Here is a 230,686-nt window from a genome sequence, read left to right as displayed (position 1 = left end):
AGCTCTCGGGGCGCACCATAGAAATGAAAGTCAACTATTCAGATATTCTGAAAGCAGATACCTTTTAATATTAAGACTATGGAAAATTTTACAGTTATGCTGTGTTTTGCACTGGTGATATTACTATTTACCTACCATTCTGTTGCTATAATTATTATTTATAAAAAACGAAAAGAATTTATCATTGCCTATAAAAGGGTGTTAAACCTTAAAGATTGGTGTGATAAAATATCTGAAGAGCCAGGTCACTCATACATTATCGAGAGTGTCGAAAAAAGAGGAAATGAATTAATAAATAAATTGAATCTGTTGAATGCCAAACTTGTTAAAATACAGGAACATCATAAAAATTTGCAGGAACGGCAACAGAAGCTACACGATAGTTTACTGGAAGAACACAAATTACTGAATCAATATTTCGAAAATTATTCTTAATGCAAGAGCAACAACACCAAATAAAGATCTATGGCTTTCTACAAAAAGCGGTGTACGCAGTCGTAGCACTCGATTGTGCTTCGCTTTTCTACCTTAATGCCAATGTTCCGGTAGTATCAAACTTGTTGAAAAATTTTTCAAAGTTGAGTTTTATCTACCCTCCTATCAATGCCAAATTTGCAACATTGATTCTGATTGGATTAGTGGCTGTCGGAACAAAAGCCAAGAAAAAGAAAGACCTTAATATTAGTAAAGAGATTATTGCTCCTATGATTTTGGGATTGCTGATGATTTTTTCTTCACTGGTTTGGCAGAATGAGGCAGGAAATGAAAAACTTCCAAGAGTGTTTCCCGGATTTAATCTCTATCAGGGAATCTATGCAGTTCTTTCTTTTTTAGGGGCAGTTATTCTTCAAATGGGTGCAGATAGTATTTCAAAACTGATGCAGCAGAAAATGGGAAAAGACCGATGGAATGTTGAAGAAGAATCTTTCGACCAAAATCAGGAATTGGTAACATCGGATGTCACAATCAATATTCCATACTTGTTCCGTTACAAAAACAAAAGCAATAAAGGTTGGATGAACATCAATCCTTTTAGAGGAACGATGGTCATTGGAACACCAGGTTCTGGTAAATCTTTTGGTGTGATCAATCCTGCCATAAGACAAATGATTGCAAAAGGTTTCTGTCTCTGCATCTACGATTTTAAATTTCCTGATCTAGCACAGATTGCATACTACCATTATTTGTTGAAAAAAAGTAAGGAAGCAGACTACGATTACAATTTCCACGTCATTAATCTGAAAGAGGTTGAAAAATCAAAACGAGTCAATCCATTTCACAAAAAGTACATCCAAACTTTAGCAGAAGCCCAGGAAATGGCAGAATCAATGGTTTCATCTCTACAGAAGGGAGGTTCGAGTTCCGGAGGTGGTTCTGAAGCTTTCTTTACCCAATCCGCCATCAATTTTCTGTCTTCCTGTATTTATTTTTTTGCAACATTTGAAAATGGAAAATATTCTGATCTGCCTCATATTCTTTCCTTTATGAACCGCAGTTATAAAGAAATTTTTGACACACTTTTTACCAACGAAGAAATTTTCTCTTTGCTTTCGCCTTTCAAAACGGCGTATGACAACAAAGCGTTTGATCAGCTGGAAGGACAAATTGGAACTTTGAAAATATTCCTTTCCCGATTGGCAACTAAAGAAAGCTTTTGGGTGTTTTCGGGAGATGAAGTGGAATTGAAGATTACTGATCGTGAAAATCCATCCATTATCATATTAGCATCAGATCCGGGAACACAGGATATTAACTCAGCCCTTTATTCCTCGGTGTTAAACAGGACTTTAAGATTGATCAATTCCAAGCACAATTTACCGGGAGGAATTATCGCAGACGAATTTCCGACGATTTATATTCATAAAATTGATAACATCGTGGCCACTGCAAGAAGCAATAAAGTTGCTGTAATGCTTGGATTACAAGAAATTCCGCAGCTCAGACAGTTCTACAAAAAAGAAGTTGCAGATACTATTTCTGCGATTGTTGGAAATATTATTTCCGGTTCTGCCAGAGACAAAAATACATTGGATTGGTTGGAAAAACTATTTGGGAAAATTAAACAGAAATCATACTCACAATCAATTTCACAGCAAGGGACGACCACCAGTATTAATGAAAAGATGGACAATATGATTCCTGCCGGAAAAATTGCGGCTCTGAAAACCGGAGAAATGGTTGGAATGATCGCACAGGGAGAAGAAAATGATGCTGAGGAATATAAAACGTCTGCAATTAGTGGTAAAATTAACCTGGATATGAAAGCGATTCAAGAAGAAGAAAAAAACTATGTTAAAATGCCATCTTATTACTCTTTTGTAGATAAAAAAGGGGTTAACCGCAAAGAAGAAGTGCTGATGACCAACTTTAGAAAGATCAACAAAGAAGTGGAACTCATTGTGAATGAAAATATTAAAGCTGCGTAAAATGAAAAAACTAAAATACACATTTACATTGATGGCGCTGTTTTACAGCTGCTTATGCTTTGCCCAATTCAATACGATTACACCAACAATACCGAAAAAATCTGAAAATCCAAAGGTATCCGAAAAATCTAATATTGAAGATCCGGTAAAACAAAAGAAGGCTAAGAAATCTTGGAAGCAAGTTTTAAATATCACCACAAAATCAGATTTAAAAAATGAAACCAAAGGTTCGACGAAGTGGTTAACGAGTCAAATAGATTCACTGAAAACACTGATTAAAGAGTATAGCAGTGTAAAAGAAATACGAAAAAATGAGTTTGAAAAACTGAAAGATTCTTTGATGCTGCAAGCACAAAATAGAGTAGAAGAAACAAAGAAAGCATCAAAAAAACAAAACTTTTTTACAACGTATGATTTTGTAGACGAACCTGCAGCATCTTTTTCAAAAATTGTAATGCCTCTTAAAAACAAGATCACCATTACATCTTCTTATGGGACAAGAACTCATCCTATTTTCGGAACAAAAAAAACGCACAACGGCATCGACCTTAAAGCCAGTTATGAGAATGTCTATTCTGTAATGGATGGAATTGTTACAGCAACCGGTTGGGATTCTAAAGGCGGAGGGAATTTCATAAAGGTAAAACATTTTAACCGTTTCGAAACTTCCTATCTACATCTTTCAGAAATGTATTATCGAGCTGGAGAAATAGTAAAAGCTGGATTTGTCATCGGAAAAAGCGGGAATACCGGAAACTCCACAGGACCACATCTGCATTTTTCGGTGAAAGAATTCGGACAAAACATCAATCCTTCTCATTTTTTAAATGACCTCATAAAAGTAAACAATTTAATAGCAACATACAATGAATAACATAACCTTACCTACCGATGAACTGAAAAAATACGGAATTATTAATGAGGATAATTCTTTCTCTAAAAAGCTAAATATAGAGGATGTTCAGAAATTTCTGCAAGGATATACCATCGTTGCAGACCACGACAAAAACAGGGCGACTTTTCAGCTGACTGATAATAATACTAAACTGAAGGTCATCTTTTTGGAAAGAGATAAAAGTATTTCTGACATCCTCGAAAACAGTAAAAATAATATTCAATATACTGATGTCAAGAATGTTTCTAAATCTGAAAATGAACTGAGTTTCGAAAAAAAAGCTTTCATTTTTGACAAAGAGACCGAAAAAGTAGTTGAATTTGATTTCATTAAAAATGCAAGAGAATTGACCGCAATTATTGCAGATAAAAAAAATACAGAAGAACTTAACCGTTACATAGCAGAACTTCTAAAACTTAAATCTTTTCTGCAAGATAAAATTGTTCAGTTCCCAGAAATGGCAAAAGAAATTACGAATGATTTGAATATTGTATCCAAAGAATTTAATACAGTTGCTGGAATCTCTGAAAAGCAAAATCACTCTCAAAAGCAGGAAAAATCAGATTTACAACTAAATGTGAACGACCCTGATGTCTATCAGGATGCCAATCGAATGAGAGATGAGGAAAGCCAAGAGCAGGACGAGGAAATACCAAAGTCAAGAGGTTTTAGAAGATAGCTTAATAGGTGGAAAAAATGGAAGACAATCTAACCTGGTTTGATAAGAATATAGTTCCCAGAACGAAGGCTTATAAAAATTTTGTGAAGGAAATTGAAAACACTTCACCTGAACAGTTTTTTCGGGACGGAGAGAGGCTGTTTACCGATAGAGAGAAAAAGTTTATGGCAATTCATCAATCTAAGGGAAAAGAATTTATTCAAGGTTCAAATTTTACATTGAAAACATTTTTCAATTCAAATCAGGGTTTCCCTATTGAGGATAAATTTAATACTACCGCTGAATTAGTCAGATTTATTGAAAAGCAGCAACTAGCCAATAAACATTTGATTTTGCAAAATAACAGGGAGTCTACTGAAATTGCTATAAGTAATGAGTCCATAAAACAGAAATTTCTCTCTGATCTCTGGGCTCAGGAATTGGAGAAAAAAACTGATTTAAGTTCCGGATTGACCTATACGCAAATTGATGAAAAGCAAGCTCATCATTATCGAAATTATGAAGTTGAAGCTGTAAAGTTATCATTAGAAGGGGTTCATCAAATTGAAATGACTGATCTGGAAGAAAATGCAGACTTTTTTTCAGATGAAGGCTTTGAAGAAAATTTAACCCCTGCATCTGACCTTCCGGACGGCTGGACCTGGAACGATTACGATGATGGGAGTGGCTCGCTGAAGAGTCCAAGCGGTCATAGGTATTACAGCTATGATCTGCAAACTCAGGAATATACATTACCGTACGGTCGGCGAGAATGGACAGGTATGAGAGATTTTTATGATGCTCCAAAAAGTTTGAACGAATTCAAAAGCTATGTCGAAAACGACTTAAAAGCAAAAGCGGTGCAAAATAATCTTTATCCGAAACTTTCCGAAGAGGAAAAAAATGATATTCTCAAATACAGGATCTTTATGAAAGAAAACGAATTCATACTGGAGAACTTGCAGATCACAGCGAGCCAAAGAAAAGCTTATTCAGAGAAAATGGAATTCGGAACAACAGATGGAGATTATTCTCTTACAAAGGCACAAATGGACACAATCCCAAATGTTATTGATGGTCATACGTTGTCAAAAAATGACAAATACGAATTGGCTTTCGGCCTATTGGAAAAACAGCTATATGGGGAATCCTACGAATTATTGGATAGCGGTGAAATTCTAAAAAATTATCTGGATGAAAATGTTTTTTCAAGAAACAGAATATTAACAATGAATGATATAAAATTTAACAATCAAACCCCAAACATTATGGAAACACAGAACGAATATGAACCATCTCAGTATCCGAAATTTCAATTAAAATATCTTGGTTTCGGAGAAGGAGAACAACTGCACAAAGATTTAGAAAACGGAATTAATGCTCCCGAAAAAGAGTTCGAAATTAAAACCACTTCCGACAAAACGATGCCCGGAAATGAAATGGAATTCACGTTAAAATTCAATAAGATAGAAAATGGAAGTGTCTTTATGAATTTTTATAATGCTAAACTCACTAAAGCAAATGGCGACGTTATCTCCCACAATTTTCCTGTTAACAGGGTGAATACATTTACTGCTAAAGAAGCAGTCAACCTTTTGGAAGGGCGTACGGTAAAAATACAATTTCACAATCCGAAAACAGAAAAAATAGAACCTGCATTTGCCAAACTGAATTTTAACGAACCCAAAACCGAAAAAGGAAATTACAATTTCCAGAATTTTTACAAAAATTATGGAGTTGATACGGCTCAGATCGTAGAAAAATCCAAACTGATCTTCGATAAGCCGGAATGGAAGGAAAGTACCATAAAATCTTTGGAAAAAGGAAATATCGTGAAGGTAAAATTTGAATTGGATGATAAAGTAATAGAAGGCAAAGCGGTGCTGAATCCGCAATACAAAAATCTGAATCTGTATGATTCTGATATGAACAGAATCAATACCAACAAGCCTTTAGAAGGTTTGGAACAAGACAACAAGCACGAAAAAAATAACGTGAAAGAACAAAGTATTAAACGATAGATAACACTTACAACCAATCATTTATTTCCCAGCGGTAAGTCAAATTAATTAGGCTGCCGCTTTTTTAAACCCTATATCTATGAAAAAACTTTTAATACTACCCAGCTTGTTTTTTCTTTTTGTAAGCACTTCCTGCCACAAAGAAATCAAATCCGAAAAAGGAGGAATCGATGTTGTCTCCAATGTATATTTTGATGTTTCCAAAAATCTGAACAATATCCAAAGTTTTCATTTGTCAAGCCTTAATTATTCAGGAGATTCCATAATAGAAAGGATTCCGGATGTTGATGCTCCCGAAATAACCCAACAGATTTATTTCATTAAAGATTCATTGTGCTATACTATTGAAAATGAAAATCCCGGCAAAATTATTCTGTCAGACATCATAAAGAAACAAAAGCCGCTTTCGGTTGAAAAGAAAAAAGGAGGAACATTGTTTTCTCAGGAAAAAATCCCCAATTACAGAAACAGAAAAAATCTGAATGATACGGTTTTGTTTAAGAAAAAATACAAACGATTTGAAATCAACTCACCTTGGATGTACACCCGGTTTTACATTTATCCAACGGATACTATTTTACCGTACTCTATTTACAAACACGCGGAAAAGGACTACCACGGAAGGCTCGAAAGGATTGATTCTTACAATAAAAAGACGGACATATTCGTGACGCTTCAATTAATATCAAGAAAAAACTGGGACAGTGAAGCCAAAGAAATTTTTGAATTTAACCACTTCATAAAAAACAGAAAAAAGTGAAAGATGAAGATTTTTTTAATGAGATAAATGATGACATTTCTGTAGTTGAAGGAAATAAAAAGGAACTTATTGTTTTCACAAACAGTAAGGATATGCTTTCATTCTTGGAGCTTCTTCAATTGAACAAGCAAGTCAATAATAGAACAATTATTACCTTAAATTCCGGTTCCAATAGCAAAAAGTTCCTCAATAGATACCAGAATTATGATGGCAAAATGTTTTTATGTCTGAGCGGGGACAGAACAGGAAATGCAATAACCAGAAAAATTCTTACAGAATTTAATGGCAAAAATATCAAAGACGTTCGTCCGTTGTATGAAATTTCTGAAAATGGGAATCAAGACCTGACCGAATATTTAGAGAATAAACTCAATTTTCAAGATAAAAATACTAATTTAGTTGAACCAAAAATTTCTGAAAATGAAAGCAATGCAATTGAATCCGGAACAACATCCGATCCTCAGCAAGTGGGAAACGGAACACCTGAACAAAACACTGGAGAACTTGGCTCAAAAATCCAATCCGAGCAAAACGGAAGTTACGAAAGCGGACAAGCAGTGGGCAGCAACAATGCTGGAAATGGACTTGCAGGCACAGAACGGAGCGATTTGGGAAACCGAAACCGAGGAAGAGGATCCAATGGAGGAACACAACCGCAAAATGATGAAAAAAATGAGGGAAGAGAATATTCCTTGGGCGGAATCGTATCCGGGAGAGCTATATCCGATAGAAGAAGATCCGATAGAAGACCTTCCGAGGTAAGTGAAAATTCAACAAATAAGGTAGAGCTAGATGTTCTCATTTCAAAATATAAAGGGCGAAAACTTAATAATGAACAAGTTGCGGAAGTAGTTTCTGCAGCTTGTTTTGTTTCTAATGACAACAGAATTCTTCTCAAAGAAAATCTGAAAGTCACGGATGATTTAAAAGAAATCTGCAATCAATTCCAAAGTGGCGGAACCGCAAAAGAAGGCAGAGGGATTTTAGATGAATATTACACACAAGATAAAATTGTCGATGCAGTCCGCAATTTAATCAAAGACCATTTCAAAACTCAAAAAGAAATTTCTGTTTTAGAACCCAGCGTTGGTACAGGAAATTTTATCTATGCCACTCGCGAATTATCTGTAAATTCTAAAATTACAGGCTTTGAAATCAACGAAACCACGGCGAAAATTGCAAAAATTCTACATCCCGAAGTCGAGATCAACCTTCGTTCGTTTGAAACTGAATTTATTGATGACAGAGGTAATAAAAAAGACTCAAAAGATTTTTCAGAAAGATATGATTTGGTCATCGGAAATCCGCCTTATGGCGAACATCGTGGGCTTTACAAAGGATTAGGCGAAGAACCTAAAATTTCAAAATACGAAGATTATTTTGTTAAACGGTCATTAGATTCTTTGAAACCCAACGGCGTTTTGGCGATGGTTCTTCCATCAGGTTGGCTCAACCGACAAAAGAATTTACAGAATGCTAGTGTTTTGGAAGGTTTCCGTTTACCCAATGGCGCTTTTGCAGGAACACAAATCGGAACGGATATTATCATTCTCAAAAAAAACAATCACCAGATTTCTGCGGATATTTCCAAATATTTTGAAAATAATCACACAAGAGTTCTCGGGGAAAACCGTGAGAAAACCAATCGTTTTGGGCGTTTGGAAAATTATATCCACGGAAATTTGGATGAAGCTCTCTTTAAGATTGAACAATTTAAAAATAAAAAAGAAACCGAGAGAATCGGAAATCTTTTTGAAGATTTGTTTTTAGAAAATACTGAGTCCAATTCTGTTACAAAAGTTCCTGTAAAAAAAGAAATTATTGCGGAGAAAATAGATGAGTTGAATTTAACAGAAACTCAAGAAAAAATTGAATTGGTACTTTCTAAACTCAATAACATCAAGTTTAAATCTCCCACCATTACGACTGAAATAAGAAAGTATGAAAAACTGCGCGAAGATTTAATCACAAAACCAGCATCGTTTTCAGAAGAAAAATTAAAAGAATTGATAGAAAAAAGTGATAGAATAATTTCTATTCACAATACGAGAACTGAGAAGGAATATAAAGTCCAAACGGAGCCTTCCATAAAGAAAGGAATTTTAAAATATCAATTCTCCAAACAGGATGAAATTGTAAATACTTCCTTGCAAAATAGTTCAAACATTACGAAAGAACAAATTGAAGCATTCAGAGATACATCTTACGATGGAACGCTCAACAATCACGAAAAACATTCCAAATTTTCAAATTATTCTGATGGAGTTTGGATTCACGATTTTTATTATGCAGAAGGAAATATTTATGCGAAGTTAGAGCAGCTCGAAAAAGATTTTGCAGATAAAAATGCTGTTGGTGGAACGGAAAATCAGTACGAAAAACAAAAAGCATTATTAGAAAATGTTCTACCAAAAGCGAAATCTTTAGATGAAATTTATATCAGTCCGAACCACGAGTTCGTGCACAAATTTGAGTTAGGCCAAATAGAAAAAGACCAATATAATCATATTACAAAACGTACCGAATCAGTCATTGTAGATTACAATCTTGCGGAAAGATTCAAAGACTTTGTAGGCACTTTGTCAAGTGAAGCCTTTGCGGGTTCTTCAGCTTGGGAAGTGCGAAGCTTTGTAGATAATGAAACGGTTACAGGAAGCGATAAAGAGCGAAATGCGTTAGTCAGAGAAAGACGAAAAGCTGCTGCGAATGATTTGTTTTACAAATTTGTACGTGAAGAATTATCAGATGACATTAGAACTCGTTTTGTAAAAGATTTTAACCGCAATTACAATAACATCCACGTTCCGGATTATTCTAAATTCCCATTGTTTTCAAAGATTCATAAGAATTTCAAAGGAAAGGAATTTAGATTAGCAGAGGTTCAGAAGGCGGGAATCGGAAGACAGACCACAAAAGGCGTAGGACTTTTAGCGCACGAAGTGGGTTATGGAAAAACATTGTCCGGAATCCTTTCAATGCACGAAGCAATGGAAAGAGGAAATGCGAAAAGACCAATCATCGTAGTTCCGAATGACAGCATTATGAAACAATGGGTGGAAACGATTTTTGAAACGATTCCCAACGCGAAAGTTAATGTTTTAGGGAATTTGGGGAAAGATTATGACCTTTCAAAATTTGATAATAAAGACGGAGAAATAACCATCGTTACTTATGAAGGTTTTAACAATATTGGATTTTCATCAGAAATAACCGAAGAACTTTCGTCAAAATTCAGTTACATCTCTGCAAGTGAAATGAAGGGCGTTACCAATACCGAAAGAGACCTCCAAATTGAGTTTCAGAAAGAAAAGGAGATTGAGGGAAAAATGAAGCGTGGTAAAATCTATGACTGGGAAGATTTTGGATTCGACCATTTGACTTACGACGAAGTTCACAATGCCAATCATATTGTAGGAAAAGTAAAAATTGAGGACCGAAGATTTGCGTCCGATTTTAGAAGTCAAAACCAACAGACTTCCAAACTGGGAATCAATACCTGGATGGCAGCTCAGTACATTCAAGACAAAAACGACGGAAGAAATGTGACCTTGCTTTCCGCAACGCCTTTTACCAACAAGCCTTTGGAATATTATTCCATTCTTTCTTTAATAGCAAATAAAAGATTAGAAGAATCGGGATATTTCAACGTCAATACTTTCTTCGAGACCTTTATGGAAGCGGATAATGATATGGAAATTGATGCAAAGGGTGATGTGAAATTTAAAGCCAACGTTCGGAGATTTAAAAATAATTCGCTGTTTCAACAATTACTTTCGGAATTCATTGATATAAAAGGAGAAGAAGACAATCCTGAATTAATTCGTCCCAACAAAATTAACAAAGAATATAAAATTGAACAGAATGATCTCACAAGAGAACAGTATGAGCTGCTCAATGAAAATTTCAGTGAGACTGAAAAAGGAGCAATTTTAACACATATTCTCAATGCCAGATTGATTGCTATTTCACCGTATTTATCGCCATTTTATGATGGCGAAGAACCTTCAATAAAAAAATTCATAGAAAATTCTCCGAAGTTAAAAGACACGATGGATTTGATAAGGCAGAACAAAAAAGATCTTCCTGACTCAGGACAAATTGTGTATTCTGAATTAGCAGTTGCTCAGTTTCCAAAAATAAAAGAATATCTCATAACAGAAATTGGTTACAAACCCGAAGAAATCGGAATCATTACCGGGGCGACCAATAAAAACCAAAGAATTTCTATTCAAAATGATTTTAATGAAGGAAAAATAAAAGTAGTTATTGGAAGTGAAGCCATTCAGGAAGGAATGAACCTTCAGGAAAACACAACCGATGTTTATATGCTTACGTTGCCATATAATTTTACGTCACTCCGACAAGTGGAAGGACGAGCCTGGAGGCAAGGAAACAAGAACGAAAATGTGCGGGTTAATTTTATGCTGACCAATGACAGTATTGATGTGTTTATGCTTCAAAAACTGCAATCCAAACAGGCAAGATATTTAGAAGCAATGAAAAAAGGAGCCGATGTTTTGGATATTTCAGACATCAGGACTCAAGAATTAAAAACCTCCATCATTACCAATCCCGAAACCAGAGCCAATATCGAAATCGAACTCATTAAAAAGAAGATTGAAAGTGAAAAAAATAAACATTTGGCCGATAGTGCATTTGTTCTGAGAAAATATGAAGATGTTTTGAAAGTAAAAGAATTGGTAACCCAAGCCGAGCATTCATATAATAGAATTGAAGGCTATTCGAAAAATGGCGATGCAAATGCTGAATATTGGGCAACCCAATTACCATCATATCAAAAAACAATTGAACTTCATAAAGTTCAAGTACAAGAAGTAATTGAAAATTTAGCTCAGAAAGGAATAGATGTTACTCAAATTGAATATCAAACCAAAATGACTGAAGATAAAATTGCGGAACTGGATAAAAAGCTGGAAGAGCTTCCAGCAGTTAGAGAAAATTTAGTAGTTCAATACAGAATAGAAAAAGAGGAACAGCTTAAAGCGAATGAAAATAGAAATTATGTGAGAGAAAGAGCGAGGGAAAATACAGTTTTATATAACAATTTAACAACAGTAGATTTTATAGATAAAGTATTAAACCAAAAAGAGAATATTTACTTAGATAATTTTCAGAATGTTGTCCGAAGAAGGTAGTTATTTATTTGTATATAGCTTAGTAAGATATATTTATATTGATTGTTTAGTACGGATTATTAAAAGAGATTTGTGCTTTGTAAGATACTGTAGTATAAATAATTTTTTTTAAAAGTCTTGTTAGTAATAAATTTTAAAAAAATAGATAAAATTTAATATATATTTATAAATATAAAATAATTAACTTTGTCGCATGAATTTTCTAAGATTGCTTTTTACAGTCTACTTCATGGCATTATCATTAATGCCATGCATGGATGTTGCAAAAGCGCAATCAAAAAATGAAAATGTATCATATTCCTATATAAAATCTGAGCAAAACGATGCTCATTCAAAAACAGATTCTTGTTCTCCTTTTTGTTATTGTAATTGCTGCAGAATCAGCGTTACTTCGCTCAAAATAAATCCTGTTTTAGAATATCGTAAACAGATAAAAGAGTACTATTCTAAAAAAATTCTTTTCATAAAGAATGACTTTGCATATTTGGTGTACGATCAGATATGGCAACCTCCTAAAATATAATTTTTGTTAATCAGACGGAAGAATTGTCTTTCGTCAAAACAGTTATGGAAACATTGCAATAGCATTGCGTTGTATTCTTACTCATTTTTGTCGCTCGATTTTTAGAACAAATAGTTGTTCCAAAAGGTAGTTGTGACATTCAATAAAAATTATATTCTCATGTTAGATAAAATCATAAGATTTAGCATCAAGAACAAGATTGTCATTGGTATAATGACCTTGTTGTTGATTATTTGGGGAGTTTGGAGCGCAACCAAACTTCCGATCGATGCCACACCCGACATCACCAACAATCAGGTTCAAATAATCACGGTATGTCCTACTTTGGCCGGTCAGGAAGTTGAACAGTTGGTGACATTCCCTATAGAACAGAGTATTGCTAATGTTCCTGATATTGAGGAGACCAGAAGTATTTCACGATTCGGTTTGTCTGTAATCACTGTTGTATTTAAAGAAGAGGTTGACGTTTATTTTGCCCGCCAATTGATCAGTGAAAAGCTGAAGCAGGCTGCTGAAGAAATTCCAAAAGGAATTGGCACACCAGAGTTGGCTCCGGTAAGTACAGGACTTGGGGAAGTATATCAATACATCCTTCATCCAAAGAAAGGAAGTGAGAAAAAATACGATTCCAAAGAACTTCGTACAATGCAGGACTGGATCGTTCGAAGACAGCTTAATGGTACTCCCGGAGTTGCAGAGATTAACAGCTTCGGAGGACAGCTAAAACAATATGAGGTCGCTGTTAACCCTGATCGTCTACGAGCGATGGGAGTTAGTATTTCTGATATTTTTGCAGCTCTTGAAAAAAATAATCAGAACACAGGCGGAGCCTACATTGACAAAAAGCCTAATGCTTATTTTATCCGTGGAATTGGACTTGTGACCTCTCTTGAAGATGTTGGGAATGTTGTAGTTAAAAATGAAACAGGGAGTGTGCCTATATTCATTAAAGATGTTGCTGAGGTTCGTTTGGGAAGTGCGGTTCGATATGGTGCCATGACATTTAATGGTGAGGTGGATGCTGTAGGTGGAGTGGTGATGATGCTTAAAGGTGCTAATAGTAATGAGGTAGTGCAATTAATCAAAGAAAAAATACCAACTATTCAAAAATCTTTACCTACTGATGTGATTATTGAGCCTTATTTAGACAGAACTAATCTAGTTGGCAGAGCTATTGATACTGTCGAGAAAAATCTTATCGAAGGAGCGTTGATAGTGATTTTTGTGCTGGTAGTATTTCTCGGTAATTTACGAGCCGGTCTTATTGTGGCATCTGCCATTCCGTTGTCCTTACTCTTTGCTTTGGGAATGATGAACGTTTTCGGAGTAAGTGCCAACTTAATGAGTTTAGGGGCGATTGATTTTGGATTAATTGTCGACGGAGCTGTTATTATTGTTGAAGCGACTCTTCATCACTTAGGATTGCGGAAAACAACACGTCTTCTTACCCAGTCTGAGATGGATGAAGAGGTATTTCTTTCAGCTTCTAAAATCAGAAGCAGCGCAGCATTTGGGGAGATTATTATTTTGATTGTCTACATTCCTATTTTAACGTTAGTAGGTGTTGAGGGTAAGATGTTTACTCCGATGGCTAAAACTGTAGGTTTTGCAATCTTTGGTGCATTGATATTATCATTGACCTATATTCCAATGATGAGTGCACTTTTTTTATCGAAGAAAATCTCGCATAAAGAAAATTTCTCAGATAAAATGATGAACCGACTCCAAAAAATCTATCAACCTCTACTAGAGAAAGCTTTAAAAGTAAAATATTGGTTAGTAAGTGTTACTGTTGCATTATTTGCAGTTTCATTATTTATATTTGGAAGAATGGGGGGCGAGTTTATCCCTCAACTCCAAGAAGGTGATTTTGCTTTTCACTGTATTCTTCCACAGGGAAGTTCATTAAGTCAGAGTATTGAAACCTCTATGCAGGCCTCCAGGCTGATCAAGCAGTTTGACGAAGTTAAAATGGTTGTAGGGAAGACCGGTGCTGCTGAAGTGCCTACTGATCCAATGCCTCCTGAAGCTACTGATATGATGGTGATCTTAAAACCGCAAAGTGAATGGAAAACAAAAAAATCATATGATGAATTAGCAGATGAGATCTCTGAAAAGCTTGAAGCTATTCCCGGGGTATTTTTCGAAAAAAATCAACCGATCCAGATGCGTTTCAATGAGTTGATGACAGGAATCAGACAAGATGTAGCGGTTAAAATTTTCGGTGAAAATTTAGATTCTTTAGCGATATATGCGGATAAAACAGCAAAAATTATTCAGTCTGTTAATGGTGCGAGTGCTCCACAGATCGAACGTGTTAGTGGTCTTCCGCAAATTAATGTTGAATATGACCGCACAAGAATGGCTAATTACGGGCTGAATATTGAAGACGTAAATACTGCTGTAAGTACTGCTTTTGCAGGTCAGGCTGCAGGTCAGGTATTTGAGAATGAAAGAAGGTTTGATCTGGTGGTTCGTTTGGATAGTTTACATAGAACCAGTATTGATGATGTCAACAATCTGATGGTGTCTACGAAGACAGGAATACAGATCCCGCTTTCACAGGTGTCCAATATCAATTATAAACTTGGCCCCGCACAGATTAGTCGTGAGGCAGGTAAAAGGAGAATCGTCATTGGTTTTAACGTAAAAGGCCGAGATGTAGAAAGTGTAGTAGAAGAAATCCAGCAGAAGCTTAATAAAGAAAAATTACCATCAGGATATTATTATACATATGGCGGACAGTTTGAGAACCTTAAAGCTGCCAGTAAACGACTGACCATTGCTGTTCCGGTATCCTTATTCCTGATATTTATGCTGTTGTATTTTACGTTCGGCTCATTAAAGCAGGCTACGCTAATCTTTACTGCAATCCCGATGAGTGCGATTGGCGGCGTATTTGCGTTAATGCTGCGTGGCATGCCTTTCAGTATCAGCGCAGGAATTGGCTTTATTGCCTTATTTGGAGTAGCTGTACTTAATGGAATTGTTTTAATCGGAACTTTCAACCAATTAGAGAAGGAAGGTGAAACCAATATTTTAAAGCGTGTGATGGAAGGAACTAAAACTCGTTTAAGACCTGTTTTAATGACCGCTACAGTTGCTTCATTAGGGTTTTTACCCATGGCAATTTCAACTGGAGCCGGCGCAGAAGTTCAGAAACCTTTGGCTACCGTTGTAATCGGGGGACTGGTAACAGCAACCTTCTTAACTCTGTTTGTTTTACCGATGTTATACATTATCTTTAGTACTAAATTAAAGATCAAAAACATTTCAGGTAATAAACCCCTGACTGCTGTTTTAGTTTTAGGTTTCCTTTTCTTTGGACAAACCTTCAATGCACAACAGGGTAACCCTTTAACAGTTGCGGAAGCAACGAACATCGCATTAAGCAACAATAATTTAATGCGGTCGAGAGATCTGGATATTAAGGTAACAGAAGCACTGAAACCTACTGCTAAAGAACTTCCAAAAATGAGTGTAGATGCTCAGTTAGGGCAATATAACAGTAAAAAATTCGATCAGTCTTTTTCTATATCTCAAAGTATTCCATTTCCAACATTGTTCAAAGCTCGAAGAGAGCTCATTGCGGAACAGATTAAAGGAAAACAAATCAATAAGGAGATTTCAGCCAATGAACTTGCGAGACAGGTGAGGACTTATTACTATCAGATCGAGTATCTGCAATTTAACCAGTCAAAATTAAAAAATCTGGATAGTTTATATCAGGATTTTATAAGAATTGCGACGGTCAGATTTAAATCAGGAGATATAAAAAAGATTGAAATCAATACTGCAGAAACTCAGAAAGGTGAGATCAGTTTACTGTTAAAACAAAATGAAGTTTATTTGAATAATGCATATAAAAACCTAAAAACATTATTAAATACTTCGGGGGATATCTCAGTTCCTTACAACACAAATTATGAACCTTTGAAAGCTAATTATGTACTTGACAGCACTTCGATAGCAAATCATCCAACGGTAAGATCTTACTATCAGGAGATGGCTATAGCAGAAAAAAATAAAAATGTTGAGAGGTCTTTAGGTCTGCCTGATTTCAGTATCGGTTACACCAATCAGTCCTTAATCGGTACTCAGACGATCAATGGTATGGATCAGAATTTTAATGCTGGAAATAGATTTCATGCGGCAACAATTGGCGTTACGATCCCTCTCACTTTCGGTGCTACGAAAGCGAGAATCCAGTCTTGGGAGTTTCAAAAGCAAGTAGCGGAATCTAATGCAAAATTGCAGCAAAAACAGCTGGAAGCACAACTGCAAAATGCTTTGAATCAATATCAGCAGGATGTAGAGCAGTACAACTATTATGTTAATCAGGCAATCCCCAATGCTGAGAAAATAGCTAAAGCCGGACAATTAGGATATAAAACAGGAGAAATTTCCTATGTTGAGCTTCTTTTTGCGCTTCAGACTTCCACGAATATTCAATTAAAATATCTGGAATCCATTCAACAGGTTAATCAATCTGTTATTACCATTAATTCAATCATAAACAAATAAAATGAAAATTAAATATAATTTAATATCTGCGCTGTTAATTTCTTTTTTAGCCTTAAGCTGTGGAAAAAAAGAAGCTTCTGAGGAAACGGAAGTAAAAGCAAAAACCGAACAGGCAGAGGAGGCTCATGAAGAGGCACCGCAAACAATCGCCACATTAACTGAAGAACAAATGAAAGCAGTCGGAATCTCTTTAGGTAAAATTGAGATGAAAGATTTGGCTTCACTTGTTAAAGCCAATGGTGTCTTGAGTGTTCCTAACAATAGAAAAGCCACAGTAACCTCTTTGTATGGTGGGGTGATCAAGACATTAAATGTTCAAATAGGCGACTATGTCAGAAAAGGGCAGGTCATTGCATCCATTAATAATCCTGAGTATATTCAGCTTCAGGAGCAATATCTTACAGTGAACAGCAGGATCGCGTTTGCTGAACAGGAATATAGAAGGCAACGTGAACTATTTGATAATGATGCCGGAGCAAAAAAGAATCTGCAAAGCTCTGATGCTGAATTAAAAAGTTTAAGAACCCAAAGATCATCACTACAGAGACAGCTCCAGCTTATGGGGATCAGCCCGGGTAAAGTAAGCAATGGTAATCTACGATCTGGGTTGGTTATAACTTCACCGATCAGTGGAACCGTAAGCAGTATCAATGCGCAGATTGGAAGTTATGTTGATGTGGCATCACCAGTTCTTGATATTATTGATAATAGTTCTATCCATTTAGATCTTCAGGTTTTTGAAAAGGATCTACCTAAAATGAAAGTTGGACAAACTGTACAGTTTAAGCTGACCAATAATCCGGAAACTTTGTATAACGCTACCGTATTTAGTATCGGGTCGTCATTCGAAAATGAGAGTAAAACGATCTCTGTACATGCGAGTGTTACAGGAAATAAAGTGGGGTTGATCGATGGGATGAATGTTACCGGAATGGTAAGCCTTGGAAACTCAAGCACCGCTGCCGTTCCTGATGAAGCAATCGTGGAAGCTGACGGTAAATTCTATGTTTTCATACAGACTTCTAAAAAGCCTGAAGAACATGCTGAAGAGGAAGAAGGGGGTGAGAAAGAGGAAGGTACAAAAGAGGCAGCGCATACCAAGAATCAAGGAAAAACATTGAATTTTGAGAAAATAGAAATTGTTAAAGGTTCTTCAGATCTAGGTTATACTGCAATCACTCCAGTGACCAAAATTGCACCTGATACAAACATTGTGGTAAAAGGTGCATTCTTCGTCAATGCTAAATTATCTAATTCAGGAGGGCATGAAGATTAGATTTATTATTACGAAAGCCTTTATATAAAAGTTTCAGCTGTAATAAAAAATAACATTATGCTACGAATCGAATTAAATCGTGAACTACGTATCATAATGTTATATCAAATCTATAAACAAAAGTTATGTTACTAAACAAGAAAATTTCAATCTGGTATTTTATTGATCAAATTAAAAGCCAAATATTACTGATTGTTATACTTGCTGTAGGTATAGGTTTGTTGGATCTGCATCCTATTTTCAAAAAAATATCAATTCCATTAAGCATTCCCGCAATTTTAGGAACTGCTGTATCACTGCTACTTGCATTTAGGACGGCGCAGTCATACGAGAGATGGTGGGAAGCAAGAACCGTTTGGGGTGCTATTGTTAATGATTCCAGGTCTCTTATCCGATTAATTATTCAGTTCATTCCTCAGGATAGTGCGGACGTTAAAATATTTGCAGAAAGACAAATCGTATGGGTCTATGCGTTAGGCGAAGCATTAAGAAAACAGCCTTTTTCCGGTAAAGTAGGGGAGTATTTGAATATGCATCAGATTAACGCTGTTAATATACCCAATGCAATTTTGGATGAACATTCTTATCACTTAAGACAAATAGCCGAAAAAGGATTGGTATCAGATTTCAAGGAGGTTCAGCTTAACGAAGTTCTCATGAGGCTGTGTGACAATATGGGAAAATGTGAAAGATTGAAAAATACGGTATTTCCACGTGCCTATAGTATTTTACTGCATACTCTTATATATGTTTTTGCTTTTATACTCCCTTTCGGATTGGAAGATTCCCAGCTCACCTTGGAAATTATTACAACGATCACTATTCCTCTGCTATTTATAGCCATTGAGAAAACAGCAATCATCATGCAGGATCCTTTCGAGAATACTCCTGTGGATACGCCAATGACATCTATTGCACAAACTATAGAAATCAATATTTTACAGATGATCAAAGAAAATGATATTCCTGTTAAAAAAGAAAATAATACTTACTTCGAAATGTAGAGTCAATCTAGTAAATACATAAAATTATGAGCGACACAAATAAACAGACTGGATCTGCATCAAGCAGACATAAGAAAAATTTACTCATCGTCCTAGCACTAAGTGGTACTTATCTTATTGCTGAAGTCATTGGAGGAATTGCAACAAAAAGTCTTGCATTGCTTGCGGATGCTGCTCACATGCTAACAGATGTTGTCGGTTTACTCCTAGCATTTATTGCAATCAAAATTGGTGAGAGAAAGGCTAGTCCTGAAAAAACATTTGGGTACTATCGCACAGAGATTTTGGCTGCTGTGATTAATGCTGTTGTGCTATTGGGTATCTCATTATTTGTTTTATATGAGGCATTTCAAAGATTTAAAAATCCTCCTGAAGTGCAAAGTGGCTCCATGATGATCGTTGCAGGAATTGGTTTTGTGGTCAATATCATCGGTATCCTTATCATAAGAAAGGACTCCAATGAAAGTCTTAATATGAAAGGTGCTTATTTTGAGGTCTTGTCGGATATGCTGACATCCGTAGGAGTAATGATCGCAGGTGTGATAATGCTGACAACACAATGGTATTACGCAGATCCGATCATTTCTGCGGCAATAGGTCTATTAATCATTCCCAGAACCTTAAAGTTGCTTATGGAAGCGGTTAATGTCTTATTGGAAGGTACACCGAAAGATGTAGATATCAGCAAGCTTCGATCTTCACTGGAAGAACTTTCGGGAATCAAGGAAATCCACGATCTACATGTCTGGTCGCTTACATCAGGCGTTAATGCCATGAGCGCACATGTGATTGCAGATGATAACAAAAATCGCAATGAACTCCTGCAAATATTAATAGATAAAGCAACGACAGATTTTAAAATAACCCATACCACTTTTCAAATCGAATATGAAGGTTATGATGAAACTGAAATACACTTGTAGATGAATGATCAGAATAGATTGAAAATGAAATGAAATCTAAATGATTATTTCTATATCAAATAAAATTGATTTCTAAAGAATTAATGATGTAATCACTTATAAAACTTGTTTATGAAACTAATTAAAATTAAGCGAAGCAGTTATAGCCTGCTCATTAATTTTTTCTTATTATATATAATTTTTTCCTTTGTCCTCAGGATAGGATTTTCTATTGCCAGCCTTCAAAAGGCAGAGATTAGTTTTCTTTCATTGCTGAATGTATTTGCTCTGGGATTTTTATTTGATATAGGGGTAGGGGTGTTTTTTGTGCTACCGTACAGTCTGTACCTGCTTTTATTTCCTCAGAAATATAATAATTCGCTTTTCAATAGAGCTATGACTTTTTTTTGCTTTAATGTAGCTGTGCTTATATTGTTGTTTTCATTTTTTGCTGAAGTAACATTCTGGCAGGAATTTGAAAGCCGGTTTAATTTTATTGCAGTTGATTATCTGGTTTATACCTATGAAGTAATCAATAATATTAATGAATCATATCCTTTGCCATTGCTCATTACAGCCATGTTAATAATGACTTCTTTGGTGTTTTTACTTTTCTATAAAAGGCATTACTTCACAGATAATTTTAAGGGCAGTACACCTTTTTTACAAAGATTCTTTATCTTTTTCGGATTGCTTTTCATTTCAGTCATTTATGCATTTTTTATTGACAACAGTTTAGCAGAGAATAGCGAAAACAGGTATCGGAATGAGCTGTCAAAATCAGGAATCTATTCTTTTTTTTCTGCATATAAAAATAACGAGATCAATTATGAACACTTCTATAAACTCATCGATAATAGGGTGGCGTTTAATATTGTGAGAACTGATCTCCAGGAATCTAACTCAGATTACTTATCAAATGATTTCTCAATCTTACGTAACATTAAGGGAGCTGACTCCTATGAGAAGCCCAATGTTATTATGATCACATTGGAAAGTTTCAGTGCAGACTTTATGAAAACATTTGGCAACAATCAGAATCTGACACCTACGTTGGACTCATTGGCGAATCAAAGCATTTTATTTACCAATATGTATGCTACCGGAACAAGAACCGTGCGAGGAATGGAGGCACTTTCACTTGCCGTTCCGCCTACACCGGGGAATAGTATTGTCCGCAGGAAAGAAAATGATAATCTGAGCACTGTAGGATCGATCTTCAGTCAAAAGGGATATGATACTTCTTTCTTATATGGTGGTGATGGTTATTTTGATAATATGAATAATTATTTCGGTAATAATGGATACACAATTGTAGACCGGAAAAGAAATTCTTTTGTAGGGGAAGATTATCAGTCTCCAAGAATACCAATAGAAGACAAGGAGGTCACTTTTGAAAATGCCTGGGGTATTAGTGATGAAAATCTTTATGATCAGGTGATAAAGCAAGCAGATCAAAAATTTGCAGCGGGGAAACCTTTTTACGATTTTGTAATGAACACTTCCAATCATCGTCCTTATACATATCCTGAAGGAAAGATTGATATTCCCTCGGGATCGGGAAGGGAAGGCGCCGTGAAATACACAGATTATGCGATCGGTCAGTTTTTTAAAAAGATAAAGAATAAATCCTGGTACAAAAATACCATTGTTATAATTGTTGCAGATCATTGTGCCAGCAGTGCGGGCAAGAACGATATCGATGTCGCAAAATACCATATCCCTGCAATGATTGTCAACCTGAACGACAACGAACCATTCAGAATTGAAAAAATGTGCTCTCAGATCGATTTGTATCCAACACTTTTCGCACTTTTAGGTTGGACATATCAGAGTAATCTTTATGGTAAAAATGTTTTAGGCGAAAGCTATATTCCAAGAATATTTGTAAGTACCTATCAGAAACTTGGATATATGGAAAACAACAAATTGGTTATTCTAGGTCCACAGCAAAAAACAGAGACGTATTTGTATGACAAGGAGAAAAATAAACAAAATCCAGAGATGCTGTCTGAACAGTATGTAAAAAAAGCGATAGCAAATTATCAGTCGGCCTACTATCTTTTCAAGAATGAAGGATTAAAACAGAAGCGGATTAAAAAGGGAAATATAACCACAACTAGATAAAGTGATATAAAATGGATCTAAAATTTGAACTTTTACTTGCCGGAAAATTATTATTAGCACTGTTTTTTGGCGCGATAATAGGTTTCGAAAGAGAAACTGCCCATAAAGATGCAGGGGTTCGCACTTTTGGCGTTCTCTGTATGGCTTCTTGCTTATTTGTGGCAGTTGCCTCGCATCTTACAGATGATAAATCTGCAATAGCGAGAATGTTGGCGGCGATACCTGCCGGTTTAGGATTTATCGGAGCTGGACTGGCATTTAAAGATAGTTCCAAAAGCATGCAGGGGCTTACAACATCCACTGCTTTATGGGCTGCATCGGCAATAGGATCTGCCCTTGCACTGAACATGTTTTTGTTATCTTTTTTAGCAACTGTTCTTACCTTGTTCATCTTAAGTATTAACAAATTTGGCTGGTATAAAAAAATTCTAAAAACCGGAAGACAATCAGACCAGGATATATATATAAAGTAACCTAAAAATCATAAAAATATTATTATGGAACATAAACACATCTACGACGAAAATGGAAAGCAGCTCTGCTGTACTCCACAGGAAGGCAAAATCTATAAAGATGCTGGAGCCAAAAAATTAGTTGAAGAAGACGGATGCTGCGCTCCAAAGAAGAAAACGGAAGATCATCAACATACAGATGATGATGGACATGATCATGCAGAAACTGATAAAACAGCGTTTCAGATGTTCTTGCCTGCGATTATTTCTTTGGTATTGTTATTAGCAGGCATTGCATTGGACAATTACATTAAGCCTGAATGGTTTAAAGACTGGGTACGTATTGTCTGGTACGGTGTTGCTTATCTACCGGTAGGCCTACCGGTTTTAAAAGAGGCATTTGAAAGTATCAAACAAGGTGATGTGTTTTCAGAATTTTTCCTTATGAGCATTGCAACGATAGGGGCTTTCATTATCGGAGAATTTCCTGAAGGAGTAGCGGTTATGTTGTTCTATGCAGTAGGAGAGGTTTTTCAGACTCTGGCTGTGTCGAGAGCTAAAACCAATATTAAGGCTCTTTTAGATCAACGTCCTGATGAGGTAACGATTATTGAAAATAATCAGCCTAAAAAAATCAAAGCTGCCGAAGCCAAAATCGGGGATACGATTCAGTTAAAATCAGGAGAAAAACTGGCATTGGACGGAGAACTGATCTCCGATTCTGCGTCTTTCAATACCGCAGCGTTAACAGGAGAGAGCAAACCTGATTCTAAAAATAAAGGTGAAACAGTTTTAGCCGGAATGATCAATATGAACAGCGTAGCTTTGATTAAGGTTAATACAGCTTATGAGGATAGCAAACTCAGTAAGATCCTTGAACTGGTACAAAATGCAACAGCTCAAAAAGCTCCGACTGAACTTTTTATCAGAAAATTTGCAAGAATTTACACCCCAATTGTGGTTGCATTAGCTGTTTTGATCTGCTTAGTACCTTATTTCTTTGTTGATGATTATGTTTTCAGAGATTGGTTGTACAGAGCATTGATTTTCTTAGTTATATCTTGTCCGTGTGCATTGGTGATCTCTATCCCGCTTGGCTATTTTGGAGGTATCGGAGCAGCGAGCCGCAATGGTATATTATTTAAAGGAAGCAACTTTTTGGATAAGATCGCTGAGATTCAGAATGTGGTAATGGATAAGACCGGAACTATGACAGAAGGTGTTTTCAAAGTTCAGGACGTTACCATTAAAGAAGGATTTGACAAAGATGAGATTCTCCAATTGGTCAATGTTGTTGAAAGTAAAAGTACCCATCCTGTGGCTACTGCTGTTCACGAGTTTGTAGGAGAGATCAACAATTCGATCAATTTAGAGGATACTGAAGAAATTGCAGGGCATGGGCTTAAAGCGAGAGCTAATGGGAAGGAAATCCTGGTGGGTAATTTTAAACTATTGGATAAATTTAAGATCGGTTATGATGTAGACCCATCCAAAATCGTATATACGGTGATAGCTATCGCATATGATGGAAAATTTGCAGGATTCATTACGATTGCCGACCGAATCAAGGACGATGCAAAGCAAGCAGTTGAAAAACTTCATAGCTTGAATGTAAAAGCGACTATGCTAAGTGGTGACAAGACAACTGTAGTAAAATATGTGGCTGAGCAGATCGGTATTGACAATGCTTTTGGAGACCTGCTTCCGGAAGATAAGGTCAACAAGGTCAAAGAAATCAAAGCAAGAAATGAAAGTGTGGCTTTTGTTGGTGATGGTGTAAATGATGCGCCTGTAGTAGCATTAAGTGATGTTGGAATAGCAATGGGTGGACTTGGCAGCGATGCGACCATCGAAACTGCCGATGTTGTGATCCAGGATGATAAACCATCAAAAATACCTATGGCGATCAATATTGGAAAGAAGACCAAAAGGATCGTCTGGCAGAATATCATTCTTGCCTTTGTTGTAAAAGCCATCGTGCTCGTACTTGGAGCTGGTGGACTGGCTACGATGTGGGAAGCTGTATTTGCTGATGTGGGAGTTGCTTTGATTGCAATACTCAATGCAGTCAGGATTCAAAGAATGAAATTTTAAAAGAGATTATCACAGATAAAAATAGAGCAAATTCTAGTATCCTGTTTCCTTAGGATATTACAATTCTAAGGAAAATTTGCCTCCACTCATATTATTAAGATTGAGTTCCCATAAAAGATGGGAACAGGGAAGTTACATCCAATTTTACGATATAAAATTGAATACTATTAATGTTAGATCCGAACAATAAAAATCAGAAATATAATTTTTATGTGGACTTATGTAAAAAAAAACTCAATACTAATCCTTTTACTGAAATTCTCTCTAAGTATTTATGCTCAGGATAGTTTGTCATTGCAAAAAACTGCTCAACAAGATTCTTTAATAATAAGAGATGATACTTTGGATTATAAAAAACTTATTGTTCCGGTTAGCTTGATATCGGCAGGTGCAATTGGTTTTACAATTCCTGAAATCAAAAAGTTTGATTATGATGTGAGAAGGGAGGTAAACGATCATACATTAAACAATTCAAAATTAGACAACTATACCTTATTTGTACCAGCTGCGCTCGTTTATGGTTTAAACATAGCGGGTGTTCGAGGGAAACATAACTTAAAAGATCGAACGATCATTTTAGCAACATCACAAGCTATCTTATTGGCAATAGTTATTCCTTCAAAATCATTGATCGGCAGGGAGCGGCCTGATCAATCAAATTATATGTCATTTCCCTCAGGTCATGCAGCGATCGCATTTTCAACTGCACAGTTTATGTTCAGAGAATATAGGGACAGCAATTATTGGATCAGTCTGTCAGGATATCCGTTTGCCATTTTTACTAGTGTGTACAGAATCATCAATAATAAGCATTGGGTTACAGATGTCCTGTCTGGTGCTGGTATCGGAATTTTTTCTACTGAGATAGCATATTGGTTATATCCAAAGATCAAAACTTTATTTAAAAGTAAGAATGAAAAAACATTATCTATGATTTCTCCTTATTTCCAGAAGAGTTATCAGCAGAAAAGTTTGGGTTTGAATTACCAGCTATTTTTTTAAATGAGAAATTATGGGATTTAAAAGACGATTTAGGAGACGAATAATCAGGAGGGGAAAGCATCGGCTTGCGTCAGAAGATATATTCTATTTGATAGTTTTTAGTATCCTGATACTATCTCTTATAACATATGGATTTAAGAAATATTTTCATCCTGTCAAAGACCATCATTTTAAATATCATCAAAGTAAAAACTAATCAATCTACTTCCTAAAACGATCAATAGTTAACTATGGACAGATAGAAATAATATTTTTTTAGAGTAATGTTTTAACATATCACGTTTTTAAAGGACATTTAAAATTATTTAGATGTTTGAAGCAATATTGTTTAAAACAATGGAAAGTATTTAAAATCAGTAGATTATAGCTTTGTTTTGGCATCTTATTTGCCTTTCACAAATAACAACATATATAAATTAATATTCACCTTTAAATTAAAATGTTATGAACAGCGAAGATCAAAAAAAAGAGACACACGACCATCCAGAACATCACGAACACAAAGAACATCATCCGCACAAGGAACATCACGAGGGTCCTGAACATGCAGATGAGCCGGAGCATCACGATGAGGCCGAGCATCATCAAGAAAAAGAACATCACGATGAGAAAGAACATCATGATGAGAATAAGAAGTAAATAGCATAGTTCTTATAAATACTGAATTTCAATACTGGAATTCAGTATATTTTTAATAATATAATGTACCGTATTTTAATCTTTCTTCATAAGTGAGCATTTTCAAATATTAATATTTAATTGAGTCGTTATGTATAAAATCTAGATTGAATTCGCTAATTCCAGTAATCCTACGAAACAGTCTTTCTTGCTTTTTGTCCCTTAACAAAAACATAAAGAATATCCACGGAGTATTAACTCAAGAATGACTTTTTGCTCAATCCTAAGATCTGCGGAGGCAAATTATTAGAAATACGTTGAAATACCAAAGCTGAAGCCTACAGTTTTTGCCGCAGGGTTCGCAAAAATGTCTTTCTGTTTCTGAAATCTATAATTAAGTCTAAAAACAGTTTGTGCATTGGGTCTAAAACTGATTGCAGGCATAATACTCCATAAATCTTCTCCAATTTTGCTGTTGTCTTCTCTGAAATGACCTACGTTCCAATCTACATACTCTAAACGGCATGCAAGATTAACGGTTGCTCTTTCCCAATCCAAAATTTTTCTTTTAATTATTGGCTGAACAATGTCTATAAATCCTCCATGCTGCCTGTCTCCATATTGTTGTGTATAAGTTTCCGGGACATCTACTTTAACCCAAGCCCATTCTGCAGTAATTAAAGTTCCAAGGTTTGGAAGTGTATTATTATAATCCAATGCAAATACCCGAACCCTTCTTTTATCGTCAACCTGAAGACCTTCATCCTGAAATTTATTATAGATTCCTCCCATATAAGAGACTCCAAATTCTCCTGCTTTTTCATGTCTTGTGGCAATTTTTGCTGTTAAAAGAGGAACACCGCTGTTAATTTCTTCAAAACGTTCAGGATTACTTTTGGCAGCAGGTAAGTACGTTTTGTTTTGATTATTGTCAATAATTGAATTATCAAAATTTCCTGATAGATATACCTCGTATCCGAACATCCACTCGGCTTTATACATTTTTCCATAAAATCCGAAACCAGCATTACTGAATGTAGCAGGCAACATTTCTGTAGCAGATATAGGACGATCGGTAAACTCCCATTTCGGACCGTCATGATTTTGGTTGAAAGCACCAATTGGATTCATAATAATTCCTCCTCTCAAATTAAGCAAGGGATTAAACTCTACATCAATGGCAGCAAATTCAATATTAATCTCTTTACCTCCTTCTTCTAATTCTATTTCACTCAGAAATTTAATTTTTGAGGAAATTGTAGAAGATACAAAAAGTGTCATCCTACGTAATTGAAATTGATGTCCATCAGATATACCATCAGTGCTGATATGCTGCCAATTGGCTTCCGCATAGCCACCAATAGAGACAGGCACTTTCCCTAATCCTAAGAAGGGACGCTTGTAAACGGCATCCATGTTCAAAGAGCGAGAACTGTCTACAGGTATTCTTTTTAGTAATTCAGAATCTATCTGTGCTGTGGCTTCCTGAAAAATTAAAATTATAATTAGATAGATAATTTTTTTCATACCGGTTTTTTTAAAGAAATTTTCAAAAAATCCGATTCTATGTATACTGGAAATTTTCTTAAGGTCTGATCAGCAGGACCGTTTTGTACTAAACCTTGGTTGGAAAATTCACTACCATGTGCAGGACACTGTAGCTTATCTCCAAATACTTGTAACTGGCTACCCTGATGGGTACATTGCATCCATAATGCTTCATACTCAGTTTCCGAAAAACGAAATACACAAATGGGATATTTGAGAGATTCATTTTGAATAATTACATAGGATAATTTTTTGTCAGGATATTTTGTATCCATAAAATCCTCCAAAGGCAATATGATATAATCGTCTTTAATCGCTCCTGAAATCATTTTATTGCTTATACACCCTGAAAGAATGGGAGGAATTGCAGTAAAGCCTAAACAGACCAAACTGCATTTTTTGAGAAATTCAAGTCTGTCCATAATTATAAGGATTTCAAAAATTTAATAATAGCTTCTTTTTCTTGGACTGGTAATTGAGTGTAATTGGTTCTGCTGGTTGCAGCCTCTCCCCCGTGAAGCTGTATTGCTTCTTCTATACTTTTTGCCCTGCCATCATGCATTAAGAAGTATTGACCGCCTTGTGATTTTGGAGATAAACCTAACCCCCACAGTGCAGGCGTACGCCATTCATAAGTTTTCGCAGTGCCTTCCGTATAGTTGTCATCCAAAGAAGCACCCATATCATGAAGTAATAAGTCTGTGTACGGATAAAACTTTTTATTGGATAATGGTGAAATTGAGGAGGATGAAGTTTTCAGTTCCGGGACATGACATTTATTACAACTTATCTGAGAAAATATAGTCTGACCTTGTTTAATGATACTATTTTCTGCGTCTCGCTGAATAGGTGTTTTCAATGTACGAAGATAAAATACAACATCTGCGATGGTCTTATCAGAAACTTCGGGATCAACATTCATTCCTGAATAAACATCGTGAGGATTAAAAGTTGAAGTAATGCCCATATCTTGATTGTAAGCATTAACGGTTTGTTGTAGTAAACTGTATGTGGATGCCTTTTTACCAAATCTTCCGATATACTTCCCTCCTTTTGTTACAGCAAAGAAGAATGGTGCTTGATATGCCGGAAGATCAATATAATTGGGGACTCCTGAGATGCCATCATTATTTGTATCACAAGGGTCAGCCATTGCCAAAATATCCATATCAGAAACCAATTCAATAAAACCTAATCCGGTATTGGCAGGCGGAGTAAATTTAGAAAATGTTGCTCCGGGAGGAATTGCTTCCGGAGTATAACCTGGTATCGCCCTATTTTGCAATTGAGGACCACCTAAAAGCAAAAATAAATTTCCTGTTTCGTCAGTCTGTCCAAAACGTATAAGAGTAGTAAAGGGAGTCCCTTTTCCATCACCAGCATGACAGCTTCCACAACTTGTTGCCACGAAGGTTGGACCAAGACCTTTCCCGACCGTGAAGGTTTCATCGTTAAAGGCGATATCCCCTCGCAAAAATTGTTGGTTTTCAGCATATGATAACCCCACAATGGAGCCATCAAGTAATTCACTCTCATCTATCGCTTCAGGCTGAAGTTTATCACAAGCTTGTACGATCAGAAAAAGAAGATAGAAAATTATAATAATAGGTATATATCTCTTGCTCACGTTTTTTTTTCAAATATAATAAAAAGTTAGATTAATCTAACTTTTTATTTCGCTATGTCTAATTATTTTTATGACTGCTGTGCATTTATAGCAAACACTATAAATAAAGATTAGATAATTTGAAACGGAATTTAATCTCAGGATATGTGCTGTTAGGATATTTTTCTTGAAAAACAATAACCTTTATCGCATAGTAAATTAATGTGGATATTGAACAGTCCTAGTGTACAAATTTTAATAGCCAGACGAAACAGTTGGTTGCCAAGTGCTAAGGTTGACCGTCTTAATAGTAGTAGGTAATTATTTTTTGTAAATTATACAATTTTACCATCTAAACTTACCAAAGATAAAAAGGATGATAGTTCATTAATGATTTTTGGTTTGGGGATTTATATCAAAAGCGAAAAATGATTAGGGCAGGGTATATTTGTTATTTGAAAATCTGTGGATTATGGAAGAGATAGAAAAAAGATCTACATTTATTTGTGAAAAATAAAAAAAAACATATCTTTGCACCAGTAAAAACGACGCACTCTATTTTTGTTTATTAAAGTGACCTATTCGGTGACCTAAAAATAAGAGAACGACATAAAGCTTATGGATAGGGAGTTTTTCAAATAAGAACAAGTCCCGTCCGGATCGCAAGATCTTTTCAACCCCTTCAATTGTTTGAAGGGTTTTTTTATTTGTGTAATTGCATTGAAAAACAAATTAAGCCATTATTTATATTGTAATAAGCTTGGTGTAAAAAGTTAGAGAAAGAATCATCTGTTTTTAGCGCAAAGCCAAATTCTGACAATAAATACAATCAGGATACTAAGAGGAAAGTTTCTTAGCCCCATTTTTTATTTATTCCGACCAGAACAATTTCTACGAAACAATATACTCCACAATAGCTTCACAGTGTATCTTTGTCGTATCAAAAACAGGAACAGAAATATCATCCTGACTGATTAGTAAAGGAATCTCCGTACAACCCAAAATAATACATTCTGCTCCGCTGTTGACAAGGTCTTCTACAATCGAAATGTAACTGGCTTTTGTTTCCGGATTAATGAGGCCCACTCCCAGTTCATCTTTTACAGTCTGCTGAATATAATCTCTTGTTTCCTGATTTTCCGGAACGAGAACTTCAAGTCCATATTCTTCAAGTTTATTTTTGTAAAATTCCATTTCCATGGTAAACTTTGTTCCGATTAATCCAGCCTTTTTAAAACCTGCTTTTTGTATAGCCCTTGCGGTTTCTGTTCCTAGATGGATAATCGGCAGTTTTAGGGTATTCTGAAGCTCATCAGCAAAGAGATGAGCGGTATTCGCACACAGAACAATGCTATCGGCTCCGCTGTTTTTAAGGTGCTTGCAGGCATTCAGTAATAAATCGAAGGAATGGACCCAGCTTTTAGCCTGGATATCTCCAAAATTCAGAGAGTAGATCATGCATTCGGCGGCATTCAGTCCTCCCAGTCTTGTATTGACTCCTTCATTGATGAACTTATAGTAATCTAATGTAGATACCCAGCTTATTCCGCCTACCAATCCTATTTTTTTCATGAATTTTCCAATTTACCGTTTATGACAAATCTAGACAAAAGTTTCCATTGTATCCCGTACATTTGTTGGTGTATTGATGATTTCAATGATGGATGAGCCGGTTGAAACTTTTAGATCTGTTAATCCATATCCGTACACTGCTCAGGTATCTATGTTGATTGAGTTTGAGTTATCGGCAAATAAAAGTTCGTTCTTTTTCAAACGAGTGTTTGCCAGGAAAAGAGATATGATAGTACCCTATTTATAGTTATTTTTGTTCAGAAGAAGCATCGAACCAAACGATTTATTGTTATAATATTATTGAAAACTATAAACACCAACAATGTCAAGAAGAAAATTTATTCTGCTTTCCATCCTTAAAACCTGGTTTATTGCTACCATTATTTCTACAGTGATTCTGATGGTTTACATGATGATTACGGAAGTTCCGAATAAACAAACCAGAACCTGTGATATGAGCGGCCTTGCGTATAGCCTTCTGATCATGTGGATTTTGTCTTTGGGTATTGTTTCCTTCAGCAGTCTTTTTTCTCTTTTAAAAGTTTTTCATGGAAAGATAAAAAGAGGGCTGTGCTGGTTTTTACTTCCCATACTTACGGCGGGATATTTTTTTATAGCCATTTCTGAGGGAAAAATCGATGGGGAAGGAGTGATCTATTTTTTGATCTCCAATCTTCCGTGGTTTCTTCTGTGGGGATTTTATTACTCCCGATTTAATTTTTTGTTTAAGTCATCATTAACAACACCATACAACCGATAAAAAAATGAAAAAATTGTTTTTGTTCCTCGCAATTATGCTGTATACCTTTGTCCTTAAAGCTCAGCCACTCACCTTAAAATCTGTCGACGCAGATAAAGAATTCAGGTTAAAGCTATATTACGGAAATGCTGGTAAAGGAGCTTTTGTGCAGTATGAAGGAAAGAAAGGCATTATTCCACTGCGGGTTAAAAGTTATGTATTAGATACCCTTCAGGCAAGGAATAACCAGCCGGACCGTCATTATTTTGTATGGGAAGAGATGGTGAATGGAAAAGTACACGGAACATATCAATTGCTGCAAATGAATCATCTGATTGCTGATGCATCTTACATCAGGGAACAAGATCGAAGACATTTCTTACTTGATCTTGCAGAAATTCATAATGAAAAAGAGGATGGTAATGATCAATACCTTTTGCATGGTGCATTAATCTCATTTAATCATTTTTATAATAGTAATTTGCTGATCGAATATCCGGATGGAAAAAAAATGACTGCCGAGCTTCCTTTTCCGGACAATCCTGAGGCAGCCCAACAAAGCATCATTGAGGATTATAACTTCGATGGCTATGATGATCTCGCCTTCACGATTCCCGATGCAGGAATGGGTGTATACCACAGGTTTACGATTTATCTGTACAATCCGAAAAAGAAACGGTTCGAGAAATTAAAGGAACCGGATTACTCACGTTCAGACTGTTCGTGTCTTTGCGATGTTGATGCAAATAAAGAAAAGAAATTATTACAGACCGGTTGCCGTGGTGGTGCTTCATGGCATCAGGACTCATACCGTTTTGACAAAAATGGAATGTTACAATGGATTGGTAAAAGGGATTTGTCCGAGGAGATTGAGTAAATGAGTAGTGATCTTTGGAGAAAAGGATAAGAACCTTAACTCCCTCTGCAGTCAACATCTGAAAAATCTCAAACCGTGAAACGCTTCCAAGTCGGAAGCATACTCCAAAAAAACAACATTCCCAATCAATATCCAAAAAAAAAAATTACTGCCCAAAAAGACAGTAATAGACAAAGATCAGCTGATATGATATTTCACACAGTTTGCGGTTTTTTTTACTACAGAAACTAATTTCGTTATTGAGAAAGCTGATCTCTAAGGGCTGCTTTAATCCGGCCGCTGTTATTGAATATTTTCAGTCTGAACTGACCCTCATGGGCGGAGTTATTTACGATAAAAACTTGATGTTTGAAATCTACCTTAACTTTGACCGAATCGTTTTTTGGCAGCTCCTTTATTTCACGGTTATTGATGACATATTGAAGTGGGTCTTTCTGCGAAGAATTGTATAAAACCACTTCGAGATTCTCCTTTGATGAATTTTTAATGTTTAGATTTTTGTAGGCAGGAATTTTCCATCCATTGCGGTAAAGATGTCTGCCACGGGTAATCTGAAAAGAAGATAGAATAATAACAAAAACTGCTAAGAAGATAAATAGTGAGCAAAAATAGATATTTTTCATTTTTCGGACTATTGATTTGTTTTGGTACAGAACCGACTTTATTTTTGGTAAAATTATATTACGTCATTTTGATAACCGCTACACTTTTGTGTAGATTTGCTTAAATAGGATAAAAACTACACTTTTGGGTAGTGATTGACCGGTTGATTAACAAAGGTATGGAAGAAATCAATAAATTTTTTAATAATAAAAATAATGTACAAAGCGATGCAGCAATTGATCAAAGCCAGGTCGGAGATTATTTGCAGGCCGTAAAGGCATTTTCCAGACTCACTTATCAGAGCCTGTATGTCATCGATTATCAGACCAGAGCTTTTGAATATGTATCTGAAAATCCGCTGTTCTTGTGTGGTAAATCTTCGGAAGAGGTCAAAGAATTGGGCTATGCTTTTTATTTTCAGAATGTAAAAACTGAAGATGTGGAATTGCTGATCAGGATCAATGAGGCTGGATTTGAGTTTTATGAAAATATTCCGGTGGAGGAGAGAAAACTGTATTCTATTTCTTACGATTTTTATCTCATCAACAACAAAAAGAATATGGTTCTGGTGAATCATAAACTCACCCCGATGTTTCTTACTGAGGAAGGGCAGATCTGGAAAGCTTTATGTATTGTTTCTCTTTCAAACAGTACCTCGTCCGGTAATGTTGTCGTCAGCCGGGAAGGTTCGGATGAACTTTGGAAATATGATCCTGTAGCGAAAAGATGGGGGAAAGATGAAAAAATAAAGCTTTCTCAGAGAGAATATGAAATTCTGAGATTATATGCGAGCGGGCTGACGATTAATGAAATTGCAGAAAAACTGTTTATCTCTGCTGATACTGTAAAATTTCACAGAAAAAAACTCTTTGATAAAATTGGAGTTAATAACATTGCTGAGGCGCTTTCTTATGCTAAAACTAATAAGTTGCTGTAACACAATACTCTTCGGTACCGTTTTTTTACGGTATTTTTTATAATGTCTTTTATGATTCAAAATTAGGTCTGATATTTGCAATGGGTAATCAAACTAAATGACCTGTTTTATTTATGAAAAACATATCTGTGAAGAAATCATTTTTATACGCATGTATCTGTGCCACGTTCATGGTCTCATGTAAAAAAGAAATTGAAAAAGTAAGCGATACTTTTAAAGATACCATGTCTTCGTCCGAAACACCATTTGTTGAAAAAGACTCTATTAAGAAAGATTCAGTCATTCAAAAAGAATCTGTACCTCCGGCAATGCAGGAAAACGGTTTTTATAACGCATTTGTACTTCCCAAGGACAAGAAGCTCAGAGACTCTGTTTATGCAGAATTCAGCAAAAAATACAGTGAGAAAGAGCGTTATGCTATTCTGGCCCTGAACAGACTTGATTCTAAAAATAGATTTAACGCTGATACCTTAGTGGTTCCTGCTAAAATAGATACGACGCTGATGTCTTACTCACCTTTCCCGATGCAGTTGGATATTCTGAGCGGAGTAAAAAAGTTTGTGATCTTCTCCTACCCAATTCAGGCTTATGGAGTGTATTCTAACGGAAGCCTTGTCAAATGGGGGCCTACAAGTATGGGGAAAAAAGCGGCCCAGACCACGAGAGGTCTTACTTTTGCCAACTGGAAAAAGAAACTGTCAATCTCAACGGTTAGCAGCGAGTGGAAACTTCCCTATAATTTCAATATTCACAATATCGGTGGTATCGGATGGCACCAGTATGATCTGCCGGGTTATCCTGCATCACACTCATGTTTACGTCTGCTGATGAAAGATGCCCAATGGTTATACTCCTACGCAGACACATGGATTCTAAATCCGGGAGGGGCAACCACCAAAGCTAAAGGAACAGCGGTAATGGTCTTCGGAGATTATAAATGGGGGGGACGAAAACCATGGAAAAAGCTTTTGGATGATCCCAATGCAAATAATATTTCAGTGGAAGAAATGACCAAACTCCTGGAACCTAGTGTTGACAAAATGATCAAAGAACAGGACAACAGAGAAAAAGTATCAGATTCTATCAAAGCCGCCAAAGCTATGGCAATGCCGGCCCAGAGTGAAAAACCTGCAGAAATTCCTGCTAACTGATTTTCTTCTCAAACTGTGAAGTAGATTCTTCAGCAAATCTTCTTAGCTTAAGCATTTCTTCTTTGCCCTTATATTGTCCGAACCGGGCAGCTACATAAGTAAGAAGAATGAAAAACAACATAACAAATGAAGCGCTCAGGGCCCACGGGAACTCAGCGCTTTTTATCTGTTTTTCCACGTAGAACATCGTGAAAAATGTCATCCAGAGAATAGAAAATGAAAAATACAGGAACATAAAGAACGTCCATACTGCAGAGCTGGGACCAAATATTCCCCGTATGGCAATATCATCCTCCTCAACCTCTATTCTTAAAGAAAGACGGGGTTTCCAGTAATTATCATATTTTGTTTCTACCCAGATGGTAGCTACTTCCTTGTTGATGTTTCCCGAAAACTCATCCTTATGTTCCGCAAGGTATTTTTTTAATTGCTCTGCATATTCATCTTTGGTAAGATGGGTAAACATTTTGAATCTCGGGCGGGTTCTAATTTTATCTATTGTGCTTTCTTTAGTTTCCATATTTATTCTTGATAGGGTATAGGATCTTCCAATACAAAATTAAAGGTCATTTCTTTATTCTTTCTCTGAATCACCATGGTGATGTTTTTTCCTTCTTCAGATTTCATCAGGTCCATGATTTTTTCCATCGTCATATCTGCAGTCTTGCTTCCGTTAATAATTAATACACGGTCATCTTTCTTCACTCCTGCTTTAAAGGCTGGGGAGTCCTTTCTGACGCCGGCAACAGAAAAAATAGGTTTTAAGGTGAATTTATACTGGAATTTATTGGTTACCGAAATTTCTGTACCAGCTTCCGATAATTTTTTCGGTTCAATTTTTACACGGTCTTCCTGCCATTCCAGTCCATCCTGTTTAAAATCTAATCCACTCATATTAAAATGAAAAGGATCGTCAAAATTCTTGTTTTTTTTAAGATACAATTTTCCGCCCGTATAATCAAAAATTACTGAAAATCTGCGCATGATTTCTCCACCTAAAGATCCCTTTCTGTCCGCGACCAGATTCACGTGTTGGATAGAATATTCATCAGGCATTGCTGTGAGCGGTTTTTCAAATTTAAAGTCCTGCAGATAAAAATTATGGATTCTGCTTCTTTTACCATAAATGTCTCCATTGAATCCCCGCCCCAGATAATCTTCAATATTAGGTCTGTTGTACACAAAATCTTTGATGAGGGCAGGGAAGAGCCAGATGGCATCACTGTTTCCAAGATCAATCAACAGTTTTGAACTTTTTTTGTCATTGGTCATCTCAATATCTGCATAAAGATAGGGTTTATCTTTCTCTATGCTTAGGGGGAATTCCGTATACTTTCTGATCTTCTTTTTAAGTATATCACCATTTTCATAAACGGTTATTTTTTTTGCCGTATAATCTATTGAAATAGGATGGTTTTTGAAAAAATGGTACCCGATCACTCCATTCACTGGAATTCCTATATGAGAGGAAATATTAAATTCTTCATCGGTGATAATGAACAAAAGCATGGAAGAATTAATAATCTTGTTACCTATTTTCGCAAGGTTACGGTCAGATTTAAAACCGTCTATGCTTACGTTTCCTCCTAATCCCGAAAATTTTATTTTCTCAACATTTTCAAACTTGATTTCTTTATTGTCAAGACTGAAAAGAATGGTTTCTGCCACCCCCGTATCCAACATAAAAGTAAGGTCTGCACCGTTGACATTAATTGGTATGAAAATGAGATTATTAATAAGCTTAAAAGGAATAACCGCTTTTTTTACATTAACCAGCTCAAAATTGTTCTGAGCATCAATAAAAATGCTAAAGAATATGGTCAGTAAAAAAAGCTTAAGTTTCATTTACTGAATTTAGTGAAATAATTCTTACTGTAAATAAAAAAACATTCCAAAAACAGGAATGTTTATATCAACTGCAATGAAACAGCAGTAAGTTTGAATTTTATTTAAAATAGATGCTGGTCTTATTTCGAAAAGAAATCCATCAGGTCCATATAGTTTTTCTGATTTACGCCGTGTCCGCTCATATATTCTCTGAATGTAAAATAGCAGCTCAGGTCATACAGAAGATCTGCCGCTTTTCTTCCCCATTCCATAGGGATCACCGCATCATCTGTTCCGTGGGATACAAAAAAGCGAAGACGTTCCAGTTTCTTTTTGTCCTTTACAATACCGTCCAGCAATTTTTCTTCCGGATAACTGCTCAGACAAGCCACATAACTAAACATATCAGGATGTTTTAATGCCAAAGCATAACACAATATTCCACCCTGACTGAAACCACATAAATGCACTTTACCTTCTGTCAGCCCATAATGATTCACAACTTTCAATATATTTTCCAACACGCCATCCAACGATTCCTTAGCCTGAGCAACATCTATGAAGTTTTCAGGATTATTAAAATCTATGTCAAACCAGGAATACCCTTCAAACTGAGTATCTCTTGGTGCTCTGAAACTTACAATAAGCCAGTCAGCGGGAAGAGTCTCCCTGAAGCTGAAAAGATCCTGTTCGTTACTGCCGTACCCATGAAGCATAAAAAGTACAGTAGTATTAGGAGTGATATGTTCCGGTTCTCTTACTATATAATCTAAATTCATACAGCAAATATAATTAATAAATCACATTGTAAAATTCAAAACATGATGCTGTATTTTAATATTTCATCATTAGTGGTTTGTTAGCTTAAAAAGGGGCTGATCCTGCAATTGTGCTTTTTGCTGATTTGATATTATTTACAAAACATTGTTGGAAATTTTTCATAAAAGTTATTTTTATATTAATAAAAAACTTATATTTGAAACATTAAAAATCTATTTGGAGAAATGAAGCAATTTTACAAATCAAAAAGTTTACTTAGACTTTCTTTTTTATTCGTTCTATTATTTTCTGTAATGACCGTGTTGAATTCTTGTAAAAAGGATAATGATGAAGAAGAGTTTGCAGATCATGTTGTTCAGTTTGAAGTAAAAACAACTACCGGAGGTGTTATCAGAGCTATTGTAACACAAGTAGGAACCGTTAAAACTGATATTTTCGATCCTGTAGGAACTACCTGGGCAAGCGGTGAATTTTTCGTAAATTCCAGCCAGGCACAGTTAAACCTTGATGCTAAGGCAGATCTTCCTAGTGCAGATTCAGAACTGGTGGTTAATCTTTATATAGACGGGGAAATCGTAAGAACCAAAAAAATGGTTGGAGCAGGTCCTTTAGTAGCTTCTATTGATTACAGCTTCTTAGAATTATAAGTATCATTTACTTAATATATATAAAACCGCTTTCAGAGCGGTTTTTTTTATATACCGTTTTCAATCATATTCTGCTGGATGGCCCGGTGAATAAGCTCAGTAGAATTTTTCGCCTGAAATTTCTGCAGCAGATTTTTACGGTGGGTATCTACAGTAAGTGGACTTAAAAAAAGTTCATCTGCAATGATCATGCTGGTTTTTCCTTCTGCTACCATTTGCAGGATCTGCTTTTCTCTCTTTGTCAGCCTGGGTATCGGCAGATCATTTTGAGTAGGCTTGCTGATCATTTGTCTGGTCTCATTGCAGAAGACAATATCTCCGGAATAGGCTCCCTGAATGCATACCACCAGTTCATCTATCGATGTGTTCTTAAGAATATAACCGCTCGCACCGTTTTGTATAGACTGCATGATAATACTTCTTTCAGAACGGTTACTGAACATGATCACCGAAGTTGCGGGTGATATCTTTTTAATTTCTCTGCAAAGTTCTGTACCATTGGCATCAGGAAGGGTAATATCCAGAAGAATAATATCCACTGTATGGTTCCTCATAAATCCAATGATCTCTGAACCTGTGGTGAAACTTGCGGAAACGCTGAAACCGAGCTGAGTGCTTAACATCATTTTTAGCCCTTCTATGACAATAGGGTGATCGTCTACAATGGCAATATTTATTTTTTTATTCTCCATCAATCTTAAGTTCAATATTAATAGTTGTACCCTGCGGGTCAGAGCTGACCTCCATTTTTCCTTTCAGGTAATTGACCCTGTTTTTTAAATTACGCAGTCCCATACTTTTAGTATGTTCAATCCCTGTATCAAATCCCTTTCCGTTGTCTTCAATGGTAATCATAAAACGGTCATCAGATTGTGAGCATTGGAGCAAAATACTGGTAGCTTCGGCATGTTTCAGGGCATTCGCCAGTAATTCCTGAACGATTCTATAGATATTAAGCTGAATAGGTAAAGGTATTTTTTTTTCAATATCAATAGCCTGAAAGTCAATGTCCAGATCTTTTCTCACATAAAATTCACAAAGATCATATAAAGCCGTTTCCAAACCAAAATTCAAAAGTGATTCGGGCATTAAGTTTCTTGCGATATGACGAAGTTCACTTACAGAATGGTCTAGCTGTCCCAGGATCTTATAAAACTCTTTATCTTTTTCAGCCGGTAAATGATGGGAATACCATGTAGAGAAATTAATTTTAACTCCGGCAAGCATTCCGCCTAAACCATCGTGCAGGTCTCTGGCAATACGTTCCCTTTCTCTTTCTTCACCATCAAGAATAGCTCTTGTTAGGGAGAGTTCCTCCTTTTGTTTAATGTCGTTGATTCTTTGTTCGGATATTTTTTTATTTTTTCTAAATAAGATAAAAAGGAAAATCAAAAGGCTTAAAACTAATAATAATATAAGACTAAGTCCCCACAGATACGAATTTTTCTTATTTACTTCCAGATTTTTCTGGTTCCGTTCAGCATCTAAGATGGCTATTTTCTTTTCTTTTTCAGCGGCATTGAATTTTGCCTCAATTTTATTGATCTCAAGCCTTACATTCGCACTGCTCAGGCTATCATTGAGTTTCGAATACTTTTGTTCCCATACCAAAGCTTCCCGGACATTTCCCATTTCTTCATTCAATGCAGAAAGTTGCTTATAGATGGTTTTTCTGTTGTTAAGATCGATGGCAAGAGATTTCTCTGCTAAAATATTTTCCAGTACATTTTTGGCTTCACTGTATCTTTTCAATTTCTTTAAAATATCATATTTGTTGAAATAGAACATTTGTGCCTGGAGATTCTGATTGAATTTTTTGGTATAATAGAGCCCTTTTTCAATAATGGGTAATGCCTCTGAATTTTGCTGTTTCGTAATTAAGTAAAGGGTTTTACCATAATAAAAAAACGAGTTGGCTGAAGACTCAGGATAAGGAATAATCAATTTTTCAGCTTTATCCAGAAACTTTTTGGCTTCATTTCCTTTCGCCTGATAACAGAAATTGCTGGCAGAGTTGAGGTAGGTATAAAATAATTCAGCAGAATCAGGATAATCTTTTTCAAGAATTTTTATAGCCTGTTTGTTGTAGTTTCCAGCCTTTTCAAACTGTGCATTATAAGTAAGGATGATCGCCAGTTGAGTATAGGCAAATCCTAAGTTTTTGCTGTTTCCATATTTTTTTATCAATGGAATACACTTTTCTACCACGGTTTTCACCAAAAAAGGGTAGCCCTCCTTATCTTTTTGGGTAACTCCATAGCCATACCAGGCCAAAGATTGATAGAAGTCAGATTCCCTTGTTTTTAATTTAGATAATACCTTAATGGCCTGTTGATAAGCATGAGCGGCTTTTTCTTTATTTCGGTCCAGATGGTATTGACCTTCGTAGTAATCATATTTTCCGGTAAGAAAAGCATCATGGGTAATGAACGTTTTTCCATGTTCCAGGTATTTTTTGCTTAAAAGAGAATCACTGTTTCTGTAATAATTAGATAAAAGAAAAGATGCTGTTGCTTTTGAAGCATGGGCAGCTGTACTTTTTGTAACATTCTGTAAGCTGTCTAAATATAATTTCTCATTAAGAGAGAAAACTTGCTGGGACTGTAAAGCAAAAGATAATAATATGCTTAGTAGAATCAGTAATCTCTTCATTGGGTATCAGTTCTGTAAATGGATTTGGATGCTCAATTTAATTAAAAATTTCAGTAAATAAAATACCTGATTTTAGGTAGAAAAAAATACACATTTTTCAGGATTGATAAAGTTGGATCACTCTGATAGCTTTGCAGGTACCAAATCGTTGATCATAGAATATTAAATAAATAACTTACATTTTAAACAAAAAGATTATGAAAAGAATGAAATTGAACCAGCTGCTTAGAGGAACATTGGCAGTATTGCTGACAACCCTGTTTTTTGGATTGGTGACCTCTTGTAGTAGTGATGATGACGATGACAACAGCCCGGCAAAGAAAAGTCATAAAGTTGTTTTCAAAGCTATAGCGTCCTCAGGAAGTAATATCGATGTAGCGGTATATGGAATTGATGGTAATCCAACCACGGCTTCAAGCCTTAGCGGAACAACATGGACCAGCCCGGAGGTAACGTCAGAACCAGGAGCATATAATGCGAATGTTGCGGTCAATGCAATCGGGGCAAATGCCTCTTCTACATTGAAGGTTCAGATATGGGTAGATGGCGAATTGAAAAAAGAAGGATCTTCCAGCGGACAGTATTTATCGGCTTCTGCCAGTTATGTATTTTAAAACTAAATAACTTTCATGAATAAAAACCGGCGCTGAGATCAATCTCAGCGCCGGTTCTTTTATTTTTATAAGGTATTGAAATTAAATAACCTTTACAATGAAATAGCTTTTCTTACCTTTTTGAAGCAGTAGAAATTTACCATCAATAAGGTCACTTTCATTGGCAGTATACGTGTCATTTACTTTCTCTTTATTTACAGAAATAGCATTTCCTTTGATCTCTCTCTGAGCTTCACTTTTAGATTTTAAAAATCCTGATTTTTCAGAAAGAAGATCAACAATGTTAATGCCCAAAACATCAGTTTTCGCCACTTCTTTTTGTGGAACACCGTCAAAAACTTCAAGGAAAGTTTCTTCATCCAGACTGACCAGATCTTCAGCAGTAGAACGTCCGAAAAGAATTTCCGAAGCCTTCAGAGCTTTTTCATATTCTTCTCTGCCATGTACCCAAACCGTTACCTCCTCAGCCAGTCTCTTCTGAAGTTTTCTTTCGTGAGGAGCGGTTTTGTGCTCTTCAACTAAGGCTTCAATTTCTTCTTTTGCTATGAAAGTGTAGAATTTAATGAATCTTTCCGCATCTTCATCCGTAGCATTCAGCCAGAACTGGTAGAATTTGTACGGCGATGTCTTCTTTTTGTCCAGCCAGTAATTCTCTCCGCTTTCAGACTTTCCGAATTTAGAACCGTCAGCTTTAGTGATCAGAGGAACCGTTAATGCAAACGCTTCTCCCTGAGCCTTTCTGCGGATCAGTTCAGTACCGGTAGTGATATTTCCCCACTGGTCAGAACCTCCCATCTGAAGCTTTACATTATTATTTTGATACAAATGAAGGAAATCATATCCCTGAATAAGCTGGTACGTGAATTCCGTAAAACTCATTCCGTCTGCTCCGCCATCTCCCGAAAATCTCTTCTTAACAGAGTCTTTCGCCATCATATAATTAACCGTGATGTTTTTCCCTACATTTTTAGCAAAATCAAGGAAAGAAATATTCTTCATCCAGTCGTAATTGTTCATCAATTCTGCTTTATTAGGACCATCACCCTCAAAATCCAAAAATTTTGACAGCTGGTTTTTTAAACAGTCTACATAGTGAAGAAGAGTCGCTTCATCCAACAGGTTTCTTTCTGCAGATTTTCCTGAAGGATCTCCGATCATCCCTGTAGCACCTCCCACCAAAGCAATCGGCTTATGTCCGTGCTGTTGGAAATGGGCTAAAATTTTGATCTGGATAAGACTTCCGATATGCAAAGAATCAGCAGTCGGGTCGAAACCAATATATGCAGTAGTTACCTCTTTATTCAGCTGTTCATCGGTTCCTGGCATCATATCGGCAAAAAGACCACGCCATTTTAGTTCTTCTATAAAGGAATTCATCTATACTTTTCTTTAAAATTTTATGGTGCAAAGATAGTAAATTCAGGAGTATCGGTAATCGATGAAACAAGGCAAAAAAAACAAAGGATAAAAAGGCGGATTTGCCCCTTTGCCCTTTCACTTAAAAAAATTATATTTGTTAGTAATGAACGACGAACAGCTATTTCTGCTTATTCAAAAGGCAAAAGAAAAGGACCAGAAAGCCCAGACCAAACTCATCAATGTTTTTTGGGTGGATGTTTTCTCTTTTGTGATGAAGAAAGTAAAAGATGAAAATGATGCAGATGAGATCACGGTAAATGTTTTTTCAAAAGTGCTGTCCAAACTGGATATGTACGATCCCCATTTTCAGTTTAAAACCTGGATATTAACCATTGCCCAAAATACAGTCATAGATTTCTGGAGAAAAAGAAGTCGTGAAAACCAGGACCCAACCGAAAATCTGGATGAAGTTAAAAATCAATTCGCAAAATCTCCTGAAGAATTGATGATTTCGAATGAAGAGCAGAAAAAGATCATCAAAACCATAGAATCGCTGGATGCCAATTACCAGGATATTATCAAATTAAGATTCTTTGAAGAGAAAAGCATCAAAGAAATTGCAGAAGAGCTCGGGATTTCCGTGGCCAATACAAAAGTAAGGGTCATGCGTGCCAAAAAAGTCCTGGCAGAATTACTGAAAAACAATGAATTTGATGATCACTAGAATATCAGATCGTTAATTTTTTCTATCAATTCAAAGTGAGTTGTTTTAATTATTGTAATGACTTAATAAAAATTTGAACTTTCAAAATGTTAGAAATAAACTTCTTCCTTTGTCTTTGGAAGAACAATTTTTCTTTGATCCTTTTGATGTCTGTTTTGCAGATCGATCTTTAATCCCTTTTTAATATAAGTTTCCTGCTTCGACTTCCCATATTCTTTGGTGTTTTCTACCTCCTTTTTATAGTTAAGCTGACCTGTAGAAAGGTTGAAATCTACTTCTGCCCAGTAATCTCCCGGTCTTCCTGATTCTGAAGAATAGCCTATCAGTTCAAAATGTCCGTTCTGAAACCTGTATTTATCTGTGTAACCCCATTTCCAGCTGCTTCCGCCTGCCTGAGTGATGCTTAAAATTCCTTTTGAAATCGTTGTACTCTGATAAGGGTCGCCCATCATACCTCCGCCGGCACTTTCTAAAATAGCATTTCTTGATTTGCTCAGAATCATCCAGGTACCGCCACTTTTCTTCAGAATCTGAATTTCGCGGATCTTGCCCAGTTCACCCTCATCTGCTGTAGTATAAATAACCACCTTTTCAGGAATTTTATCACCATCCAGATCGCCCTCGACAGTTTCAATGATCTCCGAACCTGCAGGCTGAAGTTCTTTTTGAGCAAAACAAAATGTACTGATCATAACGGATAGAGTAAAAAGAATCTTCTTCATAATTTAAATTTGGTATTTTAAAAGTACAATTATATTTTGAATTATCTGTTTCATCAATTTCTCCGGTAGATGGTTTCCATTAAAAATTCCTTAACTTTGAACTTCAATTTTAGAAATGGAAAATTTAGTTCAAGATACTACCGTTCAAAAACCAAAGTGGATCCGTGTAAAACTTCCTACCGGAAAGAACTACAGGGAGCTTAGGACTTTGGTGGACAAATATAAATTAAATACCATATGCCAGAGTGGAAGCTGTCCGAATATGGGAGAATGCTGGGGAGAAGGAACGGCGACGTTCATGATCTTAGGAAATATCTGTACCAGAAGTTGCGGATTTTGCGGGGTAAAAACAGGAAAACCGCTTGATGTCAATTGGGATGAGCCTGAAAAAGTGGCCCGTTCTATCAAATTGATGAAGATCAAGCATGCTGTACTTACTTCTGTAGACCGTGATGACCTGAAAGATATGGGTTCTATCCTTTGGGGTGAAACGGTGAATGCTGTAAGAAGAATTTCTCCGGGAACAACAATGGAGACTCTTATTCCGGATTTCCAGGGACTTACCAAACATATTGACAGACTTGTGGAAGTCGCTCCTGAAGTGATCTCTCACAATATGGAAACCGTAAAACGTTTGACACGAGAAGTAAGAATCCAGGCTAAATATGAGCGTAGCTTGGAAGTATTGAGATACTTAAAAGAAGCAGGCCAGAGAAGAACAAAAACCGGAATGATGCTTGGTTTGGGTGAAACTAAAGATGAGGTTTTCCAAACAATTGAAGATATCAGAAATGCTAATGTTGATGTGATCACCCTTGGGCAGTATCTTCAGCCAACTAAAAAACATTTGCCGGTGAAAAGATTCATTACACCGGAGGAGTTTGATGAGTTGGGTGACTTTGCAAGAAGCTTAGGTTTCAGACATGTGGAGAGCTCTCCACTAGTCAGAAGTTCTTACCACGCTGAAAAACATATTCACTAAAAATACAGCCGCTTCAGAAACGAAGCGGCTTTTTTGTTTAAGAATTTAAGGCATTAATAGATAGGAGCTTCAGAAGCCTCATTCACCACTGATTTTTTCAACGTTAAAAGTCGCAAAAGTTTTATAACACTTTAGTTATTTTTAAGTTAAATACTTTGCAAATAGGAAGTTCACTTAAGTTTTTTGACAATCGAAGATTTTCGTGATGACAAAAATATGTCGGAGCTGAATTCCCCTCCCTTGGAGGGGTGGCAAAAATTCAAAGAATTTTTGACGGGGTGGTCCAGCACTTATCCATTCTGAAGCGGCTTTTTTATTTAAAAATTTGAAGGATTACTAAATGAAAAGGGATTTGGTAGTTTCAGTCCTCAATGATTTTGTCAACTACAAAAGTCGCGAAAGTTTTTAAACACTTACGATATTTTTAAGTTAAATACTTTGCAAATAGGAAGTGCACTTAAGTTTTTTGACAATCGAAGATTTTCGTAATGACAAAAATATGTCGGAGTTGAATTCCCCTCCCTTGGAGGGGTGGCGAAAATTCTTTGAATTTTTGACGGGGTGGTCCAGCACTCATCCATCATGAACCCAAAAAAACTACTTCCTCACCTCAATATTCCTCAAATACTTTTTCCTAAATTCCGAAGGCGTTTCACCCGTATGCTGCTTGAATAATTTATTAAAATAGGACAAGCTCTCGAAACCCACCTGAAAACAAACTTCCGTTACAGAGTAATCTTTCAGCAGAAATATTTTAGCCTGATTGATTCTGTAATTATTCACAAAATCGGTGAACGTCATATTCGTCTGTTTTTTAAAATAACGACAAAAAGCAGGTGTGCTTAAACTTACAATTTTTGCAATTTCGTTGACGTTGGGCTTTTTATCATAATTTTCATGAATATAATCATAGATGGTTCCCATTCTGATTTTATCGTTCAGAAACCACTTAATCCTTGTATCTTCTTTGTTCAGTTCTTTGACCTCATCGGAGGAAGCGAGAATTTGTAGAATTTCAATCAGTCCGATCAGAGAATCGAACGAACATTTTTCCTTGATTTCATGAAGCTTTTCAACGACTTCTTTTTTGGTTTCTCCTGAGAATGAAAGCCCCAGGTAAGATCTTTCCAGAAGTCTTTTAATATTTTCAAATTCCGGAACGGGCAAAATAATATCCTGGAGAAAATTTTCTCTCATCTGCAGAACCATCTGTCTGCATTCTGTCTGAATGCCGTAATCAAAATTCAGATGAGGAACATTGGAACCAATCAGGACCAAATCACTCTCTGTAAAACCTGAAATATCCCTTCCGACGTGACGAATTCCATTAATGGCTTCTACATACACCAATTCTATTTCAGGATGATGATGCCAGAAAAAGCAGTTCTTTAAAGACGGTGAAAAAAGTTTAAAAGATTTGCCGTTTTCAAATTCTATAACCTCTTTCTGGATTTTCATCTTGTTCTCATTTGATTGTTTCTGATTTTAAAATTACACAAAAAGGTTAATATGGAGCAAATTTTTATCATTTCAAGAGAAGTAAAAACCAATATTTCTAGCGATTTTTGCACTTTCAAATTAATAATGGACAACCTTTTTTAATGTTGGAAAAAATCGTTTAAAATTAAATTCGAAAAAAGAAGTTTACTCACAATGAAGATTGATAAAAGAATTATACCGCTGGCCATAGGCGGACTGGGAATCGGAACTACGGAATTTACCGTTATGGGACTCCTTCCTGATATTGCCAATACCTTAAAGATCACCATTCCTGAAGCAGGACACCTGATTTCGGCTTACGCAATGGGAGTCGTGATCGGAGCTCCCATCCTGATCGGATATTCTGTGAAATTTCCACCTAAAAAAGTCTTGATGGTTTTAATGATCCTCTTCACTGTTTTTAACGGACTTTCTGCGATAGCTCCTGACTATACCAGTATGCTCATCATCAGATTCATGTCCGGACTTCCTCACGGAGCATTTTTCGGAGTAGGAACGGTAGTGGCATCCCGGATGGCAGGAAAAGGGAAGGAAGCATTTTATATATCCTTAATGTTTACTGGACTTACGGTCGCCAATCTGGTCATGGTTCCGCTTGTAACTTACATCGGACACGCTTATCATTGGAAACTCTATTTTGCAATTGTAGCATTGATCGGCCTTTTCGCCATATTGTTTTTGAAATTGTGGCTTCCTGCGATAGAAACAAATCAGGATACCCACTTCCTCGAAGAACTGAAATTTCTAAAAAAGAAGCAGTCGTGGCTGGTTCTGGGAATTACAGCCATTGGATTTGGTGGACTTTTCACATGGTTTAGTTACATCACTCCTTTAATGACAATCGTTGCCGGAATCCAAAGCAACCAGATGGCTTACGTGATGGTGCTGGCGGGTGCGGGAATGGTTGTTGGAAATCTTGCCGGAGGATTTATTTCCGATAGGCTAGGACCCGAAAAGACATGTGCATTATTGATTTTTCTGATGATGATCTCCCTTGGAGGAGTATTTCTGTTTGCAGAACATCAGAATATAGCCCTTATTCTGACATTTGTTTGTGGAGCATTGTCAATGTCTGTGGCGGCACCTATTAATATCATGATGATGAAGGCAGCTCCAAAAAGTGAAATGATGGCTGCGGCATTTATGCAGGCTGCTTTTAATATTGCCAATGCAATGGGAGCATTTTTAGGCGGAATTCCTTTAGAATACGGATATTCATTCAAGTATCCTTCATTAGTGGGCGTTGGAATGACCTTCATTGGTCTGGCAATAAGCTTAAGATACAGATATCTGTATGGAAGAGAGACTCCTTCTGACAATGACACAACTGTGGAATGCGTGCCCTGTGATAAATAAAAAACAGGAAAGCAGTAAGGTGAATCAAATCAATTGACGATTTCTGCTTTGTTTTCTGAGCTAAATTATCTGATGAATTAAAGCATCAATAATATAAATGAGACCCAGAAAAAAGACTTTGTTCAAGTAGATGAACAAAGTCTTTTTTGATGATGAATTACGTTTACACCTCTACTTCATCTCCATTTTTACACCAATACAGTGCGTTGTATAAATTCTCTTTAGGGAAAGATTTAAACTCTCCCGGCATCAGAACACTGAAAATATCGGTAAAGTTCTGTACAGCTTCTTTGTCTGTAACAATGGCCGCGCGATTCCACTTGGAAAGATTTTTTAGTCCTAAAAGAGCATCTTGAAGCCATGCTCCCATTGTAAATTTATCCAGATCCGTGTCCAAGTATAAAAGGTAATTCAACTCTCCGAATTCGTCTACTTTCTCTTTTACATGAGGAATGACAAGGTTTTCAAAATCTTCTCTCGTTATTTCTCCCGTTGCATTAAATGCGGCAACATTTTCCGGAGCTTCTGGAATAATCGTTATCATAGTAAATTATTTTAATGTGGTTGGATTTTAAAACTGGGTACAATAATTGCACCATAAACTGATAATAAATAGTTAAAATACTTATAAGTGTTATTTTTTTAAATATAATATTCAATTATGGATCTAAAATCAAACGAACCTTTCTGGCTCATAAAGAATGGACTTATAGAGTCTTATCCGTCACTGAAATCAAATGAAGAATGTGATGTTTTAATTATCGGCGGAGGTATCACCGGAAGTCTTATCGCCCAGCAAATGATAAAAGACGGTTATAAAACAATCCTGATTGATCGACGTGAAATCTGTAATGGGAGTACTTCAGCTACCACTTCGATGCTGCAATACGAAATTGATGTTCCCCTTTATGAACTGATTGAAAAGATCGGGGAGAAAGGAGCGGTCGAAAGTTATAAAGCCTGCTCTGATGCAATAGATACTCTTGAAATGCTTTCTAAACTGATTAGATCTGACGCAGGGTTTAAACGAAAAAAGTCATTGTATTTCGCGGCAAAAAAGAAAGATGTAAAGTGGCTCAAGGAAGAATATAAGGCAAGGAAAAAGGCTGGATTTAATGTGAAATGGCTGGAAGCAGAACAAATTCTAGATCAGTTTGGGTTTGAAAATACCCATGGCGGTATTCTGTCTAAACAGGGAGCCAGTATCGATGCTTTTAAGTTTGCTCATGAGCTGTTTACCCATAATGAAAAAAAAGGATTAAAAATATTCGATAAAACTGAAATGAAAAAGGTAGAATATCATAAAGGTTTTAATCTGGTGACAGTAGACAGCGGTTATCAGATCAAAACGAAAAAGATCATCTACTGTATCGGTTATGAGAGCAAAAACCTGATCAAAGAAGACTTCGTAGATTTAAAAAGTACCTTCGCCGTTGTATCAGAAATTGATGACGATAAATTTAAAAATATAAGCAGCACACTGGTTTGGAATACCGATGAACCCTACATCTATATGCGGACAACAGATGACGGAAGGCTTCTTATCGGTGGCGGTGATGAAGATTTTAATGATGCTCAAAAACGGGATGCTCTTCTCGATAAAAAAGAGAAAGAGATCCTGAAAAATCTAAAGAAAATAAAATCGGATTATCAGTTTTATACAGATTTTGTATGGGCCGGAACTTTCGGAGAAACTAAAGACGGGTTACCCTACATCGGAGAGCATAAAAAGTTTAAAAATTCCTATTTTGTCCTTGGTTTTGGAGGAAATGGAATTACTTTTTCTGTAACCGGAATGGAAATGGCTTCCCAGTTTATGAAAAATAAAAAACACTTGCTTTCTGAATATTTTAAGTTTGGAAGATAAAAACCTGATGGCTTCTAAGCCACCGGCACAGGAATAAATTAAAGAAAAATGGTGGCTGAAAAGCCACCATTCCTGTTATTTGGAAGTATATCCGCTCATTTTTGCCCGCTCCAAAATTGATTTCTCAATCGCTTTTCCAAGATCGTCGGAATCCGGATTTCCCCGTTTTTTCATTTCGGTATCAATATATTCCTGACGTTTTCTGGAAAGTTCTTCAATCTCCTTCTGAATCTTTCCACGTTCTGCAGATTTTCCGGCCACCGCTTTTATAATGTCTTCCTTACTTTTACCCTTTAGTTCAGCCGGAAGTGCATCATCTTTTACGGTGGCAATAAATCCGGCATCCTTTTCAGCTTTGTCTACCAAATCCCAGTGATCATTTTTATAAGCGTTTTTCTTAGACTTCGCAACCGTTCTTTCTACATAGTTGGAAACCGATTGTACTTCCGCATTTCTGTCCTGTGCAGCCTGTTTTTGTTTATATTCAGAGCCATGACTTCCATAATAGAGGTAAGTATCGTTCAGTTTTGTATTACATTCTGAAATTCTCACATCGTAAGGCGTTTCAATGTAAACGACTTTCCTGTCACTGTCGATATTGAAATATTTTCCGCCACCAACTACAGCTCCGTTTTGCCAGAATGTTTGGGTTCCTTCCTCTCTGCTTCCACAGAAAATGGTATTGGTGTAAATATTTTTGCTTTTCGCTTTGGAGATCACTTCTTTGTAATTCACTCTCCCCTGATCAAATGGTTCATTGCCGGCAATGTAGATTAGTTTCATGCTCTTTTCGTTGCCGTCCCAATTCAGATTCATCGAGGCGTCGCGGATTACAGCACCACAGTATTCACTTCCGCCATTGGTTCTCAGAGCAAATAATTTCTCAGAAACCAGATCCAGATCCTGCGTAAGAGGAGTGACCTGACGAATATAGTTATCATCACGGATGCCGTCATTTCCATATTCATAAAGAGCAATTTCAATCTGTGGAGCCTGTCCGTTGTACTTCAATGTTGTTAAAGTATTCACGATATTCCAAAGCCTTGATTTGGCCTGATCAATCAATCCGTCCATACTGTTGGAGGTATCCAGCAGAAGCGCAACCTGAATTTTGTTGTCCTTTGCTGGTGTGGATCGCTCTGTAACAGAAGCATTCTGTACCACTACAGCGCGGTCTTTTGTATGGCTGCCTGAGCAGCGGATGTCTGAAAAACTGCCTGAGCTCAAAAAAGCGGTAACAGCGGTCAATGCTAAGATTTTTAAAGTTGTCATATTATTTTTTTTATTGGTTATCTGCTGTAATATTGAATCTGCATCTCTTTCGGGTACTTCACTTCATAAGAGAAATTGATTTTATCCGAACCTCCGCTGCTGATGTTTCTGTTCCAAAGGATACTTCCCGTTTTGTCATCAAGACTTCCGTTTCCGATCTCTAATGCTTTTACCAGGATTTTTGAATTTTCACTGATTGGAAGCTGATCAAGAATTTCCAGTTCGATGCTTTCTTTCGTATTATTTCTGATGCTGATCTGGTAAGATTCCGTTTCCCATTTATTGCTGTTGAAGTTTTTCTGAGAAGTTTTATCTTCCAGTTTGATCCTTTTTACTGTGATTCTTTCGTCCACACCCAGAGAAATAGGGAATTCATCTTTCGCGTAATTGCTGGCGATGTTTGTTTTTCCAATATAATTATCATCAAAATAAATATTGGCTTCTCCGGAGATCAGGTTCAGATTCTGCCAGTTTTTAATAAAGGCCATCAGGAATACCTGATTGTTCAGTTTTGGAACGGTGTGGTACTTGTACGATGCATCAATCTGTTTTTTATCAAGGATCACATACTGTTCTTTTTCCTGGCTTAAGATCGTTTGGTTATAATTAAGCTCATACATTACATTCATCTGACTATCCGAAACGGTGGCCACAGGGATTTGGCTTGGCTGAGCGGCAGCTTCATCTCTCATCTGATAGGAATTCACTTCTTTTGCAACAGCTTTAAGCTTGTAGCCCGCAGTTTCAGCCTGAGCATTATAAGCAGTATATTCAGCGACATAAAGTGGAGATAAAATAGGTCGGTCCTGGTTATAAGAAGGTCTGTAGGTAGAAACAAACAGTTTTATATTGTTCCAGTCCTGTCCGGTTTTTTGATAGATCTTTCCTTTATAAACCATTTCAAGAGGTTTCTTAACCGATTCTGCACGAAGATCATAAGAAGGAACCCAGCCTGCATCAGAAACGATATAACTTACTCCTAAATTCAGACTCGTTTCATTGTCTGCAAGAATTTCCAGAAGAAGCTCTTTCCTGTTGGTGTTTTTGTGGGTCTGCTCTTCTGCAAACTGATGATTTATTTTAGCAATACCTTCGTCCAAAACTGTTTTCTGTTCGTTCAAAACAAAAACCTGATTGTCGATTTCCAGCATTCTTTTTCTGTAAAACTCGGTCAGTCTGATCAGTTGTTCCTGCGGAGTGGATTTGTCGTTGGTAGAGACCTTTAAATTGTCATTAATGATATTCTGTTCACCGGTCAGGTTCTTGATCTGGATATTCAGTAAATTAACCTGTCTCTGTAATTTTTTCCTCTCGCTATCCAGTTTTTTCTCTCCATCAGACAAATCCTCATTTTTCAAAAAATGGCTTTGTGGAGTAATGGAAAGAAGCGTTGTATTTTTTTCAAGATTGATCCTGTAGGTATTTTCGTCCAGATTGTTGGGAAGGTTGACGATTCTCACGCTGTTTCTTCCTTTCTGCAGAGTGACGGTAGTGCTTCCAAACACTTTTGCCCCCTGAAGGAATACAGTCGCCTGTTTTACATCGATTTCTTTTTTTATTTCCTGTGCTCTTAAAAATGAAGCAGAGAATACGATGAGTAATATTAAATAGCGTTTCATAGTATATTATTTTAAATTCCTGAAGTAAAATTATCGGTATTTAAGACTGAAAACCGGGAGACTTGGTGAAACATGACTTTCACTTGGTGAGTTTTTAAATCAACTTTAAAAAAAAAAAACAGCCCTTTCGGACTGTCTCTTAAATCTGTTACTTCTAAAGGATTTCGTATCTGGTTTTGATGCTGTATTTCAGTTTGATATTCTCAATATTATCGAAAGAAAAATCTACTGTTGCGTCGGCGGCTTCCAGCTGCATATTTCTGACACTGCTTTTGTAGGCTACAGGAAGAACCATATCGCTGGTGTAGTCTTCAATTTCCACGATCTCAATAGCAGCTCCGGTTTTTTTACCCATACTTTCCAACAGATAATCTGCCTTTTCTTTGGCTGCCTTTAAAGCATTGATTTTAACGGTCTTCTTAAAGTCTGCAATTTTGGTATTCTTCACTTCCGCAACATTCAGATTGCTTACCCATTTCTGGTTAAGGTCTTCAAATATTTTGCTGATATTTGATTTTGTACTCGCCTTGAACTGATAGCTTTTCGTGAATTTTCCATTTTTAGCATAGATATTCTGGTACATGGATTTAAATTTGATGTCTTCGTTCTTCACGCCAGCATTCTTTAGCGTTTCAAACAGTTTCTTTTCATTATCCGCCAGATCGTTTTTGTTATCCGCTTTTATGCCGATACTGAAGATGATCTCATCCGGTTCCACTTCCATTTCTGCAATCCCTGTTACTTCAATAGCATTTTTCTTTACCTCCTGTGCATTCACAAAACTTCCCAGGGTAAAGATTCCGATCAATAAAAAATGTCTTAATTTCATAATTTCTTGTTTTAAATTCTGAAGTAAAATTACTGCGATCTGAAACCCGAAATTGTGAGACTTGGTGAATGGAGGTTTTGACTTGGTGGATGGCCAAAAAAAAGATAATTCCTTTCGGAGTCGTCTTTTAAAAGTTTTTTTGTAGTATGATTTGAATGATGATAAAAATTTTTAAGTTTTAAAGAACACTGTTGGATCATATAATAATGAACCCGATAACAGAGTCTGTTGCTTAATTGTTACCACTGGAAAATTGAATGATCAGCTTATTCATCAGCTAACTTGGTGAAACAGAGTTTTGACTTGGTAAAGAATAGAAAACGATACCTAAAGTTTTACTTACTTTGCAGTAAAGATTTGAAATCCGTGAAATTAGTTTTTAAAATACTGTTGATCTCTGTTCTTGCTGCCGGAAACTTCTGTACAGCACAGGATTCCACGCGGGTTACCCAAGCCTATAAATCTGCGGCTAAGCTTAAAAAAGCAGTAGACAATAATGATAATAAGGGCGTAGCCGACTCTTACGTAGGGATTGCCAGCGGTTATTACAATCAGGGAAATTATGCTAAAAGCGAAGAGTTTTTAGTTAAAGCCAGAAACATTTACAAAAACCTCAACGATAAAAAGAATCTGGAAGCTGTCACCCGGAAAATAGCCCAATCACAAGAGAAGCAGAATAAAATAACACCGGCTATCAGCAATTACAGCATGGCCGCTGAAATGAGCTACACTGAAAAAAGCAGGGCGGTGAATACTAATGATGCTGCGAGGCTTTCTTCTCCTACATCGGAGCAGAAGGTAGAGGCCATTCAGGATAACATCAATATAGGTCTGAAAGAAAAGGATAAAGGGGATCTAGCGGCGAGCTACAGCCAGATGGCCGATGTGAATATTCAGCAGAAAGACATTCCCAAAGCAGAAGAGAATTTGAATAATGCTTATAAAGTTTCCAAAAAAGCAGCCCCTCAGCAGGCTTTGGAAATCAATCAGAAGCTGACCAATTTTTATGTTGAAAACAGAAATTTTGAAAAAGCCATTGAAGCTAAAAAGAAAGTTCTGAAAGAAGATTTTGTCAAAGAGAATTCGCAGGAAAAAGTTAATCAGATTCAGGAGCTGGCAGATATTTATATTAAAAAAAATGATCCAAAAGAAGCGGCTACTTTATTAGAGAATGCCTACAAAATCGCTTTGGAAAAAGGACATACACTGGAAGCGCAGAAAAGTGTAAAAAGACTGGACAGTCTTTATGATAGAGCAGGTAATACAGATGCCTCAGTTTCGCTGTACAGAGATTTTCTGGGGAAACTTCCTGACCTTGTATCTAAAGACAGAAGTCTGGTAGACAATAAGATACTGGAAGATACCGAACAAAGGATTTCTCAGCTTGAAAAGGAAAAAGAACTGAAAGATGCACTTATCCATAAGAAAAATGTATTCAATTACAGTCTTATTGCGGTGCTGATTCTCCTTACCGGTCTGGTTATCTTTATTTTCAGAATGCTGAAAAAAGTTCAGATTAAAAATAAAAAAATCGCACTGCAGTCGCTACGCCGCGAAATGAATCCTCACTTTATCTTTAACAGCTTGAATAGCGTCAATCACTTTATTGCGACGAATAACGAGCTGGAAGCCAATCAGTATCTGACGAAGTTCTCAAAGCTGATGCGTGGTGTTATGGAGAACTCTGCCGAAGATTTCATCCCTTTCCAGCAGGAACTGGATCTGCTTCAGAATTATCTTGCATTAGAAAAAACACGTTTTGCAGATAAATTCGATTACGAAATTGAAGTAGATGAAAATCTCAATATGCATATCCTGAAAATTCCCGGTATGCTTGTTCAGCCTTTCCTTGAAAATGCAGTCTGGCACGGATTGCGTTACAGAAGTGATAAAGGATTTTTGAAGCTGAGTTTTGAAAAAGAAGACCAGCTCTTAAAGATCACGATCGAAGATAACGGAATTGGGATTGAAGAAAGCAAAAAACAGAAAACCCAGCACCAGAAGAGCAGGGAAGGTCGCGGAATGAAAAATACCCTGGAAAGGATTAAGCTGCTGAATGACCTGTATAAAAAAGAGATTCATTGTGTCATTATTGATAAGGAAAACAGTAATGGGGTGCTCGTTAATATTAAAATAAAACTAGGGTAAAGAACAAAAGATGAAGAAACATATATTAATCGGAATACTGATGTGCTCATGGGCAGGAATATTACACGCACAGGAAATCAATCTGACCCGTTTTGAGAATATAGTGAAGAGCTTAAAGCTTGATAAAACAAGGATCAAAGGAGAATTCTGTACCGAAAAGAAAATGCCGAACGCAGAAGATTCCTATATCGCTGTTCTCCCCATTCTTCAGGGAAAAGAAGAAGAAGATTTTTTCGTGGTCCGTAATTATATTGTCATTACAGATGAAAACGGAGCCATCAAAAACCAGTATGTCGATCCTGTGGGAATTACTTCAGATGCTATTATGCTGAGAAGTATAGCAATAGATACCGGATTGTATACCATCAGCAATGGAATTCGCGCCTTTGGTGTAAAAGTGAGCGTTCAAAATGGTAGCCAGCCCAATCCCTATTCCTCAGAAACGATCTCCCTGTATTATCCGGCGGGAAAAACACTAAAAAAAGTGTTGAATGAATTTGAATTAAGCAATTACAGTGCAGAATGGGATACCAGATGCACAGGCGAAGCTGAAGATAACCATTCTTTCATTATGATGGATAAAACAAAAACCAATAACTTCACGGATCTAAAAATCAAAACTATTTCTAATGCTAAAAATAGCAAGGAGGTCAATGGAGATTGTAAGGAAAATGAAACCTCAAAAACTTCCTACCGCATCTTAAAATTTAAAAACGGAAAATACCATTAACTGATTGACTCACCCAACACCTGCTCCTTTTTATCTGCAACCTCTAACCTGAAAAAAAATGAAAATAAAATCCGTAATTGTAGACGATGAGATTATTGCAAGAGAAGTTCTGAGAAACTACCTTACAAAATACTGTCCGCAGGTAGAAATCCTGGGCGAGGCTGAAAATATTAAAGAAGCCGTTCCGCTGATTGCCGAAAAGCAACCTCAGCTGGTTTTTCTGGATGTAGAAATGCCATTTGGAAATGCCTTTGATGTATTAGAAGCTACTAAAGAATTTTCTTACGAAACGATTTTTATCACCGCATTTTCACAATATTCGCTCCAGGCACTCAATAAATCCGCCAGTTATTATATTTTAAAACCAATTGATATTCAGGAGCTTATTTTGGCAGTGAATAAAGTAGCAGAGAGCCTTGAAAGTAAAGAAGAACTCAATAGAAATAAAATTCTCCTTGAAAATTTAAAATTAAAACCTGAAAAACAACAGCTGATCCTTCCCACACTGCAGGGATTCGATGTTGTCAAAACAGAAGATATCCTGAGGCTCCAGGCAGACGGAAACTTTACACAGGTTTGCCTCACCGACGGTTCAAAAAAGATGGTCTGCCGTTTCCTGAAACATTTTGATGACCTTCTGGAAAATCCATTTGTCAGAGTTCATCGTTCCCATATCATCAACATCAGATTTGTAAAATCCTATCATAAAAGTGGGACCATAATGCTTTCTGACAATACGGAAATTGAGGTCTCCGGTAGTTTCAAAGATCAATTCCTAAAGGTTTTTTCTTAGAATTTATTCTTTTTAAAAGCTTAAAGGCACTGTTTTTGAAGTTTTCATGGCAATCATTCAAATATATCCAACTATGAAAACGTTTAAGAAAATTGCTATTCCAGTAGCTTTAGGTGTTTTAGGCCTTATTGTTTACAGTTCATGTTCTACAGGAATTCCAAAAGGAGCAGCAGCTGTTACTAATTTTAACGCTAAGAAATATCTCGGAAAATGGTATGAAATTGCCCGTTTTGATTATAGATTCGAAAAAAATATGGACAATGTCACTGCCGAATATTCGGAGAACCCTGATGGTTCCATTCGTGTAGACAATAAAGGCTATGATTATATAAAAAAAGAGCACAAAGAATCGATCGGAGAAGCCCGATTCGTAAATGACAAAACGGAAGCCCGTCTTAAAGTTTCATTTTTCAAACCCATCTGGGCCGGCTATAATGTTATTGATATCGACGAAGATTATCAGTATGCATTAGTTGCAGGAAGCAGCTTGAAATACTTATGGATCTTGTCAAGAACACCCTCTATTCCGGATAGTATTAAGCAACGTTTTATTGAAAAAGCAAAAAAAATCGGCTATAATACCGATGAGCTGATCTGGGTGAAACATAATTAGGCCTTGATAGAGTCAGGAATCAAGATTCTTGATGAAAGATATCAGATATTAGACGTCAGATATTAGATATCAGATGTCAGACATAACATCAAACATTCAAATAGTATTACTGGTGGCTGAGGTACCCGAAGCCACCAGATATTTTTCTGATTCAATATTTCAATGTCAGGCTTCAGATTATTTAAATGGTATTTTTAGTTACTGCCAACCAGCAACTTTTTTTCACACACTCAAATCCCTGCAAACTCTTTCCACTCTTCAAAACGCTGATCAACAAGCGGTTTTATAAGATCATAGTTTTCATAGGTATCTTCTACATGGTAGAAAGATTCGTATTCAAAATCATTTTCTTCTGCTTTTCTGTCAAAAGTTTCTGAGTAATCATCTGCAAAAGAACTGAGTTTCTTCCCAAATGCTGTATCATCATTATAGTAAGCCTTCGCAAAACCATTGCCCTGAGTATTGAGATCATACTCGCTCAACTTTTCATCGCATACATCAATCAGGAATTCTCCTCCTGTCATTTCCCGTCTTTTCACCCTTTGGATCTCATCTGTAGAATCTTCCGCCAATTCTTCAGAGATCAGATCGTTGTTGATACACCAAGCCAGAAACATTCCGATATGGGTCGCTGCATTTTCATCAGGTAAATTTTCCGGATATTCTCCGCCATAGTGCCAGGAAGCATCATCATATTTTGCCATCGCCGAATAATTATAGTTTTAAACAGTATCAGCCAAAGATAGAAAAAATCATTTTATGTTGTCGCAGCCGTAGATTTTCCCGTCATTTGCAGGAGATTTTCTTTCAAGAATTTATATATGGAAAAAGCAGTTCTGATTACTATCGGTGACGAAATCCTTTCCGGAAACACCGTTGATACCAATTCTAATTTTATTGCCACTGAACTTAAAAATATAGGCATACAGGTTATACAGATTTTCACAATTTCAGATGAAATCGGGACCATTAAAAAAACTTTAAAGGCTGCTTTTGAGATAGGTGACCTGATCATCACCACTGGTGGCTTAGGGCCGACACGCGATGATAAAACCAAAAAAGCACTGGCCGAATATTTCAATGATGAAATTGCGCTTGATGAGGTGACCTTCAACCACCTTAAAAAATACATGGAAAGACGGGGCCGTACTGATATCCTTGAAAGAAACAGAGAGCAGGCCTTCGTTCCTACGAAATCTGTGGTTTTTCAAAATCATTTCGGGACTGCACCGTGCATGATGATGGAGCAGGACGGGAAATTATGTTTCAGCCTTCCCGGTGTTCCTTATGAAGTAAAACCACTGATCAGAGACCAGATTGTTCCGTATTTAAAAGAAAAATTCAACCTTTATTATATCTATACAAGAATTGTTTCTGTAGTGGGAATTCCAGAGAGTATTCTCGCAGATACCATTGAAGACTGGGAACTTGCACTTCCTGAAAACCTTTCATTGTCCTATCTTCCGGTAGGAACACGCGTAAAGCTCAGACTCACTGCCTCCGGAGATGATGAGTCTGCCCTGAAAAAGCAGGCTGAAGAGGAGATTCAAAAACTTCTTCCTTTGGTAAAAGACCATGTCATTGCAGTCACTGAAGATAAAATAGAGAAAATCCTTGCAGAAATTCTTATGGAAAGAAATCTGACCATTTCAACTGCAGAAAGCTGTACAGGCGGTGAGTTGGCAAAAATGATTACCTCCACTGCCGGAAGTTCAAAATATTTTATTGCAGGTATTATACCGTATGCCACAGAAAAGAAAATAGAGATTTTAAAAGTTTCTCAAGAGACCGTAGACGAGTTTACCGTAGTCAGTGAACAGGTGGCCAGCGAAATGGCAAAAGGTTGTCAGAGATTATTTGATACCGATATTTCCATTTCTACAACAGGAGTGGCAGGTCCCGGAAAGGGAGAAGATGGCAATGAGGTAGGAACTGTTTTCTACAGCATACGCATCAAAGATCACGAAGTGACTTCAAAATTGTATATGCCACATTTAGACAGACTTGATTTCATGAATTTTGTTTCACAGAAAATTATTCAGGATTTGGTAGGGCTTCTTATCAATAGATAACAACCAGGTATTTTTTAATTTTATTTTAATTAAAATGAATGCCCTTTTTCACGCTTTTTGAGATGTCTGTAATAAATTTCATAACGTGAAAGACTCAAAACAGATTTTTCAGACTGACAGTAAAAAACGCTGGAGAAGCGTACAGTGGGGAAGTCGTATTTTTATTTTCGTGGCCGTATTGCTCATTCTTGCTTTAGGGGTGATGATGAAACTGGAAAAAAGCCCGAAAATTCCATTTAAAGAAGATTATAAAGCAGTAATTACCGCCAGTAAGCCTTATCTTCAGGAAAATAAAATATCCAAAGAATATAAAGGTTTCAGAAGTTTTATTTCTGAAAAAACAATGCATACCAGTCTGGCTAAAATCCAGCAGGCAAGAGCCGAAAGGCTCAAAAACCAAAACAGAAACTGGTCCCAGTTTCCGGGTGGAATACGCTCGGCATTCTACGTAGCCTGGGACCCACAGTCACTGATGTCTCTGAAAAGAAATATCAGACACATCAACCTCGTTTTTCCCGAATGGTTTTTTCTCGATCCTAAAACAGGAGACTTAAAGACCAACATCGATCCTGAAGGCTACAAAATCATTAAAAGAACCGGAGTCGCAGCAATGCCAATTTTAAGTAATAATTCTGATCGTGAATTCCGTTCTGAAGGTCTTGGGAAAGTCCTGAAAGATCCTCAAAGAAGAACAAACCTTATCCAGAAACTTACCCGGCAATGTCAGAAATTCCATTTTAAAGGAATCAACATTGACTTTGAAGATATGAACCTGGATTCTGATGAATATCTTATCGCCTTCATGAAGGAACTTTCAGAAACTTTCAAACAGAACAAACTGCTGGTTACCATGGATATTATGACGGATAATGATGACTATAATATCCAAAAACTCAATCCTTATGTAGATTACTTCATCCTGATGGCCTATGATGAATATGCCGCAGACAGTGATTCGGGGCCCGTTTCTTCACAAAAATGGGTTGAAGCACAGACTGAAAAAATCCTGAAAAAAACATCTCCTGAAAAAATAATTCTGGGATTGGGTGCCTACGGATATGACTGGAGTACCAATAAAGATGACAATACCTCCGTTACTTATATGCAGGCTATTACAAAAGCCAGCGCGAGTAAAGCAGTTATTAATTTTGATGATAATACATTCAATTTAAATTACTCCTACACAGATTCTAAAAACAATACCCACACGGTATTCTTCAACGATGCGGCTTCCATTTTCAATACCATGCGTTTCTCCTCTGAATATCCTTTGGCAGGAACTGCAGTTTGGAGATTGGGTAGTGAAGACAGCAGAATCTGGAATTTCTATGATAAAGATCTCTCATCCGCCGGTCTTCCTGCGTTTAATTTAAAAACTTTAGAAAACGTAAAAGGGCAGACCATGGTAGACTACATCGGAGACGGAGAAATACTGGATGTTCTGAATACTCCTCATGACGGAAAAATTGCCCTGGAAATAGATCCGAAAGAGAAAATAATCACAGACGAAAACTATATCACCTATCCAAGTTCTTACGAAGTGAAAAAATATGGGGAAGCACCCCAGAAAGAGCTGGTCCTGACCTTTGATGACGGTCCGGATGAAACCTATACTCCGCAAATTCTCGATATTCTGTCAAAATATCATGTGCCTGCCGCATTTTTTCTTGTAGGACTTAATGCCGAAAGAAATCTTCCATTGGTTAAAAGGATATACCGTGAAGGTCATGAGATCGGCAACCATACCTTTACCCACGAAAACGTAGCGAAAGTAAGTCCCGAAAGAGCACTGCTTGAAATGAAACTCACAAGACTGCTTATTGAATGTGTAACAGGTCACAGTACTATTCTGTTCAGAGCACCTTATAACGCAGACTCCGAACCTACCACTTCTGAAGAAATCATACCTGTGGCCCTTGCAAGACAGCAAAATTATCTCGACATCGGAGAAAGCATTGATCCAGAAGACTGGCAGCCAGGAATAAAATCAGATGAAATCATCAAGCGCGTACTGGCAGGGATCAAACAGGAACGGGGAAATATTATTCTTCTGCACGATGCCGGAGGAGATACCAGAGAAGAGACCGTTAAAGCCCTTAAAATTTTAATTCCGATGCTTCAGAAGCAAGGCTATCACTTTACGAACCTTTCCAGCATTCTGCATAAAAACAAAAATGTACTGATGCCGGAAGTTCCTAAAACTAGATCGTATTATGTGATGCAGCTCAATTTGGTTCTGGCTACAGCAATCTACGGATTAAGTCATTTTCTGGTGGCACTTTTTACCCTCTTTATTGGCTTAGGTCTTATTAGATTGATGTTCATGATGTATTGGGCTTTTAAAGAAAGAAAAAGAGAAAAGTTGCTGGGCGATTTTCCTGCTTTTGAAAACTATCCGAAAGTATCCATCATTGTTCCTGCTTATAATGAAGAAGTGAATATTATTTCTTCCCTGAATAATTTATTGAAACAAACTTATCCGAATTACGATATCATTATGGTGGATGATGGAAGTAAAGATTCAACGTATGAAAAAGCAAATGAAGCATTCTCAAACCATCCTAAAATGAAGATTTTCACCAAATCAAATGGTGGAAAAGCAACCGCCCTGAACTTCGGAATTTCCCAAACTGATGCGGAATATGTAGTCTGCATTGATGCGGATACCCAACTTCAACAGGATGCGGTAAAATATCTGATTGCAAGATTTTTAAACTCAGATCCTGAGGAAAAGATAGCCGCCGTTGCAGGTAATGTAAAGGTAGGAAACACGGTAAACTGGCTCACCAGATGGCAATCGATAGAATATACTACCAGTCAGAATTTCGACAGGTTGGCTTATGCTCATATCAATGCTATTACAGTGATTCCGGGGGCAATCGGAGCATTCAAAAAATCAGTGATCACTCAAGCGGGAGGCTATTCTTCCGATACGCTGGCAGAAGACTGTGACATTACAGTAAAGATTTTAAAAGCCGGATATACCGTTGCTAATGAAAACAGAGCTGTTGCAGTAACTGAAGCGCCTGAAAGCGTAAAACAATTTTTAAAACAACGATTCCGCTGGACCTATGGGATTATGCAGATGTTCTGGAAACAACGCCAGACCTTCCTCAATCCGAAATATAAGGGACTTGGTCTTTGGGCGATGCCGAATATTTTACTGTTTCAATACATCATTCCTTTCTTTTCACCTTTGGCGGATGTGATTATGTTCTTTGGAATTTTATCAGGAAATGGCGGAAAAATATTAACGTATTACCTGATCTTCCTTCTGGTAGATGCTTCCCTGGCACTGGCGGCATTTATTATGCAGCGGGAAAAACTAACGGGCTTGCTCTATGTGATTCCGCAACGTTTCGGATACCGATGGTTGATGTATATCGTGTTATTCAGAAGTTTAAGAAAAGCTTTGAAAGGGGAAATGCAGGCATGGGGATTTTTAAAAAGAACCGGAAATGTAAAAGAGATGGCAACTTCCTGATATTTGTTTAAATTTGTTATTTATAAAAAGTAACAAATCATAAAAAAAAGAGACCTATACTATAAATTTGCTATCATAATGAAAAAACTAACGCTTTCTTTGTTTTTATTGGCAGGTGTTTGTTCACTTAATACCGTGAACGGACAGTCTAAAGCCGTGAAAACAGCAGTTAACAGCACCGATAAAGGCTTAGATATGAGCCTTATGGATACTTCTGTACGTCCGCAGGATGATTTTTATAACTACGTAAGTGGAACTTGGATGAAAACAGCCAAAATTCCATCCGATAAGCCAACTTGGGGTAGTTTCAACAAACTGGCTGAAGATACAGACAACAACTCCATGACTATTTTAAACTCTCTTCTGAAAGATAAATTTGCCGACGGAAGTGAAGGGAAAAAAATTCAGGATCTGTATGCTTCTTACATGAATATGGAGAAGAGAAATGCAGATGGGATCAAACCTATTCAGGCTAACCTGAATAAAATTGATGCGATTAAAAATCTTGCCGATCTTCAGAACTATTTGATTTCTGTAACGAAAGACGGAGAAAATACGTTATACGGATGGGGTGTGGATGCAGATCTTAAAGACTCTAAAATGAATGCCGTTTACTTAGGAGATGCTTCTTTAGGTTTAGGAAGAGACTACTATCAGAAGGTCAACGAAAAAAATACAGAAGCTATTGCTGAATATCAGAAATATGTAGCCTCTATGTTGACTGAGTTAGGGTATAAAAATGCTGATGCAGCGGCAAAAGGAATCGTAGATTACGAAAAAAGCATTGCACAGACTTATCTTACCAACGAGCAGAGCCGTGATAACACGCTTCAGTACAACCCACGAACAATGGCTGAGCTTTCAACACTGGTAAAAGGGGTTGATATTCCTGCTTATCTTAAAAAAGTAGGGGTCAATACAGATAAAGTAATCATTGGAGAAATCGGTTATTATAAAAACTTTGATAAATTAGTCAATGCTCAGAATCTTCCTGTCATCAAGGATTATTTAAAATTCCACATGATTCACGGAAGTGCTTCTTACTTAAGTGAGAAACTGGGGAATATGAGATTTGGTTTCTATGGTAAATATTTAAGAGGCCAGCAGGAGCAGAGAGCATTGAACAAAAGAGGCTTTGAGCTTATCAATGGTTCTCTTGGTGAGGCTTTCGGTAAATTATACGTTGAAAAATACTTCCCGGCTGAAGCAAAAGCTCAGATGGTGGAATTGATCGACTATTTAAAGAAAAGTTTCGCTGTTCACATCAACAACTTAGCATGGATGTCTTCTACAACGAAAGAAAAAGCAATGACTAAACTGAACAAGTTTACTGTAAAAGTTGCTTATCCGGACAAGTGGAAAGACTACTCAAAATTAGAGATCATTCCTGAAGCTAAAGGTGGAACTTTATACAAAAACCTTCAGAACATCAGCGAATGGCAGTACAATAAAGATTTAGCAAAAATTGGAAAAGCTGTTGATAAGACAGAATGGGGAATGACGCCACAAACGGTTAATGCTTATTATAACCCGGTAAACAACGAAATAGTGTTCCCGGCTGCCATCCTTCAGCCTCCTTTCTTCAATCCTAAAGCTGATGCTGCCGTGAATTTCGGAGGAATCGGAGCCGTTATCGGTCATGAAATGAGCCACGGATTTGATGATTCAGGTGCTCAGTTTGACGCAGACGGAAACCTGGTAGACTGGTGGACGCCGGAAGATAAAGCCAACTTCGAGAAAGCAACAAAAGCTCTTGCCGCTCAGTATGACAAATACGAGCCGGTAAAAGGAACGTTCGTAAACGGTACTTTTACCAATGGTGAAAATATCGCTGACTTGGGTGGAGTAAACATTGCTTACGATGCCCTTCAGATGTACCTGAAAGATAAAGGAAATCCAGGGAAAATCAGTGGATTCTCTCAGGATCAGAGATTCTTCTTAAGCTGGGCAACCGTTTGGAGAACTTTATCAAGTGAGAAATATATGGTGAATCAGGTTAAAACTGACCCGCATTCTCCGGGATACTTCAGAAGTTTTGGTCCATTGATCAACGTTGACGCATTCTACAAAGCATTCGATGTGAAAAAAGGAGACAAACTATACAAAACGCCGGAAGAAAGAATTAAAATCTGGTAAAAATAAAAGGCCGCTCAGCAATGAGCGGTTTTTGTTTTTTAGGTAGGAGGTGATAGGTGTTGGGAGTTATAGATTAGGATCGGAAGAACGATAATTGTAATAACAACTTCCATCATTTCCCTTTTCCGGAGAGGTGGCGAAAATTCAAAGAATTTTTGCCCGGGTTGTTTCCCCATAAATCTCAACTTCGTTTATATTTCCAAAAGATATCCTATAAACTTTAAATTTTTAATCAAATCATCAATTTCCCACTTCATATATCAATTATCATTAATCATATATTGTTAAAGTTTGTATATTTGGTAAGTTTGTATACAATCAAAATTTTTTTTAATGAAAAAGCTAAATATTGGAATACTTGCCCTTTCCGGCATTGTATTTTTAAACTCATGCGGAACGGCTAAAACTGCTGGTACAGAAACCAAATCTGAAACTACGGCTGTCGTTGCAGAACCTATGAAAGAAGAAGCAAAAGAAGAGGGAATCAATTTATCGTATATGGATAAAAGCGTTCGCCCGCAGGATGACTTTTTTAGCTATGTGAATGGAAATTGGGTGAAAACTACTCAGATCCCTTCAGATAAAGCTAGCTGGGGTTCTTTCAATGCGTTGAGAGAAAATGTGGATGATGCTTCGTTGGATATTTTGAATAAAATTTTATCCGAAAATTATGCTGAAGGCTCAGAAGGGCAGAAGATCCAGAATCTGTACGCATCTTTCATGGATGTAAACAAAAGAAACGCAGAAGGACTGGCTCCGATCAAAGGAGATCTCGCAAAAATTGATGCCATCAAAAACCTTAATGACCTGCAGAAATACCTTCTTGAAGCAACAAAATTAGGCGACAATTCATTCTACGGATGGAGAGTAAGCGCAGATATGAAGAATTCTAAAATGAATGCAGTATATCTTGGTGGTCCTGATCTTGGATTAGGAAGAGATTACTATCAGAAAGTCAATGAAGCCAACACCAAAACTCTAGCAGAATACCAGACTTATGTAGGGAAGCTGTTCGGAGTTTTAGGAAATAAAAATGCAGGACAGGCTGCACAGAATGTAGTGACCTTTGAAAAGCAACTGGCTAATTATCTGTTGACTCTTGAGCAAAACAGAGATGCCAACTTGCGATACAATCCAAAGAATGTAACTGAACTTTCAGGACTCGTTAAAAATGTCAATCTGGCAAAATATCTTAAGGAGGCAGGCGTAAATACAGATAAAGTAATTATCGGCGAACTGAAATATTACCAGAATATGGATCAGTTCATCACTGAAAAGAACCTTCCGCTTCTGAAAGATTACCTGAAATATCATTTAATTAATGGCAACGCCAGCAACCTGAATGACAGTCTGGAGCAGATCAGATTTGATTTCTATTCAAAATACCTTCAGGGCCAGAAAGAGCAGCGTCCTATGGACAAAAGAGGACTAGCTCTTGTAAACGGAGTTCTTGGGGAAGCTTTCGGTAAATTATATGTTGAAAAATATTTCACACCTGAAGCAAAAGCTCAGATGGAGACCTATATTGACTACATCTTAAAATCATTCAAAACCCACATCAATGATATGGACTGGATGTCTCCGGCTACCAAAGTGAAAGCTCAGGAAAAACTGTCTAAATTCACCGTAAAGATCGCTTATCCTGACAAATGGAAAGATTATACCCAATTAAAAGTGGAATCTCCAAAACAGGGGGCAACGTTGTATTCCAATCTTCAGAACGTATCTGCATGGCAGTATCAGAGAAGTCTTGATAAAGTAGGAAAACCGGTAGACAAAACAGAATGGGGAATGTCTCCACAGACTGTGAACGCGTATTACAGCGGATCAAATAATGAGATTGTTTTCCCAGCAGCTATCCTTCAACCTCCTTTCTATAACCCTAAAGCAGATGCAGCGGTCAACTTCGGAGGGATCGGAGCCGTTATCGGTCACGAGATCTCTCACGGATTTGATGACAGTGGTTCCCGTTTTGACGGTGATGGAAACCTTAACAACTGGTGGACAGACGAAGATCGTAAGAACTTCGACGCTAAAGTAGGACAGCTGGCAGCTCAGTACAGCGCTTATGAACCGGTAAAAGGAAGTTTTGTCAACGGTAAATTTACAAGCGGTGAAAACATCGGTGACCTTGGTGGAGTAGCAGTGGCTTATGATGCTCTTCAGATGTACTTAAAAGATAAAGGAAATCCGGGGAAAATCAGTGGATTCACTCAGGATCAGAGATTCTTTATGAGCTGGGCTACGGTATGGAGAACAAAAGCTACCGACCAGTATATGATCAACCAGGTGAAGACAGATCCACACTCTCCGGGAGTGTTCAGGGCATTTGGTCCACTGGTAAATCAGGATGCCTTCAACAAAGCATTCGATATCAAGCCTGGTGACAAAATGTACAAAGCGCCTCAGGACAGAATAAAAATTTGGTAGAACAACCAAAAATTGTTAGAAAAGAAAGAATCCGTCTCCATTCAGTGGAGATGGATTCTCCTTTTAATAGGATTTCTTATAATTCCGGAGAACAAACTTGATCCCGGTTTCTATAATGTCACCCATGGTTTTACAATACTTGAAATTGACATCGTAAGTGAGTTTTTGTAAAGCTGTTTTCAGCTCTGTAACATGGGCTTCCGGGGCAATATTTTCTTTTTTCATAATAGAAATGAGCTCATCGAATCTGTTTTGGCTGCTGGTCACTCTTTTTACAATCTGTGAGCGTACTTCTTTACGATACTGTTCTATAGAATTAGGCTTCAGTTTTTCTAATACCATACTTACCATTGGGCTGTTTTCTTTGAAATACTGGGGAAGATATACTTTCAGATTCCCTTCATAACTCTGCTGATCAAAATCGATGGGACGTATTCTGTAAATAACCTGATCAAAATCGTGTATGGGAATGATAACATAATTGTAGGAGCGCATGTCACCCAGCAGCCCAATGAGACAACGTTCATTGAATTTTACAAATTCCTTGGAAATTTGTGCCTTTTCCGATTCTGTGCAATTCAATAGATGTTTCTTGATAAAAACATCTCCTGGAATTCCCAAGATATGCTCTTCTATCAAAGTGTTTTTGTAAATTAAAAAGTTGATTCGGTTGGGAGAAAGCAGGTCTTCTATTTCCAATCCGTAGATCCGTGAAGCATCGGCCTGTTTAATGTAAAAATTGGTATAATTGTCGTTCAGAATATTTCTCACCCGAATTCGAAAAGGTTTAGAGTTTCCGAACGTACAAAAGTCGATCGTATCCACTTTCAGATAAGGTAAAGTAGCCTCATCTCCGTCAGAATGCAGAAGGGTATAAATCTTATTTAAATTAGCTTCTATTTCTTTAAACTCATATTCAGAATACAATACACCAAGCCACAAAGTATCTTTGCCCTCCTTATCCAGAATATTGACACTGTCACTGAATCTCAGCAGGTCCTCGTACAGAAACTGAATCTTGGTCGTTCGGTTATGTTTTTCCAAATACAACTCTAATGCTTCTGAAACGGGATATATTGGTTTTCTAAAAGCGATCTTTACATCTTTCATGACTCTGTTTATTTTACTTAAAATATAAAATGAGTTCGGGGTAAGATCTGTTTATTTTAATGATGGTCATGAAGTTTTACTTGGATCTGAACACTCATGCTATCCTTGTCAAGGTTCTGAACCTTGACAAGGATAATTAATAACTCCCATTCTCCTTTTTCCAGTTTTACCATCTAAATTTTATTATCCCGGAATCAGGTTAAATATAAAGAATATTTTTTCTTCTCCTCATAGGAATTCTTATTTTAACAGGTGTTTGATGTTTTTTAATCAATGCAAAATGCACCAGGATTTTATTTTATCACGCTATGGTTGATTTTATTTATTTTTTCATAGTTTAGTGATATCGTAAAGTCATGATTTTACGTTATATATATAATGGGTTAAATTAAATAATTCAAGAAAAATCTTGACAAAATTTTGTATGTTACAGTTTTTTTTTAAATTTAAACATTGGATTGGTAATTTATTTGATTCATCGGTAAATTACTCAAAGACAGATCCAAACCAAAATCAACAATCTCAAAATAACAATAATATGGCAATGTTTAATTATGGTGTTGGCGGCAACGAGGTAAAAGTAGACGCTAATGAAGCTATTCAGGAAATACAGGAGAATAAATCGCTGATAGTGAGCCAGCTTACTACCGAAGAATCTTATACCCCTGAAATCATCACAGGATTAAAGTCAGTGGATGATGTCTTCAGACATTTTCAGCCTTCTGTAGCCGTACAGCACGAAACAGAAGATGGAGGTGTAATAGAAGAAGAATTCCGTTTTCAAAATCTTGCAGACTTCACTCCTAAAAATCTTACTCAGAAATCAGACTATTTACAACAGCTTAGTATGGAGCAGGAGCAGTACAATAAAATCGTACGTCAGCTGAAAACCAATAAAATTCTGCGTAATATGCTTGAGAACGATCAGACCAGAGCTGCGTTTATCGAAGTATTGAAAGATGTGGCACAAGAACTTGAAAAATAATCATTTACACTAAATCAAATCATGGATAGCAAATTACAGGCACAAGAAAGCCAACAGCAGGGTCAGCAGCAACACTCAGGGCAGCCGAAAGGCAACCCGCTTGCAGAGCTTAATAAAATGGGAGGTTTTGGCTTTGTTGAATCCGTTGTAGACGGCATCGCCAATATGAACCCTACCAGAAAAGCAAGGAAAGAAATTTTTCTTACTGATAGCAATAAAACAGATGAAAGAAAAGAACTTCTTCAAAAAATAAACCTTTGGGTAAGTCTTTTGGAAGGAAATGAATCTGCAGATAAAATGGCGGATACCTGCAAAACTAAAGCGCAGGCAGCCGATCAGAATTTAAAAACCAATCTAAAAAATACACTTGACGCAGTACGTTTGTTGGAAACCAACTACAGAACCGTAGCCCAATTCTACAAAAATACAGAATTGGATAAAGTGGATAACGTAAGCATCGTTAATGCAAGCCTTGAACAGGTTTCAGATCTTGATAACCCTTTATTCATCGATGCTATTTCCGAAGAATTCAAGAACTATTATGACCGTCTGGATCTTAGAGACAACTATTCTATCCTGGCAATCCCCGGATATTTAGGGTCCAACAAAGTCATTGAAAAATGGGCAAAGATCTGTAACGAGAACAAAGTCATGATGGTTACCGATTTCGCCAACCTTGATAAGCCGGATGACGTAGTAGACTTATTCCACTCGGCTAACCTTACAGGAGGTGAGCTACACAGAAGTAACGTGATTATGACGTGTAACTGGCTTGTAGGAAGAGGAAGAGCCGAAGAAGTAGGAGAAGAAGAAAACGTAGAACTTCCACCTTCCACTTCATTGGCAGGAAAAATCCACAAAACCCTGATGTCTCAGGTAGCAGCAGGTAAAAAACATGGGAATATCAACGAAGTAGATGCCGTAAAATTCGAATTGAAGAAAAGTGAAATTTCTCAGTTGGAAAAAATGGGTCTAGTTCCAATGGTGAACGAGTACGGAAAGATCATGGCATTCTCTGCCAAAACATTGTTTACAGGAGATAATATCGGTCTTCAGACCTATTCAGTAGTACGTGTATTCGACTATGTGACTAAGGTTTTATTGGATTTCCTGAACAGAAGAGCTTTCGAAAACTGGAATGCCAAGAATGAAGATGATCTGAGAAGACAGATCGTAACATTCCTTGATAACATCAAAGGTCCGGATAAATTGATTGAAAAGTTCAAAATCGTTCGTTTCGAGCAGGACAGAGTCAATAAAGACAGAGTATGGCTTGATATCCGTATGACCCCTTATTTCCCTACAAAAAGTTTCGTTATTAAATTAGACGGGCACAAAGGAGATGATGGTAACGAATGGGATGCACAATACACTCAGGAATAATAAGAACCTAATTTTAAATAACAAACCGATGCATTTTTACATCGGTTTTTTACTGCCAATTCATATGAAAATTAATGTGATCAAAAAAAGTCTAAGCTTTTTCCTGCCGGTATTCTTGCTGATTGTATTATCAGGATGTGAAAAAAAATACGAAGCGCCGGATCATTATGCAGTGGATCTCTTTAAAGACGAGCGTACAGAAGGAAAAGCCTACATCATGAACGAAGAAGAATGCTTTGACGGCAGTGAGCTGGTTATCGCAAGTGGAAATGTAAAGCTGACCGACAGTTCAAAAGGAAGAGGAAAAACGTTTTTTCTCTACAAAGTAAAATCTGGAAAGATCATGAAAACAATAAGAGACTCAGTCGTAGACTATCCATTCATGTTCCTTTCTGATCAAAGACTTAAGCTTAAAAATGACTCCATCTATCTTTATCTGAAAAAACTTGAAGGATACCGTTTTATTGCCGCAGAAAGAAACCTTAAATATCAGTGGCTGAAAGCAGCTCCGGTATACTCCGTTAAAAAGGATAAATAATTTTATCTTTGCAGGAGGGAAATTAACATCTGCTACATTTCCGTTGCAAGTCAGTTACTAATATAAACTTCTTATGTTGGACGAAGTCGAAGCATGATAAAAAATAGTGATCGTTAAGAATTCCCTCAAAATCATTTAAACAGACTAAGGTTGTTGGAAAGAGATAATAAAAGTTCGGATTTTCTCCATATTGGATATAAATTGTTGAACTGGTACGGAAAAAATGCAAGAGATCTGCCTTTCAGACAGACAAAAGACCCTTATAAGATATGGATCTGCGAAATTGTTTTTCAGCAGACCAGGATCAGTCAGGGACTGAATCATTATAATAATTTCATTAAAAGATTTCCGGACGTCAGAACTCTGGCTGGTGCTGAAGAAAATGAAGTGCTGCTTTATTGGAAAGGACTTGGATATTATTCACGGGCCATTAATATCCATAAAGCTTCACAACAGATCATGAATGATTACCACGGCGTTTTCCCTGCTGATTATGAAGAAATTTTAAAATTAAAAGGTGTTGGGAAGTATACCGCTGCTGCAGTCTCAAGCATCTGCTTTGGAGGCAGAATGCCGGCGGTTGATGGGAATTTTTACAGAGTTTTAAGCCGTATTTTTGCAGATGATTTTGATATTTCCAGCTCACGCGCATTTTCCTATTTTTCTCAATTGGCCGCATTGATCATGCCGGAAAATGTAGGCGATTTTAATCAGGCCATGATGGATCTTGGCTCAGAAATCTGTAAACCTAAAAATCCACTTTGTGGCGAATGTCCCGTTAATGATGACTGCCTTGCCTTTTCTCTTGATAGAATATCGGATTATCCCGTAAAAACAAAAAAGGTGAAAGCACAGGATCTCGCGTTGAAATACTATTTCGTCCACAGAAACGGAAAGTTTTTGATCCGGCAAAGGAAAGATGACTTCATCTGGAAAAAATTATTCGAGTTTCCGGATACTATTTCAGAAGATCTGGAGCCCTTCATCAGGAATGTAAAAACGGTTACCCACAAACTTACCCACAAGAATCTGACCATTGAAATTTCAAACGTTGAGGTGGATTCAGAAGTCGTTTGGGGCCGTTTCATAGCACAAAATCATTACCTCATTACAGACTTTGAAGACTCTCACGATAAATCTTTTCCCAAGCCTTTGGAAAACTACATTCAAAACGCACTGAAAGACTGAAATTTGTCTCCCAAAATCTAAAATCTAATTTGTACTTTTGCAAAATGATAAAAAACGTCATTTTTATTTTCGTGTCACTGCTTTTAATTTCGTGTGGAAAAGATCATGTTCCAAAACCGTATGGTGAACTCCGTCTGGAATATCCGGAGCCGAAATATCAGAAGTTTGAAAATAACTGTGCCTATACCTTTGAATATTCAGATTTTGCATCCATTAGTGATGCTAAAAGGCCGTGCTGGTACTATATCAACTACCCGAAAATGAAAGCAAAGCTTTTTGTAACGTATTACCCGATACAGAATGATTTTGCAGACCATATCAAAGAAACTGAGAAAATGGTCTATGAACATACCGTAAAAGCAAGTTCCATAGATACCAAGTCATTCGAATACCCTGATAAAAAAGTATACGGGAATTTCTATGAACTGAAGGGACAGACTGCTTCCAATCTTCAATTTTACATTACAGACAGTACGAAACATTTCGTGACTGCTTATTTATACTTTAATACAAGACCGAAACCGGATTCTTTGGCCCCGGCAGTAAACTATATCAAAAATGATATGAAACATCTGCTGGACACTTTTGAATGGAAAAAATAATTGACTTTAAAATACATTGAAAAATATATGAAACTTTTAGTTGTAGGAAGCGTTGCATTTGATGCGATCGAAACACCATTTGGTAAAACGGATAAAATTTTAGGAGGTGCAGCCACTTATATTGGTATCACTTCATCTATTTTAGGGGTTAAATCCGGTATTGTTTCTGTTGTTGGAGGAGATTTCCCACAGGAGCACCTTGATATGTTCACAGACAGAGATATTAATATTGAAGGAATTGAGATCGTAAAAGAAGGAAAAACATTTTTCTGGTCTGGGAAATATCATAACGATTTGAATACCAGAGATACTTTGGCTACTGAAGTGAATGTTTTAGAAAATTTTGATCCGAAAATTCCAGATTCTATGCAGGATGCAGAAATCCTTCTGCTTGGAAACCTACACCCTGGCGTTCAGTTATCCGTATTGGAAAAGATGAACAACCGTCCTAAATTGGTTATCTTGGATACCATGAATTTCTGGATGGATTCAGCTTGGGATATTTTAATGGATATGATCGCTAAAACAGACGTTATTACGATCAATGATGAAGAGGCAAGACAGCTTTCAGGAGAATATTCTCTCGTAAAAGCAGCTAAAAAGATCCACACCATGGGTCCGGACTATGTGATCATCAAAAAAGGAGAGCATGGAGCATTACTTTTCCACGACAATAAAGTATTTGCGATCCCTGCGCTTCCACTGGAAGAAGTTTTCGATCCTACCGGAGCCGGAGATACTTTTGCCGGAGGTTTTGCAGCGTATCTTGCTAAAAAAGGCAAGGTTGATTTCGAAACCATGAAGTCAGCTTTGATCGTAGGTTCTGCGATGGCTTCTTTCACCGTTGAGAAATTCGGAACTGAAAGAATACAGGAAGTAAAAGAATCTGATATGTTCGACAGATTGAGACAATTCAAAGAATTAACCACATTCGATATCGAACTGCAATAAATAAGTCTTTTTAAGAAATATTTATAATAAAAAATTTAGACTAATTCGTTAAGAATTCTAAATTTGCAACTTGTTTAAAATAGTAAAATGACAAATAAACTAAAAATCACTTTTCTTCTTGGGATTTTCATGATGATATTCTCTTCAAACATGAATGCTCAGCTAAAACCAGGAGAGTTAGTGGATGGTATTGCTGCTGTTATCGGTGATGAAATTGTTTTGGAATCAGATGTGAATGAGCAGATGAACTATGCCAAACAGCAGGGAGCCTCTGAAACTGACAAATGTGAGTTCCTTGAAAACCTGATCAGCAACAAACTTCTTGTATACGAAGCCAAAAAAGATACATTGATTGAAAACCGTTCTGCGGCCATTAAGGAGCAGGCCAATGCGAAATACCGTCAGTTGCTTTCTCAATTCCCGGACGAAAAAACAATGCTTACCGCATATAAATTCAGAAACGGATTTGAAATGAAAAACGCGATCGAAAAGATCGATATAGACCAGTATTACGGACAGGCAAAATATCAGCGTATCACTGAAAAGGCAGATGTAACGCCGAACGAGGTGACAGACTTTTATAACCTGTATAAAATGCAGCTTCCGCAGGTAAAAGATGAAATTTCTTTAGCTCAGATCATGATGTATCCGAAGCTCACCGAAGCTCACAAGGAAGATATCATTAAAAGACTAAAGAAAATCAAGCAGGATATTGCAGGCGGAGAAACTTTCGAAAGCCAGGCAAGGATTTATTCTGAAGATGAAGGATCTGCAGCGAACGGAGGTCTGTATAAAAACATCTACAAAGGACAAATGGTTAAGCCATTTGAAGCCGCGGCTCTAAACCTTCAGGAAAATGAAATCTCAGATCCAATTGAATCTGAATTCGGATATCATATTATACAGCTGATCAAAAAATCAGGTAAAGTATATGATGCAAGACACATCCTGTTAAAGGCGACCCCTACAGATGACGAAATTAAAACGGCAAAAGTAAAACTAGACAGTATCAAAGGTCTTATCGTGGCCGGGAAGATCACATTTAAAGATGCTGCTTTTAAATTTTCAGATGATAAGAAGACCAAGTTCAATGCAGGAATTATTGTGGGAGCAGACGGTTCTGATAAAATTGAAAGAGAAAGTATTCCTGGATCTATCAGCTATGAATTGGCAGGTCTGAACAAAGGAGATATTACCGCTGCTTTCGAAGATGAAGACAATAAAAGAAAAGTGGTTAAGATCATCAAGCAGGAAGATGTGATTCCTGCACACCAGATTACAATGGAGACAGATTATAACAGAATCAAGCAGATGGCGCTTAACAAAAAGCGTAATGAAATGATTGAGAAGTTTGTCAACTCAAAACTACCGACAACCTTTATATCGATTGACGGACGTTATGATAACTGTAACTTCAAAGCCAACTGGAAAAAAGAATCAATCAAAAAATAAATACAAAAACCTTCAGAATTTCTGAAGGTTTTTTTTTGGTATGCAGATTCGTTTTCTGAAAAATTCTATATTTAGATAATAAAATCATAACGCAATGGATGAACATTTTTATCAGCAGAAATTTCAGGAAGCTGTTGATACCATTTCGGCAAAAGACTTTGATGATGCCGGACTTCACCTTTCTGTCAACCTCATTCTTGAATCCGTTGCATTAAAAATATATAAGCCAGAATGGGCCAGTAATGAACAATCTCCTTTGAATGCTCCAGGCAGAATCTTTTTTTCGGTATGGGTGAGTGAAAAATCAATTAAAGAAGGGAAGCTATATTACAATATCCATGCATTAAAATTAAGAGCGCTGAAAGCCTATACAATCCCGGCAAGAAGTTTCGCTGAAGAATTTAGAATTCGTTTTGAAGAGGACAGAGAAAAATGGGACAATGTCAGCGTAAAATACGGACCGTTGACCTTAATGGAAGGCTGGGTTGTATTATGATCTGATCATCTCCCGGATAACCTCCGGAAGCTGGCTCATCAATTTTTGACCATAAGCCCTGTCATAGATGAAGTACTCAATAAGTACCGCTTAAAGCTATAACTAATATCAAATAATTTCCCCCAATTTTTAATGACTGAAAACCATTGTTTTTAGTATTTTTACGCATGAGCAATTTTATAGATTTCAATTCAGCAAAAAAACTTCACGAAATGAAGACAGGTCAAAATAGAATTACAGAGCTTTTTAATATACAATATCCTATTATTCAGGCCGGAATGATCTGGCATTCAGGTTGGAAATTAGCTTCAGCGGTTTCTAATTGCGGAGGATTGGGAATTATAGGGGCAGGAAGTATGTACCCTGATATCCTCAGAGAAAATATCCAAAAATGTAAAATGGCTACCAATAAGCCTTTTGGCGTGAATGTACCTATGCTATATCCTAATCTTGAAGAGATCATCCAGATTATTCTCGAAGAAGAAGTAAAGATTGTTTTTACCTCTGCAGGAAATCCTAAGACTTATACAGAAACACTTCAAAAAGAAGGAATAAAAGTGGCCCACGTAGTTTCGTCTACCAAATTTGCCGTTAAATGTGAAGAAGCCGGAGTAGATGCCATCGTCGCAGAAGGCTTTGAAGCAGGAGGACACAACGGGCGAGATGAGACCACAACTTTCTGTCTGATCCCGAATGTAAAAAATCATATTTCTAAACCCTTAATCGCTGCAGGAGGAATTGCGCTCGGCTCCCAGATGAAGGCTGCCATGATTTTAGGAGCTGATGGAGTACAGATCGGTTCAAGATTCGCTGCAACCGTTGAAGCAAGTGCCCACGAAAACTGGAAAAAGAAAATTACAGAACTGAATGAAGGAGATACTCATCTTACTTTAAAAGAACTGGCCCCCGTAAGGATGGTTAAAAATAAATTCTTTAGCGAACTGGAAGACATCTACCAGTCCGGAAGAGATAAAGATGCTTTGATCGCTTCATTGGGACGAGCCAGAGCAAAACGCGGAATGTTTGAAGGAGATATGGAAGATGGCGAGCTTGAAATAGGTCAGGTTTCGGCTTTGATTAATGATATTCTTCCGGTAGAAACTGTTTTCAGGAATTTACTGAAGGAATTTGAAGAAGCGACTGCGCCGGTATTGTAACAGAAGTTTGGATAAATGGAAGAGAGAATACTGGAAGTAAGAGGTCAGAAACTTTATACAGCATATCATCATTCATTTGAGGGAAAACCTGTTATTGTTTTTCTACACGATTCCTTAGGTTGTACTCAACTTTGGAGAGATTTTCCTGCAAAACTCTCACAAGCTACCCACTGCAATATCCTGGTATATGACAGATTAGGCTATGGAAAATCAGATCCGATGCTTACCCATGAGAGACCAGTCAATTATATGGAATTGGAAGCCGATCTGTTGAATGATCTGCTTGCGGAACTTCATATTAATAATGCTATTCTATTCGGGCACAGTGATGGCGGAACGATTGCCTTGATCACCGCGGCTAAATATCCGGAAACAGTAAAAGCGGTTATCTGTGAAGCAGGACATATCTTTGTAGAAGAAGTGACGCTGAAAGGAGTTTATGACGCCTGGGATGAATATAAAACAACCAATCTTCCCGAACGTCTGCAAAAATACCACGGTGACAAGGTAGAAATGCTCTTCAAAGCATGGACAGAAACCTGGACCCGCGAAGACTACAGAAGCTGGAATATTGAATACCTCTTAAAAAATATTCAATGCCCTTTACTGTTCATTCAGGGAGAAGCTGATGAATACGGAACATTGGAACAGGTTGAAAAAACAGTAAATCAGGTAGCCGGGACTTCAGAAAAATATATAATTCCCGCAATAGGACATACACCACACAAAGAAGTTCCGGAAATAGTTCTCAATAAAGCAGCAGCATTTATAAAACAGAATAGCTGATAAAACAATACTTACAATACGAAGCATCTTGATTGAACAAGGTGCTTTTTTATTCAAAATCAACTTGTTCTGATGTGTACAGATTTAAAGATAAGTCACCATTTTGTACAGAAGTTACATATTATTAAAATAATCACATCAATTTTCAAGCGTATTGAATGGAGATTTTACCAGGCTTATTATTCTTATTTGTATAGATTTTAATGAAAATAAAAAAATAGATAATTTGTGTTCAAAATAAAATATAAATCTGTTTCCTTAAATTTTTTAAAATATTTAAGTGTCTTTCAGAGAGGAATAAACCTTTACTATCATTGGCTTTAACAGTATTTGTCGATGCTTAAATTACATAATACACGCAAATAAAATCACTTTATGGTGATATTTAAATGTCTATTTTTGAAATGTCAAATGGTGATGCAGATGATTCTAAAAACAAAAATGATGAAAAAAATATCTTAAAAACGTACGAATGTTTTTCAATTCATCCTGGGTGTTAGAATGTGAAATAGTTGTGTTAGAAATGGTTTGTGTTTGAATGGATGTTTTGATGGAGATGTGGCGTTTGCTGCATCTCTTTTTTTATATGATATTCACAGAATCTTAAGTTCTTCTGCCATATTTTTTTTGGACTTAAGCTCATATTTTCCCCTGAATTCATCTGTTTTAAAAACACTTTCGAGCTCCAGAAAATGTTTTAGCACTTTTTTTCTTCCGGGTTTATAAAGCAGATCCGGATAAATGAAATATTCTTTTCTTATTTTGCGGGTATAATCCAGATAGACCTCCGGATCTTTTCCCAAAATAGAAAGGTCAGCATCCAAAAGATAATTTGTGTCTGTATCTTCAGCCTTTTGATGTGTTTTTGTAGCGATAATCTGAGTGGTAATTTTTGAAATAAGATCTTGAGGCAAACCCAGATTTCCAAGTCTTGATTCAGCATACGACGCGCTTTTCTCTTCATTTGATTTTGAAGAGGCATTGTAAATAATATCATGATAAAACACAGCGAAAGAAACAGCGGTGAAGTTTTTAATACGATCTTTTACAGAATCCAGCTCTCTGAACATATTTTCCAGATGCAAAAGGTCATGATAATGCCGGCTTTTTTCAGAATATTTTGTCTCAATTTCATGCCAAAAGTGATTGATAAGACTTTCATCTTTTGAAAAAGGAAGGCATAGCTGTATGAAATTTTCTTTCAGATCCATCATAAATAAGATAAAAAAAGGAACTTTAAAAAGTTCCTTGATTTGATTCCAATACTGCTTTAAGCTCAGCCCAGCCTCCGCCGTTATAACCGTCTTTCAAGCCTTGTCCGTTAAGATATTCCAATGCTTTTCCACTTCTGTTTCCACTTCTGCAGAATAAGATGACCGGTTTTTCAACAGATAAGATCTCGTCTTTTCTGTCTTCTACTTCACCAAGAGGAATGTTTTTAGCTCCATCTATATTTCCGTCCATTTCAAGCTCCATTGGCTCGCGGACATCGATCAATTCATAGTTTCCAGATTGTATTACTTCTATTAAAGACATAACTGTTTAATTTTAGATTAAAAAATAAGAACGAAAATACGCAATTTTTTCCTTAAAAAGCTCCTAAAAATTTACCTTTATCCACTCCTGAATTCAAAAGAGAAAGATTGGTAAATTAATCTTAATTTTGCAAGGTGAAAATTCTGAATTCCAGTGCCGAAAAATATTCCCAACTCATCAAGTCCAAAGCAGAACGTTTTGGGTTTCAGAGCTGTGGTATTTCCAAAGCTGAGTTTTTAGAAGAAGATGCCCCCAATCTTGAAAAATGGCTTAAAAATAATTTTCATGGTGAAATGAAGTACATGGAAAACCATTTTGATAAAAGATTAGATCCAAGACTGCTTGTCGAAGGCTCAAGGTCTGTTATTTCACTTTCCTATAACTACTTTCCAAAAGAAAAAATTTCAGCATTAGAGAATTATAAAATCTCCAAATATGCCTATGCAGAAGACTATCATGAAGTGGTAAAAGAAATTCTTCGCGAAATGGTTTCAGAACTTCAGGACGAAATTGGAGCATTCGGATTCCGGGTCTTTGTAGATTCAGCGCCCGTTATGGAAAGAAGCTGGGCCAGAAAGTCAGGAATAGGATGGGTAGGGAAAAATGCCAATCTTATCACCAGACAAAACGGTTCCTTCTACTTTTTGGCAGAAATCATTTGTGATCTTGAGCTGGTTCCCGATCATGCGACAACAGATCATTGCGGAACCTGCAGGAAATGTATCGATGCATGTCCTACAGATGCCATTGTTTCAGAAAAAATTATTGACGGAAGCCGTTGTATCTCTTACGCGACCATAGAACTTAAAAACGAAATTCCGGACCACTTCAAAGACAAAATGGAAGACTGGATGTTTGGCTGTGATATCTGTCAGGATGTATGTCCGTGGAACAGATTTGCGGCCCCCAACAAACAGAGCAGATTTGCTCCCAATGAATCGTTGAAAAATTTCAAAAAAGAAGAATGGAAGGAAATTACTCAGGAAATATTTTCTGAGATCTTTAGGAAATCTCCGGTGAAGAGAACAAAATTTGCTGGTCTGAAGCGGAATATTGAATTTTTGGAAGGCTCTTCAGGTAAAATCTAGCGCAATTTTTTGGTGACGAATCCTTATCTGGAATTTTTGAGTTCCAAAACCTGGTGGATAACTGGCCATCCCTTAAGCCATACGTCTTAAGGAGGATAAGATTGAATTCAGTAAGAATCTTTTGAAAACTTTTCCTAAAAAGAAAAATTGACTTTCATGAGACAAAATCCCACAGAAAATCAACGTTTTTTTTGTACTCTTTTAGGAGCAATTTTCACTCTTACTTTAAATCTTTTTTGTGATTTTACATTTTTACGCATATTTGTGAATATTTCGTAATTAAATTTAATCATTTTTTCGATTAAAACAAATACTTTTACGGAAAATTGAAGATTAAATTGTATTAAAATATGACTGCGAAAATTGTATTAGGATATATCCTCAAAACCATAGGAGTTATTTTAGGAATTGTAGTGTTCTACATTATTTTAGGCCTTGTGCTTCCACTCATAGAAGTTTCTGCAGAGGACGACGGGCAACCGAAAGATATTCCCATCTATATTTATACAAACGGTGTACATACCGACATCGTAATGCCCGTAAAAAATGATCTTCAGGATTGGGGGGCAAAAGTTCCGTTTTCCAATACCCAATCTAAAAGGACAGATTACAACTATATAGGAATAGGCTGGGGCGATAAAGGTTTTTATCTTGATACTCCCACATGGGCGGATCTAAAGGCTTCCACTGCTTTAAAAGCGGCATTCTGGCTCAGCGATTCTGCGATGCATTGCACTTATTACAAAACCATGAAAGAAGGGGAAGACTGCAAAATGATCATGATCAGCAGAGACCAGTACAAAAATCTCGTCAAATTTGTGGAAGATAAATTCGACAGAGATCAGAACGGAAATTTTATTGTGATTCCTACCAACGCTGTTTATGATGTCAACGATGCTTTTTATGATGCCAAGGGAACCTACAGTTTCCTTTATACCTGTAATACATGGGCCAATGATGCTCTCAAGGCGGCAGGACAGAAAGCGGCATTATGGACCCCTTCTGACTTCGGGATTTTCAGACATTACAAATAATTTTCAATGAAGATTGTTGCAGTAATTCTTGCTATTCATCTTATATTTTCCTGTAATAAAAAGCCCGATGAAATTAAGACGGCTCCCGAAAGTTCTGTGGCAAAAGAAGAAAGAAGACCCGAAATACCCGTTTCTGAAATGGCAGATAAGGCAGAAAAAGCTTTGCAATTCTGCATTTCAAAAAAACTCAGTACAGATTTTTGTATTCTCATCGACATGAGTCTTCATTCAGGAATTAAACGATTTTTTGTGTGGGATTTTAAAACGAAGTCTGTTTCTAAAATGTATCTCGTAGGACATGGCTGTGGAATAAACCCATGGAGTAGTGATGGTTCTAAAAACAACCCGAAGTTCAGCAACGAAGACGGAAGTCATCTTTCATCTTTAGGAAAATATAAGCTGCAGGGAAGAAGTCAAAGTGAGTGGGGAATTCATATTAAGTATCTCATGCATGGTCTGGAAGAAACAAACAGCAATGCATTGAAAAGATATATTGTTTTTCATTCATGGGATCAGATGAGTGACGACGAAGTTTTTCCGAAGGGTTCTCCTGAAGGTTGGGGCTGTCCCACCGTTTCCAATAAGGCGATGAAAGAAATTGATCCTATGATTCAAAAAGCAGGGAAACCGGTTCTCATGTGGATTTATCAATAACTATCTTCAATTAAAATATTACAGAGTTTTATAAAAATATTCCATTAAAATAAATCTAAAAAAGAATTGGGTCTTTGAATTGTTTCAAAGACCTTTATTTTTTAATGATATAAAACATTATTTAAGTTTTTTTAACATTCACAATACCACAGAACCCACCTAAAATTCATAGTTTCGCGGAACTATCGTTTTTACTATAAAACCAAAGCTTTTCTTATTGACATGGCAGGTGTAAGATCACTTATCTTTTTTTATTTCATATTGGTTTTTACCCTTTTCAATTCGAAATGGGCAGAAAAATCAGTGGGAAATATTCCCTGTGTACCGACAATAGGGAATATCCATATTCTGGATTTTTATGAGGAAGCAGACATGAACACTCATGCGCTGCCTTCTCTATCGAAAATCGTAAAACATTCACTCCGCAAAGATGAGGTAGCAACTGGAGATTTCTCGGGAATTCTTAAGATTACCTCCAGAATCAGTCTTCCTGATATCGCGATTTCCATTATCTGCGGCGTAAAATCCTTTCTCCATCTTTTTCAGTTGTATTAATTTAAGTTGTTGAAAACCAGTTTATTTTAACGAATTTTTTATAACTTAAATACTTTAAGATGTATTCTAAAAACGTAATAATTTGCATTTTTGCAATATTATTCGCTGTGTCATGCAGTAAAAACAACAAAAAAAACAAAGCGAACGAAAGGGAAGTTCCTGTACTTGAAATCAAAGAAAAAGATACACTTGTCAACAACCAGTTTGTCACCGATATTCAGGCAAAGAAAAATGTTGATATCCGTTCCCGGATCGGTGGAATCATTCAGCATATCTATGTGAATGAAGGGCAGTTTGTCCACCAGGGCCAGACCCTTTTCAAGATCAATGATGCAGAACTCCGGATGGAACTTCTAAAAGCAGATGCTACTTTAAAACAGACTGATGCCGACGTACGCGTGGCAGAAGTAGAATTGAAACAGATCCAGAGTCTCCACGCCAAAAAGTTTGTCGCAAATAATGAACTTGAAATGGTAAAGGCTAAACTTTCATCAGCTAAAGCAAAACACGCTTTTGCAGATGCGGAAAGAAAAACAGTGCTGCAAAAGATCAGTTTTACAAGAGTAACAGCTCCTTTTGACGGTGTTATCGACGTTATTCCTCATAAAGAAGGAAGCCTTGTAGAAAACGGAACCCTGCTCACCACTTTATCCCAGCTGAATGAAGTCTATGCCTATTTTTCTATTCCTGAAAACCTGTATTTCGAACTTCTTGCCAATGATAAGATCGGAAATCACCAGAAAATAGAACTTACACTTCCCAATGGAGTCAATTATGAATTCAATGGAGCCTTGAAGACCGCCGAAGGAGAAATCGACAGAACTACTGGTTCTATCCGGTATAAAGTATTGTTCCCGAACCCTGACCGCCTGATTAAACATGGTACTTCTGGAAAACTTATTATTTCCGAGCATCAGGCCAATGCGATATTGATTCCTCAGAAATCAACATTCTCTATCCAGGACAAGACCTATGTTTTCGTTGTCGATAAAAATAACAAAGTGAAAATGACCAGTATTAAGATCGGGACGACCCTAAGAGATTCTTATGTGGTAGAGGGTGGTCTTAAAAAAGGAGATGTAATCATTTATGAAGGGACGCAGTCTTTGAAGGATGGTGATATGATCAAAATTAAAAAGAAGTATTAACCTTTCATCTTTAAATCAACTGACATGGTAGAAATGTTTATAAGACGAAAGGTGCTTTCGTTGGTGATTTCCATTGTATTTGTATTGCTGGGAATTATGGCATTAATGAAAATGCCCATCACCCAGTTTCCCGATATCGTACCGCCTTCTGTCACCGTGACCGCAAAATATACCGGAGCCAATGCTGAAGTTTCAGCCAACGCTGTTGCTCTTCCTTTGGAACGGGCCATCAACGGTGTTCCCGGAATGACGTATATGTCCACGGTGACTTCCAACGATGGACTTACCTTAATTCAGGTATTTTTCGAGGTGGGAACAGATCCTGATGTGGCCGCAGTGAACGTCCAGAACAGAGTGACAACCATCCTTGATGAACTTCCTGAGGAAGTAATCAGAGCAGGAGTAACCACTGAAAAGGAGGTGAACAGTATGCTGATGTATCTGAATATTACCAGTGCAGATCCCAGCCAGGACGAGCAGTTCATCTATAACTTTACAGATATTAATGTACTCCAGGAATTGAAACGTATCGATGGAGTAGGACGTGCCGAGATCATGGGCCAGAAAGAATATTCCATGAGAATCTGGCTGGATCCGCAGAAAATGGCCGCATACAGTATTTCGGCTGATGAGGTGATCAGTTCTCTGCAGAAACAGAATATTTCAGCTGCACCGGGAAAAGTAGGAGAGACGTCCGGAAAAACGTCCAGTCAATTACAGTATGTAATCAAATATAAAGGTAAATTCTTTGAGCCCAAACAGTATGAAGAAGTTCCCATCAGATCAGACGTGAACGGAACCATCCTGAAGCTTAAAGATATAGCAAAGGTTGAATTTGGTGCCATGAATTACGGAATGGTTTCCAAGACAGACGGAAGACCTTCAGCGTCTATTATGATGAAGCAAAGACCGGGCTCCAATGCATCCGAAGTCATTGAAAGTGTAAAGGCAAAAATGGAAGAATTAAAAGTCACTTCGTTTCCTCCCGGAATGGAGTATAATATGGCGTATGACGTTTCCAGATTCCTGGATGCTTCTATCAGTGCGGTATTGATGACTCTTATCGAGGCATTTATTCTTGTAGGAATTGTCGTGTTTATTTTCCTTCAGGACTGGCGTTCTACTCTGATTCCTGTGCTGGCTGTACCGGTAGCATTAATAGGAACCTTTGCTTTCATGAATATGCTGGATTTTTCAGTGAATTTATTAACCCTCTTTGCTCTTGTTCTCGCCATTGGAATTGTGGTGGATAATGCGATTGTCGTCGTGGAAGCCGTCCATGTGAAGATGGAACAGGGCATGGAACCTCTGGAAGCCACAATCAGTGCGACAAAAGAAATTGCAGGCGCGGTGGTAGCTATTACCATTGTGATGTCTGCTGTATTTATTCCTGTAGCTTTTCTGGATGGGCCTGTAGGAGTGTTTTACAGACAGTTTTCATTGACATTGGCTATAAGCATCGTCATCTCTGGAGTAAATGCCCTCACCCTGACTCCGGCACTTTGTGCTATTATTTTAAAACCTCATAACCACAAGAAAAAGAAAACTGTGGTTGACCGGTTTTTTCAAAGTTTCAACAGAGGTTTTGAAAAACTGACCGAAAGGTATGTTGGTATTTTATCAAAATTTGCTACCAGAACAGTAGTCACATTTGGTATTCTGTTTTTATTTATTATACTGACTGTTGTTACCAGTAGATTTCTTCCCACCGGATTTATCCCGATGGAAGATCAGGGAATGGTTTACGTCAGCGTTACAACCCCTCAGGGCGCCACTGTTGAAAGAACAGAAAAAGTACTGGATGAGGTCACTGGTATTGCAAAGAAAATAGAAGGGGTAGAAAATGTGACCACACTTGCGGGATACAGTATTGTGACAGAAATTGCTGGTTCTTCCTACGGTATGGCTATGATCAATCTGAAAGACTGGAAAGAAAGGAATATTTCAGTCAATGAACTGATTGCTGATCTATCCGAAAAAACGAAGAGCGTTGCAGATGCACAGATCGAAATTTTCGCTCCGCCTACAGTTCCCGGATTTGGAAATACCAGTGGTTTTGAGCTTCGTCTTCTCGACAGAACCGGAGGGACTATTGAAAATACGGATAAAATCACCAAAGATTTTGTTAAAAAGCTGAATGAGGCCCCCGAACTGCAGAACAGTTTTACCAGTTTTGATGCTACTTTTCCCCAGTATATGATCCATATGGATTATGATATGGCAGCGAAAAAAGGAATTTCAGTAGACAATGCCATGTCAACACTTCAGACAATGCTGGGTTCCTATTATGCTACCAATTTTATCCGTTTCAGCCAGATGTATAAAGTAATGGTACAGGCAGATCCGGAGCACCGCGATACTCCTGAAAGTATCTTGAATTTATATCTGAAAAATGACAAAGGCGAAATGGTGCCTTTCTCTACCTTCATCACCATTGAAAAAGTATATGGTCCTGAGGTTTTGACCAGGTACAATATGTATATGTCAGCCATGATCAATGGAGAACCTGCAGAAGGTTATAGTTCCGGGGATGCTATTGCAGCGGTGGAACGTGTCGCCAAAGAAACGCTTCCAAGAGGTTTTGATGTAGAATGGTCCGGGATGACCAGAGAAGAGATTCTGTCAGGAAACCAGACGGTCTATATATTTATGATCTGTCTTTTGTTTGTCTATCTTTTATTAGCAGCACAATACGAAAGTTTCCTTCTTCCGATGCCTGTACTGCTAAGTCTTCCGACGGGTATCTTCGGATCTTATATCGCATTGGTTCTTACCGGCCTGGATAATAATATCTACGCACAGGTAGCTTTGGTTATGTTAATCGGACTTTTAGCCAAAAATGCCATCCTTATTGTTGAATTTGCCGTAGCAAGAAATAAAGAAGGCTATGATATTGTTCCGGCCGCCATTGAAGGGGCAAAACAGCGTCTTCGTCCTATTCTGATGACTTCCTTTGCTTTTGTAGCAGGACTTATTCCGTTGTGTATAGCCTCAGGAGCGGGAGCGATCGGAAACCGTTCTATTGGTACCGCCGCAGCGGGAGGAATGCTTATCGGAACTGTATTTGGCCTGGTGGTTATTCCGGGGCTGTATATATTCTTTGCAAAACTTGAAAATAAAAAGAAAAATGAAGAGATCAAACCATAGAAATATAGGGTACGGAATTGGAATATTCAGTTTAATGTCATGTACCGTTCCAAAAGTAACTGAACTTAAAAAAGCTCAGACAATGCCTGATATCGTTACCACTGAAAATACAGCAGAAACAGATTATTTTCAGCAAATCAACCTTAAAAATTATTTTACGGATTCTCATTTGCTGGAACTTTTTGATCAGGTGGTTCACGCCAATCCTGACTTCCGGATCGCTCAGCAGCGGGTAGACATTGCGAATAGCTTTTTGCAGCGTTCCAAAATGGATCTGCTTCCTTCTCTTGAAATTGGCGCTTCGGTTTCGGGTGACCGTTATGGAAAATATACAATGGAAGGAGTTGGGAATTACGATACCAATCTTTCACCCAATATTACAGAAGATCAGAAAATCAACCGGGACTTTACCCCGAATTACTGGCTCGGAGCAAGAAGCAGCTGGGAAATAGATGCCTGGGGAAAACTTAAAAATAAAAAACTGGCAGCCCAGAAAAAATACCTGGCTTCTGAAGAGGGGTTGAGACTGTTGCAGGTAGAATTGTTTACAGATATTGCCAATTTATATTATCAGCTGGTAGCACTGGATAATCGCCTGGCGATTTATCAGAAAAACTATCATCTTCAGCAGAGGGCCTTTGAAATCGTACTTGCCCAGCGTGAAGTTGGGAAAGCAACGGAGCTTGCTGTTCAGCAGTTTAAGGCGCAGAACAATAACTGGCTGGCTGAAATTGAACATATAAAAGTTGAAATAGTGACGGTGGAACAGGCTATGACTACTTTAACAGGAAGTTATGGCGGTGAAGTCAAACGTGGAAAGTTACTGATGCCAACGAATATGGAAGTCCTGAATAAAATGATTAATGTAGAAGCGGTGATTCATTCCAGACCGGATGTAGCGGCCAATTATTATGTACTGGAAGCCTCGCAGGCAGATGCTAAAGCGGCAAGAGCTGCATTTTATCCAAAAATTGATCTTGGAGCGAGTTTCGGGCTGAATGCTTTTTCTGCCGGAAATTTTTTCAGTCCTGCTTCTCTCGCAGGACAGCTGTTGGGAGGTTTAATGGTCCCTGTTTTTAATAAGGGACAGTTGAAACATGAATTTAAAGTAGCAGGGAAGGAACAGGAGATTGCCTTTCTCAATTATCAGAAGAGTGTGACCACCGCATTCAATGAACTTCAGTCCATTTTAAAACAAACCAAGATCTATGAACGCATGTTGCAGTTAAAATCTGGAGAAGTGGATTTCTTAGACCGCGGTGTTGAGGTTTCGAATGATCTCTATCTGACGGGCTATGCCAATTATTTTGAACTGATCAATTCTCAGAAAAGCAAACTGACCGCCGAACTGGATCTGCTCCGGTTTCAGCATCAGAATACCAGAAATAACGTACTGCTGTTTAAAGCATTGGGCGGAAAACTGGATTGATTTTTACTTTTTTTTACGATTAAAGCCGCCCTCAGGGGCGGCTTTCTTTATTGTTTTTACGAAATCTGCGAATGAAGCAGATCTGTTATAGTAAAGCTAAAGCTTTGATTATTTAACCAACTGGATATTAACCGCAGAGAATCCTTTCGGAGATTTTTCTTTCTCGAAAGATACTTTGTTCCCTTTTTTTACAGGGTGCGCACAACTGTTGTTGTGAAAGAAAACATTTTCCTTGCTGTTGTCTTCAGTAATGAAGCCATAGCCTTTTTCACTGTGGAAAGTGATGATTCCTGTCTTTCTTACATCTTCCTCCATAATCGGAGCTGCACCAAGCTGGATCTCATCAATGTTTACTTCCTGTCTTTCTCTGTCTTCAGGAGGAGTAGAGGTAAGTCTTCCGAATTCATCTACATACATGAATACATCTTCTGCACCTTTGTTGTTATTCGTCTTACGATCTTCGCGTCTCAGCGCTTTTTCTTTTTGCTTTTGAATTTTTTTCTTGAAATTTTCTTTTTTAGAAAAAGAGTCTGCCATAAATTATTCTAGTATTTAATTTTATATTGTAATATTTGTTTACCTGATCTGCCATATGCTATGTAAAGCCCGCAGTCATCCGTTTGTTCATCTTTATCGAAGGAAACGTCGAAAGCAGTTTTGTTTTTGGCGTTCATCAGTAAAAGAAGTGATTTTTTTAAAAATGGGGCATCTGAAAAAGCGGGAACTGATAAGAAAGAATGTCTAAACTATACAGAGAGCAAAGGCAGAGGCCTGTTAATTAATATACAAATATACGACAAAAAACTGAATAAACCTATATTAAATCATTGATTATCAAAAATGTATTTTCCCTTCTTTAAAAGGAGGATCTATTTCATTCAATCCAGAGGTAATGATAAAAAAAATCCCCAGTAAACTGAGGATTATGGAAAATAATATATTATAAGAATGAAGTGGTGTATAATATGATTGGCAGAGTTGCAAATGCCGTGCCTAAAACTCACTTATTTTAGACTTCTCTTGAAAAAAAGTTGAATTCCAGGGCTCTTGAAGGGTGTATCCAATTGGTATGTAATGGGATATATCCTTGTGTGGTAGATGAAAAAAATGCATTTTTTTCAATCGACTCATTTTTGAGGGGAGCAAATTCAGGAAATTCGTAATCCGGTACAGTTTCCGAAAGATTCACCATGTTGTACTGGCATTCATTATTGATCTTTGTTTCACTAACAATTTAAAGTAATCATAATGTCAACACAAGAGGTCAAAGGAAAAGTAGTATTAATTGCCGGAGGTGGCAAAAATTTGGGTGGACTGCTGAGCAGAGACTTTGCAGCTAAAGGTGCAAAACTGGCTATTCATTATAACAGTGAAAGCTCAAGAGCAGACAGTGAGAAAACACTGGCCGAAGTTCAGGAACTGGGAGCAGAAGCATTTTTGTTTCAGGCAGACCTTACCAAAGTAGACAATATATCCAGGTTTTTTGATGAAGCTGTTTCTAAATTTGGAGGAATAGATATTGCGATCAATACTGTTGGAATGGTGCTTAAGAAACCGTTTGCAGAAACTACCGAAGAAGAATATGATACCATGTTCAATGTGAATTCAAAATCAGCCTATTTCTTTCTTCAGGAAGCAGGTAAAAAACTGAATGACCATGGAAAGATCTGTACCATTGTTACCTCCTTACTGGCAGCTTATACCGGGCTTTATTCCACTTATGCCGGGGCAAAAGCTCCGGTAGAGCATTTTACAAGAGCCGCTTCCAAAGAATTTGGATCAAGAGGAATTTCGGTAACAGCAGTAGCGCCAGGTCCAATGGATACCCCTTTCTTTTATGGTCAGGAAACATCAGAGGCAGTCGCTTATCATCAATCTGCTTCTGCATTGGGAGGATTAACGGATATTAAAGATATTGCTCCGCTGGTTGAGTTTCTTGTAACAGAAGGCTGGTGGATCACCGGGCAAACGATCTTTGCGAACGGCGGATACACAACAAGATAGTGGCGGGAGGAAGAAAGAAGATAGAAGTTTAAAGTATACAATCAAAAGTGATCATTTTATAGTGACTTCTATCTTCGTTCTTCTCCCTTCTCCCTTCTTTTCTTTTATATACATTTTTAAGCTGTTGATATACAGTGGTTCTCATTCTTTTCAGTGTTTCTTTAATTTGGATTCATGAAAAAGAATTTTTATATCCGTTCTGTGCTCTCTGTTATTTTATTGATGCACAGTGTAGCTTCTATTTTCAGTGGTGACGTTAATAATTTTGGGCGCCTTTATCTGGATACTATAGGTTTTAGTCCTTTTGGGCTTTATCTGGCCTGGGCGGTGAAACTGATTCATCTTTTTTCAGTAGTTCTGATCTGGTCAGATCGGTATGTAATGGGGGTTGCGTTATTCAATATTCCGGTTCTTATTTTAGGAATCTACTTTATCCACTGGCAAAACGGATGGTATGTAGTCGGTGGCGGAACCAATGGAATTGAATTCAATGTGCTGTTGATCTGCTGTTTTTTACAGTTGGTCTTTACAGAATATCCATCACCAAAGAAGTAAAAAGCAGTTTGTAGACCGATCCTTTCGTTTGGCAGGTATCTATTTTTATTTTTCACTGAAAGATAGTATTTTGCATGGTAAATCCTATCACACTTGAAGTCAGACAGAAAATCAAAAGTATATGTTCATCTGCTCTTTTGGGTACTGTACTATATTCTGGAAGTGTATCTTGACTTTTACTGGTCGAGATATCAGTTTCCTGATATGGCATGGCAGATAAGACTTCAGAATACAATTGTTCTGGAACTGGGCTACCTTTTGATTAAAATGCCGCTGGCCTATTCACTGCTGTATGTCTATGAGAAAACCACCATCAAGAGGTTTCTTACCTATGTTTTCTGTTGTTTTATTATTGTTACAGCCGTTCTCATTCACAGGTTTTTCACTCACTATATCATTTATCCACACATTTATGGAGTAACGGAAACGCTTGATGGAAAACAGGCTTCAGGGTTTATCAACGGATTGGTGGCTTTTAATTCTTTTATGGACCTCATTTTTATGGCGGGTCTTATTTTTGGCGTGGAAATTACAAGACAGAAAAGCCTTCTGAAAGAACAGATTTCATTATTAAAAACAGAGAAACTGGATCAGGAACTTAGCATGCTGAAAGCACAGATCAATCCTCATTTTCTCTTCAATACCCTCAACAATATTTATGGAATGGCGCTTAAGAAAGCGGATGAAACTCCGGATGTCATCCTGCAGCTTTCCAAAGTGATGAGATACAATATTTACGAAGCCACTGAAAAGTATATTTCCATAGATAAAGATGTTGAAAATCTCAAAGATTTCCTTCAGATTCAGCAGATCCGTCATCGTGATCTGGTGATTATTTTTAATGAAGAGATGGATCATCCTATTCAGGAAATTTCTCCGCTCATTCTGATCCAGTTTGTAGAAAATGCTTTTAAACATGGAGTTTCTGAAACCTTAGGACAGAGTTTTCTTCATATTGACCTCAAATTAAATAATGGAGTTCTTCATTATCATATTGAAAATTCAAAAGAGGAAAAGCCGCACGGAAACTCTACAAAAATAGGTTTGAAAAACATACGAAGACAGCTTGAACTGCTTTATCCCAAACACAGTCTCACCGTTGAAAGTACAAACGACAGGTATATTGTCAACTTAATTATTGATTTTAATGACTCATCCCGCTTCTAAAAAATACAACTGCATCATCGTGGAAGATGAACCTATAGCCGGAGAAATTCTGGAGAATTTTGTGTCAAGGAACGAACAACTTCACCTTTTGGCCAAATGTTCCGACGCTGTTTATGCCGGAAACGTTTTGAACAGGCATGAAATTGACCTGATGTTTCTTGATCTGCATCTTCCCGTTGTGAAAGGTTTTGATTTCCTTAAAAAACTGAAAAACCCGCCTCTTGTAATTGTGACTACTGCTTATCATCAGTACGCTGTGGAAGGGTATGAACTTGATATTGTGGATTATCTGATGAAGCCGATTCCCTATGACAGATTTACAAAAGCGGTAGAAAAATTCAAATATCTGATGAATGCTGAAGAAGCTCTTCTTGAAGCGGCCGACCGCGAGCATATTTTTATCAGCAGCGGAAAAAAACAAATTAAGATTGTACTTCATGATATTTTCTATATTGAAAGCTTGAGAGAATACATTCATATCCATACCAAAGCAGGAACAGTCACTGTGAAGATGCCCATCAGCAGGATAGAGGAAAGCCTTGATCCGAAACTGTTCATCAGAATCCATAAATCCTACATTATTTCCAAGACCAAAATTGAAGTGCGTTCTGCAAGTATGGTACAGGTGAACGGTAAGAAATTGCCGATTGGAAGGACCTATAAACCTTTAATAGAGTTTTAGATTTATACGTTGTTGGTTGGTCCAATTTGACCATTAAATTCCTTCATAGACCACAAAGTTTATTTGATAGCTGTTTTTTTTATTCCTGTTCTATTTTGAGCACTTTTGAATCGTTAAATAAAATAGATATTCCAATTGTCAATAAATATTTGAAGAAGAAGACCAATTGCAATCATTAGAATATTTATGTGGATGTTAGTATTCTGGCTGAAGAATACGGATTGGCTTAATGATCTTAAGCCAATTTTTATTATCCATAACTCAAAAAAAAGCCTCTGAAATGATAGGTTTCAGAGGCTTTTTAAGTCTATATTTTGAGGATTATGAAACTTTTATTTCCTTTTTCTCCCGGATACTTTTAATAATAAAGAACAGTCCGAGAAATACAAAGGGGATGCTTAAAATCTGCCCCATATTCAGGCTCATTCCCTGTTCAAAATCAACCTGATCTACCTTGATAAATTCCACAAAAAAACGAACAACGAAGATCAGCAGAGTAGTGATTCCAAAGTAAAAACCTTTCCCAACTTCAAAGATGTTTTTCCTATAAATAAAATATACCAGAAGGAAGATCAGCAGATAAGAAATTGCTTCATACAGCTGGGCAGGATGTCGTGGAGTATTATCTACATGTCTGAATATAAAAGCCCATGGAAGATCAGAAGGGGTTCCTATGATTTCTGAGTTCATCAGATTACCCAGCCTGATAAATGCCCCGGCTAAGGGAGTTGCAATAGCAATCACATCCAATACCGTCATAAACTTGATAGAAAATTTTCTCGCATAGATCAGAAGCATAATGATAAGTCCGATTCCTCCACCATGGCTTGCCAGTCCTGCATATCCTGAAAAGTGATAAGCTCCGTCAATTCCTTTTTGGATCGGAAGAAATATTTCAATAGGATGCTGGGAATAGTAGTCGAAATCGTAAAAAAGACAGTGTCCCAATCTTGCTCCAACCAAAATACCAATGAAGGCATAAGAGAAAAGCGCGTCATGAGCCTGATGGCTTAAATTTTCCTTTTTATAAATGGTTTTTAAGATGTTGTAGCATAAAACAAGTCCCGCAAGAAATAACACACCATAATATTTTAGGGGAAACCCACCAATAGTAAAAATTTCGGAATTTACATCCCAGTTAACATATAATAAATTCATTGATAATAATTGTAGAATTACTTTTTCGGGGACAAATATAGCAGGATATGGCCGTTTTAAAGGAACATATGCCAAACTTTAGGATATTTTGGGGGAAAATATCATGTTTTTAGCAGCGATGATCAGTTTTTTTTGCAGATGAAATTTTACCCTCAATAGCCAGCTTCAATTTTCTTAAACAAAGAACCTCTCACATGAAGCAAGAGGTTTTTTTAACGGAATCAAATAAAAGTATTGCTACTGATCATTCAATGTTCGCTCAATTGTATATTCAAATTATGCTAACTTTACGTTAACTGCATTTAAACCTTTGTCGCTTTTTTGTACTTCGAAAACTACTTTATCGTTTTCACGGATAGATCTTGTATCTAAACCTGAAGAGTGTACAAAAATATCTTTACCTCCGTCTGCTGGAGAAATGAATCCGAAACCTTTTGCTTCATTGAAAAATTTTACGGTGCCTTCTTGCATTGTAATTATTATTAAAAATTGTTGTGTTAATTATTTGATGACTTTTCTCCGGAATTTCTCTCGGAAAGAGTCCATCTATTTTGTTGTGATTTAATGAATATAGTGAAGTTTCCCGACAGGCATAATAAATCCTATCAGCTTTTGAATATTGCTTAAGTCCGAGCGTTCCCCTTCGTCACAAAAAGAAACGGCAGTTCCTTTGGTCCCCGCTCTTCCCGTTCTTTCAATCCGGTTCACGTAGGTTTCCGGAACATCCGGAAGTTCATAATTGACAACATAAGGAAGTTCCTCCATATCAATTCCTCTGGCAGCGATGTCGGTGGCTACTAATACGCGAATCTTGCTGTTTTTAAAATCTTCTACAGCCTGCTGTCTTGCGATCTGAGATTTATTCCCGTGAATAGCTGCAGCAAAGATTCCGGTGCGTTCCAGTTGTTTTACCAATCTGTCTGCGCCCTGCTTGGTTCTTGTAAAAACCAGTGAACGCAAAATCGATACATCCTGCAGAATATTGATCAGCAGATCTGTTTTCTTGGTCTTTTCAACAAAGTAAACGGATTGATTAACACACTGCAATGGTGATGGAATCTGGTCTACAGTGACTTCAACAGGATTATTCATCATGGCGTCTGCAAATTTCCGGACCTCTGAAGGCATTGTTGCAGAAAAAAATAAAGTCTGCCTCTTCTGAGAAATAAGTTTTAAGATCTTTTTTACGTCCTCTGCGAATCCCATATCAAGCATTCTGTCAGCTTCATCCAAAACCAGAATTTCGATCTTAGAAAGATCAATAGGTCTCTGGCTTACCAGATTAAGAAGTCTTTCCGGAGTTGCTATCAGGATATCTACTCTTTTTCTAAGAGCGGCGAGCTGGCTTCCAGACAATACACCTCCAAAAATAGAAAGCTGTGAAAGGGGTAAATATTTGCTGTATACTTTAAAACTCTCCTCCAGCTGCTGAACCAATTCCCGTGTTGGAGTTAATATTAAAGTTCGTATTTCTTTATGATCTGGTGTATTTCTTTTGAGTAACTGCAGAATAGGCATGGCAAATGCCGCAGTTTTTCCTGTACCGGTCTGAGCATATCCTATAAAATCTCTTCCTGCTAAAATAGGGGGAACCGCTGCATACTGGATTTCTGTAGGTTTGGAATATCCGGCTTCTGTAACAGCGCGGACTATAGGGTTTATTAAATTTAAATTTCTAAAACTCATTGTAATCTACCGGACATCCGGTTCTGAGTGGCCAAATCCTGTAGGATCTGAATTGTTGTCTTGTTTAAAAATAAAGATTATCAAGCTGGATAAGCATTATCTTTAGTTATTATTTTACTTTGCATTAACTTTGACAATAAATTCAGTTGGGAATATATAGGCTGAGTTTTGCAATATCGTATCGTTCTCATTCGTAGAAGCAGGAGTGTGATCATCCGTACCGTCCTGAATTTTATAACTGCTTTTTTTAACCTGAAAACCAAGGAAGCAGTATTAAAAATTATTTAAAAAATAAGTTTTAATTGGGCAGCTGAAAAAGCAAAACTGAAAGAGAAAAATGAATTTTAAACTATTACAGAATAGCAAAAGGCAGAGACCTGTTTTTATAAATGCATTGCAAAAATACGATAAAGAAATCGAATAATAATTGCTTTAAATGATTGATTGTCAAAAATTTATTCGTAGCTTCCGCACGTTAACAGAATTGTTTGCCCAAAGCGGATGATTTTAAATCCGTTCTTATGCAGACTTCCGCTCCTTCTACCAGCCCCCAATCACAAACTTTAGAGTCCCACTCCGATCAGCATGTGAGAATTGCCTACTTTATTATGGTCCATCATAAACCGGAAGTATTCAAAACCATGTTTCAGAAGATCTATACCAGGGATCAGTTTTATCTCGTCCACATTGACAGGAAAGCCAAAGAGGAGATTACGGATGAAATCCAGATGTATCTGGTCCGGTTTCCGAACGTTTATATTCTCGAAAGCATCAACATTGTTTCCGGTGGATTCAGTATGATTCAGGCCGAACTTGATGCCATGGAGTTTTTGCTTAATGTCAGTCAGGAATGGGATTATTTTGTTAATCTGAGTGGGGAAGATTCACCTCTTAAGTCTCAAAATGTGATCCGTCAGTTTCTTACGGTGAATAAAGGGAGGAATTATCTTTTCTATTATGATCAGAAGTTTTACCGTCCTGATACTCTTCAGAGAATACAAAATCATTTTACCGAGCTGTCTTATAAGATTTCATCTTTTATGTATAAGAGAGAATTTATGAAAGACGTCACGCCTTATATTGGAGGGAAGTGGGTTATTTTTACCAGAGATACCTGTGCCTTTCTGGCGAATAATAAAAAGGTAATGAATTTTGAAGACTATTATCTTCACACTTTACTGCCGGCAGAATCTTTTTTTCAGACTGTTCTTATGAATACTTCTTTCAATGATCTTATTGTGAATGATGACAAAAGAGCAGTCATTGAAAAACCGATATTTGGAAAAAAGCAGACTGCGGAAGATCTTATTCTTTTTTTAAAAGCGACCAACCATCTTTTTATCAGAAAAATAAATGAAAAAACGGATCCGGAGGTTCTGAAATACATCGAGGAAAGCTATGATTCACCTCTGCCGGAAATAGACGAAGTGGAACGGGAACTGAAAATAGACAGACGGCAGGATAACTAAATTTCATTTTTAGTCATAAAATAAGCCATTCATTGTAAATGAACGGCTTAAATCAATATAATTATTTAAAAATTATTTAAATTTTTTCAGGATGTAGAAAACATCTAAACTGTTGAGAAAATAAAGCTGAGGTAAGTCAGTCTCAGATAGCACCCATGACATACATATTCTCCATTGTAGGAGCTACACTGCCGCCCTGTTTTTCAAGAGTTATGGCAAATGCCTGTGCTTTAGGAATATTAGCCAGAGGGGTTTTACTGTCTTTTTCTTCGGTATACATTCCGGCACTTACAGGTTTTCCGTCTGCGATCGCCCAGAGCTGATATTGCATACCTTCAGGAGCCTTTGGCAGGCTTTCAGCATTCAGATAAACTTCCTTTGTCTTTTTATCCCAGAATACCATTGCTTTTGAATCGGTATGTTTTTCTACCCCTTTCAGCATCACCATCTGCATGTCAGGATTGGAAAGCATGTCCAGTTTCTGATTCATTTTTTGCATGGCAAGATCCTGATTACTTTTCTCACTCTGTATTTTAGCAATCTCTGCTTTAGTTTTGGACTGATCGTTCATCCAGAAGAGATTTCCGGCAGCACTGATCAGAAATAATACGGAAGCAGCTACTGCATAGTTTTTCCAGTTGCTCTTTTCCTGAATTTTGATCTCTTGCTGATTCCTTTCAACAGGAATCTCTGTAATCACCGCAGGTTTTACTTCTTCAGTATGCTGTTCCTGCTGGATCTTACTCCAGATTTTTGATTTTAAATCTACTGGTGGTGTCACGGCTTGACTGGTCGCCAAATCTTCCAAAGTTTTTTGTGCTTCTTCAAAAGCAGCATATACTTCAGCATTGTTTTTCATCACACACTCCAAAATCCCTGCCTCCTCGGGAGAAGCAAGACCTAGAACATAAGATTCTATGATTCCGGATGATATGTATTCTTTAGTGTTCAATTTATTGATAATCTTTTAGCAAATCCTTTAATTTCATCAGCGCATTCCGCATTTTGGTTTTCACCGTCCCAAGGGGTATCTTCAGCTTTTCAGATATTTCGTTCTGAGTATATCCCTGGTAATAAGCTAAGTCGATAAGTTCTTGTTTATCAACCTCCAGACCTTTAAGCACATTCCTAAATCCAATAAAGTCGGATGAATTGTTTGTCGTTGAAAGTTCTGCAGAGTTATATACGAAATCTGGAAGCGGTTGGTTTTTAAGTTCGTTTTGGAAACCTTTTGATTTTAAATAATCTATTGCCGTATTTCGTGCAATATTGATCATCCAGGTGTAGAATTTGCCTTTTGAAGAATCATACTGACTAATCGCATTCCAGATCTTTACAAAAACATCCTGAATGATTTCTTCAGTATACTCTTTTGACTGAACGATTCGGAGAACCACCCCATACAGTGCTCCTGCATAGTGGTCGTATAAATAGTGAAAGCCTGATTCGTTTTTTTCTTGTAGTAAAACGATAAGCTCTTCTTCCGAATAGGTTGTTTTAATAGCGTATGATTTTCATTCCAAATGTAATAAAATAAAATATATACTACAAACAACATCCGAAAAATATTTTACATCGTAAATGATTTTAAATAATCATAGAAATCAACAGATATGAAAAGATTAATCATAAAAACAGCTTTTACTTTTTTTCTGGTTACCATGGCTGGAAAAAGTTGGGCACAGTCTGGCAGTTTTAAAGCAAAAAATCCCTATTACTCCCGTACGGTAACCACCCCTTTGAAAGTGAGCAATGCGGAATGGAAGAAGATTCTCAAGCCTGAACTGTATCAGGTAGCCAGAGAAGGAGCAACAGAAACAGCTTTTACAGGTAAGTATGATGAATTTGATGAAAAAGGAACTTATTTCTGTGCGGTTTGCGGAAATCCACTGTTTATTTCGACTTCAAAATTTGCGACAACATGCGGATGGCCTTCTTTTTATCAACCGCTTACTAGGAATAGCGTTAAATACAGAAAGGATACTTCATATAATATGGTAAGAAGTGAAGTTTTGTGTGGAAGATGTGATTCTCACTTAGGACATGTTTTTGATGACGGTCCAAAGCCTACCGGGAAAAGGTTCTGTATGAATTCCGTATGTCTTGATTTCGTTCCCAATTCCAAAAAGAAATAATAATTTTTAAATTTTTTAATAATAAACCATTTTTTTAAATCCAAAACAGAACCAACCTCGTAAATGACTCTAAGAACACAAATAAATTACTCATTAACTTAAAAAATAAATAAAATGAACACAACCTCAAAAATCGCAGTATTCGGAATGGTGGCTTTATCATTCGCTTTCAGTGGGAAGGTAACTGCACAAACGATGAAAGAAAAAACAGTAATGGTGGGCGGTGCGCCGATGTATCCATCTAAAAATATTATTGAAAATGCTGTGAATTCCAAAGATCACAAGACTTTGGTGGCAGCAGTAAAGGCAGCAGGTCTGGTAGAAACGCTGCAGGGAGCAGGACCTTTCACTGTGCTGGCACCTACCGATGCGGCCTTTGCAAAACTTCCGAAAGGAACAGTGGAAACCCTTGTAAAACCTGAAAACAAAGAAACGCTTACTAAAATTTTAACGTATCATGTTCTTGCAGGAAAATACAGTGCGAAAGATATCTGGGCTGCAGTAAAAGCTGGAAACGGAAAAAGCATGATGAAAACGGTAGAAGGGGAAGGATTGACTTTCTGGACCAAAGGAAAAGATCTTTATATACAGGATGCAAAAGGAAATAGTGCAAAAGTGACGATAGCTGATGTAAATCAGTCAAATGGTGTGATTCATGTAATCGATACGGTGTTGATGCCGTAATGTTTTAGTTTTCAAAACAGCATAGTTATTATGCTGTTTTTTCTACTCTTTTGAGAATTATATAACACTCAAACCAATAATATTATGAAAAAAACTATTAATGTTTCTAACCAGGGAGCAACTCTGGATACAGGCAGAAGAAATTTCTTGAAACTGGGCGGTATAGGACTGGCTATGGCAGGACTTACGCTGATCGGTTGCGATGATGATAATGATTTCGGAATGACAGACAACGGTCCCGTTTTCGATCTGGGAACCGGAGATGTAGGCGTTCTGAATTACGCGTATGCATTGGAACAGCTTGAAGCTGATTTTTATACCAAAGTAGTTAATAATTTTTACTCCGGAATTTCAAGTGTTGAAAGAGATCTTTTTACAGACCTTTATCATCACGAAGTTATTCACCGAGACTTTTTTAAAGCAGCGATCACCGGGGCAACAACCAATATTTTACCTACCCTTGAATTCAAGTATCCTAATGTGAATTTTAACGACAGAAATTCTGTTCTTGCAACGGCCAAGGCTTTGGAAGATACAGGAGTAGCAGCGTATAACGGTGCAGGAAAATACATTACCAATGCGGCTTATTTAGTGATTGCCGGGAAAATAGTTTCTGTGGAAGCAAGACACGCTTCAGCAATCAGAAATATCATTAATCCCGGATCTACTGATTTTTCAGGAGATGATGTCATAGATGCCAATGGATTAGATCTTGCCAAAGAGCCTAAAGATATTGTCATGGTTGCGGGAGGATTTATCAAAACTCCTTTCACATGGAAAGAAAGAGGAATCAGCTAATTATTCATTTTCAAAATCTACAATTATGAACATTCTTAAATTACTAGATAAGCTTTCTAATGATAAATTCTTTACAACGGAAGCTACAAGATTAGAAACGATTACCAATATTTCTACATTTGGTAAAAAAGCAGCAGTAGCATCGATCCCTTTAGGATTGGGAGCATTAATGTCAACCCCTGCTAAAGCAGAAACTTTAGATACCGCAGCCTCTGCAACTTTTTTTAAAAGTGCTTTAACGGACGCTTTGCAGTTGGCATTGGTTCTGGAATATCTTGAAAATGAATATTACGCAATAGGTCTGGCAGCAGCAGGATTGATTCCCAATTCAGACCGACCTGTTTTTATGCAGATCTCAAAACATGAATCCGCACACGTAGGATTCCTGAGAAATACACTGACTTCCTTAGGAGAAGCGCCAAAACCAAAGCCTACTTTTGATTTTACCGCTGGCGGAAATTTTACGCCTTTCACAGATTATAACCAATTTCTCGTTCTGGCTCAGGCTTTTGAAGACACCGGAGTTCGTGCGTATAAAGGACAGGCTGGAAATGTAATGTCTAATAAAGCAGTATTACAAGCCGCCCTTCAGATCCACTCTGTAGAAGCAAGACACGCTTCACAGGTGAGAAGAATGAGAGCGAATAAAGGCTGGATAGAACTGGCCAACGGAGGAAATATGCCTGCTGCTACCAATGCTGTGTACGCAGGAGAAGATAACACAAATCAGGCAGGATTCAATACTGCTAATGCTTTCGGAGCGGCGGCGGGATCTGCAGCTTATGATGAAATCCTTACAACAAGCGAAGCACAGACTATTGCAGGTCTGTTTATTGTCTGACATAATTTTTATTATTTAGGTGTGAGTCCTATCCTTAGAAACTTTCTGGGGATAGGATTTTTGTTTAAAATCTACTGATTGAAGGGGCTGTATTTTTGACTTTTCAAAAAGTTTTGTCATTGAAGTATATAAGATTTCTATGGGAATATGGGGTATGTTGAATCCTGTGAATAATAATGTATGCCTGAACTTTTCGGTACAGACCAATTCATTTTAAGCATAAGAAGAATGGTGGAAGATGATGTTTTGAAGAATGAATCTTTTGATAGATTATATTAAATCAATAAAAAACCTCTGAAATCATTGATTTCAGAGGTTTTTAGTACCCAGTACCAGAATCGAACTGGTACATCTTTCGATACTAGAGTTTGAGTCTAGCGCGTCTACCAATTCCGCCAACTGGGCTTGTTTCAAATCGGTGTGCAAATATATAAACTTTTTTTAATGTTCAAAAGCTTTTTGGAGGAAAAATTTTAAAATTCTATCTCCAAACCATCGTAGGAAAGATGTATTCCTTCCGGAAGCTCCTTATCTTCAATATCATGCAGTCCCAGGTGGTGACTGATGTGGGTTAAAAATAATTTTTTAGGCTTAAGCTCGTTAAACAGGGCGATGACATCAGGAAGGACAAAATGGGCAGGATGCGGATCAAATTTTCTGATGCAGTTTAAAATCAGCACATCCAGATTCTGCAGTTTTTCTTTTTCAGTGTCTGAAATGAAATTGGCATCCGTGATATACGCGAGATTTTTAAACTTATAGCCAAGGATCATAATTTTGTAATGGGTCACTTCAATAGGCGTGATTTCCGTATCCAAAACATGGAAAGGCTTATTTTCAATTTCATGAAGATCAAAAGCCGGTGCTCCCGGATATCTTTCATCAGCGAAAGCATAGGGAAAGCGTTTCTTGATCTCCTGACCAACCCTTTCGTTGCAGTAGATGGGCATGTTTTTCCCACTTTTAAAAATCAATGGACGCATATCATCAAGCCCGATCACATGGTCATTGTGCTCGTGGGTCAGAAGTGCAATATCTACGTTATTTTCGTGATTGAGGAGCATCTGCTCTCTGAAATCCGGTCCGCAGTCGATCAGTATTTTTCTGCTTTCCTCTGTAGTAATCATTACTGAGGAGCGGAAACGCTTGTCTTTTGGATTTTTGGAAGTACATACTTCACATGTACAGCCTATAACGGGTACACCTTGGGAAGTACCAGTTCCTAAAAATTTCAACTTCATTTTCTTTTGAGGTTGGTTTAATTTTGGTAAATTTACGAAAAATTTTACGTCCTAATGTATCAGAAACTAACTCCTAAACAAAAAGCATTAACAATTAATCTAGATCCTACTATTTATGGTACTTTCGCAGAAATTGGAGCAGGGCAGGAGACTGTTCGTCACTTTTTTAGAGCAGGAGGGGCTTCCGGTACAATTGCTAAGGCGATGTCTGCTTACGACAAAGATTTTAGTGATGCCATTTACGGAAAAGAGGTGAAAAACAGGTATGTCACCCAGAACCGACTCCGTAAAATGCTCCGTTATGAAGTCGCGTTGATCGAAGAAAGGATTTCAAGGGAAAATAATCCGAACAGAAAGTTTTTTTCTTATGCCAACACGGTAACGACGATTAATTTCGACAAGACACTCAAAGGCCACGGCTGGGTAGGAATCCGTTTCCAGACTAAAGAAAACGAAGATTACAACGAAATCGTGATCCATGTAAAATTTAATGAAAATGATGCTACATTACAGCAGGAAACTTTAGGAAACCTTGGGGTAAACCTTATCTTCGGAGCTTTCAACTACTACGACAATCCCAGAACTTTAATCGAATCTTTATACGACGACATTGCCAAAGACGGTCTTGAAATTGACATGATCGATTTCAGTGGTCCTGCTTTTGACTATGTTGATAACCGATTGATGTCGCTGCAACTTGTAAAACATGGAATGACAGATGCCGTAATCTTCAATTCCCAGGGGAGTAATATGCTTCCTGCCGACGTTCTGTACAAGAAGAATATATTTGCCGTACGAGGAAGTTTCAGGCCTGTAACGAAAGTGAACATCGATATGCTTAAAAACGGTCTTGAGATGTTTCAGAAAGATGCGACCTGTACTCATGAAGAAACAGAAGTCCTGATTGAGATCACCATTTCAAATCTTAGGGCAGATGGCGATATCGACGAAAGAGACTTTATGGACAGGGTAGATATTCTCGGACGACTCGGTTATACCGTGATTATTTCAAATTTCTCGGAATATTACAGACTGATCGATTATTTTGCTTCGTACACAAGCGGAGATATCGGTGTTGCCATGGGAGTGAATAACCTTCTGATGGTATTTGACGAGAAATATTATAAAGACCTTTCAGGAGGGATTCTGGAAGCATTCGGAAAGTTTTTCAGAAACGGGATGAGAGTATATCTTTACCCTTACAAAGATCCTGAAACTCACGAATTACTGGATTCTGCCAACCTTAAAGTAGAAGAAAATCTTAAAGAGCTGTACAAATATTTCAAACACAACAACCGTATTGTAGATATTACGAATCATAATCCGGAATTTTTGGAAATTTATTCAAGAGAGATCCTTAGAAAAATAACATGCTGCATTAAAGGCTGGGAAAACCAGGTTCCTGAAGGGGTGGCAGAAATGATAAAAGAGCGTGGAATGTTTGGCTACAAAGAAGAACATTCCTTCAAACAATTCTCCTAAAAAATAAAATAAAATGTCAGAAATAAAGAAAAGACTTTCTTCCATTCTTGAAAGTCCGAAACATAACACAGAAGAGAAACTAGAGAAGGTATGTCACTTGTTGGATCAGGAAATTTCTTACTTCAACTGGACCGGATTCTACTTTAAAAACGGAGATAAAGATGAACTGAAACTGGGTCCTTACGTGGGAGCTCCTACAGATCATACCATCATTCCTTATGGAAAAGGAATTTGTGGGCAAGTTGCAGTTTCCAATGAAACCTTCGTAGTTCCGGATGTTCATCAGGAGAGCAATTATTTAAGCTGTTCTATTGATACAAAAGCTGAAATTGTAGTTCCTATCTTCAAAGATGGCCAGAATGTGGGTCAGATCGATATCGATTCGCATACGGTAGATCCGTTTACAGATGAAGACCGTGAACTTTTGGAATGGCTTTGTCATGAAGTTTCCAAAATTTTGTAATTGAAATTTTAATAAGAAATATAAAATATGAGCTCCGATTTAAAATCGGAGCTTTTTTTGTGTAAAGGGTTGTTGTAAGAGATGGTTGGCAGAGGGGAGAAGAGAGTGGGGGATGACCACCCCGTCAAAAATTCATTGAATTTTCGCCACCCCTCCAGGAGAGGGGAATTTTAGGCAGAAGAATTTGTCATGATGAACATCTTTCATTTTCGCACAACTTAAGTGATCTTCTTTTCAAAAAGCTTTTTAACTTAAGAATAACTGAAGTGTCTAAAAAAAACTCTTGTGTTAAAAAAATCAACGTTGCATTGCATGAATTTCATCCAGTAATTCTTTAAAATAATTTTCACACTTTGCAATATGGGTTCCGTACCAGGAAAACGCTTCTCCATCTACAATCATTATCTTCTTATCAGGATAGAAAGTCTTCATCTCCTCTATATGTTTTTCTTTGAAAGGGAAAGGTTCAGAAGAAAGCATAATAACTTCTGCATCAGCAAGGTCTTCCATTTGGATTTCAGGATAGCGCGTTTGATCCTTAAAAATATTTTCAAAACCTATCTCTGCCAGAATTTTATGAATGAAAGTATCGGAACCTATCGTCATATAAGGATTTTTCCAGATGAGGTAGGCTGCTTTTACCGGGAAATCAAGTTGAGCCTGCTGTAAAACATCGTAGATCTTCAGGTTAAACTGTTGGGCTCTTTCCTCCTTATTAAAGATATTTCCGAGTGTTTTAAGAAGGTAGTAATTGTCTTCAATATTTTCCACATTAGTCACAAGTACCTTAAAATCGGCCATTAATGCTTCTACCTGTTCTTTGATATTTTCTTCTCTGTTGGCCAGGATAATATCCGGTTGTAAAGTTTTAATCTTATCAATATTGATGTTTTTTGTGCCGCCGATAACCGGTACATTTTTTATTCTATGTTTAGGATGGATACAGAATTTTGTTCTGCCGATGACTTCATGTTCAGTAAGGCCAAGATCAAATAATGCCTCTGTAATAGACGGAACTAGGGAAATGACTCTCATATTAAATTTAAAATGATTTGTTGTTTATTCAAATTTAAAAATATAAAACTCTTCAGGCGGCAGCCAAATAATGCTTTAGAGATTATTTGATTTCCATAACCGGACCTTGATTTTTTTTACTGAAAACAAATTTTTCTCTAAGGTTAGTCGTTGGTACTTCAAAGAACTTATAGATTATGATTGAAAATATAATCGTAAGTGCCCAATAGAGAAAATAAAAGACAGGCAATATAATATTATAATTAGTTGTAAAATCTGTCCAGGGAATACTTTTTAAAATAATTCCTTTGATAAGTGCCATATGCGTTAAATACATGGAGTAGGAGATCAGGCTAATAATAGTGATCAGATTTCCTATCTTGTATTTTGATTTTTTAAAATTGGAAAGGAAAGGAAGCAGTAATAGTGTAGCTATTGAGGTCAGGCTGTATTCAAAAACAACATTATAAAGCAGCAATGGCTCAGGAAACATATTTGAAACAAAAATCCACTTTTGAATTAAAAATATAGCGATACCGGATATGAGTAAAATTGTTGGGATTGATTTCCATAATTTAGAGTAATAATAGCTGAAATATGCTCCAATAACGCCATACATGATACTATCCAGTCTGAAAAGTACCTGATGATTAAAAGATAATGCCTTTTGAAGATCTTTTTCAGCATAAATCATATACCTCAAAAAACTGATAAAAAATAGAATGGTTAAAGCTGTGATCAGCACTGAAATTTTAGGCTTTAATTTAAAGAAAATTGTCAGGATAAAAATCAGAAAAGGAACTGTAAGATAAAACCATTCTTCTACACTCAGGCTCCATGATTCTGTGAAATAATCAGGAGTAGGATAATAAAGGTTCTGACAGAAAAAATAGTAATTTTTTATAGTTCCAAAAGAGAATTTGGGATCTGTGAAAGTATAGCAAATAGTGAGAATTGTTAAAATTAAAAAATAAGCAGGTAAAGTACGGAACCACCTTTTGACCCAGAAATCCAAAAGTAATGAAAATCTGGGGGTATTGTTTTCAAGCTGCTTAATTAAAATACCACCGATCAGAAATCCACTTAAAACAAAGAAAATAGTAACTCCATCAAATGTGATATATGTAAAAAAGCGATCTACCTTTTCCGAAAATATAAATCGTCCGTGAGAGATAATTACGGTGGTAATAGCAAAAAATCTTAGTATGTCCAGTCCAAAAATTCTGTTGAGGCTTAGTTCTTTAGAAAATAATGAATACAGGCTATCTAATTTAATTATACTGAATTTATTTTTCATTCACTTGTGTTTGCTGATTGTTAAGAAATAATTTCCAAATAAACTGAATTTATGATAAATCTTTATTTAATCGTGTTGAATATTACTTACTTGTAGTTGTTTATTTTTATTTATTGCAGATGTTGTTTTGAATTATTTATTTTTTTGATAATTGTTAAAATATCTAGCATTTATTTAAAATTACAAAAGTTTTCCTGTTAAGAAAAGTCCGGCTACGGAAAAATAAATAATAAGACCGGTAACGTCTACCAGAGTGGCTACAAAGGGAGCAGAAGAAGTAGCAGGGTCCAGGTTTAATCTTTTCAGAATAAATGGAACCATAGAGCCTGAAAGTGTTCCCCAAAGAACGATCATAACGAGAGAAACTCCTACGCTTAAACCCACATAAGGCCAGTACATTCCATAATTGAAGAATCCTGCCTCATGCCATACCATGATCCTTAAAAAGCCGATGACACCAAGAATACTCCCAAGCGCTAAACCGGTAAAAATCTCCTTTTTCATCACATACCACCAGTCTTTAAGACCGATTTCCTGAAGAGCCATCGCACGGATAATAAGCGTTGCAGCCTGAGAACCGGAGTTTCCTCCACTGGAAATAATAAGGGGTACAAAAAGGGCAAGAACCACCGCCTTTTGAATTTCATCCTCAAAATATCCCATCGCAGAAGCAGTAAGCATTTCAGAGAAAAAAAGAATGATCAGCCATGTTCCTCTTTTTTTGACCATTTCCAAAAGAGAAGTCTGCGTGTAAGGATCATCAAGAGCTTCAAGACCCCCGAATTTCTGAATATCTTCTGTGTTTTGCTGTTCGATCTGGTCCAGGATATCATCAATAGTTACGATGCCTACAAGAACACCAGCTTCAGTAATAATGGGAAGCGCAGTTCTGTCATATTTTTCAAAATAGGTTACTGCGTCTTCCTTTGAAGTGGTGGTCATGATTGCGACAAAGTGATTGTCCGTCATATCCGAGATCAGAGTATCTTCTTCAGCCAAAAGAAGGCTTCCTAAAGCAATATCATCAATCAGACGGTTTCTTTCATCCACTACGTAAAGATGATTCATGGTTTCCACTCTTTTCCCGACCTTTTTGATCTGCTGAAGACATCTTTTTACCGTCCATTCTTTACGGATCTGGATGTAGTAAGGAGTCATCAGACGGGCAATAGAGTCTGAATCGTAGCCCAGAAGCTTCAGGGCAATTCTTCTTTCCTGAGGATTGAGATGATTAATAGAGTACTTGATCAGTTCATCCGGAAAATCTTCAAAAAGAGAAGTTCTGTCATCCGGAGTCATCCCGTTCAGGATCTCAGAAACCTCTTCGCTTCCGATACTTCTGATAGTATCCTCCTGAAAGTCAGGGTCAAGGTGAGAGAAAACGTCCGCTTTGTATTCTTTCGGAACCTTCAAAAACGCAAGAAGCCTCTCGTCAGCAGGAAGGCTGCTAAGAGTTTCGGCAATGTCGGCGGGATTGAAGATAAGTTCGTCTCTGGAATTCAAAACGTGAATTTTTTGGATATGCAAAAATAATTCAAAATTTTAAGACTAAAAAAGAAACGGGCAAAATTAAGGATTAATTAAAGTGTAAAGTAGAATTGAACGTCCTTTACAGTGAAAAAAAACATCTGCCGGAGCAGATGTCAAAAAATTAAATTTTAAAGCATAAATACCTATGTTATTTCAAGAATAGGTCCGCATAAAGGATAGTAGGGTGAGGGCATACACATTCCTCCGTCACAGCATTCCTGGAATCCACACTGATTGTGGATCTGGCATTTTTTTATCATACCGCCACCCTGGATTTCCTGTTTTTGTTTTCTGTTCAGTTTTTTTAGATTTTTCATATTAACTGGTTTTAATCAATACAATCATATTCCATACAAAGGCCTCGACAGCAAAAACCTATGAAGCATGGTCTGGTTTCACTGCATTTGTTAATACCTCCGCCATTGATTTGTCTTTGCTGATCTCTGTTGAGTTTTTTCAATTTTTTCATACGAATAATTTAGATCATTACCTATAAGATTAAAATTCAATGCATGCATATTCTTTGCAAACGCCATCACAGCACCATCCAATACTGCAAGGCTTTGTTAGGCTGCACTTGTTAATAGCACCTCCATTAATTTGTCTCTGCTGCTCTCTGTTGAGTTTTTTTAAATTGTTCATACTGTATAAATTTTTAATTTGTTGAACTAAAATAGTAAAAAATATTTAATTATTCATCAAATGGTGAAAATATTTATCTAGTAATCAGTATGTTTGGATGTTGTTTTAGTTTTGTGAAGAGATTTCCCTGCGCAGCAGAATTGACATTTCACGCTCAAAGAATATTGGATGTTTGTGAGTCGTCAAAGATAATTTTTACCATCGTCCAAATTGACAATTTCCCTGCACAGCAGAATTGCCCATTCACGTTCAAAGAATGTTGGATGTTTGTGAGTCGTCAAAGATAATTTTTACCATCGTCCAAAATTGACGATTGCCCTGCGCAGCAGAATTGCCCATTCACGTTCAAAGAATGTTGGATGTTTGTGAGTCGTCAATGATAAATTTTACCATCGTCCAAATTGACAATTTCCCTGCGCAGCAGAATTGCCCATTCACGTTCAAAGAATGTTGGATGTTTGTGAGTCGTCAAAGATAATTTTTACCATCGTCCAAAATTGACGATTGCCCTGCGCAGCAGAATTGCCCATTCACGTTCAAAGAATGTTGGATGTTTGTGAATCGTCAATGATAAATTTTACCATCGCTCAAAATTGACCATTAACTTGCAAAGCAAAATTCACTTTTCACCTCTAAAGCTCTGCTCCTTCCGAATGTTTAAGTTTCCGTAGTTTTTTCAGAATGCCTTTTATGGCGCCATCGGTACCGATCTTTATAGAATTTTCCGTAGAACCCAAGAGACGCATATTTTTTCGGTAGGTGTCATAATCCGTCTCAGTAACCAGATTTCCTCCTGCATCGAAGAGTTTCATGCTTACCACGACCTGATTGGAAAAGACATACTTACCAATGCCTACCTTAAAATATCTTACTTTGGGAACAATGGCAAAATCAGCATCGTTATTGACACAGTAATCGGTGATGGTTTGTTTTTCTATGCTGTCAAAAGGGATCTGAACCTCGGCTCTGAGCATTTTATTTCTTCTTCCGCTGAAATTATCAGAAACAGCGCTGAAGAAAGCGTGATTGGTAGGTTCTTTAATTTCTTCAATATCAGGTTCTACCTCGGGATTGAAGTATAAGATTTTTTTTACTTTGTTATCTGCATTTTTCTGTGCTTTCACTGAAATAACACCGATCAGTAAAAAAGAACTGAGTGCTGTAAAGAATATAATTTTTCTCATTTGTAATTCGTATGCAAAATTACTGCCTTTTCGTTGGATGGCATACAATTTATTAAGAAATTTTTAACATTTTTTTCTATCAAATTTGATACATGAAATCAATAATGTTTTGCTGAATTAAAAAATAGTTGTAATTTTGCAGCCGTTACATAATAATCATTAAACAATATTGGAATGTACTTAACAACAGAAAAAAAGCAGGAAATTTTCTCAAAACATGGAAAATCTGCAACAGACACAGGAAGTGCTGAAGGACAAGTTGCTCTTTTCACTTTCAGAATCAATCACTTATCTCAGCATTTAAAGGCTAACCGTCACGATTTCAACACAGAGAGATCTCTAGTGAAATTGGTAGGTAAGAGAAAAAGTTTACTAGATTACCTTAAAAACAAAGATATCGCAAGATATAGAGCAATTATTGCTGAACTAGGTTTAAGAAAATAATCTACAAAGATTTTCAAAATAAAAGCAATCTCGAAAGAGGTTGCTTTTTTTATATGCCTAATTTTTATCTTTTCCAATTTTCCCCAAATGGGTATTCTGAAAGCTGTCCGGGTATTTCAGTCCGTAGCCTAAGATCCGGTCAAATGAAGAGTGGGAGAAAAGGATGGCTCCAATCATTTGTACATACGGTAAATGAAGGGCTATTCCGGTAATATATATAAGGATGGCCAATCCCAGATGATGAAAGAGATTATAGAAAAATGCTCCGGTTTTGCTGTTTACCGCATATCCCAGCATGGAAATATCAGGAGCAAAAAACAACGCTGCAAACCACCACCACGAAAGTTCAGTCCGCTCAAAAGCAAACACTCCCAATACCAAAAAGGCAAAATACTCTAGCTTTAGCTGAATCTTCATAATCAAAAGATAGTAATTACCGGATAAGTACTTTATTCCTTGTAAAAGTTACATCTTAAATCATACCTAAAAACAAAAGTGAGACATTTTAAAAATATCTCACTTTATAGTATTGATTAAAACAGTGTATTATTTAAGTGTAAATGGTCAATTTTGCAGGGCAGTAAAATTCACCATTGGCAATTCACCATCTTTTATTGGCCGGTTTAATGTCCCGATTTAGCGTCAGTAGTTTCCACATGTCCTAAGTATTTCGTGCAATACGCTCCGAAAATCAGGATCACCAGATAGCAGAATACAGGAATAATAAATGAGTGCTGTACCCCGAACTGATCGGCAAGATATCCCTGGAAAATAGGAACGATAGCACCCCCCAGAATAGCCATCACCACTAATGAAGATCCTTGGCTGGTATATTTACCCAAACCGGAAATTGCCAACGTATAGATATTGGAGAACATGATAGAGTTAAAGATCCCAATTCCTAAAATACTGTACATCGCCAGCTCGCCATGATTCACCATTGCAGAGATTAGAAGCACCACATTCACGGCTGCAAAAATAGACAATGTTCTTGCCGGAGCTGATTTACCGATAAAGAACGCCACAAAATTAAGCGCGATGAATACTAAGAAAAAGCTGATCTGTGAAAAGGTCAGGTCTACGATACTGAAAATAACCAGGAAAACAGCGGCGGCGGCTCCCAGCATATAGATTGCTTTTTTGCTTTGGCTTAAGGATTGGTTTAAAGAAATAGCCCCAAGAAAACGTCCGATCATGGCACCTCCCCAATACAGCGAAAGGTAATTTTTACTGATAATTTCATTAAAACCCATGATCTGTGGCTGCTCCAAAAAGCTAATAATAAAGCTTCCTACCGCTACTTCTCCACCTACATAACAGAACATGGCAAAAACACCAAATTTAAGATGACTGAACTTAAGAGCACCCCAACCTTTTACAATCTCTTCTTCCTGGGTCTGGAAAGAAGGAAGTTTGACTCTTGAAATCAATAAAGCAACCAATAAAAGAATTCCCGCAAAAATCAGATAAGGGATTCTGGTGGCTACTGCGCTGAAAGAACCGTCCGGAGCAGAGAAAAATTCAAAAATCAAATGTCCTCCCAATACCGGTGCAATGGTTGTTCCGAAAGCGTTAAAAGCCTGCGTCATATTCAGACGGCTGGATGCTGATTCTTCGCTTCCAAGTAAGGAAACGTAGGCATTTGCGGTGATCTGAAGTACTGTAAAACCAAGTCCAAGAATAAACAAGGCACCCAGAAATAAAGGATAATAAGAAAAAGTTGCTGCCGGATAAAACAGAATACAGCCAAAGGCCGCGAGAAATATACCGAACATAATTCCTTTTTTATAACCTGCCTTATTAATAGGATCTCCTTTGGTAATAGAAATCAGGAAATAAATCAGTGAACCGATAAAATAAGCCCCGAAAAAGCAGAACTGTACCAGCATCGATTCGAAAAAGGTGAGTTTGAAAAGCTGTTTCAGATAAGGGATCAGGATATCATTCATACAGGTGATAAATCCCCACATAAAAAAGAGCAGTGTGATCGTGATTAACGGGATCGTATAATTTCTGCTCTGTGTTTTTACTTCTTTATTGATCATAAACATTTATTTATTAGAAAAGAATTGTTAAGCTCTTTCAGTTGGTTTCGTCTGCTGCATATATATTTTGAGAAGCGTGGCAAATATAAGGCAGTCGCCTGTTTTTCTGCAACTTTTCAGGTGTTTTTTTCTGTAAATCGGTGGTCTTTGTGAAGATAAAAATAGTATTTACTTTTTTTGAGACAATAATACGAAATTGGTCGGATTCTTTGATGAATTTTCTTTGGAAAAAATCTTTTTATTGATGAAATATGATAAATAAGTTGAACATTTTGTAAGTAATTCTTACTTCATCGATAAAATAGGAGAGGAAAATCTTATAATCCCGCCTGTTATTTCTGAGATTGAAAATTTAATATCTCATTATTATACGTTATCTTTGCAAACGAAAATTTAGACGAACTATCAATAATTAAAGCACTCAATACGGAGTGCAACACAAAACAATTTATGAGTATACCTCAAGCAATTACAGAAACGATTACTCTTGCAGACGGCAGAGAAATTACAATTGAAACAGGAAAATTAGCAAAACAGGCTGATGGTTCTGTAGTCGTAAAAATAGGTGGGACCATGCTTTTAGCAACGGTGGTAGCCAGTAAAGAAGCCAAAGAAGGAGTAGATTTCCTACCCTTAACCGTAGATTACAGAGAAAAATTTTACGCAGGAGGTAAAATTCCTGGAAATTTCTTTAGAAGAGAAGCGAGACCGTCGGATCAGGAGATCTTAACGATGCGTTTGGTGGACAGAGTTCTTAGACCATTATTCCCTGAAGATTTCCATGCGGAAGTTCAGGTGATGATTTCATTAATTTCTTATGACGGAGAGTCAATTCCTGATGATTTAGCAGGTCTTGCAGCATCTGCAGCAATCGCTATTACAGATATTCCTTTCAACGGACCAATGTCTGAAGTAAGAGTGGTAAGAATCAACGGAGAACTTTCTGTGAACCCTAATTATGCAGATCTTAAAATTGCCGACCTTGACATCATGGTAGGAGCAACGAAAGATTCTATCGTAATGGTAGAAGGGGAGATGAAAGAAATTTCTGAGCAGGAAATGCTTGAAGCGATCCAGTTTGCTCACGTAGAAATCAAAAAACAAGTTGAAGCTCAGGAAAGATTAGCTGAAAAAGTAGGTAAATCATTTCCAAAAAGAGAATACAGCCACGAAAATCACGATGAAGCCATCCGTGAAAAAGTGTGGAAAGAAACATACGATAAAGTATATGAAGTAGCGAAAACTCCTTCAGGAAAAGAAGAAAGAGGTGAAAAATTCAAAGCTGTTTTGGCTGAATTTTTAGCTCAATATGTTGAAAATGCTGAAGAATTAGAAAGAGTAACCCCTTTCGCCAAAGTATATTTCCATGATGTAGAGAAAGAAGCGATGCGTCAGATGATTTTGAATGATAAAATCCGTCTTGATGGTCGTGATCCTGAAACCATCCGTCCAATCTGGAGCGAAATTGATTATTTACCTGGAGCTCACGGTTCTGCCATCTTCACAAGAGGTGAAACTCAGTCTCTAACTGCGGTAACGCTAGGTTCTGTGAAAGATGCGAACATGGTAGACAGCGTAATGGTCAATTATGACGAAAGATTCTTCTTACACTATAACTTCCCGCCGTTCTCAACAGGTGAAGCAAGACCTTTAAGAGGGACTTCAAGAAGAGAAGTAGGACATGGAAACCTGGCTCAGAGAGCTTTGGCAAACATGATTCCTGAAGAAAACCCTTACACCATCCGTATCGTTTCTGATATTTTAGAATCAAATGGTTCATCTTCTATGGCCACTGTTTGTGCAGGAACTTTAGCGTTAATGGATGCAGGTATTCAGATTACAAAACCAGTTTCCGGTATCGCAATGGGATTGGTAACAGACGTTAAGACTGGAAAATTTACGGTTCTTTCTGATATCTTAGGAGATGAAGATCACCTGGGAGATATGGACTTTAAAGTAACCGGAACAGCAGACGGAATTACCGCTTGTCAGATGGATATCAAAATCCAGGGACTTTCTATGGATATTATGGAGAAAGCGCTTTTACAAGCTAAAGACGGAAGATTACATATCCTTAATAAAATCACTGAAACCATTGCAGTACCAAGAGAAGACGTGAAACCTCACGCTCCGAAAATGGTAATGCTTGAGATCTCTAAAGATTTCATCGGTGCTGTGATCGGACCTGGTGGAAAAATCATTCAGCAGCTTCAAAAAGATACAGATACGGTTATTGCTATTGAAGAAGTAGGAGAAATCGGAAGAATCGAGATTTCTGGCGTAAGCAGAGAGAAGATCAATGCTGCAATCGCTAGAATCAACGAGATTACATTTGTACCGGTAGTAGGGGAAGTATATCAAGGAAAAGTGGTTAAAGTAATGGATTTCGGAGCTTTTGTAGCCATTGCAAAAGGAACTGAAGGATTACTTCACATTTCTGAAATCGAATGGGCTCGTCTTGATAAAGTACCTTACAACGAAGGAGACGAAGTGGAAGTGAAATTCATGGGTTATGATGACCGTAAGAAAATGAAACTTTCAAGAAAAGTTTTGTTGCCAAGACCTGCAAGACCTGAGTCTAAACCAAGACCTGAAGGGCAAGACAGACCTCAAGGTGACAGAAGACCAGAAAGACAGGACAGACCAGAAGGGGATAGAAGACCAGCTGATCAGGCTCCAAAGGAAAATCAAAATCCTTCATCTGAAGCTTAAGATTTAACATCTTAAATAGATATAAGAAATCCCTCAATTTGAGGGATTTCTTTTGATTTAATAATAAGTAGTAAAACCATGAAATAGGTTTCTGTCTTTTTTAAGCAAAGTTTTTACCTAATCCTTTCTTTTTACTGATTAGATCAAGAGAGGCTGTTGGTATACGCAAAGCGCGCAAAGTTTGAAAAATGTTGATGTTTTTAAGACGCAGGACAATCGAAGATTTTCAGCAAAGTTTAGCAGATTTTACTTGTTGTTTATTTTGCTGATCATGTCGTTGATAAAATTTTTATCATCAGCTTAAAAGATAACCTATACCGTTTTAAATAATGTATCTACCTGCTTTTTTGTGGCTGCGTCAGGACAGATTCTATAAAACTCATGAAGCAGAGCTACCGAAGATGGTTTTCTGGGATAGTGATTGTTCTGAAGGAAATGCCTTAATGCCTTATTTACCTGCTCTTCTCCAAGCAGTTCACTTAATCTAACCATTGCTACAGCGCCTTTTGAATACGCTATATGCGGAAAATCACCTGTTGCTTTATAGATAGGCACATTTTCAGAGAGTCCCTTTTCATTGTCGTAGATTTGCTGATGCATGGCGATCCTTTCTTTCATTTTTTCGGTGCCGTGCATTTTTTTATAAAGCATCATTTCGGTATACATGGCCAGCGTTTCCGTAAGCATGACGTTACCTTCTCTGTCATCCGGATCGATTTGGCTGTTTCCCCACCACAAATGGGAAAGTTCGTGTCCTGCAAGTTCATTGATAACATCCTGCTCTTTATCAGCATTGATATTGGCATGGAAAATCATATCTTCAGGCATAAAGATCGCCGATGGATACGCTGTTGCTGCAAATCCTCTGGTAAAAGATGAGACTTCAGCAAAACTGACTGTTTTAAAAGGATATGTTCCAAAATTCTGTTCACAGTAATCCAGCGTAATTTTTGCGTTGTCAAGAAGATGGTCTACATTTTCGAAATGTTTTTTGTGGTAGAAAATATTCACTGTAATGCCTTTATACACCACACTTTTGGTTTCATAATCTGCAGACGACACTGCAAAACGGAACGGAATACTTTCCGCTTTGTACTGAAAATAATTTCGTCCTGACTTTTTCCATTTTTTAACCAGATCTCCGGTGCCAATAGCGGTCTGGTTGTCTTCCGTGGAAACCGTCATATCTAAATGGATAAAATTCTTTTCAAAGATTCCCGGATCTTCCGGTTTTTTTAATTTTGGAAGTTTTGCGAGGTGATTTTCCTTTCGCAGTTGTTCATCCTGAATTTCTTCCCCTTTCTGATATCCGATCGTAGGATAATATCTGCTGATTCTCATAAAGGAACCGTTTTCTATAATGGCATTAAAGGATTGATGCCCATTCACAGCATACCATTTATACGAAAGTTTAAAATTCAGGTAAGCTTTTTCTCCAGATTTAATAGGTTTCTTTATCTTAACTTCTGAGGTGTTTTTATTTAATTTTATTATTTCAGAACCTGCACTGAAAATAGCGGATTCAATCTTGAGATCCGGATTAAAATTAATGAGGATTTTGTCAATAGGATGATCCGTAAAGTTGGTCAGGATATACTTTCCAGAGATCTGATATGAATTTTCTGAAGGATATAATGCAATTTCCGTAGTCACATCGGTAATTTGTGGCTGAGGAAGATTTTCATATTGTTTACAGTCATTTTCGTACTGAGCCGCTGCTGAGATTGTTTGTTCTTCATTTTTCGGAATATAGCCGTGCATGAAAAATGTTCCTGCGTAAATTCCTGAAATAAGCAAAAGAAGGCCGGGAATAAAGGTAGTCAGATTAAATCTTTTCGCTCTGACGATAGTATTGATCATCCATAAAAATGAAATCAATCCGGCTCCGAATAAAAGTCTTTCTGCAAAAGCATAGGTATAGACTCCATATCCGCTGAAGTCGCTGTAACTCCCTTTAAAATCTGAAAATATTCTGAATAGAGGATAGGGAATTAATTTCCCGGAAGCAGGACCCGTCAGCAGAAATATGATAAGAACGCAAATCCCTAGAGCAATAAATTTATTCCGGATATGATGATTGATGAACAGCAGGAGTCCTGAGAAGAGAATCAAAGGAAAGGTGTTGAAAAGAAAGACACTCAGATAAGCATTCCAATCGATAGGGAAATACTGATAAGCCGCCTGAAATAGTATACCTTCAGTAATTAAGATCATGGTAAAAAGAAAAAGAAGAGCACTGATAGAAATGAAATGCCCTGCCGCTTTGCTTTTTGAAAAGAAAGTACTGTCTTCGATCAGAGAAAATCCGGAAGAACGACTCCTCCCATATAAATCATTAATAAAATAAGCGGCAAGAAGAAATCCAAACAGCGGAAAGTTTTCTGAAATAGTGGTGGCCATGAGACCGGAACTGGCATACTTCTGCGGAAGACGGATTCCTTTTTCAATCTCCGCATACATTTCCATTCCTACGAAGAAAAGCAGAAGTATTGAAACTGCAGGAATACTGATGCTTCTGAAAAGATAAAATAAATCAATCTTTGCAAAGGAAAACATGGAGCGGAGAGCATTTTTTTTACCAAAACCCAATTCTGATATCGAATAGTGGGCCGAAGAAATGCTTTGGTTTTCAGCACAGGAAACTGCTTTTTTTACTTTTTGTTTTGAAACCGATGAAAAAAAAATAAACGGTAAGTAATCAGAAGAAATAGAGCAGCCATCGTGAGAAAAACAAGTCTGTTGATGAGTAAATATCCTGTCATATATACGATTGAAGTGTTTTTTTGATGAACAGAATACGTTCTCGCTTCAAAGAAATAAGATGACAATCCAAACGGATCTGCAAGGGCGGAAAATTGCTGGATCTCAACAGACTGAGGTAAACTTCCTGCCATAAAAGGCGAATTGGAAAAGACTAAAATGACCATATACAGAACATAAAGCAGAAGCCCGCCTACGACAGTCAGTAATTTTTTCTTCGCTGTCAATGAAATGAAAAATAGAAAACTGCATACAAAAAAACAGTTAATGAGACCAAAAATAAGCACAGGATACAGGTAATAGCCTCCATTGAAATAGCTCTGCATTTCACTTCCTGTCCGCAGGATCTGGCCTGAAAGAAAACCTGCCATTAACAAGAAAAAACTTAAAAAAGTCTGTAGAAAATAGATGCTGAATTTCCCATTTATATAAGTCCATCTAGACAAAGGAAATGAAAAAAGCAAAACATCAAATTTTGAATCTGAGTCTTTGAAAAGCAGCTGTACCGCAAAAATAACCGCAATAAATATAATGGAAAGACTCATCATTCCTGTCATAAAACCAATGGTATACGGTGAGTTCAGATAGATTCCTTCCCCTACAGTGAGATTGAATGTATTGCCGCAAAAGCCTCCGATACCTATCAGAATAAAGGCTATAAGATAAGCTGGCCAGTGCTTGGTGATGCGTCCGGCTTCAAATAAAAATAGGGTGTTCATGATTAAGGTTTTTGGGTGAGAGTATGGAAGTAAACGTGTTCCAGAAGGGGAGTGACAGCATTGAAATCTCTTGGCTGTTCTTCTGAAAATACAGTAATGTGGAGTTCTCTTTCGATCAGCTGGCGGCTGATGATGTCATAACAGGAAAGGTAATTTTCCAGTTCGTTTTTGTCAATTGGTTTGGACCAGATTCTGTTTTCCAGTTCGGAAATGAGTTCCGCCGGTTTTCCTTGTCGTAGAATCTGTCCATTATTCATAACAGCCATTTCCGAGCATAAATTCCGGACATCTTCCACCAAATGGGTTGAAAGAATAACGATAACCTCTTTGCTGATGTCATTCAGAAGAGAATTGAAACGGTTACGCTCTTCAGGATCAAGGCCAGCAGTCGGTTCATCTACAATAATGATCTTGGGATTCCCCAAAAGAGCCTGTGCCACCCCGAAACGCTGTTTCATGCCTCCGGAAAAAGTATGAACTTCTTTTTTTCTGAAATCCGAAAGATTGACTTTTTCAAGAAGACTCAGGATTTGTCCTTTACGCTCCGTACTGTTGGTAATTCCTTTTAAAACAGCGATATGCTCCAGAAGATCATACGCGGAAACTTTCGGATAGACGCCAAAATTCTGGGGAAGAAACCCCAGATTCTGTTTAATGAAATCAGGGTCTTGGGAAATATCTGTTCCATTGAAAATGATCGTTCCTGAAGTGGGTTTCTGCAGTCCAACGATGGTTTTCATTAAAGAAGATTTTCCGGCTCCGTTCGGCCCAAGTAAGCCAAACATGCCATTGCAGATCTCAAGCGATATCTCTTTAACCGCCTGATAGCCATTTTTGTAAATGAGGCTGAGATTGTTGATAGATAAAGTATTCATATGATAAGGTTGGGATAATAGAAGGGTAGGGCAGACCGTTGTGGTTGCTTATTTGTAGATATTAGATTTCAGATATAAGATATCAGACGTCAGATTTTAGGCTGAGGGAATGAATGTCAATGGTGAATTTTCGAGACAAGAGACAAGAATCAAGATTTTAGATACAGGACGATGATTCATTAGCTTAATGACTACCCAGCTAATAACCAGCAACTGACAACCAAAATTCATCCTCAAACTCTCCGATTCTCAAACACGAAACACGCACCCTATTCCCTAAACTCCAAAATATCTCCGGGCTGGCATTCAAGAATTTTGCAGATCGCTTCCAGGGTATCGAAACGGACCCCTTTGGCTTTTCCGGTTTTAAGAATGGAAAGGTTTACAGGGGTAATTCCTAATTTTTCTGCCAGTTCTTTACTCTGCATTTTTCGCTTGGCTAGCATGACATCTAAGTTGACTATGATCGGCATTATATAAATAGGTCTTGTTCGTTTTGCAAATGTAGTCCTTGCTTGAAGATATTCGCAAGAAACAGACAGAAAATTCCAAGCATAAAGTGAATAAACACCAGTCCCCAGATCATACTTTCTACTTCCACAAAGAAACTTGCTATGATAACTATCGGAAGTGGAATGAAAATATTATACAGGTAAAATCTCGTAAGCTGAAGTATATTTTCTTTTGTAAACAGTTTTGACTGAAAAAATACTTTGAAAACCTTTGCTGAAAGCCAGAAAAAAATCCCGTAGGAAATTAAAACCAATAAGAACGAGAAGATGATATAAGAGCAGTTACGTTCAATATTCAGAAACGGCTGCTCTGTAAAAGGATAGTTGATATGCAAGAACATATTATCCTTATACGGGGTAATTGCAAAACCGGTGAGCAGGCATACCATTGAATAGACTAAAGTAATCAGATAACCTGCGGAAAGCACAATGCAGAGATAATACAGAATTCTGGAAATAATTTTGGTCTGGTTCATGGCAATAATTATTTAACTATTGCAAATGTATAATTAATTATCGTAAAACAATAATTATTTTAAATAAAAAAATATTTACTGAATCTTAAATGGAATTTGAAAATGAAAAAATATGCGTTGTTTACTATGTTTTTTGCCTAAATTTAAATGATAAAATTATTTCTCATGGCATATAATATTGAACTGGCGGACAGAGTTCGTGAACGGCTTTCGGAAATTTCTGATCTTGAAATTAAGGAAAAGAAAATGTTCAGTGGATTAGCATTTTTGGTCAATGATAAAATGTGCATTAATATAAGCCATGATAATCTTATGTGCCGTTATGATCCTGATCTGGAAGAGGAAGTTTCAGAAAAAATAGGTTTTCTTCCCATGATCATGAAAGGAAAGCAGCTCAAAGGATATTGCTATGTGGAACCTATAGGATTTCAAAAACAGGCTGATTTTGAATTCTGGATAAAAATAGGCCTGGATTACAATGCAATAGCTAAAGCATCAAAGAAAAAATAACCTTAATATTCCTAATTTTTTTAAACCATTAAGGTGAAATTGAGTAATTAAGAATATTAAGATTTAACAATATAATTTTTCACGGATCTCTATTAAGATTTTCTCCGTCTTATTTATATCCGGATAATCGGGGAGAGTAGAAACTGAATGATGAAGTTCTATAGACTCTATCAGATTTTCAGCTTTCTGCATGACGGCTTCATAAGACCAGTTTCCTGCTTTTATATCTAATAACTCATCCCGATTTTCTACACGAATATTTAAGGAATTTGTTTTGAAAATCTGTTCACAAGACTGTAGCAAACGAATGGTGTGCATCATGTTTTTGCTGTCGTAGTTCTGGCCATGTTCCTGATTGACATTATAGCGGTCTTCGTTACGTTCAGAAACCCATTTCCAGTATTCTTTATAATCTTTACAATAGGTGGAGTAGGCATCAAGGTTGCAGTACAGATAAGCGGTTGGTTTTTCATCTTTAGGAACGGAAGACAGAGAAACCTGATTGGCTTCCTCATGCTGTATGATTCCCTTATAACCCAGGCTTCCTGAGTCATCATAAAAAAGGGCATGCATTCCTTTGGTATTCCCGATATTGGTAAGTCCACACTTTTCCTGAACTTTACTATTTTCTGAAAGCCATTTTTTAAGAGGAACTGATCCCGGGCCGTAGAGAATATAACAGAAATCAAGAACCGATTTTCTTTCTTTTTCTATGGGATTAAGGATCTTTTTGTTGAGCCCTTTGGCTTTTTTTATTTGTGAAACAGCGTATCCTGCAAAGGTATCTTTACATAATTTAGATAAAAAATCCTCAGGACGAAGCAGGTCCATCAGTGGTTTTTTTTGAAGAATACAGTCTTCCGGACTTGCCAGCATTTCCAGAATATTGGGATTGTTTTTCTGCAGAAGTTCTACCAATCTTCCGATCTCATAATAGGTAATATCATTGGTTTCATTAGAAATCTGCGGGATATAGTTCAGGCCGAAAAAAACTTCTTTCGGCAGATAATAAACCCCACGGATATCCGTATCCGAGTTTTCTGTGGCCAACCCGAAAGCGCGGCTTCCTGAGATGGCTTCGAAGAGGATGAGGTTGTTGGATTTTAAGTCTTGGATGGTCATGGTTGAAATTGTTCAGTAAGATAAAAAACAGTGTCGATGAAGAATAAATTTCCCTGAAAAGTAAGAACATTTTCATCATGTAAATCTTCAAGGATAATTCCTAATTCAGGATGGTTGTAATCATTATTCCTATGATTAACAAAACCGTTGGAAAGCAGAAAAAGTTTTACATGTTCTAAATCCGTAAGCTTATCGGATTCTATAAAATCTTGTTCCACAACAGCATACAATATGTTTTCAGATTCATGGAAACCAATAAGTTCGTAAGCTGTATCAGGAAAAAAATAATTATTCAAAAGAAGATTGTTCAGGTAATCCAGCCATTTTTCATAATAAATCGAATCGTTGAGCTTTATGACCTTGTAATTATTGAATAAATATACTTTTTGTTCTGCTCCGGAAGATACAAAACTGCTGATGTCAATGGTATCTATCCAAAAATTATGCTGGTTACAATATTGTTTTAAGAGCGCTGCTTCTTCACTTTTGACCTGCTTGCCTGTTCCAGACGTTTTGCCTGTGCTTTTGCCTGCTCTAAGGTAATGGGAGACTTTTTGGATAGCATCTCCATGCCTAACCTGGCTCTTTCCTGAAATGATATTTTGTAATTCATCTTTCATGTAATTTATACAAAGTTACTAAATTTTTAAAACCGTAAAATACGATTGTTATAAGGAGTATATGAGATATGTTTTTACATTCATTCGTTTCATTTTATATGAACCCCCAGTAATTTTTCTGTCTGTCTTTTATTTACTTTTCAGGATACTGTTCAAAAATAATCTATAATCTTCTCTTATCGGTATTTTTGTTTCGAGATAAAGTTCATTTCTCATACATTCCAAACTCAACTGTGTTACAGGATTAAAACCTTGCTTAACTACTTCTTTGGAATACATTCCCACACCACGTTTCTGCCAGACAGGGAGATCATTATAATTGATCCCGAACTGATATAGCAGCTCATTTTTATCAGATTGCGACATTTTTTCAATTTTTGTAGCAGCCTGTTTAGCTGTGAAATTATTTTTTATCAAAGTCCAATAACAATAGGCAGAAAGAGAATTTCTGTGAGAATCTTCCTGTCTCCAGCAAAAGTAATCGAGAATCATATCATGGTTAGGAATGGCAATCGTTCTACAGTCGAAAACACCAATCTGCTGAAACTGTAAACTGAAGAATGCGCTTGCCTCTCCTGCCAAAACCGAGTTAAATTTTCTTACTTTTCTGCTGAATGTATTTTCATCCTTGTGGATCAACAGTGAAATTTCATCGCTTTGTGTGTAGCCGTAGATGACTCTAAATCCCACCATAAAGAGATGTTGCATGGTTGCTGCCATTGCAAGATGAAATCTTTCATCGAAAGGCTTTTCAAGTTCCAGCTTTTCTTTGGTCAGTTTTGTAAAACCTTTTCCGTCTAATCTCACAATAATAAAATTCTCCGGGAGAATATACTGCTCAGATAAGGCTTCGTTTTTTCTCATTAAAACTTCAATTTCTTCAAACTTCATAAGTGGTGATTATAAATTCATTATCGATAATGTTTACAGTCCGGATATGATCAAACCCTTCCTCATGCAGAGGCTTTTCCAATTCCTTATATTTTGTTTTTATACCAGCTTCATTAATGGATTCCTTTCGGTTTTTATTTCTTTCCAAAGAATTCTGAATAGTACTTTCAAAATAATATCCAATAATCTCATATTTGTTTTGTTTGGCCAGTTCAATATATTTCTTCCTGCCTTCCTTTGTAACATTTGTATTGTCAATAACCATTTTGGATTGCGTTTCAAAACAGTACCGAAGTAGTTTTCCTTCCTTATTTCTCGTATTGAGAAGATCCATGCTTATTCTGATATGAGAATTGAAAAAAAACTCCTTATATAAAGAACTTTTTCCACTGGCTGGGATCCCGATGAAAATAATCATTTCCATTATTATTAAATAGTTAATTCAGTTGATTAAAAAGAACTCCGGAAACCATTAGTTTTCCAGAGCCTTAATATAATGAAATACTTTATCGCTCCATCCATTGATCTCTGCAGTCCAGTTTCCTGTTTTTATACCGTGGGTATGGGTTGAGATATCAATGATATATGAGGTTTTATATGGTGAGGTATCCGGTTTTCTGACCAGACCGTAATGAGCGTCGATATCCTGACTATCAGAAATAACGACCAGTCTTTCGGCATCTTTTGCATAGCCATTTTCCTTCAGCCATTCACAAAGCTGATACGTAAAAATACCTCCACCACCCATTTCCATAGCGATTTTGCTATAATTGGTGAATAGTCCCAAACCTTTGGATCCGTTCCAGATCATATGCTTACCCATTCTCTCAGCATCGCTTCCGGCAGTAAATACAAGGATAAGATCTTCAAAAATATACGAACCTGCAGCGGCCATAGCAAATGCAAGATCCATTCTTGAAAACTTGGAATTGGACGAGGTTATCCTTCCCATACTTCCGGAAACATCGATAGCCAGAATCGTAGTTCCTGTAATCTTCTCCTGGACGAAACAGTTTTTCATGGCTTCATCAATAGCTGCGGTATAATCCGGAGCATTTCTCTGAGCGGCCAGAAAGTTCAATGGGGTAAGCCAGTAACTCGCTACCTGCGATATGGCAGTTCTTATATCGTTTCTTGAAAGTCCTGCTTCAGTCATATTTCTCAGGTTCCTCAGGATGGCCAGAGAACCCAGACTTTTTTCAGCGATCATTCTTTCAAAAGTCTCTTTTTTATCAGCACCTTGTGACAGGGCTGTTTCCCAAGTATTGGCAGGCTGTAGAGTATCTTCCACAAGCCCTTTCAGAGCCAGTTCATTTTTTTTGGTTGGTTTTGGATGTACAAGATTCACAACGTCTACCAGAGAAACATCCATATTGCTTTTTCTATATTTCGCGATCTGGTATTCATCGTAGTTATCAAAAGCTTTTGCAAGACCTTTTTTAATCGACTTGGACATTTTATACGAACCGTTTCTTACCTTCAGCATCTGAAGAACGTCAATGGTCATATCCGGTCTGTTGGCAATTTTAGCCAAAGCATCTTTCACAGAAACGTCATGAATTTCACTCGCAAGAATCAACAGCCATAGCGGGGTATGTCTTAATTTTTGTTCAAAACGGCATTCCAGAGCCAGTTCGATGATTTTTTCTCCCTCCACCTTATAGCAAAGGTCTTCGATCTGTTTCATGATCTCGTCTGCAGGCTGATAATAATCGGATTCAAAAAGCATATTGGCCAGTGTCACCCTTCTCAGCAACTCATCTTCTGAATATTTTCCTGCTGTATCTGTCAATTTTCCAGCGATGATGCCGAAGTCAAACCCAGTTTTTCTTGTGTTAAATTTTGACATATTCTTAGTTTTTTTATTCATTAAAAAGAAGCGGTTAAAAATTGATTAAGGCGTTTTTTTGAATCGAAGTAACCTAAATCTCGCACCGCTTCAATCAGGGAGGCTGACCGGACTCGAACCGGCGGCCTACGGCGTGAAAAGCGAAGTAACTTTATGGATCACACCTGCCTAAGCAGATTAAAATTAGTATAAAGTGTTTTTACGTTGCTCTACCATCTGAGCTACAGCCTCCTTATTGATGATGCAAAGTAAGAGTATGAGTGCGCAATGTTTTTGCGTAGAATTATTTTATAAAAAAAATAATTGAGAAAAAATAAATATTTTTATAAATATTTGATTTTGTGTGTATTAATTATTTTTTTTTAATTTTATTTTAGGAAGTAAGATTTAGAAATTTGCTTAAACAAAAAAAGTCCCTTAAAAAAGGAACTTTCTTTATTTATAGGAGTCAGTTGGGTAAACTAATTTTATTTCTAATATCAGATTCTGTTAAAAAGGAAAGTTCTTATTTTTCTCTTTTTCATCCAGTAAATTTTGGATAATATCTTCCAGTAATTTAAAATCTTCCAGCTGTTTATATTGTATGCCAGCCGTTGTTTTATAAAGTCCATTAAAACTGGGATAATTCTGACCTACATATCCTTTCATTTCTGTGTTAAGGATCAGATTCTCATAATCGAAATTAATCGTGATCATAAGTTTTTCACCGGAAGCTTTAAATTCAGCATAGCATTGATTGATGAGATCAAAGTCAATAATATTGCTTTGAAAGGAATCATTCTTTAGATCGAACTCAAATTTTGCCTCGTCTAATTGTTCCTGTAAGATTTTCAAATCCGCATCTGCACCATATACTTCTTTATAGCGGTTTACAACCCATTGAATAAATTTTTCATTATAAAAAACTTCAAGAAAATCATTTTTAAAATGCCAAAAAAGACTGTAATAATAGTTGTCTACCGGAAGATTGAAACGAATCAGGCAGTCAATAGAAGACTGGGGAATGACCAAACCAAATTCCTCCTTTAAAAGCTGGCATTGCTTTGTAAAAGGATGAATAACAGATTCAGGAGTTTTGATCTCACTGTTGAACACCGAAGATCTACTTTTCCATTTAAAAAAATCAAATATTCCCATTATTGATAACTCATAACTATTTATAGTGCCAATATCTCCCTGAAAACTCTCTCCATCTCACCTTTATCCACTTTTCCTCCAGTCAAGTTCTTAGCTTTTTCTTCATTATCCTTAACCATACTTTCCAGAAATCCAAACAATTCCCAGTCATTAGAATGATAATAAGATTCTCCTTTTGTAGCTTTTAAAGCAACAAGATTTTCTATTTTATTTCTAGTAAAATCATCAACTAAAACCAGCAATTCACTGAATAAAACCGGAGGAACCGTTCCTTTTTCGATGATCCATTTTCCGGTCAATGCGGTTCTTAAACAGTAAAAATAACTTTTCAGTTTCACTTCATCGCTTCTGCAGGCTTCCAGATATTTTTTACTCATGCTCAGATAGTGGTAAGAAACGGCTATTGGCGAAAAACAAGTATCTGCTATGGGAGTAAAAAGTTCTACAAACTTCTCGTTCTTTTTGTAAACGATAGGCGAGTAAAACCAGCTCAATAAAGCCGCATTCGATTTTAGCAAAAGATGAAAAGTCTTTCGAAGATCCCATCCGGAACCGTCAAGATCATCCTCAGTCATGAATTCTATTGTCTCGTCTTTATCCCAGGGAGAAAGATACCAATCTTTTTCATGTCTGTAGATAAAACGTATGTCATAATCGCTGTCCGGAGATGCAAAACCCCAGGCTCTGCTTCCTGATTCTACGGCCAAAAGGACTTCTATCCCTCGTTCGGCCTCTATTTCTCTTATTTTTTCAAGTATTTTTGGTGTCATGTTGTTCAATTTTAATGCAAAGTAAAAGTAGCAGTGCGCAGTGTTTTTGCGTTGTGGCGTTCGGATTCGGATTTTGAGTTTGAGAGTTTGAGAGTTTTAGAGTTTACGATTTTGTAGATGTTGGATGAGGGGTTAAAAATAGTTAAGGCGATAAATTTTCAAAATATAAAAAATAGTTGTCGACATGATCCTTAATCTTGCTCAATCTCAATCTTTTCCTTAACCTAGAGTCTCATGTCTGAAATCTCGTGTCTCTGATCTTCCCATCTTCCTTCTTCCCATTCTCCCTAATTTCACTAATATTGCAACTTCATAATTTAACTAAAACTACCTGTACATCCATGTTAGCAGAACAATTACAACATACAATAGATTTTAAAACGAAACCTTTGGGAGCATTGGGCCATTTGGAATATTTGGCTAATAAGATCGGGATGGTTCAAAAAACGGTTGCGCCGGAACTTTTAAACCCGCATCTAGTCGTTTTTGCAGCAGACCATGGAATTGCGACAGCGGGCGTAAGTGCCTATCCGCAGGAAGTTACCTATCAGATGGTGATGAATTTTTTGGGTGGAGGGGCAGCGATCAATGTGTTTTGCAGACAGCATCATATAGCCATTAAGATTGTGGATGCCGGAGTGAATTTCGATTTTCCTGAAGATTTGGAATTGATTGATAAAAAAGTCAGAAAATCAAGCCGTAATATCCTTGAGGAACCTGCCATGACGGTTGAAGAATATCAGCAGGCGTTGGAAAATGGAAGATCGGTTGTTGCTGAGATTGCTGAGACCAGATGCAATATCATTGGTTTCGGTGAAATGGGTATCGGAAATACCTCTGCTTCTTCCCTGATGATGAGTCAATTATTTGATTTACCGATTGTAAGCTGTATTGGACGTGGGACAGGTCTGAATGATGATCAGTTACAGAACAAGATCAATATTTTGTCTGCTGCCATAGAAAATTATCCACGGATATCAGCTCCTGATGACATTGCTCAAACGTTTGGAGGACTGGAAATTGCCCAGATGATAGGGGCCATGGAAGAGGCTTATCGTCAGAATATGCTGATCATGGTAGATGGCTTTATTGCAACCGTTGCGGTAGCCACTGCTTGGAAAAAGAATCCTGAAATAATCAATCATTGTATCTTTTGTCATGTAAGTGATGAAAAAGCTCACCTTCAATTGATCGGGTTATTAGGACAGAAAGCATTACTCAATCTGAATTTACGTCTGGGAGAAGGAACAGGTTGCGCACTGGCGTATCCACTGATTCAGAGTGCGGTTAATTTTATGAATGAAATGTCAAGTTTCGAAGATGCTCATGTTTCAAATAAGCCATCTTAACCTTTTTTCTATGACTTATCTAACCAGTGTAGTGCCATTAAAAAATGAACTTTCTGAAAATAAAAAAGGGGCAATGAAGCCCCTTTGTCTATTATTTAACTAACTCTATTAATAGGTTTTGGCAATATCTTTACCTGTGAACATCATTCGTACATATTTATGCTGAACAGCATCTTCATTAAAATTATAGGTATTGAATATTTGAGTGGTAGGAATGTATCTGTATAATCCATCGTCTACCATATACATTTTGCCGTCAGTATTTTGTACGAGTTGAGTGGATGAATTGATGTCAGCTCCTCTGGTACCTGTATAATTTTCAATATCAACTTTCAATATCAGCCAATCTTTGGGCTTACCGTTTCTTGGGTTAGGCTTAAAATCAAATAATCCATTAACAACGGACCAGGAATCAATACGTCTTAAGGTACTTTCAAATACAATATATACCGCTCCTGTTTTATTATCCTCGAAGAAAGTTCCGTCACGAACTCTGAAAGGTTTAGGTCCTGATTCTTTTAAGTAGAAAGAAATTCCTTCATAGACAAATCCATCTTTTCCATTTCCTAATTCATTATAATCCCGGGTGTAAAAGTGAGTCTTGTTACTGGAATTGGAATATCTGTAAATTGGATAACTTCCGGGTTCATCACCATTATAACTTGTTCCGACATCTTTTTTCTGCCAGTGACTTTGTCCGTTCAACTCATTAGGGTCGGTCGTTAATACCAAATCATTATTAACTGTATTGAACCAACTTGAAATGACAGGACCATTTCCGTCAGCTGATCCTAAGAATCTATCCATACCATAAAAACCAAGGCCAGGGTATGATTTAGGAAGTTCGGAAGCTAAAGGAGAATTTCCGTACAGATATTTTTTGGTGTAATTACTGTAAAAACCATAAATCGTGTTGGTGATGTAGATAGAGGTAGACCATATCCCGCTGGGAGGAGTATCTTCAGTGGGAGTTGAAGGATCTCTGAAACCCCCTCGCGCTAATTCATTCTTATTATTCAGTTTGTCAGGACTTTGCAACTGATCTTGTTCTTTAGAATTGAGCAGATCGTCATTAGTACCTGAACAGCTTGCCAGGAATATAAGGCATAATCCGGTAAAAAAAGCTTTTTTCATTTGTTTTTTTTAAGGTTATCAGTTGGCAAAAGTAAAATATTACAAAAGTAAAAAGTAGTTATTGCAGATGATAACCCTCATGTTTTCCATTTTCCTATTGATCTTTTAATGGCAAATAGTGATTTAATATTGTTAATTTTACTGACCTTTAATAAAGATAGATGAAAGTCATAAAAAACGAAATAACCTATTTCGCCACTGCATTGATGTTTTTTACGAGAATCCCGGTTCCTTTTAAGGTTCCGTATTCAAGTGAGATAATGAATAGATCTCAAAAATATTTCGCCTGGGTAGGATTGCTGGTGGGATTGATTAATGCGTTGATTTTATATTTATCGGTTCAGCTTTTTAATCTGGAAACAGGTATTGTTCTGATGATGATTGGCAGTGTTTTGCTGACCGGGGCTTTTCATGAAGACGGTTTCACGGATATGTGTGACAGTTTCGGAGGGGGATATGGAAAAGAAAAGATCCTTACCATTATGAAAGACAGCAGAGTAGGAGCCTACGGAACGATTGGTATTGTTCTTCTGTTTGCACTGAAGTTTTACAGTATTCAGGCGCTGGGAACCGTAGATTTGTTTAAAGTTTTGGGTATTATCGTCCTGGCTCATACGTCAAGCCGGTTTATTTCGGGAACGATGATCTATACTCATGAGTATGTAACAGATATTGATACCAGCAAATCTAAGCCTCTAGCCAATAAACCTTTGAAAGGGAATGCATTAGTAACAGGATTTATAAGTGTTCTGGTTGCTTTTGCTCTTATTCCGGACTGGCGTCTGATCTTCGCTTTTACACTGGCCTACTTAGGAAAAAGCTATATGGGATGGTATTTTAAAAAACAGATCGGAGGATATACCGGAGATTGTCTGGGCTCTGTACAGCAGGTTTGCGAAGTTTTGTTTTATTTAGGAACAATGATCGTATGGAAATTCATTTAATCCGACATACAGCTGTAGAAAATCCTGAAAATCTGTGCTATGGTTTTTCAGATATTCCTTTACGAAATAATTTTGCAGAAGATTTTAGAGCTTTGGACCTTGATGAAAACTTTGATCACATAATTTCAAGTCCTTCCGGCAGATGTACCCTTTTGGCAGAACATTTTAAATTGAATTATAAGACAGATGAAAGGCTTCGGGAAATGAATTTCGGCCGCTGGGAAATGAAAAAATGGACTGATATTCCCGAAGAAGAAATCAATCCCTGGTATTACGATTTTGTCAATGTAAAAGCTGCCGGAGGAGAAAGTCTTCTCGATATGAAGGCTCGTGTAATGAACTTTTGGAATGAATTTACTGCCGAGAACAATATGGATAAAGCTTTACTTGTTACCCACGGCGGAGTCATCCGTCTGATTATACAGTCAATTTTAGAGTTTCCTTTGGAGAATTTATTTAAGATACAGATCGACTACGGAAAGAAAGTGATTATTCAGGTGAATGAAGGAAATTTTTCTGTGAAGAAGCTGAACGGATGATTCGATAAAAAATAAAAAAAGAGGCTGTACACATAAGTGACGGCCTCTTTTCAATAAAATTAAATTCTAACTACTTTCAGGTTTTAAGCAGTAATCTGCTTTGGACCATTTCCTTTATCTTCTTCTTTTTTATCTAATTTCTCAGATATCTTTTTTACGATATACTCTATCGCAATAGGCGCTATAATTGCAATCAATGCTTTAAATATTCTTGATTTCATAGTATGATTTTTTTAATGTGCAGATTAATACAATTTCTGAGCCATTTTGAAATTATTAGTGGTGGTAAGTGTTTTAAAGTTTACTTTGAACCACCCCGTCAAAAATTCTTTGAATTTTCGCCACCCCTCCACGGAAGGGGAATTTCACTCCGGCAAACTTTTTTCATCATGAAAATCTTTGATTTTCAAAAATCTTAAGTGAACTTCCTATTCTCAAAGTTTTTAACTTAAAATAACTCAAGTGTTTAAAAAAAATATCTCTTTTGCGGTTTAAAAATTCAGGAAGAATTAAATTAATCCTCATCCGGAATTTTTAAATTCTCATAATTTTTAGATCCCGCCCTAAACTTATCCTGCAGTTTTAATCTCAGTTTTCTTGGCTTGTGAACGATCAGGGAATCTCCAAATCCAAGCAGCAGTCTTTCCAGTTCAAAGTTAAGTTGTACACAGACCTTAAATAATGTGCCTTTTTCTGTTTCGCTGATGATTTCCTGACTTTTATGGATGGGTTTTGTTTTCACGTACGGGGCATTGTGAGAGTCTACAAAGAAAATGACATTTCTTGGAGCCATGGTATCTGAAACGGTTACTCCGACAATATCTTTAAAATACTCATCACCATCCAGATCTTTATCAATATACACAACATTTTCTTCTATGCTAATGCTTTCCATACGGTCCAGGGCTAAATTGTACATTTTGCCTTTATGCTGACAGATCAGGAACCAGCGGTTATTGAATTCCTTCAGAAGTTGAGGATGAACCACATAATTGCTGGATTCTTTGGCCGTAAAACTTCGGTAGAGAATATTCAGAACTTTTTTGCTGGAGATACTTTCGTAAAGAATGTCGATATGTTCAAGCCCTTTCAGCTGCTCATTTTTATCCAGATGAATAATAGATTTCTGGCCTGTAGAATGGATGGAATCTTCCAGTTTCTGAATTACCCCGTTCATCTCTTTAAACATAGAGAAATCTTTGAACTGCTTCAGGATCTGAACAGCATTATTCATCGCTTTCAGATCGCTTTCATTCACGGAAATATTGTGGATACTGTACTCAGAGTCGCTGTATCGGTAGTATTTCCTTTCATATACCTCAATCGGCGCTTCATACCCGAATTTTTCACTTCGCATATTTTGCAGGTCAAGCTGAACAGTTCTCCTGCTGACATAAGATTCTTTTCCTTCAAATTCAAAAAGAGCATCAGAACACGCATCAATAAGATCTTCCAGTGTATACTTCCGGTATTTGTTCTTAAGGCATTTGTCTAATGTTTTGTAACGGATCAGTGCGTTTTTATTGGATGACATGGTGGTGTGGTTTTTTGGATGGGTGAAATGTCAATTGTGAATAGTGAATGGTGAATGGTGAATTTTGCTTCGCACATCAATTTTTTAATCGTTTTCATAATTTATGATTCCCTTGCGAAGCAAATTCACCATTCACTTATCTAAAACTATTTCTCTTTCAATGCTTCTCCCTCAAAAGAAACACCTTCCCACCCATATTCCATAAAGTTTCTGATGTTTTGATGATCCATTCCTTCAGGATTTTGCAGAACATCTTCTCTGTAAAATTCTCCGAAAAGGGGAAGTACCTGCTCTTTTGAAAGTCCCTGAAGCTTTGCAAAACTGAATACTTTGCATGAACCGTTATTCTGACCCGCTTCATTTACCGTAGTACCATTTTTAAATTCTGTAGGGGTAAAATCATAGTGTTCATCGATATAGGCAATAACTTCTTTGAACTGAATGGCTTCAGGATTGTTTTTGAGTTGTTCTACTAACATAATTTTTTAATTTTAAGAATTGAATTGTAATAAGCGATGGCTTTCTCCACTTTTTGACAAAAATAATTAAAATAATTTTATCTACGCAGAATTATTGCGCACTTGTGGTATTACTTTGCACTATCAAAATGACAATACAAATGGAATTTAACGGAAATCACCTGATTGAATTAGGGTACAGACCAGCCAAATGGTTTAAAGATGCCATTACACATATCAACGAAAATAATCTGGACGAAGTTCAGATCAAAGAATATCTTGATCAGTTTAAGCAGCCCGATATCATTCCCCTTCATGAAACCGCAAAAGATTTTATCATCAACATCAGAGCTGAGCATGAAAGTGAAACTGATAATGTGGAAAAAGTCATCAACACGATGAAAGTATTAATGAAAACACCTACGCTGACGGCCGGTGCTCTGATGCCGGATGCCTGTCCTACAGGTCCCGAAGGACTGATTCCCGTAGGTGGAGTGGTGGTGGCTAAAAATGCCATTCACCCTGGATTTCATAGTGCAGATATCTGTTGTTCTGTGATGTTGACGGATTTTGGAGATGCTGATCCTAAAGAAGTGCTGGATGCAGCTCATTCAGTGACGCATTTCGGATATGGAGGAAGACCGAGAGGAGAGCAGATGCCGATGTCTCAGGAACTGATGGATGCTTTCAGAGAAAACTACTTCTTAAGTGATGAAAAACTGATCAGTATTGCCCGTTCTCATATGGGAACTCAGGGAGACGGAAACCATTTCCTGTTCGTAGGAACGTCCAAAAATACAGGAAATACGATGTTGGTTACCCATCATGGATCAAGAGCTCCGGGTGCTGCTCTGTATGATAAGGGAATGAAAGTGGCCAATCGTTTCAGACAGGATATATCTCCGGAAACCTTGAGAGAAAATGCATGGATCCCTTTCGATACGGAAGAAGGACAGGCTTATTGGGAAGCCCTTCAGCTCATCAGAACATGGACGAAGGAAAATCATGTCAATATTCATGATGCAGTTTTAAATAAACTGGGGACTGAAAAGCAGGATAGATATTGGAATGAGCATAACTTCGTTTTCAAAGATGGTGATCTGTTTTATCATGCGAAAGGAGCCACTCCGCTGGATGATAAATTTATGCCGGATATCACAGGACCGAGATTGATCCCACTAAATATGTCAGAGCCCGTTTTGATTGTTCAGGGAAAAACAAATGAAAGAAACCTTGGTTTTGCGCCGCACGGAGCCGGAAGAAATTTCAGCAGAACGCAGCATAAAAAGTCATTGGCCCATAAAACAATTGAAGAGATCTTTGATGAAGAAACCAAAGGACTTGATATCCGTTTCTTCTCCAATGAAATTGATATCTCCGAACTGCCAACCGCTTATAAAAGTGCTAAAAATGTAAGAGCACAGATTGAAGAATACGGACTTTGTGAAGTTCTGGATGAGGTGATGCCTTACGGATGTATCATGGCAGGGGATGTCGGAAAAAATGCACCGTGGAAGAAAAAGAAGAAGTATAGAAAAGCATAAAGTAATATCAAAGAAGACAAAATACAACGCAAACATCTGCGTCATCTGTAAAATCTGCGGGAGAAATTCCCATATTTAGCAGAGATGCATCTTAAATTACTGCCATTTTGATTCATAGGATCAGAGTGGCAGTTTTATTAAATTCTATCAGATAAAATCATAAATTCCGTTTTTCCAGCCTAATACTTTGGAAGAATCTGCCTTCAGCCAGTTTTTGAGAATCGTAGCATACACTTTTCTGAAATCTTCGGTATAGATCAGATCCCCTTCATTTAGTTTTTGCAGATCCGGAAGCGCGTTGAGCATTCCTTTCTTTTTAAGACCACCGCTGATAAAAAACATCTGATTGGCCGTTCCGTGATCAGTTCCATTGCTGGCATTTTGAGCTACCCGACGTCCGAACTCTGAAAAAGTCATCAATAGTACATTATTGAAAATACCGTTACTTTTTAAGTCAGCCACAAATGACTTTACCGCTTCATTAATGTCGCTGAACAGCTTGGTCTGTCTTTCATTCTGGTTCACATGGGTATCAAAACTTCCCACAGAAAGATAATAAACCTGAGTATTAATGTCAGACTTGATTAATGATGCCACCGTTTTAAAATCCTTTCCTAGTTGTGAATTGGGATACGTCTGATCTATTTTTTTTAACTTACTTTTTTCAAATATATAATCTGCATTATTGATCGTGGAACCCAGCGTCTGGTATAAATAAGAAACCGTTTCATCATCGTGATGGTGATCATATAAAGATTTGAAATACTTCTCCTGACTGGTCTGATAAAGCCTTTTGGGATCTTTAAATGCAAAGGCCTTATTGTTTTCTCCCTTCAGTGCCAGACTCAGCATATCATCTACTTCCAGTGCCTGGGTGGGATGTTCACATCGGTAGCATTCTTCATCCAGAAAACGTCCCAGCCATCCTGTTTCCAGAAATTCGTCACTTTTACTGGCAGAATGCCAGATGTCCATACTTCTGAAATGAGATTTATCCGGATTGGGATACCCTACATTATTCATTACAGAAAGTTCACCATTGTCGTATAGTTCCTTAAAATAAGACAACGCCGGATTGATTCCCGTTTCGTCATTCAATGGTAAAGAATCTTTAATGGCAATATGGTTTCTTTCTTTAAAGTAAATGTCATTTTTTGACGGAATAATCGTATTCAAACCATCATTTCCACCCGTAAACTGAAGCACAACAAGGATTTTCTGATTCGGCTCAAGAGCTTCATTCAATGTCATGGCTCTCAGAAAATTGGGCATCATCAGCGATGCAGTAGCTAATGAACTTATTTTGAGGAAATCTCTTCTTTTGATTAGCATAATTTTGTTTTTAGGTTAAATTAAAGGTGGCAGCTTGCAGGTGACAGGTGGCAGGGCTTGACTGCGTTTTTTTAATGGTGGATGTTTTTTATTCACTGATCTGCTATCTAACACAACTGATATTCCGGCGTAGACATCAGGTTGATAATATTCATTTTAATACTCTTATCCGAAAAATTCTTTACAGAATCCATGTCGAGAGTTTTGGTATTCTGAATAAGGTATTCTTCACAGTTTTTATCGGCAAAAACCTTTTCCAGCCTGGCCCAGTCAATCGTAATATTGGGGTTTTTAAACGATTTGTTCATGGCTGTTTCACGCGATTTCATGCCCATGTCGATATCATCATCCTGTCGCGGACTGTATTCCAAAGGGCGCAATCCGGACCATATCTGCGGAATCTGAAGTCTGACCATCAGGGTAGAACTGTCTATCCATGATTTTCCGTTGGGCCATCCGGCAACGTTCGGTGGATAGAGAAGCATCTGGCCAAGCAGTTTCTGATAAACGATGAGGTTTTCCGGGTTTTGAATGTTCATTGGGAGCATCCGCATCATTCCAGCCATTAGTTCTATCGGAGATTTTATTCTGTTTCCAATATTTTTTTTATCATAAAACCAGGAACTCGAAAATATATCAGACATGAGTTTTCTGATGTCATATCCTGATTGATGGAAATTCGCACTCAATTGGTTTACAATATTCTCATCTACCTTTTCATTCACGAAAAACTTATATATTTTAGTCGTAATAAAGGCAGCAGTCGCTTTTTGTTCAAGGATGATATTTAAAATATCGGTTCCGGTGAAGTTTCCCGTTTTTCCCAGAAATGTTTTGGTTCCGTCATCGTGAAGGTTTTTTCGCTCTTTAAAATTACCCTCTTTATCATATCCCCAGCCCGTAAATGCTCTGGCTCCTTCTCTGATATCTTTTTCCGTATAATTTCCCCTTCCCATCGTAAACAGTTCCATGACTTCGCGGGCAAAGTTTTCATTCGGATGATCTTTTTTATTCTGTTGATTATTGAGGAAATTCAGCATGGCAGGTGACTGGCTCACTTCGAAAAGGAGTTCTTTAAAATTACCCAGCGCATTCTTTCTGATCGTATTCAAAAGCTGTTTACTGAATTTTGAATTGTTGACCCTCGATGCAAAATGTCCGTGCCAGAAAAAGGCCATCTTCTCTCTCAGCTGATCCTTGCTGTTCACCATCTGATTCAGAAAATTCAGGTTCAGTTCATTGCTTTGTTCCCTGATGATCCGCTGCATTTCCTTTTTCTTATCAGCCGGAGTTCTGCTGTCCATCATATCATCTGAAATTACAGTATCAGGCGTGTCATAGTTGATTTCTGTATATTTTTGTTCTTTAAATAATTCATTAGCAAGCGTTTTTAAGCTGATATTTTTCAGATCCCCGATCTGGTTGATTCCGGCTCCGAAACCGGCACGCCAAAGAAGATGTTTATTGTGTAAAAGTGAGTCGGCCATGTTAAGAGAATTTAATTTTTTGATGATAAAGAGAGATAAAGGTTAAAATGATAACGGTTAAGAATTCGCAATCGTATGAATTTTAAGATTTAACTTAAACAATCATTTAATTTTAATATAAATTAACATATTGATAATCATTGTTTTATATTTGGGTTTAGTGTTAAAATCCAACGCTAAACGTCCCTTGGCACGATTTTTACATCTTATTGGATTAGTAAAATTTAAAATTAGAGTTATGAAAATGTTAAAGCAAACAATATTACTGGCTGGAATCTTAACAGCAGGTATCGCAAGTGCACAAAGCTCAAAGATGAACAATATGATCAAGGTAGGTGCAAATGTTGGTTTAGCAGTTCCTTCAGATAATCTTTCTGCAGCTGCAGGGGTGGATGTATCATATCAGAATTTGATCACTCCAGGATTTGGATTAGGTATTGCAACAGGATATACTCATTATTTTGGAAAAAGTAACAACGGTTATGATAACAATGACGTAGGGGTAGTTCCTGTAGGAGCTTTAATCAGAATTTATCCTAAACAGACTGGTTTCTACTTTGGAACAGACTTAGGATACGGTTTCCTTGTAGGGGATAAAAAAGTAGCTTCCAACAGTTCTGCCGACAGACCAGACGGAGGTTTCTACATCAAACCGGAAATCGGATACCACAACAGAGACTGGAATTTCTTCGTACAATACCAAAAAGTTTTTGTAGGAGATAAAGGCGATATCGCTGGACAGGACTATAATGTGGGGAATATCGGACTTGGTTTCGGATACAATATTCCATTAGGAAAGTAGTTAGATTTATATATAAACAATTATTAGCCAAAACCTTTTTATTAAAATGAAAAGGTTTTTTGCTTCCCTACAGGATTTACGAAAACTATTATTATATTTGATAAAATTTGAGGTTATGATTTTGAATCCAAAATTTCCGCTTTATTTACCAGGAGTAGAGAACAGTAATAATGATCATGTGACAATCATTGGAGCAAGTCTCCGTGAAGATATAACCATCTTAGGCTATTTTGTTTCCGGTAACGGAGGTCTTGAGATAAAAATTCAGAATGACTATAGTACGAAAGACTATGCGTCATTTTCTGATATATTAAGAAAATTCATTCAGGATAATCAGCTGGAGAATGTAAAACGTCTTTCATTAGCTGTTCCCGGACCAGTAATTGATGGGAAAAGCAGTCCTGCAAGGCTAGGTTGGGACTTAAATATTGAAGAATATACCAGAGATTTCGGGTTTGAGAAAGCGGATATGCTGAATGACCTTGAAGCTTCTGCCTATGGAATGGGACTTCTGGAAGATAATGATTTGGATCCCATCTATACCAGTGGTCATCTTGAAAAAGGAAATGTAGCCATCCTTGCTCCCGGAAACGGACTGGGGGAAGCCGGATATTTCTTCGACGGGAAATACCTGAGACCTTTCGCCACTGAAGGCGGGCATTCAGAATTCTCTCCGAGAACGAATGTTGAAGTTGAATTTTATCAGTTCCTGAACAATATCTATGGTATTGTAAGCTGGGAGAACGTACTGTCTAAAACAGGTCTTTTCAATATCTACAGATTCTTAAGAGACGTAAAAAGACATCCTGAGCCGGAATGGCTGGCAGAACGTATTTCTGGAGGGAATTTCGTTCAGGAGATTTACAAAGCTGCTGTAGAGGAAGACGTACTCATCTGTAAAATTGCCTTAGATACCTTTATAGAATTTATGGCAAGAGAAGCGAACAACCTTGTGCTGAAGCTTAAAGCGACCGGAGGATTATTGATTTCCGGAGATATTCCACAGACCATCAGAGAATATATAGACAAGGGAAAATTCTATGATAAGTTTAAAATAAGTGACAAGATGGAAGAGCTGTTGAAAAGCACGCCGATCTATCTGGTTAAACAAAACCATACGGCATTGAAAGGCGCCGCATTGTACACCGCTTATTATCAAAATTAAAATACAAAACTCCGAAACTTTCGGAGTTTTTTTATGGGATGATATTATTCATAAAAATAATTACTTTTATTGATATACATCAATGAAATCTATCGGATAAGTTGGCTACATTTGCAGCATTAAACAAGTAAATAACTTTATTCAAATGAAAAAAATATTCTTATTAGCAGTTGTTGCCAGTGGTTTGGCATTCGGACAGTCAAAAAAAGTAGTAGCGTCTGATGTTCACTGGTGGGGATACAAAGTAGCTAAATCTGAGGCAAGCTCTCATGACGGGACGGTAAAAGTAAAGTCCGGAGATATGATCATGAAAGGAAATAATCTTGTAGGAGGAAGCTTTGTATTGGATATGACTTCTATCAACGCAACTGATCTTTCAGGAGAATATCAGCAGAAATTGAACGGACACCTTAAGAACGGTGACTTCTTCGAAGTTGAAAAATTCCCTACTGCTTCTTTCAAAATCACTTCTGTAAAGAAAAACAGCGATAAGATTTACAACTCTTTAGTAACAGGAAACCTTACCGTGAAAGGAAAAACAAGCCCAATCACTTTCCCTGCAAAGATTGCTTACAGCAAAGGAGTGGTAAGTCTGGTTTCTGATAAATTCGCTTTCGACAGACAGAAATTCGACGTTGCTTACAAATCTACAATGCAAGATGTTTTTGTGAAAGATGACATCGAAATGATTGTAAAGGTGACTGCTAAATAATTTAATCAAAAAAAGATTGTTAAAAGTGTAGAAGTTCTACACTTTTTTTTATTTTTGTTGAATTGTAAATAAAAAAGAATGAAAAGATTACTATTGTTTGCTATGGTGTGCGCGAGCATATCATTTGTTTCTGCACAGAGGAAATTTGATAAGGTTTCAAAAGTGACTTCATCAGAGATCAGGTGGTGGGGATATAAAGTCGTTAAAACTGAGGCTTCTTCGCATTCAGGGACGGTAAAGCTGAAAAGCGGAAAATTCAATTTCGATAAAACAGTTCTGGTAGACGGAGAGTTTATTATAGATATGAGAAGCATGATGGCGGGAGATATTTCCGAAGAAGATCAAATCAAGCTTACCAACGAATTGAAAAGCACCAATTTCTTTGAAGTTAAAAAATTTCCGATCGCGAAATTCCACCTGACTAAAATAATTCCTTTAGCAAACAGTGAGTACAATTCAACGATATATGGTGATATTACCATCAAAGGAGTAAGAAAAACGATCACCTTCCCGGCGAATGCTTATGTAACTCAGTTTACAGTGGTGATTGAATCTGCTAAATTCTCATTAAACAGAAGAGACTTTAAAGTATTCTACCAGTCTTCGCTGAAAGATTACTTCATCAAGGATGAAATGGATTTCCAATTCAAAGTTTCTACAGAAAAACTGGATAATGATAACAGGGTTCCTGTGAAGAAAAAGAAATAGGTAAGATATACTATCAAAATACGATGGGCAGTTTTTATAAACTGCCCATTTTTTATGCCTTTAATGGATTGATAAAACGGGCTGCTGGAAGAAATAGATAATAGGTTAAACAACTTGAGCAATCACATGATTCGATAACTCAGTTATTGGTGCAGCGGCAGTTCTTTGCTTTCCTTGTTATAAAGACTAAGGCAAAAACTTTGCGTTACAAAAGCATACAGTTAAAGCAAAATCTCTCTTTATATTCTAAAACGTCCCGTATTCTTAAAAATTAAAAATGCGGTACATGTCAAATTTAATCTGTTTCTTTTCCTTCGTTTTTCCTAAATTAGTCCTATGAAAATTTATGTAGTAAGTGGCCTCGGAGCAGACTTTAAAGTATTGGAAAGACTGGAATTTCCCGAGAACTGTGAATTAATTTTTATAGACTGGCTTATTCCCCACAAAAATGAGCCCTTTTATTCCTATGTTGAAAGAATGGCGGAGAAAGTAGATGATTCAGAGCCGTTTTGCCTGCTGGGTTATTCTTTTGGTGGGATTATGGTTCAGGAGATCAATAAACTTAAACCTGCCCAAAAAGTGGTTATCATGGGAAGCATCAGGTCAGATAAAGAAAAATCTAAATTGATCAGGACAGGGGAGATTACAAAAATTCCGAGAATACTTCCTACAGGGATGTTCAATGACAAAGCGGCGAATGTTTATTCTGTAGTGAGAAAATTGTTTGATCCGAAGAATCCAAAAATTCTTCAATACTTTCAGGTTCGGGATCCCTACTATCTGAAGTGGTCTGTGGAAAAGGTCTCAGAATGGAAATTTGAGGAAATTCCGGGGGTTATCCAGATTTTAGGAGATAAAGATATTGTATTTCCTATTAAATATTCAAAACCGGATTATGTCATCAAAGGGGGAACGCATCTTTTTCCGGCCACAAAATACAAGGAAGTATCCAAAATATTGAAGGAGGTTTTTGTTTGAAATGATAAAATTTACGATTTAGTGTATTTTTTTAAGGGTTAGTGGTTTAAAATAAGTGTTTTTATAAAATTTATATTTAATTTTGATAGGGTTAAATGTAAATTGTATGAAAGTTGGTTTAAAATGGATTGTTTCATTCTCTGTCATTACCCTGGTGGCATTCGGAGGATTATTCTGGAGTCCGATCGTTGATTTCCCCAATACGGGAGAGTTCCTTAGTGAAGATAAAATCGTAGGTGCAGATGTCGCATGGATTCTGGCAGCAGCAGGTCTTGTCCTTCTGATGACCCCGGGACTGTCCTTCTTTTACGGCGGCATGGTAGGGAAAAAAAATGTGATTTCCACGATGCTCCAAAGCTTTATTGCCCTGGGTGTTATTTCAATTTTGTGGGTTGTTGTAGGGTTTTCTTTATCTTTTGGCGATTCTTTAGGTTTTGAAGTGGATGGGGTTCATTACGGAATTATTGGAAACCCTTTAAGTTATCCATTTTTCAGCAGGGTTGGGGTTCTGCCTCACAAAGCAATGGCTTCTACGATTCCGTTTGTTCTTTTTGCCCTTTTTCAGATGAAATTTGCCGTTATAACACCTGCGTTGATTACCGGTTCTTTTGCAGAACGCGTACGTTTTATCTCTTATCTTTTGTTTATGGTGCTTTTCAGCATTTTCATTTATACACCACTTTGTCATATGGTATGGCATCCGGACGGACTTTTAAATAAATATTTTGGCATAAAAGATTTTGCGGGTGGAACTGTGGTCCACATGAGTGCCGGTTTTGCAGCCTTGGCTGGTGCGATGGTTTTAGGGAACAGAAAAAATCCTCACCATGAACCTTCCAATATTCCTTATGTCCTTTTAGGAACCGGAATGCTCTGGTTCGGATGGTTTGGGTTTAATGCCGGATCAGCACTCAGCGCGAATGCATCGGCAGCTATGGCTTTTGGAACCACTACGATTGCATCAGCTTCTGCCATGATGACCTGGATATTTTTTGACCGGATCAACGGGAGAAGTGTTTCTGCATTGGGGGCGTGTATCGGAGCGGTTGTAGGGCTGGTAGCAATTACTCCCGGTTGTGGCTTTGTCAGCATTCCGGAAAGTCTTTTTATCGGATTTGCAGCGGCGATCGTTTCTAATCTCATGATGAACTGGAAAGCGCTGAAAAAAATAGATGATACGCTGGATGTATTTGCCTGTCACGGAGTAGGTGGGATTATGGGAATGATCCTCACGGCTGTATTTGCCCACGGTGAAAATGCCAGTCTTCTTCATGGGGGAATTGAAGTTTTTGCTCATCATATGATTGCTCTGGCTCTTGTTTCGGTTTTCACATTCTTTGGTTCCCTGCTTTTGTATAAGATTACAGATTCTATTATTACCCTCAGAGTTTCTGAAGAAGCAGAGTCTATGGGGCTCGATCTTTCCCAGCATGAGGAAAGTCTCAAGTGATGATTGCTAAAAGAAAAACAGGGCATAAGACGTAAAGCTAAATGCCCTGATTGGAATACTCAATTAAAAGGATGTTTCCCGATCTTATTCAATGGATTGGATGGCGTTGAAAATTTTGTTTTTTGACTTTTCAAATACTTCGCCCCCAAACTCTTCATTATCTAATGAAAAAATGGTCATATCTTTCACTCCCATGATTCCGAAAATGTGTTTCAGATAGGTGGTTTGAAAATTGATATGTCCGTTTTTTTCATTTTCTCCGTATCCAGTATCGCCCCGGGCAGATAATATAAATGCTTTTTTGTTTTCAAGCAAACCTACGTAGTCGCCATCCGGAACTCCTGACCTGAATTTCCAGGTTTCATTGATCCGCATCACCTGGTCTATATAAGCTTTTAGCCCACTGGGAACGGCCCAGTTATACATGGGAGTTCCAATGACATAGATATCATGTTCTTTGAGCTCTTGGACCAGCTCATTGCTTATCTGTAATGACTTTTGGTTTTCTTCTGTCCTGTCTGACGGTTTTTTAAATGCTCCTGCAATCCAAGATTCGTTAATATTGGGAATACTGTCAATCCCCGTTTCTCTGTACGTAAATACATCTGCGGGATATCTGATTTTCCAGTTTTCAACAAAAAGTTGGGTTAATTTTCTGCTGTAAGATCTTTCATTTCTTACGCTTGCATTAATAATCAGTACTTTCATTACTATCAATTTAATAGCAACAAAATTCCTGATTATTCAGTCCTTAAAAATTGATCTAGTTCAAGAGGATTTATTTTTTTTTCGTATTCTGCTTATAAATTCTGCCGATACACCTAAATAGGAAGCAATTAAATATTGAGGAACCCTGGAAGCAATATCAGGATAGGTCTCGAGAAAATCATAATACTTCTGTTCCGCTTTGTACATGTGGTTCCAGACAATTCTCTTCTCAAGAGTTTCCAGATAGCCTTCTAAAATAATCCTGAAGTATCTCTCCAGGGAAGGGATTTCCTGCAGCATTTTTTGAAAATTCTGATGACTGATCTGTAAAAGATTTGTTTTTTCTACGGCCTGAATATTGTAAATGGATGCTTTTTGTTTAGAAAAACTGGAGATATCGGTAGCCCACCAATCGTCAATAGCTAAGAAAAGAATTTCCTCATTTCCATTGCCTGAATTGATACAAAAAGCTTTTAAAACCCCTGAAATAATATAACTGTCATATCGGCAGGTTTCACCGTTTCTTAGAAGAAATTCGCCTTTTTCCAATGTTTTTTCTGTCCAGAAACTTTTAAAAATGGCAATTTCCTCCGGACTTAACCTGACATGCTTTAAAATGTTCTTAATTAATGTTTCCATTCAAAATGATTAGAAGGAGAGAAAATTGATATCAATAGGTTTAGAAGACAACACGGATTAGCTAATTTACAAAAATACTTATTATAAAGGCATCTGATGCCGCGTTAAAGGAGTATTAATTCTAAGATCCCGGGATGCTTTTATTGGGATTTATCATGTATCTTTGTTTTCGAGGAAAAATGAAGAATCATCTATGGAATCAATATCGGTTTTTGAGATTATTAAAGTAGGAATAGGCCCTTCCAGTTCGCACACAATGGGTCCCTGGAATGCAGCTTCTGCATTTATCAGAATTATAAAAAGGGAAAGATCCATCGCGGAAGTGAAGGAAGTTTTTCTTGAATTTTTCGGTTCTTTAGCTAAAACGGGAATTGGACATGGGACAGATATTGCCGGAATGCTTGGATTGAATGGTGAAGATTTTACCACCATCAATACTTCAAAAATTGATGAAAAAATAGCGAAGATCAAAAGTGACCAGATCATTAATCTGGGTGGAGAAAAAGAAATTCCTTTTATCTACGGGCATCATCTGGTTTTAAATATGCAGAAATCCCTTGATTTTCATCCTAACGGAATGATTTTCAGAGCTGTTTTTGAAGACGGAACCGAGCTTGTTCAGGATTTCTATTCTGTAGGAGGTGGTTTTATTGCCAGCCAGGAGAAAAACTCTATAGAAAAACACTGTGTCCGTACACTTTATCCTTGTCATCATGGTTCAGATATTGTAAAATATTGTGAAAAACTGGGATTCAGCAGATTTTCAGATCTGATCATGATCAATGAAGAAAGCTGGAGAACTCCTGAAGAAACCAGAGAACAGGCATTGTATATCTGGAAAAATATTAAAGAATGTATCTATAAAGGAGTCAATAAAGAAGGTATCCTTCCCGGAGGTTTAAATGTAACCAGAAGGGCCGCAGGAATCAACAGGAAACTTTTAGGAGATAAGATCTATAAAAATATCGACGAATGGTTTAAGCTGGTTGTGGATGCGGAAGAAAACTTTACCAATATCAATAAATGGATCGCGTGTTTTGCATTAGCAGTGAATGAAGAGAACGCGAGTTTCGGAAGAATTATCACGGCACCTACCAATGGAGCCAGCGGTGTTATTCCGGCAGTATTAATGTATTCGCAGGCATTTACAGAATGTGTAAGCGAAGATGATATTGTGAGGTTTTTACTGGTTGCCGGAGAAATCGGAACGCTGTTCAAGAAAAATGCAACCATTTCTGCTGCGATGGGCGGATGTCAGGCCGAAATCGGGGTATCATCGGCGATGGCAGCGGCAGGGCTTACCGAAATTTTAGGAGGAAGCATCGGTCAGGTATTAATGGCGGCAGAAATTGCTATGGAGCATCATCTCGGCCTTACCTGCGACCCAATCAAAGGACTGGTACAGATCCCATGTATCGAAAGAAATACAATGGGCGCCATGAAAGCGATCACAGCAGCCAATATTGCCTTGGAAAGTGATCCTTCCAAAGCGAAAGTAACCTTAGATGAAGTGATTCAAACCATGTGGGAAACGGCTTTATCAATGAGTGACCGTTTTAAAGAAACGTCAGAAGGTGGACTTGCTATTGCAGTGAACGTTCCTGAATGTTAAAAGAAAGCATTTTGTTTTGAAATATAAAATCCTTAGGCCGCAACCTAAGGATTTCTTTTGAATATATAGCGTGTTTTTATGGCTATGCTTTTATTTCTTATCAAACAGATAGGTTTTTCCTTTCTGAATGAGTTGCATTTGTTTGCTTTCAGGAATAAAGAGAATGGTGATACCGCCTTTTTCAAACTGGAATTTATTTTTTTCCATCTTTTCCAGAGGGAATTCCTGTTGTCCTTTTCCTTGCGCAAATAAAGATCCGTTTTTAGAAAATACAGTCAAAGGAATCGGGATTTCTTTTGATTCATATTCTCCTTCATATTGTTTTAGTTCGGGATCTGATTTTTCTGCGTCAAAAGATGGGTATTGGTAATTTCTTCCATATAAAAGATTTAAAATACCAAGATACAGATCATTATGGGACAGATTTTCTCCGTTAATGGTCACTGCAAAAGAGAGTTTATCATTCGGTTCATACGATAGAATAGAGTGAGATCCTGCTGTATCACCACCATGTCCGTAGGCAATAATGTTGTAGAAAGGCACTTTCATAATTCCTGTTCCGAAAAATTTTTCCTCTTTATTGGAAGTCATCATTTCAAGAGTTTCTTTTTTAATGAATTTTCCGGTGAATAAAGCATCAATGAAAGTATTCATATCCTCTGTAGTAGAAACAATATCTCCCAATCCAATACAGTTATGGAAATCAAAATCAGGAACTTCTTTCCAGCTTCCGCCTGTCAATTTGTAAGATTTAAATACATTCTTTGGATGGTCCAGTACTGAAAAAGTATGGTGCATTCCTGCTTTTTTCAGGATATTTTCCTTTAAAATGATATTATAAGGTTGACCGGAAATTTTTTCCAGAATTCTGCTAAGTAGAAAATAAGCTGAATTGGAATATTTGGTTTTCTTTCCCGGTTCAAAGCTGCCGCCCTGTTTTTTGATCTCCGCAACAATGGCTTTATCACCTACCGCCTTTCCGAAAAGCCAATTATCTTTTTCTTCACCTACATAATCGCCCAATCCGCTGGTGTGGTTCAGCATTTGTTTTATGGTGATTTTTTTAGCGTTAGGGATCTCGGGATAATATTTTGAGAGTTTTTCATCCAGTTTAAGCTTCCCGCTTTCAACCAGCTGCATCAGCATCACTGCTGTAATCATTTTACTGACAGACCCTATTTGATATTGCGTGTCTTTATCATAGGTCACATTGTTTAATTGCTGTTGGCCGAAATCTTTATGGTATTCCTGAATGCCGTTTCTGAAAATAGATACACTGCCGATTCCCTGGTTTTTCTCAGCAATATAATTCAGGAAATCATCTATTTTTTCTTTATTAATTGCTTTTCCATTGAGGTACGGAACATCAGAATTTTTAGAAACAGGAAGATGTCTGAATAGGTCTAAAGGAAGTATTTTCCCATTCTGGGTAAAGTTCCCTTCAAAATGATCTTCTTTAAAAACTCCCTTATAGCTGGCATTGATTTTTTTGATGCTAAAACTAAGTTCGTTATTCGTGAAAGCCGTTTGGTCTACAGTGATATCATTTTTGCTCTGTTTGGGACTGTTGAGCAGAGAGGAATAGCCTTCCGGATCTTTTTTGATCTTCAGTATCAAGGGTAGTTTCATCATCTGGGTGTCGATTTCTCCGTTCCAGGTGCCTTCAATTTGGGCGTGACAAAGGTGTGCCAGAAAAACCAGCACCAATAAAAATTTGATTTTCATGATGTTTAGAAGTATTTAGATAGTAATATTTGGCATATCAAAGTCGTGATCATAGATGCCGCGGCAAAAAGTACGATATGCTGCCATTTTTTGATATTGGTTGCTGTTTTAAAGCCATTGTAATAAAGGGTTATACTATAGATCAAAATAATAATAGTGACTGATGCCATTGTGAGCATAATGGCAATGTCTAAAACAGGTAACGGATCAGAAGGGTGTTTCTGATGCGCGATCACTTTTTTAGGAGCCTCTTTTATAAAAGATATTTTGTCTGTGGCTTGAAGAATAACAAGCAAAAGCTGTGAAATTAATACGGTATTGGCAATATCAATAAGCCGTGTTTTGCTGTTTAAAATTTTACCTAAAATGAAAAGAACGGCTATGGCAGACGAAAAACTGATTAAGGTGGGAATAGCAACAGCCTGGAATGTCACCTTATCTAAACTGTTAATCCTATAAATACTGCTGAAATAGGTACCTGTCCAATAACCCACTAAAATAGCCAAAATTGTTGCTAATATGCCAATACCTAGCAGCAATTTATCATCAAATCTTTCAAAAGGATTAAATATGGTTTTCCAGTTCATCTTGTTGAGTTTAGAGGTTCGTTTTTAGTTGTCCTACTTTAGTGATCAGGTCGTCCATTTTATTTCTCATGGTCGGATAGGAAAGTCCGGCTTGTTTGGCCATTTCTTTGATGCTTCCGCTGGAAAGAAAGAAATTCAGAACAAATTCCTGCTCTTCACGGTTCAACTTGAGAAGAACGGGAAGTTCGTAATCGCCACTGACTTCTGTTTTGCAGCTCGGGCATTTCATCTGACTTACGTTTAAAGTACTGTCACAACTTGGGCAAACCGTCGGAAGTTTCATTGATTATATTTTTTACGAAAGTAATACTTTTTTTTAATAAAGTTAAAATGTTTTTTAATTTTATTAAATTTTTTTTATGAAATGATCTGAAAGTCCAGGATTTTAATGGTGAAAGGAGAGAAAGAATTAGAGGGCGGGTGAGTAATGAACTAAAAGATTCAACCACCCCGTCAAAAATTCTTTGAATTTTCGCCACCCCTTCGGAGGAGGGGAATTGTCACGTTTTTTATTGAATTGTTCGTGAGGATCCGTGAAATATTTTTTGAGAGGGTAGATTAAGTACTCAAGAATTTTTGCTTCTGTTGAGTTGGCCCGATCTTCAAGGAGAAGTTAAAAGGATAGTGGTTAAAATAAAAAGCTGAAAAGAAGGAGTCAAGGTGGTTATTTATCTCTTGTCTCCTTCTTTCAGCTTCCTGTATTTTAATATTGGTTACTTCTGATTTACCTTAATATACCTCTGATCCTGTTCGCATTGGTAATAAGTTCTTCAAGGTATTCATAGTTTTCTTTTTCTAGTGCAGCCTTAAATTTTCTAAGCTGGGTAATATGTTCGTTCAGAACATCCAGAACATTTTCTTTGTTTTGTTTAAAGATAGGAACCCACATTTCCGGGTGTGATTTTGCAAGACGTACCGTACTGGAGAAACCGGAACTGGCAAGCTGGAAAATCGTTTCCTCTTCACGTTCTTTTTCCAAAACAGTATTGGCCAGAGCGTAAGAGGTAATATGAGAAATATGAGAAATATAGGCCGTATGAATGTCGTGGTCTTCTGCATTCATGTAGATCAGGTGCATATCAAGGTTTTCTGCCACTTTTTCGACCAACTGAAGAGCGTCGGGTGCCGATTCTTCCTTGTTGCAGATAACGCCTGCCTTTCCTGAAAAACTGTCGGAAACAGCAGATGCAGGACCACTGTTTTCCGTACCCCACATGGGGTGAAAAGCCACAAATCTGGAACGTTTCGGATGGTCTTTAACTGAATTGACGATCCCTGCTTTTGTAGATCCGGCATCCATTACAGTTTGGTGGTCGGATATTAAATCCAGAACATCAGGAAGTAACTTTCGGGCTGCATCTACAGGAACGGCAATGATGATAAAATCAGCATTTTTAACCCCGTATTCGAGATCTGTACCCGCATCAATAATTTTAAGTTCCAGTGCTTTACTGATGTGCTGCTGATTGTTATCAATTCCATAGATAAAATCTGCAATGCCTTTTTCTCTTAATTTTAAAGCCATTGAACCTCCGATTAAACCTGCACCAATAATACTTATTTTCATCTTTTTAAATTTTTTAAAATAAAAAACCCCGTCCTAGGACGAGGTTTATATGTTTATGTTCATAAGAATCCCTATCCCAGATCTGAGTTAAAAATTCTATAATAATATGTCGTGTTATTGAAATTCACAGAGCAAAGGTATAAAACATTTTTTTAAACTCAATATATTTTTGACTTAAATTATTACGGTGTTTCTTCGCCGGTTTAATCTGCGCTGTGAATAATGATTCTTTTAACGTCTTTATCCATTTGCTCAAGACTTAAGGTCGTTACTCCGCCTTCAAACTGAAACTCAATCTCTGTTTTCTTTGGAGAAACCGTGTAGCTGATGGACAACAGGCCGTCTTTATTGATTTCTTTGGTGGTATTTTCTTTGGGAAGGTCCGGCAGTAAAAGTTCTGCTTTTTCTATCTCCTGATCTTTTATGGTAGCTTGGTAGACTTCATTAACGTCTTTATTTTTAAAGATACATTCCACTTCGGTTTCATATTCAACCTGTTTTTCCGTGCATTCTTTCAAAGTGGGAATTTCCTTCGTTTGCGGAGTGATGGTATTTGCTGAAGGTGCTTTTGCAGTGATGGTATCCTTTGTAGTTGCTGTGGTCTCAGTACGCTCTTTTTTGGAATCATTTTGACAGGCTGTAAAAATTAACAGACTTAGGCAGACGAAACTTATTTTTTTCATTGATGGAATTTTAAATTTACTTTTTAGAATGGTTCAAAAATAATGAATATTCATCTTTGAAATGGACTCAGTCTGCAATTTTAAAATGTTTGTTTTTGTAAATTTTTGAATATCAGTTGAATTTTTGTTTAGGGATTACTTTTTAATACGTAAAATAATGGTCAATTTCAACTGGCTTTTTCTGGTAGAAGAGCATTGTAATAGTCGTCTTTTTGTACTTTTGTATGACGAAGCTTTTTTTTAAAAATAACTTCACTGAATCGTATCCACTTGATCATTAAATCTAAATAATATGAACTATCTGAAAAAAGTAACCTTCATGATATGCTTTGCCACAGGCATCTGTCACGCTCAGCAAAAGAATACAGACGCGAATTATAGTTTTAGCGGTTTTATCAACCAAAAAATCCCTGTTGAACTAAACTTAAGTGTTTCAAAGAATGTCGTTTTAGGGAACATCAGATATGTAAAAACTAAAGAAAAGAAACCCATTAAAATAATAGGAACGGTGGATTCCGGAAACCATTATCATTTGGAGGAATTTGAAAACGATGGGAATATCAGCGGGATTATTGATGCGGTCTTAAAAAATGGAAAATTATCTGGATCATGGTCTTCCACAAAGTCTGAAACAGTTTATCCCATGACACTTGATATCCAGACTAAAGTCCATCCGAAACCGGAAATATTTGCACCTGTTCCGTCTGATCGTTTTGAAGGAACGTATACGTATCAATATGGAGAAAACGGGTATCAGGGAAGTATCACGATTAAAAAGCTGAAAGATCAGATGTATTCCTATGACATTGGTTCTGTAACGGGGGCTCCGGGCAGAAATATTGCAGATGCATCGGGAGAGGTGATGATTAAAAATAATCAGTTTACAATTGATATCAATAAATCATGTTCATTCGTCGCGACTTTTTATAATGGATTTTTATCAATTACACAGGTTCCGTCTGTGCAAACATCAGATTGTGAGTTTGGAATGAATGCAACGTTGGAAGGAACTTTTCTTAAAGTGAAATAGATTCTTGAATACACTTTATTGAATCACTCCCGGAAAAATAAAAACTAACTTTTAAAAGTTGGTTTTTATTATAGAATGCACCAATGAGCCACCCTACAAAGGTGCATTATCATGAGGATTAACTAACTTTGTTACCCAACAGTAAATCAATATCGCGGCAATATACAATGATCATGAAGAATTGTTTTTATCTTTTACTGGTAGTAATTGCTGCCATACAGTGGAGTAATGCGGGAACTTTCACAACCGAAACTGGAAATAGGCAGCTTTCTACATCTGATACGATAAAGATCAAAGAATCATTCAGGGAAAATGATATTGTCGTCAACGAATATTTAACAGATAGGCTGAAACCAATCCGTGCCAATTTTAAAAGGATCAATTCTAATACAAAATGGAGTTCCATTACAAAGAGAGACATAGAAGGAGAATCCGCAGAAGGCGGGGAAGCTGTATTTTATGAGCAGAAGGGGCGTTTGGAAAAGATAACGGCAAGACTTTACGGCGAAATGGGGCAGGTACTTACCGAATATTATCTTCTTAATGGAAATCTATCGTTTGTTTTTGAGAAGATATATATCTACAACCGGCCGCTTTTTTATGATGTAAAGGCTATGAAAGAAAATAATGATACCGAAGCTTTTGACTTTAAAAAATCAGAGATTGAGGAAAACAGAAATTATTTTGAAAAAGAAAAACTGCTTCATGTAACCAATAGTCTGGATTGTGGTGCACCTTTCAGCAGTGATTATATTGAAGGAGAGCAGAAAAGAATTTCTGAGACATTTCAAAAACTTCTAAAGCTCAGGAAGGAAAAATAATGTAACAATATAACAATGTACCAGTTTATCAATCATTTAATCAAGCCGGATACTACAAATATCTATTATAATATCTTGGGATTATTCTATTGTTACATTGTTATACTGCTACAGTGTTACATTAATTCTATGGGTTCGAGATAATCAATGTCGAAGGAATATCAGACAGCCAAAGGCTCTTACTGTCGATCAGGTTTTTCCAGCTTTTGCTGCTGACCAACATCAGATCCTGTGAGTTCAGGAATTCTTTCTCGATCTTTTTCTCGTTATATAAAGTGATGTGATTCGGGGCTACCTGTTCAATACTTCTGATCAACTCTTTCACTTCGATATTATGACGGATCTGTCCGGCAGCATCCAGGATAATAATTTGTGAATTGTTATTGTTGATCAGTCTTTTCGCATACTCCAGCAGATAGAAATCGCTCAGGTTAAAAATAGGGACAAATACTTTATCCGCTGATTTGAAATCTTTTTCTACCATAATACCTACCGGAATTTGGGTCTTATCTAGGATCTGAAGCGTAAAATCGTCAAAAGGAGAATTGTTGAAAATATTTCCTTTCCCTTTTACCGTATTCAGAAGTTTTTCAGGATTGATAATTTTGGTGGTGAACCCAAGCAATCTTCCCAGTAAGCTTCCTTCATACATTGACTTCCCAAGCATAATCAGGAGAAGATCATAATTTCCTTTATTTGAAATCCCTGCAAGATCGTTTTGAATATCAGTAGACGCTTTGAAAAGGGTCGTAACTTCCAGTTTCAGATCGTGTGATGTTTCGATGACGTTTTTGAACTGCGCATCTTCATATTCATCGATATCATAAGCGTGCATTTCGTCCACGGGAGCAATATTCATCGCCGTAATGCTTTTATTACCGTTCATTTTATTGGTAAAATCGTGAGCCAGCTTCAGAAGCGTGCTTCCGGATTCCGGTTTGTCAAAAGAAAGCAATACGCGGTATTTGGAATCATGACCATCATGCATTTCTTCGTCGCTTTTTTTAGATTTAAAAATAAAATTAATAAAGTCTAAAGCAGGCCCCGTCATAAATGTGGTAAACAAAGCCATAATAACCAGCATCGCAAAAATCTCCGGGCTTAACACGCCCAGATCATACCCGATATTCAGGACGATAAGCTCCATTAATCCTCTTGTATTCATCAATGCACCAATCGTTAAACTTTCTTTCCAGTTGATTCCTACAAACCTTGCAGTGAGTGCACTTCCTATGAATTTTCCTGTGACAGCCGTTAAGATGATAAATCCTGCCGTCATCCACAAATGACCATCATTCAGTAATCCTATTTGCGTACGGAGACCTGTAAAGACAAAGAATAACGGAAGGAGAAGGACTAAAGCAACATCTTCAACCTTATCGATGAAAAGGGTTCGGAATTTTGCATTTTCCGGCATGATAGCTCCGGCCATAAACGCTCCGAATAATGCATGGATACCAATGACTTCAGTAGCATAGGCAGAAAGGATCAGGGTCAGGAAGAAAATAGCGACCATCGGTTTGCTGATGGTTTTTTTGCCCGCCTGAAGATCACCGATTCTTTTTAAAAATGGTCTCACGATCTTGATCATTAAAAACACATAGGCAATAGCCATAATGATCACATAGATGGAACTGGTGAAAGATCCTGCTTTTACAATGGCTATTACAGCGGCAAGGATACACCATGCCGTAATATCATCAGCTGCTGCACAGGTAATAACAATAGTTCCCAGCTTGGTTTTCTGAAGATTTCGCTCCTGAACAATTCTGGCCAATACCGGAAATGCCGTAATACTCATTGAAATAGCAATGAACAAGGCAAATGATGTAAACTGAATGCCTTCCGGTGCAAATTCCTGATACACATAATAAGAAAGCCCAATTCCTAGTGCGAAAGGAATAATGATACTCGCATGACTAATCACTACTGCATCGTGAGCTTTTTTTCTTAATACACTCAGATCCAGCTCCATTCCTACAATATACATAAAGAGGATAAGGCCTATCTGACTCAGAAATTGTAAGTTACCTAAAGATTCTTTCGGAAAAAGAGAAGCGGAAAATTCAGGAAAGTACATCCCAAGTAGTGATGGCCCCAAAACGATCCCAGCAATCATTTCACCAATTACCGTAGGTTGTTTGATTTTCATACAGATCCATCCGAAAAGTCTTGCGACCAGAATAATGGTGACAATCTGTGCAAGAAGCAATGCCAGCGGATGGTGGAGGTTGGCTTTAAAAGATTCCTGAAAATTCTCCCAGGTAGAGCCAGTATTGGTTTTTCTAACGATATTTTCTCCGATCTCCAGCGTCTGTCCTTCTATGATGAAGAAGTACATCAGGCAGGAAAAAAAGGCAATGGTCAGAATGTAAAAAATTAAATTTCTGTATTTTCCCCAGTTCATGATTCCTAATATTTTAATGCAAAGTTGATGAGAATATATTGATGTTAAATACCCTTCTTTCTAAAATGTAATAAATGTTCTAAAAAATGTAATAAAAGTCTATCTGAAAGAATATCCCAGCCCGAGCCCTGCTTTCCAGGCTCCGTTTTCTGCAGATGTTTTTGTATTGTAATAAACCGGTATCTGAAGAGCGATCTTTTTGTACACTACGGTAAGACCTGCGCCCAGGTTTGGGGTGATCGGACTGTTTTTTGTTCCCGGAGAATGATCTTCTTTGATCCGCAGCGAAGGAAGCATTCCGGCGATAAGTTTCAGACCTTTATGGGTAAAGCTGACATTCGGGCCTGTAAAGTTGATAAAAGCTCCATGATCTACATATCCGGCCACTACAACTCCATCAAAAAAGGAGGCTTTCACCTTTGAACCTGTTTCCTGAGAAAAGCAAAGTCCGGATATGAGAATTCCTGCTGCATACACACAATTTTTCATTATAAAATCATTTAATCTGCAGCAAAAATACACAGGATTGATGGGTCAAAAGGGAAGGATGTAATGAAACCATTGTATTTTGCAGTGAAACCGCAAACGTCTGAAAGATCTACTTTCCGAACAGTTCCATCAGTGAATTTTTATAGGCTTCTCCAATTTGAAGCTTGAGAAAATGATCGTTTTCCGCCTGAATGGTCGTAATGATTTCGTTGGTAGAAAATACTTTGATGGATGCCAGAGCGATGATCTCTTTTTTATTCACCTGGGCAAAATCTTTGGAAGGAAGCATTTCAAGAAGTGTTTTAAAACTGAGATTTTTAAGGACAATGGTCGTTCCGTCGTTCAGAATAATATCTTTATCACGGCTGTCGATCTCCGATGTTTTAATGTAACCGATCTGTTCTGTAAAAATAACGGTCCTTCCGATATTGGTATTCCATTCAATCAGATCTTTTTTATGGGGAATGTCTACCAGTTCTTTTGCTTTTTCGAAGGCCTGGATCAGCCTTTCTTTTTTGATCGGTTTTCTTACATAGTCTACCACATTCAGATCAAAAGCTTCTGCTGCATACTCTTTATAAGCGGTGGTGAAGATGATCTTTTTGGAACCGGAAATAATTTCTGCTACCTGAAGTCCGGTCATTCCCGGCATCTCAATATCAAGAATGCACAGATTACAGTCGATGTTATCTATTTCACTTAGAAAAATTTTAGGATCATTGAATGCCTTTACCACTTCTACATTTTCGATCTGTTCGCATAGAAGTTTTAAATAGCTGATCGCCAGCAATTCATCATCGAGAATAACGCATTTTATCATAGAATTCTCCTAAATTGATTTTTAATTCTGCGGTGAAGATACCGTTTTTCGAATTTTTCTCAAGCTGGTAATGATTGCTGTAAATCATTTTAAGCCTTTGATCAAGGGACTGGCTTCCAAAACCGCTGTTTTCCTTTTCCAGAATATTCTTTAAAGAAGATTTGTTGCTGACTTTCATGGTGAAAATACGGTCTTCAAGTTCCAGATGGATCGAGATAAAAGAGTCCTGAGCGAGAAAATCTGTATGTTTGAAGGCATTTTCAATAAGGTCAACAGAGATCAGCGGAGCAAAAACCTTTTCTTCATACACCGCATCAGACTTATTGATTTTGGACTTGATTCTGAAATCAAAAAGAGGATTGATCTTTATTTTATTGATCTCAATAAGGCTTAAAGCAAAATTCAGTTCCTCTTTCGGACTTACAAATTTATTATTGCTTTCGTATAAAATATAATCCAGGACATTCGCCAGCTTATCCAGAGACATATAAGTCTGGTAGGCGTGCGACTGCACAGAATTCAGAATATTCTTAAACAGATGGGGATTCAGTTTTGTACCGATATGTTCCAGCTGAACTTCATTGAGCTTTTGTTCAATGATCTTATTGGCTTCAGACAGTCTGGTGTTTTTTTTCCTGAAATTGCTGTTCTGGCTGAACAGGTAAATGCTGACTGTGAGCAGAAAGAAAATAGCAAAAACTCCAATGAATATCAGATAATCGTGGATCATATAGTAATTGCCTTCCATAAAAATAACGGTTAATGATCTGTAAACAAATGTAGCAAAAGATCTTCAGGATTATTTAAGTTTTTTAAGACTGTTTATATTAACGGTTTCTTCACACTTTTCAAAAGTGATCTCATAAGAAGGATTTTTTTCAGGATAAGTGATAACATAGTCTGGACACGGCTTTTTCTGGGCATGACTTCTGTCGAAATCTACTTTTCCGTTGGTAATGATACTGTCTTTTATAAATTTCTCATCAATTTTATAAGTGCTCATTCCGTTTTTGACGTCTTCAGAGTACTTGAACTCTTTAGACAGAGTTTCTGCGATCACACGGCTGTTGGGAAGATATCCGCTGCAGCTCGCGCCTTTTTTGTTTAAAATAAAAAATACAAGAATCAGCCCCGGAACAAGGCCTATTAAAAAGAATTTAAACTTTTTCATTAGAAAATTAAAAGATTGATATCATGGTAAGTAAGTCCGAAACGGTCGCATATCACTTTTTTGGTATGTCGTCCTTTATACATATACAGACTCTGCTTCATTTCATTTTTGCGGATCAGCATATTTTCAAAACCGCCTTCTTCATCATAATTCAGAATATAGGAAAGGAAGAAATTGGAAATTGCTTTTGTGGTAGTTCTCGGCATTCTTGAGGTAAGATTCGGAAGTCCGCAATGGATAACACCGTGTTTGATGATATAAGGATCCTCCATCGTTGTTAGCTCGGATGTTTCGATCACTTTACCGTTGTCTATGGTAATATCAATAATTACGCTGCCCTTCTTCATTTTCGCGACCATTTCTTCGGTAACGATAGGGGTCATATTTAATCTTGGAAGTGCCCCGATCACTACATCTGCACGTCGTAATGCTTTGCTTAATTCTTTCGGATCAATAATAGAGGTCGGAACCCTGCTGTCTACAAGAGTATGGAGTCTTCTCAGTTTTGAGAGTGAGTTATCAAAAACCCTTACGCTGGCTCCAAGTCCGATAGCTGCTTTTGTGGCAAATTCTCCCACAATTCCGGCACCTAAAATAACAACTTCTGCAGGTCTCACACCCGTAATACCACCCAGCATTAAGCCGTTTGACAAGGCGAGAAGTTCAGATGCATACAAGACAGACACTGTTCCTGCAATTTCGCCGACCAGTCTTACCAGAGCAAGCTGTTTGTACTCGTCAACAATAAATTCAAAAGCGATGGCATTGATCTTTCTTTCCGCCAACTTGAGGAAATAATCCTTATCCCTAAGGTTGATCTGAAGAGCTGAAACCAGATAGGTATTAGGTTTCATATAATCAATCTCATCTTCTGTAGGAGGATTAATTTTAAGAATAAGATCCTGCCCGAATGCTTCTTTAGGATCATTGGTGATCTTTGCTCCGGATTCAGAATACTGTAAATCTGTAAAAAAAGAACCTTCTCCGGCACCTGCTTCTATAATGAGTTCATGGCCGTGTTCTACCAGTACCTGTACTGCATCGGGAGTAATGCACGTTCTCCTTTCGTTAAGACAGGTCTCCTTAGGAATTCCAATACTGAACTGCTTTCCTTTCTTTATAACCTCCAACTTTTCTTCTTTCGGCATCAATTCTTCTTCAGTAAAAGGAGTAAAAATATTTGTAGTACTCATTCTTTAAATAAATTATGTCTTACAGGTTGTTGTTTTCAATTGAATTTATGAAGCAAAGATACATAATATTTACTCGAATGAAATTTCTCTTTCATCCCCTGTATTCACGATGCTCATTGTGTGGTACTTAAGCCCGTATAGTTCTTCTTCGTATACTTCCGGCCATTCTATGATGCATAGAAACGCATGATCCAGGTATTCTTCAATCCCGATATCATAGACTTCTTCGATGTTTTTTAAACGGTAAAGATCAAAGTGGTAAATCTTTCCTTCAGGCGTAGTGTATTCGTTGACAATAGAGTAGGTGGGAGAGTTGACTTCATCCTGACTTCCCAGATTTTTGAGAAGAAACTGAGTGAATGTCGTTTTGCCTGCGCCAAGGTTTCCTTTTAAAAGAAGGATGTTATGCTTTAAGTCAGGAATGATCTTATCGACAACTTCCTGCCATTCATGTAAGGACTGTATTTTCATGCTGCAAATTTAATTCTAAATTATATAATTATTGTCAATAGTTCATGATTTCACCTAAAATACTCTTTAAGATTTGACCCTAAAAAACCGGCTGAAAGTATCTTTCAGCCGGGCTTATCAATTAATCATACAAAAACTACTGTTTAATGATCTTATGGATAACAGTCTGACCATTATCGAGTGCTACCCTAAGAATATAAAGTCCCGAAACTAAATTTTCTAGAGATACTTCCTGTACCTGACCTCCTGTTTTTACAATCTGTCCGGAGATCGTATACAGTTCAAAAGATTTTACTTTCTCTTTAGAATCAATCCTGACAAAAGATACCGCAGGATTAGGGTAGATTCTTATTTTGTCTTTTACGGTTTCAAGAGTAGAAAGATTACCTGCTTTAATTTCAAAATTGTCAAAAGAAAGATCAAAATCTCCCGCCGTCCTGTTGGCATTAATTCTAACTTTTACAAACTGGTTTTGATAAGCGGCGAGAGAATATGTTTTTTTGATATAATTTCCTGTACCGGGTTCATTATTTACGGTTCCTATTGTAGTCCATGTAGCTCCGAAATCTGAAGAAATCTGTACGTCAAAGTTACCCCAGGCTGCTAATGGTGCAAATGGACTGTTGTAACTGCTTTGCTTGTAATAAAAGCTTAGTTCATAATTGGAGGTATTCAATGGTCCTACATTAACCGTGCTGAATGTTCCTGAGGCGGTACTTCCAAAAAGGTTTTTATATAAGTTGGTCGTTGTAGTTCCATGTCCTGTTGCGCCTCTGTCAGTTCCTGATATGAAGGATTGCGGGCTAGTTCCATTCGTCCAGCCCTGTGGGAAAGCTGAGGTTGAGAAATCTTCTTTCCACGGAGCCGGAGTAGTAGGAACCGTAGAAAAGGCTATCGTTTTCCATGGGCTTTTTTCGCCTGGTGAACATGCCCTTCTGATCCAGAAATTATAACTGCCGTTTGAAAGACCTGATAGGTTCACAGAATGAGTTCCTGACGCTAAGGTTACAAAGCTGTTGGTGTTTGCGGGTGGCGTATTGACAGCAGAAACAAAATATTCATAGCCTGATCCGGGCTCCTGATTGTTAACGTTAGTCCACGAAATAGTCGCCCCATTATAAGTTTCTTCATTTAATGTCACTGAAGCAAGTTCAGTACAGCTCGGTGCTGCCTCCCAGATGACATCATCCACATACATGTACGACCACGTGCTTCCTTCTACTCTTCTTATTCCCAGATGATTGGCGGCTCCTGAGTAATTATTCAGGTAAACCACATATTCCTGGTATGTTGTGGTCAAAGGGAGTGTTTCAATGATTTCAACATTGGCAGAAGATGTATTTCCTGTTAAAGCTACAATTTGAATTTTTATATCTGCTGAAGTTCTTTTCGCCTTGAAACGAAGCCTGTGTGTTCCGCTGTTGATGTTGGTCAGTTCCGGACTTACCAGAATGATTTTCGTGGCTGCTTCTGTTGTGGCCGCTCCGTTTCCGTAAAAACTGATATTGTTTGGTGATGAGTTCGCTTCTGTGGTTGTTAAACTAATGGTAGGTGTAGAACCATTATTGGAAGTCAGGATTTTACCCCAGCAATTCGGGAGATTATTTGCTCCTGAAACAGAATCAAAGTTTTCGTACAATGAAGATGTGGGCGGACAGGTTGTATAAATACTTACCGTTCCGGAATATGAGCTCTGACATTGGGTACTTACTCTTTTTCCACGGATAAAGTATTGAGTATTCGGCTGTAGTCCTGAAATAGGCTGAGATAAAGCAGAAGCTCCCAGGGTAAAAGGTGATCCTGCCACCATTGACATAAAATTACTGTCCGAAGCCACTTCAATAACCGTATTGATGGGTAATGCGTTTCCGTTTTCGGAATCGGACCATGTTATATCAAATGAATTGGTGTTTACATTGGAGGTCGTGATATCATTTACGGAAGCTGGACAGCTAATGATAGAACTGCTTAAAGGATTCTGTGTATTGTACAAAGGCCCGTTCATACAGTTTGAATTCACAGCATAAACAGTGTAGGTATACTGATTATTTCCCCGGATTCCGTGATTATAATTGTTTTCAAAAGTTGTATTAGATCCGTAATACACTACATAAGCATTGAGAGAAGCATTTTCGCCGGTAGTGTAGGCCGTTCCGTTTGCCGGTGCATTAGGTGATGTTCCGTTTGCATTTCTCAGAATAAGATATTTATCCGCTGCAGGAGAGCTGGCTGTAAAAGTTCCGTTAATGATCATTCCTGAATTCGTTAAAGCTAAATTAGATGCTTGTGATACAGGTACAATACAGGCAGTGGGGGCAATCCAGGTAAACGTCAGACCCTGTGTTGGAAGAAAACTGTAGTTAGTTGTGATACCCGCAGAGGAGTTAGTTCCTGCTACCGTATTATTCCAATTGCTGGAAGCATTTCCTGATGCAGCTCTGTTATTATAATCACTGTTGGTCGCTCCTCTCAGACCAACTTTGGCACTGGATGCGTTGGGTGATCCCTGAGAAGCCATGCTGTACACATACCTGATACTTCCGTTTTCATGCAGTCTCGCCTGGAAATTCCAGTCATGATGAGAGGTAGACGTAGCTGCTGTCGATGAATAAGGTCTGAAATGACTCCACTGAACAATAAATTCGCGGTTGGGAGCACTACCGGCAACTGTATAATCTATCGATCCTGTCAGGCCGTTTACATTAAAAAGAGATTGAAGGTCAGCAGACGATGGTGAAACAACTCCTGCGTAGGCAGTTCCTGAACCTATAGGGTCGGAAGAACTGGTGACAGGGCTTCCAAAGCTGATGAATCCGTTGGCATGGACCTTTATAGAATTAAATGTACTTCCGTTAAAAGGAAATGAAAATGGAATAACAGTATTCAGTGGATAGACATTGTCGTCCAGGACTCCTGAACCTGTAGATGCCGTAGCTTTTGCAATATTGGTGGAATTGGAAATAGGAATATAAGTCCCTTGGTTTTGTGAGAATGAATAAGATGAGATCACCTGTGCATCCAGAGAAGTATACACGAACAGCACGAAAGCCGCGATCATACCTGGTTTTACCCGTTTGAGTAATGTAAAGAATTGAGTTGTAATCATGCTTAATGGTTAAAAATTTTCAATGCAAACATATTATTTTATTTAGAATTGATTTAAATAAGATCGGTGATATAAATCATTCTTTTTGCGGAAGTTTTTTTCTTCAAACTAAATATTTAATTTTACGGTATGATTTCCAAACAGACCATAGATAAAATTTTTTCAACGATACGGGTAGAAGAGATAGTAGGAGAGTACGTGCAGCTGAAAAGAGCAGGGTCTAACTTCAAAGGACTCAGTCCTTTTCACGATGAAAAATCTCCGAGTTTCGTCGTTTCGCCGAGCAAACAGATTTGGAAAGACTTCTCAACAGGTAAAGGAGGAACCGCCATCTCATTCCTTATGGAGATTGAGAATTTTACCTATCCTGAAGCCCTTCGACACGCCGCTAAAAAATACGGGATCGAAATTGAAGAAGATCAGCGTGAGTTTTCTGAAGAAGCAAAACATGCACAGACCGAAAAAGATCAGCTGTATAAAATTCATGAAGTTGCCAACACATATTTTCAGGAGATTCTTTGGGATTCGGAAGAAGGGAGAAGTATTGGTTTGGCCTATTTCAGAGAGCGTGAGCTGAAAGATGATATCATCAAAAAATTTCAGCTTGGATATTCCGTAGAAAAGAAGAATGCCTTCACTGTTTATGCCGAGGAAAAAGGTTATACGAAAGATATTCTTGAAAAATCCGGACTTTCTATATTTCCTGAAAACACACCATCCGGAATCGACCGTTTCAGAGAAAGAGTTATTTTTCCTATTCATAGTTTTTCGGGCAGGGTTTTAGGTTTCGGAGCCAGAATTCTTAAGAATAATGTCAAGACAGCCAAATACCTTAACTCACCGGAAACAGAGATTTACCATAAATCCAATGTTCTTTACGGGTTAAATCAAAGCAAACAGGCAATTTCCAGAAAAAACAACTGTCTTCTTGTAGAAGGCTATATGGATGTGATCGCGCTTCATATGTCAGGGATCGAAAATGTAGTGGCCAGTTCAGGAACGTCTTTGACCATCGAGCAGATTAAACTGATCAAAAGGCTGACGGAAAATGTAACGATTCTTTTTGATGGTGATAATGCAGGAATCAAAGCCAGTTTCAGAAGTATTGATATGCTTTTGACAGAGGGAATGAATATTCGTGTCCTGCTTTTCCCGGAAGGTGATGACCCGGACTCATTTGCCAGAAAGCATCCGCAGGATTATGTAGAAAAGTTCATCGAAAATGAAGCGACGGATTTCATTGACTTTAAAGCAGATATTCTTTTAAAAGATGCCGGAAATGATCCCATAAAAAAAGCCGAAGCCATCCAGAATATTGTAAAATCGGTTTCTTTCGTACAGAATGCCCTGAAAAGGGAAGTCTATCTGAAAGAGGTTTCCAATAAATTCGGATTGTCCGAACAGAGTCTTTTCAACGAGTTGGATGTTCAGAAACAGATTACTCAGAATCAAACCCAGCACATTCAGCAACAAAAAGAGAAAACTCCGGCTAAGCTTGAAATTGTACCTCTGGACGAGGAAAAAGAAGATCCTTATCTCTACGACGTTTTGTTTATGGAAAGCAAACTCGTCGATCACATGCTGATGTTTGGTGATATTGTGTTAAAAAGAACCAACGATAAAAACGAAGAATATCAGATTACCGTTATTGAAGAAATCCTTCTGCATTTTGAAGAGGAGCAGTATAATTTTTTAGTAAAAGGCAATGAAATTATCATCAACCAGGTGAAAGAAGGAATTCAAAAGGATGAACTGAGAAGCGGAAACTTTTTTGTGGCTTTTATGGATGAAGAAATAACTTCAAAGGTAGTAGATGCCCTGATTCCTCTGGATGAACTGGAAAACTGGGGTTCCAGAAATATTTATCCGCCCAATTATGGTGACAAAATAGCGGAACAGGTTCAGGGAGATGTTTTGCTGCACAAATACAGATATATTGATTATCTTATTAAAGAAACTGCAAAACAGCTGGACCAGTACAGTGAAACGGATGAAGTGAAATATTATGAGCTGATCAAAAAGATTACCCTGCTGAAACAAGCCTCCATCAGATTGAGCGATATTATTGAATATTCCCCTATCAAAGGTATTTACGTAGATAGAAAAAGATAGATTGCAGACATACCGCTGATCATCAGGCCGGAATTCTCTGACAAAAAGTCCTATAAAATTTTAGGAATAAAAGTTGTAATTTAAACTTCGAAAAATATTTAATAATACATAATAGAAATATGGACATTAAAAAAGAATTCAGAGATTTCTCTGTAAAACATTTAGGAAATAACGGTCTTGCTACCGATCAGTATATGGGAATGTATGGTCCAACCAATCTTACGCCATATATCATGGAAGAAAGAAGATTAAACGTTGCCCAGATGGACGTATTTTCACGTCTGATGATGGATAGAATTATCTTCTTGGGAACAGGAATTGATGATCAGGTGGCCAACATTGTAACTGCTCAGCTTTTATTCTTGGAAAGTTCTGATTCTGCCAAGGATATCCAGATCTACATCAACTCTCCGGGAGGAAGTGTTTATGCAGGGTTAGGAATCTATGACACAATGCAGATCATCAAACCGGACGTAGCTACAATCTGTACAGGAATGGCAGCTTCAATGGGAGCGGTATTACTTGTAGCAGGAGAAAAAGGAAAGCGTTCAGCGCTTAAGCATTCAAGAGTAATGATTCACCAGCCTTCAGGAGGTGCTCAGGGAGTAGCTTCAGATATGGAGATCAACTTAAGAGAGATGCTTAAATTAAAGCAGGAGCTTTATGAGATCATCGGTCACCACTCAGGACAAACTTATGAATGGGTAGAGAAGTCTTCAGACAGAGACTACTGGATGACTTCTGAGGAAGCGAAAGGCTACGGAATGGTAGACGAAGTTTTACAGAGATCTACAGAGAAAAAATAATTTCCTTTTCAGGAATATTGAAAAACGCACCGAATTTTCGGTGCGTTTTTTTATTGCTTGATTTTTATCTTAATCACAAAAGAGACAAAATCTTTTTTTACACTTTAGTTTATTTTTAAGTTTAAAAGCTGTACGAAAAGAAGGTCACTTAAGTTGTATGAAAATCTTAGATTTTCATAATTACAAAAATTCGTCGACTCCAATTCCCCTCCCATGGAGGGGTGGCGAAAATTCAAAGAATTTTTGACGGGGTGGTTCAAAAAAACACACTACTAGATGTGCATTTCATTTATTTCTTAATCATCTTATGAACCATCGTATTCTTCGATGTTTTAATTTCCACCATATAAATTCCGGTTTTCAAGGCCTGAATATTGATTCTTGCAGTATTTGCAGTCAATACCTTTTCTCCTGAAACAGCGTAGATGTTCACTTCTTTAATACTTTCCAAAGTTTCTATCTGGATAAAATCACTTGCCGGATTTGGGTAAATACTCAATTCTTTTTTACGGATATCAGAAACACCTAACGTCAGGTTCGAAGCTTCTCGTGGAGTAAATGGCAGTCTCTGTCCGAAGCTAAGGCCCAGCCAGTCGTTATTCCCCAACTGAATCTGAGAAAGATTGGTCTGTCCTCTCCAGCTTGAAAGGTCTTTTCCTTTGTAAAGCTTCCAGGTATTGGTTCCGGATGCATTTCCTGTGAAGTTATTGAGAGAAAGGGCATTGATCTGGTTGCTGCCTGATGTAAAATTAAAATAAGGAGCTTGTGCATGAATCAGCTGAAGAGCTTGTTCAGCGGTTAAACTTCCGTTATATTTAATTCCAAAAACAAAAGAATGAGCTTGTCCGGCAGAACTGCTGGTTCCAAAATCGATAACGATAAGACTTGTATTGCTTCCTGTTCCGATCCAGTTGGTAATCTGCGATGCATTATACCATGCAGAATGATAAGCAGCCACTGGAGCCGAAGGATGGGAAAGTGGTGGTGTAGTAGAGGTAAATCCATATCCGAAAGAAAGGCCGTACCATTTTCCATTAACTAATGGATCATTGTTGACCCCATTATTTAGATTCATATTCTCAGCAGTTGGGCCGGACCACGTAGACCAGTAATCTTCCAGACTTGGAATGTGATGGTTGTAATTGAAACTGTAAAGAAAACCAGAAGGAACTTCTGCTTCTATTTTAGGTTCTGCTGCAGCGATAGCATTGATGAGGTCTTCCATCGTGAGATTATTCGCATCATAACGATAGCCCCAGGCATACGATGTGGGATTGTCACTGTCATTAAAATCGGCGATGAAATAAGCCTTTTTGGAGCCCGTTCCTACCCAGAATTTAATGTCATTCTCTGTAAACTGCGCTGAAAATAGCTGCAAACATAGCAGCAGAAAAAAAAGATAGATCTTTTTCATAATATAATTAAATTAAAGTTTTATTCCCGAAACTTTCCCACAGGACAAAGAATACAGAACTCTTTTCAGATTCTTCTCTTCCTGAAGCGAATGCAGATAAGGCAGGTCTCCTGGCTTGCTTCTCAAAGTACGCCTTCCCGGACTTGGATCCAGTGGCCTTATGTACTCAAAGTTTGATACAGCTTACAGTTGCGGGTACAGCCCAAGCATTGAATTTCTTCTCACTTGATTCCCTGTTAATGAACAGATGTTCAGCCTTAACTGTTGCAAATATATTATATAAATTTTTGAAGCCGTTTTGTGAATTATCGTGTCTTTTCAGTCTTTTGTTTAACGGTTGTCAGACTTTTAGAAAGATGATTTTTTGATTTAATAAAGAATTAAAAGAAAGATTGATAATATTCGGGTTATTTCGGTGTTTAAAATAAATTCATTTAAAGATCTTATTGTTAAAATACAATTGTTATTAAATTCAACATCAGTTTACAATCAATGTATACTTTCGCGGCATAAAAGTAATTATGAAAAAACTGCTGTTATCGGCCATCATATTCACAGCGCTCGTATCATGTAAAGATGACGACAAGATGAATAACCAGGATGTCAATTATACCAAGCTTCCTCAGGAATTTCCTTTTTCCAAATTAGCAACAGTGAATGGTGTAGATATCATTAACGGTGGGTTTGGTTCCGGTGCAGCGGCACATCCTACCAGAAAGGGTGAGTTTTATGTGATCACAGACCGTGGTCCCAATACAGACTATCTGAACGGGAAAAAATTCCCGGCTCCGAATTTTACCCCAACCATTATGCATTTTAAAATTAATGCAGAAGGAAATATCGAGATCATTAAATATATTAAGCTTAAAAATCCTTCCGGCCAACCGATTACCGGTCTTCCCAATCCTGCAGGAATGGGAAGTACAGGAGAAACAGCCTACGATGCATCAGGGAATGTTTTGGGAACAGACAATTACGGGCTGGATAGCGAAAGCATTGTAGCAGCGGCAGACGGAACCTTTTGGGTTTCTGATGAATATGGTCCCCACATCGTTCATTATAGTGCAGAAGGAGTGGAGTTGGAAAGAATAAGTCCGATAGGCGTTAATACCGGGCCAAGAAAATTACCCGCTGTTTTGGCAAAACGAAGAGCCAATAGAGGAATGGAAGGATTATGCATCACTCCGGACGGAAAAATGCTGGTTGGTACTATACAGTCTACGATGTATGTCCCAACAAAAGCTTTGGCAACGAATACCACTTTAACCAGAATTGTCTCTTTCGATATAGCGACAGGACAAACAAAACAGTATCTGTATAAGCAGAATGGCGGTGCTTCAGATTCAGTGTGTGATATCACAGCCATCAGCAGTACGGAATTCCTTGTGATCGAAAGAGATGGCAACTTTGGCTCTCAGGGCGGAACCAAAAAAGTATACCGGATCAATATAGCCGGAGCTTCAGATGTAAACGGAGCTGATATTACAGCTGTTGATGGAATGAAAATCAATAATAAAGCCTTAGAGCAGTCTACATGGGATGAAATTACCAATGCAGGCATCAAGCCGGTGTCCAAAATTTTAGCCGTGGATCTGGTGGCAAAACTAGGATACGAACATGACAAATTTGAAGGAATCGTTTATTTAGGAAACAATAAACTAGCCGTCTTCAATGATGATGATTTTGGAATTTTAGATGACGGAAACGGAAATCCGAAAGCCAAGATCCTTCCTAAAACAGGAAAAGTTGACAAAGGAACGATGTATGTAGTCGATATTCAATAATTAGATTTTTTTTAAGAAAACGGCGGCATCGAAGATGCCGCCGTTTTTGATTGTATATCGTTTGAATGAATTCAATAAGAATAAGCTTTAGCCGGAACCTACGAATTAAAACCTTCAATAATTTTAGAAAAATCCTCTAATTTTAAAGCGGCACCTCCGATCAGTCCACCATCAATATCAGGCTGAGAGAAAATCTCTTTTGCATTATCAGGCTTCACAGAACCTCCGTAAAGAATAGAAATTTTGTCCGCAACTTCCTGTCCGTATTTGGCAGCAATGATGCTTCTGATGTGTGCATGAATCTCCTGAGCCTGCTCCGGAGAAGCAGTTTCCCCTGTTCCGATCGCCCAAACTGGTTCGTAGGCGATTACTACTTTTTTGATTTCTTCTGCAGAAAGGGTGAAAAGAGCGACTTCAGTCTGGTTTTTTACCACTTCGAAATGTTGTCCTGCCTTTCTTTGTTCAAGCGTTTCACCGTTACAGTATACTGGGATCAGACCTTTGTCAAGCGCCAATTTGATCTTTCTGTTGCAGTGAGAATCCGTTTCGCCATGATATTGTCTTCTTTCAGAGTGCCCGATTAATGAACCAGTTGCATCGATAGATTCAAGCATATCAGCAGAAAGTTCGCCCGTATAGGCACCGCTTTCATGCTCGCTCATATCCTGAGAGAATACACCGATCTCATCTTTTTCGAAAATATCTTTAGCCATCATCAGATATAAAGAAGGCGGCGCGATCCATACTTCGCACTGGGTGGTATTACTATTTTTATAGCTCAGTAATTGAATCATTAACTGTTGTGCGTCAATGACATTTTTGTTCATTTTCCAGTTTCCTGCAACTATTTTTCTTCTCATAGTCTTATATAATTAGGTAAATTATTGTTTATTATTTTTATTTCGCGCAGATTTTAATGATTTAGCAGATTTAAAGATTATTAACGACTCTTTTTATACTATCTATAATATTTGTTGTATTAAAATTAATTAGTATTCCTAATTTTTTATCAGATAGTTTTAAATAAGTGTAAAGTTGTTTGTAGTGAATAGCTTCTAATTCTTTTACTGATTTTAGTTCCAAAACTACCTTCTCTTCTACCAAAATATCGATTTTAAAGTTTAAATCAAATTTTTTATTGTCGTAATAAACAGGAAGTTTAACTTCTGATTTTACATTTAATCCATTTTGCTCTAGTTCGTATATAAGTATATTTTGATATATAGATTCAAGCAAGCCAGGACCTAATTGATTATAAACATTAAAAATACATTTTCGAACAATGTATGAAATTTCATTTTCTGTCATTGTCAATCTGCAAAATTCGCAAAATCTGCGTGATATTTAATTATTTATCAATCCCTTCCAGTTTAAACATGAAAGCATACACCAAAGCAATATCCTTCAGGTAATCAAATCTTCCTGAAGCACCTCCGTGGCCGTAATCCATGTCAGTTTTTAGAAGCAATACATTCTTATCCGTTTTCATATCCCTGAGTTTGGAGACCCATTTTGCAGGCTCAAAATATTGTACCTGAGAATCATGAAGCCCTGTTGTTACCAAAAGGTTAGGATAATTTTTCTTTTCGATATTTTCATATGGAGAATAAGACTTCATATAGAAATAAGCTTCCTTATTGTTTGGATTTCCCCATTCGTCATATTCATTGGTTGTCAGGGGAATACTTTCGTCAAGCATCGGTAACCGTTGCACAACTCCTATTTTTCAAAACTTATAAATAAATATGACCTCTTTAGAAGCGATTTTAGAGAGGTTTTTGCTTTTTTGGCAGGTAGATTTTTAATATTTTGAGGCTCTTAATTCAGAGATATAACACTCGTATTTTGCAGTTTGGACAAAAACCAAGACTTTACTTTGGGAAGGTCTTGAATTTGAGCTTTGATTTTTACTTTTCGGGCAGAAAATTTCAGTAGTTTCTTTAAATTATAAGATAATGCCGCCATCAAAACATGCTTGTTGGCAGATTTTATGCCGCGAGCATTGATGCGTTTCATCGAATGATGATTGATAAGCGTGCCTAAAACAGGCTCCACCGTAGAACTCCGGCGTTTGGTGAGGTATCTTGTGTAGTTTTTATCTCTGTTCAGCTTTTCGTGCATGGCATCGTAAAGGGGTTTATGAATGCTGTCGTCAAGCTTTTTAAATTTCGTCACTTTACCACAACAAACCTCTCTAAGTGGGCATTTCCCACAATCTTTTTCGCTGCTTCGGTAGACTTTTTTTCTGTAGCCTTTAGAATCAATCGCTTCTTTTTTGAATGGTAAAAAAGCCTTGTTCCCTCCTTCTTTTGTGCATTCGTAGCGGTTTTCTGATTGGTTAAAAACAAAACCATCACGATGAGATTTGTACTGTCCAAAATTGGGGATAAAAGCATTAATACCGCGTTTTTGACAATAGCTTAAACTTTCTCCACTGCTGTAACCCGCATCGGCTAAAATTTCATCGGGTTGTAAGTGGTTTTCTTTAAAATTGGCTAAAGTCTGATCCATAATTTCATTAAAAATTGCTGAATCTTTACTCCCAGAAGTACTTCCGCAGGCTCCTGTAATCACGTGATAAGCATCGTCTACTGAAACTTGTCCAGAATAATTCAACTGTCTGGCTTTCCCTGGTTTTACAGAGATTTTTGCATCGGGATCTGTGGGAGAATAATGCGTATGGTTACTTAAAAATTTGGGCCTAATTGCGTTACCATCTTCATCTTTTCTTTCGCTTTTAGTATTACCAGGCATGCCTTTATAAGCTTCTTCTTTCCAGCTATGGTGCTGATTGACGAGTTTTTTACGCGTGGTCGTCACTTTATACTCAGAATTTTCTTCCAGTTCATTAACAAAAGCACTCGCATCGTCTAAAACTTCTTTCTCCTCCAAACTATCCATACTCGCATTGGCTTTGATGAAAGCGGAGTCTACCGCCTGACGTTTGCCTCTCACCATTCCTTTTTCTATACATAAACTCAGGATTTTCCGGAAAAGCTGAAGGAAAACATCCTCTCCCAAAAGACCTCTTGTACGAGAAATAGTGCTGTGCCAAGGAAGTTCTTCATCCAGATCATATCCTAAAAACAACCGCACATCTAAGCAATTACTACAAAAGCGAAGCAAAGCCCTGTCGCTATTGATATTATTGAGGTAACCTACCAATAAGATTTTAAAAAACACAACCGGATCAATACTTTGATGACCTTCTGTGCCGTAATATTTTTTGGTGCTTGAATATAGAAATTGAAAATCTAATTCAAAACTGATTTTTCTATAAAAATTATCCATGGGAACCAGCCGATCTAAGCTGAGTTCATAGAATAATTGTGGTGTAAAATTTTTTCGTCCCTGCATATATAAATTTACCAAAAAAACATCACAACACAAAGAGTTTTTTACTATATTTGAGTTGTGCAACAAGCACATCGTATTGACCACATCTACGAAAGGAACCTGTGAAATCATACCGTTCCATAAATTCGGACTCATATTTGCAACAGCACCCATCAAAAGTCCTCCTGCGCTTCCGCCCTGAGCATAAAGATGTTTGGGTGAAGTATATTTTTCTTTAACCAGATACTCTCCGGCATCGATGAAATCGGTGAAGGTATTCTTCTTTTTCATCATTTTTCCGTCTTCATACCATTGCCTTCCCATTTCCTGGCCGCCACGGATGTGTGCGATAGCAAAAGCAAAACCTCTGTTCAGAAGACTTAGCCGCGTACTGCTGAAAGCCGCATCCATTGAACTTCCGTAAGAACCATATGCATAAAGAAGCAGCGGGCTGTTCCCATCTTTTTTAAATCCTTTTTTATACACAATGGAGATCGGAATTTTTGTGCCGTCCTTTGCTGTGGCGAAAAGTCTTTCGGTCGTATATTCATCTTTAGCATACCCGCCAAGAACTTCCTGTTGTTTTAGCAACGTTCTTTTGCCGGTCTTTAAATTCTGCTCAAACTGAGAGACAGGCGTAATCATTGAAGTATAGCCAAAACGGAAATTATCCGTGTTGTATTCAGGGTTTTCCAGTGAAGAAATGGTGTAGGCAGGTTCATCAAATGTCAACGCTTCCTTTTTAGCCGTCTTTCTGTCATAAATAACGAGTTGAGTAAGTCCATTCTGTCTTTCACTGAACACAAGATAGTTTTTAAACGCACTCACAGACTGCATTAATACATCACTTCTGTGCGGGATGAAATCCTTCCAGTTTTCAACACCTGTTTTATCTAAAGGCGTTTCTGCAATTTTAAAATTGAGTGCATCCTTATTCGTTCTGATCAGGAATTTATCTTCTAAAGGCGTGATCGAATAGAGAACATTCTTCATTCTCGGCTGGAAAACTTTGAATGTTCCGTTTGGATCATCAGCATTTAAATATCTTGTTTCAGAAGATGTCGTAGCCCCTGAATAGATGAGAATGAATTTTTGATTTTTAGATTTGTATACCGAAATATAATTGGTGTGGTCCTTCTCCTCATACACGGTCACATCTTTGCCTGGATCAGTTCCCAGCGTATGTTTTTTGATTTTTTCGGACAAAAGAGTCACCGGGTTGTTCTCTGTATAAAAAATGGTTTTATTGTCATTCGCCCATTCTGCTGAACCTTCTGTGTTTTTAATGCCCAGATCGATTGTTTTTCCGGTCTTCAGGTCCTTTAAAAATAAAGTATACTGTCTTCTGGAAACATCATCAACGCCATATACCAGTTTACTGTTGTCCGGGCTGATACTGAAACCTGTTGCATTATAATAAGGGTGCCCTTCCGCAAGTTGATCTACATCCAGAAGGATTTCTTCAGGAGCAGTAAGACTACCTTTTTTTCTGCAGTATTTGAAATATTGTTTCCCTGCTTCTGTACGGGTATAATAAAAATATCCGTTGTCAAAGACAGGTACCGATTCATCTTTTTCCTTAATACGGGCTTTCATTTCCTGAAAAAGTTTTTCTCTGAAAGGTTCTGTATCTTTCATCATGCCTTCCCAATAGGTATTTTCAGCTTTCAGATAATCAACCACTTTCGTAGAATCTTTTCCTTTTTTAAAATAATCGATCATCCAGTAATAGGGATCATTCACTTTATCCCCGTGAATTTCCCGGATGTGTGCCTGCTTTTCAGCAATGGGAGCTTTAAGAGCAGGGAATTTTTGAGATTGTATCGTAGAAGCACTCATAATTAATAGTCCAAGATAAAATTTCGTCATCATGTATTTTGTTTTTGGTGGTTTTTCTATGCTAAATTCCACAGATTTTTCAACAGCTTGTAGAAAGTATGCTCTTCGTCAGTGACTTTATTGTCAGCTTTAATCAGTGTTTTAGCAAATTGAGCAAATTTTACGCGTTCATCTTCCGTAGAATCATCATGGAAACACCTTGCATGGAATTCAAAATGATCTTTCCATTCTTCAGGCTGTAAAAGAGCCAGCGTTTCCAGTTCATTGTCAAGATTCATTCTGAAGGGAAATTCGTCTGCCATATATTGCTGAACCAGCATTCCTTCTTCAGGAGCAAATTCTCCGTCTACAGAAGATAAAATCATTAAAAGATGATAACCGGCGATTGATTTATTTGATTTTTGCATTGGTAAATGTATGTTTTAAGTATAGTGTTTAATTTTTGATTTCAAGGAATAAGTTTGGGAATTGACGAGTTTTTTTATTCACCATTCACGCATTGACCATTCGTTATATCCGTCCTAATCGACATAATCTTTTGCAGGCTGTTTGTCTACGATTTTTCCTTTCTCCAGTATGACTACAAACGGATTGCTTCTCGCTATCGTTTTGATAGCAGTTCCGTCCATCATCGCATTTTTAATGGTTTTAAAAGTGTTCTGATCCGTAGAGACTCCGTAGATGACAGCTCCTTTCTGGGTATTCACTTTAGCCTCAACTTTCTGCATAAGATCAGCAGGAACTTCTTTCGGATGATAAGAAAAAACGAGTACTGCTTTGGGAGCATTGATGATCTCATCGGTAAGATCCATGCCTGTAGGATCTTCAATTTTGAATTTTACAATTTCAGATTTATAGCCTTCTTTTACCAGAACCGATTCGTTTTTTCCTTCCTCAATTTTCCATGGAGAACCTTCCGCCCAGTATTTTGTCTCTTTAATATAATCATCCTGATTCACCTTCAAAACTTCTCCTGTTTTCTGGTTTTTAAGAGAGTAAAAAGTTTTGTATTCAGAAGGATTTTTATTAATTTTTTCCTTTTCAGTTTTGATATTCGTCCCTATTTTATAATCACGGAAATCAATCAATGGTTCATGCATGATTCCTTGAGCCATAATGTAGATCATGATCACAGAAAAAAGGCCCAGAAGTGCATATCTGAACTTACCAGATGATTCTTTTGTATTGTCGCTGCTGTATACGTCTTTTTTACGGAATTCCTTTCTGTAAAGGATAAACACGATAATAAGACCGACAAGAAGCACAATATCTTTAACAAAGCTCTGCCAAGGGGTAAACTTAACGGCATCTCCAAAACATCCGCAATCCGTTACAACATTGAAATAAGCCGAGTAAAAAGTAAGGAACCCAAAGAAGATACAAAGGGCAATTAACGCTGAAAGTGTAAATTTAAGCTTCAGTTTCAGTAAAAGCATAAACCCTAAGAAAAGCTCCAGGACGACCACAATGATCGAGAATAGAAGCGCAAATTTCTCCAGGAATGGCATGTTGAAAACGGACGGAGCAAAATATTCTTCCATTTTGAAAGAAAATCCTACCAGATCCACAGCCTTTACAAAGCCTGAAAGAATGAAGATAACAGCAATAATAAAGCGTAATACACCTTTGATCATAGTAAATTATTTTTTGGGTTCGGAAATATTTTCTTTTTCAGAAAACTTAATCAGGCAGAAAACAGCATAGTTCAGCATGTCGAAATAATTCGCATCCAGTCCCTCAGAAACAATCGTTTTTCCCTGATTGTCTTCAATCTGCTTTGTTCTCAGTACTTTCTGATAAATAAGGTCAGTAATAGAAGAAATTCTCATATCCCTCCATGCTTCACCGTAATCGTGATTTTTTCTTTCCATTAAAGCCTGAGCAGCCTGAGCATATTGATCATAAAGGTTCAAAACTTCCTCCTTATTTTCGTTAAAATCATTGGAAAGACCTTTCTCAAGCTGAATAAGTCCGATGATAGAGTAGTTGACGATAGCAATGAATTCATCCTCTTCGCTTTCATCTATCATCTTTTTATCTGTCATCTGCAGCGTACGGATTCTGTTCACTTTAATATAAATCTGATCCGTAATAGAACTCGGTCTCAAAACCCTCCATGCTGCCCCGTAATCTTGTAATTTTTTACTGAAAAGATCACGACACTGACTAATAACTTTTCCGAACTGTACTGATGTTTCTGACATAAATTTTCTTAATCTCCCAAATATACGAATTAGGTTTTAGGTAGCAGGAATCAGGAATTGATTTTTGTCAGAGTTTAGGCGTTTGGTTTAGAGAGTGGGAGGGTTTTAGAGTTATCATGGTTGTCAGTTGCTGATTTATTGTCTGGAAAATTAACAACTACCAACCAGCACCAAACAAAAATCATGAACTCCTACATTCCACAATAAATCTTAATTTTGCAGGACAGTATCACTTATCAATCATCAATTATATCTATGTCCTCAAACTCCCAAACCCTCAAACCTTCCGACCCTCCAACTTCTAAACCTTTCCATTCCATCAACTGCAACGGAAGGCTGTTGGAGCTCAGTAAACCAAAAATCATGGGTATTCTCAATCTTACCCCGGATTCCTTTTCTGATGGCGGAAAGTTTAATAGTGAAAAAGCAGCGTTAGAGCATGCCGGAAAACTTCTGAAAGATGGGGCAGAGATCATCGACATCGGACCGCAGTCAACCCGTCCCAATGCTGATTTTTTAAGCTGTAAAGAGGAGATTCAAAGAATAGGAAAAATGATTTCCCAAATCAAAAAAGAATTTCCGGAAGCATTAATTTCACTGGATACATTTTATGCCGAAACCGTAAAATTTGGATTTAATGAGGGGATTGATCTGATCAATGATATTTCCGGAGGGCAGTATGATGATCAAATGTTTGATGCTGCGGCAGAAACGAAACTTCCCTATATTCTGATGCATGTCAACCCGTCTTATGATACCATGCATGAAAAAGTCAAGTTCGAAGACATTACCTTGGAAGTTAATCGATATTTTTCTAAAAAGACCAATGAACTTCTTGAAAAAGGAGTGAAAGATATTATTCTCGATCCCGGTTTTGGTTTCGGAAAAACAGTAGAAGATCAGATGAAAATGATCGGTGAAACACAGTATTTTGGTTTTGAAAAGTTTCCTTTACTGATAGGGATTTCCCGAAAATCTTTTATCTATAAACCACTGAGGAAATCTCCTCTGGACATCAGTGAAGAAACGCAGAAACTTCATATGAAAGTTTTGGAGCAGGGAGCTAAAATTCTGAGGGTACATGATGTGGCGGAAACTGCAGTAACCATCAATGAATTTTGCGAAAAAAATAAAAAGTGGTAAAAAAACTTGCTCAGTAGTTAAAAATTAATACATTTGCAGTATGAATTTTACGAATCAAAAAAATATTATTGTCATTTCTAGCATTATTGTTGTCATTAACAGTAGTAAGGAATCGGCATTGTAAAATATTTTCATTTAAATTATATAAGCCGTTTCATATTGAAGCGGCTTTTTTTATTTCAGAAATTATGAATCAGTTATTAACAGTTATTATTATCGTCATTATTATTCCCTTGCTTTGGTGAGAAGGATAGAGTATGACTATACATATTTGAGCCCTCTCACATCGTGAGAGGGCTTTTTTTATACCCATTTGTTAATTTAAAAACCCTAAACAATGTATTACACTGACAAAACGATCGTTTATTTTGATGGAAATTTCTTAAAGGCTGGAGAGGCAGGAATGGACCTTTACGGCCAGTCACTTCATTATGGTTATTCTGTTTTTGAAGGTATAAAATCCTACAGCACCGATCGCGGCACCAAAATCTTTAAGGCAGAAGAACATTATGAAAGATTGAAAAGATCGGCAGAACTGATGCACATCCCGTTTGATTATTCAGTCAGCCAGCTTACGGATATTACTTATGAACTTTTAGAACGTAACGGATTCAGCGATGCTTATATCCGTCCATTGGTCACCTGTTCTCCCAATATGTCCCTTTCAAAAGGACAAAAATCATATCTGTCTCTGCTTGCCTGGGAATGGAGCAATGGCTATCTCGCAGACAAAATGAAAATCATGACGTCCCCTTTTCAACGTCCCAATCCCAAAGCCTTTAAGATAGAAGCCAAAGTAGGAGGACATTATGTGAATTCTATCCTGGCTTGTCAGGATGCCAAAGACAAAGGTTATGATGAAGCACTTCTGTTAGACGAGAATGGTAATGTTGCTGAAAGTTCAGGCGCTAATATATTCTATGAAAAAGATGGGACATTATTTACGCCTGCAAAAGGAAGCATACTGCCGGGTATCACCAGACAGACCATTTTTGAAATATGCAGTGAACTGGATATACCCGTTGAAGAAACCTTTTTCAAACCCGAAGAAATGAGAGGAGCTGATGCCGCTTTTTTCTGTGGTACGGCAGCTGAAATTGTAGCTCTGGATTCTTTGGATGATGTTCCTTTTACCAAAAACTGGAAAGATACAGCGAGTGACAAGGTGCAGCAGGCCTATCAGAAACTGGTAAGAGTTCGGTCATTGTAAATTTTAGTAAAGTAAATGATTTAATATCAGGTAATTATATCTTTTTTTTAAACAGTTGAGTATTGTAATTTTCATAAAAGTGAAAATGAAAAAGAGATTACAAGCTGTAGTTTTGAACCAAAATTAAGTAAAACTTCATTGATGAACTTTGAAAAAAATAAAATTTTTGATACCACATTTAGTGATGATAAGAAAAGCAAATGCAGGATAATATGTTAAATAAATATTCAAAAACATTCACACAGAACACAGAACAGCCCGCCGCAAAAGCAATGCTGTACGGAATAGGTTTCACAGATGACGATATGCAGAAAGCCCAGATAGGAATAGCCAGTATGGGGTACGATGGGAATACCTGCAATATGCATCTCAACGATCTCGCCCAAGTCGTAAAAAAAGGAACCTGGAATCACGGTCTTGCAGGATTAATATTCAATACAATAGGCGTAAGTGACGGGATGAGCAACGGGACAGACGGAATGCGGTATTCACTGGTGAGTCGTGATGTGATCGCAGACAGTATTGAAGCCATCTGCGGGGCACAGTATTACGATGGAATCATTGCATTACCGGGCTGTGACAAAAATATGCCGGGAACCATTATCGCTATGGGAAGACTGGACAGACCGTCCATCATGGTATATGGAGGAACAATAGCTCCGGGATGCTATAAAGACGAGCCACTTAATATTGTTTCAGCCTTTGAAGCTTTAGGGAAAAAGATTGCAGGTGAAATTTCAGAAGAAGATTTCAACGGAGTTATCAAAAATTCATGTCCCGGAGCAGGAGCATGCGGAGGAATGTACACCGCGAACACAATGTCTTCAGCGATAGAAGCATTGGGGATGAGCCTTCCGTACTCATCGTCTAATCCTGCACTGAGCAAAGAAAAACAGAATGAATGTCTTGAAGCAGGAAAGTATATCAAAATATTGCTCGAAAAAGATATCAAGCCATCAGATATCATGACCCGTAAAGCTTTTGAAAATGCACTTCGTCTGATCATTATCCTTGGAGGAAGTACCAATGCTGTTTTACATTTCATTGCGATGGCCAAAAGCGTAGGCGTTTCCGTAACTCAGGATGATTTTCAGAAAATGAGCGACATCACCCCGGTACTGGCAGATCTTAAGCCAAGCGGAAAATACCTGATGCAGGATCTTCATAACCACGGAGGAACGCCAGCCGTAATGAAATACTTACTGGAAGCAGGATTGTTGCACGGCGACTGTTTAACAGTGACCGGAAAGACCATCGCTGAAAACCTTGAACATGTTCCCAGTCTTGATTTTACAAAACAAAAAATTATCAGACCCTTATCAAATCCTATCAAGGAAACAGGTCACCTGAGGATATTGTATGGTAACCTAGCCGAAAAGGGAAGTGTGGCAAAGATCACAGGAAAGGAAGGTGAAAAATTTTCAGGAAAAGCCAGAGTGTTTGACGGAGAAAAAGATCTCATCAAAGGAATTGAAAACGGTAGAGTACAGCATGGAGACGTTATTGTCATCCGACATGAAGGACCCAAAGGCGCACCGGGAATGCCGGAAATGCTAAAACCCACCAGCGCTTTGATCGGAGCCGGGCTGGGTGGAAGTGTTGCTTTAATTACCGATGGAAGGTTCAGTGGCGGAACCCATGGTTTTGTAGTGGGACACATTACTCCGGAAGCCTATGAAGGTGGTCTGATTGCTTTTGTAAAGGATGATGATCTTATCGAAATCGATGCAGTGAACAACACGATACAGTTGAACGTATCCGATGAAGAAATTGCACGGAGAAAAAAAGGATGGCAGAAACCTGAACTTAAGGTTAAAAAAGGACTGCTTTACAAATATGCACTCACCGTGTCATCAGCTGCCGAGGGTTGTGTAACAGACGAAATCACTTAATAAAAAATATAATGAAGAATCTTAATGTATCCATAGAAACAGAAATTAGCGGAAGCCGGATCATCCTTGAAGCATTTCTTCAGGAAGGAGTAAAAACAATATTTGGATATCCCGGAGGAGCTATCATCCCTATTTATGATGCCCTTTACGATTATAAAGATAAGCTGGAGCATATTCTGGTCCGACATGAGCAGGGAGCAGTTCATGCGGCACAGGGGTTAGCCAGAGTTACTGGAGAAGTGGGAGTTGTTCTGGCCACCAGCGGACCTGGTGCAACCAATCTTGTGACGGGATTAGCAGATGCATTGCTTGATAATACCCCTGTCGTATGCATCACAGGACAGGTTTTTGGACATCTTTTGGGAACCGATGCTTTTCAGGAAATAGATGTAATGAATGTAACAAGCCCCGTTACAAAGTGGAATTATCAGGTAACCGATGCAGACGAACTTTCCGAAGTATTAGCTAAAGCATTCTACATCGCAAGATCAGGAAGACCCGGCCCTGTATTGATTGATGTGACAAAAAATGCCCAGCTCCAGAAGGTTTTGTATAGAGAATATACACCGTGCGATTCTTTAAGAAGTTACAGACCTGATCCGGTTCCCAATAGGGAAAATATTGAAAAAGCAGCGGTACTCATTAATCATGCAGAAAAACCATTTATCATTGCAGGACAGGGAATTATACTGGGAAAAGCTGAAAAAGAGTTTATACAGTTTGCTGAAAAATCAGGAATTCCGGTAGCATGGACCGTTTTAGGAATGAGTGCAATTCCAACGAATCATCCACAAGCTGTAGGAATGGTGGGAATGCATGGAAACTATGGCCCCAATATTCTTACCAATGAATGCGATGTTCTGATTGCGGTGGGAATGCGCTTTGATGACCGTGTGACCGGGAGGCTGGATCAGTACGCAAAACAGGCAAGAATCATTCATCTGGATATTGACAAGGCAGAAATCAATAAAAATGTAAAAGTGGAAGTTCCGGTTCTGGGAAACTGCAAAGAAACCCTACCTCTTCTTACCCAGTTGATAGCACCGAGACAACATTCTGACTGGCATCAGAAGTTTAAAGATTGCCATGAAATAGAGAATCTTAAACTGATAAGTCATGAACTCTATCCTACTGAAGGAGAAATTACAATGGGAGAAGTCATCCGGAATCTGAATGAAATGACCCGGGGAGAAGCTGTAATTGTCAGTGATGTTGGACAGCATCAGATGGCCACCTGCAGATATTCAGATTTTAAACATACCAGAAGCAGTATCACAAGCGGCGGGCTGGGTACGATGGGATTTTGTCTTCCTGCTGCCATAGGGGCTGCTTACGGAACTGAGCGTACGGTAGTGGCGGTCATGGGAGATGGCGGTGCTCAGATGAACATTCAGGAGCTGGGAACATTGATGCAGTATCAGCCGGATATTAAGATTTTGATTTTGAATAACTGCTATCTGGGAATGGTGAGACAGTGGCAGGAACTGTTTCACGAAGAACGGTATTCTTCGGTAGATATTCAGAGTCCGGATTTTGTACAAGTGGCCAAAGGCTATCATATTCCTGGAAGAAAGGTTATGCAGAGAGAAGAACTGGAAGCTGGTCTCAGTGAAATGCTTCATCATAAGGGAGCGTTCCTTCTGGAAGTAATGACAGGAAAAGAACACAATGTTTTCCCGATGATTCCTCAGGGCAAGAGTGTTTCAGAGATCGTACTGACTCATAATAAAGTTTAAAATATTAATTGAAAAAAGATGAAACCAGAAAATAAAGAATACACCATCACAGCCTACACAGAGGATTATCTGGGACTGATTGGCCGGATCAATGCTATTTTTTCAAGAAGAAGAATCCCAATTGTGAATTTCAATGTAGGCCCTTCCGAGATGGAGAAAATAAAAAAGTTTGTAATCGTCATTAAAGAAACGGAAGAATCTGTACAGAAAATCACCCAACAAATAGAAAAACAGGTAGATGTGCTGGAAGTACATTATCATAGAAATCCATACCTGACAGCAGTATTACATGCGAGCTGAATAAAAAGACAATCAAAATATAATCATTAACAACAAATAAAAATTAAAAGAAGATGGCAAAATTGAATTTTGGCGGAGTAGAAGAAAACGTAGTGACAAGAGAAGAATTTCCATTACAGAAAGCTCAGGAAGTATTAAAAGATGAGGTGGTAGCCGTAATTGGTTATGGAGTACAGGGACCTGGACAGGCACTTAACCAGAGAGATAATGGGGTAAATGTCATTGTCGGTCAGAGGAAAAATTCAAAATCCTGGGACAAAGCCATTGCAGATGGATTTGTACCCGGAGAAACATTGTTCGAAATAGAAGAAGCTTTAGAAAAAGGAACGATCATTTGCTATCTGCTGAGTGATGCCGCTCAGATCGAATACTGGCCTAAAGTAAAACAGCATCTTACCCCTGGAAAAGCATTGTACTTCTCCCACGGTTTTGGAATCACTTTTAATGAACGTACCGGAATTATTCCCCCGGCTGAGGTTGATGTATTTCTTGTAGCGCCTAAAGGTTCAGGAACTTCATTAAGAAGAATGTTCCTTCAGGATCGTGGACTGAACAGCAGTTTCGCCGTATATCAGGATGCCACCGGAAAAGCAAGAGAAAGAGTGACTGCATTAGGAATAGCTATCGGAAGTGGTTATTTATTTGAAACCGATTTTAAAAAGGAAGTGTTCAGCGACCTTGCAGGAGAAAGAGGAACATTGATGGGTGCTGTACAGGGAATATTCGCAGCCCAGTATGATGTCCTGAGAAAAAACGGTCACAGCCCTTCTGAAGCTTTCAATGAAACAGTTGAAGAACTGACCCAATCATTAATGCCATTAGTGGCAGAAAACGGAATGGACTGGATGTACGCGAATTGCAGCACGACAGCCCAGAGAGGAGCATTAGACTGGTGGAAACGATTCAGAGACGCCACTTCGCCTTTGTTTGAAGAATTGTACGACAGTGTGGCAAAAGGAGATGAAGCGCAACGTTCCATCGACAGCAACAGCAAACCCGATTACAGAGAAAAACTGGAAGTAGAACTTACCGAGCTTAGAGAAAGCGAAATGTGGAGAGCCGGGAAGACCGTCCGAAGTCTCAGACCTGAGAACAATTAACCCTCATAAAAATGATGAAAGAAGAAACGTATCCATCTGTTTTGAACAGTGTCTATAAGGCAGCTGAAAGGCTTAGAAATGTAGTGGTAAGGACCCCTTTGGCCGTCAACAACAATCTTTCCACTATTTATAATGCCAGAATAAGCTTTAAAAGAGAAGACCTGCAAAGAGTAAGGTCGTACAAAATCAGAGGAGCTTATAATAAAATGGCAGTAATGTCTCCGGAAAGTCTGGCAAAAGGTGTGGTTTGCGCAAGTGCCGGAAACCACGCTCAGGGAGTTGCTTTTGCATGCAGTACGATGCAGGTGAAAGGAACTATTTTTATGCCTTTGCCCACTCCGGGACAAAAACTGGAACAGGTAAAGATGTTCGGAGGAACTTATATAGATATTGTTCTTTACGGGGATACTTTTGATGAAGCAAAAGATGCAGCCGTGAAGTTCTGTGACGACAACGGAGGAATATTTATTCATCCTTTTGATGATCAGAATATTATTGATGGACAGGCTACGGCAGCGCTGGAAATCCTTGAACAGTCGGATGAACCTATTGATTATCTTTTTGTTCCTGTTGGAGGAGGAGGACTGGCTGCTGGCGTATGTACAGTATTCCGCCAGTTGTCTCCACAAACAAAAATTATTGGAGTGGAGCCTTCAGCAGCGGCAAGCATGAAAAAAGCACTGGAAAATGGAAAGCCGGTGCTTCTGGAAAAGATCAGCCGTTTTGTGGATGGTGCTGCGGTGCAGAAAGTAGGTGATCTCAATTTTGAACTGTGTAAAAGTGTATTGAAAGATATGGCTTTAGTGGATGAAGGGGTGGTTTGTGAAACCATTCTTTCCCTCTACAATAAGGACGCTATTGTGGTGGAACCTGCCGGAGCTCTTTCGGTGGCTGCGTTAGGGAAATATAAAGATCAGATTGAAGGAAAAAATGTGGTATGTATTATCAGTGGAAGTAATAATGACATTACGCGTATGGAAGAGATCAAGGAAAAAGCGCTTCTCCATGCAGGATTAAAACATTACTTCCTGGTAAGATTTGCGCAGCGCCCGGGAGCCCTGAAAACCTTTGTGATGAATGTGTTGGGTCCCAATGATGATATTACTTTTTTTGAATACACACAGAAAAACTCAAAGGAGAAAGGTATTGCTGTTTTGGGTATCGGATTGAGGAATAGTGAAGATTTTACGCCACTGCTTAACAACATGAAGAAATATGACTTTTTTGTCAATTATCTGAATAATGATCCGTCTTTAATGAATCTGCTTATTTAAAGTAACGAATATGATCAATGGTTGGTAATCTAATTCTAAAATTTGGAGAAAATTGAATTTGCAACCTAAATATCTGACCTAGGAAAATGGAGCGTCAAAAAAATCAATCCTGTGAACGTTAAGAAAATTCTACTGTCCGAAGCGCGGGACTGTAATTGAAACGAAGAAGAAATAATAAATCTGCGCAAGTTTTAGAATTTTTAGAGAACAGGATTTATTTTTAGCGGAAGTTTCCCAGTCTTGAATTTTTGATTTTTTTGTTTCAAGACAAAAGAAGAATAAAGAATATTTGCAGAATTTGTGAAGCAGTGAGAAGTAATTTTGAGAGTAAAGAATAAAGAATAAAGAATAAAGAATAAAGAGATTGCTTCGTCGCTACGCTCCTCGCAATGATAAAGAATACTAAGTTTAACACGGATGATTTATTGTAAAGTTTGGGAAAAATAGAATTTGCAACCTAAATATCTGACCTAGGAAAATGGAGCGTCAAAAAAAATCAATCCTGTGAACGTTAAGAAAATTCTACTGTCCGAAGCGCGGGACTGTAATTGAAACGAAGAAGAAATAATAAATCCGCGCAAGTTTTAGAATTTTTAGAGAACAGGATTTATTTTTAGCGGAAGTTTCCCAGTCTTGAATTTTTGATTCTTTTGTTTCAAGACAAAAGAAGAATAAAGAATATTTGCAGAATTTGTGAAGCAATGAGAAGTAATCTTGAGAGTAAAGAAGAAAGAATAAAGAGATTGCTTCGTCGCTCCGCTCCTCGCAATGACAAAGAATACTAAGTTTAAGACGAATGATTTATTGTAAAGTTTGGGGAAAATTGAATTTGCAACCTAAATATCTGACCTAGGAAAATGGAGCGTCAAAAAAATCAATCCTGTGAACGTTAAGAAAATTCTACTGTCCTAAGCGCGGGACTGTAATTGAAACGAAGAAGAAATAATAAATCCGCGCAAGTTTTAGAATTTTTAGAGAACAGGATTTATTTTTAGCGGAAGTTTCCCGGTCTTGAATTTTTGATTCTTTTGTTTCAAGACAAAAGAAGAATAGAGAATATTTGGGAGAATGTAGTTTGAAGCTATGAGAAGTAATCTTGAGAGTAAAGAATAAAGAATAAAGAATAAAGAATAAAGAATAAAGAATAAAGAATAAAGAATAAAGAATAAAGAATAAAGAGATTGCTTCGTTGCTACGCTCCTCGCAATGACAAAAAGTAGAATCGGCGGCCCGAAGGGCCGCCGATTCCTTTATCTCTCAAGCGTAAAATTCGAAATCACTTTCGGACGTTCAGCCTCATTGGATACTTTCCATGATGTTCTGTACATCCATTCCGTCATTTTATAAAGCTTTTTATAGTTGATATTCTCAGATTCATCCTGAGGGGTATGATATTGATCATGCAGTACGCTGGTGAAAAATATAGCGGGAATACCAATTTTTGCATATGGCAGGTGATCGCTTCTGAAGTAGAAATATTCTGCGTGGTTAGGAGAATCCCAATCTTTCAGGTATTTGAACTTTGTACTTTCATTATTGGCATCCTCAGCCATTTTTACCAGTTCTTCAGAATTTTTATGGGGTGCGTTTCCTCCCAGGAGAGCCGCTTCATTATTATCATTTCTTCCGATCATGTCACCGTTTAACACGGCTACTATCTTTTCTTTTGGAACTACAGGGTGCGCTGCGTGCCATCTGGAACCTAGCAATCCTCTTTCTTCGGCTCCATGGAAAACAAATAGGATACTTCTTTTTCCGGGTTGCTTTTTGTAGGCTCTGGCCATGGCAAGCATAGCCACACAAGTACTGGCGTTATCATCAGCACCGTTGTAGATGGTGTCATTTTTTACAGGATGTCTGATTCCGTCATGATCCTGATGTCCGCTTAGTAAAACGTATTCTTCTTTAAGTTTTGGATCTGTACCTTCTATCTTTCCGATAATATTCACAGAAGGATATTTGTAGGTTTCCGTGATGAGGTTCAGCGATATCTTAGAATTATTTTTTACCCAACCTGCATTTTCTCTTTTGATCCATAAAACAGGGATATTATTCGTTATTTTTTCTCTCAAACCTTCTACACCGTAAGTTCCTCTTGTCATTTGAGGAAGAACTTCTACCCAGCTTTTTTCGGAAATATCGTCTGTGATAAAGATCACTGCTTTTGCTCCCAGTTCATAGGCTTTGTTGTAATATTTGGTTCTTACAAATCCTGGATATCTTCTTACAAAAAGAGTCATTTCCTTATCAATATTTTTATCAGAAGCATTGATGGCAAGTACTTTTCCTTTGATATTCAATTTAGAAAGTTCTTCAGGTTCTGCCGTTCCTGCATAAACAATCTCAGCATCAATAGCGGCATTCACCGGTTCTGCAACCAGGAAATCTTTCCATAATTTCAGGCTGCTGTCTCCGATTTTCAGACTGCTTTGAGGAATTACCTGATGTCTGTACATATCAAAAAACTGGAAAAATGTACCGTTGTCGCCGGCTGGTTTCATTCCAGCTTCTTTGGCTTTATCTGCCAGCCACATGGATACTTTTAATTCATCTAAGGTTCCGGCTTCACGGCCCCAAAACTGGTCCGCAGCGAGTTCATACATATCTTTTCTCAGGTCGGCTTCCTTGATGGCAGAGACCAGAGGTTTTTTATCATTCTGAGCATTCCCGAAGCTGAAAAGGAAAATACTTAATAGAGAGAATACGTAACGTTTATTCATCTAAAAAAAAATTAATTGAAGTTAGCCAATTTATCTGAAAACTGTTTTGAAAATTCCTTTCGGTCTTCCTCAAGCTTTTCCTGATTAGCGGGAAGGATATAATTAAAAAGAACTTTATCTTCATTATCCAGAAATATAATTTCCTTTTCATTACCATCAATCATTTGGGAGAAAATTTCCCACATCGGGGTGTCTTTCAGTTTTAATAATTCAAAAAACTGTTCCGCTTTTATTTCTATTCGCTGCATATTCCGTTTTTTTATATGTTTATGAATTTATGAATTTATGAATTTATGATGTTACTTAAATTTCGTTTTTCTTTGAGAGAATTGATGTTTCGATAATTAAAATTCTAGTACTTTCAACTTAAACTGAATGGCAAAATTCTGTTTAAAATTGGGAGTGGTGTAGTATCCTACTCTATAGAAAAGTCCTAAATTGAAGTACGTGGAAAGGAAATTATTCCATTCAAGGCCGACTTCCTGATACAGATGGTCCAGTTTTCTGAATCTGAACTCATGGTATTCCGGATGCTTCATATCTCCGATGGTTCCTCTTAATACAAAATCGAAGCTGGAGATATTCTGTCCGAAACTTTTGAAATACAGCGGAAGTTTATGAGTGAAGTAGTAGGCTACAAACTTATCATTGTAATATTTACCACCTTCCAGTGTGGCAAAACCCAGATAAGAAGTAAGGTTGAAATTAAAATCCTTGCTCGGAGACGCCAGCCCGTTCATTGTAAAATGTTTCCAGATAGGAGCTTCCCCCAACACGATTCCCCCATACAATCTGAATCCGGTGGTTCCTAGCATCGTCTTAAAGTTATGAACGAAAAGCGCATCAAAACGGGTGTAGTTGAAATCTCCGCCTAAAACTTTATAACTCTGTTCATAGTTCAGATACAGCTCAGGATATTTCTGATCGATGATCGATTTTCCCTGAGGCGTCATGATATTCGTAGAATTGGGAGAATATTTTAAGGTAAAGAGGGTATTGAAATTATCAAACTGGCCACCTTTTCCTCTGAACTGATAATCAAATTTAGCTTCTTCAATATTTCTCTTGGCAGCAAAAACCAGGGTAAGTCCATTCGTTACATCATTCAGATAGGATAGAGAAGCTCCTCTGTACTGATAGTATTTGTCATTGTTGATGTTGTTCCCGTAATTCATCGTTCTCATCTTGAAATTCCACAGTCTTCTGTAGAATTCTCCTGAAGCTGTCACATCATTATAGTATTCAATTCTGAAGAATGAATTTTTGTCCAGTGTGGTTTTCATGTCCAAACCGATTCCGTACTTCCATTTGTCGTCCTTGAAACCGTAAGCAAAATAATAATCCGGTGAAAAGTAAGGATTGAAAGTCTCATTCAGTTTAGCTTTTAAGCCTACTCTGAAACCTTCATACAAGTTGAAATTCACGATCTCATCTACCGCAAAATCCACGATACCCATTCTGATCTGCCCGTTGATAAGTCCGGTCAGAATTTTTGCCTTGCTGTCGATATTGTATTTTTTGCCTAAACTATCGATGGTGGTGTAGGTATTGCGCTCTCTTTCTGTCAGAGGATCAGTTCTGTATTGATCCAGCAAATGTCCGTCAGCATTTTTTACGGAGAAAGTGTAGCCTTTAAAATGGTTTGGGTTTTCTTCGATAGGCGACTTGAAATCAAAATAGGTGGAAGTAAGGAAAGCATAGGTCCCGAAACTGGTCCTTTCCTTTTTTTCAGGATGCTCTTCCGTTTTCTTTTTCGTATCCTCTTCCATGGCAACTTTGCTCATTCTCAGTTTTACCTTTTCCTGAGCCAGAAACCATTTGTTGTTATAAAAAACCCAGGTACTTGTGATAATACCGTCGTTTTTAGTCTTGCTGAAATTTTCGATCTTCTGGATACCGTAGGTCTCCGTGTCTATGTAGATAACACCGTTGTACTTTCTTTTTTTGTCCTGCTTTTTGTAATTTACTTCACGGAAACGGATGACGTAAGTCTTCCTTCCGCTTACCTCAATGGTATCCGAAAGAAAAAAGCGGTAAAGGCCTCTGTTTTCCTGTTTGATCTGGTTGGGGATTTTATCCCTGTTGCTTTGCTGTACAGCGATCATTTCATAGATAGGCTGCTTAAGACCGGAAATTCTGTTGTCCAGAATATTGATCTTCTCGCCATATTGTTTAGAATACAAAAACTCCTGGGCTCTTTCCCACAGGAAGAGTTTACTTTTTGAAAAGATTTGTTTTGCCGAAATAGTGCTTAATGAATCTTTTTCTCTTTTTTTCTTTAAAAAATCAGGCGTATTAAAAAACTGGTTAAACTGGGTAATGCTGTCCTGATCTATATCGAGAGAGATTTTTTCATAAGATTTAAAAGAGTAAGATCCCAGGCTTTTGGGTGAATTTTCCCTAAACAATCTATTGACTTTTTTAAGAATCTCCAAAGCCCTCGGGTCACTGCGGTCTTCAATCACGACCGCTTCAATATCAGTCGTTTTTGATGGTTTTTTTTGCATCGAAACTTCCATTTCGGCCTCTGCAGTGGCTGTTTCTTTCAGGTAATTTTCCGCCTGGATTTCTATGCTGTTGCATGATGCTTTAAATTCCAGTATGCCCTGGATGTCTGTAAAACCAATGACTTTTCCATCACAGGAGATTTTTGCATGAGATATGGGTTTCTGGTCAGTTTCATCTATAACCCTGATCTTTGATTGAGAATAACCAAAGAAATACATCAGTAAAAATAATAAAACTAAAAACCTTTTCATGTAAAAAACTAGGTCAAAAGTAATGATATTTCTTGTGTTAAGAAAGTTTTTATGATATGTTGTGACATTGATTTGGTCTAAATTTTTGATAGAAAAATGCAGTAAAAATACCGATGAAAATAATCAATATAACTTGCGAAAAACACGATTATTTTACTGATCATCCAACGCATGCATGAAATCTATTATTTCATCTGTTTCTTTGTCGGTAAGTTGTAGAGGGGTGTCGGAAAGCGTTTGGTTTTCTACTTTAAAGCCGAAGCCTTTTCCGCCTCCTTTATTATAAAAATTCATGACTTCCTTCAGTGTTTTATAGCCACCGTTATGCATATAGGGAGCTGTTTTGCTGATATTTCTAAGAGTTGGGGTTTTAAAAGAATGTTGCAAAGCCTCAACCAGTTCATGGAATTTTCCTCTTCCTAAATCCTGATCAAACATCTTGTTGTCACCATTCACAGCAGTTCCCAGGACCTCCTGTTCTGTTTTTTTGAAATTGGGAGGAACCGTTCCATTGAATAAAGGAATGAAATGACATAAAGCACACTGACCTTTTCCTACAAAAAGATTAAACCCCCTTTTCTGGCTTTCCGTCATGGCAGATCTGTTGCCCCTCATGTATTCATCGAAATTAGAATTGAATTTTGCCAGAGAACGGATGTAACTTGCCAGTACATTCTGAAGCTGCCAGGTTTCAGCTTTTGACGTTTTATAGATTTTCTTAAACTCCGGAAGATATTTGGTGTCCCGATTGATTTTACCAAGAATAAGATTCAGGTCGCCGTGCATTTCCTCTTTATTCGAGATCACGTCTGAACTCTGGCCTTCCAGATCATCTTTTCTCATATCCCAGAATTGTCCGTGCTGAAAACCTGCATAATTTAACGATGGTGCATTTCGATGCAATTCTGCATTCTCCAATGACATCGACTTGGCGAGACCGTCTGTAAAAGCCTTTTCAGGAATATGACATGTTGCACAGCTTCTGTTATTGCTGTTGGAAAGAATATTGTCGTTAAACAGTTTTTTTCCCAGCGCTGCCTTTTCATCAGAGAATGCAAATTCTTTCCCGGGAACAAAAGCATTCGGATTGAAAGCGTTTTTTGAAAAAAAGGTTGCAGCATTCTTGCTTAAGGCAGAAGTTACTTCAATATCGGGAATATTTTCCTGCTTTTTAAATTCCAGCAGTAAAGAAGAGATTGTATTGAGATGAGCTGGAATAAAATTGACATAATCAAAACGATCTCTGTCTGTATTTTTCCTTAGAACAGTAATGGCTGAATCAATTGCAGTATTGATATTCTTCAATACTTTATCTTGGGGCTGTTGCGTAGAAATCTGTTGTAATGTCAGTTTAACCGATTCCAGGGAATAAGGCATTTCCCTTAAAAAAGTTCCCGATACGGGGGTGTCAAAACCGGAAATTCCCAGACTCGAAATTCTGAAAATCTCCTGTCTTACTGCATCAAAAACCTGATCTCTACTCACAGAGATTGCCTGAAAATTGACCTTTATCGTATTGCTTTTATTGGTCAGTTTCTTCAGAAACCGTACAGCTTCATTTTTATTTTGAGGAGTGTAGGGATAGAAAAGTTCTTCCAAAACCTGAAGGCCTTCTGGCTCAAGTTCCGTATGCTCATCCATTTCAATTTCAGGAAGGGCAGGACCGTTGATAAATCTGGCAGAATTCGGCAGGAAATATTCTACCGCCCATTCCATTTTTTTATACGTTATTCTGAGATCTTCAAATTTCTGTTGAATCGTCTTTTCCTCTGCATTGTCTGACACAAGAAGCAACAGCTCACTGATCTGTTTTTCAAATAAAGCATTGGTTTTGGCTATTTCACTTTTTACAACACTCAGATCTTGATTAATGGGTGCATGTTTGTCATTTTTGCATTGAAAAAAAATAAAAAGAACAATTACAGTGAATAAAACAATAAGGACCGGATATTTTGAAAGTATTTTCATAGGTATGAAAAAGTACCAACGGGAATTTTCCTGCTGATACTTTATTATTTACTGGATATTTAAAAACTATTTCTCTACGTTTCTGATGATGACGATCTGGCCGCCTTCCTTGTTCGTATTTACGCCTGCACCGTCTGCATTCTTGAACTTATCCTTCTGCCATGTATGCGAATGAATATTAACGGTAAAAGTGTTTGGAATTCCGATGATATCTGAAATATCCACCATCGCTCCATATTCCCATGAACCAAACTTCTGAAGGGTTCCGGATTGATTATACGCGGTCTGCCAGGCTGTATCCAATCTGTTGTGTTTCATATTCAGCCATGGTTTGTATTGTTTTGTCGCAATGTTGAGCTGCCAGATATAAGAATCGTGAGCTGCTGCTGTATAATAAGAGTCGCCGTCTTCCTGAATATAGACAAAGTTTTCAGTCACGCATAAATTATCAGGATTGATCAGGTTATGACCAGGATTAGAATCTCCTTCTGCGGCTACTTCCAGTTTTCCGGTAAGCATATTATTTTCATTAAGGACCAGCTTGTAGACTCTTCCCCACATCGTCAATCCCGGCTTTGGCGTGACACCGTCTGAAGATTCTCCCGTTGCCGTAAAGTAAATTTCTCTTCCTTTTCCGGCTCCTTTTCTATAATCTACATCTTCAACTCTTGAAAAGCGGATCGCATTATTATCAATATTTTTCTGATTGATTTGTGCACCTGTGAGGTTTTTAGCATTTGGAATTTCCACGAATTCAACATCGTAAGAACTGCCTTTTACCATATCCGTTTCTGTATAATTGCTGTTGGTTCTTTTTAAAGCATACAGTTTCCCGTTATCAAGGTCACCCTGCGTTGTGGAAACATACATGATCAGCTGTCCTGCAGACTGGTGTGAAGAAGAATAAGACTGATCTTCACCAATCATAATATATGTTTTTCCGCCTGAAATATCTTTAGGAAGCGGAACTGCGTTTTCCATAGAAGCTTTTCCCAAAGCCGGCTTTACTCGTGTCTGGTCAGAGGCCTGAGAAGCAGGGGCCAATGGATTAAGAGCATGTACCATACTTTCTTCGCCAGATTCACCAGCGGTAAGAAACGCGCTAAATCCGTGGGTTTCAGGGGTAGCCAGTGTAGCAGAGCATAATCTGGTCATACCGCCCATTCCGTTCAGGATGTATTCTCCTTTGAAAGGCTTAAATGTTTTATCTAAATAAACTCTGGAAACAGATTGGGTGATCTCATGGTTGGTGATCATTAAGTAGCCGTCAGAATTAGGATCTTTCATGATTCCCATGCCGTCCGGCTGTCCTGCGAAAACAAAATTCGGAGTTCCTGAAAGTACATCAGAACTTGAGATCAGGGTCGTGATGTTCAGATTTTCAAATCCCGTCATTCCATAAACGAAGGCGGGTTCCTGTGAAAAATTTTCAATCTTGATATTCTGATTGACAGGATTGGTTTCCTGCTGGTCGGTGTTGTCGTCATTACAACCCTGAAAGGCCATAGAAGCAAACAGCAGAGCTCCAATAGTTTTGTTAATTTTCATAATTACTTATATTGATTTTGATAGTAGCAAAGCTAAAGGTCTATTGTGAATTGTATTTTACGAGGACGAAACCAATAGTTTAAGTTTAGGTAATGGTTTGTTAAGATAAGATCAATAATTAGACAGAATATAAATAAAAAAAACTCCTGAAATTTTTCAGGAGTTTTTACTGTTTTTATGATAAAGGACGTTTGATCCTAAATATTTAAAGCCTTTTGGTAAGCATTTTCCAAACCGTCAAGATTTTTACCTCCTGCGGTGGCGAAGCCCGGATTTCCACCGCCACCGCCCTGGATCTCTTTTGCCAGGTCTTTTACGATCGCTCCGGCCTGGTAATCTGCTGCAAGATCATCAGAAACACCAACAGTAATCATTGGTTTTCCATCGGCATCAGAAAGAATGATCGTTACGGAAGTCGGGATTTCTTTCTTCAACTGGAATACGATATCTTTTACGGAACCAGCATCCAGAGACGTTTTCTTCACCAATAGCTGTTTGTTTCCTTTTTGCTCGTAAGCATTTTTCCATTCGCCGATCTCACCTTTCGCTTTTTCTTTTTTAAGAGCTTCCACTTCAGATTTTAAAGAAGCATTTTCTTCCATCAGTTTCTCAATAGATCGTACCACATCTTTAGATTTCAGCAATTGAGAAAGCTCATGAATCTGGTTTTCCAGGTTTTTGAAATATTCCTCAGATTTATCTCCGGAAATCGCTTCTATTCTTCTGATTCCTGCCGCAGCAGAACCTTCGGAAGTAATTTTGAAATGACCGATCTCAATGGTATTTTTTACGTGAGTTCCACCGCAAAGTTCCTTGGAGCTTCCGAACTGGATCATTCTCACACTGTCCCCATATTTTTCACCGAACAAGGCCATTGCGCCTTTATCCAAAGCCTCCTGAATGGGAATACTTCTGAATTCCTGCAAAGCAATGCTTTCCTTGATTTTATGGTTTACTTTTTCTTCTACCAATGCCAATTCTTCCTCTGTCATTTTATTGAAATGAGAGAAGTCAAAACGAAGATAATCAGGGCCTACATAAGAACCTTTCTGCTCAACGTGAGTTCCTAAAACCTCTCTTAATGCCTCATGTAAAAGGTGAGTCACAGAGTGGTTAGCCTGAGAGTTTTTTCTGTCCGTAGCATTTGCTTTAGCATAAAAAACAGCGCCTGCGTCTTTTGGAAGACCGTTGATCAGAGAGATGATCAGTCCGTTTTCCTTTTTAGTTTCTAAAACTTCAAAGCTTTCAGTTGCATTCTCAAGAACCCCTTTGTCTCCAACCTGGCCACCGCCTTCGGGATAGAAAGGAGAACTGCTCAATACCACCTGGTAGAATTCTCCGTCTTTATTTTCTACTTTTCTGTATCTGGTAATGTAGGTTTCAGATTCGATCTGATCGTAGCCGACAAAGTTTTCAGGTTTTGTTTCTAAAGTGACCCAGTCGTATACTTTCTGAGCAGAATCAGCCTTTGAACGCAGTTTTTGCTTTTCCATTTCAACTTTAAATCCAGCTTCATCAATGGTAAGACCTTTTTCCTCTGCGATAATTCTCGTTAAATCATCCGGGAATCCATACGTGTCATATAGTTCAAAAACTTCTTCGCTTGGCAATACCTTAGAACCGTCTGCAATCGTCTGTTCAATTAATTTTTCAACTCTTATCAATCCATTTTCAATGGTTTTTAAGAATGAATCCTCTTCACTTTTAATAACTTCAGTGACCAGATTGCCTTGTTTTTCCAATTCAGGGAAAAATGCGCCCATCTGATCTTTAAGAACAGCCACCAATTCATAAAGGAAAGGTTCTTTCATATCCAGGAATCGGTAAGAATAAGAAATGGCTCTTCTTAAAATTCTTCTGATCACATATCCTGCTCCTCCGTTGGAAGGAAGCTGCCCATCTGCAATGGCAAACGAAACCGCTCTGATATGGTCTACCACAACACGGATCGCAATATCTTTTTCGTCTTCTAAAATTCCGGTATATTTCTTTCCCGAAATTTCTTCAACTTTAGCAATAAGCGGTGTGAAAACATCAGTGTCATAGTTGGAAGACTTACCCTGAAGTGCCATACAAAGACGCTCGAAGCCCATTCCTGTATCCACATGCTGTTGAGGCAGTTTTTCTAAACTCTTATCTGCCTTTCTGTTGAATTCCATGAAAACCAGGTTCCATACTTCAACCACCTGAGGGTGATCGTTGTTAACCAGGTCAAGCCCTGAAACTTTAGCTTTTTCTTCAGGTGTTCTCAGGTCAATATGGATTTCTGAACACGGTCCGCACGGTCCGCTTTCCCCCATTTCCCAGAAATTATCTTTCTTATTACCATTGATAATTCTGTCTTCAGAAATATGTGATTTCCAGAAATCGTAAGCATCCTGATCTCTTTCAAGATTTTCAGAAGCATCCCCTTCGAAAATGGTTACATATAAATTTTCTTTGGGAACACCGAATACTTCAGTCAGTAATTCCCAGGCAAAAGCAATAGCATCTTTTTTGAAATAATCCCCAAAAGACCAGTTTCCTAACATTTCAAACATGGTATGGTGGTAGGTATCTCTTCCCACATCATCCAGGTCATTATGCTTTCCGGAAACTCTGAGACATTTCTGCGTATCGGCAATTCTTGGGGCCGTAGGCGTTTTGTAGCCTAAGAAAAAATCTTTGAACTGCGTCATTCCTGAGTTGGAAAACATAAGGGTAGGGTCGTCTTTCAGAACAATAGGTGCTGAAGGAACGATCAGGTGGTCTTTACTTTTAAAATAATCTAAAAATTTTTGACGTATCTCTTGTGATGTCATAGTATTGCTTTGCTTTTAAAACTATCAAATTTTTGATAAGATGCAAATTTAATGTTTTTAAGCGATTTGTAAATCATTTTATGCTATGTTTTGAATGGGGCAGGACTTGAATTTTTTATAGAAAGACATTTCAGCTAATTTTGAATCGGATAGAGAATTCTTCGATTAATGCAAGGGCGCAAAGGTTCTTAAATATGAAACTGTTTTTAAGTTGCGATAAAACTGAAGATTTTCAGCAAATATTAAAGCGTAAGTATTCACTGCCGCGATACAAAGTTTCTGTCACTTTCTAAGCTTCTTTTAATTCCCTTAATCTGAACTCGGAATAAGTAAATATTTTTTTTCACCGTTGGTTCACAATGGCATGCGTAATAAAATTTTTGCAGGTTATGATTTAACTTTTTATATTCGTTTTAATATTAGAATAAAGACTCAATAGATTTTACGATTTCGAAAGACTGCATTATTGTCTGAACACATTGGAAAAATTAGTTTTTATCATAGTAAAGAATAAGAAATGACGAAAAATGAAGTGCTGAAAAGCTGGGTAGAGCAGTATTCCGGACCTCTTCTGAAAAGAGCAGCGTATGTACTTTCAGATAAAACAGAAGCAGAAGATATAGTACAGGAAGTTTTTATCGCTGCATTTTCGTCCTATGATTCCTTTGAAGGGAAAAGCCAGCCGCTCACCTGGCTGATGGCTATTTTAAATAGAAAAGCCGCTGACTTTTACCGGAGAAAATACAAATCAGAACCACAGATCAGTCTGGACCATTTTTTTGATGAAACCGGATCCTGGAAAAATAACGGTGTTTTGAATGACTGGAATGTTTCAGATAAAGAATCTGAACTTTTAGACAATCATGATTTTAATAAAACGTTAGAAGATTGTATTCAGGATTTACCCTCCAGATGGAAAATTCCATTGAAAATGTATTATCTTGAGGAAAAAAAAGCACCGGAAGTGAGTCAGGAACTGGATATTTCTGCGACTAATCTTTGGAAGATCCTTCAGAGAAGCAGAATGCAGCTGAGGGAATGCCTTGATGTTAACTGGTTTGCCAACTTATAACCGTATCATACAACATGTTGAGAAAATTGATTCATATTTTGTTCCTGCCTTGCAGCAAAGCTACGATGCTGATGGAAAAAAGGAATGCACAGCTCATCTCCCGGAAGGAAGACTGGCAGCTTTCTATGCACTTGAAAATTTGTAAATGGTGCCGTGCTTATGAAGAAAAACTGAAAATTTTAGATGATATTTTAAAAAGAAAGCTTTCTCAAAAAGAAAAAAATGAAATTAACACTTCTGATATTCAGGAGTTTAAAAATAAAGTTTTGGAAAAGCTGGATCTTTAAATAAAATACTGTCAGGATTTTGAATTTGTTCCGACTATACTTTTGAAAATAATAAAGTATCATTCAAAATCTTAAAGACATGAACGGAACATCACCACTTAACCCCGGATCAGGGACGTACAAATCAGGATATTATATTTCACTTTTCGGAGCAGCATTGATTTTGCTCTGGATCGGAATATTCAAATTTACACATACTGAGGCTGCGGCCATTAAACCCTTGCTGGAAAACCATTTTCTTACTTTCTTCGTATATAAAATAGCAAGTGTGCAGACGATATCAAATACTATCGGAGTGATAGAAATTATCATTGCCCTATTATTGATGTTTAGTGTGAAATTTGCATTTCTAAAGAAGTATGCCGGAATAGGAATGATCGTCACATTTCTGGTCACATTAAGCTATCTGTTTACGACTCCCGGAATTTGGAAAATAGTAGATGGCGTTCCTGTCACGGATTTCTTTATTCTGAAAGATCTCATGTTATTGGGATTCGGGTTGATGATCGTTCAAAACAATAAATAATAATGGATAAAAAGAAAAAAATGAAAAATATATTTATCGTACTCGGAATTATTCTGGGTATCGCAGTTTTTGCTGCAGGATCGAGGCTATTTAAAAATACTAAGTCCAAGGAATTAACAACAGAAAAGGAAAATGAGAAAATTATGGATAATAAAAATGTCAGAGAAATCTATTTTGCAGGCGGATGCTTTTGGGGAACGGAGCACTTCTTTCAGCAGATCCGCGGAGTCGTGGGAACTGAAGTAGGATATGCCAACGGAAATACTCAAAATCCAACCTATGAAGAAGTGGTAAGCCATACCACAGGTTTTGCGGAAACGGTAAAAGTAAAATATGATCCTGAACAGGTTGATCTTAAACTGCTGATCGATCTTTATTTTAAAACAATAGATCCTACGACTCTTGATCAACAGGGGAATGACAGAGGAAACCAGTACAGAACCGGAATTTACTTCTCCAATAAAGCAGATGAAGAAGTAGTGAAAAATGAGGTTTCAAAATTGGCTAAAAATTACTCAAAACCTGTAGTGGTGGAAACCGTTGCTTTGAAAAATTTCTACAAGGCTGAAGATTATCATCAGGATTATCTGGATAAAAATCCAGGCGGCTACTGTCATATCGAGCCGGGACTTTTTGAAATGGCCAAAAATGCAAACCCTCTTCCTAAAGCAAAATATCAAAAGCAGGATAAAAAAGCTTTAAAGGAAAAACTGACTGCAGAACAATACAATGTAACGCAGGAAAATGGAACAGAAAGACCTTTCCAAAATGAATACTGGAACGAAACCCGTGAAGGTATCTATGTAGACATCACCACTGGTGAACCTTTATTTATTTCTACCGATAAGTTTGAATCAGGTTGCGGATGGCCAAGTTTTTCAAAACCGATTACTAAAAAACTGATCGATGAGAAAATGGATAAATCAGCTGGAATGATCAGGGTGGAAGTAAGAAGTAAAACCGGAGATGCTCACCTTGGACATGTTTTCAACGATGGTCCTACGGATAAAGGAGGACTTAGATACTGTATCAACAGTGCTTCACTGAAGTTTGTTCCAAAAGCTGAAATGGAGAAAAAAGGCTACGGAGATTATCTTCCGTTGTTGGATAAAAAGTGATATGAAGGAGAGACCGCCGAGAGGCGGTCTTTTTTTATTTACACCCAAATGTACAACTTATTATATCCCGCAGATAACGCAGCTGTTTTAGTACCTTTAGTAATGGACTTGAAACCTTTCTTTAATACTGAACATTGAGATATTCAGTAGAAATAAAAATCCGAAGATAATATAAAATGCCTGTTTAGGTAGATTTTTTATCACATTTTCTGGATCTGAAAAATTCATGGTTTCTCTTTCTTTATAGTAAGGATCTGGTCCTACATTATCATTGGCTCTGTCCATTTCATTAGGATCTTTATAAAAATGGACAGCAAAAAAATGACCTGTTCTCTCTACATCAATTGCATAAGATTCCTGTTTGGCGAGCTGCATGGTATTTATGAGTCCTATGAAATCCTGATAGCTGTTATGATCATCAATGACGAACTCAATTCCGGTTTCTCTTTCATTTCTTGTTTGAAGTTTCTTTAATTCAGAAATATAATATCCTTGATTTTGGATGAATGTATTAGGCTTTACAATGATTTTTTTATACTTCCAATTTCTAAAAGGTTCAAAGGTATTCCTCGGATTGTAGGCTTCTTTTGAAGGAAGTGCAAAATCCAGAACCGTATATTTTGGCTGTACCCTCTGGCTTCCATAGTACCAGAATAAAAATGGAATTAATACAGCACTGATCAATCCCGGAAAGTAATAGATCTTTTTCATGCAAATGTTTTTCTTTGGATCTGAAGGTTTTCTTTAATGCTAAACATGGAGATATTCAGAAACACTAAAAAACCAAAAATGATGTAGTAAGCTTGTTTAGGTAAATCGAGTAGATATTTAAACTTTTCAATCCCTTTATAATGATGATCTATCCTGTAAAAAACAGTAGCATCTCTGGTTCCGCAGTCCATTCTATGAATTTTTTCAACTCCATTAGGGTCTTTATAAAAATGGAGCGCAAAAAAATGATTGGTTTTATCCATATCAACTCCATAACTATCCTGGTCTGCAAGTTTCATAGCGTCTATTAAAGCAATAAAATCCTGATAATTATTGTGGTCATCTATGACAAATTCAATGCCTGTTTCTTTTTGATTCCTTTCCTGGAGCTTTTTTAGCTCAGAAATATAATATTTTTGGTTTCGAAGAGCCGTATTGGGTTTTACAACAATCTGTTTATACTTCCAGTTTCTGTAGGGCTCGAATGTATTGTCAATTTCAGGATTAAATATATGTTTGGCAGGAAGTCCTAAATCTACGATTGTATATTGGGGCTGTACCCTTTGGTTTCCATAATACCAGAATAACACTGGAATTAATACAGCGCTGATTAGTCCCGGAAAGTAATAAATCTTTTTCATTTCCATCATTTTTATAAAATTAATGAAAAATTGAATACTTTAGTGCTTAGCCACTATTTTTAACATAGCAGCTGTAAAAAACAAAAAAGTGATCCAAAGGACCACTTCATTATTTAATCTTTTAAATTCTTAAATCTTTAAATCTTTCAATATCAAATATCTACCAATCCCTTTTTCTCAGGATCCAGTAAGAGCCCAAAATAAAGACGATAGACCAGACGATACAGGCGATCATACTTTCTGTAGGATAATGAGCTTCATATTTTACGCCCATTACCTTTACAAGATTCAATCGCATCAGTGGGTTTGGGATTAGATTAGACATGCTTTCCAAAGGCAGAAGGTTGGTAATGAAGAAATCATTCTCAAGCACTGCTTTTCTTTGCTCACCTTGCATTCCGGTTAATTTCTGATAAGCTTCAATTCCAGCTAAAATCTTTTCAGCAATCCAGTAGGCAAAGAAACCAAGGAATACAAACATTGATTTTCTCAGCAATACCGAAAGGAACATCAGGAAAGAAAAGAAAGTAAACAGTTTCACAAAGTAATTTCCAATATAGTACACCTCCTCATACACTTTTGGGGAGTCGGTAACTTTAGAATATTGGTGGCCTAAAAACATAGTGATAATAAATACAATCAATGTGGAAACAATTGTAAATATCGTAATAGTCAGAAGCTTTGATCCAATAAATTCCTTTCTGCTCAGACCGTCGATCGTATTTTGTTTAAACATTCTGTTCGTAAATTCCTGTGAGATCGAAAATACAATGATCAGCCCCAGAAAAATTTTCAATAGTGCGACAATCCAGGTGGTGAAATTCCATATTTCAGGGAAGTTATAAATTCCCTGTTCCTTTAAATTGATGGTTCCTCCAAAAATATCCAGATCTACCAATCCTATGAACAGAAGAGCGATCAGGATAGCAAAATATAAGATGGTGAAAACCTTGAACGGTCGGTAATTCAGGTTTTTATAGTATTCAAGTTTGAGTAATTTAAGCATGGGTATTCGTGTTTTTTACAAGTTCAAGGAATTGAGTTTCAAGAGAGAGTTTTTTCTTCGTTAAGTGCGATAGAAAAATTCCTTTTTCAGCAAGCTTCTGATTCAAAGCCGAAGCAGATATAGAAGCATCTTCGCGGATTTGGGCTTTAATGATTTCTCCATCTATTTTTACAGCGCTGAACCATTGAAGTTCTTCCAAAGTACTTAAAAGTACAGTATTGTTGTCTGCTTTCAATTCAAAATATCCGTTGTTGGCCGTCATTTCATCCACTCTTCCGCTGTAGATGGCATTTCCTTCTTTCAATACGATCACGTGGCTGCAGATCTTTTCGATCTCATCCAGAAGATGGCTGGCAATAATAATGGTAATGCCCTGTTTTGCAATATTACTGATGATCTCTCTGATTTGGATAATACCTTCAGGGTCCAGGCCGTTGGTTGGTTCATCCAGGATCATCACCTCAGGATTGTTCAGCATCGCCGAAGCAATGGCGAGACGTTGTTTCATTCCTAAAGAATACGTTTTGAAAGTATCATTTTTTCTTTCGAAAAGACCTACTGTTTTCAGTACTTCTGCAATTCTTGTATAAGGAGTTTCTTTGATCTCAGCTACAATCTTAAGATTCGTTTCAGCATCCAGATAAGGATAGAAATTAGGCTGTTCAATAATCGCTCCTATTTTTTTCAGCGTATCAGGCTCCGTTCCTTTCTTTCCAAACCAATACCAGTCTCCGCTGGTAGGATTGATGGTAGACAGCAACATCCCGAATGTGGTAGATTTTCCGCTTCCGTTAGGTCCCAATAAACCATATACATTTCCTTTTTCTACATCAAAGGAGATATTGTTGACTACTGTTCTTTTGAATTTTTTGGTTAAATTCTTTACTGACAAAATTTTTTCCATGTAATTTGTTTTACATAGTAGTAGTCTATGTAATTGAGAGATTGTTACAAATTTTTGATATTTTTTCAGATCGCATAGAAATAACTTTCTTTATATTCAAAGTAATAAGATTCACCAGGTCATTGTTTTATCGGTGTAACTATTTGTATTGGTGAAAGACCCATTGACAAAGTTTCCGCTTTAAAATTTTTCAACCCCATCAAAAAATAGAACTATGAAAATTGCTAAATGGCTCAAAAGAATAGGGATGCTACTCCTTTTAATTGTAATTCTGGTCTTAATGACAGGATTTATTTTTGAGGAAATATCCCGTTCAAAAGCTGAAAAAATTCATCCGGACGGTCAGCTGGAGGAGGTAGACAACCACAAAATGCATTATCTACGGAAAGGAACGGGCGGGCCGACCGTAGTTTTTGAAACGGCTTTCGATCCGGCGGGCCATTTGCAATGGTATCATATCCAGCAGAACCTTCCCCAAACCTTCACTACCTTTTCCTACGACCGGTCAGGAATTTTATGGAGCGAAAGAGGAACTAATGCAAAGACAGGTGAAAAGATAGCAGAAGAACTTCACACATTGCTGGAAAATTCTAAAGTACCCAAACCTTATATCCTTGTAGGACATTCTTTTGGTGGAATGCTGACGAGATTTTTCGTTAAAAAGTATCCTGAAGAGGTTGCAGGAGTAGTATTGGTAGACAGTCAATATCCGGCTGATGAAAAATATCTGTCACCGGAATTATACACTATGGTCAACCAGGGACTTCCCGTTGGCTTTTTAAAATTTGCGAATACTTTTGGAGCAGCAAGACTGATGTTCAGCAATATGTTTCCGGCCACTGCCCAATATCAATACCAAAATTCTCTCATGCCTGCATTGCTTTATAAAAGTGCCGATGCCACGCTGGAAGAACAGGATCAAATGAAATCTATAAAAACAGAAGCCGCTAAAATCAATTCTTTTGGTTCCGTTCCTCTTTTTGTTATTACAGCAGGAGATCAGACAAGATATAACAGTTTCATTAAAGACCAAAAAATAAAAAACGAAATACTGACAGCCTGGGACAAAATGCAGAAAGATCTCTTGAATCTATCGACAGACAGCAGGCAGATAATAGCAGAGAAAAGTGGTCATTACATTAATCAGGACCAGCCTGAAATTATAGCAGATGCAGTGAATGATATGGTGAAAAAAATCACAGCCAAATAAACAAGCTTCTGACTTATCATCTAAAGCTCAAGCGAAATCTTCCTTAAACAAAGTCTTCAGCTACCTTTTTATTTTAATGAATTTTCAATAGATTTTTAAGATTAAAATATTAAATTTGATAGAATTAATCGGTAGTTTATGAAGTTAATTGAGTTAGCAAAAGAGCTTAATGTTTCGGCAGAAGCCATTAAACAGTTTATTCAGGATTTTGATCTTGAGCTGGGAGTTTGTATCAGTACCAACTTTGAAGTAAAGCCAGATTTTGAAAAATTTGCCCGTGAAAATCTGGATTTCCTAAAATTATATGAAAAAGATCTGGACAAAAGTAAAACCCTGGAACAGATCGCTGAAGTAATCAATCAGCCTAAGGAAAAAGTAGAAGAGGCCATCAAAGAAGATAATCCCAATATTTTTGATAACGGATTTTTCCGTTCATCAATTTCAAGCTATGGAATTGATAATAAGCTCGGCGGCAATTATAAGTTCGTCTATGATTATTTTGGACATAAAACCAGCCTGCAACATCGGGATTTTATTGGGTACAGAGACCTTTTCTTTTACATATCAGCGGTTTTAGAACCATTCCTGAATCCGCAACAGATTAAAGACTGGGGAATCCATAAACCAGCAGGAATCATTTTATACGGACCTCCGGGAAGCGGCAAAATTTTCTGGGCTACCAAAATTGCTGAAATTATCGGTTATCAGTTCAAAGAAGTAAAAAAACATTATCTGGGAACGTCTTTTATTGACGGAAATCAAACCAATTTTACTGATTTTCTGCTTACGATGATGAAAGAAAAAAAAGTTCTGCTTTTTATGGATGATTTCGATGAAATTATGATGGAGAGAAAAGCAGAAACAGATCTCGCTTCCTGCAATCTTGAAACCCAGGAACTCATCCTTCATTATATCGGAAAATTTGAAAAAGAAGAATTACTGATGGTAGGTTCTGCCAATACGGTCTCAGAAATCGACGAAGAAATTCTTGCTCCGGGAAGATTCGATGTCATGATTCCTATATTTCCACCCAATGCAGCAGAACGCTCTGAAATTATCCTTTATGCGATGACAAGAGATCTTGAAGAAGATTCCCTTCTCTATAAAATCCTTAAAAAGAACCAAGCGGATAAAGTCCCGTTCTGGCAGGATATTGCTTCCAGAATGAAGGCATTCAGCAACACGATGCTGATTGATTTTACACAGAGTCTTAAAAAACGTCTTAAAAATCAGTATCAGAAAACCAAAAATGAAAACCTGAAGATTGATCAGAATCTCCTGAATGCAGCCTTAAGAGATGCAGGCGGAAAGCTTACCGAAGAATATCTTGACCAGGTGGCAAGATTCCTTGCAGATGCAGTTATCAATAACTTTGACGATTTTAAATTAAGAATTCAGGCTCTTAAAAAAGAACTGGAAACCTACAGAGTTGTAGAAAAACCTGCAAGAGCAATCGGGTTTCACCATAATGGTGAAAAAAAAGATGATAGTGCACAGGGGTGAAACGGGGTGCGGTTTTTCGGGTTAAGAGATTCAGCATTCGCATAATGTGGAAGAGTTTTAGAGTAGGAGAACTTGAATATCAGTAAGTCTGAAATCTGAGATCTGAAATCTCAAGTCTTTATTCTAGGCTCTTTACTCTTACCATCTCATTAACAAATACCTTTTACATTTAAATAAAATGAACAGCATCTGGGAACTTGAAACCTTTTACAGAAAAAGAGATATCGTCATCATCGGTTCTGGATTTTCGGGACTTTGGACTGCGGTATCCGTTAAGGAAAAATATCCTGAAAAATCTGTTTTAATTATTGAAAGAAATACCATTCCGCTTGGAGCTTCAACACGAAATGCAGGATTTGCCTGTTTTGGAAGTCTTACGGAAGTGATTGCCGATTCTCAGAAAATGGGTTGGGAAAAGACATTGGAATTGGTAAAGATGAGGTTTGACGGACTTCAGAAAATAAGGAGATATTTCAAAAATGATGAAATAGATTTTGAACTGAATGGAGGGTTTGAAATTTTAAATTGTAATGAACCTTTGCAGCAGCTGGATACGGTGAATGCAAAGTTGAAAGGAATCACCGGGCTGGACACCACCTATTTCCTGAATCAGAAAAAAATCAAAGAATTTGGTCTGGGAAAATCTGAATTTCTGATTGAAAATCCGTGCGAGGGAAGTCTGCATTCAGGCAAGCTTCTGCTTAAACTTCTGGAAAAATGTTATGAACTGAAAGTTGAGTTTCTTTTTGGAACAGAAGTAAAGGACATCGATGAAAAAATGAATGAAGCAGAGGTTCATCTTTCAGAGACTCTTTCATTAAAGGCTGACCAAATTATTTATTGCACCAATGCTTTCAGCTCAAAATTTCTGGAAAAGGAAGAAATCATTCCTGCACGGGGACAGATTCTCTTGACTGAACCAGTTGAAGGCTTAAAACTTAAAGGAACATTTCATTACGATGAGGGTTTTTACTATTTCAGAAATCTGGGGGATCGTGTTTTGCTGGGCGGCGGCCGAAATCAGGATTTTAAAACGGAGGAAACCACAGATTTTGAAACTACAGAATTTTTACAGGATCATTTGGAAAGTTTCCTGAAAAAAGTAATTTTGCCGCATCAGGAGATAAAGATTTCCCTCCGATGGTCGGGTATTATGGCAATGGGCTCAGAAAAAACACCGATTGTCAAGCAACTTGCAGAAAGACAGTTCTGTGCCGTAAGGCTTTCAGGAATGGGAGTGGCACTGGCTCCGAAAATTGGGGAGATGGTGGTGGAGATGATTTGAATATTTGTAAGGTGTTTTTATTAAAAAAATAACATTATTTTTGTGTAAATTATATTACTCCTCGTTTAAATCGAGTCTAATGAAAAAAAAAACACTTTGGCTATTCCTTTTTTTAACTAACTTAGTATCTTATGCTCAGATTACTTTAAATGAGGGATTTGAAGTTCCTGCAACTCCGGCAGGATGGACCTACTCAAGATTTGCTAGAATCACCAACTCTAATGGGTATCCTTGTACAGGCGGCGGTGCCCTTTTATCAAATCTGATTTATGATATAGGATCATCTGCAACAGCCTCAATGGTTTATTCTTCTAACAATTCTAATGGAAATCAAATTTTAGTATCCTTCAAATACAGACCTGAAGAAGGAAATAGTTCGAATCCTATAGTAACTGGGATTATTAATGTTGAATATTCTAATAATAATGGATCAACATATAATTTAATAGGCTCTCCAATTTCTGTAACTGGTTCTACAACTTGCTCAACTTTTACAGGAACGATTCCCACTGGAGCAGTTCCTGCAGGTACAAATTTTAAATTTAGAATTACTGGAAAAAATTCGGGTTCTGGCTATTGGATAATGACAATTGATGATGTAATATTATTACAAGCAGCAACCTGTAGTGTACCATCAGGATTAAGTATGTCCAATATAACTTCTACAGGTGCTCAAGTAAATTGGTCTTCGACAAATACCCCAACTAATGGGTATGATGTATATTATAGTACTATTAATACGTCTCCTACATCTTTAACTACACCAAGTATTACAGGTATTTCAGCTACGTCTGTTAATATAGGCCCACTTTTATCTAATGAAGCTTATTATATATGGGTAAGATCAAACTGTGGTTCAAATATCAGTTCTTGGAGCAATGTACAAACATTTTCAACACCTTGTGGGATATATATATTACCGTATAATGAAAATTTTGAAACAACGACACTAAGTACAATACCTGTATGTACAACTCAGCAAAATGGTACATGGTGGTCATATCCAGTAGAATCTGGAATAGGCTTTAATCAAGGGCGGGCATTAGCATATAACTTTAGTAATTCATTAACAACCAATACATGGTGGTATACCCCTCCATTTAATTTACAAGGGGGTGTTACATATGCTTTAAAGTTTAAAAGAGGAAATAGAAATATTAATGCGGGCAATACTCAAAGGTTAAAAGTGGCTTTTGGAACTTCTGCTAATTCTTCTGCGATGACTAACATTATTAAAGACTTTTCAGATCCTATTATATCAAATTCAATTTCTGAAGTTCTTTATTTTACACCGTCTGCAAACGGAATATATAATTTAGGTTTTAACGGATATACTTCTTTAGGAGTGAGTGGATATGAAAATTTATTAATTGACGATATTGTTATAGAGCAGGCTTCTAATTGCAAAACTCCGGGAAATATTACAATTAGTTCAATAACACAAACAACAGCTACGGTAAATTGGGATGCTTCTATTTCTAATCCGGCAGAAGGATATGATTTATATTATAGTACGAATGATACCCAACCGACTTCTGGGACAGTGCCTACCTATCAGGGGATTTTTGGTTTGTCTAAGGATTTATCTTCTTTGTTAGTGGGAAGAAATTACTATATTTGGGTACGAAGCAGATGCTCTTCTTCAGAATTTAGTGATTGGAAACAAGCGATATTTAGCACAACTTGTGCTATATCAACTATAGTACCTTATACAGAAAATTTTGAAAATAGTTTTTCTGGCTCTCTGCCACTTTGTACATCAGTTGAAAATACTTCAACAGGAACTAATTGGATTATACATAATTATTATCAAGCATCTGATTTCTGGCCAGGAGGTAAAACTTTATACTTGTTTTTTAATTCTACAACCATTCCTAATTCTTCATGGTTTTATACTCAAGGAATATATTTAGAGCAGGGAAAACAATATAAAATGAACTATTTATATGGTGATAGAAATACTACTGGTGCAGGCCCCGTTAAATTAAAAGTCGCTTATGGAGTTACCCCTAATTCTGCATCTATGACAAGTATTTTATCCGATCATCAAACTATGCCCAATCAAGATCAAAACTCTGCTCAGCGTACTTTTACAGTGCCTTCAACAGGTATTTATTATTTTGGATTCAATGGGTATTCTGTAGGAGCTATAAACTTTATTGCAGTGGACAATATTACAATAATAGAAGATAACATATTGGTCGTAGAAGATGTTAATAAAAAAGATAATATAGCTATTTATCCAAATCCATTTAATGACAAATTGAATATTATCAATATTAAGGATGTTAAATCCATCACAATCAATGATATTTCCGGTAAATTAGTTAAAAGTCTATTTCCGGAAAAAGAACTTAATGTACAAGATTTAAACGATGGAATTTATATTGTTTCTTTGAAATATAAAGATGGTACTATCAAGACATTCAGAGTTGTAAAGAAATAAAAAAATGATAATAAAATAATGAGCGATAGTGAAAACTGTCGCTCTTTTTTATCAATATTCAGAAAAAATATGACTCGTTGCCAATTAATGATTACTCCTAGAACAAATTCCGTATTTTTGTATAAAATAACAAATTCGTGATCAACAACGACCAGATAAAAGAAGTTCAGTCCAGAATCAAAGACTTACATAAATACCTTCAGATCGAAAAAAAGAAGATCGAAATATCAAATGATGATGAGAAAACAGCTGCTCCCGAATTTTGGGATAGTCCGAAAGAAGCAGAAGTTTTTCTAAAGCAGCTCCGCTCTAAAAAGAGATGGGTAGAAGATTATGAAGAGATCAGTACCCAGTTTGAAGACCTGCAGGTACTGGCAGAATTTGCCAGAGAAGATCCGGACTCTGAAAAAGAACTGGATGAAACATTCCCAAAACTTGTGGAAAAAATAGAAGACCTGGAATTTAAAAACATGCTTTCCAATGAAGGAGACGAGCTTTCTGCCGTTCTTCAGATTACTGCCGGAGCAGGAGGTACGGAAAGTTGTGACTGGGCTTCCATGCTGATGAGAATGTATACCATGTGGGCGGAGAAGCAAGGGTATAAGATCCGCGAGCTCAACTATCAGGAAGGGGAAGTTGCCGGAGTAAAAACCGTTACTTTAGAGATTGATGGGGAATACGCTTTTGGATATTTAAAAGGAGAAAATGGGGTACACCGACTGGTGAGGATTTCCCCTTTTGACAGCAATGCGAAGCGTCATACCAGTTTTGTTTCTGTGTATGTATATCCTTTGGTGGATGATACCATTGAAATCAACATTAATCCTGCAGATATTTCATTTGAAACCATGAGATCATCCGGAGCAGGAGGACAAAACGTGAACAAGGTGGAAACCGCCGTACGTCTTCGCCACGCACCAACGGGAATCATCATTGAGAACTCCGAATCCCGATCCCAGCTTCAGAACAAAGAAAAAGCCATGCAACTCCTTCGTTCAAGACTTTATGAAATGGAACTTGAAGCCCGTATGAAGGCAAGAACCGAGATTGAAGCCAATAAGATGAAAATAGAGTGGGGAAGCCAGATCAGAAATTACGTGATGCATCCATATAAACTGGTAAAAGATGTTCGTTCTGCTCACGAAACTTCAGATGTGGATTCTGTGATGAACGGAAATATCACGCCATTCCTGAAAGCCTTTCTGATGGCCGATGGTACCGCCGTTTCAGACGATGATATGGACTTGTAAAATATCATGTATCTATTTTAGTTAAAAACTTATAATTAATTTTTGTTTAACACATTTTACGCTTACTTTTGTTTTTAATCGTTATATATGGAAGATTTCAATAGCTGGAGAGATTTACTGAACCCCGAGTTTTATATTAAAATGGGTGGGTTCTGGCTTATTTTATTTATTGTTTTTGCTGAAACAGGTCTTTTTGTAGGGTTTTTCCTGCCCGGAGATTCATTACTGTTCGTGTCAGGAATTTACGCTGTAGAAATCATCAAAGAGACTTTTGGCTCCACAGGGAGCGACTTCCTGGATACAACCATTCTGGCTTCATGTGTAGCTCTGGCTGCCATTGTCGGAAATGAGATAGGGTACTACTTTGGAGTGAAAGCAGGTCCTGCCTTATACAAAAAGCAGGATACTATGCTGTTTAAAAAGAAATACCTTTATCAGGCTCATGACTTTTTTGAAAAACACGGGGCACTGGCAATTATTATGGCGAGATTCTTACCTGTAGTGAGAACATTTACTCCCATTGTTGCTGGTATTGTAAAAATGGATAAGAAAGAGTTTTTAAGAGATAATATTATAGGAGCTGTTCTCTGGTCATTTATCCTGATTTTTGCAGGACATTATTTAGATAAATTGTTTCAGGAGCAGTTCGGGATCAATTTGAAAGAGAAACTTGAAGTGATTATCATTATCATCGTTCTGGTAACAACGCTTCCGGTGATCATTAAGTTTGTTTTCGGAAAAAAAGAAGATCACTCTAAGTACGAGAACAAAGATTTAGATTAATACATAATTACAAAAACATATTGATAACCTGCTTTCCGGCAGGTTATTTTTTTATCCATTCCAGAATGTTGGGATAGATAATACTGTCTCTTTTTACTTTGCTGAAAAATCTTGGAGCATGACCTGTTCTTTTCATAAAGATCAGTTTGTGGGGAATATTCTCTTTGGTGAGTGCAGAATCCATGGATAATCCCTGATGCGGATTCACCAGAAAATCATTGTTCCCCTGAAACAGCAGGGTAGGAACGTTGGATATATTAGCGATGGGGCTGGCTTCTTTAAAAGCTTCAGCTATATTCTTCCGGTCGAATTTTGTTCCAACTACCTTCTGGAATGTAGGAGAGGTATATTTTGAATAAAATGAATTGAGGTATTCCGGGCTGTAAAAATCTGTAGGACCGCTCAGTGAGATGATCTTTCTGACTTGTTCAGGGTGTCGGTAGCCATATAGAAGAGCCAGATGTCCGCCTGCACTTTCGCCTAAAAGGATATAATTATTCGGCTGAAGTTCTGCTTTTTCAGCCAGAGAGTTAAATTTTTCAATGGCAAGGCCAATATCTTCCAACTGCTGCTTATACGTAATGCTTTTTTGTTTGGAAACCAGCCTGTAATTCATACTGATACTTGGAATCTTATGTTCAAAGAGCATTTTCTGAATCTGAATCATGTGTTCTTTTTTTCCAAGCGTCCAGGCACCGCCATGTACGATCAGTACTACAGGTGTATCTTCGGCGTAGTCCAATGGAAGAAAAACGTCCATCTTCTGCCTTTTATGCTCGCCATATTTCAAATTATAGATTTTCTGCTGTCCGTCTGTACCTACCCATACCCTGAATTTTGTATGGCAAGACTGCATCAGGAAGCTTAGAGATCCTACAACAAAAAAATGGTATCTGAGAACAAGCTTTTTCATAAGATAAATTTACGGAATATTATCTGCCTATATAAGGCTGGAAAAATGATTTTTATGATCATAACTTTCTTTTTCTGCCAGTTGTTTTTAATAAGAGCGTTCCTCCTTTTTTATAAACTTCCATTGTCCGGCGATGTATTCGAATGTATAGGAATAATGGCCTTTGGGAATATTTCTGATTTCGACACTGACTATATTCTTAGCCGCATAAAGTCCGAAATTTACTTTTAACCTGGTATTGTAGGGATGAAATTCAGCTTTCTCCTTATTGCCACGATCATAATATATCATGATATTTCTGTTGAGTTCAAGAGTTTGCGGAAAACTTTCTATAAAACCGTAATAGCCTCCCTGTCTGTAGTCATTCAAGAGATCAGTGTCGATCGGCAATTTTCCAAAATCATAAGTGGGGAAAAGGTTTTTCTTTAATTTTTTTGCAACATAATCAAACGTATCTTTTGTCCAGAAAAGCTGGTCAAGAAATAGACTTTTATTGAAACCTAAGGTAGATTTGGAGGCACAGTTGCTTATGTTATCATTAATAAAAGTATAGGTATGTATACTTACCGATATATTGTTTTTGGGGAATAATTCTCTTGGAATATGGTTGAATATCACTGTTCTCAAGGCTTTAAACTTTTCTTTTTCCAGGATGTGTTTTTCTTTAAATTCTTTTAAAATTTCAGCTTCCTTTTTGAAAAATTCATCACATTTATTAGAAGGACATCCGTTGGCCTCCGGAACTCCGGGGAGCGTAGGACAAGCGTCATCCTTATCCTGGATTCCGTCGCCGTCCGTATCAGGCCAGGGACAGCCGTTATTTTGAGCATCGCCTTTTTCATGGGGACAGGCATCTTCTTTATCATTGACACCATCTCTGTCATTATCCGGCCACGGACAGCCTGAAATTTCTGAAAAGCCGCTTTCTTTCGGGCATTTGTCCAGATAGAAAATAACACCATCTTGATCTTCATCCGAAAGGCAGATCTTTTTAGAGTATTGTTTTTTACATTTTCTGAACACTTCTTTGTTTTTTATTTCCTGAGAATGTAAACAGAGCGCTGAAAATAGTAAGAGTATAAAATATTTTTTCACTTTTTTAATCTTATCTGGTTGGAGACCCATTTTGAACTTTTCAGGTTATAGTTTCTCTGCCGTTTTTGAGGAAAGTCCTTTTTTGATGATGATAACATCTTTTTCATCCTTTTTGAAAATGAAAGAGATTTCTGTGTCATCATCCGGAAGGAAGAATACATCCTCTTTTTCAGCCAGCATTCTTATCTTAGGATCATTATTATTCTGAATAAAAAGCTGTCCGTTTTCGTTTAAGATATGGATGACAGTATCTTCGGAAAGCTCATAATTGCCTGCATACTTTTTCAGTACAGAACCATCCAGAGTGATCTCTTTCTTAGGTTTGGGAAGGTTATAGGGCTGGTCTAAAAGTGCCGCCAAAATAGTATTACCTGCTTTCTCCAGTTTCTTGCTCGTGATATTATTAAGAAGTATAATACAAATGTCATCATCAGGAAGCATCGCAAAATAACTTGTAGAACCTTCTATATTCCCTCCATGATTGATCAGTTTTTTTCCATACAGATCATCGATGAACCAACCGTAGCCGTAGCCACTTAGATAAGGGGTTGTGGCTTTTTTTAAGCTTTCTTTAGAAACAATGCTGTAGTCCCTGAGCCCTTTGTAATATTTGTACAGATCTTCTGCGGTACTGTAAATTTGTCCTGCAGGTCCGGTTAATTCCGGATTCCAGATCTCTGTTTTTTCCTGTTTTGTTTTTGACAGATAAGAGTATGGGATTGTTTTGTAAGGACTTTTCAAAGAGGGATAATCAAAACCCGTGTGAGTCATTTTCAGAGGATGTAAGATCATTTTTGTTACCGCCTCTTCATAGGTTTGGCCTGTGATCTTTTCAATGATTATTCCCAGAAGAATATAGCCCGAATTGGTATATGAAAATTGCGTACCCGGTTTAAAATCTAACGGTTCATCTTTAAAAAATGAGATTTCTCTGCTTTTCGTAATGGGTTCTGTGGTGTGAAGCAGACGGAAATACTCTTTGTTCCTCAATGCCTCATAAATTCCCGAAGAGTGGGTAAGGAGATGTTCAACCGTAATTTCACTTACTCTCGGATAATCCGGAATAAATTTGGAAACAGGATCTTTAACGGACAGCTTTCCTTCTTCGCATAGTTTTATGATGGTAAGTGCGGTGAAAGATTTGGTTAAAGAAGCTATCTGGTAAATACTTTTGTTTTGATTCGGGAGCTTTTTTTCTGCATCCTGCCATCCGTAAGACTTTTCGAAGAATGTTGTATGCTGGTAGTGAACCAGAGCAGTTCCGTTGAACTTGTTGATAGATGCATACGCTTTTATGATGCTGTCTATTTCCTGCTTCTTTTTTTCCTGCTTTATCAGATTGATATCCGTTGTATTTTGGGCTTTGAATGGAGAACAGTATATAGTGAATAGAACAGTCAGACATCCTAAAAAAAGACTATAATATGTAGGTCGCATGGTATCGTGTTTAAAAAAGTTAAAAGTAAGCAGAGTTTCGCTCAGATGAGCAGCCATGTATAGAAAATATTTAAAATTAATATTCAGAAACAAATAAAAATAGATTTTAATAATTATTTTTGCTGAACTTAACAAAGATTAAAAAAATATTAAAATATATGGCATCTGGTTTTTTTGCGATTTTGGATGATATTGCAGCGTTGATGGATGATGTGGCAGTGACGAGTAAAATAGCCACACAGAAAACAGCAGGCATCCTTGGAGATGATCTGGCAGTGAATGCAGAAAAAGCGACAGGCTTCATTTCCTCACGGGAAATTCCCGTTTTATGGGCTATTACAAAAGGCTCTTTTATCAATAAGCTGATCATTCTTCCTGTTGTATTCCTTCTCAACTGGCTCTATGCTCCGGCCATTAACTATGTGTTGATTCTGGGTGGATTGTATCTGGCCTTTGAAGGGGTTGAAAAAATCATAGAATTTCTTTTTCACAAAGACAAAAAAGGCCACGAAGTGGTAGAAGAAATTGTAGAAGATGAAAAGAGTGATCAGGAAATAGAAAAAGCAAAGGTAAAATCAGCCATTACCACAGATTTTATTTTATCTGTTGAGATTGTTATCATTGCTTTGGGAACGGTTTTGGAAGAAAGTCATCCTTTTATTACCCAGATTCTGGTAACCAGTCTGGTTGCTTTTATAGCTACAGTAGGAGTGTACGGAATTGTTGCTTTGATCGTAAGGATGGATGATGCAGGATTCAAATTAATCAAAAAGAGTAATGACAAGGGTTTCTTTGGAAAGCTTGGACACTTTTTGGTGAAAGCTTTACCTGTTGTTATTAAAGCTTTGGGTGTTATAGGAACTATTGCTTTGATTATGGTAGCCGGCGGTATTTTTGCCCATAGAATAGAATTTTTCCACCATATTTTGCCTTCCTGGTCTTCTAACGAGTTGCTTACTATTTTAAAAGAAATTATTCTCGGACTGATAGGAGGCTTATTTGCCGTAGCCCTATTTACGATGGGGAAAAAAGCTTATTCACTTGTGGTTAAAAAGTAAATCTGAATAACATGATAAAACAAAGCCGTATCCCATCTGTGGATACGGTTTTTTTAATGCCTTTTCTAAACACTTTTTACATTGAAATTAACAGATTGTTCAATATTTCATTTGAATAAAGATGATCGGAAAAGATTTTGGTAAAGGAAAAGTTATATTTGCAAAAAAAAATAAACATGATAAAAAAACTATTCTATGGAATCTTTTTATTCTCTTCATTATTTTCAAGTGCACAAACCTTGGATACTACTTTTGGTATAAATGGCTTTAACTTCACTAATCCGTCAACAGTTTTCGACAAATCTGGTGATTTTCTCATCGAGCCGGATAACAGCATGGTTGTCCTTGGAAACGTTGGTCCCGGATCAAAAAGAGCGATTTATAAAGTAAACTCCAGTGGAAATCTGGATACATCATTTGGGACTGCAGGGGTTCAGATTACTCAGAATCAATCTGTCCATTATAAAGTCATTAAATTAATCTCGGGTAAATATTTAACGATCGGAAGTGTAGGCCATACGTACAATCAGAATTTTTTTATTGAAAGGTTTAATGCAGATGGTACTTTAGATGCAACTTTTGGAACTGGAGGCGGGCTTGCTGTCAATATGGGGTATCCGGCAGATGTAGAAACCATTGATGTCGCTTACAGTGCTGTAGAATTATCAGATGGAAAAATTATAGTGTGTGGTGGGGCAGAATATGGATATCCAAAAAGGAGAGCCTGCTTATTAAAATTGAATCAGGATGGTTCCGCGGACACCTCCTTTGGAACTAATGGACGACTTTATCTTGCTCTAAACACTGGAGTATCTCAGGAAAGAGTAAATGCCCTGAGTATTCTGGTAGCTAACAATAAGCTAATTATTGCCGGAATAGGAAGAATTACCGATACCACAGACAATGTAAACGGGCGCAGTGACGTGTATGTTGTAAGATTAAATATGAACGGTACCATTGATACAACTTTCGGAACCAATGGTAAATTGATTTTCAATTTTGGAAATCCTTTTGAGTTTGGAAATATAGTTCAGGATCCTAACGGAAATTTTTATATAGTAGGTTCTGCATTCAATAATGGTATCAGGGACTCCTGGGTGGCAAAAATAAATTCTGATGGCCAGTTTGTCAATAGTTTTGGAACCGCAGGTATTGTAAAACGAAAGGTGGTCAACATTCCGAATGTAACAAGTGAGGTACCGAACTCTATACTTTTAGGTGATAATGGGATCTATGTAGGAGGTACATTTTATTTTACAGGAAGTTATCTGGATTATGACTGGATGTTTTTGACCAAATTTAATTATGACGGAACTCCCAACCTATCGTTTGGAACTAACGGATTATTCAGACTTCCAACTTCCAATTCTATTCGAAGATTATCAGCAATGAAATTTGACAGCAGTAGAAAAATCCTCATTTCAGGAGATTCTACTCATGATGACAGACAATTTACCTTAGCCAGAATTACTATAAACAATGAATCTTTAAATATAGGAGAAGCCGTGAAAAAAGAAGAACTCTCATTCTATCCGAATCCTGTTACGGATTTCCTCTTTATTAATGTGAATTCTGAAACTACACCGGAAAATTTATCCCTGTACGGTATGGATGGAAAGCTCATTAAAAATCTTGAATATGTAAGACAGGGAGATAAAGTGAAGATTGATCTTCAAAACTGTGTATCCGGAACCTATCTGATTCGCATGACATACGATAAGAAAGATCAGACTCTAAAGATTATAAAAAAGTAAATTTAAAATAAAAACAGGTTTCAATACTTTTGAAACCTGTTTTCATTGTTTGACTTAAACTGTAAAAAAGAGGCTTTTTAAAAGCTTCTTTTTATATTTTAGTTGAATAAATCTTTCACTTTATCAAAAAAAGTTTTTTCTTTTCCGGAAGGTTCTGCCACCATATCTCCGCTTGACATCTGTTTTTCAAAGAAATCTTTCTGCTCTTTATTCAGTTTCTGCGGCGTCCATACATTGATGTGGATGAACATATCTCCTTTTCCATAGCTGTCGATGCTTGGGAGTCCCTTTCCTGCCAGTCTGAGGATCTTTCCGGACTGTGTCCCCGGATCGATGGTAATTTTCACTTTACCGCCTACTGTAGGAACTTCTTTCTTGGTACCCAATGCAGCTTCCGCATATGAGATGTATAATTCCTGGTGAAGATTGTCCCCTTCTCTCTTGATTGTTTTATCTACTTCCTCTTCAATAATAACCAATAAGTCTCCCGGAATACCTCCAAACGGAGCATCATTTCCTTTTCCTCTTACATTAAGCTGGATACCGTCTCTTGCACCAGCCGGAATATTGATTGAAATTTCTTCCTCATCTTTGATCAGTCCCTGAGCATTAGCTCCTGCAGGAATTTTATCAGCAACTTTTCCGATTCCCTGGCATGTACCACACGTAGTCTGTGTTTGCATCTGTCCGAACATCGTATTCATTACTTTCATCTGAACACCGGAACCATTACAGGTAGGGCAGACTTTGGAAGTGGCACCATCGGCCATCTTCATTTTTTTTACTTTGATGGTTTTTTGCGTTCCGTTCACCATTTCTTCAAGGTTCAGTTTGATTCTGATCCTAAGATTCGAACCCTTTACCTGCTGGCGTCCGCCGCCACCACCAAAACCACCGAAGCCTCCTCCGCCTCCGAAAATATCTCCAAACTGACTGAAGATATCTTCCATATTCATCCCTCCACCGAAGCCTCCGCCTCCGAAACCACCGCTACCACTCATTCCGGCATGGCCAAACTGGTCGTATCTTGCACGTTTCTGATCGTCGCTCAGTACTTCATAGGCCTCTGCAGCTTCCTTAAATTTTTCCTCAGCCTCTTTATCTCCCGGATTTTTATCAGGGTGAAACTTGATGGCCATTTTTCGGTATGATTTCTTTATCTCCTCAGCCGATGCAGATTTACTGATCTCAAGAACTTCGTAATAATCTCTTTTTGACATATTCTTATAATTGATTATTGATAAATGATAATTGATGCCTATTGCTTATGGTTTAAAAACCCGCTGTCAATCAATTATCTATCATCATTTATCATTTATTTACTATTAGTTTCCTGTTACTACTTTAGCAAAACGGATCACTTTATCACTTAAAGTATATCCTGTTTCGATAACATCTACGATTTTGCCTTTTAGATCTTCCGAAGGTGCAGGAATCTGGGTAATTGCCTCATGGAAGTCTACATTGAATGTATCACCTGCCTTTACTTCCATCGCTTTTAAGCCTTTTTCGGTAAGTCTGTTTTTAAATTTCTGATAGATCAGTTCTACTCCCTGAAGATCGGATGGATTTCCGTTTTTAGCAATTTCTTTTAAAGCTCTTTCAAAATCATCCAGAATTCCAAGCATAGAAATCATCAAATCCTGGTTGGCATACTGGAAGAACTCCATCTTCTCTTTTGCCGTTCTTTTTTTATAGTTTTCGAATTCAGCGTATAATCTGATGTAACGGTCTTTCTCTTCTGCCAAAAGTTCCTCTGCAGAAGGTTTTGCTGTCACATTTTCCTCAGCTGCCACTTCGTTCTGAATGTTGTTTTCTTCCTGATTATTGATGCTTTCTTCGTTAATATCCTGATTTTCCATAATTCAATATTTATTTAAATAGTTGTTTGACAAAGAGCCTGCCAAATAGAAAAAATGGACATTAAGGCAGAAAAAACCGAAGCTAATTGTCAGTTTTGACGGTAAGTAATTCACGATTTTTAAATGTGAAAAGTGAATTCTGCATCGCAGGTCAAAAGGTGACTTCAGGTCGTAATTATCATTTACTATTGACGATTCACCATTCACCATTATTTCTAGTGTGAAAAGTGAATTCTGCTTCGCAGGTCAAAAGGTCACTTTAGGTCGTAATTATCATTTACTATTGACGATTCACCATTCACCATTATTTCTAGTGTGAAAAGTGAATTCTGCATCACAGGTCAAAAGGTGACTTCAGGTCGTAATTATCATTTACTATTGACGATTCACAATTCACCATTATTTCCAAATGTGAAGGTCAATTCTGTTTCGCAGTTCAAAGGTCAATCCGGGTAGGGGGCATTTATTCTCCGTTTCCCAATTTTCTATTACGCAAATGTCTGATACAAAAGGTATAGGTTTAAAACAATGATCACAATAGAAATAACCCAGACACAGATTTTCAGGAATGGCTTATTCACGAATTCTCCCATTTTAGCTTTATCATTAGTAAACATAACGAGAGGAACGACAGCGAAACTCAGTTGCATCGATAAGATGACCTGACTTAAAACCAATAAGTCGGTGGTTCCCTGTTCACCATAAAGAATAGCTACTATCAAAGCTGGAATCACGGCAATCAGTCGTGTGATCAATCTTCTCAGCCATGGCTTTAGTCTGATATTTAAGAAGCCTTCCATGACGATCTGACCTGCTAAAGTTCCCGTGAGCGTTGAGTTTTGTCCTGATGCCAGCAAAGCAATTGCAAATGCTATACTTGCCATAGAAGCCCCCAGAATAGGAGTAAGCATTTTATAGGCATCATGAATATCTGCCACATGCTCATTTCCCGTAGTATGAAAAGTAGCAGCAGCCAGAATAAGGATGGCTGCATTGATAAAGAAAGCCAGCATCAATGAAACGGTGCTATCCAGTGTGGCAAATTTTATGGCCTCTTTTTTTCCTTCCCGGTCACGCGTATAATCTCTGGTCTGAACAATACTGCTGTGCAGATACAGGTTGTGCGGCATGACCGTAGCCCCTAAAATTCCGATAGCAATATACAGCATTGCCGGATTTTGGATAATCTCCTTCTGAGGAATCAGGCCACCCAGTATTTCATTAAAAGCAGGTTGTGAAATCACGATTTCATAAATAAAGCATGCGAGAATAATGAAAATAAGGCCGCCAACAATACTTTCTATCCATCGGAAACCTTTAGCCTGAAGCAAAAGTATGATCAAAACATCTACGGTGGTGATGACAATTCCCCAGGTAAGCGGAATATGAAAGAGGAGATTTAAAGCAATGGCAGAACCAATCACCTCGGCGAGGTCGCAGGCAGCAATCGCTATTTCACAAAATACCCAGAGCATAAAATTGGTTGTAGGACTAAAGTGATCACGGCATGCCTGTGCTAGGTCCCTTTCGGCAACAACTCCTAATTTTACAGAAAGGTGCTGTAAAACCATGGCAAAAATATTTGAAATAAGAATAACTGAAAGCAAGGTATAGCCGAACTGAGCACCACCTGCAATATCTGTGGCCCAGTTTCCAGGATCCATATATCCGACAGCAATCATCAGTCCCGGGCCTGCAAAAGCCAGATATTTTCTCCAGAATGATCCTTTTTTAGGAACTTTTATAGATGAATAGACCTCCGGAAGAGAGTGGGCTGTTTTATCTTTACGCCAGGCGTTATTTAAATTGAAATTCATAAATGTTAGAAATGACTAACAAATCTACTTAAATAAATGTAAATACGAAAGTCAGGTGAAAAAAAAATCCCGAAAACTAATTTTCGGGATCTTATTTTTATGCGTTCTAAAGATCTACTTTGCAAATCTTACAGACATTTTTCTATCTGCAGCTCTTTCTGCATCAGAAGCTTTAGGATCAACCTTAGCAAATTTGCTTCCGTAACCTTCTGCTTCCAGAACCTGAGTTCCAACTCCAGCTTTAGCTAAAGCAGCTTTAATAAACTCAGCTCTTGCTTTAGATAATTTTACGTTGTTGGCTTCGTTTCCTACTTTATCAGTATAACCTCCGATTTTGATTTTTGCCTCCGGGAACGCTTTTAAAATCGCTACTAAATTGTCAAGCTGCCCTTGAGAACCTGCCTCCAGTTCAGTCGAACTTCCCATTTTGAAATTCACATGGTCAAAATCGTACCATTTATCTTTTAATGCAGCGTCATCCGCAGCATTTTTATAATTCCCTGATTTAAGGAAAGTAATCATCTGATCTTCCATACCTCCTTTATAACCTTTAAGCATTACACCGTTAAGATCGATGTTTTCATCTGTCTTAGCCATTGGTGTTGCAGTAGATGCAGAGGTATCTGCAGGAGTCATAGTCGCGGCTGTATCCGTTTTGGATGCGCTGGAATCAACTGTAGTTGTCGTCGTAGTCGTCTGTTTCTTGTCACATTGTTTCCAAAGGAAATAAGCGGCGGCAATCAAAAGTAAAAGCGGAAGCAACCATTTCCAGATTGAACCTCCGCCTTCATTATTATTTCTGTCAGGATTGGTTCCTGTAGCTGTCGTACTTCTTGTAACTTCTATTTTAGGCTCTTCGCTCGGTGTTGGTCTAACAGCATCGTTGTCATTATCAAACCTGTATCCTTTAGCCCAGTCACCGATATTCAGAGATGCCAGAGAAAGTCCTGCTGGAAGAAGCGTAGAAACAATTCCTTTTTGCTCACCCAACAGATTAGAAATTCCTGATTTATCTAAATTATTATCAGCAGCATACTTTCCGATAGAACCTACCGTAGCCCCTGTTACTAAATTCAACAGTGAACTTGACGAATTATTGCTGATTCCTGCATAAGTAGCAATAGCATTTACTATTCCACTGATTTTGTCTCCAAAAATAGAGGTCAACAAATTGGAAATAACAGGGCTGCTGGATGCACCTCCTATTAAATTTCCTAAAATTCCGCTCGACGAGGCGTTGGTAATTGCATCCAAAACTCCCGGCTTGTCAGAATTATTTGCTAAGCCTCCTACAACTGCAGGGAGTAACCCTCCAATTGCTTTTGAAATACCGGATTCACTTTCCCCAAACTGAGAAGCTGCTTGTGAAACCAAAGCGGGACCTAATTGTCCTTTAATTAAATCAATGACATTTAAAGACATAATAAATTATTTTTTTTGATTAATGTTAAATAAATTTAAACAAAAATCTGTCCAAAAGTCACTTTTTCTTGAAGATTTATTTATTTTCCCGCAAATATTTTCAAAATCAGCAAAAGTTTTTAATACGCTTTTGCGAATAATACTCGTCTTTTAGACGGCTTTCCAGTTACTAAAGAAATACCTTCTTCAACATCATCATCCAAAGGAATACATCGGATTGTTGCCTTCGTTTCATCCTTGATTTGCTCCTCTTCTTCTTCAGTTCCGTCCCAATGCGCATAGATGAAACCTCCTTTTTCTTCAAGAACCTTTTTGAATTCTTCATAAGTATCAACTTTTGTGATGTTATCCTGTCTGAAGTTGAATGCTTTTTCATAAAGATCTTTCTGAATGGTCTGCAATAATTCTTCGATATAGGTATCAACACCTTCAATAGAACGAAGTTCTTTAGTCAGGTTATCTCTTCTTGCAATTTCCACAGATTTGTTTTCCAGATCTTTAGGTCCAAGAGCGATTCTTACCGGAACACCTTTTAATTCATATTCAGCAAACTTCCACCCTGGTTTGTTATGAGTATCGTCATCAAATTTTACTGAAATGCCTTTTGCTTTTAATTTAGCGACAATATCTAATGCAACTTCACTGATCTGTGCCAATTGCTCTTCTCCTTTAAAGATCGGAACAATAACCACCTGGATTGGAGCAAGGGTAGGAGGAAGTACCAATCCGAAATCATCAGAATGGGTCATGATCAAAGCTCCCATAAGACGCGTGGAAGTTCCCCATGAGGTAGCCCATGCATGTTCAATCTTACCTTCTTTATTGGTGAATTTTACATCGAAAGCTTTCGCGAAATTCTGCCCTAAGAAGTGAGAGGTTCCTGCCTGAAGCGCTTTTCCGTCCTGCATCAATGCTTCGATACAGTAGGTATCATCGGCTCCTGCAAATCTTTCAGATGGTGTTTTTACCCCTTTTATAACCGGCATTGCCATGAATTTTTCTGCAAAATCGGCATATACATTATTCATTTTTTCAGCTTCTTCCAGTGCTTCATCCTTGGTAGCGTGAGCTGTGTGACCTTCCTGCCATAAAAATTCTGCAGTTCTCAGGAACAAACGGGTTCTCATTTCCCAACGCACAACATTAGCCCACTGGTTAATAAGAATCGGAAGATCTCTGTAAGACTGGATCCAGTTTTTGTAGGTATTCCAGATAATTGCCTCAGAGGTTGGACGAACGATCAGCTCTTCTTCCAATTTAGCATCCGGATCTACAATAAGCTTGTGTGGATTGTTCGGATCTGTTTTTAATCTATAATGGGTAACTACTGCACATTCTTTAGCAAAACCTTCTGCATTTTTCTCCTCGGCCTCAAACAGGCTTTTGGGCACAAAAAGCGGGAAATAAGCATTAACGTGACCTGTTTCTTTGAATCTTTTATCCATTTCATCACGCATTTTTTCCCAGATTGCATAGCCGTATGGTTTGATCACCATGCATCCTCGCACTCCAGAGTTTTCAGCTAAGTCAGCTTTTACCACCAACTCATTATACCATTTGCTGTAATCTTCGCTTCTTGAGGTTAATTTTGCCATTATTTTTTAAAATTTTTTTAACTTTTGTACATTATTGTAATCTAAAAATAAAAATCTATTTTTGATAGATTTTTCTACCAGTGTTTTGGTACATTTTTGGTACAGATTGCAAATATAATTTAAATTAAAAATCTTTACGTTATCATGAAAAAAAATATACATAAAAATTTGCTCGGTTTGTTAAAGTCCAAAGGGATTTTGGCAATATCAGGTGGATTGCTGCTGATGTCTTGTGGCGTCCAGATGGGAGGATATACAGAGACAGATGGGGTATACTACGACCCTAATAAAGATACGCTGCCAGAAGGGGTGATCATCAATAATGGCGGAAACAGAGTTGGAGAAAACTATGATTACTATCAGGACTCTAATGTAATACAGAATGCACAGGCAAATTCCAAAGAGCAGGAAAACAAATACAGTACATGGAGTGACAATAACTGGAATACCAATGCTACCGACTCAGACTGGGGTGCTTTTGCAGGAGCTCAGACCAATTTTTACGACAATTCCTGGGGATCTCCTTGGGGATGGTATGGTGGTTATAGTCCTTATTGGGGGATGAACCGTGGCTGGGGCTGGGGTGCATCATTCGGTTGGGGCGGATCATTTGGCTGGGGTGGATCATTCGGCTGGGGCTGGGGAGGCTCTATGGGCTGGGGAAGTCCTTACTGGGGATATGGATATTCTCCTTATTGGGGTGGATATTACGATCCATTCTGGGGAGGAGGTTACGGTAACCCATATTGGGGCTGGAATGGCGGCTACTGGGGTAACAGCTACAGACCTATTTACAGAAGAAGCAGTGGCGGAGGATTCAGTAATCCTGGCTTGACTAATGCAGTGTACAGAACAAATACCAGCAATGGTGGCTTCAGAAGCAGTAACGGAAACGGTTTTCAAAATAATAACGGAGGCTTCAGAAACGGAAGTACCAACGGTGGTTTCAGAAACGGTTCCAATAGCGGATATAGAACCAATGGTTCAAATAATGGAGGTTTCAGACAAGGAAATATGAATGGAGGTTACAGAAATCAGCCACAGTCTGGTGGATTCCGAAATTCAGATTCTCAGCCAAGACCTAATTACAATTCTCAGCCTAACTATAACAACGGAGGTTTCAGATCCAATGATGGAGGTGGCTTCAGATCTAATGGCGGTTCTTCCGGCGGTGGTTTTAGAGGCGGCGGTTCTTCCGGTGGTGGTGGCGGTTTCAGAAGTGGCGGCGGAGGCGGCGGCTTCAGAGGCGGTAGATAATTTCAAACTTAATAACTAACTATTAAAAAAATAATGTTAAAAAAATCTTTAGTATTAATGAGTGTTTCTGCAGCATTTTTTGCGCAGGCTCAGGATGTTTCTATATTAAGAAATACTGTAGATGTTTATTCCAGTACTCCAATGGTGGGTTCGTCGAAATTTAATGCAATGGCTGGAGCTAACGGAGCATTAGGAGGTGATGCCAACTCACTGCTTACGAACCCTGCAGGTTTGGGTGTTGCCATTTCCGGAGAAGTTTCCGGAACGTTGTCTATCGCAGGAAATAAAAATAAAAGTACATGGGCCGGATCTACTGTTGATTACAGTAAAACCAATACAGACCTCGGAAATGTAGGAGCAGTAATGTCTTTCCCTTTAATGACAGAAACCGGATGGAAATTTATTAATATTGGTATTAATTATTCCAATCAGTCTCTTGATAATTATGTAGAATCTCCGGGAAGTAATGATGTAATCAAGGATTTCACTGACAAGAGTGCGTCATTTGCAGGTCATGCTTACAACCGATACGGAAACCTTTCTAAGACAAGTTTTGGGGTAGGGGCAAACTACAATCATAATCTCTACATTGGAGCAGGATTGAATTTCTTCAATGCATCTATTGATCAGTATGATACCGCAGCTTTTAAATCATTGTCTGACGGATCTATGGAATATTTTGACAGACAGAATACACCTTTGTTTGAAAGATCTTCAGGTTTTTCTGCCTCTTTAGGGGTGATTGGGAAGCTAAGTCCTAACTTCAGAATTGGGGGTGCTATCGAAACGCCTACATTCTGGCGTATAGACAGAGATTACAGATTCTATAATGATCCGGACTTTGGAGACGGTACAGGTACAGAAGCAAGAGATCTTACTACACCGCTGAAAGCGACAGTGAGTGCTGCATTTGTAGCCAGTAAAAACTTTTCATTGAACGTAGATTATACACTTGGGTTAACAAGACCTAAATATAAAGTCGTTACAGGGATTGAAAGCGAGCTGAACAGCTTCTTCAAAGATAACTATAAGAATGTATCAGAAGTAAGAATTGGGGCAGAATACAGAGTGAGCCAGTTTAGATTGAGAGGAGGTTATTCATACGTATCGAATCCTTTCGATGCTTTAACAGTAAGTCAGGTGAATCCTGATGCTTCTACATCTGACCAGTCTTACAGCAATATGATGCTTAACAGCAGAAATCTTGCTTCAGTAGGTTTGGGATATGATTTCAAATCATTTTATGTAGATGCATCTTATCAGTATATCACCTCTAAATATAGCAATCCTTTCTTAAGAGGTATTGAAACTGGAAATCCTGCTACTGATACAGCTTATTATTCTCCAGACAGAATACTTTCATCTGATTACTTTGCCGTTTCAGAGGTAAAAAACAACAGAAATAACTTCTTTATTACATTCGGCTGGAAGTTCTAATTCCAGATTGTGTAATGAGTGATTAAATGGAGGCTCCGGATCTTACGATCCGGAGCTTTTATATTTTCGTTGAATTAAATTGAACTATTTAATGAGAATGTCCCGCCACAGGATGATGATGGAAAAGATGCATGATCAGCGCTAAAGAAACACCCAGGATCACAAGTCCTATCTTTACCCAGTCGATATTATGATTCTTATTGCTTTCAAAAATAATCACTGAAGAAATGTGCAGGAAGATTCCCCCTACGATAGCCAGAAAATAAGGCTGAAGATTAGGATTGAAATAGTTTCCAAGCAGCATTCCCATCGGAGAAGCAAGAGCAAAAAGAGCAACAATCAGTAGAGAAGGATAAGGTGAACTTTTCGATTCATTTTTCCTGTTGAACAAAAAGGCTCCAAGAATAAAAGAAATAGGGAGATTGTGAAATACAATTCCCAAAAGATAGGGTGATAATGCTTGCTTTTCATTAGCCAAAGGAATTCCTTCAATAAAAGCATGGATAAATAAGCCTACCATCAACGCCATAGGAAGAATGTTATTTTCACTGTGATGGTGAAAATGTCCATGCTCGAAACCTTTCGTTAAAGCTTCAAGAATCATCTGAAGAAGAACACCGGCGATCACGAAAATTCCCAGGCTGCTTCCTGCTTCGGAAGTATAGACCTGTGGGAAAACTTCATTAAGGCAGATGGTAATCAGAAATCCGGCACTAAGGACCAGTAGATTCTTGGCCAGCTTTTCTTTTTTTCCGAAATGCTTACCGAGAAAAACTCCTGTAATAACGCTTAATATCAGTAAAACGACTGTTATCATGCCTTTTTCTTAAATAAATTGATACAGCGTGGTGAAACCTCACGGTCAAATTCATTCAGTTGATAATCACCCCAGATTTTCACTCTTTCAAAACCGCAGTCAGTTGCATAGGAATGAATAGTTTCCAAAGTATGAAGTTTTACTTTTTCAAAGAAATGAAAAGATTTTCCCTCCGTTTCAAAACGAATATCCTTGATAATATGTCTGCCTTCAATCTTTTTCAGGATCTTAAAGTCGATATCACCACGGGTTATAGTGGTTTCCGGCACTATATTTTTTCTTACAAATTCTTCATTCAGATAATCGAGAACAAAATATCCTCCCGGTTTAAGAGCATTATAAACCGACTGAAATACTTTTTTATCATCGCTTTCGTTATCAAAGTATCCGAAACTTGTAAATAGGTTGAACACAGCATCCATAGGATCTGCATCAATCGGGTTTCGCATATCGTGAACATTGAAAAGAAGCGTTTGGGTTTCAAACTGTTTGTCGAATTCAATACTTTGTCTGGAAAGATCAAGTCCCAATACATCGTATCCCAATTTATTCAAAAAAACAGAGTGTCTTCCTTTTCCACATGCCAGATCAATAATCTTGGATGAAGGCGGTAACTGAAGGTCTTCAGTAAGCTTCGTAATGAAATTTTCGGCTTCCGTATAGTCTCTGTTACTATAAAGAAGATGATAATAAGGTGTATCAAACCAAGATTCAAACCATTCCATAATGCAAAAATAACTAAATTTGTGCGGTTAAAAGCAATGTATTTAAATATTGAGAGATCGAAAAATTCAATTTATTGTAAAATTGAATATATAATCTTTTAGTTATTAAGTTGTTAAATCTTTTAATTATAATTTATGGACACAGAAAATCTAAAGATTCAGATAAAGACATTCTTCGGACTGGAGCAGATTCTTGCTGAAGAAATCAAAAAATTAGGCGGAAAGAACGTTGAAATTAAAAACCGGGCAGTCAATTGTGAAGGCGACCTTGGTTTTCTTTATAAAATTAACTACTCTGCAAGAA

The 230,686-nt window shown here is 37.4% G+C and carries 202 protein-coding genes, 2 tRNA genes, 1 pseudogene and 1 riboswitch (2 of these 206 cut by a window edge); of the genes and pseudogenes, 105 read left to right on the top strand and 100 right to left on the bottom strand.

Features of this window, described 5'->3' with window-relative positions; genetic code table 11:
- The 18 genes from EG346_RS24290 to EG346_RS24205 form a co-directional block, all read left to right on the top strand.
- On the top strand, positions 1–68 hold the 3' end of the coding sequence (locus tag EG346_RS24290; RefSeq protein WP_028123306.1) for a DUF4138 domain-containing protein. Its footprint begins 802 nt before the window's first position; the window shows 68 of its 870 coding nt (coding positions 803–870); its start codon lies beyond the left edge, outside the window; it ends in the stop codon at positions 66–68.
- A 10-nt stretch (positions 69–78) separates the two neighbouring features.
- Entirely contained in the window at positions 79–435 is a 357-nt protein-coding gene (locus tag EG346_RS24285) for a hypothetical protein (RefSeq protein WP_028123307.1), read from the top strand.
- Positions 435–2,426 (top strand): type IV secretory system conjugative DNA transfer family protein, encoded by a 1,992-nt coding sequence (locus tag EG346_RS24280; protein WP_034975924.1) that lies wholly within the window; start codon positions 435–437, stop codon positions 2,424–2,426. Before EG346_RS24285 ends, EG346_RS24280 begins: the two co-directional genes overlap by 1 nt.
- Before the next feature lies 1 nt (position 2,427).
- Entirely contained in the window at positions 2,428–3,300 is an 873-nt protein-coding gene (locus tag EG346_RS24275; protein ID WP_051879935.1) for a M23 family metallopeptidase, read from the top strand.
- Positions 3,293–4,000 (top strand): hypothetical protein, encoded by a 708-nt coding sequence (locus tag EG346_RS24270; protein ID WP_034975922.1) that lies wholly within the window; start codon positions 3,293–3,295, stop codon positions 3,998–4,000. The genes EG346_RS24275 and EG346_RS24270 overlap by 8 nt, the downstream gene beginning before the upstream one ends.
- A gap of 17 nt (positions 4,001–4,017) precedes the next feature.
- Positions 4,018–6,000, top strand: a complete 1,983-nt coding sequence (locus tag EG346_RS24265; protein WP_051879934.1) for a hypothetical protein — start codon at positions 4,018–4,020, stop codon at positions 5,998–6,000.
- A 79-nt stretch (positions 6,001–6,079) separates the two neighbouring features.
- The gene (locus EG346_RS24260; RefSeq protein ID WP_034975921.1) at positions 6,080–6,760 is read left to right on the top strand and encodes a hypothetical protein; all 681 of its coding nucleotides are present in this window, start codon (positions 6,080–6,082) and stop codon (positions 6,758–6,760) included.
- Positions 6,757–11,916, top strand: a complete 5,160-nt coding sequence (locus tag EG346_RS24255) for a helicase-like domain-containing protein (RefSeq protein WP_042279187.1) — start codon at positions 6,757–6,759, stop codon at positions 11,914–11,916. Before EG346_RS24260 ends, EG346_RS24255 begins: the two co-directional genes overlap by 4 nt.
- Before the next feature lie 193 nt (positions 11,917–12,109).
- Positions 12,110–12,439: a DUF6660 family protein gene (locus EG346_RS25445; protein ID WP_072410597.1), complete on the top strand. Its 330-nt coding sequence runs from the start codon at positions 12,110–12,112 to the stop codon at positions 12,437–12,439.
- Positions 12,440–12,598: 159 nt separating this feature from the next.
- Positions 12,599–16,963 (top strand): CusA/CzcA family heavy metal efflux RND transporter, encoded by a 4,365-nt coding sequence (locus EG346_RS24245; protein WP_123882488.1) that lies wholly within the window; start codon positions 12,599–12,601, stop codon positions 16,961–16,963.
- Between the two features lies 1 nt (position 16,964).
- Positions 16,965–18,239: an efflux RND transporter periplasmic adaptor subunit gene (locus EG346_RS24240; protein ID WP_123882485.1), complete on the top strand. Its 1,275-nt coding sequence runs from the start codon at positions 16,965–16,967 to the stop codon at positions 18,237–18,239.
- A gap of 125 nt (positions 18,240–18,364) precedes the next feature.
- Positions 18,365–19,243, top strand: a complete 879-nt coding sequence (locus tag EG346_RS24235) for a bestrophin family protein (protein WP_028123473.1) — start codon at positions 18,365–18,367, stop codon at positions 19,241–19,243.
- 26 nt (positions 19,244–19,269) lie between these two features.
- A complete protein-coding gene (locus EG346_RS24230; protein ID WP_034975918.1) occupies positions 19,270–20,166 on the top strand; it encodes a cation diffusion facilitator family transporter in 897 nt (298 codons plus the stop codon).
- Between the two features lie 111 nt (positions 20,167–20,277).
- Positions 20,278–22,272: an LTA synthase family protein gene (locus tag EG346_RS24225; protein ID WP_034975916.1), complete on the top strand. Its 1,995-nt coding sequence runs from the start codon at positions 20,278–20,280 to the stop codon at positions 22,270–22,272.
- Between the two features lie 11 nt (positions 22,273–22,283).
- On the top strand, positions 22,284–22,745 hold the full coding sequence (locus EG346_RS24220; protein ID WP_034975913.1) for an MgtC/SapB family protein: 462 nt from the start codon (positions 22,284–22,286) through the stop codon (positions 22,743–22,745).
- A gap of 24 nt (positions 22,746–22,769) precedes the next feature.
- Positions 22,770–24,818: a heavy metal translocating P-type ATPase gene (locus EG346_RS24215; protein ID WP_040995614.1), complete on the top strand. Its 2,049-nt coding sequence runs from the start codon at positions 22,770–22,772 to the stop codon at positions 24,816–24,818.
- A gap of 210 nt (positions 24,819–25,028) precedes the next feature.
- Positions 25,029–25,820, top strand: a complete 792-nt coding sequence (locus EG346_RS24210; RefSeq protein WP_034975909.1) for a phosphatase PAP2 family protein — start codon at positions 25,029–25,031, stop codon at positions 25,818–25,820.
- Between the two features lie 444 nt (positions 25,821–26,264).
- The gene (locus EG346_RS24205; RefSeq protein ID WP_034975906.1) at positions 26,265–26,459 is read left to right on the top strand and encodes a hypothetical protein; all 195 of its coding nucleotides are present in this window, start codon (positions 26,265–26,267) and stop codon (positions 26,457–26,459) included.
- A gap of 285 nt (positions 26,460–26,744) precedes the next feature.
- Here the strand turns inward: EG346_RS24205 and EG346_RS24200 are convergent, their stop codons facing one another.
- The 4 genes from EG346_RS24200 to EG346_RS24185 form a co-directional block, all read right to left on the bottom strand.
- Positions 26,745–27,965, bottom strand: coding sequence for a hypothetical protein (locus tag EG346_RS24200; protein WP_034975904.1), 1,221 nt, complete (start codon positions 27,963–27,965; stop codon positions 26,745–26,747).
- On the bottom strand, positions 27,962–28,408 hold the full coding sequence (locus EG346_RS24195) for a QcrA and Rieske domain-containing protein (RefSeq protein ID WP_051879933.1): 447 nt from the start codon (positions 28,406–28,408) through the stop codon (positions 27,962–27,964). Before EG346_RS24195 ends, EG346_RS24200 begins: the two co-directional genes overlap by 4 nt.
- Positions 28,409–28,410: 2 nt before the next feature.
- Positions 28,411–29,613: a di-heme oxidoredictase family protein gene (locus EG346_RS24190; protein WP_034975902.1), complete on the bottom strand. Its 1,203-nt coding sequence runs from the start codon at positions 29,611–29,613 to the stop codon at positions 28,411–28,413.
- Between the two features lie 870 nt (positions 29,614–30,483).
- Positions 30,484–31,164, bottom strand: a complete 681-nt coding sequence (locus EG346_RS24185) for an aspartate/glutamate racemase family protein (protein ID WP_123882482.1) — start codon at positions 31,162–31,164, stop codon at positions 30,484–30,486.
- Positions 31,165–31,486: 322 nt separating this feature from the next.
- Between EG346_RS24185 and EG346_RS24180 the strand changes: the two genes are divergently transcribed.
- Both EG346_RS24180 and EG346_RS24175 read left to right on the top strand, forming a co-directional pair.
- Complete coding sequence (locus EG346_RS24180) at positions 31,487–31,924, top strand: hypothetical protein (RefSeq protein ID WP_073335412.1); 438 nt, start codon at positions 31,487–31,489, stop codon at positions 31,922–31,924.
- 4 nt (positions 31,925–31,928) lie between these two features.
- The gene (locus tag EG346_RS24175) at positions 31,929–32,780 is read left to right on the top strand and encodes an XAC2610-related protein (protein WP_123882479.1); all 852 of its coding nucleotides are present in this window, start codon (positions 31,929–31,931) and stop codon (positions 32,778–32,780) included.
- A gap of 236 nt (positions 32,781–33,016) precedes the next feature.
- Here EG346_RS24175 and EG346_RS24170 read toward each other — a convergent pair whose 3' ends face one another.
- Positions 33,017–33,403 carry a hypothetical protein gene (locus tag EG346_RS24170; RefSeq protein ID WP_073335409.1) on the bottom strand — a complete coding sequence of 129 codons (387 nt, stop codon included), beginning with the start codon at positions 33,401–33,403 and terminating at the stop codon, positions 33,017–33,019.
- Between the two features lie 158 nt (positions 33,404–33,561).
- Between EG346_RS24170 and EG346_RS24165 the strand changes: the two genes are divergently transcribed.
- Together EG346_RS24165 and EG346_RS24160 are read left to right on the top strand one after the other, a co-directional pair.
- Complete coding sequence (locus tag EG346_RS24165) at positions 33,562–34,320, top strand: response regulator transcription factor (protein ID WP_073335408.1); 759 nt, start codon at positions 33,562–33,564, stop codon at positions 34,318–34,320.
- A gap of 113 nt (positions 34,321–34,433) precedes the next feature.
- On the top strand, positions 34,434–35,471 hold the full coding sequence (locus EG346_RS24160) for a L,D-transpeptidase (protein WP_123882476.1): 1,038 nt from the start codon (positions 34,434–34,436) through the stop codon (positions 35,469–35,471).
- Here the strand turns inward: EG346_RS24160 and EG346_RS24155 are convergent.
- The 3 genes from EG346_RS24155 to EG346_RS24145 form a co-directional block, all read right to left on the bottom strand.
- Positions 35,464–35,991: a hypothetical protein gene (locus tag EG346_RS24155; RefSeq protein WP_123882473.1), complete on the bottom strand. Its 528-nt coding sequence runs from the start codon at positions 35,989–35,991 to the stop codon at positions 35,464–35,466. The two genes, EG346_RS24160 and EG346_RS24155, sit on opposite strands and share 8 nt — an antisense overlap.
- 2 nt (positions 35,992–35,993) lie before the next feature.
- A complete protein-coding gene (locus tag EG346_RS24150; RefSeq protein WP_123882470.1) occupies positions 35,994–37,316 on the bottom strand; it encodes a PDZ domain-containing protein in 1,323 nt (440 codons plus the stop codon).
- Between the two features lie 122 nt (positions 37,317–37,438).
- A complete protein-coding gene (locus EG346_RS24145) occupies positions 37,439–38,077 on the bottom strand; it encodes an alpha/beta hydrolase (RefSeq protein WP_073335405.1) in 639 nt (212 codons plus the stop codon).
- Positions 38,078–38,302: 225 nt separating this feature from the next.
- On the opposite strand from EG346_RS24145, the gene EG346_RS24140 reads away from it, so the two are divergent.
- Positions 38,303–38,725 carry a hypothetical protein gene (locus EG346_RS24140; protein ID WP_073335404.1) on the top strand — a complete coding sequence of 141 codons (423 nt, stop codon included), beginning with the start codon at positions 38,303–38,305 and terminating at the stop codon, positions 38,723–38,725.
- A 47-nt stretch (positions 38,726–38,772) separates the two neighbouring features.
- Here EG346_RS24140 and EG346_RS24135 read toward each other — a convergent pair whose 3' ends face one another.
- Complete coding sequence (locus tag EG346_RS24135) at positions 38,773–39,417, bottom strand: response regulator (protein WP_123882467.1); 645 nt, start codon at positions 39,415–39,417, stop codon at positions 38,773–38,775.
- Entirely contained in the window at positions 39,407–41,377 is a 1,971-nt protein-coding gene (locus tag EG346_RS24130) for a tetratricopeptide repeat-containing sensor histidine kinase (protein WP_123882464.1), read from the bottom strand. The genes EG346_RS24135 and EG346_RS24130 overlap by 11 nt, the downstream gene beginning before the upstream one ends.
- Positions 41,378–41,574: 197 nt before the next feature.
- On the opposite strand from EG346_RS24130, the gene EG346_RS24125 reads away from it, so the two are divergent.
- Entirely contained in the window at positions 41,575–41,991 is a 417-nt protein-coding gene (locus tag EG346_RS24125) for a hypothetical protein (RefSeq protein ID WP_123882461.1), read from the top strand.
- A gap of 81 nt (positions 41,992–42,072) precedes the next feature.
- Here the strand turns inward: EG346_RS24125 and tyrS are convergent, their stop codons facing one another.
- Complete coding sequence (tyrS, locus tag EG346_RS24120; RefSeq protein ID WP_123882458.1) at positions 42,073–43,368, bottom strand: tyrosine--tRNA ligase; 1,296 nt, start codon at positions 43,366–43,368, stop codon at positions 42,073–42,075.
- A 145-nt stretch (positions 43,369–43,513) separates the two neighbouring features.
- On the opposite strand from tyrS, the gene EG346_RS24115 reads away from it, so the two are divergent.
- Positions 43,514–44,074 (top strand): RNA polymerase sigma factor, encoded by a 561-nt coding sequence (locus EG346_RS24115; protein ID WP_073335399.1) that lies wholly within the window; start codon positions 43,514–43,516, stop codon positions 44,072–44,074.
- 89 nt (positions 44,075–44,163) lie between these two features.
- Here EG346_RS24115 and EG346_RS24110 read toward each other — a convergent pair whose 3' ends face one another.
- On the bottom strand, positions 44,164–44,796 hold the full coding sequence (locus EG346_RS24110) for a hypothetical protein (protein WP_123882455.1): 633 nt from the start codon (positions 44,794–44,796) through the stop codon (positions 44,164–44,166).
- A 115-nt stretch (positions 44,797–44,911) separates the two neighbouring features.
- Between EG346_RS24110 and lipA the strand changes: the two genes are divergently transcribed.
- Positions 44,912–45,778, top strand: a complete 867-nt coding sequence (gene lipA, locus EG346_RS24105) for a lipoyl synthase (RefSeq protein ID WP_073335397.1) — start codon at positions 44,912–44,914, stop codon at positions 45,776–45,778.
- A 597-nt stretch (positions 45,779–46,375) separates the two neighbouring features.
- On the opposite strand, the gene EG346_RS24100 is transcribed toward lipA, so the two are convergent.
- On the bottom strand, positions 46,376–47,236 hold the full coding sequence (locus EG346_RS24100) for an AraC family transcriptional regulator (RefSeq protein WP_123882452.1): 861 nt from the start codon (positions 47,234–47,236) through the stop codon (positions 46,376–46,378).
- A gap of 195 nt (positions 47,237–47,431) precedes the next feature.
- Between EG346_RS24100 and EG346_RS24095 the strand changes: the two genes are divergently transcribed.
- Positions 47,432–48,634: an MFS transporter gene (locus EG346_RS24095; protein ID WP_181876094.1), complete on the top strand. Its 1,203-nt coding sequence runs from the start codon at positions 47,432–47,434 to the stop codon at positions 48,632–48,634.
- Positions 48,635–48,797: 163 nt separating this feature from the next.
- Here the strand turns inward: EG346_RS24095 and EG346_RS24090 are convergent, their stop codons facing one another.
- Positions 48,798–49,178, bottom strand: coding sequence for a SpoIIAA family protein (locus EG346_RS24090; RefSeq protein WP_073335395.1), 381 nt, complete (start codon positions 49,176–49,178; stop codon positions 48,798–48,800).
- Positions 49,179–49,295: 117 nt separating this feature from the next.
- On the opposite strand from EG346_RS24090, the gene EG346_RS24085 reads away from it, so the two are divergent.
- Positions 49,296–50,501 (top strand): NAD(P)/FAD-dependent oxidoreductase, encoded by a 1,206-nt coding sequence (locus EG346_RS24085; protein ID WP_123882448.1) that lies wholly within the window; start codon positions 49,296–49,298, stop codon positions 50,499–50,501.
- Positions 50,502–50,576: 75 nt separating this feature from the next.
- Here the strand turns inward: EG346_RS24085 and EG346_RS24080 are convergent, their stop codons facing one another.
- The 3 genes from EG346_RS24080 to EG346_RS24070 all read right to left on the bottom strand — a co-directional run bounded on the left by EG346_RS24080 (position 50,577) and on the right by EG346_RS24070 (position 54,221).
- A complete protein-coding gene (locus tag EG346_RS24080) occupies positions 50,577–51,773 on the bottom strand; it encodes a vWA domain-containing protein (RefSeq protein ID WP_123882445.1) in 1,197 nt (398 codons plus the stop codon).
- A 17-nt stretch (positions 51,774–51,790) separates the two neighbouring features.
- Entirely contained in the window at positions 51,791–53,392 is a 1,602-nt protein-coding gene (locus EG346_RS24075; protein ID WP_123882442.1) for a DUF4139 domain-containing protein, read from the bottom strand.
- A 154-nt stretch (positions 53,393–53,546) separates the two neighbouring features.
- Positions 53,547–54,221, bottom strand: coding sequence for an SIMPL domain-containing protein (locus EG346_RS24070; RefSeq protein WP_123882439.1), 675 nt, complete (start codon positions 54,219–54,221; stop codon positions 53,547–53,549).
- Between the two features lie 366 nt (positions 54,222–54,587).
- On the opposite strand from EG346_RS24070, the gene EG346_RS24065 reads away from it, so the two are divergent.
- The 4 genes from EG346_RS24065 to EG346_RS24050 all read left to right on the top strand — a co-directional run bounded on the left by EG346_RS24065 (position 54,588) and on the right by EG346_RS24050 (position 58,505).
- Entirely contained in the window at positions 54,588–56,369 is a 1,782-nt protein-coding gene (locus EG346_RS24065; RefSeq protein ID WP_228426413.1) for a tetratricopeptide repeat-containing sensor histidine kinase, read from the top strand.
- Positions 56,370–56,379: 10 nt separating this feature from the next.
- Positions 56,380–57,099, top strand: coding sequence for a PA3715 family protein (locus tag EG346_RS24060; protein ID WP_123882436.1), 720 nt, complete (start codon positions 56,380–56,382; stop codon positions 57,097–57,099).
- 58 nt (positions 57,100–57,157) lie between these two features.
- The gene (locus EG346_RS24055) at positions 57,158–57,892 is read left to right on the top strand and encodes a LytR/AlgR family response regulator transcription factor (protein WP_123882434.1); all 735 of its coding nucleotides are present in this window, start codon (positions 57,158–57,160) and stop codon (positions 57,890–57,892) included.
- Between the two features lie 73 nt (positions 57,893–57,965).
- On the top strand, positions 57,966–58,505 hold the full coding sequence (locus EG346_RS24050; RefSeq protein ID WP_073335388.1) for a lipocalin family protein: 540 nt from the start codon (positions 57,966–57,968) through the stop codon (positions 58,503–58,505).
- A 230-nt stretch (positions 58,506–58,735) separates the two neighbouring features.
- Here the strand turns inward: EG346_RS24050 and EG346_RS24045 are convergent, their stop codons facing one another.
- Entirely contained in the window at positions 58,736–59,209 is a 474-nt protein-coding gene (locus EG346_RS24045; RefSeq protein ID WP_123882432.1) for a DUF7832 domain-containing protein, read from the bottom strand.
- Positions 59,210–59,326: 117 nt separating this feature from the next.
- On the opposite strand from EG346_RS24045, the gene EG346_RS24040 reads away from it, so the two are divergent.
- The 4 genes from EG346_RS24040 (at position 59,327) to EG346_RS24025 (ending at position 68,627) form a co-directional block, all read left to right on the top strand.
- Entirely contained in the window at positions 59,327–60,577 is a 1,251-nt protein-coding gene (locus EG346_RS24040) for a CinA family nicotinamide mononucleotide deamidase-related protein (protein WP_123882430.1), read from the top strand.
- Between the two features lie 85 nt (positions 60,578–60,662).
- Positions 60,663–64,061: a trifunctional glycoside hydrolase family 18/polysaccharide deacetylase/glycosyltransferase family 2 protein gene (locus EG346_RS24035; protein WP_123882428.1), complete on the top strand. Its 3,399-nt coding sequence runs from the start codon at positions 60,663–60,665 to the stop codon at positions 64,059–64,061.
- 78 nt (positions 64,062–64,139) lie between these two features.
- Positions 64,140–66,197: a M13 family metallopeptidase gene (locus tag EG346_RS24030; protein ID WP_123882426.1), complete on the top strand. Its 2,058-nt coding sequence runs from the start codon at positions 64,140–64,142 to the stop codon at positions 66,195–66,197.
- 333 nt (positions 66,198–66,530) lie between these two features.
- Positions 66,531–68,627 (top strand): M13 family metallopeptidase, encoded by a 2,097-nt coding sequence (locus tag EG346_RS24025; RefSeq protein ID WP_073335383.1) that lies wholly within the window; start codon positions 66,531–66,533, stop codon positions 68,625–68,627.
- A gap of 63 nt (positions 68,628–68,690) precedes the next feature.
- Here the strand turns inward: EG346_RS24025 and EG346_RS24020 are convergent, their stop codons facing one another.
- On the bottom strand, positions 68,691–69,737 hold the full coding sequence (locus EG346_RS24020; protein ID WP_073335382.1) for a hypothetical protein: 1,047 nt from the start codon (positions 69,735–69,737) through the stop codon (positions 68,691–68,693).
- 538 nt (positions 69,738–70,275) lie between these two features.
- Between EG346_RS24020 and EG346_RS24015 the strand changes: the two genes are divergently transcribed.
- From EG346_RS24015 to EG346_RS23970, 10 genes are all read left to right on the top strand, one after another.
- The gene (locus EG346_RS24015) at positions 70,276–70,722 is read left to right on the top strand and encodes a type VI secretion system contractile sheath small subunit (protein ID WP_073335473.1); all 447 of its coding nucleotides are present in this window, start codon (positions 70,276–70,278) and stop codon (positions 70,720–70,722) included.
- A 21-nt stretch (positions 70,723–70,743) separates the two neighbouring features.
- Positions 70,744–72,105 (top strand): DUF5458 family protein, encoded by a 1,362-nt coding sequence (locus EG346_RS24010; protein WP_073335381.1) that lies wholly within the window; start codon positions 70,744–70,746, stop codon positions 72,103–72,105.
- Between the two features lie 28 nt (positions 72,106–72,133).
- Complete coding sequence (locus EG346_RS24005; RefSeq protein ID WP_123882424.1) at positions 72,134–72,643, top strand: hypothetical protein; 510 nt, start codon at positions 72,134–72,136, stop codon at positions 72,641–72,643.
- Between the two features lie 153 nt (positions 72,644–72,796).
- A complete protein-coding gene (locus tag EG346_RS24000) occupies positions 72,797–73,831 on the top strand; it encodes an A/G-specific adenine glycosylase (RefSeq protein WP_123882422.1) in 1,035 nt (344 codons plus the stop codon).
- A gap of 44 nt (positions 73,832–73,875) precedes the next feature.
- Complete coding sequence (gene gldD, locus EG346_RS23995) at positions 73,876–74,433, top strand: gliding motility lipoprotein GldD (RefSeq protein ID WP_073335378.1); 558 nt, start codon at positions 73,876–73,878, stop codon at positions 74,431–74,433.
- 27 nt (positions 74,434–74,460) lie between these two features.
- Positions 74,461–75,384, top strand: a complete 924-nt coding sequence (locus tag EG346_RS23990; RefSeq protein WP_073335472.1) for a PfkB family carbohydrate kinase — start codon at positions 74,461–74,463, stop codon at positions 75,382–75,384.
- Positions 75,385–75,471: 87 nt separating this feature from the next.
- Positions 75,472–76,836 (top strand): peptidylprolyl isomerase, encoded by a 1,365-nt coding sequence (locus tag EG346_RS23985; RefSeq protein WP_123882419.1) that lies wholly within the window; start codon positions 75,472–75,474, stop codon positions 76,834–76,836.
- A gap of 94 nt (positions 76,837–76,930) precedes the next feature.
- Positions 76,931–77,332: a hypothetical protein gene (locus EG346_RS23980; protein WP_123882416.1), complete on the top strand. Its 402-nt coding sequence runs from the start codon at positions 76,931–76,933 to the stop codon at positions 77,330–77,332.
- Positions 77,333–77,544: 212 nt separating this feature from the next.
- Positions 77,545–78,489: an NAD(P)H-dependent flavin oxidoreductase gene (locus EG346_RS23975; protein WP_123882413.1), complete on the top strand. Its 945-nt coding sequence runs from the start codon at positions 77,545–77,547 to the stop codon at positions 78,487–78,489.
- Between the two features lie 15 nt (positions 78,490–78,504).
- Positions 78,505–79,275, top strand: coding sequence for an alpha/beta fold hydrolase (locus tag EG346_RS23970; RefSeq protein ID WP_123882410.1), 771 nt, complete (start codon positions 78,505–78,507; stop codon positions 79,273–79,275).
- Between the two features lie 593 nt (positions 79,276–79,868).
- Here EG346_RS23970 and EG346_RS23965 read toward each other — a convergent pair.
- Positions 79,869–80,489, bottom strand: a complete 621-nt coding sequence (locus tag EG346_RS23965; protein ID WP_228423812.1) for an HD domain-containing protein — start codon at positions 80,487–80,489, stop codon at positions 79,869–79,871.
- Positions 80,490–80,511: 22 nt separating this feature from the next.
- Complete coding sequence (locus tag EG346_RS23960) at positions 80,512–80,811, bottom strand: rhodanese-like domain-containing protein (RefSeq protein WP_073335374.1); 300 nt, start codon at positions 80,809–80,811, stop codon at positions 80,512–80,514.
- A 143-nt stretch (positions 80,812–80,954) separates the two neighbouring features.
- Between EG346_RS23960 and queG the strand changes: the two genes are divergently transcribed.
- The 7 genes from queG (at position 80,955) to EG346_RS23925 (ending at position 89,866) form a co-directional block, all read left to right on the top strand.
- Complete coding sequence (gene queG, locus EG346_RS23955) at positions 80,955–81,899, top strand: tRNA epoxyqueuosine(34) reductase QueG (protein ID WP_073335469.1); 945 nt, start codon at positions 80,955–80,957, stop codon at positions 81,897–81,899.
- A 350-nt stretch (positions 81,900–82,249) separates the two neighbouring features.
- Positions 82,250–82,933: a TIGR02117 family protein gene (locus EG346_RS23950; protein WP_073335373.1), complete on the top strand. Its 684-nt coding sequence runs from the start codon at positions 82,250–82,252 to the stop codon at positions 82,931–82,933.
- A 6-nt stretch (positions 82,934–82,939) separates the two neighbouring features.
- The gene (locus EG346_RS23945; protein ID WP_123882407.1) at positions 82,940–83,587 is read left to right on the top strand and encodes a murein L,D-transpeptidase catalytic domain-containing protein; all 648 of its coding nucleotides are present in this window, start codon (positions 82,940–82,942) and stop codon (positions 83,585–83,587) included.
- A gap of 222 nt (positions 83,588–83,809) precedes the next feature.
- Positions 83,810–84,142 (top strand): hypothetical protein, encoded by a 333-nt coding sequence (locus tag EG346_RS23940; RefSeq protein WP_123882404.1) that lies wholly within the window; start codon positions 83,810–83,812, stop codon positions 84,140–84,142.
- A gap of 107 nt (positions 84,143–84,249) precedes the next feature.
- On the top strand, positions 84,250–85,290 hold the full coding sequence (locus EG346_RS23935; RefSeq protein ID WP_228423810.1) for an efflux RND transporter periplasmic adaptor subunit: 1,041 nt from the start codon (positions 84,250–84,252) through the stop codon (positions 85,288–85,290).
- A 24-nt stretch (positions 85,291–85,314) separates the two neighbouring features.
- Entirely contained in the window at positions 85,315–88,437 is a 3,123-nt protein-coding gene (locus EG346_RS23930; RefSeq protein WP_123882401.1) for an efflux RND transporter permease subunit, read from the top strand.
- Positions 88,418–89,866, top strand: coding sequence for a TolC family protein (locus tag EG346_RS23925; protein WP_073334212.1), 1,449 nt, complete (start codon positions 88,418–88,420; stop codon positions 89,864–89,866). Before EG346_RS23930 ends, EG346_RS23925 begins: the two co-directional genes overlap by 20 nt.
- A 108-nt stretch (positions 89,867–89,974) precedes the next feature.
- Here the strand turns inward: EG346_RS23925 and EG346_RS23920 are convergent, their stop codons facing one another.
- A complete protein-coding gene (locus tag EG346_RS23920) occupies positions 89,975–90,403 on the bottom strand; it encodes a cold-shock protein (RefSeq protein WP_034741140.1) in 429 nt (142 codons plus the stop codon).
- Between the two features lie 711 nt (positions 90,404–91,114).
- Between EG346_RS23920 and EG346_RS23915 the strand changes: the two genes are divergently transcribed.
- The 4 genes from EG346_RS23915 to EG346_RS23900 all read left to right on the top strand — a co-directional run bounded on the left by EG346_RS23915 (position 91,115) and on the right by EG346_RS23900 (position 94,274).
- Positions 91,115–91,870, top strand: coding sequence for an SDR family oxidoreductase (locus EG346_RS23915; RefSeq protein ID WP_073334186.1), 756 nt, complete (start codon positions 91,115–91,117; stop codon positions 91,868–91,870).
- Positions 91,871–92,044: 174 nt separating this feature from the next.
- Positions 92,045–92,425, top strand: a complete 381-nt coding sequence (locus EG346_RS23910; protein WP_123882398.1) for a DoxX family protein — start codon at positions 92,045–92,047, stop codon at positions 92,423–92,425.
- 93 nt (positions 92,426–92,518) lie between these two features.
- Positions 92,519–93,592 (top strand): sensor histidine kinase, encoded by a 1,074-nt coding sequence (locus EG346_RS23905; RefSeq protein WP_123882395.1) that lies wholly within the window; start codon positions 92,519–92,521, stop codon positions 93,590–93,592.
- Positions 93,573–94,274: a LytR/AlgR family response regulator transcription factor gene (locus EG346_RS23900; RefSeq protein ID WP_123882392.1), complete on the top strand. Its 702-nt coding sequence runs from the start codon at positions 93,573–93,575 to the stop codon at positions 94,272–94,274. The genes EG346_RS23905 and EG346_RS23900 overlap by 20 nt, the downstream gene beginning before the upstream one ends.
- Positions 94,275–94,595: 321 nt before the next feature.
- Here EG346_RS23900 and lgt read toward each other — a convergent pair whose 3' ends face one another.
- The 3 genes from lgt to EG346_RS23885 form a co-directional block, all read right to left on the bottom strand.
- Positions 94,596–95,432, bottom strand: a complete 837-nt coding sequence (gene lgt, locus EG346_RS23895) for a prolipoprotein diacylglyceryl transferase (protein ID WP_073334180.1) — start codon at positions 95,430–95,432, stop codon at positions 94,596–94,598.
- 276 nt (positions 95,433–95,708) lie between these two features.
- On the bottom strand, positions 95,709–95,903 hold the full coding sequence (locus tag EG346_RS23890) for a cold-shock protein (protein WP_034741125.1): 195 nt from the start codon (positions 95,901–95,903) through the stop codon (positions 95,709–95,711).
- 90 nt (positions 95,904–95,993) lie between these two features.
- Positions 95,994–97,118, bottom strand: coding sequence for a DEAD/DEAH box helicase (locus EG346_RS23885; RefSeq protein WP_073334177.1), 1,125 nt, complete (start codon positions 97,116–97,118; stop codon positions 95,994–95,996).
- A 521-nt stretch (positions 97,119–97,639) separates the two neighbouring features.
- On the opposite strand from EG346_RS23885, the gene EG346_RS23880 reads away from it, so the two are divergent.
- Positions 97,640–98,587 (top strand): beta-1,6-N-acetylglucosaminyltransferase, encoded by a 948-nt coding sequence (locus EG346_RS23880; protein WP_123882389.1) that lies wholly within the window; start codon positions 97,640–97,642, stop codon positions 98,585–98,587.
- A gap of 142 nt (positions 98,588–98,729) precedes the next feature.
- On the opposite strand, the gene EG346_RS23875 is transcribed toward EG346_RS23880, so the two are convergent.
- Positions 98,730–99,539 (bottom strand): anti-sigma factor, encoded by an 810-nt coding sequence (locus EG346_RS23875; protein WP_073334174.1) that lies wholly within the window; start codon positions 99,537–99,539, stop codon positions 98,730–98,732.
- 1 nt (position 99,540) lies between these two features.
- Positions 99,541–100,059, bottom strand: coding sequence for an RNA polymerase sigma factor (locus tag EG346_RS23870; RefSeq protein WP_073334172.1), 519 nt, complete (start codon positions 100,057–100,059; stop codon positions 99,541–99,543).
- 141 nt (positions 100,060–100,200) lie between these two features.
- Here EG346_RS23870 and msrB (EG346_RS23865) point away from each other — a divergent pair, with 141 nt between their 5' ends.
- From msrB (EG346_RS23865) to EG346_RS23850, 4 genes are all read left to right on the top strand, one after another.
- Positions 100,201–100,722 (top strand): peptide-methionine (R)-S-oxide reductase MsrB, encoded by a 522-nt coding sequence (msrB, locus tag EG346_RS23865; protein ID WP_123882386.1) that lies wholly within the window; start codon positions 100,201–100,203, stop codon positions 100,720–100,722.
- Between the two features lie 114 nt (positions 100,723–100,836).
- Positions 100,837–101,406: a fasciclin domain-containing protein gene (locus EG346_RS23860; RefSeq protein WP_123882383.1), complete on the top strand. Its 570-nt coding sequence runs from the start codon at positions 100,837–100,839 to the stop codon at positions 101,404–101,406.
- Positions 101,407–101,490: 84 nt separating this feature from the next.
- Positions 101,491–102,204: a ferritin-like domain-containing protein gene (locus EG346_RS23855; RefSeq protein WP_073334164.1), complete on the top strand. Its 714-nt coding sequence runs from the start codon at positions 101,491–101,493 to the stop codon at positions 102,202–102,204.
- 25 nt (positions 102,205–102,229) lie between these two features.
- Entirely contained in the window at positions 102,230–103,045 is an 816-nt protein-coding gene (locus EG346_RS23850; protein WP_123882380.1) for a ferritin-like domain-containing protein, read from the top strand.
- Between the two features lie 323 nt (positions 103,046–103,368).
- On the opposite strand, the gene EG346_RS23845 is transcribed toward EG346_RS23850, so the two are convergent.
- Both EG346_RS23845 and EG346_RS23840 read right to left on the bottom strand, forming a co-directional pair.
- Positions 103,369–103,450: transfer RNA gene (locus EG346_RS23845), tRNA-Leu, on the bottom strand.
- A gap of 68 nt (positions 103,451–103,518) precedes the next feature.
- A complete protein-coding gene (locus EG346_RS23840; RefSeq protein WP_123882377.1) occupies positions 103,519–104,286 on the bottom strand; it encodes an MBL fold metallo-hydrolase in 768 nt (255 codons plus the stop codon).
- A 54-nt stretch (positions 104,287–104,340) separates the two neighbouring features.
- Here EG346_RS23840 and EG346_RS23835 point away from each other — a divergent pair, with 54 nt between their 5' ends.
- Together EG346_RS23835 and EG346_RS23830 are read left to right on the top strand one after the other, a co-directional pair.
- Positions 104,341–105,768, top strand: coding sequence for a nicotinate-nucleotide adenylyltransferase (locus EG346_RS23835; RefSeq protein WP_073334069.1), 1,428 nt, complete (start codon positions 104,341–104,343; stop codon positions 105,766–105,768).
- Positions 105,769–105,781: 13 nt separating this feature from the next.
- Complete coding sequence (locus tag EG346_RS23830; RefSeq protein ID WP_073334067.1) at positions 105,782–106,231, top strand: XrtF-associated fRMsr-like GAF protein; 450 nt, start codon at positions 105,782–105,784, stop codon at positions 106,229–106,231.
- Positions 106,232–106,528: 297 nt separating this feature from the next.
- Here the strand turns inward: EG346_RS23830 and EG346_RS23825 are convergent, their stop codons facing one another.
- The 7 genes from EG346_RS23825 to EG346_RS23810 all read right to left on the bottom strand — a co-directional run bounded on the left by EG346_RS23825 (position 106,529) and on the right by EG346_RS23810 (position 111,898).
- Positions 106,529–107,266, bottom strand: a complete 738-nt coding sequence (locus EG346_RS23825) for an ABC transporter substrate-binding protein (RefSeq protein ID WP_123882374.1) — start codon at positions 107,264–107,266, stop codon at positions 106,529–106,531.
- A gap of 82 nt (positions 107,267–107,348) precedes the next feature.
- Entirely contained in the window at positions 107,349–108,542 is a 1,194-nt protein-coding gene (locus tag EG346_RS23820; RefSeq protein ID WP_123882371.1) for an acyltransferase family protein, read from the bottom strand.
- Between the two features lie 180 nt (positions 108,543–108,722).
- Positions 108,723–110,045: a magnesium transporter gene (gene mgtE / locus EG346_RS23815; protein WP_073334062.1), complete on the bottom strand. Its 1,323-nt coding sequence runs from the start codon at positions 110,043–110,045 to the stop codon at positions 108,723–108,725.
- 170 nt (positions 110,046–110,215) lie between these two features.
- A complete protein-coding gene (locus EG346_RS24975; RefSeq protein WP_164466289.1) occupies positions 110,216–110,389 on the bottom strand; it encodes a bacteriocin-like protein in 174 nt (57 codons plus the stop codon).
- Positions 110,390–110,400: 11 nt separating this feature from the next.
- Complete coding sequence (locus EG346_RS24970) at positions 110,401–110,541, bottom strand: bacteriocin-like protein (RefSeq protein ID WP_164466286.1); 141 nt, start codon at positions 110,539–110,541, stop codon at positions 110,401–110,403.
- Between the two features lie 29 nt (positions 110,542–110,570).
- Positions 110,571–110,714, bottom strand: a complete 144-nt coding sequence (locus EG346_RS25530) for a bacteriocin-like protein (protein WP_276730182.1) — start codon at positions 110,712–110,714, stop codon at positions 110,571–110,573.
- Between the two features lie 632 nt (positions 110,715–111,346).
- Entirely contained in the window at positions 111,347–111,898 is a 552-nt protein-coding gene (locus EG346_RS23810) for a pyruvate decarboxylase (RefSeq protein WP_073334060.1), read from the bottom strand.
- Positions 111,899–112,072: 174 nt separating this feature from the next.
- Here EG346_RS23810 and rpsO point away from each other — a divergent pair, with 174 nt between their 5' ends.
- Positions 112,073–112,342 carry a 30S ribosomal protein S15 gene (rpsO, locus tag EG346_RS23805; RefSeq protein ID WP_073334059.1) on the top strand — a complete coding sequence of 90 codons (270 nt, stop codon included), beginning with the start codon at positions 112,073–112,075 and terminating at the stop codon, positions 112,340–112,342.
- Positions 112,343–112,399: 57 nt separating this feature from the next.
- Here rpsO and EG346_RS23800 read toward each other — a convergent pair whose 3' ends face one another.
- Both EG346_RS23800 and EG346_RS23795 read right to left on the bottom strand, forming a co-directional pair.
- The gene (locus tag EG346_RS23800) at positions 112,400–112,759 is read right to left on the bottom strand and encodes a DUF4260 domain-containing protein (RefSeq protein WP_123882368.1); all 360 of its coding nucleotides are present in this window, start codon (positions 112,757–112,759) and stop codon (positions 112,400–112,402) included.
- 206 nt (positions 112,760–112,965) lie between these two features.
- Positions 112,966–114,387, bottom strand: coding sequence for a sugar MFS transporter (locus EG346_RS23795; RefSeq protein WP_073334055.1), 1,422 nt, complete (start codon positions 114,385–114,387; stop codon positions 112,966–112,968).
- Between the two features lie 450 nt (positions 114,388–114,837).
- Between EG346_RS23795 and EG346_RS23790 the strand changes: the two genes are divergently transcribed.
- Positions 114,838–117,099 (top strand): polyribonucleotide nucleotidyltransferase, encoded by a 2,262-nt coding sequence (locus tag EG346_RS23790; RefSeq protein ID WP_073334053.1) that lies wholly within the window; start codon positions 114,838–114,840, stop codon positions 117,097–117,099.
- A gap of 312 nt (positions 117,100–117,411) precedes the next feature.
- Here the strand turns inward: EG346_RS23790 and EG346_RS23785 are convergent, their stop codons facing one another.
- The 5 genes from EG346_RS23785 to EG346_RS23770 form a co-directional block, all read right to left on the bottom strand.
- Positions 117,412–119,655 carry an ABC transporter permease/M1 family aminopeptidase gene (locus tag EG346_RS23785; RefSeq protein ID WP_228426405.1) on the bottom strand — a complete coding sequence of 748 codons (2,244 nt, stop codon included), beginning with the start codon at positions 119,653–119,655 and terminating at the stop codon, positions 117,412–117,414.
- A gap of 95 nt (positions 119,656–119,750) precedes the next feature.
- Positions 119,751–120,578 (bottom strand): ABC transporter permease subunit, encoded by an 828-nt coding sequence (locus EG346_RS25250; RefSeq protein ID WP_228426403.1) that lies wholly within the window; start codon positions 120,576–120,578, stop codon positions 119,751–119,753.
- A gap of 2 nt (positions 120,579–120,580) precedes the next feature.
- A complete protein-coding gene (locus EG346_RS23780) occupies positions 120,581–121,453 on the bottom strand; it encodes an ABC transporter ATP-binding protein (RefSeq protein WP_123882362.1) in 873 nt (290 codons plus the stop codon).
- 269 nt (positions 121,454–121,722) lie between these two features.
- Positions 121,723–121,926: a helix-turn-helix domain-containing protein gene (locus tag EG346_RS23775; protein WP_034726695.1), complete on the bottom strand. Its 204-nt coding sequence runs from the start codon at positions 121,924–121,926 to the stop codon at positions 121,723–121,725.
- Positions 121,926–122,441, bottom strand: a complete 516-nt coding sequence (locus tag EG346_RS23770; RefSeq protein WP_123882358.1) for a DUF2975 domain-containing protein — start codon at positions 122,439–122,441, stop codon at positions 121,926–121,928. Before EG346_RS23770 ends, EG346_RS23775 begins: the two co-directional genes overlap by 1 nt.
- A 165-nt stretch (positions 122,442–122,606) precedes the next feature.
- Here EG346_RS23770 and EG346_RS23765 point away from each other — a divergent pair, with 165 nt between their 5' ends.
- Positions 122,607–122,951 (top strand): TfoX/Sxy family protein, encoded by a 345-nt coding sequence (locus EG346_RS23765; RefSeq protein WP_123882355.1) that lies wholly within the window; start codon positions 122,607–122,609, stop codon positions 122,949–122,951.
- A gap of 63 nt (positions 122,952–123,014) precedes the next feature.
- Here the strand turns inward: EG346_RS23765 and EG346_RS23760 are convergent, their stop codons facing one another.
- The 8 genes from EG346_RS23760 to EG346_RS23730 all read right to left on the bottom strand — a co-directional run bounded on the left by EG346_RS23760 (position 123,015) and on the right by EG346_RS23730 (position 129,340).
- Positions 123,015–124,073 (bottom strand): nucleotidyltransferase domain-containing protein, encoded by a 1,059-nt coding sequence (locus EG346_RS23760; protein WP_123882352.1) that lies wholly within the window; start codon positions 124,071–124,073, stop codon positions 123,015–123,017.
- The gene (locus EG346_RS23755; RefSeq protein ID WP_123882349.1) at positions 124,070–124,693 is read right to left on the bottom strand and encodes a putative polyvalent protein kinase domain-containing protein; all 624 of its coding nucleotides are present in this window, start codon (positions 124,691–124,693) and stop codon (positions 124,070–124,072) included. Before EG346_RS23755 ends, EG346_RS23760 begins: the two co-directional genes overlap by 4 nt.
- Before the next feature lie 129 nt (positions 124,694–124,822).
- Entirely contained in the window at positions 124,823–125,584 is a 762-nt protein-coding gene (locus tag EG346_RS23750) for a tRNA(His) guanylyltransferase Thg1 family protein (protein WP_123882346.1), read from the bottom strand.
- Positions 125,574–126,008 carry an AAA family ATPase gene (locus EG346_RS23745; protein WP_073334042.1) on the bottom strand — a complete coding sequence of 145 codons (435 nt, stop codon included), beginning with the start codon at positions 126,006–126,008 and terminating at the stop codon, positions 125,574–125,576. The genes EG346_RS23750 and EG346_RS23745 overlap by 11 nt, the downstream gene beginning before the upstream one ends.
- A gap of 48 nt (positions 126,009–126,056) precedes the next feature.
- Complete coding sequence (locus EG346_RS23740) at positions 126,057–127,433, bottom strand: TROVE domain-containing protein (protein WP_123882343.1); 1,377 nt, start codon at positions 127,431–127,433, stop codon at positions 126,057–126,059.
- A gap of 98 nt (positions 127,434–127,531) precedes the next feature.
- A tRNA-OTHER gene (locus tag EG346_RS24965) sits at positions 127,532–127,664 on the bottom strand.
- Between the two features lie 258 nt (positions 127,665–127,922).
- Positions 127,923–128,570 carry a hypothetical protein gene (locus tag EG346_RS23735; RefSeq protein ID WP_123882341.1) on the bottom strand — a complete coding sequence of 216 codons (648 nt, stop codon included), beginning with the start codon at positions 128,568–128,570 and terminating at the stop codon, positions 127,923–127,925.
- A 20-nt stretch (positions 128,571–128,590) separates the two neighbouring features.
- Positions 128,591–129,340, bottom strand: coding sequence for a nucleotidyltransferase domain-containing protein (locus tag EG346_RS23730; protein WP_123882338.1), 750 nt, complete (start codon positions 129,338–129,340; stop codon positions 128,591–128,593).
- A gap of 341 nt (positions 129,341–129,681) precedes the next feature.
- Here EG346_RS23730 and cobT point away from each other — a divergent pair, with 341 nt between their 5' ends.
- Positions 129,682–130,689 (top strand): nicotinate-nucleotide--dimethylbenzimidazole phosphoribosyltransferase, encoded by a 1,008-nt coding sequence (gene cobT / locus EG346_RS23725; protein ID WP_123882335.1) that lies wholly within the window; start codon positions 129,682–129,684, stop codon positions 130,687–130,689.
- Between the two features lie 108 nt (positions 130,690–130,797).
- On the opposite strand, the gene EG346_RS23720 is transcribed toward cobT, so the two are convergent.
- Positions 130,798–131,823: a hypothetical protein gene (locus EG346_RS23720; protein ID WP_123882332.1), complete on the bottom strand. Its 1,026-nt coding sequence runs from the start codon at positions 131,821–131,823 to the stop codon at positions 130,798–130,800.
- A gap of 161 nt (positions 131,824–131,984) precedes the next feature.
- Here EG346_RS23720 and EG346_RS23715 point away from each other — a divergent pair, with 161 nt between their 5' ends.
- Entirely contained in the window at positions 131,985–132,767 is a 783-nt protein-coding gene (locus EG346_RS23715; RefSeq protein ID WP_123882329.1) for an adenosylcobinamide-GDP ribazoletransferase, read from the top strand.
- Positions 132,752–133,306 (top strand): alpha-ribazole phosphatase, encoded by a 555-nt coding sequence (cobC, locus tag EG346_RS23710; RefSeq protein ID WP_123882326.1) that lies wholly within the window; start codon positions 132,752–132,754, stop codon positions 133,304–133,306. Before EG346_RS23715 ends, cobC begins: the two co-directional genes overlap by 16 nt.
- Positions 133,307–133,389: 83 nt before the next feature.
- On the opposite strand, the gene EG346_RS24960 is transcribed toward cobC, so the two are convergent.
- From EG346_RS24960 to EG346_RS23700, 3 genes are all read right to left on the bottom strand, one after another.
- Positions 133,390–133,527: a hypothetical protein gene (locus EG346_RS24960; RefSeq protein ID WP_164466284.1), complete on the bottom strand. Its 138-nt coding sequence runs from the start codon at positions 133,525–133,527 to the stop codon at positions 133,390–133,392.
- A gap of 293 nt (positions 133,528–133,820) precedes the next feature.
- On the bottom strand, positions 133,821–134,840 hold the full coding sequence (locus EG346_RS23705; RefSeq protein WP_123882323.1) for a helix-turn-helix transcriptional regulator: 1,020 nt from the start codon (positions 134,838–134,840) through the stop codon (positions 133,821–133,823).
- Positions 134,841–134,986: 146 nt separating this feature from the next.
- Positions 134,987–135,319, bottom strand: a complete 333-nt coding sequence (locus tag EG346_RS23700) for a HopJ type III effector protein (protein ID WP_123882320.1) — start codon at positions 135,317–135,319, stop codon at positions 134,987–134,989.
- A 140-nt stretch (positions 135,320–135,459) separates the two neighbouring features.
- Between EG346_RS23700 and EG346_RS23695 the strand changes: the two genes are divergently transcribed.
- Positions 135,460–136,842, top strand: coding sequence for an RtcB family protein (locus EG346_RS23695; RefSeq protein ID WP_123882317.1), 1,383 nt, complete (start codon positions 135,460–135,462; stop codon positions 136,840–136,842).
- Positions 136,843–136,989: 147 nt separating this feature from the next.
- On the opposite strand, the gene EG346_RS23690 is transcribed toward EG346_RS23695, so the two are convergent.
- Together EG346_RS23690 and EG346_RS23685 are read right to left on the bottom strand one after the other, a co-directional pair.
- The gene (locus EG346_RS23690) at positions 136,990–138,174 is read right to left on the bottom strand and encodes a DUF1501 domain-containing protein (protein ID WP_123882314.1); all 1,185 of its coding nucleotides are present in this window, start codon (positions 138,172–138,174) and stop codon (positions 136,990–136,992) included.
- 107 nt (positions 138,175–138,281) lie between these two features.
- Positions 138,282–139,661, bottom strand: coding sequence for a DUF1800 domain-containing protein (locus EG346_RS23685; RefSeq protein ID WP_123882311.1), 1,380 nt, complete (start codon positions 139,659–139,661; stop codon positions 138,282–138,284).
- Positions 139,662–139,899: 238 nt separating this feature from the next.
- On the opposite strand from EG346_RS23685, the gene EG346_RS23680 reads away from it, so the two are divergent.
- From EG346_RS23680 to EG346_RS23655, 6 genes are all read left to right on the top strand, one after another.
- The gene (locus EG346_RS23680; protein WP_076506073.1) at positions 139,900–140,463 is read left to right on the top strand and encodes a hypothetical protein; all 564 of its coding nucleotides are present in this window, start codon (positions 139,900–139,902) and stop codon (positions 140,461–140,463) included.
- A 115-nt stretch (positions 140,464–140,578) separates the two neighbouring features.
- Positions 140,579–141,628 carry a glucokinase gene (locus EG346_RS23675; protein ID WP_073334022.1) on the top strand — a complete coding sequence of 350 codons (1,050 nt, stop codon included), beginning with the start codon at positions 140,579–140,581 and terminating at the stop codon, positions 141,626–141,628.
- Positions 141,629–141,773: 145 nt separating this feature from the next.
- Complete coding sequence (locus EG346_RS23670) at positions 141,774–142,340, top strand: YceI family protein (protein ID WP_073334021.1); 567 nt, start codon at positions 141,774–141,776, stop codon at positions 142,338–142,340.
- Between the two features lie 78 nt (positions 142,341–142,418).
- Positions 142,419–143,048, top strand: coding sequence for a YceI family protein (locus tag EG346_RS23665; protein WP_073334019.1), 630 nt, complete (start codon positions 142,419–142,421; stop codon positions 143,046–143,048).
- A 336-nt stretch (positions 143,049–143,384) separates the two neighbouring features.
- Positions 143,385–144,026: an alpha/beta hydrolase gene (locus EG346_RS23660; RefSeq protein WP_123882308.1), complete on the top strand. Its 642-nt coding sequence runs from the start codon at positions 143,385–143,387 to the stop codon at positions 144,024–144,026.
- Positions 144,027–144,132: 106 nt separating this feature from the next.
- Positions 144,133–145,476 (top strand): ammonium transporter, encoded by a 1,344-nt coding sequence (locus EG346_RS23655; RefSeq protein ID WP_123882305.1) that lies wholly within the window; start codon positions 144,133–144,135, stop codon positions 145,474–145,476.
- Positions 145,477–145,560: 84 nt separating this feature from the next.
- Here the strand turns inward: EG346_RS23655 and EG346_RS23650 are convergent, their stop codons facing one another.
- Together EG346_RS23650 and EG346_RS23645 are read right to left on the bottom strand one after the other, a co-directional pair.
- Complete coding sequence (locus tag EG346_RS23650) at positions 145,561–146,184, bottom strand: FMN-dependent NADH-azoreductase (protein ID WP_123882302.1); 624 nt, start codon at positions 146,182–146,184, stop codon at positions 145,561–145,563.
- 60 nt (positions 146,185–146,244) lie between these two features.
- Entirely contained in the window at positions 146,245–146,823 is a 579-nt protein-coding gene (locus tag EG346_RS23645; RefSeq protein WP_123882299.1) for a Crp/Fnr family transcriptional regulator, read from the bottom strand.
- A gap of 193 nt (positions 146,824–147,016) precedes the next feature.
- On the opposite strand from EG346_RS23645, the gene EG346_RS23640 reads away from it, so the two are divergent.
- Entirely contained in the window at positions 147,017–148,435 is a 1,419-nt protein-coding gene (locus EG346_RS23640; protein WP_073334007.1) for an L-serine ammonia-lyase, read from the top strand.
- 90 nt (positions 148,436–148,525) lie between these two features.
- Here the strand turns inward: EG346_RS23640 and EG346_RS23635 are convergent, their stop codons facing one another.
- The 5 genes from EG346_RS23635 to EG346_RS23615 all read right to left on the bottom strand — a co-directional run bounded on the left by EG346_RS23635 (position 148,526) and on the right by EG346_RS23615 (position 152,997).
- The gene (locus EG346_RS23635) at positions 148,526–150,160 is read right to left on the bottom strand and encodes a serine hydrolase domain-containing protein (protein WP_123882296.1); all 1,635 of its coding nucleotides are present in this window, start codon (positions 150,158–150,160) and stop codon (positions 148,526–148,528) included.
- Between the two features lie 5 nt (positions 150,161–150,165).
- On the bottom strand, positions 150,166–150,747 hold the full coding sequence (locus tag EG346_RS23630; protein WP_073334002.1) for a YIP1 family protein: 582 nt from the start codon (positions 150,745–150,747) through the stop codon (positions 150,166–150,168).
- 10 nt (positions 150,748–150,757) lie between these two features.
- Positions 150,758–151,030 carry a DUF2089 family protein gene (locus tag EG346_RS23625; protein WP_073333999.1) on the bottom strand — a complete coding sequence of 91 codons (273 nt, stop codon included), beginning with the start codon at positions 151,028–151,030 and terminating at the stop codon, positions 150,758–150,760.
- Positions 151,031–151,471: 441 nt separating this feature from the next.
- Positions 151,472–152,314, bottom strand: coding sequence for a prephenate dehydrogenase (locus tag EG346_RS23620; protein WP_123882293.1), 843 nt, complete (start codon positions 152,312–152,314; stop codon positions 151,472–151,474).
- Between the two features lie 203 nt (positions 152,315–152,517).
- Positions 152,518–152,997, bottom strand: coding sequence for a hypothetical protein (locus EG346_RS23615; protein WP_123882290.1), 480 nt, complete (start codon positions 152,995–152,997; stop codon positions 152,518–152,520).
- A gap of 292 nt (positions 152,998–153,289) precedes the next feature.
- On the opposite strand from EG346_RS23615, the gene EG346_RS23610 reads away from it, so the two are divergent.
- Both EG346_RS23610 and EG346_RS23605 read left to right on the top strand, forming a co-directional pair.
- Positions 153,290–154,027 (top strand): hypothetical protein, encoded by a 738-nt coding sequence (locus EG346_RS23610; RefSeq protein ID WP_123882287.1) that lies wholly within the window; start codon positions 153,290–153,292, stop codon positions 154,025–154,027.
- 173 nt (positions 154,028–154,200) lie between these two features.
- Positions 154,201–154,848, top strand: a complete 648-nt coding sequence (locus EG346_RS23605; RefSeq protein WP_123882284.1) for a hypothetical protein — start codon at positions 154,201–154,203, stop codon at positions 154,846–154,848.
- A gap of 127 nt (positions 154,849–154,975) precedes the next feature.
- Here EG346_RS23605 and EG346_RS23600 read toward each other — a convergent pair whose 3' ends face one another.
- From EG346_RS23600 to EG346_RS23565, 8 genes are all read right to left on the bottom strand, one after another.
- A complete protein-coding gene (locus EG346_RS23600) occupies positions 154,976–157,255 on the bottom strand; it encodes a cation:proton antiporter (protein ID WP_123882282.1) in 2,280 nt (759 codons plus the stop codon).
- 99 nt (positions 157,256–157,354) lie between these two features.
- Entirely contained in the window at positions 157,355–157,744 is a 390-nt protein-coding gene (locus tag EG346_RS23595) for a hypothetical protein (protein ID WP_123882279.1), read from the bottom strand.
- 109 nt (positions 157,745–157,853) lie between these two features.
- Positions 157,854–158,564 carry a LytR/AlgR family response regulator transcription factor gene (locus tag EG346_RS23590; RefSeq protein WP_123882277.1) on the bottom strand — a complete coding sequence of 237 codons (711 nt, stop codon included), beginning with the start codon at positions 158,562–158,564 and terminating at the stop codon, positions 157,854–157,856.
- A complete protein-coding gene (locus EG346_RS23585) occupies positions 158,539–159,312 on the bottom strand; it encodes a histidine kinase (RefSeq protein ID WP_123882274.1) in 774 nt (257 codons plus the stop codon). Before EG346_RS23585 ends, EG346_RS23590 begins: the two co-directional genes overlap by 26 nt.
- Positions 159,313–159,363: 51 nt before the next feature.
- Positions 159,364–159,735 carry a hypothetical protein gene (locus EG346_RS23580; RefSeq protein ID WP_123882271.1) on the bottom strand — a complete coding sequence of 124 codons (372 nt, stop codon included), beginning with the start codon at positions 159,733–159,735 and terminating at the stop codon, positions 159,364–159,366.
- Entirely contained in the window at positions 159,735–160,928 is a 1,194-nt protein-coding gene (locus EG346_RS23575; RefSeq protein WP_073333976.1) for an alanine dehydrogenase, read from the bottom strand. Before EG346_RS23575 ends, EG346_RS23580 begins: the two co-directional genes overlap by 1 nt.
- Before the next feature lie 69 nt (positions 160,929–160,997).
- A complete protein-coding gene (gene tsaE, locus EG346_RS23570; protein ID WP_073333972.1) occupies positions 160,998–161,399 on the bottom strand; it encodes a tRNA (adenosine(37)-N6)-threonylcarbamoyltransferase complex ATPase subunit type 1 TsaE in 402 nt (133 codons plus the stop codon).
- 136 nt (positions 161,400–161,535) lie between these two features.
- Positions 161,536–164,505: a T9SS type A sorting domain-containing protein gene (locus EG346_RS23565; RefSeq protein ID WP_123882268.1), complete on the bottom strand. Its 2,970-nt coding sequence runs from the start codon at positions 164,503–164,505 to the stop codon at positions 161,536–161,538.
- A 129-nt stretch (positions 164,506–164,634) separates the two neighbouring features.
- Between EG346_RS23565 and dnaG the strand changes: the two genes are divergently transcribed.
- Together dnaG and clpP are read left to right on the top strand one after the other, a co-directional pair.
- Positions 164,635–166,617, top strand: a complete 1,983-nt coding sequence (dnaG, locus tag EG346_RS23560) for a DNA primase (protein WP_073333967.1) — start codon at positions 164,635–164,637, stop codon at positions 166,615–166,617.
- Positions 166,618–166,736: 119 nt separating this feature from the next.
- Positions 166,737–167,423, top strand: a complete 687-nt coding sequence (clpP, locus tag EG346_RS23555) for an ATP-dependent Clp endopeptidase proteolytic subunit ClpP (protein WP_073333964.1) — start codon at positions 166,737–166,739, stop codon at positions 167,421–167,423.
- Between the two features lie 289 nt (positions 167,424–167,712).
- Here clpP and EG346_RS23550 read toward each other — a convergent pair whose 3' ends face one another.
- Entirely contained in the window at positions 167,713–168,837 is a 1,125-nt protein-coding gene (locus tag EG346_RS23550; protein WP_123882266.1) for a T9SS type A sorting domain-containing protein, read from the bottom strand.
- A gap of 83 nt (positions 168,838–168,920) precedes the next feature.
- Positions 168,921–169,112, bottom strand: a riboswitch (cobalamin riboswitch).
- Positions 169,113–169,358: 246 nt separating this feature from the next.
- On the opposite strand from EG346_RS23550, the gene EG346_RS23545 reads away from it, so the two are divergent.
- Positions 169,359–170,621, top strand: a complete 1,263-nt coding sequence (locus tag EG346_RS23545) for an esterase-like activity of phytase family protein (protein ID WP_073333959.1) — start codon at positions 169,359–169,361, stop codon at positions 170,619–170,621.
- Positions 170,622–170,719: 98 nt separating this feature from the next.
- On the opposite strand, the gene tpiA is transcribed toward EG346_RS23545, so the two are convergent.
- From tpiA to EG346_RS23505, 7 genes and pseudogenes are all read right to left on the bottom strand, one after another.
- Positions 170,720–171,481, bottom strand: a complete 762-nt coding sequence (gene tpiA / locus EG346_RS23540) for a triose-phosphate isomerase (protein WP_123882263.1) — start codon at positions 171,479–171,481, stop codon at positions 170,720–170,722.
- Positions 171,482–171,551: 70 nt separating this feature from the next.
- The gene (locus tag EG346_RS23535; protein WP_073333955.1) at positions 171,552–171,929 is read right to left on the bottom strand and encodes a GxxExxY protein; all 378 of its coding nucleotides are present in this window, start codon (positions 171,927–171,929) and stop codon (positions 171,552–171,554) included.
- A gap of 40 nt (positions 171,930–171,969) precedes the next feature.
- Positions 171,970–172,320 (bottom strand): annotated as a pseudogene (locus EG346_RS23530) (prolyl oligopeptidase family serine peptidase); the annotation flags it as partial.
- 119 nt (positions 172,321–172,439) lie between these two features.
- Positions 172,440–175,826, bottom strand: coding sequence for an IS1182 family transposase (locus EG346_RS25245; protein WP_228429400.1), 3,387 nt, complete (start codon positions 175,824–175,826; stop codon positions 172,440–172,442).
- Between the two features lie 26 nt (positions 175,827–175,852).
- Complete coding sequence (locus tag EG346_RS23515; protein ID WP_073333950.1) at positions 175,853–176,203, bottom strand: TerB family tellurite resistance protein; 351 nt, start codon at positions 176,201–176,203, stop codon at positions 175,853–175,855.
- A gap of 114 nt (positions 176,204–176,317) precedes the next feature.
- Positions 176,318–177,430 carry a BT_3928 family protein gene (locus EG346_RS23510; RefSeq protein WP_123882260.1) on the bottom strand — a complete coding sequence of 371 codons (1,113 nt, stop codon included), beginning with the start codon at positions 177,428–177,430 and terminating at the stop codon, positions 176,318–176,320.
- Positions 177,431–177,436: 6 nt separating this feature from the next.
- On the bottom strand, positions 177,437–178,000 hold the full coding sequence (locus EG346_RS23505; RefSeq protein WP_073333943.1) for a DUF1599 domain-containing protein: 564 nt from the start codon (positions 177,998–178,000) through the stop codon (positions 177,437–177,439).
- Between the two features lie 255 nt (positions 178,001–178,255).
- Here EG346_RS23505 and folP point away from each other — a divergent pair, with 255 nt between their 5' ends.
- The 7 genes from folP to ilvA all read left to right on the top strand — a co-directional run bounded on the left by folP (position 178,256) and on the right by ilvA (position 186,655).
- The gene (gene folP / locus EG346_RS23500; protein ID WP_455550152.1) at positions 178,256–179,143 is read left to right on the top strand and encodes a dihydropteroate synthase; all 888 of its coding nucleotides are present in this window, start codon (positions 178,256–178,258) and stop codon (positions 179,141–179,143) included.
- A gap of 337 nt (positions 179,144–179,480) precedes the next feature.
- Positions 179,481–180,353, top strand: a complete 873-nt coding sequence (ilvE, locus tag EG346_RS23495; RefSeq protein ID WP_123882257.1) for a branched-chain-amino-acid transaminase — start codon at positions 179,481–179,483, stop codon at positions 180,351–180,353.
- Positions 180,354–180,565: 212 nt separating this feature from the next.
- The gene (ilvD, locus tag EG346_RS23490; protein ID WP_185146771.1) at positions 180,566–182,245 is read left to right on the top strand and encodes a dihydroxy-acid dehydratase; all 1,680 of its coding nucleotides are present in this window, start codon (positions 180,566–180,568) and stop codon (positions 182,243–182,245) included.
- A gap of 11 nt (positions 182,246–182,256) precedes the next feature.
- Positions 182,257–183,981 carry a biosynthetic-type acetolactate synthase large subunit gene (ilvB, locus tag EG346_RS23485; protein ID WP_123882252.1) on the top strand — a complete coding sequence of 575 codons (1,725 nt, stop codon included), beginning with the start codon at positions 182,257–182,259 and terminating at the stop codon, positions 183,979–183,981.
- 18 nt (positions 183,982–183,999) lie between these two features.
- Positions 184,000–184,281, top strand: coding sequence for an ACT domain-containing protein (locus EG346_RS23480; RefSeq protein ID WP_073333930.1), 282 nt, complete (start codon positions 184,000–184,002; stop codon positions 184,279–184,281).
- Between the two features lie 53 nt (positions 184,282–184,334).
- Entirely contained in the window at positions 184,335–185,381 is a 1,047-nt protein-coding gene (ilvC, locus tag EG346_RS23475; RefSeq protein ID WP_073333927.1) for a ketol-acid reductoisomerase, read from the top strand.
- Positions 185,382–185,392: 11 nt separating this feature from the next.
- Positions 185,393–186,655: a threonine ammonia-lyase IlvA gene (gene ilvA / locus EG346_RS23470; RefSeq protein WP_083564056.1), complete on the top strand. Its 1,263-nt coding sequence runs from the start codon at positions 185,393–185,395 to the stop codon at positions 186,653–186,655.
- A gap of 1,250 nt (positions 186,656–187,905) precedes the next feature.
- Here the strand turns inward: ilvA and EG346_RS23465 are convergent.
- The 6 genes from EG346_RS23465 to alaS all read right to left on the bottom strand — a co-directional run bounded on the left by EG346_RS23465 (position 187,906) and on the right by alaS (position 198,451).
- Positions 187,906–189,375: a M20/M25/M40 family metallo-hydrolase gene (locus tag EG346_RS23465; protein ID WP_123882249.1), complete on the bottom strand. Its 1,470-nt coding sequence runs from the start codon at positions 189,373–189,375 to the stop codon at positions 187,906–187,908.
- Positions 189,376–189,386: 11 nt separating this feature from the next.
- The gene (locus EG346_RS23460) at positions 189,387–189,623 is read right to left on the bottom strand and encodes a hypothetical protein (protein ID WP_073333922.1); all 237 of its coding nucleotides are present in this window, start codon (positions 189,621–189,623) and stop codon (positions 189,387–189,389) included.
- 96 nt (positions 189,624–189,719) lie between these two features.
- On the bottom strand, positions 189,720–192,134 hold the full coding sequence (locus EG346_RS23455; protein ID WP_123882246.1) for a hypothetical protein: 2,415 nt from the start codon (positions 192,132–192,134) through the stop codon (positions 189,720–189,722).
- A gap of 153 nt (positions 192,135–192,287) precedes the next feature.
- Complete coding sequence (locus EG346_RS23450; protein ID WP_123882243.1) at positions 192,288–194,102, bottom strand: cytochrome-c peroxidase; 1,815 nt, start codon at positions 194,100–194,102, stop codon at positions 192,288–192,290.
- A gap of 66 nt (positions 194,103–194,168) precedes the next feature.
- Complete coding sequence (locus EG346_RS23445) at positions 194,169–195,650, bottom strand: hypothetical protein (RefSeq protein ID WP_073333912.1); 1,482 nt, start codon at positions 195,648–195,650, stop codon at positions 194,169–194,171.
- A gap of 197 nt (positions 195,651–195,847) precedes the next feature.
- A complete protein-coding gene (alaS, locus tag EG346_RS23440; RefSeq protein WP_123882240.1) occupies positions 195,848–198,451 on the bottom strand; it encodes an alanine--tRNA ligase in 2,604 nt (867 codons plus the stop codon).
- 517 nt (positions 198,452–198,968) lie between these two features.
- Here alaS and EG346_RS23435 point away from each other — a divergent pair.
- The 4 genes from EG346_RS23435 to msrB (EG346_RS23420) all read left to right on the top strand — a co-directional run bounded on the left by EG346_RS23435 (position 198,969) and on the right by msrB (EG346_RS23420) (position 201,454).
- On the top strand, positions 198,969–199,523 hold the full coding sequence (locus tag EG346_RS23435) for a sigma-70 family RNA polymerase sigma factor (RefSeq protein ID WP_123882237.1): 555 nt from the start codon (positions 198,969–198,971) through the stop codon (positions 199,521–199,523).
- Positions 199,524–199,537: 14 nt separating this feature from the next.
- Complete coding sequence (locus EG346_RS23430; RefSeq protein WP_123882235.1) at positions 199,538–199,810, top strand: hypothetical protein; 273 nt, start codon at positions 199,538–199,540, stop codon at positions 199,808–199,810.
- A gap of 79 nt (positions 199,811–199,889) precedes the next feature.
- On the top strand, positions 199,890–200,336 hold the full coding sequence (locus EG346_RS23425; protein ID WP_123882232.1) for a DUF417 family protein: 447 nt from the start codon (positions 199,890–199,892) through the stop codon (positions 200,334–200,336).
- A 20-nt stretch (positions 200,337–200,356) separates the two neighbouring features.
- Positions 200,357–201,454, top strand: a complete 1,098-nt coding sequence (gene msrB / locus EG346_RS23420; protein ID WP_123882229.1) for a peptide-methionine (R)-S-oxide reductase MsrB — start codon at positions 200,357–200,359, stop codon at positions 201,452–201,454.
- 96 nt (positions 201,455–201,550) lie between these two features.
- On the opposite strand, the gene EG346_RS23415 is transcribed toward msrB (EG346_RS23420), so the two are convergent.
- The 4 genes from EG346_RS23415 to EG346_RS23400 all read right to left on the bottom strand — a co-directional run bounded on the left by EG346_RS23415 (position 201,551) and on the right by EG346_RS23400 (position 204,716).
- Complete coding sequence (locus EG346_RS23415; protein ID WP_123882226.1) at positions 201,551–202,165, bottom strand: hypothetical protein; 615 nt, start codon at positions 202,163–202,165, stop codon at positions 201,551–201,553.
- Complete coding sequence (locus EG346_RS23410; protein WP_123882224.1) at positions 202,162–202,806, bottom strand: hypothetical protein; 645 nt, start codon at positions 202,804–202,806, stop codon at positions 202,162–202,164. The genes EG346_RS23415 and EG346_RS23410 overlap by 4 nt, the downstream gene beginning before the upstream one ends.
- 160 nt (positions 202,807–202,966) lie before the next feature.
- A complete protein-coding gene (locus EG346_RS23405) occupies positions 202,967–203,812 on the bottom strand; it encodes an ABC transporter permease (RefSeq protein ID WP_123882221.1) in 846 nt (281 codons plus the stop codon).
- Entirely contained in the window at positions 203,805–204,716 is a 912-nt protein-coding gene (locus tag EG346_RS23400) for an ABC transporter ATP-binding protein (protein ID WP_073333894.1), read from the bottom strand. Before EG346_RS23400 ends, EG346_RS23405 begins: the two co-directional genes overlap by 8 nt.
- Before the next feature lie 214 nt (positions 204,717–204,930).
- Between EG346_RS23400 and EG346_RS23395 the strand changes: the two genes are divergently transcribed.
- The 6 genes from EG346_RS23395 to EG346_RS23370 all read left to right on the top strand — a co-directional run bounded on the left by EG346_RS23395 (position 204,931) and on the right by EG346_RS23370 (position 213,193).
- Positions 204,931–205,926: an alpha/beta fold hydrolase gene (locus EG346_RS23395; RefSeq protein ID WP_123882218.1), complete on the top strand. Its 996-nt coding sequence runs from the start codon at positions 204,931–204,933 to the stop codon at positions 205,924–205,926.
- A gap of 138 nt (positions 205,927–206,064) precedes the next feature.
- Positions 206,065–207,429: an AAA family ATPase gene (locus EG346_RS23390; RefSeq protein ID WP_073333889.1), complete on the top strand. Its 1,365-nt coding sequence runs from the start codon at positions 206,065–206,067 to the stop codon at positions 207,427–207,429.
- A gap of 178 nt (positions 207,430–207,607) precedes the next feature.
- Positions 207,608–208,714, top strand: coding sequence for an NAD(P)/FAD-dependent oxidoreductase (locus tag EG346_RS23385; protein WP_123882215.1), 1,107 nt, complete (start codon positions 207,608–207,610; stop codon positions 208,712–208,714).
- A 79-nt stretch (positions 208,715–208,793) separates the two neighbouring features.
- Entirely contained in the window at positions 208,794–211,160 is a 2,367-nt protein-coding gene (locus EG346_RS23380; RefSeq protein ID WP_123882212.1) for a fibronectin type III domain-containing protein, read from the top strand.
- A gap of 137 nt (positions 211,161–211,297) precedes the next feature.
- A complete protein-coding gene (gene prfB / locus EG346_RS23375) occupies positions 211,298–212,410 on the top strand; it encodes a peptide chain release factor 2 (RefSeq protein WP_073333879.1) in 1,113 nt (370 codons plus the stop codon).
- Positions 212,411–212,497: 87 nt separating this feature from the next.
- A complete protein-coding gene (locus tag EG346_RS23370) occupies positions 212,498–213,193 on the top strand; it encodes a DedA family protein (RefSeq protein ID WP_073333877.1) in 696 nt (231 codons plus the stop codon).
- A 43-nt stretch (positions 213,194–213,236) separates the two neighbouring features.
- Here the strand turns inward: EG346_RS23370 and EG346_RS23365 are convergent, their stop codons facing one another.
- The 3 genes from EG346_RS23365 to EG346_RS23355 form a co-directional block, all read right to left on the bottom strand.
- Positions 213,237–214,106, bottom strand: a complete 870-nt coding sequence (locus EG346_RS23365) for an alpha/beta hydrolase (RefSeq protein WP_123882210.1) — start codon at positions 214,104–214,106, stop codon at positions 213,237–213,239.
- An 87-nt stretch (positions 214,107–214,193) separates the two neighbouring features.
- Positions 214,194–215,201, bottom strand: a complete 1,008-nt coding sequence (locus EG346_RS25510) for a thrombospondin type 3 repeat-containing protein (protein WP_185148141.1) — start codon at positions 215,199–215,201, stop codon at positions 214,194–214,196.
- Positions 215,202–215,246: 45 nt separating this feature from the next.
- Complete coding sequence (locus EG346_RS23355; RefSeq protein ID WP_164466281.1) at positions 215,247–216,638, bottom strand: serine hydrolase; 1,392 nt, start codon at positions 216,636–216,638, stop codon at positions 215,247–215,249.
- 158 nt (positions 216,639–216,796) lie between these two features.
- Between EG346_RS23355 and EG346_RS23350 the strand changes: the two genes are divergently transcribed.
- Positions 216,797–217,696, top strand: coding sequence for a DUF808 domain-containing protein (locus tag EG346_RS23350; RefSeq protein ID WP_123882205.1), 900 nt, complete (start codon positions 216,797–216,799; stop codon positions 217,694–217,696).
- Between the two features lie 176 nt (positions 217,697–217,872).
- Entirely contained in the window at positions 217,873–219,450 is a 1,578-nt protein-coding gene (locus EG346_RS23345) for a delta-60 repeat-containing protein (RefSeq protein ID WP_123882202.1), read from the top strand.
- Positions 219,451–219,548: 98 nt separating this feature from the next.
- On the opposite strand, the gene dnaJ is transcribed toward EG346_RS23345, so the two are convergent.
- The 5 genes from dnaJ to proS form a co-directional block, all read right to left on the bottom strand.
- Positions 219,549–220,670: a molecular chaperone DnaJ gene (gene dnaJ / locus EG346_RS23340; RefSeq protein WP_073336789.1), complete on the bottom strand. Its 1,122-nt coding sequence runs from the start codon at positions 220,668–220,670 to the stop codon at positions 219,549–219,551.
- A gap of 105 nt (positions 220,671–220,775) precedes the next feature.
- The gene (locus EG346_RS23335; RefSeq protein WP_073336787.1) at positions 220,776–221,312 is read right to left on the bottom strand and encodes a nucleotide exchange factor GrpE; all 537 of its coding nucleotides are present in this window, start codon (positions 221,310–221,312) and stop codon (positions 220,776–220,778) included.
- A 488-nt stretch (positions 221,313–221,800) separates the two neighbouring features.
- Positions 221,801–223,129: an Nramp family divalent metal transporter gene (locus EG346_RS23330; RefSeq protein ID WP_123882199.1), complete on the bottom strand. Its 1,329-nt coding sequence runs from the start codon at positions 223,127–223,129 to the stop codon at positions 221,801–221,803.
- Between the two features lie 114 nt (positions 223,130–223,243).
- Positions 223,244–224,551: an OmpA family protein gene (locus EG346_RS23325; RefSeq protein ID WP_123882197.1), complete on the bottom strand. Its 1,308-nt coding sequence runs from the start codon at positions 224,549–224,551 to the stop codon at positions 223,244–223,246.
- Positions 224,552–224,670: 119 nt separating this feature from the next.
- Entirely contained in the window at positions 224,671–226,146 is a 1,476-nt protein-coding gene (gene proS, locus EG346_RS23320) for a proline--tRNA ligase (RefSeq protein WP_073336781.1), read from the bottom strand.
- A gap of 144 nt (positions 226,147–226,290) precedes the next feature.
- Here proS and EG346_RS23315 point away from each other — a divergent pair, with 144 nt between their 5' ends.
- Together EG346_RS23315 and EG346_RS23310 are read left to right on the top strand one after the other, a co-directional pair.
- Entirely contained in the window at positions 226,291–227,403 is a 1,113-nt protein-coding gene (locus EG346_RS23315) for a prolyl-tRNA synthetase (RefSeq protein ID WP_123882195.1), read from the top strand.
- Positions 227,404–227,460: 57 nt separating this feature from the next.
- Positions 227,461–228,840 (top strand): OmpP1/FadL family transporter, encoded by a 1,380-nt coding sequence (locus EG346_RS23310; RefSeq protein ID WP_228423876.1) that lies wholly within the window; start codon positions 227,461–227,463, stop codon positions 228,838–228,840.
- Positions 228,841–228,928: 88 nt separating this feature from the next.
- On the opposite strand, the gene EG346_RS23305 is transcribed toward EG346_RS23310, so the two are convergent.
- Complete coding sequence (locus EG346_RS23305) at positions 228,929–229,654, bottom strand: ZIP family metal transporter (RefSeq protein ID WP_073336791.1); 726 nt, start codon at positions 229,652–229,654, stop codon at positions 228,929–228,931.
- A complete protein-coding gene (locus EG346_RS23300; protein WP_123882192.1) occupies positions 229,654–230,382 on the bottom strand; it encodes a class I SAM-dependent DNA methyltransferase in 729 nt (242 codons plus the stop codon). Before EG346_RS23300 ends, EG346_RS23305 begins: the two co-directional genes overlap by 1 nt.
- 135 nt (positions 230,383–230,517) lie before the next feature.
- On the opposite strand from EG346_RS23300, the gene EG346_RS23295 reads away from it, so the two are divergent.
- A protein-coding gene (locus EG346_RS23295; protein ID WP_073336773.1) for a THUMP domain-containing class I SAM-dependent RNA methyltransferase crosses the window boundary here: on the top strand, positions 230,518–230,686 show its start. It continues 995 nt past the right edge of the window; the window shows 169 of its 1,164 coding nt (coding positions 1–169); its start codon is at positions 230,518–230,520; its stop codon lies beyond the right edge, outside the window.

Source organism: Chryseobacterium carnipullorum, from assembly GCF_003815695.1.
GTDB lineage: Bacteria > Bacteroidota > Bacteroidia > Flavobacteriales > Weeksellaceae > Chryseobacterium > Chryseobacterium carnipullorum.
This window is presented reverse-complemented; position numbering and strand designations above follow the sequence as displayed.

What these genes read in the sequence shown, in the direction of transcription:
- EG346_RS23790 (WP_073334053.1), top strand. Translation starts at nt 114,838, where the DNA reads ATGAGTATACCTCAAGCAATTACAGAAACGATTACTCTTGCAGACGGC.
- EG346_RS24280 (WP_034975924.1), top strand. Translation starts at nt 435, where the DNA reads ATGCAAGAGCAACAACACCAAATAAAGATCTATGGCTTTCTACAAAAA.
- EG346_RS24130 (WP_123882464.1), bottom strand. Translation starts at nt 41,377, where the DNA reads ATGAAGAGATTACTGATTCTACTAAGCATATTATTATCTTTTGCTTTA.
- EG346_RS24140 (WP_073335404.1), top strand. Translation starts at nt 38,303, where the DNA reads ATGAAGCAATTTTACAAATCAAAAAGTTTACTTAGACTTTCTTTTTTA.
- EG346_RS24195 (WP_051879933.1), bottom strand. Translation starts at nt 28,408, where the DNA reads ATGGACAGACTTGAATTTCTCAAAAAATGCAGTTTGGTCTGTTTAGGC.
- EG346_RS23825 (WP_123882374.1), bottom strand. Translation starts at nt 107,266, where the DNA reads ATGAGAGTCATTTCCCTAGTTCCGTCTATTACAGAGGCATTATTTGAT.
- EG346_RS23690 (WP_123882314.1), bottom strand. Translation starts at nt 138,174, where the DNA reads ATGCTAATCAAAAGAAGAGATTTCCTCAAAATAAGTTCATTAGCTACT.
- EG346_RS23670 (WP_073334021.1), top strand. Translation starts at nt 141,774, where the DNA reads ATGAAAAAAATATTCTTATTAGCAGTTGTTGCCAGTGGTTTGGCATTC.
- EG346_RS24270 (WP_034975922.1), top strand. Translation starts at nt 3,293, where the DNA reads ATGAATAACATAACCTTACCTACCGATGAACTGAAAAAATACGGAATT.
- EG346_RS24230 (WP_034975918.1), top strand. Translation starts at nt 19,270, where the DNA reads ATGAGCGACACAAATAAACAGACTGGATCTGCATCAAGCAGACATAAG.
- EG346_RS23930 (WP_123882401.1), top strand. Translation starts at nt 85,315, where the DNA reads ATGGTAGAAATGTTTATAAGACGAAAGGTGCTTTCGTTGGTGATTTCC.
- EG346_RS23970 (WP_123882410.1), top strand. Translation starts at nt 78,505, where the DNA reads ATGGAAGAGAGAATACTGGAAGTAAGAGGTCAGAAACTTTATACAGCA.
- EG346_RS23650 (WP_123882302.1), bottom strand. Translation starts at nt 146,184, where the DNA reads ATGAAAGTACTGATTATTAATGCAAGCGTAAGAAATGAAAGATCTTAC.
- EG346_RS23675 (WP_073334022.1), top strand. Translation starts at nt 140,579, where the DNA reads ATGATTTTGAATCCAAAATTTCCGCTTTATTTACCAGGAGTAGAGAAC.
- msrB (WP_123882229.1), top strand. Translation starts at nt 200,357, where the DNA reads ATGAAAAATATATTTATCGTACTCGGAATTATTCTGGGTATCGCAGTT.
- EG346_RS24070 (WP_123882439.1), bottom strand. Translation starts at nt 54,221, where the DNA reads ATGAAATTAAGACATTTTTTATTGATCGGAATCTTTACCCTGGGAAGT.
- EG346_RS23855 (WP_073334164.1), top strand. Translation starts at nt 101,491, where the DNA reads ATGAAAAAAACTATTAATGTTTCTAACCAGGGAGCAACTCTGGATACA.
- alaS (WP_123882240.1), bottom strand. Translation starts at nt 198,451, where the DNA reads ATGACATCACAAGAGATACGTCAAAAATTTTTAGATTATTTTAAAAGT.
- EG346_RS23585 (WP_123882274.1), bottom strand. Translation starts at nt 159,312, where the DNA reads ATGGAAGGCAATTACTATATGATCCACGATTATCTGATATTCATTGGA.
- EG346_RS24040 (WP_123882430.1), top strand. Translation starts at nt 59,327, where the DNA reads ATGGAAAAAGCAGTTCTGATTACTATCGGTGACGAAATCCTTTCCGGA.
- EG346_RS23765 (WP_123882355.1), top strand. Translation starts at nt 122,607, where the DNA reads ATGGCATATAATATTGAACTGGCGGACAGAGTTCGTGAACGGCTTTCG.
- EG346_RS23640 (WP_073334007.1), top strand. Translation starts at nt 147,017, where the DNA reads ATGGAATCAATATCGGTTTTTGAGATTATTAAAGTAGGAATAGGCCCT.
- EG346_RS24095 (WP_181876094.1), top strand. Translation starts at nt 47,432, where the DNA reads ATGAAGATTGATAAAAGAATTATACCGCTGGCCATAGGCGGACTGGGA.
- EG346_RS23755 (WP_123882349.1), bottom strand. Translation starts at nt 124,693, where the DNA reads ATGAAAGATGAATTACAAAATATCATTTCAGGAAAGAGCCAGGTTAGG.
- EG346_RS23720 (WP_123882332.1), bottom strand. Translation starts at nt 131,823, where the DNA reads ATGAAAAAAGCTTTTTTTACCGGATTATGCCTTATATTCCTGGCAAGC.
- EG346_RS23925 (WP_073334212.1), top strand. Translation starts at nt 88,418, where the DNA reads ATGAAGAGATCAAACCATAGAAATATAGGGTACGGAATTGGAATATTC.
- EG346_RS23575 (WP_073333976.1), bottom strand. Translation starts at nt 160,928, where the DNA reads ATGAGTACTACAAATATTTTTACTCCTTTTACTGAAGAAGAATTGATG.
- EG346_RS23735 (WP_123882341.1), bottom strand. Translation starts at nt 128,570, where the DNA reads ATGGGAATATTTGATTTTTTTAAATGGAAAAGTAGATCTTCGGTGTTC.
- EG346_RS23350 (WP_123882205.1), top strand. Translation starts at nt 216,797, where the DNA reads ATGGCATCTGGTTTTTTTGCGATTTTGGATGATATTGCAGCGTTGATG.
- EG346_RS23335 (WP_073336787.1), bottom strand. Translation starts at nt 221,312, where the DNA reads ATGGAAAATCAGGATATTAACGAAGAAAGCATCAATAATCAGGAAGAA.
- EG346_RS23355 (WP_164466281.1), bottom strand. Translation starts at nt 216,638, where the DNA reads ATGCGACCTACATATTATAGTCTTTTTTTAGGATGTCTGACTGTTCTA.
- EG346_RS24205 (WP_034975906.1), top strand. Translation starts at nt 26,265, where the DNA reads ATGAACAGCGAAGATCAAAAAAAAGAGACACACGACCATCCAGAACAT.
- EG346_RS24050 (WP_073335388.1), top strand. Translation starts at nt 57,966, where the DNA reads ATGAAAACGTTTAAGAAAATTGCTATTCCAGTAGCTTTAGGTGTTTTA.
- EG346_RS23660 (WP_123882308.1), top strand. Translation starts at nt 143,385, where the DNA reads ATGAAAATTTATGTAGTAAGTGGCCTCGGAGCAGACTTTAAAGTATTG.
- EG346_RS23430 (WP_123882235.1), top strand. Translation starts at nt 199,538, where the DNA reads ATGTTGAGAAAATTGATTCATATTTTGTTCCTGCCTTGCAGCAAAGCT.
- EG346_RS23800 (WP_123882368.1), bottom strand. Translation starts at nt 112,759, where the DNA reads ATGAAGATTCAGCTAAAGCTAGAGTATTTTGCCTTTTTGGTATTGGGA.
- proS (WP_073336781.1), bottom strand. Translation starts at nt 226,146, where the DNA reads ATGGCAAAATTAACCTCAAGAAGCGAAGATTACAGCAAATGGTATAAT.
- EG346_RS23990 (WP_073335472.1), top strand. Translation starts at nt 74,461, where the DNA reads ATGAAACTTTTAGTTGTAGGAAGCGTTGCATTTGATGCGATCGAAACA.
- clpP (WP_073333964.1), top strand. Translation starts at nt 166,737, where the DNA reads ATGGACATTAAAAAAGAATTCAGAGATTTCTCTGTAAAACATTTAGGA.
- EG346_RS23820 (WP_123882371.1), bottom strand. Translation starts at nt 108,542, where the DNA reads ATGAAAAATAAATTCAGTATAATTAAATTAGATAGCCTGTATTCATTA.
- EG346_RS24970 (WP_164466286.1), bottom strand. Translation starts at nt 110,541, where the DNA reads ATGAAAAAATTGAAAAAACTCAACAGAGATCAGCAAAGACAAATCAAT.
- EG346_RS24115 (WP_073335399.1), top strand. Translation starts at nt 43,514, where the DNA reads ATGAACGACGAACAGCTATTTCTGCTTATTCAAAAGGCAAAAGAAAAG.
- EG346_RS23915 (WP_073334186.1), top strand. Translation starts at nt 91,115, where the DNA reads ATGTCAACACAAGAGGTCAAAGGAAAAGTAGTATTAATTGCCGGAGGT.
- EG346_RS24185 (WP_123882482.1), bottom strand. Translation starts at nt 31,164, where the DNA reads ATGAAAAAAATAGGATTGGTAGGCGGAATAAGCTGGGTATCTACATTA.
- EG346_RS23860 (WP_123882383.1), top strand. Translation starts at nt 100,837, where the DNA reads ATGAACACAACCTCAAAAATCGCAGTATTCGGAATGGTGGCTTTATCA.
- EG346_RS23885 (WP_073334177.1), bottom strand. Translation starts at nt 97,118, where the DNA reads ATGAGTTTTAGAAATTTAAATTTAATAAACCCTATAGTCCGCGCTGTT.
- EG346_RS23390 (WP_073333889.1), top strand. Translation starts at nt 206,065, where the DNA reads ATGAAGTTAATTGAGTTAGCAAAAGAGCTTAATGTTTCGGCAGAAGCC.
- EG346_RS23460 (WP_073333922.1), bottom strand. Translation starts at nt 189,623, where the DNA reads ATGCAGCGAATAGAAATAAAAGCGGAACAGTTTTTTGAATTATTAAAA.
- EG346_RS23600 (WP_123882282.1), bottom strand. Translation starts at nt 157,255, where the DNA reads ATGAACTGGGGAAAATACAGAAATTTAATTTTTTACATTCTGACCATT.
- EG346_RS23980 (WP_123882416.1), top strand. Translation starts at nt 76,931, where the DNA reads ATGGATGAACATTTTTATCAGCAGAAATTTCAGGAAGCTGTTGATACC.
- EG346_RS23455 (WP_123882246.1), bottom strand. Translation starts at nt 192,134, where the DNA reads ATGAAAAGGTTTTTAGTTTTATTATTTTTACTGATGTATTTCTTTGGT.
- EG346_RS23380 (WP_123882212.1), top strand. Translation starts at nt 208,794, where the DNA reads ATGAAAAAAAAAACACTTTGGCTATTCCTTTTTTTAACTAACTTAGTA.
- EG346_RS23590 (WP_123882277.1), bottom strand. Translation starts at nt 158,564, where the DNA reads ATGATAAAATGCGTTATTCTCGATGATGAATTGCTGGCGATCAGCTAT.
- EG346_RS23850 (WP_123882380.1), top strand. Translation starts at nt 102,230, where the DNA reads ATGAACATTCTTAAATTACTAGATAAGCTTTCTAATGATAAATTCTTT.
- EG346_RS24005 (WP_123882424.1), top strand. Translation starts at nt 72,134, where the DNA reads ATGCATTTTTACATCGGTTTTTTACTGCCAATTCATATGAAAATTAAT.
- EG346_RS23745 (WP_073334042.1), bottom strand. Translation starts at nt 126,008, where the DNA reads ATGGAAATGATTATTTTCATCGGGATCCCAGCCAGTGGAAAAAGTTCT.
- EG346_RS24020 (WP_073335382.1), bottom strand. Translation starts at nt 69,737, where the DNA reads ATGAAAGATGTAAAGATCGCTTTTAGAAAACCAATATATCCCGTTTCA.
- EG346_RS23610 (WP_123882287.1), top strand. Translation starts at nt 153,290, where the DNA reads ATGAACTATCTGAAAAAAGTAACCTTCATGATATGCTTTGCCACAGGC.
- EG346_RS23920 (WP_034741140.1), bottom strand. Translation starts at nt 90,403, where the DNA reads ATGGCAGACTCTTTTTCTAAAAAAGAAAATTTCAAGAAAAAAATTCAA.
- EG346_RS23385 (WP_123882215.1), top strand. Translation starts at nt 207,608, where the DNA reads ATGAACAGCATCTGGGAACTTGAAACCTTTTACAGAAAAAGAGATATC.
- EG346_RS24145 (WP_073335405.1), bottom strand. Translation starts at nt 38,077, where the DNA reads ATGAATTTAGATTATATAGTAAGAGAACCGGAACATATCACTCCTAAT.
- EG346_RS24010 (WP_073335381.1), top strand. Translation starts at nt 70,744, where the DNA reads ATGGATAGCAAATTACAGGCACAAGAAAGCCAACAGCAGGGTCAGCAG.
- folP (WP_455550152.1), top strand. Translation starts at nt 178,256, where the DNA reads ATGTCCTCAAACTCCCAAACCCTCAAACCTTCCGACCCTCCAACTTCT.
- EG346_RS23715 (WP_123882329.1), top strand. Translation starts at nt 131,985, where the DNA reads ATGAAAGTCATAAAAAACGAAATAACCTATTTCGCCACTGCATTGATG.
- EG346_RS23595 (WP_123882279.1), bottom strand. Translation starts at nt 157,744, where the DNA reads ATGAAAAATTGTGTGTATGCAGCAGGAATTCTCATATCCGGACTTTGC.
- EG346_RS24245 (WP_123882488.1), top strand. Translation starts at nt 12,599, where the DNA reads ATGTTAGATAAAATCATAAGATTTAGCATCAAGAACAAGATTGTCATT.
- EG346_RS23950 (WP_073335373.1), top strand. Translation starts at nt 82,250, where the DNA reads ATGACTGCGAAAATTGTATTAGGATATATCCTCAAAACCATAGGAGTT.
- EG346_RS23515 (WP_073333950.1), bottom strand. Translation starts at nt 176,203, where the DNA reads ATGCAAAAATCAAATAAATCAATCGCCGGTTATCATCTTTTAATGATT.
- dnaG (WP_073333967.1), top strand. Translation starts at nt 164,635, where the DNA reads ATGATTTCCAAACAGACCATAGATAAAATTTTTTCAACGATACGGGTA.
- EG346_RS24085 (WP_123882448.1), top strand. Translation starts at nt 49,296, where the DNA reads ATGGATCTAAAATCAAACGAACCTTTCTGGCTCATAAAGAATGGACTT.
- EG346_RS24030 (WP_123882426.1), top strand. Translation starts at nt 64,140, where the DNA reads ATGAAAAAACTAACGCTTTCTTTGTTTTTATTGGCAGGTGTTTGTTCA.
- EG346_RS23365 (WP_123882210.1), bottom strand. Translation starts at nt 214,106, where the DNA reads ATGAAAAAGCTTGTTCTCAGATACCATTTTTTTGTTGTAGGATCTCTA.
- EG346_RS23395 (WP_123882218.1), top strand. Translation starts at nt 204,931, where the DNA reads ATGAAAATTGCTAAATGGCTCAAAAGAATAGGGATGCTACTCCTTTTA.
- EG346_RS24975 (WP_164466289.1), bottom strand. Translation starts at nt 110,389, where the DNA reads ATGAAAAATCTAAAAAAACTGAACAGAAAACAAAAACAGGAAATCCAG.
- EG346_RS25445 (WP_072410597.1), top strand. Translation starts at nt 12,110, where the DNA reads ATGAATTTTCTAAGATTGCTTTTTACAGTCTACTTCATGGCATTATCA.
- cobT (WP_123882335.1), top strand. Translation starts at nt 129,682, where the DNA reads ATGTTAGCAGAACAATTACAACATACAATAGATTTTAAAACGAAACCT.
- EG346_RS23630 (WP_073334002.1), bottom strand. Translation starts at nt 150,747, where the DNA reads ATGAACTGGAAAACCATATTTAATCCTTTTGAAAGATTTGATGATAAA.
- EG346_RS24090 (WP_073335395.1), bottom strand. Translation starts at nt 49,178, where the DNA reads ATGATAACGATTATTCCAGAAGCTCCGGAAAATGTTGCCGCATTTAAT.
- EG346_RS24260 (WP_034975921.1), top strand. Translation starts at nt 6,080, where the DNA reads ATGAAAAAACTTTTAATACTACCCAGCTTGTTTTTTCTTTTTGTAAGC.
- EG346_RS23330 (WP_123882199.1), bottom strand. Translation starts at nt 223,129, where the DNA reads ATGAATTTCAATTTAAATAACGCCTGGCGTAAAGATAAAACAGCCCAC.
- EG346_RS24265 (WP_051879934.1), top strand. Translation starts at nt 4,018, where the DNA reads ATGGAAGACAATCTAACCTGGTTTGATAAGAATATAGTTCCCAGAACG.
- EG346_RS23510 (WP_123882260.1), bottom strand. Translation starts at nt 177,430, where the DNA reads ATGATCAAAGGTGTATTACGCTTTATTATTGCTGTTATCTTCATTCTT.
- rpsO (WP_073334059.1), top strand. Translation starts at nt 112,073, where the DNA reads ATGTACTTAACAACAGAAAAAAAGCAGGAAATTTTCTCAAAACATGGA.
- EG346_RS24060 (WP_123882436.1), top strand. Translation starts at nt 56,380, where the DNA reads ATGAAGAAACATATATTAATCGGAATACTGATGTGCTCATGGGCAGGA.
- EG346_RS23945 (WP_123882407.1), top strand. Translation starts at nt 82,940, where the DNA reads ATGAAGATTGTTGCAGTAATTCTTGCTATTCATCTTATATTTTCCTGT.
- EG346_RS24165 (WP_073335408.1), top strand. Translation starts at nt 33,562, where the DNA reads ATGGAAGAAATCAATAAATTTTTTAATAATAAAAATAATGTACAAAGC.
- EG346_RS23425 (WP_123882232.1), top strand. Translation starts at nt 199,890, where the DNA reads ATGAACGGAACATCACCACTTAACCCCGGATCAGGGACGTACAAATCA.
- ilvB (WP_123882252.1), top strand. Translation starts at nt 182,257, where the DNA reads ATGAAGAATCTTAATGTATCCATAGAAACAGAAATTAGCGGAAGCCGG.
- EG346_RS24155 (WP_123882473.1), bottom strand. Translation starts at nt 35,991, where the DNA reads ATGGAAACTAAAGAAAGCACAATAGATAAAATTAGAACCCGCCCGAGA.
- EG346_RS23580 (WP_123882271.1), bottom strand. Translation starts at nt 159,735, where the DNA reads ATGAAAAAGTTTAAATTCTTTTTAATAGGCCTTGTTCCGGGGCTGATT.
- EG346_RS23315 (WP_123882195.1), top strand. Translation starts at nt 226,291, where the DNA reads ATGAAAAAAAATATACATAAAAATTTGCTCGGTTTGTTAAAGTCCAAA.
- EG346_RS23635 (WP_123882296.1), bottom strand. Translation starts at nt 150,160, where the DNA reads ATGAAAATCAAATTTTTATTGGTGCTGGTTTTTCTGGCACACCTTTGT.
- EG346_RS23445 (WP_073333912.1), bottom strand. Translation starts at nt 195,650, where the DNA reads ATGAAAATTAACAAAACTATTGGAGCTCTGCTGTTTGCTTCTATGGCC.
- EG346_RS23435 (WP_123882237.1), top strand. Translation starts at nt 198,969, where the DNA reads ATGACGAAAAATGAAGTGCTGAAAAGCTGGGTAGAGCAGTATTCCGGA.
- EG346_RS23325 (WP_123882197.1), bottom strand. Translation starts at nt 224,551, where the DNA reads ATGTCTTTAAATGTCATTGATTTAATTAAAGGACAATTAGGTCCCGCT.
- ilvA (WP_083564056.1), top strand. Translation starts at nt 185,393, where the DNA reads ATGATGAAAGAAGAAACGTATCCATCTGTTTTGAACAGTGTCTATAAG.
- EG346_RS23565 (WP_123882268.1), bottom strand. Translation starts at nt 164,505, where the DNA reads ATGATTACAACTCAATTCTTTACATTACTCAAACGGGTAAAACCAGGT.
- EG346_RS23615 (WP_123882290.1), bottom strand. Translation starts at nt 152,997, where the DNA reads ATGAAAAAAATAAGTTTCGTCTGCCTAAGTCTGTTAATTTTTACAGCC.
- dnaJ (WP_073336789.1), bottom strand. Translation starts at nt 220,670, where the DNA reads ATGTCAAAAAGAGATTATTACGAAGTTCTTGAGATCAGTAAATCTGCA.
- tyrS (WP_123882458.1), bottom strand. Translation starts at nt 43,368, where the DNA reads ATGAATTCCTTTATAGAAGAACTAAAATGGCGTGGTCTTTTTGCCGAT.
- EG346_RS24220 (WP_034975913.1), top strand. Translation starts at nt 22,284, where the DNA reads ATGGATCTAAAATTTGAACTTTTACTTGCCGGAAAATTATTATTAGCA.
- EG346_RS23680 (WP_076506073.1), top strand. Translation starts at nt 139,900, where the DNA reads ATGAAAATGTTAAAGCAAACAATATTACTGGCTGGAATCTTAACAGCA.
- ilvE (WP_123882257.1), top strand. Translation starts at nt 179,481, where the DNA reads ATGTATTACACTGACAAAACGATCGTTTATTTTGATGGAAATTTCTTA.
- EG346_RS23550 (WP_123882266.1), bottom strand. Translation starts at nt 168,837, where the DNA reads ATGAAAAAGATCTATCTTTTTTTTCTGCTGCTATGTTTGCAGCTATTT.
- EG346_RS23450 (WP_123882243.1), bottom strand. Translation starts at nt 194,102, where the DNA reads ATGAAAATACTTTCAAAATATCCGGTCCTTATTGTTTTATTCACTGTA.
- EG346_RS23415 (WP_123882226.1), bottom strand. Translation starts at nt 202,165, where the DNA reads ATGAAAAAGATCTATTACTTTCCGGGATTGATCAGTGCTGTATTAATT.
- EG346_RS23620 (WP_123882293.1), bottom strand. Translation starts at nt 152,314, where the DNA reads ATGAAAATAAGTATTATTGGTGCAGGTTTAATCGGAGGTTCAATGGCT.
- EG346_RS24210 (WP_034975909.1), top strand. Translation starts at nt 25,029, where the DNA reads ATGTGGACTTATGTAAAAAAAAACTCAATACTAATCCTTTTACTGAAA.
- EG346_RS24075 (WP_123882442.1), bottom strand. Translation starts at nt 53,392, where the DNA reads ATGAAACGCTATTTAATATTACTCATCGTATTCTCTGCTTCATTTTTA.
- EG346_RS23910 (WP_123882398.1), top strand. Translation starts at nt 92,045, where the DNA reads ATGAAAAAGAATTTTTATATCCGTTCTGTGCTCTCTGTTATTTTATTG.
- EG346_RS23900 (WP_123882392.1), top strand. Translation starts at nt 93,573, where the DNA reads ATGACTCATCCCGCTTCTAAAAAATACAACTGCATCATCGTGGAAGAT.
- EG346_RS25250 (WP_228426403.1), bottom strand. Translation starts at nt 120,578, where the DNA reads ATGAACACCCTATTTTTATTTGAAGCCGGACGCATCACCAAGCACTGG.
- ilvD (WP_185146771.1), top strand. Translation starts at nt 180,566, where the DNA reads ATGTTAAATAAATATTCAAAAACATTCACACAGAACACAGAACAGCCC.
- EG346_RS24015 (WP_073335473.1), top strand. Translation starts at nt 70,276, where the DNA reads ATGGCAATGTTTAATTATGGTGTTGGCGGCAACGAGGTAAAAGTAGAC.
- EG346_RS23545 (WP_073333959.1), top strand. Translation starts at nt 169,359, where the DNA reads ATGAAAAAACTGCTGTTATCGGCCATCATATTCACAGCGCTCGTATCA.
- msrB (WP_123882386.1), top strand. Translation starts at nt 100,201, where the DNA reads ATGAAAAGATTAATCATAAAAACAGCTTTTACTTTTTTTCTGGTTACC.
- lgt (WP_073334180.1), bottom strand. Translation starts at nt 95,432, where the DNA reads ATGAATTTATTATATGTTAACTGGGATGTAAATTCCGAAATTTTTACT.
- EG346_RS23775 (WP_034726695.1), bottom strand. Translation starts at nt 121,926, where the DNA reads ATGCCGATCATAGTCAACTTAGATGTCATGCTAGCCAAGCGAAAAATG.
- EG346_RS23535 (WP_073333955.1), bottom strand. Translation starts at nt 171,929, where the DNA reads ATGACAGAAAATGAAATTTCATACATTGTTCGAAAATGTATTTTTAAT.
- EG346_RS23730 (WP_123882338.1), bottom strand. Translation starts at nt 129,340, where the DNA reads ATGACACCAAAAATACTTGAAAAAATAAGAGAAATAGAGGCCGAACGA.
- EG346_RS23405 (WP_123882221.1), bottom strand. Translation starts at nt 203,812, where the DNA reads ATGCTTAAATTACTCAAACTTGAATACTATAAAAACCTGAATTACCGA.
- EG346_RS23310 (WP_228423876.1), top strand. Translation starts at nt 227,461, where the DNA reads ATGAGTGTTTCTGCAGCATTTTTTGCGCAGGCTCAGGATGTTTCTATA.
- EG346_RS24235 (WP_028123473.1), top strand. Translation starts at nt 18,365, where the DNA reads ATGTTACTAAACAAGAAAATTTCAATCTGGTATTTTATTGATCAAATT.
- EG346_RS23795 (WP_073334055.1), bottom strand. Translation starts at nt 114,387, where the DNA reads ATGATCAATAAAGAAGTAAAAACACAGAGCAGAAATTATACGATCCCG.
- EG346_RS23975 (WP_123882413.1), top strand. Translation starts at nt 77,545, where the DNA reads ATGAAGACAGGTCAAAATAGAATTACAGAGCTTTTTAATATACAATAT.
- EG346_RS23810 (WP_073334060.1), bottom strand. Translation starts at nt 111,898, where the DNA reads ATGAGAAAAATTATATTCTTTACAGCACTCAGTTCTTTTTTACTGATC.
- EG346_RS23300 (WP_123882192.1), bottom strand. Translation starts at nt 230,382, where the DNA reads ATGGAATGGTTTGAATCTTGGTTTGATACACCTTATTATCATCTTCTT.
- EG346_RS23760 (WP_123882352.1), bottom strand. Translation starts at nt 124,073, where the DNA reads ATGACCATCCAAGACTTAAAATCCAACAACCTCATCCTCTTCGAAGCC.
- EG346_RS23480 (WP_073333930.1), top strand. Translation starts at nt 184,000, where the DNA reads ATGAAACCAGAAAATAAAGAATACACCATCACAGCCTACACAGAGGAT.
- EG346_RS23880 (WP_123882389.1), top strand. Translation starts at nt 97,640, where the DNA reads ATGCAGACTTCCGCTCCTTCTACCAGCCCCCAATCACAAACTTTAGAG.
- EG346_RS23370 (WP_073333877.1), top strand. Translation starts at nt 212,498, where the DNA reads ATGGAAGATTTCAATAGCTGGAGAGATTTACTGAACCCCGAGTTTTAT.
- EG346_RS23700 (WP_123882320.1), bottom strand. Translation starts at nt 135,319, where the DNA reads ATGTTAGTAGAACAACTCAAAAACAATCCTGAAGCCATTCAGTTCAAA.
- EG346_RS24285 (WP_028123307.1), top strand. Translation starts at nt 79, where the DNA reads ATGGAAAATTTTACAGTTATGCTGTGTTTTGCACTGGTGATATTACTA.
- EG346_RS24275 (WP_051879935.1), top strand. Translation starts at nt 2,428, where the DNA reads ATGAAAAAACTAAAATACACATTTACATTGATGGCGCTGTTTTACAGC.
- EG346_RS24025 (WP_073335383.1), top strand. Translation starts at nt 66,531, where the DNA reads ATGAAAAAGCTAAATATTGGAATACTTGCCCTTTCCGGCATTGTATTT.
- EG346_RS23655 (WP_123882305.1), top strand. Translation starts at nt 144,133, where the DNA reads ATGAAAGTTGGTTTAAAATGGATTGTTTCATTCTCTGTCATTACCCTG.
- EG346_RS24170 (WP_073335409.1), bottom strand. Translation starts at nt 33,403, where the DNA reads ATGAAAAATATCTATTTTTGCTCACTATTTATCTTCTTAGCAGTTTTT.
- EG346_RS24045 (WP_123882432.1), bottom strand. Translation starts at nt 59,209, where the DNA reads ATGGCAAAATATGATGATGCTTCCTGGCACTATGGCGGAGAATATCCG.
- tsaE (WP_073333972.1), bottom strand. Translation starts at nt 161,399, where the DNA reads ATGAAAATACAGTCCTTACATGAATGGCAGGAAGTTGTCGATAAGATC.
- EG346_RS24240 (WP_123882485.1), top strand. Translation starts at nt 16,965, where the DNA reads ATGAAAATTAAATATAATTTAATATCTGCGCTGTTAATTTCTTTTTTA.
- EG346_RS23835 (WP_073334069.1), top strand. Translation starts at nt 104,341, where the DNA reads ATGTATCAGAAACTAACTCCTAAACAAAAAGCATTAACAATTAATCTA.
- EG346_RS23770 (WP_123882358.1), bottom strand. Translation starts at nt 122,441, where the DNA reads ATGAACCAGACCAAAATTATTTCCAGAATTCTGTATTATCTCTGCATT.
- EG346_RS23940 (WP_123882404.1), top strand. Translation starts at nt 83,810, where the DNA reads ATGGCAGGTGTAAGATCACTTATCTTTTTTTATTTCATATTGGTTTTT.
- EG346_RS24215 (WP_040995614.1), top strand. Translation starts at nt 22,770, where the DNA reads ATGGAACATAAACACATCTACGACGAAAATGGAAAGCAGCTCTGCTGT.
- EG346_RS23960 (WP_073335374.1), bottom strand. Translation starts at nt 80,811, where the DNA reads ATGTCTTTAATAGAAGTAATACAATCTGGAAACTATGAATTGATCGAT.
- EG346_RS24150 (WP_123882470.1), bottom strand. Translation starts at nt 37,316, where the DNA reads ATGAAACTTAAGCTTTTTTTACTGACCATATTCTTTAGCATTTTTATT.
- EG346_RS23830 (WP_073334067.1), top strand. Translation starts at nt 105,782, where the DNA reads ATGTCAGAAATAAAGAAAAGACTTTCTTCCATTCTTGAAAGTCCGAAA.
- EG346_RS23785 (WP_228426405.1), bottom strand. Translation starts at nt 119,655, where the DNA reads ATGTTTTCCTTTGCAAAGATTGATTTATTTTATCTTTTCAGAAGCATC.
- EG346_RS23780 (WP_123882362.1), bottom strand. Translation starts at nt 121,453, where the DNA reads ATGAATACTTTATCTATCAACAATCTCAGCCTCATTTACAAAAATGGC.
- EG346_RS24225 (WP_034975916.1), top strand. Translation starts at nt 20,278, where the DNA reads ATGAAACTAATTAAAATTAAGCGAAGCAGTTATAGCCTGCTCATTAAT.
- EG346_RS23645 (WP_123882299.1), bottom strand. Translation starts at nt 146,823, where the DNA reads ATGGAAACATTAATTAAGAACATTTTAAAGCATGTCAGGTTAAGTCCG.
- ilvC (WP_073333927.1), top strand. Translation starts at nt 184,335, where the DNA reads ATGGCAAAATTGAATTTTGGCGGAGTAGAAGAAAACGTAGTGACAAGA.
- EG346_RS23605 (WP_123882284.1), top strand. Translation starts at nt 154,201, where the DNA reads ATGAAGAATTGTTTTTATCTTTTACTGGTAGTAATTGCTGCCATACAG.
- EG346_RS25530 (WP_276730182.1), bottom strand. Translation starts at nt 110,714, where the DNA reads ATGAACAATTTAAAAAAACTCAACAGAGAGCAGCAGAGACAAATTAAT.
- EG346_RS23740 (WP_123882343.1), bottom strand. Translation starts at nt 127,433, where the DNA reads ATGTCAAAATTTAACACAAGAAAAACTGGGTTTGACTTCGGCATCATC.
- EG346_RS23505 (WP_073333943.1), bottom strand. Translation starts at nt 178,000, where the DNA reads ATGTCAGAAACATCAGTACAGTTCGGAAAAGTTATTAGTCAGTGTCGT.
- EG346_RS23465 (WP_123882249.1), bottom strand. Translation starts at nt 189,375, where the DNA reads ATGAATAAACGTTACGTATTCTCTCTATTAAGTATTTTCCTTTTCAGC.
- EG346_RS24125 (WP_123882461.1), top strand. Translation starts at nt 41,575, where the DNA reads ATGAAAAGAATGAAATTGAACCAGCTGCTTAGAGGAACATTGGCAGTA.
- EG346_RS24180 (WP_073335412.1), top strand. Translation starts at nt 31,487, where the DNA reads ATGTCAAGAAGAAAATTTATTCTGCTTTCCATCCTTAAAACCTGGTTT.
- EG346_RS24175 (WP_123882479.1), top strand. Translation starts at nt 31,929, where the DNA reads ATGAAAAAATTGTTTTTGTTCCTCGCAATTATGCTGTATACCTTTGTC.
- EG346_RS23695 (WP_123882317.1), top strand. Translation starts at nt 135,460, where the DNA reads ATGGAATTTAACGGAAATCACCTGATTGAATTAGGGTACAGACCAGCC.
- EG346_RS24960 (WP_164466284.1), bottom strand. Translation starts at nt 133,527, where the DNA reads ATGAAATCAAGAATATTTAAAGCATTGATTGCAATTATAGCGCCTATT.
- EG346_RS23685 (WP_123882311.1), bottom strand. Translation starts at nt 139,661, where the DNA reads ATGGCCGACTCACTTTTACACAATAAACATCTTCTTTGGCGTGCCGGT.
- EG346_RS24110 (WP_123882455.1), bottom strand. Translation starts at nt 44,796, where the DNA reads ATGAAGAAGATTCTTTTTACTCTATCCGTTATGATCAGTACATTTTGT.
- cobC (WP_123882326.1), top strand. Translation starts at nt 132,752, where the DNA reads ATGGAAATTCATTTAATCCGACATACAGCTGTAGAAAATCCTGAAAAT.
- EG346_RS23985 (WP_123882419.1), top strand. Translation starts at nt 75,472, where the DNA reads ATGACAAATAAACTAAAAATCACTTTTCTTCTTGGGATTTTCATGATG.
- EG346_RS24135 (WP_123882467.1), bottom strand. Translation starts at nt 39,417, where the DNA reads ATGGAGAATAAAAAAATAAATATTGCCATTGTAGACGATCACCCTATT.
- EG346_RS23965 (WP_228423812.1), bottom strand. Translation starts at nt 80,489, where the DNA reads ATGATGGATCTGAAAGAAAATTTCATACAGCTATGCCTTCCTTTTTCA.
- gldD (WP_073335378.1), top strand. Translation starts at nt 73,876, where the DNA reads ATGATAAAAAACGTCATTTTTATTTTCGTGTCACTGCTTTTAATTTCG.
- lipA (WP_073335397.1), top strand. Translation starts at nt 44,912, where the DNA reads ATGGAAAATTTAGTTCAAGATACTACCGTTCAAAAACCAAAGTGGATC.
- EG346_RS23625 (WP_073333999.1), bottom strand. Translation starts at nt 151,030, where the DNA reads ATGAAACTTCCGACGGTTTGCCCAAGTTGTGACAGTACTTTAAACGTA.
- EG346_RS23400 (WP_073333894.1), bottom strand. Translation starts at nt 204,716, where the DNA reads ATGGAAAAAATTTTGTCAGTAAAGAATTTAACCAAAAAATTCAAAAGA.
- EG346_RS23840 (WP_123882377.1), bottom strand. Translation starts at nt 104,286, where the DNA reads ATGAAGTTGAAATTTTTAGGAACTGGTACTTCCCAAGGTGTACCCGTT.
- EG346_RS23890 (WP_034741125.1), bottom strand. Translation starts at nt 95,903, where the DNA reads ATGCAAGAAGGCACCGTAAAATTTTTCAATGAAGCAAAAGGTTTCGGA.
- EG346_RS24055 (WP_123882434.1), top strand. Translation starts at nt 57,158, where the DNA reads ATGAAAATAAAATCCGTAATTGTAGACGATGAGATTATTGCAAGAGAA.
- EG346_RS25245 (WP_228429400.1), bottom strand. Translation starts at nt 175,826, where the DNA reads ATGACGAAATTTTATCTTGGACTATTAATTATGAGTGCTTCTACGATA.
- tpiA (WP_123882263.1), bottom strand. Translation starts at nt 171,481, where the DNA reads ATGAGAAGAAAAATAGTTGCAGGAAACTGGAAAATGAACAAAAATGTC.
- EG346_RS23705 (WP_123882323.1), bottom strand. Translation starts at nt 134,840, where the DNA reads ATGTCATCCAATAAAAACGCACTGATCCGTTACAAAACATTAGACAAA.
- EG346_RS23750 (WP_123882346.1), bottom strand. Translation starts at nt 125,584, where the DNA reads ATGAAGTTTGAAGAAATTGAAGTTTTAATGAGAAAAAACGAAGCCTTA.
- EG346_RS23345 (WP_123882202.1), top strand. Translation starts at nt 217,873, where the DNA reads ATGATAAAAAAACTATTCTATGGAATCTTTTTATTCTCTTCATTATTT.
- EG346_RS23410 (WP_123882224.1), bottom strand. Translation starts at nt 202,806, where the DNA reads ATGAAAAAGATTTATTACTTTCCGGGACTAATCAGCGCTGTATTAATT.
- EG346_RS24100 (WP_123882452.1), bottom strand. Translation starts at nt 47,236, where the DNA reads ATGAAAATCCAGAAAGAGGTTATAGAATTTGAAAACGGCAAATCTTTT.
- EG346_RS24080 (WP_123882445.1), bottom strand. Translation starts at nt 51,773, where the DNA reads ATGACAACTTTAAAAATCTTAGCATTGACCGCTGTTACCGCTTTTTTG.
- EG346_RS24200 (WP_034975904.1), bottom strand. Translation starts at nt 27,965, where the DNA reads ATGAAAAAAATTATCTATCTAATTATAATTTTAATTTTTCAGGAAGCC.
- EG346_RS24160 (WP_123882476.1), top strand. Translation starts at nt 34,434, where the DNA reads ATGAAAAACATATCTGTGAAGAAATCATTTTTATACGCATGTATCTGT.
- EG346_RS23665 (WP_073334019.1), top strand. Translation starts at nt 142,419, where the DNA reads ATGAAAAGATTACTATTGTTTGCTATGGTGTGCGCGAGCATATCATTT.